The organism is Flavobacterium calami, assembly GCF_038290035.1.
In the GTDB taxonomy this organism is placed as follows: Bacteria; Bacteroidota; Bacteroidia; order Flavobacteriales; family Flavobacteriaceae; genus Flavobacterium; species Flavobacterium calami.
The window spans coordinates 1-218,516 of record NZ_JBBYHS010000009.1 but is presented as its reverse complement, the minus strand read 5'-3'; the positions used below and the strand labels follow the sequence as shown (position 1 = coordinate 218,516).

The following is a 218,516-nucleotide window of genomic DNA, read 5'->3' as shown; positions in this document are numbered from 1 at the left end:
ACATCAAGAAAATGTTTCCTAGAACAATACATGCAGTTACACTTGAAGGTTTTCTAATAAAGTTAACTCTGTTTGTGTTTGGACTCCAATTAAACAAATCAATTAACTAGCAACTTGAATTAAATACTATAACGGTTAATTACCAATCCATCTTAAACTATTTTGATAATAGAAGTACTAATGCTTCTGCAGAATCATTCAATGCTAAAGTGAAAGCGTTTAGAAGTCAATTTAGAGGAGTGCGTAAAGTAGATTTCTTCTTATTCAGATTATCTAATCTTTTTGCATAATCCCCAACTTTTGAACCTGATCCATTGTAACGCTTTGGAGAAGGATTTTAGAAATTTCTTCTTATTCAGATTATCTAATCTTTTTGCATAATCCCCAACTTTTGAACCTGATCCCTTTTGAACCTGATCCTTTAAAAAACAACTAAATTGCAGAAAACAAAAAACCCACTCGAATTGAGTGGGTTTACTGTGAACTTAGAAGGAGTAAATTCCAACCTTTTGCTTGAAGACCTAAAAATTTTAGCTGACTCTTTTGAGGGTATTTTGTAACTTAAATCTAATGAAGTGTTTTTAAAAATTTGACAGAACAAAATCTAACTTACCAACATTATTATTTCAATATATTTTTTAATATAAAATGATATTAAAAAAAGGAGAAAAAACTCAGCTTATTATCTCCTTTCTCTATTCAGATTTTATTAATGAATACAATTCTCAACTCATAGTTTCTTTAATATGCTTAATAAATAATTTTATTATTACCTCTTTATGTTGTTGACATAATTTCCAATTCCACATTTCATTCTGAAAAATCATATCAGACTTCAAGGAATCTATAGATTTTTTAGCTTTAAATTCTGCACGCTTTACACTATAAATTTTATTACTATATTCAGAATTCATTCCTGGAGATAATAAAGCTAAATTTCCAAAATCATCCTTTTTTTCACGAATTATTTCAGCTTCATCAGTATGATCATAAACAATATTTAATTCTTCTGGCTTAGGATTTTGAGGAGAAATATGCTCTACAGAATTCTTAGCGGTCATTCTATAATCTTTCCAGTTTTCAAACCCAAGTTGCATTCTATTTTCCCAAAGAATATATTCTGTTTTATAAAACCAATAACTCGGATAACCGGTACCAATTGACGAATTCAATACTTCTTCAACAAATTCAATATTGCCTTTAAGTTGAAGATCAGTTCTGCTCATCATCTCATAACTCATCGTTCTCAAATCACGCCTTTCATTACAAAACATTGCATTGTCGAGTTTCTTCAAATAATCATATAGATTTTCAGTGTCTTCTTCATCAAGCATTTTATTTAAAAATGGAGTCAGCCAATAGTGTGTGATTATTTGTTGTGAATGATATAACATACTTTGTAGTAAAGCGAATCCCTCATTACTAATTGGTGATCGTCTTTGAAAAGCTGTTTTACTTTGATACAATTTTTTAATAAAATGGACTTCTTCATTATTTTCGACATTTCCAACCCATTTAATTACATGCCTATCAAAATTCTTTCGAACATTCCAAAGTAAATCTATAAAATCTTTAACGTCTTCGGATTTAGCAAAATAATGATTATGCATTCTGAAAATTTCTATTAAATCTTTTCCTTTTACTTCAACACTTTTATCACTATCTAAAATATTTTTATTTCTAAATTGAAATAAACGCAAGGTATGTAACAACAACATAGGAAAATTAATAATACTCCTAACTTTCCCTGAATCATAATCTTCTAAAACGCTATCATTGTTTTTAATTTGCGCTAAATCGTCATCGTCAATTCCTTCCTTTAAAATACAAAGTAACTTTTTAGACCTTATTTCTGAATTTTTATTTTTTAATCTGTCATGAATTTTGTTAGGAAGTTGTACAATCGTTTCTTCTTCATCTGATTTTTCCGGAAACAAATCTTTCCAACTTAAATTAGCAACAATTTTTATATTCTTCTCTAAATATTCATCCATTACAGAGCAGGCATCCCACAATAAACTATATTGATACATTTCCTCTCTGTTATCTTTTACAACACTTAATAACCGGGCTTTCAAAATTTCATGTTGTTGTAATTGCACACCACGATTGTTCATTGCCTCAAAAACTTTATTCTCATCAGTTTCTTTTGGCATTTGAGTAGAAATCAAGAAAACTTTTGTGTAAATGAATGACGCGAAATCTTTTTTTTCTACTTCTCCTTCAAGTTCTTTAAGAAAATTTTCAATTACGTTTTCTGCATTCGAAATAGGTTTTAATTCTTCTATTTCATGTTTTGTTAAGCTTAATTCAGAATTAGAAGAATTAAAGTATTGATTCGCAAAATCACGGATTGCAAAACTCATTCTCGCCTTTTCTAATTTATCAATTGTAATATGACTAAAATTCAATAAATCATAGCCAAGTTTTTTGCTTATAAGCCAAAGTGTAGTGAATCTTTGCTGCCCATCTATCAAATCAAGTTTACCATTATTTTTAGTAATCATTATTCCTCCCAAATAATATTTCGGCTGATTCTCGCTAAAAGCTTTATATAAATCTTCCAGTAATGTTTTTATCTGATCATCACCCCAAACATAAAGTCGTTGATAAATTGGGATATTGTATAAATCTGAATTAGCAACAACTTTCTCTAAAGTTATTTCAATAGAAGTTATAGGCATGTTATTTTTTTCCAATATATTCATATATCCATTTCTTCTTAGCAATTAGCTCACTGTTTTCTTCCTTTTTATAAAATGAAAGATTTGCATTCTTGTAATTATTTCTTACGCCGTAAACAGGATCTGAGGTTAAATCTGCATTATAATGATTTTTATCTGTAATTGATCTTAAAAATTCAAACACATCTTCCGATCGATAAGACATTTCAATAACATCTAACAGGTTTTGAGCATTATCCCTTAAAATTTTAATTACGGTTTGTGTGACAATAGTTCGTTGATAAATACGATAACTTCCTAATAAATAATCCATCCATAATGCAAATTCCTGTAATTTTTGATCTTTAAATTTATCATAATACACAACACTGGCAAGTTTGAAAAACATTTTCAAATAGTAGCTGTTCTGCGTAATCAGTTTGTTATATACTTTTATAAAAGCTTCATTTTTTTTATCGACAAATAATTGGTTATAAACGGCAAAATATTTCTCTGTATATAGAAAAAAACCAACTCCCTTTTGAATAGGCTGACGTATTGAAAATGGGTATTGAGATGCAGTAGACTGAAGATTTAAAATGCTCGGACGAATACATACTCCAAGTTGGGAATCATACGTTAGCTGGCTTGCTAATGTATTGCAAACATTAGGATATAGACGTATTATATCATTATTCTGCTCTTTAATTGTTTTCTTCTGAAAATCTTTTAAAATGGCATCTTTATTTTCAAATGACAAACTTTTTCCTTTCCAACTCCTACTTCGCCAAAGAATAAAATCAAACAACTCCGTTAAAAACTGTCCTTTATTGTTACTATCCCACTGTTTAGCAAATCTGCGCTGCAAATCTTCATTTCCTTTAAGCTCTCGTAAATGATAGGATTTTAAAAAATCTACTGCACTTAAACTCACTCCTCGACTATTTTGGTTATCAAAAAAAGTAAACGCTTCATCTTCTGAATTCGTTTTTATGACAGTAAAAACCAATTTTGAAAAAATTTCTTTTAACTTACCCTTAACTTCTAAACTTACATTTTCCGATAAATACTTGAAATTATGTTTAATAACAGCAGCCGAAAGCATAGAACTATATTCTAAATTCCATTTATTCTGAGCAAGATAACTTTTACTTTCATTACAAGTATAATCCAAAATAAGCAGACTAGTAATACGTTGTTGTCCATCAATAATTTCAAATTCTTCTTCACTTTTTTGATACAATAAAAGACATCCTAAGTAATAATGTTGTGCATTTTCATTATAATCTCCATTATAAAAAAAGTGATCTTTAACATCTTTAAGTAGATGCTTTAATTTCTCTTCATTCCAGACATAAGGACGCTGATAATCGGGCAATTTTACAGATACATCAGTTTCAAAAAAATCACTTGTAGATAATGTGCCTACTGTAAGAAAAAGTTCCTCATCAATATTTTCTTGTTTTTGACTTTTTACATCTATTTTTACCATTAAATTTTGATATTTATATTTCTTCTAAATCAGTCTTTGCAATGTACTTTTTACATTTTGAACAAGAAATTACTATTTTATTTCATAAGTTAAATAATTCGATAGTATACCGGATGGAGTTTTACTTCTTTTGTCTAGTATCTCAGTATTTGCAAAAACTATAAAGTTTTCTTTAGCTCTTGAAACGGCTACATTTAACATATTCGGCTTATTGTCTCTATCAAAAAACATTGTACCTGAATCGCCTTTCCCATAAACCATTGAAAACAAAACTATTGATCTTTCGGCTCCTTGAAGTGCATGAACGGTTCCTATTTTTAATTTATCAACATTAAATCCTGCATTTTTTAATGCATATCTCAAACTGTTTTTTTGACCCACAAAAGGAGTAATAATACCAAGAGAATCTTCGACTTTTCCATATCTTTCCTCTATTCTCGTTTTATTCTGAACTAACCAATTAACTATTGCCTTTACTTCATTGTCATTGTAACGACTTGAGTTTTTTACTGACGAATTCCCTTCAACATGAACGCAATACATTGGAGGGAATAATAAATCGCTTTTTGCTGGTCCTTTAAGTGGTACTAGCTTTCCATCGTATGCTAATACATTGCAATAATTAATAATCTCATCAAAACAGCGTCGATGCTCAACCAAAGTAACTCCTTTTTCCTTTGCGCCATGCTCTCGAATATTACTTGCATTTTGAGCCATTTTCATTACACTTCCAGTTGAAGCAAGAAAACCTTTAGGATCAAACTCTTTCTCATAAATAAGATCATCATAATTTTTAATGATACCGCATTTTTTTAAATTTCCAACATCAATTTTATTAGTGATGTTCCAAACAGGTTCAATTTGTTTTACATCACCTACTATAACTGCTTTCTTAGCAAGTGAAAATGTTGCAGTCCCCACCTCCGGCGCAACCTGGCCAGCCTCATCAACAATCAATAAATCTATAAAACTATAAAGTGGACGTGTGTCAAAAATATTTTTACCATCTTCTCCTTTTTTGAAAAACCTAAAGAAACTAAAAAATTTAGGAGCCATATAAAATGTACTAACAAAACAAGGCGTTAACATTGCTTGTCGTTCCCATCTATTTATCATTGCATCAAATCCTTTTCTATCGAAATTTTCATCTTTCAAATCCGATTCCAATTTTAATAACCATCTTCCTTCCCAATAATGCAAAGCAAGCTGAAATGCTTCATGACGAAGTGTAACATCCAACTCATCATAAAAACAATTTGGTTTAACACTATTTTTAATTTTAAAATATTCAAACTCCCAGTATTCGTCTTCTGTCTTAGGTGGATTTCCATTAATGGAATTAGAAATTTTCCATTCTTTCCATTTTTTTATCGACTCAATAATTGTTTTTCCAGTTGTTATTTTATTATCTATCTTTTCAAGTATTGCACTTTTTGTGAATACAAATTCTTTAGCTTCACTTATTAATGAATCTCTCAATAAGATTCTAACTTCCGATGCTCTATTTGCTAAAGCTGATTTCAATCCAAAAAAGCAAAATAGCTTTCTAAAAAAAGGTTCATTATTAAAATATGAAATAATTTTTTCTTCTAATTTATTTAAAATCTCAATATCAGATTGAAACTTTATTTCGTTTAAGATATTATCAGAGTAATATTTATCACGAATACTAATATCATTTAGATATCCATTTGAAAATAGTTGTTCATTTTGCAAGTAAACTTTCCATTTATTAGATGCTTCATGCAATATTGCCTGTATATTTAAAATTTCCTTCTGGATTTTTTTTATAGTATCATTAATATTTAAAACCTTATCTTTAAAATATTTTGAACATTTTTCAACAAAATAAGGTTTAGCAATTTTTAAATATTCTTGGTTTTCAACTCTACTAAATAAGCCTTGGCCATTTTGCTTTTTATAGTTTATTCCTTTCAACTCTGCCTCTGTTTTTCCATTAGCTGGTAGATAAGTAGCATAGCCATCAATTTCGGGTAGCCATCTTCCTTCTAAATTTCCAGGTTTTGTATTTGATTGAGAAAAACTATCTATGATATTTGTTACCGCTTGATTATTGGTTGAACACGCAAGGATTATAGAGGGTTCATTTCCTATTATAGCACTTTCTACAAATTTATTAGCAACTATACTTTGCAACAAAGTTGTTTTTCCTGTTCCAGGAGGTCCATTAACTGCAAAAATTTTGTCATTTGTCTTTAAAAAGGTATTTAAACTTTTACGTTGCGATATTGAGATTGGGAAATCAAATCCCATTTGTCCAGTATGCAAAAAATTTGAATCAATGAATTCAGATACATTTAATGGATTATTTTCTTTAGAATTGTGAAGTGTTATAAATGTCTTTAATAATTCAGGAATGCTGTCCTCCTTTAATATCTTTTCATACAAATGAATTATACCGATTGCGGCGTTCATATCTTCGTCCGGCAATAGAACTATTCCATTCTTTAGAGTTTCATACCCCTCTGAAACATAATTCTCTATATTTTGATTTATAGCTAAAGCAAAAACATTTTTTACATAATCTATATATTCCTGATAATTCACATATTGTTCTCTTCCCACAGCAGTTGCATTATCAATATTTTCAACTGTGCCAAATATAAATTCAGTTCTTTCATCTGCTAAGGGTTCTAAATACTTTCTTTGGAAAACTGGAAAATATTCTTCCGGAACCCGTAAACTTCCTTTTCTATCTAGTTTCGCAAAATACCAAAATGGAAATTTAGGCTGTTTGTCTTTTAAGAAAACAAGATTTTCTGTTGTGGGTTTTATTTTTATCGGAGATATCAAGACTTCGATTTCATCTAAATTAACCCAATTCTCACTATCCTTACTTGAAACACCTTTCTTTTTATTTATACGTTCTTCTTCAAAATTTATCAGGTTGTTTACATTGCTCAAATCTTCTATTTGTTGCATGTCAACTTCAAAACTCTCAATTTCAAAATGTTGAAGTTTGTCAATATTGATATCTGCTTTTAAAGAATCCGATAAACTTTTTTTCCAATATGTTAACCACTTTTTATATTCCATAATTTCTTAAGCGTTTTCTACAATTCTATTAATACTTAGTAAGAATTCTTGAGTTTCTTTTATATCATAAAATTTTTGTTTCATCAATCTAATTTGAAATTTTATTGGCAGATAAACACCCCATTTAGATACCGTTAATGAGTCTGGATTTTTTTCTAATTCATTAGTGATAATTTCATCAATAAATTTAACGTTTGAAACTATAAGATTTAATTTAGACAAAAACTCTTCTTTTGAGATCGTGATGTAAAACATACTAGCTTTATCATCTAGCATATTTTTAATTTCTATTACATCAAAAAGCAGTTTTAGTGTCCTATTTATTTTAGTACCTGTAAAAGTATAGAACAAGATTTTTTTCTCAGAAGCCATCAGCAATCTTTCTGATTCAATATTTTGCAGATCAAAAACAGAAAATTCTCTTCTCATCTTCTCTAGTTCGTCGGATGAGCTTTGATCAAGTTCATTAAAAGTTTCTTCTTGAAAGATTATTTCAAGCATTTTTTTTCTGATTTCTGGATGTACAATACCTCCATCTCCTGAAAATTTAGGTTTTCTACCATCGTTAGCTGGTATTACTTCTATTTTTTTTGCTTTAAAATCTACAAATTTAATTTTCCATATTTTAGCTGCTAGTAAAATATTTTCATCTTCTTTAACTTGTGGAGTAAATGGTATTTCGCCTATTTTATTACCTGCACTAACAACTTTGAAATTGTCTTCAACAGTAAAGGCGCTATAAAAATCTTTATTATTAACAATTTTCTCACCTTCGACTCCTATAATAACCTCATCTCCTAATTTCTCCAAAAAGTCTATAGTAATCAAATGATTTAAAATTTCTTTAATATCTGAAATTTGAATATCATTGAATGCAAAATTGTGATTTAAATGCTTAATCAAATCCACAAGCTTAATACCTGAATATCCTTTTGTTATGGATAGCGCCTGATGTAATAAAATATCATAAACAAAATTCATTGGTTCCGAAGGTTCTATAAATTTCTCTTTATACAATTGCCAACACGCTAACGATTGCAATAAGCTCCATTTATCTGTGGCATATAAAAAAAGATTACTTTTTGCACCATTTTGTCTGCCACTTCTCCCAACACGCTGTATCAATGAAGCAATGCTATTAGTTGCATCTATTTGAACAACTTCATCAACCGAACCAATGTCAATTCCCAGCTCTAAGGTTGAAGTACAAGAAATACAGAAATTTTGCCTATTATTACTTTTTGCAAAGTATTCTACATATTCTCTTACTTCTTTATCAACCGACGAATGATGTGAAAAATAGTTCGTATGTCCTTTTACCTTTTCCGAAATCTTTCTAAGCTTAACTGCTACTTCTTCTGCACGCCCCCTACTATTAGGGAAAATCAGAACTTTATTATTTCTGGTTTCTAAGTATAAATTCTTCAAAAGTTCGAGAGGCAGTTCAGCACCTACATTTTCAAAATATCTAAACTCTGTATCTATTTCTTTGGATGTTTTATCTAATAATACTTTTGTCTGCAATACATCTCCAGTAAATTTCTTTGCTTCTTCATAATCTCCTATGGTTGCTGATAATCCTACTATATTAAATTTCTTTGAATTCAAATCCTGCAATCTTGACAAAATAGATTTTAATTGAACTCCTCTTCCTGATCCTATAAACGAATGTATTTCATCAATCACAACATATTTCAGATTGTAAAAAAGATGACTTATATGATGTGGTCTATTAACAAACATAGCTTCCAACGACTCCGGAGTGATCAGCATTATGCCGCTGGGTTCTTTTATTATTTTTTCTTTAAGCGTTCTATTAGCTTCTCCATGCCACTTTGTAACTGGAAGTTCAAGGTATTTACAAAGTTCTTCTATTCTATAAAATTGATCATTAATAAGTGCAATTAATGGTGATATATATAATACCTGAATACCAATTTCACTAAAATTAACTTTTGAAAGTATAGGAAGAAAAGCAGCTTCAGTTTTACCTGAAGCTGTTCTTGAAGCCAAAATATAGTTGTTATCAGTTGAGATGATTCTTTGAATTGCCGCATCCTGGATAGGTCTCAATTCTTCCCATCGCTTATCCCTTATATATTTTTTTATAGGATCTGAAAGTAAATTGTAAGATGACATTATAATTCTTCTATACTATCAATTAGAGATAACTCATCTGGTCGTTCATCAGAAATTTCGATTTCTCCAAATAATATATTTTTATCAACTTTAGGATTCTGCCTGATAATGTTTAAGATGTTTAAAAAATCCCGGATAACTTCTCTAGGTGTTAGAAACTCAGAAGCACCAGGTTTATTAAAAATTTCTTCCATGAACTGTTGGATATCATTATCTGAAATATCAATTTCTGTTTTATAATTATAATCAAAAATTAATTTAAGTTTTTTTAGTAAAACAAAAATTTCATTATGATTTAAAGGCATTAAACGAATTACTGGCTGAGCAAAATCTCTGACTTCTAAAGTTTCATATTTATTGGTTTCCAAACGAGATTTTAATGCCTGATAACTAAATAATCCTCTTCTTTCATTTTCTAAAAATTCTCTTGTCCCTGCAAAATTAAAAAATAGATTAGCTACTTTTCCTTGAAAACAATCATTATAAATAGACAGAATTTTTTCATAATTTTTCTCTCTCATTATAGAAGTTGAAATTTTATATAAATTTATTGCTTCATCTAAATTGATCATAAATCCGCTATAGCCCATATTAACAAACAGCTTACAGAAATTCTTAAGCATATCGTAATAATTAAGATCATTAATTATATCTCTTACGCCCAACTCTTGTTTCGCCTCTGTTTTAGTTCTATATTCTCCCTTAAGCCATTTCAAAGCATTTCTTCTGAGCTGTTCATCATCTTTTATATAACCTTCGTAATATTTCATTATTACTGTTCCAAAATCGAAACTTCCAACTTCAGTAATTTCACTGATAGTTTTCATTAAATTCTTTTGAATTACGCTAAAATATTGTTCCTCTCTAATCGATGTCAATAAAATATTATTTTCTTCAGCCGTTTTAGTAATTATCTGTTCAATCCATTTTTCTAATAATGTTGGTAATGCTCCTCCTTCTGGTTTTGTTTGAATTGCAACATTGTCCATTATTGCAGAATACAACATTACTCCCTTTCCATCATTAGAATATAATCTATTATCCGGTGTAAAATCAGCATTTGCAACTACAAATTTTTGCTTCAAAGCAACCGTATTAAGAAGATGAAGCATAAAAGATTTTCCTGAACCAAAATCTCCAATCCAAAATTTTGCCATACTATGCCCATTTTTCACATCTTCTAAAGCTGTTACAAAAGATGCGACTTCTTCAGATCTTCCTACTGTAATGTGTTGCACGCCTATTTTAGGTACCACTCCCCCTAATAATGAATTTATAATTGAAGTCGCTTCTTTGGGTTTTATATTATCTATCATTTTGCTAAAAGTTTTTGGTAGTAATCATTGTTTATAGTGTAATAATCTTCGTCTTCTTCAATTAAAATATCATCAAGAACATCAAAACATATTTCATTAATACTTTCTATTAATTGGTTTCTAAAAGCCCCATTAGATTTCGCAAAAATTTCAAACTCACTTTGAAGTATTGAAAAATTATTTTTTGAAAAATACTCCAATGTTAAAGTATGAATTGGTTTAAAAGCAAACTCTTCAGCATATATTGACAATGTATCTTCTGTTATGCTTTTATTGATAGTTATTTCGATTTGCTCATCTGATTTAACATCTAAATCTTCTGAATTTTCATCTTTTAAATATTCATTTAATAACTCTACAGTTCCTGAATGCTGTTGCTGAACTTCCTTAATTAGAGATTTATCTAATTGGATTTTTTTACGTTTAATAGCATATACCTCTGGTATTGATTTAAGGGCTTTTTCCAAATCCTTATCATTTATAAATTCACTCACTATTCTTTCAAAATTCTCAAGCTGAATATTTTCCTTAAAAAGACTTTTTTGAATAGTCTTAGTTAATTGCTTATTATCAAAAGTTACTGACTTTAAATCATAATCCAGATAATATATATAAAGTAATAAAGCAGTTTCCTGATCATACTTTGCAATGAATTTAGAAGCTTCAAAAAAGATATTTTCAACCGAAGGATTATCTTTGTTTAATTTTCCTAATTCAACAATTTGGTTCATAAACTCTTTTGAATTTTTATTAAAATTAGAAGTAATTTCTTCAAATCTAGTTTTCCAGCGAGTTGTATTCTGAATATTGAGTTTTATTTCCGTTTCTTCATCGGGCAAATTTATACTTGGAATTAATGATATATGAATCTGAGCAATTTTACTTATAAGTTTTGTTTCAAATTCTTCCTTTGCAACTGGAGATGAAGCATATGAATCAATTGTTACTTTTCTTTTATGTCCAAAATGTTCTCTTACTGTATTCTCACAAAATTTAAAGATACTTGTATAAAATTCATTTTCAGAAGTCTGCATAGCATACTTGTAATTATTACTGCCTTTTCTAAATCTAAAATGCTTCCTAACTACAACGTCTGCAATTTCTTCAAATTCTTTTTCAATTGAAGAACTGCTATCTATATATATCTGTTTCAAATTATTAATTGTTGCCAAATAGAGTTTGATAACTTCAACAGAACAATATTCTATGCTTATAAAGTTATTACTAGAATACCATATTTTGTCTAAAACATTTGTCTCCTCTTTATTAAGATTTAGTTTTTTCTTGTATTTATTCCTCCATTCAAAAGTTGAATAATTAACTTGGGTATATTGATAATCATAATGATCTTCTCTCAATCTGGCAATACCATCATTATCACCAACCTGTTCCATTTTTTTGATCAGAAAATTTATTCCATAAGATTTAGTTTTAGGATAATTATCACCTAAATTTTCTATCTGTGATTCTAATTTGGTAATATTTTTATGCTGTTCAAACTCGTTTAAAAAATCGAAAAGTAAAATAAATGCATAATTACTATTCCCTTCTAAATCTAGAAATTCACCATTCAGAAATTGAGTTTTATAATATTGATAAAACTTTTTTTGATTGGCTGTAGCATAATTAATTTCTGAATAAGAATAAACATAACTATGAGACCAGAAAGGCACTTTAGATTCTAATCCATAATCGGAGTCAATCTTGTAAGATTTTGATCCTACATCTATAATTGAATCATCATTTTTTAAACTAGATTTAGTCACAGAAATATTAATGGTGCTTGTTCTATCAATCGAAGAAATCTGTTTTGCTCGTTGATTCTTCGCTATATCATAATAATTTATTTTGTTTGACTCCGGTTTCTTTTTTCCTACCGAAACAAGAACAATTATTATAAAGATTATAATTATTATTGTCATCTGTAATTAAATTAGGTCATCTATAATATCTGAAAAATCAAATTCATGAATCATTATAATAGTATGGCCATCTTTTCTTAAACTTAATGCTTTTTCTACCTTTCGCCCATAACAAGAAAATGCCCAAGCTGGATTACCATTATCACCCACAATTAGATAATCCGTTTTCTTAGTAACACTATCAGTAGGTATTCCCCCCAGTGATTTAATCTGATTTTGCAAAGTTTCTCTATTACCTCTTTTTAAGACTCCAGTAATACAGAATGTTTTTCCTTGAAAATCTACATTTGGCTCGCGTGTACAAAGTCCGGATATAGCAATATCAGACGTTTCCTTCTCAATTTGCTTTTGTACTTCTGAATCTTGTAATTTAACAAACTGCTTAAAGTAGGCTTTAAGTACTATTCTTTCTTCTTCATCAATTTTATTGTCAGATAGTACAGACAGTATTAAGCTTCTAATCTCATCATAAGGATAGTATGTGTTTAGATGTTCATTTTCAGAGAGCCAAGTATTCAATTCAAATATCTCCTTGTCAGTGATCTCTCCGTCAGATAATATTCCATGACAAATACCCTGCAAAGTTTGAAGATCAGAAGTTACTGCATTGTAATAGTAATTGTCGCTTTCGTATTTTTGGCAAAGCCAAAATAAATCTTCAATTGTTTCTTTAGGAGGTATTTTATTTGAAATAGTTTCTTCAATTATAGTCATAAACTCATTAAAAGGATTTCTATTAATTAAAAGTTTATGTTCTGTTGCCCATTTTCTAAGTTCATTAATTTCTTTTTCGTTTACTTCTTCATCTGACTGAATACCAAGTAACAATCCTTTTAAAGAGCTAATTGCTTTATCAGCTTGAGATTTTGAGGTGTAAATTTTCAATAATTCTTGATCTATGTTACTCATATTATAGTATGTTTTTAGTTTGATTAACTTAATTCATGAAAAGACTTTTCCAAAGATTATTTCCAATTCACAAACCTCTTCATCATCAATTTTGATTGTTGGTAAATGCAGTCTGCAATCTTCATGACTTCTAAGGATTGCCGCAGCATTCAGTGCTTTCGTTGGTTTGTCATCGCCTGTCACTCCTTCGGGATAATAGCTTTCTATAGCTCCATGCGAAAGGATAAAAATATCAAGGGATCTCAATGCTGCTAATAGAGAATATTTTTCTGGAATTTCTATAGCATTATCTGTAAATATCTTTCGTCTGAGATTATTTTCCTCTTCTATGAATAGAAAATCAATTTCCAACGTTTCTTCTTCAGTTAAAACTTCACCAGCTTTTATTTTTAGCCCCAGTTCTTTTAGTTTATTATATCGGTCCTTCCATGAATATCTTCTTACTAACTCTTTTATTTTACTTGCAGGTAAATCTGCCTGTATTCCTTGTTCACTAGCTATTTTATCAAGTATAGCCAATAGCTCTTCTCTTTGTTTTTTAATATCTTCTGAAACGGTAAATTTCTCAAAACCATCGATTAAAGCATCAGAATCTACTATACAGAAACATTTTATCTGGAAAAAACTATAGAAGTCAGTAAATCTTTTAACATTCGATTTCCCATTTATTGAAATGATTGGAATATTATGGGCATCAAAATCCCATTCTGGATTAAGCAGTTTCGCTGTCTCTTTTAGATAGATTATATCTGAGTCGCCTTCAACTAATAGCACCTTGCTGGAGAAAAAGGCGGCAGTATTATTTTCATAGCATATGATCTGAAATGCATCTTTTGCCGCTATCTCTTTTAAAAAATTGATCGTTAAGAACTTTCCATAAGGTTTTCCTTCCGTTGGATATTCTTTTATAACCTTAACAAAAGTTCCAGTAGAATTTGGAGAGAAGAACATCGGTGAATGTGTAGTAACGAATACCTGATTATTAACTTCGGTTAATTTTTCTAACGCAGCAAATAATATCTTTTGCGCACTTGGGTGCAAGTACAGTTCAGGTTCTTCAAATAGAAAAAGATAAGGTTGCTCACTTATTTCAATTACGGCTTCCGCATCTTCTTGATTTTCTTCTGCATCAACTTTTTTCATAGCTGCAAACTCTTTTCGTTGTTCTTTATATTGTTCAACAAATGTTCTCAGCAATGCGAAAGTTACAGCACGTTTAATACCATCTCCCTTTGTTTCAATAATATCTCTTACTCCATCATCAATTAGTAATCTAGCATTCGTAAATACTTGTTTTAACTCTGGTTTGGGTATTTCTATCTCTATTTTTGATTTTGGAAAATTTTCAGAGAGGAATGAACCAATCTGTTTTTCTATATCCTGCAATTTTTCAATTCTATTGTCCGTAATCTGTTCTGCTTCTCTAACTACATTAACTACATTAAGTAATTTGTGCAAATCATCAAATGAATCGGTTATTCTTTCAAAATGTTCGGAACTTTCTAAAAATCTCATTAGAATACTTAAGAGTTTTCCGAAAGTTGCTGATTCTTTTGATTTTATATCGTCTTTCAGGTCTTTGACCGCAGCTATGTAAATTGGCTCGGGTAAAAGAATTTTAACGCTATTTTCAATGCCAGTTGGTAAAGGAGCAAGTTTCATCTCCTTTTGTTCGGCAGGTAATTCCGCTATCACCTCATCAAGTTTTGCAAAAACATCCTTTTGTGTCGTTAGACCTTCAAATTTCTCTGCGTGTTGAGGTAATATCTCAATGACGGCTTGTGAAATTTCCTTTCCTTTTTTACCTTTCATTATTGCCCCAACTACATCTTTACCATACTTTCCTTCTTTGGGAGCAAGGCGATTACAGAGAAGATCAGACTTTCCATCTGTATTATAAAGACGAGTTAATGTTAATTTATCTCCAATAATTATTTCTTTGATTCTATCTCTGTGATCGGGAGATAATCTATTTATGTCTCCGTCATTTATTTCTGAGAAAGTGAGTTCAATTTCAATAGGTTCCTCTTTATCGTGAAAGTCAGATTTACTTAAGCTGGTACCTGAAAAAAATAAGCTTGTTGCTAATAGTATAGTTGATTTTCCAGCGTTATTTTCCCCAATAATACACGTAAAAATTGAAGTATCCAATTCATCGGATTTTATACCCCTATAGTTCTTTATTTTTATATTTGAAATATGCATATCCTTTATTTTATATAAATAAGTTAATTCAAATATCTATCTTTTGTATTATTCCTTTTTATGGAAAACCATAATGTCTCAAATATATCAATTCACAAAAATCAACCACCAAGTATTTATACCTGTTTCTTTATAATTTTCGCTTACCTTTTAACTTAATGGAAAAGATTTACTTCTTTCGTAAATTTATGTAAGTAATCAAGGTATGAAGCCCCACTTTTAGAAGTATTTAAAAGAAATAAATTATAATAATTTTTGTTATGAAAAATGCTTATTTATATGTCAGAGTAAGTACTGACGAACAAAAAAGAAAAGGCTACTCTTTGCCTGAGCAGGAGGACAGATTATTGAAATATTGTAAATATTACGATATAGAAGTCAAAGGAATCTATCGTGAAGATTTCTCCGCGAAGAATTTCAATAGACCAGAATGGAACCGATTATTTTCAGAAATTAAAAAGAAATCATCAGGAGAAGGTAAAAACATATTATTTATCAAATGGGATCGATTCAGCCGCAATATAGAATATGCTTACGAAATGATTGGAAAGCTTCGGAAATATAAAACAACAGCAAAAGCTATTGACCAGCCAATTGATTTCTCCGTGCCGGAAAGTACAGTTATGCTGGCGGTATATTTAGCTGTTCCGGAAGCAGAAAATACTCGGAGAGCTCAAAACACTTCAAACGGCATTAGACGAGCGAAGTTGATGGGAAGATATCCTAACAAGGCACCATTAGGTTTTATCAATTTAACATCAATGGATGGTAAAAAAGGTATTGCTCCTAAAGAGCCTGAAGCTGAAATCATAAAATGGGCTTTTTATCAAGTTGCCAAGAATGATCATAGAATAACTGAAATCATAAAAACAGCTAATAATAAAGGATTAATTTGTTCAAGATCGCACTTTTTCAGGATTTTGCACAATCCAGTTTATTGCGGACTTATACCGGTCAAACTTGAATCTAGCGAAGAGCAAGTGGTAAAAGGATTACACGAACCATTGATATCTGAAACTTTGTTTAATCAGGTTCAGTCTGTTATTAATACTAAAAGAAAAACTACTGCTAAAAGAAATGATTTGCAATCAACATTTTTTCTCAGAGGTTTTTTAACATGTCCTGTCTGTAATCGAAAACTTAGCGGAAGTATATCAAAAGGAAGATCAAAAAATTATCCATATTATCATTGTCATAATGGCTGTAGAACAAGGATAAATGCTTTCTTTCTCAATGATTGTTATCAAAATAAACTCCAACAATTGATACTCTCAAATAGTGCGATTGAATTATTTAAAAAAATTTTAGAAGAGCAGAATATAAACACGCAAAAAGCAAGTTATTTATACACCCAAAAAGTATTAGCGAGGAAAATAAAAGAAGAGGGTATAACCCTTTCTCAAGGCAGAAAACTTTTTATAGCCGGAGTATTAAAAATTGATGATTATAGTGAATTAAAAAAAGAGTCTCAAGTCAGCACCAAAAATCTTAAAAAGGAAGCACATGATGTTGCTGTTAAATTAAAAGCTATTGATAGAAAAAATCAAATCGAAGAAAAAGCATTAGTTGAAATTTTTAAAAGATTTTCTGAATTTGAGACCTCAGATAAAAGACATTTGGTAAATCTTATTCCACCAACCAACATTAATTTTAAAACAGGTGACCTATCTTTAGATTTAAATCAGGCGCTTTTAAAAATTTTATCAAAAAAAAGTAACCAAAAAAAGTAGAAAAAATGAATTTCATTGAGAAGAATGTTTCAGTAGAAAAAGCCGTTATTATTCTTTCCAAGAACGGCATTCAAGTAGATGAGAAGGAGGCAAAAATTATTTTGGAATTACTATATTTAGTATCAAAAAATTACGACAAACCAAAAGAGAAAAAAACTCTATATCCTTAATGAGACTTCGAATCGTCATTCAGCTTCGATTAAATCTCTAATAAAACCACTTTTAGACTGTTTATTTCAAACAGACTAAGAATTCCTTGTGAAAAATTCGAACCGTAAAATATTACGCTGTAAAGACTTGAAAAACCTACATATTTGTATAAAAAAAATGAGACAACTATTGACTAGTTGTCTCATTAAGTGACCCAGAAGGAGCGAATACGAACCTTTTACTTGAAGATCTCAAACTTTTAGCCGACTCTTTTGAGTGTGTTTTGTGATACAGATAGTAAAATAAAAAAGGAGATTATCAAAATTAATTATCCTGTAAAGTAACGGTTCCAATATTAAAAATTCACAGTATTGAAAAATAGAATATTAAAGTAACTAAAAATTAAATTATGAATTATTTGCCTGATTTAAATGCATTCGCTAAAATTTTTATTGACAAAGGTTTTTGTGGCTCGTTTCAAACACAGTTAGCCTATCCAGGAAAGTTGAAAGAAAGCATTACCGAATATATGGAAGCCTGTAGCAATGGTAAAGAAAGATCTGATAGAGACGGAAGCTTTTTACTATCGACTTATCTGCAATGGTCAGGAGATGATAATCCGAGTATTTCATGCGATTTTTGGGTAAGACAAGAAAACGACAGTTTTGATATAAAAAAAATGGAAATTACTTGTAAAGACAGATACGGACAACTTTTGAAAATCGGAACTAAAAAACCTTTCAATAATTCAATTCCGACATTAAAGGAAGTAATTGCTCACGTTTCAGTATTTCCTCAACAAAAGCTTTCTTCTCTAAAAAGAGGATTTAGAATGTGACAACTATGCATACAAAGAACAAAATCCAGTCTCTTTATTTCTATTGACTTGAAGAAAGAGGGGGTATAAAAGGCATCTATATCAAAAAAAAAGCAGTAGAGATTGATTATAAGGGATTATTTATTGCATACTGGATGCACTTCTCTAATTTTATTGCGGCATCTGTTAATTTAGAGATGTCTGAAGCAGTTGAATTTGGGTTATTCAAAGCAGCTGAAATCTTTTTTTGAATGTCGTTCCTTTGCTTAATATAGATTACAGAAGGTAATGTTTTTCTCCAAGCTCCTGCTGTTTTTTCAGTTATCCCAATTATTTGAGAAGCTTCTTTTTGAGTCTTACCTTCATTAAGTAGTTTAGAGAATATTTTAATTTGTTCTGATGTACGTTTTACACTCATAGGTATTCATATTAAGACAAAATCCCTATAACTGCTGATTTTGAAATTAGTATATAAAATAGTTTTTCTGATTTTTAATAAAGATACTATATTTATTATTGTGTAATAATTTTTCTCTGCGAGACTAAGTAACTATATAATTATAAAAAACCACGCTTCTTTTACTAATCTTTCGCAAATCGAACAATTAAATTTGTTACCTCCTGTGCAGACCACCCACGTTTGTTTTCAGGAACACATAAACGAAATGGCCTCCCATCAGCTAAAGGTTTTCCTTCTTTTGATTAAGCCAGAATAGCAATACCTCTTCTAATATTAGATTAACCTAAAATTCTTAATATTTTCTGTCATTTCCCAATCAATGTCCAAAACATCTTTTACAAAACACCTTAAAGCATCATACTGGCTTGGTTTTACAGCATAAAAGTTAGCACCAAGTTCTAATGACTTTTCAATATCTTTAGGATCGTTACTGGTAGAAAGTATAATAATATTTAACTCTTTAACTCTTCCCTCCTGTCTTCTTATTTCTTCCAGACATTCAAAACCACCTTTTCCTGGCATATTTATATCGAGAAAAAGTATCTCAGGTATTGGATCATTTATCGTGTTAAGAATTTCCATTAGCTGAAGTCCGTCCCCTGCCTGCACCAGAATCACAGAAGGATCAATCTCACGAATGACATCAACAAAAAGTTCACGATCATCCTCATCATCGTCTGCATGAAAAATGTAGCGTTGGGAATTTTGTTTTGCTAAGCTCATAACATTTTTTTTTATATCTCAAAACATAATACAAGCATTTAGAAATCTGCAAATGTTCATATATAATATAAGCTCCTGTAAATCGATAAACGATAGAATTATATCCGTGGAAACGGTTAATAAGTCTTAAAGATAGCCTTAATAACCAGAAAAACACATAAAGTGAATATATAATATAAGTCTATAATAGACCCAAGAATCAAATTTATTTAATTTATTAAAGAGCTCATCAAAAATTATAATTTTATTTACAAAAATAGAAAAAAGACATCTTTAATATAAATTTCAACTAGAAAAATAAACTTAGCAGGATAAATATAGTACGAACTAAATAAATGTATAAAGCAAATATTTAGCGAGATGTTTCCTAAACTTTAAGTCCATGACGGTACATATAATCAGATTAAATTCAAACACAATTAATTGACTAACAAGTACATATATTTTAAAATAATCAACTATCCGTAAAAATAACTGCTTTATTATTTTTTAATTTCAAGTTTAGTTCCTCAACATAAATAAAATCTATCCGAAACTTAATGATGTAGGGCTTGGAAAGAGTAATAAATAACATATAAATATTACTCCTAAAAAAAGAAGAACCTGAAACAAGACATTAATTATCAACACATTAAAACAAAAACAAGTATAAATACCTATTTTTTTTGATGAAAAAAAAATTAATATTACATGGATAACCAATACATACTAAAAAAAATGACTAAAGATGAAATTACAAAAGAGGTAAAAGAGATTATAGCCCTCAACAGCAGGTATGCTTTTGATGAAATTAAAATAACTGACCGTGTAGATAAATTTATAACTACTTTCATGAAAGCAAAATTTGCAAGAAGAATTCAAGCAAGATTTGATATACCAGTAACAAGATTGACAAATGAACTACATGTAAGTATTAAGAAGGTAAGCCAGTTAGTAGATTTTATCGACAATATTATAAATCAATAAGATGAATAAGTTATACTTATTATTGGCGTTAATTTTAAGTTTAAATATTAATGCTCAGGAAAGATTATTTTTCATAGGTTATACTAAAAATTATTTTTCGAAGGATTCAACCAATGTAACATTTAATTTTGATCTTAACCGAATTCCTGGCTCATCTGAAAAAATTGCAGGAACATACCTTTACAACGGTACATTAAAAAATGATAAATTCGGATTATATCTCAAGCCAACTGCAGATATTAATATTGGATCTGGAACAACAACTGCCCCCAACAATATCAACGTTGGTCTTCCATTGGGATTCGCATATGACGGAATTCCTTACTCGGAAGTTATATTTGAAATCGGTCCAGAAATGGTAGCTGACAAAAACTTTGATAATTATTTATTTTATGGAAGTGCAGGTCTATTTTTACGATACGAATACAAAAATGATATACTCTTTAATTTATCAACCGGAGCTAATATTTCTCATGGAACACGCACGTATTCAGATGAAATTCAAAAAGCAAATGGATATAGTCGATTCACTATTCCTACTTATGTAAAATTTTGTTTTTGGAATGCTAGCAAAGATGATGAACATTACTACAAAGTGCACTTAACAAATACGTTTAAATTCAATAACGTGTTTGAAGATAACAATGTAATTACACCTGATCCGCATATGATTTTCAATACTACTAAATTAGACCTTTACATTATACCTCAGCTTGCAATCTCCGCCCAGTATCAATATGGATACGAAGAGCCATTATTTAAAAAAATAAAGTCTTTATCCTTGGGAATCTCATTTGCGAAATTTTAGTTCCGATATTCTCAATCATGCGAAAAAAATTAAGATACCTGACTTAATCTTCATTTTAAGTCAGGTAATTTATCTTTTCTATAAAAGATACTTTGAAATTTACGAATATGCTGATTTTTGTTCTTGTACTCAAACTTCATACAAATTCTTAATTTGATTATTTACCACAGCGTTTAATTTATTAATAAATTTGTATTGAATAGAATCCGTTTTATTTGTTTTAACACCCTTGCTTCATTACTTAAATTAACACCAAGCCAATTACGCTTGAATCAAAGATGTTGTTTCAAATACATCACCAAATCTGGTAAAAGTTTCCCTTGCTGTATCTACTACTTTTGCGATGTCTGATTCTGTTTGTGGGAGAATATTCAAAGCTGCGGTGAACGAAGCCCATTTCAGTCCGGATTCAGTTCCATAGCCGCTAAAGAAAGAAAATCCTCTTTCGATCCCTTTTTTCTGTAACATCTGAACAATATATGGCCCGCCCATAATGGAACCTTCAAGTACATATAAAGCTCCCATTGCCTGGATAGCATCTTTTACTTCAACCACTTTTGCAAAAGGCAATTTGTCGATTGTACCGCCTAACTCTTCTATATCTATCTTGATGTTTGAGGAGTTACGACGTTGGCTGTAATCTGGCAGCACAGTATGGATATAAGGGGCTATTGCTTTTTCAACCAAATTGAAATATGCATAAAAGCATTTTAGCAATTCGATGTAATCAGCCTCATTACTGATGTTTTTAATACGAAGGATTACTTTTTTCTCCGTTTCCTGATGACCCATTTTTGTGGCCTCTTTAATTTGTGTACTTAACATATTACTTTATTTTAATTGGATTAGTAATCAATAATAGATTTTATAATTATAAAATGCCATTTCTTTAGTATATTTTACAAAGCCAGAAAAATAAAAAGCGGTATTTTTAAAAAGAATAACGGTCTTTACTTTTTTTCTCTTTTTTATTCTGTTATAGTAAAAGATTTAAATTTCATTATTGCAGCTCCGTTTTCATCTACAAAAAAGAACCTGTTATATGCCCCAGCTGGCGTACCTGCCGGCACCTTAAAAGTTGCTGCATATGCAGTACGTGACACAATTTCCAATTGATAACGTGTACCATTAGTTCCTATTGAAATAAATATATTCTTACCTGTATCGAGTTTTGTTCCACGAATATTGAACGTGCCTCCTACTTTTGCGGTCAAGATAGCAGGATTAAAATCTGAAAATACGAGCTCAGTACTCTCTGTAACCTCATAATTAAACCAATTTGCCTCTTTAGATTGCCTTAAAACATATTCGCCATTTTTAATACGTACATCGTATTTTCCTACTGGCATATTGGTAGGCAGATAAAAATAAATACCATAGCTCTGAAAAGGGGCCACTCCAGTACCTTTACCAAAATAAACAATCTCACAATCGTATTCAGTAGTTTGGTCTGCCGCCGAAACCAGATATACTCTGGTTTGTTCCAAATTAAACCAAAAATTATCCGTAGCTATAGCTCCGCCACCGCCATTAACAGCTATCCATCCTCCTAATTTCCCTGAAGTTCCAAGTCCAAATGTTTTAGGCTGGGGCTGACGAAAATCGACTTGCAGGGTATATTGCCTGCTGGTACCCGCCTCAGATGTTACTGTATATTTTTGGCCGTTTTTAAATGGTATTTCAACAGCTGATTTAGGGCTTATTACCGCTTTATCTGCCAATACTATATTTGGAATAATAGTTTGCGGCATCTCATGATAACTCACCCATACTATTTTAATAGTATCATTGACTATGGCGGCCTGCATAGGCGCCTGGTCTGCATGTTCCTGTATGGTAAAACTTTTTATATAGGCATCACCAGACACATAGGTTATATCACCTGGAATGTCATTATACACTGTGTTATATTCGGTATCGCACGAAGTCATAACTGCTAAAGCAGCAACACAAACAGCTAAAAAGGACAAAAAGCTGTTTTTATATTGATTTTGTTTCATTTTATATTTTATAAAGGTTTATTGTTTTTAATGTTTCTTTTATATTTTGAAACTAATAATTATTTAAAGTGATGATAACTATTTGTGCCACACATCTTCTGCCTGGTATAACGTAATGTAAAAAAATAAAACACGATCTACTTACACATCTAACAGATAAGCAATTACTAAATTATACACCAATCACATTCTGTGACAGTAATTAAACTTTCTGAAAAATCTTTTTAATGTCTTTAAAAAGATCCTTTTACAGTTATAAATAACTGAAATAAATCAAAAAAAAAGCAGGGCAGTCTTTTTTTTATTATACTTGCAGCCTAAAACTATAAGCCTGTTTTTTTTAAAACTATCGGGCGGCGGTTTGCTAAACTTTTTTGCCCGAATGCCAGTTCGGGCATTTTATATTACAATACTTTGGTGTAAGTATAGCTCACAGTACCAAAAACAGAAGCACCATGCGTAGGTACTATACTTGTTATTTCTACCAGATAAGCTTCAGTTATACTTCCATCTGTTTTGGTTGGATTAGAATATGCTGTAGCAGCGCTAAGGCTCTCGTCTTTCCAAATCACTACTTTTTTAGTAATAGTGATAACACGGGTGCTGGAATCATAATTATAATAGCCTAAACCAAAGTTTAATCCATAAGCTGAACCATCAGCTCCTAGAGTATTTTCTGGTATAAAAGTGCCGCAGGAAGGATCAGTTCCAATGTTTGCTGCACTTGAATTTTTTACAGTAATAGCAGAAGCTATAGCACTCCAGCCGCTTGTACAGGTATACGAAGGGGCTACAACACCGGCATACCAGCCTGACGAAGTGGGACGGAATCCGCTTCCATAGATACCCTCAAACTGCACATTTGCTGTCCCTATGACTTTTGCAGTTGGGGTCCAGGCGCAATAGTTTCCTGTAAGTCCCCCTGTAACTCGGTTAACAACTGCATTACCAGATACTGGAGTACAATCGGCAGCTAATAAGCCGGCTGATTTGCCCGTCAATTTAGACGGACCGCTTACTGATGGCTCATAGGATAAGGTGCTGCCCTTTACCAAAACATCATCATTGCTTTCTGAGTTCTGATCGCACGAAACAAAGAACACAGCGGTCATTAAAGTCATTGATAGAATTAATTTTTTCATAATTTTAAAATTTATAATTAAATGATTATTTAAAATACCACCCGATAGTTTAATTTTTTATTGAAAGGTCACAGGAAAGGTCATTCTTTTAGTAATGCCGTAACTTTCAAGCTGCAACCAGTATTTTTTTTGTTTGTCTGCAATAAATGCATTATAATCAGCCAGATTAGGAATTACAGCTTGAAATCTTAAACTCATGCTGGCACTATTGAGTTCATCCATAGTATAGTTCCATACTTTGCTGCCATTTTCATCAGTGAGGTATAATTTAGTTACTGAGCCAGATACCAGTAAATTACCTCCCGTTACTGTTATAATGGAGCCTAACTTTTGCGTGCTGCTTTCGGTTGAGAGCTCATCCAATACCATATCAGGGTATTGTACCACCACATTTAGCTTATATTTAGCCGTAGTGCCATCTGCCGCTGTTACAGTATATTCAAATGGGGCTGCACTAAACACCGGTACAAGCTCAGTGGCTTTAGGTGAAATAGTAGTGCCCTGGGGCAGTTCAATGGCAACTTGCATAAACTCCAGCTGGTAATACGCTGGTAAATAAGTGGTAATGGTTTTGGCGTCATGATCTACGGCACTGTAAATAGCCTGTTTTTCACCCGGGTTCGTTATCTTATAGCTCAGAATTTTGTTTTTACTCTGGTCAGTAATTATTTCGTTAACATTTTCACCTTTTCGGTCTTCATAAATGTCTTCTTCCTTGGTACAGCTCCATAAACAGATCCCCCAAATGGTAAAAAACACGTAACGGATTAATTTAGTATTCATTTTATATATTTATTTAGACTTAATAAAAACAAATTTTGACGTTTATATCCTAAAAAAACAAATGTATTTGTCTTTTAAAAAATATTAAAACGGCTTATTTTAAAGGTTTTTTACTGGATTTATTTCTTGATTTCGAATTTCGTACTCCCCTTCGGTACAAGAACATATTCAAAACTAAAAAACATTTTAGGTGCAGCTCTTGTAAAATTTTCGCGTTTAAAAATATCTTTGTAAACAGAAATCATTTTTATTTTGGCATAATCACCTTTGGCAGTTTTCACAATTATGGTACGGGCAGGTATTGTTTTGCCTTTACTCAGAATAAGCGGATCTCCCAGAGCGTATGCAATATGCCTGTTCTCGTAGGCACCATCCCTTACAAGATCACCGTCAAAATCGTAGAAATACCAGCCTTTTCCTACTCCAAAACTGCCGCTTTCATCGGTTCCGTATATCTCCTTATCGGTTTTGAATAAATTGTCTGCCGGAATGGCTGTTACCTCATCAAAAGGCTGTTCTACAATATAGATGCCCCCTGCGGCGGCGGTTCCTGCACCAAAATTACCGCTATTTGCCCCATTGTTTCCTGACATAAAGCTGCTGTATAATCCGCTGAAAGCTAGATCCCATCCCGTAGTTTTTCTATACTTACTATCTATCTCTTTGTTATCAGCCAGGCTGTAATATAAAATGCTCTTGTCTTCATACTGATTGCCGTCTGCAAGGGTATACCCAAAGTTCTCTACCCTGATTACCTTGTTGTAATTAGTGGCTGCAGCTGGCGGAACATCGTCAATAATTGGCTCCGAAGTACCACTGTCACTGGAACAGGATGTTAAGAAGATGATACTGAAAAAAGACAATAACAATGCTTTTGACATTACATTCTTTTCAAAATTATTTTTCATTTTCATTTGGTTTTTAAATTTTTACTTCCATCGGTTTGTACAAAATATCTAAATGTAAGATAAGGCGCCGGCCAATTCAGATTGGTTACCGTCGGCGGATTGCCCTGGTAAGCGTTAATGAGTTCCAGTTTTGCATACTTTCCGTCAGGGAGCTGTATAACGTAGGTCCTGTTTTTAATAGCTATCATAATATGGCTGTCCAGACTGTAGAAAAACCATCCATTGGCGCTCTCATTTACTGCCCATCCAATTTTATTGATTTCGCTGGCAGCAAACTCCTGGTCTGATGGTGCAGCGTCAACCTCAGCATACGGCTTGTCTATTTTCACTACCGAACTGGTAGCAGTACCGCCATATCCGGGATTAAATTCATAACTTCCTTTATTCACGTAAACCTCACTGTTATAAGGCCCTGTAAAAGCAATGTCCCAATCCTTAGTTTTTAAATATTGGGCTGAATCTGCAGCATTGCGGATCCATATCTGCCTTCTATCGCTGAATCGAAAAAGAAAAGTATCAAATCCTTTTTTTGTTTTCCCTGGAGTTTGTCCGCTCATAGAGCCATTTGTATCACCGGCCAGATCACGGATTAGTGTGCTTTTACCGTCTTCAAGCCCTTCCCAGGCATCTCCTTCTTCGTTATTGCTGCAGGAGGTAATTACCAGCAAAACCAGTAGTACAAGCAGCTGTATGTTTATAATTTTCATAGTTTTTATAGTTTTCATTTTCTCATTTATTCCTTTATTTATGGTGATTACACAGGTTTAATATTTATTTCCTATTTTTATTCTTTATAAAATCGGTATTTAAGTCCCAATAGCACTACCCGCCCGGGTTGTCCGGGCATGAGCCTGTCTGTATAGTTCATGATATTATCCGCAGTAAGCTGAACACTTAGGCGCTGTTTGAGCAGTTTCTTTTCTATTGCTGCATTGACTAAAAAATGTCCGGCTACAAAAATGTCGTACTGGTCAAGAAAGCGATTATTGTTATTGTCTACAAAACCGTACTTGCCGCGGTAATTGACCCTAACATTAGCACTGATGTCCCAAGGAATGTAACTGTAGGATGCACGCAGGTTTGCCATGTGGCGCGAACGGTTTTCTATGCCGTAATAATCCGACAACTTAGACCTGCGAAACAGCCCTGTGGCATTGTCCCGAATGGAGGCATAAGCTCCCGTTCCATTGCTTATGCTGTCCATAACCCCTCTGTCTTTGGCTATAAGGTACTGGTATCCCGCACTAAGATCTAATCCGGAAAGAGGACTTACGGACATTGATGCTTCTAATCCGGTATTGAAAGATTTCGGTAAATTCTGGTAGGTATAAATATCTCGTACATTAGTTCCTGTCGCAACACGTATACTATTGATCTGGTTTGAAATTTTATGATAAAATGCATTGATATCAACTTTGATATTCTTCTTGGGTTCGTAAGTAAAACCACCATTGAATGAAAGCGATTTCTCTGCCTGCAGGTTTTGGTCCAGCTGGTTTACCAGATATTCTCTTACTTCGCTGATCTGCCCGTTATTTTTCATTTCTTCCAGAGTCTCTCGCAGGATTTCTGAACCTATAACCAGATAATTAGCTACGGGGTTCATAAATACCTGATAGCGCTGGCGATAATCAGGAGTCTTAAAACCACTTCCCAAGGAAATTTTTAGGGTAAGTTTTGGAATAATATGGTACTGTAACCCCAGGCTTGGATTGAGCTTACCGCCGTAGCTGCTATGGTGGTCATAGCGAAACCCGCCGACCGCTTCAAGCTTATCGTTCATTTTCCAGTCACCCTGCAGGTACGCAAAGCCGCTCCACATCCCACCCGGTGCATTAAAATTCCGGTTGTCCATTTGTTCTGTACTACCGCCTAATCCTCCGGTAAATTTCAAATTAGTGGTTCCCGCATAAGAAAATTGCTGTTCAAAGCGATGCAGCGTCTGAGCAAATTTTTCTGCACTGGCCTGTGAACCGCTTTCCTGCCATAATATACTCATATCAGATTCATAGCGGGTCAGATAATAACGGCTCATACTTCGAAGACCACTATCAAAATTAATGTCATAAGTAACTGAAACATTAAGGTCTGTAATATCCTGGCTGTCTGCTGCTGAATTTTGATTTCCTTTACTTCCAAATATCTGCTCCATAAAGGACTTACGAAGCGCATATCTGCCTGAAGTACCTAAAGTGCTGTTTTCTGTCAGGCGATATCGCACCCGGCCCTGCAGGGTATAATCATCATAAGGCGGTGCTGTAGTGCCGGCAGCCATGAAATTTGGATCCGTATTGAAACCATCCGTACGGTAATAGTTAGCCGATATATTAGCGGAGCCCCTTTGGTGATGGAATGGAGTTTCTCCCTCTAGTGTTGCATCCACAATATGGAGTGAACCATAACGTAAAGAGGCTAAAGCCTGGGGCTGAAATGCTCCGTGACGGGTAACAATATTTATAGCTCCACCTAATGCTTCGCTTCCAAAAAGACAGGAAGAAGCTCCTTTGATGATTTCGATTCTCTCGATATTGCTCACACTGATGCGGGAAAGATCAAAATTGCCGCCATTTCGTCCCACCATAGGCTGGCCGTCGATAAGGATCATAACATAATCGCTTCCAAAACCCTGCATCTGCACTCCTACCGCTCTTGCACCACCGCCAATATCATTGACTACAGCAATACCTGTTTGTTCTTTTAATACTTCGTCCAGCCTCCGGCTGCCCATCTTGGCAATAGTTTCTTTAGTTATAACGGTAACAGGCATGGCACTGCGTTGAATGTCCAGTAAATTATCTGCTTTCGTTTCCTTGCCATACACCGTTACCTGTTCCAAAGCATTTTCTTCTTCTTCTAAAGTAATTTTGATATTGTTTTTTTTATCTGCTTCAATCAGAACATTGTTTTGGTAATCTTTGTATCCGAGGTAAGAAACTATAAAAGTATACTCGCCTGCAATAATATTTTTAAACGTAAAGTATCCGTTTTTGTCTGTCTGCGCCTGATGCATATCGGGTTGTAAAATAAGGTTTGCACCAGTAACAGGCAAACCCTTTTTATCTGTTATTTTTCCTGCAAGGCTTCCTCTTATTACCATTTGTGCTTGAATTATAAAAGGAAATAGCAGCAATGAAAACAAAAAATAAAGAGGTTTTATAGTGCTGAATTTCAATTTTAAAGAGTGTTTATTATTTTTATTCATTCTAAACAAGAATTATTTTACAATATTAGGCATAAGAGTCGGTAGAAGGTTTGTTCCATCCGTTTTTTCTTTTGTTCTATCTGTTTTATTTTTTGTTCAATCCGTTTTTTATTTACCGTTTGGCTTGAAGTTCATACTCAAGCATAATGTTTTAATACAAATTCAAATAATTGATTATCAAAGACATAAATCCTATTAAGCAGGTAGCGATAGGGAAATTTTTATTTGTTCAATTCGTTTATTACTGAATATTCTTATTTGTATTTAGATTAATTAAATAGTTCTTTTGCATTGAAAAATGATCAATAACGCTAACTATTTATCTATTAAAACCTATAGAAATGAAGATGAGAATTTGGGAAATTCAGCTCCTTGGTAGCATATTATTTTTTTGTTCATTCCTTACTTATGCCCAGCCTAAGCGTATCATTACATTAGATGGTGCCATAACCGAGACAGTTGTTGATCTTGGTTTTGAAAAACAAATTATTGCCGTGGATGTTACCAGCGAATTTCCACAGTTCATAAAAAAACTTCCTAAGGTTAGTAAAAATCGTTCAGTTTCTGCTGAAGGCTTAATGGCATTTCGTCCTGATTTAATTATTGCTCCTTATGGTGATGTACCTTATGGGGTTATCCAGTCTTTAAAAGCGGCAGGTATCAGGTTTGTTGCAGTCAAGCAGGAATATACAGTAAAAGGAGCATTACAATTTATTCGCGAAGTGGGTATCGCACTTGGAGAGAAAGAGAAGGGAAATAAACTGGCTTTGGATACTGGGCAGCGTATTGATAAAGTACTGCAGACAGTGAAAAAAAATAAAAAAAAACCCAAAGTACTCTTTATATATGCCAGAGGAACCGGAACCATGACTGTAGCAGGAAAAGGCAGCAACATGGATGCCATCATTACACTGGCCGGAGGACGTAATGCCATACAGGAATTTAACCGATACAAAACCTATAGTACAGAAGCGCTCGTAAATGCTAATCCTGATGTCCTGTTTCTCTTCGATTTTGGAATGGAGAGTCTTGGCGGCAGCAGCGGATTATTTAAAATGCCGGGAGTAGCTTATACCAATGCCGGAAAAAATAAAAGAATAGCAGCTATGGATGGTCCATTGATGATCAATTTCTCAACCAGGCTGGATCAGGCAATATTGGCACTGCACCAGGAATTTATAAAAGTGAAATAAAGTAATGACAAATAAAAAAACAATATATACCTGCCTGACTCTGGGCCTTTTTGTTGTTGTGGTATTTTCTCTAGGTTTGGGGGCAATGAATATTCCAGTTTTAGATGTAATTAGTATACTGGCAAAAAGGATAGGAATTATAGACTACACACTTAATGATGATCTGGCAGAAAATGTACTGCTGCATGTACGGCTCCCTCGAATAGTATTGGGATTATTGGTAGGTGCTGCTTTAGGGATATCGGGAGCTGCCGTACAGGGTATTTTTCGAAATCCGTTAGCCGAACCGGGATTAATCGGAATTTCAGCAGGTGCTTCCCTATTTGCAGTTTTAATAATTGGGATGGAATCCTTTGTGCTTTTCTCTCTAAGTGAGCTTTTAGGATTCTATCTTCTTGCATTTGGGGCTTTTACCGGGGCTGGATTTGCTGCAATGTTAGTCTATCAGTTTTCCAGGACAGATGGAAAACCCAATGTAGCCACTATGCTGCTGGCAGGTATAGCGATAAATGCCCTGGCAGGTGCACTCACTGGATTGCTCACTTATACAGCAGATGAACAGCAACTGCGAACCATTACCTTCTGGATGCTTGGCAGTCTGGGCGGAGCAAATTGGGACATGATTATGGGCATTACACCCTTTATTCTCATTCCGGTATTTTTATTGCCATTATACGGTAAAGGATTGAATTTATTTGCAATCGGTGAACACCAGGCAGAACAAATTGGCATGAACCCCGGAAAAATCAAAAACAGGGTGGTGATCCTTTCGACTTTGGCAGTCGGTGCATGTGTATCAGTAACAGGAATTATTGGTTTTGTGGGATTATTAGTTCCTCATATTATTCGTTTAATAGGAGGAGCTGACCATAGACTGGTTTTGCCGGCATCGGCACTTTTAGGGGCCGTTGTGCTTACCGTGTCAGATATGCTGGCAAGAATATTGGTTGCCCCAGTTGAGCTGCCGATCGGCGTCATTACTGCGCTTTTGGGAGCTCCTGTATTCCTATATATATTATATAAGGACAAAAAGAAAATATTGCAATAATTACTATTAAGGAAAATCTATGTTAAGAGTAGAATCAATTAGTTATAAAATCAATAACAGACATTTACTGAAAGATATTACGTTCAGCATTCGCAAAGGAGAAATGGTGGCCATACTTGGAGCCAATGGAGCTGGAAAATCTACACTTATGAAAATACTTTGCAGGGAAAAACAACCCTCGGAAGGACGTGTAGTTTATGATGGTAAAAACTTAAACGAGTATTCTGCAAAAGAACTTGCCGGTAAGCGCGCTACATTGTACCAGCAGAATACGGTAAGCCTGGCCTTTACGGTTCAGGAAATTGTATTGATGGGACGTTACGCCAAAGAAACAGATAATGCCGCTTTAGCCAATCAGCTTGCGCTGAAAGAAACTATGGAAATTTGCGGAATAAGCCATCTGGCAGAACGGTCGATGCTGACGCTCTCTGGTGGAGAGCAGCAGCGCGTACACCTTGCAAGGGTGCTGTCTCAAGTCTGGGACAATAAAGATGCCTTATTATTATTGGATGAGCCTATCTCTAATATGGATATGTTATATCAGCACCAAACTCTGGCAATAGCCAATGCACTATCCAAAAAAGGTTTTATGGTGGTATGTGTACTGCACGAAATTAATCTGGCCGCACAATATGCCGACCGTGTTATTATGCTCAAAGGAGGCAGAAAATGGTGGGATGGTACTCCTGAAGAAGTATTGACGAGCCGAAATATATTTACTGCATTTGGTGTTCATACCCAGGTACAGACTGACCCTAGGACTCTAATTACGCAAATTGCCCCAGACTGCTTAAAGCTGGATGCGGCAGTATTCAACTCTAATCTGGCAGCGGCTTATAATACGCGCTCACTTAAAGAACGTTTTATTTCATATCGCGATGAGTATCCCGCCAAACCTTTATGGCAGATAGCAGAAACTTTGGGTGTTACCCAGGCAGAATTAATGTTTTTGGGACTAAGCGAAAATGTAATTTTATTGCGTCCTGAAATGAATGCGATACTAAAGCGGATAGAAGGATTAGGTCTGGTTAAAGCAGTCACTTATAACCAGCACTGCCAAACAGAACGAATAGGTGTCTACCGAAACTTTTCAAAAGAAGGATATACAACTCTTTTTCTGGGAGAAGACATTGACCTGCGGATTTTTGCAGCCAGATGGAAGATTGCTTTGGCCGTAGAAGATAAAGGAAAAGAAAGCTTACAGTTTTTTGATGCTAACGGAAAGGCCGTACATCAAATTTACCTGACAGGAGGCAGCTACAGGAAGGTTTATTTTGATCTGATAAAGGAGTTTAAGCAGAAACATCAGTCCGCTCCTACAATAGAAAAGACCATAAACAAACATATGGAGGAAAAACGGGATGCCGAAATTGATATCAGCGATTTTCATCAAGCCTGGAATAATATGTCCGATACACATGAATTCCATGGTTTGGTAAGCCGTTTTGGATTAACGCGTACCCAGGCATTACGGCTGGCCCCGCCAAGCAGGGCAGTACAGGTAAGCTTGGAATCTTTCCGTCGCACCGTTATACATTGTTCGCACATCAAAGTTCCCATAATGATGTTTACGGCCAATGAAGGCTGTGTCCAAATTAACACCGGACAATTAGCTGATGTTAACAGCAATGGTCCATGGCTGAATCTTTCAGAAAGATCCGGGGGGGAAACCAAACTTAATGAAGATGCCGTGCATAGTGTCTGGCATGTTGTTAAACCAACTGCAGATGGTGAGGTTAATTCTTTAGAATTGTATGGTGCAAATGGCGATATGATTGTTCAGTTCTTTGGCGAACGAAAACCCGGTATTGCGGAATTGGAAAGCTGGAAAAAGGTATTAACCAACAGTCTGGGGTAAAAACATCCCGACTAGAGTCTGACTTCGCTTGGAGGTAATCCATAATAGCGTTTAAAAGCATTGGTAAAACTGGCCTGGTGTTTAAAACCAACCATTGTGCCCACTTCATACATATTGTTTTTCTTTTCTTCTGTAATGAGCCTGCGGGCCTCTACCATACGAATACGGGTAATGAAATCATAAATGGTAGTGCCGAAATATTTCTTAAAACCGGTACGCATTTTAGATTCATTGATCAATGCCGATCTGGCAAGCTCTTTTTGCGTAGGCGGATTTACATAATTTCGTTCTAATAATTCCCGTACTGTTTCGAGTTTTTCTATATCCTCTTCATGCAAGACTTCCTTATCATTGTGGAGATACTGGCCAAATTGCTCTAACTGGAACATGATCAACTCCATAATCCTGGTATCGATAAACATTCTTTTCAGATGACCTTCCTGCTTGCAATCTTTGATGCTGTTGATCGAATGACGCATTTCCGGGGTGACATATAAATCTCCTTCAATAAACGAAGTGCTGATACCTTTTTCCATCTGCCGCATAAAATCTTCATGCAAGGGAGATGCTGTGTCAACTAAATTGAAATAATAATCTTTAGAGAGTACAATAAGAAAATAGATGTACTCTAATTCAGGCTTAATTTCATGAGACTCTTTTCCAGAAGGAATATAACGGATATTATGGTGGCTGTGCCCGTAGCTACTCCCCTTAACAGCATTGTTATTTTTTTCTTTGCTAAAAATGAATTGGCACGCAATCGCGTCCCCATCTACTTCGGATTCTATTTTCACCTTTTCACTAAAACTCATTTCAGAATGTAACAAGAACATACCATTAGTAGATATCTGATAATTTTTCATATCAACCGGCGAGTGCTTAATACTTATTTGTCGTTCAGACAGGCGATGACCCGCCACATATTTTTCCGGGATTTCTTCCAGAAAAAGCCATTCGTTATAATTTTCTATTTTCGCACGGATTAACATTTTCTCTTGTTTTTTATACTGAAACTATCATAAGTGTAAGCACTACAAATATATTCTTTTTATTTATAAACATTCTAAATAATGAAATTTTTATTTTTTAATACTTCGCCATTTCTGGTTTTTTATAAACGATTTTAATAACATAAAATCTTAATTCTTACATATAGAATCAATCCAATGCAAGCTTCCAATCCGTAAAAAATTTCAGCTCTCTGGCAGTATGTACCAAAACCTTGTCAAGTTTTTTTTGTAACACCCGGTGCAGGAACAAATCGAACAATACATCCCATAATACCCACTTGAGTTTAAATTGATAATGGGAATGCACATTTGTTATTACGTTTTCCAAATCAGAAAAAGCAAAATGACAATCAATAGATTCTAATCCGTTAAAACAGCGTGAGCTGAAACCCTCTATATGCACCGAGAAAGAAACTTCGGGGACAATAGCTGACAATTGGCATCTTGCCGTAGAGAAATCCTCAAAATATATTAGCCGCACGCTTCCCGGCTGTGCCGATGTTGTCTTAAAAAAACCTGACTTGATATCGGGAAAAACCCAAAAACCTTTGCAGATCTCAAGCAGGTTAAGCGAAAAAAAATACGGGAATACTTCCCGGCAGGGAAGCGGAACACGTACAAATGAATGCACTTCTTTCTTCATCGAAATAGTTTGCTTTTTTAGTTAATACTCAAACCCCTAAATTGCATGTTCTCTGCTGTGCGCTGCAAAAAGGCATCTATATTTTTACTGATCATCTCTTTCGCGAAAGCCTCAAAAATTAATGCCCATAATCCTGATCGAAACCTAAAATCATATTTGCAGCTGATTCTGCTCCCTGTATTTCCAGGGCCTTCTGAAAAATTAAACGAGTATTCAATGCTGTAGAGGCCTTTAAATCGGAGAGAACTGAAATGATAAACTACTGCCGAAAAAGATAATCCCGGAAAAAAAGTATTGATTTTCCTGACAGCCGAAGAACCATCTTTAAAATAAATCCAGTGCTGATGACCAGCCTTAAAGTACTCTTTTTTAGGTTCAGCATAATCAAAACCGCCTAAATAAGGAAAATCTCTGAAAATTTTCAGATGATCAAGCTCAAAATAAGCCTCAAACACCAATGGCAGAGGTGCCTGCAGGATGATGCCGCAATGAATGGTCTGAGTCTTCAAAATATCTTATTTTATAGCAGGTTCAGGATTTGCATACCTCGAAATTCTATAAAGGCGATTCGCATCACAGCTGCAAGTATAGTGCAATGTTATAAAATTTTACTATATTTAAAACAGGCGCTTTACCCAAGGTAACCTATTTTTCCTCATTGGAACAAACGCAAAATTTTTATATGAGCTCAAAGTTGTATAACTTGCCACTATTACTTCGTAAACTGGAAGTTAGAGAGGGGTATCACTTATTTAAACCCTGTTGTTGTATTTTTTTATGCGATAAAAACGACACTTTTTCCTAATTTATGATACAATGATTATTGTAATTAGTATTTTTATTTAACACCTATTGTAATGAAATACAGACAGGTAACTATAAATAAATCAAAATGAACCCACTTATAAAAAAATTTAAGCAGTACGGACCTTTAAGTACTGAAATCGAAAAGGAACTGGCCAGCAGAATCAAATGCCAGACCAGGCCAAAAGGGGATTTTTTTCTAAAGCAGGGCCAAATCGTCTCCAGTTTGTTTATTTTGGAAACAGGATTGGTGCGTTCCTTCTACATGGTGGAAGACCGTGAAATTGTTTCATGGTTTGGATTTGAAAATATTATTTTAGGATCAATATTGCCTCTTTTCTGCAAGCTCCCATCTGCTGAGAATATTCAATTCTTAGAAAAATCTACTATTTATTATATTGATAGTAATGATCTGAATGAATTTTACAGAAAATATGAACAAATGAATACTATTGGCAGAATTATGACCGAGGAATACTGCCAGATTCTCGAAGAGCGCGTAATGTCACTTCAGACACAGTCTGCAGAGGAACGCTATACGAGTTTATTGGCCTATCAGCCTGATGCCATACAAAGAATTTCCCTGGGACATATTGCTTCTTATCTAGGCATTAAACAGGAAACGCTGAGCCGAATAAGAAAAAAATAACAGATTTTGACTTTTGTCAAAAAAACAATTAAAAATACGGTTTTCCTTTGCACAATAATATTAAACATTGTAGAAATGAAACCAAAAATTATTTGCCATATGATGAGTTCGGTTGACGGACGATTATTTCCTGAAAGATACACTCTGCCTTTCGATGGAAAGGACTTGTTTGATGTTGTGGGCCGGTACTTTGAAGTCAGTTACAAACTCAATGGAGATGCTGTAATTATGGGAAGAAGTACTTTGCAGAAATACTTTATTTCGGGTATATTTGAAAATAAAAATTACACTGCAGCTATCAATCCTATAACTTTTATCGGCGATAGGAGTTCGGAAAAAAACATGATTGTTATCGATTCGTCAGGAAAAACATCATACAAGGACAAAAATGGCGTCGAAGATAATATCATAGCCGTATTAAGTGAAAAAGTTTCAGACCAATATCTTTCTCATTTGCAAAAACATGGTGTCTCTTATGTTTTTGCAGGAGAAAAAGGAGATGATATTGCAAAGGCAATGGAAGTTTTAGCAGCAGAATTTGGTCTTAAGAATATCATCCTTGAAGGCGGTGGGATTATCAATGGCATTTTTCTTAAGGCAGGTCTAATTGACGAACTTAGTCTTATGATTTATCCTGGCATAGATGGTCTTTCAGGTACTCCCAGTATATTTGAGTACATAGGAAATGAAGGGGAAAAACCTGCACATGGACAATCTCTCGAGCATATTTCGACTGAATTACTGCCAGATGGTATCGTTTGGATTCGTTATAACTTTGATAAAAAATTAGATAAATGATTTTGACTTTTGTCAAAAAAAAAACTCAAAATATCAACTTCCTTTGCATAATAAAATTAAAACAACTATGATATTAGTAACAGGAGCATCAGGACATTTAGGAACTGCGGTAATTGAAAACCTATTAAAAAAAGTTCCTTCCAAAGACATTTCGGTTTTGCTAAGAAATAAAAGCAAGGCAAAACCATTTGAAGACAAAGGAATCAGAGCATTTATAGGAGACTATGCAGATAAAGAAGCCCTTCTAAAAGCCCTTAAGGGTGTTAAGAAATTATTATTGATAAGCAGCGCCAGCCCGGATGCTTTACAGGAACATAAAAATGTAATTGATGCTGCTAAAGAATCGGGCATCGATCATATTTTTTATACCAGCGGCGCTTTGAATAAAAATGTAAAAGAATCGAAGTTAGGCCCATTAACTGATTCTTACGCTACAACAGAAAATTATATCTTTGAGAGCAGTTTAAACTATACGATCTTTCAAAACGGACTGTATGCTGAGACTCTGCCATTCTTTATTGGAGAGCAGGTTTTAGAAACCGGTATTTATTTTCCGGCTGGAAGTGCAAAAGCCTCTTTTGCTAAAAGGGCAGAAATGGGAGAAGCCATTGCAAATGTTTTATCAGAAGAGGGACATGAGAATAAAACTTATGTACTAAACGGGCTTAGTTCGCATTCCTTTTCAGAAATTGCTCAAATCCTTTCGGAACTCTCAGGGAATGAAATATCTTACCAAAGTCCGCAGCCGGATCAATACGAAAACCAATTAAAAGAGTATGGTGTGGGTGCTGAGGATATCTATTTTTCGTTATTGCTGGCAGCCATTATAGAAAACAATGAATATGATATTGCGGCTTCCGATTTAGAGGAATTACTTGGCCGGAAACCCACCGACCTAAGAACATATCTTAAAGAAACTTTTTTATCCTAAATAGTATGAAATATTTATTTCTAGCAGCAGCAATTGTATTTGAAGTTATTGGCTCAAGTTTTATGAAAGCAACAGATGGTTTTACCAAATGGCTGCCTTCTAGCATTGTAATAGCAGCATATGTTACCTGTTTTTATTTTTTGTCATTAGCCCTTAAATATATTCCGCTGGGTGTGGCATATGCAATCTGGGGAGGGCTTGGAATTGTACTGACCGCAGCCGTTTCTGTTTTTGTATTGAAGCAAAAACTAGACCTTCCTGCCGTCATTGGAATAATCCTAATTGTTGCAGGAGTTTTTGTAATGAATTTCTTTTCAAAGACAACACATTAAGAAACAGTTTTTGCTGCTTACAGTTTTATTAAAATTGCAAACACTTTTGCTTCCACTATTTTTTATCGGCCAATCCAGCATATTGCAGCAAACAAGATTTATAATGAGACCATCCGAAGTTATTTAATTATTAAGATCGTTTTAAACTTTGGTTTGATTTTTTCCTTTTCTAAATTACGAATGAATCCAAAAACATAAAAATGAACAAGAAAAACCTAACTCTAATCCTCCTATCACTGATTATATTTAGTTCCTGCAGTAATAAGGAAAAACAGGATCAAAATAAGACCGAAAAATACAGTAAGAAAACGGAAATCTCCTCATTAATCGGTAAAAAAGCCATACTGACATATACTGAGTTTAAAGCAGAAGTAAATTATATCTCGGACACCGAGATTCATTGGAAAACGACTGACTCAAAAGGGGTTTTGACAGACGGGTATGAGAAAATAAGTTATAAGAGGCTAAATGAAAATTTGTATTTTTTAAATTGGATAGAAAAGGACGGATATACTGTAAGTCAGATCATAGACACTAAAAATAAAACTGTAAATACATTTGCTAGTTTTAACGATGATAAAAGTTTAAGGGGAAAAAGAAACAGTGCATTCCTGCTGGGGAAATTTGAAATCATAGAATAGGGATTTCTTTTAAGATTAGTTCGCACAGAGTAAAATCCGGCACTTGTTTTTTTAATGAAAGCCAAGAAGTCGCTTCAAAAATGAGGCGCCTTCTTGGCTCTTTTGTTAGCTCGGAATTTAAAATGCTGAAGTTATTTTTAAATCAATTGCAAACTATATAAATCCTCCATTATTGAAAATAGAATAAAAAAAGAGCTGTTGGCAAAACAGCTCTTTTGGTTTTTCAAAAAAATTTATAAAATATACTAATTTATATTTATAGAAATAAAACTAAGAAAAACCTTTTTTACCCGATCCAGAGTAAAAAACAGCTACTCCAGACAAAACCACTGTTTTATATCGCTGCCAATGGCATCCTCCATTGCCAGACTGTCAAACTCATTGGTACAGGGATTGTACTGGTAGGCGTTCTGCCATTCATCATAATAAAAAGCAATTTTCTGAACGGCACTGCAGATAAACAGCAAATCCTCATTGGACATCGTCGGATGCAGTGAGATACGCACCCAACCAGGTTTTTGACTAAGGTCTTTTTCGAGTATGCCTTGTGTTATTGCTTTTGAATCTTCCACGTTTATATCCAAAAGGCTGTGTGCGTAGGTACTCGCACAGGACCATCCTCCCCTGACCTGAATTCCAAAGCGGTCATTTAAAAGCCTGACAATTAAATTATAATGAATGTCTTCAATGGTAAAGGAAACGCAGCCGATCCTCTCGGCTTTGATATCCCCTAAGATAGTCAGACCGTCAATTTTCTTAAGCTCGTAATAACAAAGGTTTATCAGTTCTTTTTCTCTTTGCTGCATCTTGTCGATACCCATCTGCTCTTTGAGCTCCAGGCACAAGGCAGTACGCATGACCTGAAGAAATCCAGGGGTTCCGCCGTCTTCCTTTACTTCTATGTCATCACTGTAATGATATCCTCCCCACGGATCGGTGTATTTTACATTTCCTCCTCCGGGATTATCAGGGAAATTGGATTTATACAATTTCTCATTAAAAACCAGAACTCCGCATGTTCCCGGCCCTCCCAAAAATTTATGGGGTGAGAAAAAAACAGCATCCAGCTGCATCAGCGGATCTGCCGGATGCATATCCATCTTGACATAAGGCGCAGAGGCCGCGAAATCAACCATGCAGATTCCTCCATGCTGATGCATGAGTTTAGCCAGTTCATGATAAGGCGTTATGATGCCCGTCACATTGGAACAGGCCGTAAAAGACCCGATTTTGAATCTTCTCTTTGCATACTTTTTTAAGGCAATTGACAATATCTCAGGGTTCACAAGATTATGCTCATCACCGGGCAGTACCACTACATCTGCAATGGTTTCATACCAGGGCACCTGATTGGAATGATGCTCCATATGGGTAATAAAAACGACCGGACGTTCCTCATCATAATCAAGTCTGACATTATATATATTATCTGCAGAACGAAGTCCCATGATACGCTGCAGTTTATTTAAAGCTGCTGTCATTCCTGTACCAGTAGTTACCAGACAGTCTGACGGGCCCGCATTAACATGCTTTTTAATAAGATCCCTGGCATACCGATACGCATAAGTGGTAGCCTTGCCTGTCTCACTGGAAAAAGAATGCGTATTGGCGATCATGGGACCGACTTTATTTTGCATAATATCCTCAATCGGCTCATAAAGTCTGCCGCTTGCAATCCAGTCCGCATACAATAAATCCTGTTTTCCGTACATGGATACAAAACTATGACTCCGGCCGATTACCTTTGTCCTAAACCTGTTGAAATATTCTTCCAACTGTATTGGGTTATTATTCTTCACTATTGTGTTCATTACTTTTATATCTTTTTTGACAGCTTATTTTCTTTTTAATCTCTGATACCGCTAAAGAGACGGCTTATATAATTTGCCATAGAGTTCTGCCGTCTGATATCAGAAAGCAAAAAAAGAGCTGCTGGCAATAACAGCTCTTTTAAAGGTCTTTCAGAAAATCTACAAAAACTTACTAATTCATATTTATAAAATAAAACTAGAAAAACCTTTTATTTCTTTATAATCTTGTTTAAATTATATGCTGTTATTGCTAATTGGTGTTCTTTTCTTTAGATTTCATAACAGCTTCAAAAGCCTTTGGGTTGCTGAAAAACTCTTTTGCAAAAGACTTAATATCCGAAGCGGTGATTTTTTCAAGGGTCTCTTTGAAAATACTGTCATTTAGGTATTCTTCATCCATCAGCTCGATGCTGTTTAGTTTCCCGATCCAGTAATTATTGGAAAGCACCTGTTCGGCCCTTGATTTGATCATAGTACTTTTGATTGCTGCAATATCAGCCGTCTTGGGTGTTTCCTTCGCCATTAAATCAATCTGATCATACACTACTTTGGTTAGCTTTTCCTGTTTGTCCGGATTCCCGTCAAAATTGATAATCAGCGAGTAGCTGTTCTCAGGAAGTCTTTCCGTAAAACCCTTCACCAGAACCCCATAACTTCCGCCTTCGCCTTCACGTATGATTTCCCTGTATTTTTTTGATAAAAGCTGGGACATAATATGCAGGACAAGCTCATTTTTATAAGAGTAAGGCGCTTCTTTAACAAATTTCACATAAACACTTGCCTTAGGTACTTCGAGCTCACGAAGCAGCATTCGTTTATTGAATCCATCTGCCGGAAGTACCTTTTCATTGCTGAAATTTTCTGTTTTTCCGGTAGATGATATGCTTCCTATATACTGCTGTACCATTTCCAATGTATTCTCAGGCAGGTTACCGGCAAAGAAAAAAGTAAAATCCGCGGCGTTATGAAAACGATCTCTGTAGATACGATCTGCCTTATCGAAATCAAGACTGCCTATAAGAGCCTCATTAAAAAGCGGCACCCTTTCATTATGGTTGCTGTTGAGCTGTGAGATGGTATCCTGAAAAATCTTCTCGCTGTTGTTCTGGGCATTTGCAAGCTCATTTTTATATTGGCCAATAAGCCTTGAATAGGCATCCTTGTCAAATTTCGGATGTTCAAAATAAAGGTAAAGCAGCTCCAAGAGCGTTTTCAAATCTTTTTGGGTGGTCGCTCCGTTGAATCCTTCTGTCTGCTTTCCTATAAAAGGCACAATACTGACGATCTTGCCATTTAGTTTATCCTGCAGCTGGGTAGTATTGAAGCCTGCCAGCCCGGAAGACTCAATAAGGTCGACACTAATCTGCGATGAAGGAATGTCTTCGGTTTTTATAAGCGAGCTTCCTCCCTTGCTCAATGCACTGAAAAGGATCTCGTCCTTTGCTAATTTTGTCGGATAGAGCACTACGGTCGCACCATTGGCAAGCACGTATCTTTTAGCGTCGGGAATTCCTTTTACGGCCGATTGTTTGGCAACTTCAGAAAATTTTAACGTATCGCTGATCAAATCCTGTTCTGCACTGTCTTCTTTGTATTTTTCCAATACTGCATTTTTTACCTCCTCCATTATAGTGCTGTAATCCGATTGGGAAGGATAGTAACCTTCTTTCTTAATGGGACCGGTAACCGTCAGCACATTGTTTGCCGGTGTCTGAAAATTTTTAGCTGCCGTATTTAGGTCATTCAGTGTCATTCCCGCAAGGATGATCTTCACACCTTCATATTCCTTCTGAAGACTCTCGAAGGGCGCAGCAGTCAGAAAATAACTCACTATCTTTTCCGCATGCGAATTGTTCTCAATTTTATTGCTGTTCTTAAGGGCATTCTCATAAGAGCTTTGTACATTTTCTTTGATTCGGTTCATCTCACTTTGGGTAAAACCGTAACGTGCTGCCCTTTCCATCTCGGTCATCAGCTCCCGGAAGGCCTGTTTCTCCTTGCCGGGTTTCGGTATAACAGTCAGATTAAAAGAATTCTTTAATCGGGCGATTTCCCCAAAAGCTGCACCGTAGGCAAAAGCGGAACTCTTCCCACTTTGGGCAAGTTCTCCATAACGTCTGTTAAGCAATGTAGCAGCCAGATAGTCAAAGAGGTCCGCTTTTAAGGACTCCTGGCTTTTTACCTTTTCAAAAGATTTCTTGTAAAGCAGGTTGATTTTTACTTCCTGTGCTTCTTTGTCAGTGGCCAGGACATAGCCCATTTCCTTGTTATCAGGAATATCTACATAATAACGCTCTGCCGCATTTTTAGGCATCGGAATGGTCGAGAAAAGTTTTTTTATTTTTTTCTCAATCTCTTTCGGGTCAATATCCCCCACTACAATCACGGCCTGCAAATCAGGTCTGTACCATTTCTTATAGTAATCCTTCAGCTCCTGGTATTTGAAGTTCTTCACTATATTCATATCCCCAATCACATCACGGTCAGCATACTTGGAACCTTTGTATAAAACCTTGTCGGTCTGTTTCATGAATCGCACATTGGCGCTGTTTCGTGTTCTCCATTCTTCTGTAATGACCCCTCTCTCAGCATCTATTTCACTGTCTTTCAGTGACAGGAAACCCGACCAGTCATGAAGCATCAAAAGCGTCGAATCAATCAGCCCAATATCCTTTACCGGAACATTGCTGATATTGTAGACCGTTTCATCCTTAGCTGTATAGGCATTGATATCCCTTCCAAAACTTACTCCGTTTTTCTCTAGTATATCAATTAGGGCTTTACCTTCAAAGTTTTTGGTCCCGTTAAAGGCCATATGTTCCAAAAAGTGAGCCAGCCCGTTCTGGTTGTCATCCTCCAGGATCGCCCCCACATTCTGTGCAAAATAAAAACTTGCCCTCTCCTTTGGCCACTCATTGTGAAGGATATAATACTTCATGCCGTTTTTTAATGTTCCTGAAACAACTTCCTGGTTAAGGGGAATGGTTGTTGAGAACTGCGCGCTACCTTTTAGTCCCAGCAGCAACAGGGGTAAGAGTAAAAATCTAATTTTGATTAATTTCATTTTGATATTTTTGTTTTTTGTTTAGATTTATTTAAATGCCGCTACGCCAGCCCTAAGCCAGCCTGCATAAAATTCCGGGTCCGGATTATAGGCCTGAGGCTCATTAAGAGGCTCGCCCTTATGATCGATTAGGACATAGTACGGCTGAGCATTGGTTTTATATGTAAGGATCTGGTATTCGCTCCATTTCTGTCCGACATACTTTAATTTTTTGCCGGTAATTCTAGAGGTAACCTGCTGGCTCTGCTCCAGAGGTCTTTTATCATCGACATACAGCGAGATGACTACCAGATCATTTTTCAATTGGGATAAAACCTGTGGATCAGGCCAGACACGCTCCTCCATTTTCCGGCAGTTCACACAGGCAAATCCTGTAAAATCAAGCATAACAGGTTTGTTGGCTTTTTTTGCATAGGCCATTCCCTGCTCCAGATCCCTGAAAACCGTAATGCCCTGAGGACCATTCTCCGCTCCCTGTGGCAATATCAATGCAGGGCCGGCCGATGACGTGCCCATCCCAAAACCTTCCGGCGATTCGCTGTACTGTTTTGGCGGGGGAAATCCGCTTATCCATTGCAGCGGTGCTCCCCAAAGGCCAGGGATCAGGTATATAATAAAAGCCAGTGTAAAGATGCCCAGGCTTAGCCTTCCCACCGAAAGGTGGGTCAGCGGTGAATCATGTGAAAGCTTGATCTTCCCAAATAGATACATCGCAAGGGCTGCAAAAATTGCAATCCAGATCGCCAGGAAGGTTTCCCTTTCCAGTAAATGCAGCTGCAGTACCAAATCGGCATTGGAAAGAAATTTAAATGCTAACGCAAGCTCCAGAAAACCAAGTACCACTTTGACAGAATTCAGCCAGCCCCCTGATTTGGGAAGTGAATTAAGCCAGCCAGGAAATGCTGCAAAGAGGCTGAAAGGCAGCGCTATGGCTAATGAGAAACCCAGCATTCCTATTATCGGCGCGGTTCCCCCGTGGCTTGCCGCCTGCACAAGCAAAGTACCCACTATGGGTCCGGTACAGGAAAATGAAACCACGGCCAATGCCAGGGACATAAAAAAGATGCCTATGTAGCCGCTCCTTTGGGATTTGTTATCCACACTGGTTAGCCATGAACTGGGCAGTACCATTTCAAAGCCCCCAAGGAATGAAATGGCAAAAATAACAAGCAGGGCAAAGAAAATCAGATTGAAAACAGCATTTGTGGCCAGGGCATTGAGCGCATCTGCGCCAAATAGAGCGGTAACAAGCGTTCCAAGAGCAACATAGATAATAATGATAAAACTACCATATAACAAGGCATTTCTGATTCCAGCTGCCTTGGTCTTGCTTTGTTTGGTAAAAAAACTCACCGTCATGGGAATCATCGGGAAAACACAGGGAGTCAGCAGTGCGGCCAATCCTCCGAGAAAACTCAGCAGAAAAACACTCCAAAGCTTTTTCGGTTCCTTTGACACAGCTGCTTTTAAAACATCTTTACGTTTTGGCTCTTCAGGCTTAGTAAGATGAAGACTACCTGAATCAGCCTTTACCGCGGCCTCTTTTGGCTTTGGTACTGTGTCTGCAGCTGACAAAATTTTCTTTTCGGAGGCAGACTGTACAGCAGTACTTGCACTTTTCGAAACAGTAAAATACACTTCTTTTTCGGTTGGCGGAAGACAACGCTTATCATTGCACACCATAAATTCTATAACCGCTTTTATTTTAAAAGCATTACGGGATTTTCTTTCTATGCGCTGGGTAAATACTGCAGTATCATCAAAATATTTGATCCGCATCCCAAAGACACGGTCATCGACCTGATGCCCTTCGGGTTCCTGTACAATACCTTTTGTTTTATAGTCTTTAGAGCTTACAAAAGCAAAGCTGGTCGCAACAGGGCCGTTCTCGGGAACCTCTTGCGAATACATATGCCATCCCTTTTCAATTACAGCGGTAATTACAAGCTCCATAGCATTATCATCGAGTTCCCTGACAGCTGTTTTGAATTGCACTGGATCATAAATTTGGGCAATAGAAGTGCTTATCGTAAAGAATGTTACGAATGCGGCAAATATTTTTTTCATGTTTTCAGGATATCTTGGGGGGGGGTGAAGTCCCCCCATCATATAAGTACTATTTGGCTAATTAATTGAAATACATCTGTCTTGAAAATAGCTTCATTTACTATAAGTGGTAAATTTCTTTTAATTTCAAATGAAGCGTCTCGGCACTGAGGTTCTTTGCGATAACTTTTCCAGCCGGATCAACAAGCAGGTTGCTTGGAAGGCCAATGATCTTGTAGGTCCTTGCAGCAGTTCCTGTCCATCCCTTAAGGTCTGAAACATTCACCCACGGTATTTTATTTTTTTCTATGGCCTGGGTCCACAATTCTTTTTTCTTGTCCAGAGAAACGGCCAGGATTTCAAAGCCCTTGGAGTGATACTTGTCATAAACGCTAATAAATGCAGGCATCTCACTTATGCACGGTGCACACCATGAGGCCCAGAAATCAATCAGGACGTACCCGCCCTTAAAATCGGAAAGCCTGATGTCTTTCCCTTGTGCATCTTTCTGAACGAAATCAGCTGCGGTATCATTTATCTGAAATCCAAATGCAGCCTCATCATTTTCCTGAGCCTGCGCAAAAACACAAGCCGACCATAAAAGGCTTATTAATATAGCAGTTAGTTTCATAGTTTTTAGATTTAAGATTTTTTATAATTGTCCAGTACACCCTTTAAATACTTCAGGGTTTCCGGGGCCTCGTTATCTTTTTCAGCAATTGACAGTGATTTCACTGCTGCAGCCAGCGCCTTCTGTTTCTCGCCAGCCTTAAAGTAGCATCTTCCCATTTGATCCTGAACGACCATATTTTCCCCTAATTTATAATCAACAATAAGTTTCTCAAACAATTCTGCCGCATACAGGTAAATTTTACCGGACTGAATACCATCAGTTTGGGCAATGCTAATTGCTGCATTTGTTAAATTTTGTTCAAGCTCCTCCTTTTTAGATTCCTTGATCACCTGTTTGATATATTCAACAGCAGTCCATTCGGAAATATGAAGTAGTGCTGAGAATTTTTCACCTGCCAGTTCCCTTCCCTGCACAGTATCCTTTTTCATTACCTGATCTGCCAGATACACCGCTTTCACATACTCCTTGTTGCGACCGGCCATCACGGCTTCCTCTACCGAAATCTCAGGCTTTTCCATAAGCGCCCAAACCAGTGTTTTGATTTCCGTCGACGCAACATCAGTATAACTGTCAAAGCGCCCGCGAATGATACCTTCCTGATCGATAACAATAATAGTAGGGTTGCCCGCGCCTATTGATTTTCCATAAGCATCATTATTGATGGTCATAGGGAATTTATATCCCTTTTCCTGCCAGTATTTTAATGGATTTCCCTTTTTTACAGATTCCATGTAATTGACTCCTATCATCAAAAATTTATCCCCGTTATATTCAGCAAGGGAATCGTTTAACTGCTTGGTCAGATCCCTGCATGGGGCACACCAAGTGGACCAGAAATCAAGTACCACTACTTTGCCCTTAAGATCGCCGCTGTTAATTTTCTTACCGTCGGTGGTTGTCATCGAGAAGGGCTTTATTGGCTTGCCGTTATTTGATTCACTATATGCGCCGCCGTAAAAGCCTCTTGTTTCCTTGGTAACGCTTGCGATTTCCTGTGCCGAACCTACCAAAGGCAGGGCTAGGGTTATTGCCAGAATTATTTTTTTAATTGTCTTCATGTTTAGTATATAATAGTTTAATAATCTTTATTTTGTGTCAAATTTGGATTTAGTCTTATTTCAGTGGTCGGTATCGGATATAATGCATCTTCAGCTTTCCAATTTTTTCCTGTAATACCGCCCAGAACTTCTGCTGCCCTTCCAGTTCTTTTCAGGTCAAGCCAGCGGTGTCCCCATTCAGCAAATAATTCTGTTCTTCTCTCTTTTTCGATAAGGCTTAAACATTCGCTTTGGCTCAGCCCCTGGGCATCAATTTCAATAAGTCCAGCCCTTCTGCGGATCACGTTGATGTTCTCGACCGCTCCGGTGATATTACTCTGCTGTGCCTGAGCCTCTGCTGCAATTAGGAACTGTTCAGCTGCCCTGAGCAGAACATTATATTGTGGCCTGCCGGAAGTTTCATATGGATTCGTAGTGTATTTAGCCGCAAAATAATTCCCGTCAGTCTCCCCTACCCATGCCGTTTTTCTTAAATCTCCATCTTCAAAATCACTTACAAGATTGGCCTCGAGCAGGTGATCAGGTCCAAAAAGGTGCATCAGGGTGGATTCGAAACTGCTGCTGTAAAATTTCTGAGGCACTATCTGAAAGATGGTTTCAGCACTCTCAGGATAAAACACTTCAGATGCATCAGGCAGAATTGCAGATGCACCAACTGTACCGGCTATGGTCATCTCTGCATAACGTTGCGCCTCACTCCAGTTTTTTTCGTACAGATAAACCCTGGAAAGCAGTCCCAAGGCAACTGTTTTTTTGGCACGTATATTATTAGTTACAGTCTCAGGCAGGAATTCTGCCGCCTGTTTAAGATCCTGGATGATAAGGGCCGTAATTTCAGCTTGCGCTGTTCTTTTGGCTTTGGAATTTAGGCTCCAGTCGGTTGTCGTAATAAGCGGCACATCTCCCCATAGTTGGGTAAGGTAGAGATAGCAATACGCCCTTACAAACTTTGCTTCAGACACGAACTGCTGTCTTTTCACCTCCGGAATATTGGTGTTGTTTTCCAGCCCTTCCAATACGGCATTGCTCTGTCCTATTACCGCATATATGGAGGTCCACAAATCTTTGATATTCCCATTATTCGCCACAAGGTCATTGGTATGAAGCTGGGTACTTGAGCTGTCATCAAAATTTTTATAAATCTCATCAGAGGACTGTCCCAAAATGACGGTGGTCTGCCCCTGTCCAAACCCTACAGAGCTTAGCTGCAGGTAAATTCCAAGCACGGCAGCATTGGCACTTGTTTCATCAGCAAACGCATCTTGTTTGACAATTTTATTGCGGGGCGGATCTATTTCAGTAAAACTCTCACAGGACTGCCAGACAGTGCACATTGCGATAAACGTCAAAACAATAAGTCCCTTGTATATATTTTTAGCCGGATGTATCATAGCTTTATTTTTTTTAATGAATAACTAAAATGAAAAATTAACTCCCATCGTATAAATGCTCTGTGCAGGGAAACCATTTACATAACGGCTTGGAGAGGCAGGATCTTCCCCTTTGTAGGATGTTATGGTAAAAAGGTTCTGTCCCCTTAAAAATATATTTACATCCAGAGCCGGACTTGCCCCGGCGTTCTTTTGGGGTATCTTATAAGAAAGCGAAAGATTCTGAAGTCTTATATATGAGGCATCCACAAGATTGCCGTCTGAACTTAAAAACAAAAAATTATCAAGTGTGTTAATGGTAGTAAAAGCCCTTACATTGGTAATATCTCCTGGTTTCTGCCATCTGTCCAGCACCGTTACAGGCTGGTTTACTAAAGCTGTTCCCGGGGTCTCATTATTTGAAATACCATAAAATCCCCTGTGTTTTTTAAATGAAAAAAGAAAACTCAGTTCCAGGTTTTTATATTCCAGCGTGTTCTGAAAACCACCATAGAATTCAGGTGTCAGGTCTACTGCATACATGTCCTGTGAACCCGGATTGCCATCTATTACCCCATCATTGTTAAGATCTTCAAATATATATTCTCCATTATCGGGATTAACGCCTTTTGATTTTAATAAAAACACAACGTTTGTCGGTTTCCCCACAACATAATTGTATTGGTAGGAAGGATAATCTTCAAGATTTGGAAATGCCGCTACTTTATTTTTATTGATACTGATGTTGAAATTACTTCTCCATTTAAAGTTTTCCCTGTTGATATTAAAACTGCTTAGGGAAAATTCCCATCCCGTATTCTCAACTGCTGCCGGCACATTGCCAGGCACGGTCGAAGCTGAAAAGCCGGTAAAACCAGCCAAAGGAATGTCCAACAGCTGATCGTCAGAACGCTCCTTGTACCACGATGCATTCAGATTCACTGCATTGTCGAAGAACGCCAGTTCAAGTCCGATGTCCGTTTTTTTGTTTACCTGCCAGCTGTAATTTTCGTTGTAGGGCTGTATAAGGTTCAGCACAGGAACACCTCCGTAGGTATTTACGGATTCCCATAATTCTATGTACTTGTAGTCTCCCGAAGCGGCGCTTCCCGTAGTTCCGTAACTTCCGCGCAGCTTACCATAGCTCAGAAATTTGCCCCCCTTTAAAAATTCTTCTTCGGTAAAGATCCATGCTGCACCTGCAGAACCAAAGCTACCCATTTGTCCTCCTGCCTTAAAACGTGATGAATAATCAGATCTGGCAGTAAGGTTTACAATGTATTTTCCGTCCCAGTTGTAATTAAGCCTGCCGTAATAACTGGCGAAACGGAACTGGGCATAATTAGAACCTACATCTCCAATTACCCCGCTGCGCAGATCCCGCATAAGGGCTTCGGTTACAAATCCCCTGGCCTGTATGGTATTACCCTCTGTTATGTTCTCCTGCAGGGTTATTCCTGCCATTACATCCAGATTTCCTCTCGATATTGCAGTGGTATAGGTGATTTTGGGCTCTACGATCCAGCCTCTGAATTTATTATTTCCAAACTGGGTAATATTCTGGTATAATTCAGGCTGTGATCCCTGCGAAGAAGCCGGCACCAGTGCTATCTGACCCTGATCGGTTGTGGAATAGCCAAAACTTGATGAAACTTCAAGGCTGTCAAAAATCTTATAGCTCAAATCATAACTGGCCATAAAGTTCCTGGTATCACTTTCATAGGGCTGGAAAAAACTCTGAAAATTATAAGGCATCAAATCCTGTCCGAATTCACCGGCTCCCCATTCTGACCAATTTAGTTTCCCCTTGTCATCTAGGATACGCGGAGCATTTGGCGCAATATCAAAAGCGTAAGTACTTGCCCCCGGAAGTTCTGTATTAGTGTAGGCATAATTGAGCATCAGCGAGGTATTAAATCTCTTATCCCTTGAAGCATGATTAAAGGTGAACAGTCCCGACAAACGATTGTCCTTAAAATCATTTCTGAAACCTTTGGCTATCGGCGGTGTTTCTGAGTGAAACCCTCCGCTGAACCTGAATTTATTGAACTGGTCGCCTCCTGCATAGGACAATTGGAAATCCGTAGTGCGCGATCCCGAGGCCAGTTCATCTTGCCAGTCCGTATACCTGTTATTGTCCCAACGGAACAAATCAGGCGCATTGCTAGCATCCGGAACAATACCATCATTGCTTAAGGCTTCATTCCTCATCTCAAGGTATTGCTGCGTGTTGAGCATCTTTGTCTTTTTTGGGCGCATCTGAAGGCCGGTAAAAGTGCTCACGGTCAAGGTGGCTTTTTCGTCTTTCCCCTTTTTGGTAGTAATCAAAACAACTCCATTAGCACCACGTGAACCATAAATAGCAGTCGCATCACCATCTTTTAAGATACTGATACTCTCAATATCCTGCGGATTTATAAAATAAAGCGGACTCTGTGCACCGTTTGATCCAAAAAAGGAATTTTGATTAACACCGGCGTTGTTTAAATCGCCGTTACTGGTAATGAGCGGTATTCCATCAATAATATACAGCGGCGTACTGGGACTTGACTGGCTGTACAGGTCCTTTTTCCCACGAATGGTAATCTGTACCTGACTGCTGGCATATCCCCCTGAGTTTACAACATCCACCCCGGGAATAGTTCCCTCCAATGCCTTTAAGACATTGGATACAGGCTGTCTTTCTATGTCTTTTTTGGACAGTGTTGATACAGATCCTGTATTGTATCTCTGTGTTGTTTTGCCATATCCTACCAGTACCACTTCATCCAGGTTGCTGACATCTTCTTTCATGTTAACATTATACCTGTCCAAGTCCCCTACTGTAATTTCCTGGGTAATAAAGCCCAGATAGGAAAAAATAATAATATCACCAGTAGAAGCTAATACTGTATAACTCCCGTCAAAATCAGTCACTTTAAATTCGCTGTCCCCTTTAACATGAACATTAACCCCGGGGATAACGTACCCCTTGTAGTCTGTCACGATACCGCTTATCGGCCTGGTTTTTTTCTGCACATCAAGGCTTCCGAGCTTTTTAGGCTTCTTCTTAATCAGGATAGTATGATCCTTGGAAACTTCAAAATTGAAATCGCTCTTTGGAATACTTAGGTTCAACAGCTGATTGAGATCTATCTTTCCTTTTTTAAGCTGTACTTTTGGGCTGTCGATGAACAAATCATCAGGATAGAGAAAAAGATATTTGGTCTGTTTTTTTATGATCTTAAAAACTTCATCCACACTAACTAATTTATCTTTATCAATGCTTATTTTTTCCTGAGAAAAAGCATTCCCGGAGCTGAATCCGAAAGCTGTCGTGCAGAATAATAATATAAATGTTTTCATAATGGTCATCAGCAGACGTTTTCGCGCATGCGAAACGACCACAATTAGTTTAATTTTCATAATTTTGTTCTGGTGTTAATTATACATTGGTTTTAGTTAATACTCAAGTGAAGGATCGGAGTTCAGCCACCGCAAATGTTTGACTCCGTTCCCTTCTTTATAATTGGTTAGATTATTTTAATTCTATCTTTTTGTTTTTTATCTTATACTCTTTGATTATCCCAAAACTTTTAATGGTTTCCAGCACATTTTCAATTTTCTGGTCTTTTCTTAAGGTTCCATTAAATCGGGTATTCTCAATCTGCGCATTACCATAGGAAACTTCCATATCATACCATCGGGAAAGGACTTTCATAATCTCTGAAAGCGGTTTGCTTTCAAAGGTGAAAATGCCTTCTTTCCAGGCTGTATCATTATATACGTCAACTTCCCTGATCTGGACTTTATTGAGCTTCAGATCCAATACCGCCTGATGGTCAGGGGTCAGGATATTGGCAGTATTTCCGGCTTTGAGCGATATTTTACCCTTAACAAGGGTAGTGTAAATTGCACTTTCATCACCATAGGCCTTGATATTAAACTCTGTACCGAGCACTTCAATTTCCTGTTTTTTATTTAAAACTTTAAATTTGTCCCCCTTGTGGAGCGAACTTGGCGAAACTTCAAAGTAAGCTTCTCCATATACCAATTCTACTTTTCGGGTTTCCCCTTCCGTAAATACTACAGGATACCTGAGCTGCGACTCGGAATTCATCCAGACCTTGGTCCCGTCTGCTAATTTGAGGAAGAACTCCCCTCCCCTTGGAACGGTTAAGTAATTGAAGACAGCTTTATTTGCTGATACACCCTCTGTGCCGTAGACCAGCTCAGTGCCGTTAGATACGATATTTTTCGACCTGTATGTTTTTCCTTTTTCAAGCACTATTGTGCGTCCGTCCTCTGTGGTAAGGGTTGCCTTGTCAGTGCCAACTTTAATGATATTGTTTACAATGGTCTGGCTGCCTTTATCAATAACGGATGTTTGTTGGCTGAAGAAAAATGCGGCTAAAGAAACCAGCAGTGCCACTGATGCCGCCAGGGCATATTTAGCTTTCTTTTTAAATAATTTCCTGACCGGTTTTTCCTGCTGCTGTATTTGCTGCCACACTTTTTTAAAGGAAGTATCCAACTGCACAGAATCAAGGGACCTGTTTAAAAGATAAGCATCACGAATGTAATTTTGAAAAACAGTCCTGTTGTCCGATTTTTTAAGCCATTTGCGAAGTAACTCTAACTCGGAAGGGCTAATTTCATTTGTCAGATATTTTAAAATCAAAGCTTTCAAATTACCAAATATTTTAGGTTATATTATAAAGACATTGTTATGGGTAAAAACCCTTAAAAAATTATTGTTTTTTTTTGATATACGTTAAATGTATATTATTTCTACATTGATTTTTTGTTTTAGCCAAAAATTTGCACATTTGCAGAACACAGATTTAACTATGACCGATTTAATTTTAATAGAAGCTATAAAGCAGGATGACAATGGTGCTTTTGAGGAACTATTTAATCGCCATTACAAACCCCTTGTAGCTTATATCAATACTTTTACCAATGACTTCCAATTGTCCGAAGATATCGTACAGCAGACCTTCATTACCATATGGACACAGCGTAAAAAGCTTCCTTTTATAAAATCTATTAAAAATTACCTGCATACTGTTTCTTATAATGCCTTTATTGACCATTACAATAAATCCAAACGCACTGATTCCTTTTTTGAAGACTTAAAAGAAAAAGCACTCCGTGATTCCATTGATGATGACAGCGAACTTATTGAGCGAAGAATAGCAAAACTGATAAATATTGTAAATTCACTTCCACCGCGCTGTAAAGAAATATTACAGCTCAATAAAATTGAGGGATTGAAGTACGCAGAAATTGCCAAAAAATTAGATATTTCAGTAAAAACAGTAGAATCACAAATGCGCATCGCTTTTCAGAAAATCAGGGAAGGATTTGAAGATGACCCTTCTTTCCTTATCCTTCTGATCAATATGTCATACCTTAAAGATAACGAAAACCAGCAATTTGAAAATTAAAGTATTGAAAATTCAAAAATAATGAATCGGACAAATTTAAAAAGAAAAGCAAATTTCCGGCTATTGTTTTAAATGGTTTTTTTATGATTCGCCTGAATTAATTCCACAATCTTCCCTCCACTGCTTCTCTTCAGCGGCGATAAGTTCAAGATTAGCTACGATGCTCACAAGGCTGCTTTCCAGAGAACTCCTGCCGTCACGCCACTCTTTTTTATAAGAATCCTTTCTGATCTGCACAATAAGAACCCCGGTGCTGATGTACTGGGAAGTTTCCTGAAAAATCTTTGGGGGAATCCTTTTTAAACCTTCTCTCAGGTCAATTTCAATCTCAATTTCCTTATGGATCAGAACTACGCCTGTCTTATCGGTATTCTTCTCAAAGCTGTGTCCCCTGTATTGAAGCAGCTTAATGAGCGCATCCATAAACAGGAGTGCCCTGGGGATATTTTTTATTTCTACATTGAGATAAAGAACCTCTTTAAGGTCATTTTGATTCCAGCTGCTTGATTCCTTATTCTGCCAGTAAGATTGTGTTTTACGTATCACGGCAGATGGTCTGCTGATTCTCTTGGGCACATGTACCGGAGCATGCGGATCATCTTCTATGGTTTTAATCAATTTAAGCAAGGGAGTAAGATTCGCTATTCTGCGCAGGCGGCTCTCATACGTTTTTCTTAAAATCCCGATCTGATTGCTTCCCTGATAATCTTCATTAAGTTTAGGTATACTGCTTTTATTGTTTTTAAGCCTTAAAAGCTGCCTGCTCCCGGGAAGGGGAATCTGCATTTTATGACAGGCATCTTTTATTGAAATACTCGAGATATCATAATGTTTTGCTATCTGGGCAATTGGAAATTTCCAAACTAAATTATAGAGATCAGCCCGGGTAAATTGTACTTTGTCCATAGTTAATATAACATTTATGCTCTTAAAAAAAGGTCCAAAAAAAAATCCATCACCTTTTCACATTGGGAAAAAGATGATGGATTAATTTAAACATGTTTACTCTACGCCCCCGCCTAAAGCACGATACAGGTTTGTAGCAGCATTTAATTTTTCTAATTTTATAGCTACTACATCCAGTTCATTCTGAAGGGCATTGTTTTGTGCCGTGATCACTTCAAGGTAATTTGCCATCCCGCTTTTGTAAAGCAGTCCTGCATCGGCTGTTGCCTTTTCCAGTGAAATTGATTTTTCAGCTGCCAGTTTGATACGCTCATCGGCATATTTTAATCTGGACATGGCATCATTTACCTCTCCAACAGCCGTTATATAGGACTGTTTAAAACTGATAACAGCTTTTTCCTGCTCCAGTACCGCAACCTGATAAGCTGTTCTTAGGGTACGCTTTTTAAAGATAGGCTGCACGAGATTAGCCGCTATTGTTTTGGTAACTGATCCCGGAAAATTAAACCATTTATCAAATTCAAAAGAATTAATTCCAACAGACGGGCTCAGACTAAGTGTCGGATACATCGTAGCTTTTGCCAGTCCCGTTTTCGCATTGGCAGACATAACAGCATATTCGGCAGCTTTGACATCGGGTCTGCGGCTCAAAAGCGAAGCTGGAATTCCAGCCGGAATATCCACCTGAGATTCCGATGCATTTAAGTTCCCAGCCCGCGCTACGGTATCCGGATATTCGCCGCATAAAATCTTCAGTGCATTTTCCTGAACCGCTATGTTTGCTTTGGCCAGAGGAACTAATAATTCTGCCGTTTTTTTCTGGGCTTCTGTCTGGTTTACCGCCAGCGAGCTTATCGATCCTGAGCTGTACTGCAATTTCATCATGCCAAGTGTACTCTCGGTAAGTTCGATATTGCGCTGTGCTATCTTCAGCTGCTCATCCAGGCCCAGAAGGTTATAATAGGCTTGCGCTACCTGAACTATCATCCTGGTTTTCAAGGCAGAAAGATTCTCTTTTTGGGCAAAGTAAATTGCCTTGGCATCTCTTTTCTGCATGGCCGCCTTTCCCCATATATCCACCTCCCATGCCAGACGAAGATTTGCACTGTAATCATCCAGATAATCTTTATTGGTAAACTGCGCGCTCAGTGAACCATTCAATGAATTTTTAGACTGGTAAGCGCGGCTGGCTCCAGCATCAAAATCAAGGGTTGGAAGCAGGGACAATTTTGCCTGCCTGTAGTTCAAATCCAGCTGCTCCATACTTTTCACTGCAATAAGAACCTCGTTGTTTTTAACAAGGGCTTTTTCTATCAGATCAGCAAGAAGAGGATCTTTATAATAATTCCTCCACGGCATTAAAATGGTATCTGCCGTCACGGTTATCTCTTCACGATATTTTCCGGGAGCATTAAATTCTGCTCTGGAATATTTTTTACCTACCGCGCAGGATGCCAGCAAAAGTCCTGCAAATAGAGTGACTGTTACATTATATATTATTTTCATTATTGTTCCTTTAATTTTGATTTAAAAATTTTTTACCCGTCATTTTTTCCTGCAGATACTGGAAGACGATAAAAAGTAACGGAATTACAAAAATTCCCAAAACAACTCCGCTGAACATTCCTACTGCCGCACTGATACTGATGGATCTGTTCCCCACTGCGGTACCTCCAGAGGCAAACATCAGCGGTATCATTCCCACTATAAAAGCCAGGGAAGTCATGATAATAGGCCTTAATCTTGATCTTGCGCCTTCTATGGCGGATTCTACAATAGAAAGCCCTGTGTATCGCCTTTGAAGGGCGAATTCTACAATAAGTATCGCATTCTTTGCCAGAAGCCCCACCAGCATAATGAGTCCGACCTGTACATAAATATTATTATCTAACCCAACTGCTTTAATGCCAGCAAAGGCTCCCAGCATACCTGTCGGTATAGAAAGAAGTACGGCCAGAGGAAGCAGATAACTTTCGTACTGTGCAGCAAGTAAAAAGAAAACAAAAAGAAGCGATAACCCAAATATGGCAATAGTCTGATTCCCTCCTGCTTTTTCCTCAAGGCTCAATCCTGTCCATTCATAGCTGTAATCAGAAGGCATTTTGTCGAGAACCTTTTCAAGATTTGTCATCACTTCTCCGTTGCTGAATCCCGGCAGGGCCACTGCTGTGATATTAACCGAATTATACAGATTGTAACGGTTCACCGATTCTGGTCCGTAAACTTTATGGAGTGTCACAAGAGATTTTACAGGCACCATTTCCCCTTTGGCATTTCTCACAAATATTTCATTGAAAGCATCCTGATCGGTTCTAAAAGCCCCATCAGCCTTTACATTCACTCTGTAAAACTTTCCAAATCTTGTAAAATCCGACGACTGATCACCGGCAAAATAGGTCTGGATATTATTTAATAATTCGCGCACATTAACTCCCATCTGTCCCGCTTTCTCTTCATCAACTTCAAGTTCAAACTGCGGATAATCTGCCCTGAAAGTTGTGTAGGCGTACTGTACTCCCGGCTGCTGCATAAGCTGTCCGATTACTTTATCAGTCATAGCTTTCAACGTCGCCGGATCACGTGCAGTCCTGTCCTGAAGCACCACTTCGGCACCGCTGGTGACTCCAAATCCTTCAACAGGAGGCATCCTTAACACCATTACCGAGCCTTCTTTTATAACAGCTAGCTTACCGCTGACCATATTGAGGATTTCATCGATATCCTTAACGGCTCCTCTCTGTTTTTTAGGCTTTAACTTTATAAAACCAAATCCATAGGCAGGACTGGCACTGTTGCTCAGGATATTGAAACCGGTTATGGTAGTATTATTATCAATAGCCTCTACCGATGCAAGTTCTTTTTCAATTTTTTTGACCACCTCTGTAGTCCTGTCCAGACCCGTACCTGGCGGCATCGATAAACTGTAAATCATAAAACCGTCGTCTTCCATTGGCACAAAACTTTTTGGAGTTGACATCATCATAAATACCGCTATGGCGCTTATCCCCATTACAATGCCTCCTGCAAGCCATTTTCTTGAAATAAGAAAACGAACTCCTTTAATATATTTACCGGTCAGGTTGTTAAAGCTGGAATTAAACCCGATGAAAAAACGCTCTTTGAATCCTGTTTTTTGATGAGTATCCCCATGCTTTTCGCTGTGACTGTTCTTTAACAAAAGTGCACATAATGCAGGTGTAAGGGTAAGAGCGTTTATCGCCGAGATGATAATTGCAATGGCCAGTGTATAAGCAAACTGTTTGTAGAAAATACCTGATGATCCTGTCATGAAACCAATCGGTATGAATACTGCCGACATCACCAGGGTGATCGAAACAACGGCTCCGGTGATCTCTGCCATAGCGCTGTGGGTGGCCTGCTTGGCTGAAAGACTGGAATCCTCTTCCATTTTACTATGGACGGCTTCAACCACTACAATGGCATCATCAACTACAATACCAATGGCCAGAACCAAGGCAAAAAGTGTCAGTATGTTAATGGTAAATCCAAAAACCAGCAGGAAGAAAAATGTTCCCACAATGGCTACCGGTACGGCAATAGCCGGAATGATGGTAGAACGGATATCCTGCAGGAATATAAAGACCACAATAAAAACCAGTATAAAAGCTTCCAGTAACGTAGATTTTACCTGTCCTGTAGCTTCATCGAGCTTATCCTTTGTACTCATCACACCGACGTACTTAATTCCCGGAGGAAAGGATTTGGATAATCTTTCCACCTCTGCATTTACCCCAATTTCAATTTCATTTGCGTTGGAGCCCGATGTCTGCAGAATTGCCATTGTAACGGCATTTTTCCCGCTTGATTTATTATCCCCGCTGTAGGATATGGAACCAAATTCAACTCTGGCCACATCTTTAAGTCTTAAAATATTGCTGCCATCGGTCTTAACCACAATATTTTCATACTCTTCGGGCTTGTTTTTCTTTCCCTTATAGCGTATCACATACTGCAGTGCTGCCTTTGATTCTTCCCCGAATTTCCCCGGAGCAGACTCCAGACTCTGGTCTGCAATAGCTCTTGTTACATCTGATGGCACCAGGCCTGCATTGGCCATTTTGCGAGGGTCAAGCCATATTCTCATCGAATAGTCCTTCTGTCCGAAGATCTGTACCTGTCCCACTCCGGGCACACGTTTTATCTGTGGAACCAGATTGATGTTGGCATAATTCTGTAAAAACAAATCATCATATTTTTTGTTATCTTCTGTGTAAAGATTGAAAATAACAATCATACTGTTTTGCTGCTTTGAGGTTGTAAGCCCCATTTTTACTACTTCCTGAGGAAGTTTTGGGGTAGCCTGCTGCACCCTGTTCTGCACATTTACAGCCGCCTGGTCAGGATCTACTCCCTGTTTGAAAATAACACTGATCGAAAATGTCCCATCATTGCTGGCAGTAGATTTAATGTACTGCATATTCTCTACACCGTTAATCTGTTCTTCAAGAGGTGTTACCACTGAACGTATAACGGTTTCACTGTTTCCTCCCGGATAAGATCCGCTCACCATAACGGTCGGAGGCGAAATATCCGGAAACCTGGTTACCGATAATCTGCTAAGACCTATGATACCCAATATCACCAATACAATGGAGATAACCGTAGCCAATACAGGCCTGTCTATTATTTTTTTTAACATGGAAAATGTTATTTATATTAACTAAAATTATTTTTTGCTTACAGCTGCCGAACCGACTATCGCCCTTACTTCCATACCGTCATTTAAGGCATCAATCCCATTTAGTGCGATCCTGTCCCCGCTTTTTACACCGCTTTTCACAAAATAGTCACTTCCGGCACTGCCAGCAATTTCAATTGGTTTCATGGCAACTTTATTTCCTTTGCCCAGCACAAAAACAAAAAACTTATCCTGTATATCCTTTACACTTGCCATTGGCACGGTAATGACCGATGAGAGGCTGCTGTTGAGTATAATCCTGGCTGAACCGCCTGAGCGCAGCTGTTTATTAGGATTGGCAAAGACTGCTTTTAGGGAAATGGTACCGGTAGACCTGTCGATATTACCGCTTGCCGTCTCGAGTTTCCCCTGATGTTCATAAAGGCTGCCATCAGCCAGAACCAGGCTGACATACTGATTTGATTTGGAATCTTTTAGAAAAGAAAGGTAATCTGCTTCGCTGAGTGAGAAATAAACAAATACGGTATTAATTTCCGAAAGAATCGTTAAAGGCACTGCGTCAGAGGGAGTAACCAAATTACCCACACGGTTTGGAATACGGCTGATGTAACCGCTTACCGGGGCTTTTATTAAAGAGAAACCTGCGTTAAGCTGTGAAGATCCTAATGCAGCTTTGGCCTGTGCTGCCTGGGCAGAGGCTGCTTCCAGAGATGCCTGAGCGGTCTTTAGCTGCATTTCAGAGAATACCCTGCCTTCAACAAGAGGTTTAATTTTTTCAACCTCCAATCTGGCGTTGGCAAGGTTTGCCAGGGCACTCTTATAAGCGGCACGGCTGCTGTTGACCTGTTCGGCGAAAACATCCGACTTAATTTTGAAAAGCGACTGTCCTTTTGCTACATAGTCCCCTTCCTTTACATATACAGCCTCAAGATAACCTGAAACCTGTGCTTTTATATCTACATTAACGGCACCTTCAATAACTCCGGGGTATTTTTTTTGTACATCGGCCGTTTTGGACTGCGCCTGAAAGAAATCTACTTCCGGTTTCGGAACCCCGTAGGCATCTGCTCCCTGGCCGCCTTTGCCGCACGAAGAAATGCTGATGATAATCAATAACATAACCACCTTAGTGATTGTCTTATTATTCTGGAAAAATTGTTTTGTCATTTTTATTTCATTTTAATGAATACACTGAATTTGATGACAAAATAACAACCAGAAAGCCCCTTTAGTTTAGAGAAGTTTACCCAAGCGTATTTTTTTGATGCTGAAACGAACAAAACCAGAACTGAGAAAAAAAGGCTTGCCGGGAATCACTAAAAGTGCAATAATGATATTCAGGGGCAGTATTTATAAATAGGCACAGACTTCTTTTTACCCCGCAGAACGGCTGTTTGGATCATGGAGAAGTTCTTCTTTTCAAGGGATGGCAGCTGCTCAAAAAAAGAATGCGTTACCAGCAGATCCGCCTTCTGATCACTGCAAAGATCCCTTACCCTGGCTGCCGTAGTGAGCACATCCCCGTGATAGGCAATTTCGGTTTTTACCCTGCCTATTTCAGCAACGGTAACCATCCCTTCGTTGAGGGAGGCCTTAAACTTTGGAACCAAACCGAACCTTGCCTGATAAAACTCTTTTTTTTCCAATAATCCAGCGGTAAAAGCTTTAAATATCGCTGTACATTTCTCCCTTTTGAAACCCTGCCCCACCTTCCATGTAAGCACCGCTTCATCACCCACATATTGATATACTTCAGCATCATATTGAGCCAGGAGTTCTGAAAGGTCCGAAAAACACTGCTGAAGCAAAAGACTGTAATTATAATGCCCGGCATCTTCAGCCACTGCCGCGGAACACTTCATATCAAGAAACATAAAAACCCTGTATTCCACTACAGGAACCCTATAATTTCCAATCAATAAACTTTTAAAATAGCTCTTGCCAAGCCTTCTTTTAAAAGCCTGAAGCAGTGTGATAAACACATGAACTGCCAGGCAATAAAAAGTAAAACTCACCCCCCACTTGGCATCAGGGTGCATTTCAAGTAAATCATCTATTGCGATGAGCTGCTCTTTATCCAGTTCGATAATTATTAAAAGACCGATAAAGCAGCTAATTAAAAAAAGAAAAGATCTCAGCAGGGTGGTAAGCAGGATGCCGCAGTTTCGAAAAAACCTCGGGTAGAGAAATTCCTGCAGCAGGAAAAGATTGGTCCCCATAAATAATCCGACAAAAAAAGCTCCGGTGATTTCCGCTACTAAAAAGTCCTTAACATTAAATCCTTCAGTGCGGAAAAAAGAAATATCCACTATGCTGTAGGTCATAATGATATAGAAAATAAAAGCGCTAATCCAGAGTCCTACAATCTGCAGGTACTCCTTAAATTTCAAAGATGTTTTCAAGGTATACTTTGTCATGATCATTTAGATGTAAAAACGGTATGCCGATAAGGCCTACTGCACAAATGTGCTTTTACAAAACTAAACCAAGACTAAAAATAAATGTGCAGAAGTATTACCCAAACGGCTATTCCATTGCCCCAATAGTAGGATATGCACTCTTAAATGATTTCTGAGAATCTTATCAGCGGTCCATCCACTGCTTAAAAACCGGGGCTTTTTCACGGCTGATGACCACCTCTCTTTCCGGATCGAGCTTAAGCTGTATTTTAAGCTTTGCATTAAAGTAATTGGAAATAGACCTGATGCTTTCCGCCCGGATAAAAAACTGTCTGCTGGCACGAAAAAAAACATCGGGATCCAGTTCCTGCTCCAGTTCTTCCATGGTCTGTGAAACGGGAATAATCTCTCCTGATTTAAGAAACAAATTGCTTATTTTAAATTCGGAATAAATAAAATCGACATCTGCAACATCCACGCTTTTATAGCCGTCCCTGTAGTTTACCAAAAAACGCATTCGGAACACCGCCCTATGCATAAACCCTTTAAGCAGTCCTGCTATATCGGTTGCACTGTTATCGTTTTTTGCCATTGCCTTAAATTTTTTCAAAGCATGCTCAAGCTCATTTTTTTCAATGGGCTTCATCAAATAATCAATACTGTTAACCTTAAAAGCCTTTATGGCGTATTCATCATAAGCCGTTGTAAATATAACCGGCGAGCTGATCTGCACCTGGTCGAAAATAGAGAAACTCAGTCCATCAGCCAGACGGATATCCATTGTGATTAAATCAGGCACATGGTTGTTTTTCAGCCACAGCACTGCTTCCTTAACGGTGTCAATTACCGCTAAAATTTCACAATCAGGTTCCAGTTCCTCGAGCAGTCTTTTAAGACGGGCAGCATTAATGACTTCGTCTTCTATAATTAGAATTTTCATATTGTTTATATTAAAGGCAGCCTTACACAATAAAAACCGTTCGATTCTGAAAAGACCGGCATCCGGTCGTGGAGTATTTTATACCTAAAGACAATATTTTTATTGCCTACGCCAGTTGAAATAAGGCTTTTCCCTGCTGTTGGCTGCAGATTATTCCTCACCACAATATCCCCAAGATCCGAATAAATAGAAATTGTAAGGGGACTTGATAATGTTGCCATATTGTGTTTTATAGCATTTTCTACCAGCAGCTGCAAGGTCAAAGGAGGCAAATGAAGATCCAGCATAGCCATATCTATTTGTAATTTCAATGCGACCTTATCACCCAGGCGTTTTTTTAAAAGATAAAAATAGGCATTCAAAAATTCCAATTCCTCTTTCACGCTGATGGTATCGTTATTTAAATTGGAAATCATGTAGCGGTAAACCCTTGTGATATTTTCCAGAAATGCTGCCGCTGCCTGCTGGTCTTCGTGAATGAGTTCGGTAAGGGTGCTGAAATTATTAAAGATAAAATGCGGATCAAGCTGTAACTTTAAGGATTCCAGTTCAGATCGCGCGGCTGCTTCCTGAAGTTCAGATGCCTTAATTTTCAGTTCTGACGCTTCTTCGGAGGTAAACCGCCATCGATTGAGCAGAAATATGCCCGTATGGATAAAGCTTATAAAAAGCGACAGGATGGCTGCGAATATATTGGACTGCCATATCTGCACCAGTTCGCTTTCTTTTAAAGGAGTCCATGAATAAATACACTGCCATAAATATGAAAAGCAGTAGTTTATAATAATATTTCCAATGATGATGCATATAAATTGTGCAAAGGCCCTAAAGATGGGTTTCTGATCCCAGCTGATCCAGTAATTTAAACTGCGCCCTACAAACAAGCTCAATTCAGTGAGTACGGCACAATAGACCAGAATGACAAATATATCTACTGTCCAGTCGATAACCAATACGGTATCCTGGTCGAAATCCTGGTATGGATTCAAAAAATAGTAAGAAGACAAATAAATTAAAAAGACGACCGGAATAACGATGATCCTATAATATTTATAGAAAAAATTCTTTCCATAGGCCTTATTTTGAAATCCTGTATTCATCAGCTGGCAGCGTATTTAGGTAGTGAATTAATAAAATTATGCATTTATATTTAAATAGAGCTTAAAATTCCCATTGCTATTCTATGGCAGGCCTTTTTTACTGCAGGGCTAAAACATTTTTATTTTCAAGAGCAGTCTTTACTTCATTCTGCATTTTTTTTTCGCGCATAACTCCCCATTTTAAACACAGTGCGCCCCATGAAAACCCCGCTCCAAAGGTAGTAATAAGCATATTGTCCCCGGCTTTAAAATCAGCTGCAAAATCCCAAAGGCACAAAGGAACGGTTGCAGATGTTGTATTACCGTATTTCTCAATATTGACTTTTATTTTTTCAGACGGAATCTTTAAATTTTCGCCCACCGCATTTATGATCCTCAGATTTGCCTGATGCGGCACCATCCAGTCAAGATCCTGCGCATTCCAACCGTTATGCTCCAGCGCCTCTTGGGAAACTCCGCTCATGGCTTCTACCGCTTTTTTGAACACCAGGGATCCATCCTGTTTTATATAATGCTTTCGATGCACGATGCTCTGCATACTGGCAGGAAATTTCGATCCCCCTGCCGGCACGAGCAGTGATGCCGTACCGCTTCCATCGGAACGCAGGATACTTCTCATCATTCCGTATCCTGACCCTGTCTTTTCCAGCAGCACAGCTCCGGCCCCATCCCCAAAAAGTATGCAGGTACTGCGGTCTTCATAGTCGACAATTGAGCTCATTTTGTCTGCACCGGCTACAATAATTTTCTGATACCTGCCGCTTTCGATCATTCCTGCCGCCATTTCCAGTGCGAATAAAAATCCGCTGCAGGCAGCATTTAGATCCATTCCAAAAGCATTTACCAGACCGCTCATGCGGCATACTTTGGCCGCCGTTGGAGCCAGGATATGATCCGGGGTCGCGGTTGCCAGAAGCAGACCGTCAATTTCTGCCGGGTCTACCTGATAATTCTCCATTAGGTTATCAATAGCTGCACAGGCCAAATCAGATGTTCCTTTTCCCAATGCTATCCTTCTTTGTTTTATTCCTGTTCTTTTTTGGATCCAGTCTTCGGTGGTCTGGACTGTTTCTGAAATTGTTTTATTATCCAGTACAGAAGCAGGCACGTAGCCTCCCACTGCAGTAATAGCTGCCTTCATTTTATGTTTTATTTATTTTATGATACATCCTGATCGTTTTTTTACAGATAGATGCTATTTATTTTCTTTTTGCGTTTCCTGAGCAGAAGCTCCTGCAGGCTGAGAAAAACACTTAGATAAGCCGGCACCGGCAATAGCAGAATAATACTGGAACTAGTGATAACTGCAGCTCTCAGAAGTGCTTTCAAGTCAGGCGTGCCGCTTAAGTACAGAGACATTACCATAAAAAGTACAGCTGCTGCCATTGATACAAAAACCACATAAACCGTTTTTGAGAGTGAACCGAGCAGCGTACCGGGCTGAACAGCATTATTTTTAGAACAGCGAAATGCCATATCGGTTTGAAGATAAGTCCCAATGAAGCTGACAATCAGACTGCCGTAAAAACAGATCTCTTTGAGGATTTCAGATTCAGAGAGGAATGCCTGGCAGAGCGCGTCGAGTAAAAAATAATTTAAAAGCGTCGAAAAAACAGCTGCAAATGCCAGTGCGTAACTTTCGTAACGCAGCACGACCACTAAAAAGTAAACTATCGGCAGTATAATGAGCGAGTTGCCCTGTGAATTTCCAAGGGATAAATTGTTTTCAAATTTAACCGCCCCCATGCATGCAATGCTCAAGGCAGTGAAAAGGGTAATTAACCAGCAGGCCGGCTTATAATCAACAACAGGGCTTATTACCCATGCCAGCAGCCCAACTGCTTTTTCAATGCTCCTGTTAAGCTGTAAAACAGCCTTTTCTGAAAATGAATGCTCCAGGTCATCCTGCATGCGCTCTTCATTTACAGAGCCCATCCAGCAATTGGCCAGAAGCGGCAGCAGCATTACCGCATTTATTACAGCCGAAGCGCTCCCTGAGATCAGTACTGTTGTAAAATGGGGAAAAAAAACGTGCTCATTCTGATAAAAGGCAGGAAGGCTCAGCAATGATACCCCGCCAAGGGACAGCATTATAGTATAAAAGTGCATCGTTAGTGTTTTTTCCACGGCAGGCAGTGCCCCTTCTGAAGGTTTTTTATACCTGTTGATGCCGCACAAGAGCATTGTATTTAGAAAAACAGAAAAAAAGAGGCTCACTAGAATAGCTGCAGCTGTAAATACTGAATATTCCAGCTGGAACAGATCAATAAAAAAAAGTACAGCAATAAGCGTATTTACTGTACAGAGGAAACTAATAAAGACCGAGACCATGTTCTTTAGAAAGAGATAACTTCCCAAAGCTGTAATGAGAAACAGGGATATTAGATAGTCCGTGTCTATTTCATACAATGCCGGTGAGGATTTTATCAGTGATATGCATCCCAAAACAAAAAAAAGGACAGGAAGAATACTGAGTAAAATTGAAGAGCTGAAAAAATTTTTCTTCATGATCTGCTGCGGATAAAGTTATAGGGGCTGAAAGCCTTTTTATATTTTGAGACTGGAAAAACAAGTCATTGATTGTAATTTGGAAAAGACAATAGCGGAATATCAAGTCCGGCCGCCATCACGGCAGTTTTGCTTTTATGCACCAGGGAATCCCAAAAGCCGTATTTTTGAGGAACCATTACCAGAAGTTCGGCACCATAATGCTTTATTTCCTTTTCTATCTCGCTTATTACAGCATTAGACCTTACGGTCTTATAGATATATTTCACCTTACTGAATTCTTCTTCAATTACCGAACTCAGCAATGCAGATTCCACGGCCTGCTCCTGCTTGATATCGTGCAGCTTTTCATCTACACTGAAAAACTCGATTTCAGCTCCAAGGGTGCTCACTACCTGGCGCAGCCAGCTGAACCTTTTTATGGAAGATAAGCTTATGGAGTCGCAGGCGTACAATATTTTTTTCGCCTTATGGAAATGGGCGTTTAAGGGAACTGCCAGCACGGGAATATTGAGTTTTTTTATGACTGCTGTAGTGGAATTCCCTATAAGCTCCTGCTCGAAAGAGCGTTCTGCCATTCCCATAACGACAAGTTCGGGCTTGTAATTATTAATTAAACCGGCGAGCTGTTCTTCCAAAAAGGAATAGCTGCAGAACGAGCTGACCTCAATATTGTAAAGGCCGGCAAGGCTCTTGCCAAAGGCATCAAGCCTTGATGCAGCTGTATCGATCTGCTTCTGCAGTGCCTCACCGCTTATTTGAGCATTGGAACTATGTACGGTGAGGGTAAAAGAATTAAAAATAATAAGTTTTGCTCCTGCACTTTTTGCAAGGCCGGCCGCATAGCTGACCGCGTTATTGGCTATAGGAGTAAAATTGGTAGCCGCTATGATAGTTAAGGGTAAATTCATAAAAGATTATTTAAGCAATTATGAAAGTAAAATTGATCAATTAATCAATTTACCGATTAAAAAAGTTACTGTAGAAGCATTTTTTACACCCCAACCGTAATTTTAGGCTTCCGAAATTAATCCTGCACTGAAAGCCTGTAAAAAACATGAGCTTTCCCCGAATGACTGCTCCTGGAAATACTACTGCTTGATTTACAAACTGTTTATCAGCTGGAGAATTTTTTGTTTCTGCAGGCTGCTGATAGGATAAATCCCTAAAATGTCCGAAAACCACATGCCGTCTGCTACGAGAAGCGCCATTAAGGAAAGCGCATCTGCATTATCAAAATCAAGGGCTAGATATTGCTGTACCCACTCTTTCCACCTATCGCGAAAATGACCATTATTAACGGTTCCCTTGAGGATCACGTTCATGGTATTTAAATAACAGCCCTCGGGCATATCGCCGCATACTATTTTCAAATAAGCATAGGCAGGCTGGAGCTGGGGATTATTTTCTTTTTCGTGCTCTATCAACACCGATAATTCTGCAAGACTCTGCTCAAAGAGTTCGTCAAGGAGTATTTCCTTGGATGGGAAGTGATGAATTATGCCTCCTTTGCTTAATCCTGTCTTTTGTGCTATTGCCTGAAAGGTGACATCGCTCCATGCCATCGATGCCCCTATCTCGGCGGCCGTTTCCAGAATTAGTTTTTTATTTGCCAAAGGCTCCTTTTTTCTCTTGTACGGGTTTTCCATTTCACAAAGATACCGAACATTTGGTTTGTTTTAAAAAAATATGTAATTTGTGTATATAAAAAAATGGATCATGAAAAATAATAAAACCGAGAATATACCACACAGCCCTTATCTCCCTATAGATAAAAATGTATCAGATTACAACACTGCCTTTGAGCATTTATCTCCCTACAGCTTTTCGGGATTCAAAAAGGAATCGCTTTCCTGGAAACATACCTGTTACCTGCATGCCGGACTTAATCCTGCATATCCCTATAAAATCAGCGGCAAGGATGCTGTCAGGCTTTTTTCTGACACCTGCGTGAATGACTTTAAAACATTTTCAAAGGGAACAACACGCCATGCTGTTATGTGCAATGAAAATGGCAATGTAATGGCCGACGGCATCCTGCTGAGCTTGGGAAATGATGAGTATATGAGCTATTTTTTAAGCCCCTATATCAACTATTTTGCTGACAGCGGCAAGTACAAGGTGAAGGGAGAAGACCTCAGCGGAAAAGTTTATTTATTTCAAATCGGCGGACCAAATTCACTTGCCGTACTGGAGGCTGCAACAAAAAGCAGCCTTCGTGACATCGCCTTCTTCCATCACCGGGAGAGCCGGATTTACAGCGATGAGCAGCCCGATAAAAAATATGACGTACGGATCCTTAGAATGGGTGTTGCCGGGACCTTGGCCTACGAGGTTCATGGCCCGATAGAGGATGCGCAGGAAGTTTATACTGCACTGTTGAAGGCCGGAGAATCTTTTGGCATGGAACGCTTAGCAATGCAGGTATATGGGATGAACCACACTGAAAACGGCTTTGTGCAGTCGTTTATCCATTTTTCCGCTGCCTATTATCAGGATAAAGCTTTTATGGAATACATTGGAGACAAATTCAACATGATACTGGATAATCTGGCGGGAAGCGCTGGGAGCTCTATTGAAAAGCGATACTTAAATCCTGTTGAGGCGGGCTGGAGCAACCGTATACACCTTGATCATGACTTTATAGGACGTAAGGCCATAGAAGCTGTTTTGAAAAACCCAAAACGCATGCCTGTCACACTGGTCTGGAACAGCGATGATATTCTGGAGGTGTATCAATCCCAATTCGAGCAGGGAGAAGAATACCAATATATGGACCTCGCCGCAAATGAGATATGGACTTCCAACAACACGGCGGTTCATTCTGACGATGTGGTCAAAAACGGAAAAACAATAGGGATCTCAAGCGGGAGGGTTTACAGCAATTACTATAGGGTCATGATTTCATTGTGCATTATAAACATTGAAGATTCCGAGCTGGGCAGTGAAGTGGAAATCATATGGGGAGAGCCGGGGGTACGTCAAAAAAACATACGGGCTGTCATTTCACGATTTCCCTACCTGGATTTACCGAGAAACAAAAATATCGATGTGAAACTGCTGTGATCATAAATCAAAAGCACCCTAAGGATTCTATGTATTCATAAGAAAATCAGCTTTTTTACGAATTTCATCCCAAAACCAAAAGATAAGCCTTGGAGAAGAAAGTAAAGATTCGGATCGTTTTCCAGACCTTGTACAGCATATTACACCGGACTATAATTAACAGGGCTGTACTGTATTTCAAGTATCAGCCCTGTTTGATTTTTTGCCTGTGCATGGTCCCCCACTCTGCCAGTGCGTGAATAACATTTTGAAGTGTATAGCTATACTCGGTAAGGACATAGCTCACTACAACGGGTACTGCATTATCGACATTCCTTATAACAAAGCCATTTTGTTCGAGGTCCCGAAGATCATTGGACAAGGTTTTGGCCGATATTCCCTCCAAAGAGCGCTGCAGGTCATTAAAGCGTGTATGCCCTGATGAAAGGGCAATGATGATGCGCAGTTTCCATTTCCCTCCTATTGCGTAAAGGGCATCTCCCACCGGAAGCAGATTTGCCCTGCATACTTCATGCAGGGAATGATCTGCTGCGGCCATATTGTTGTTCAGGTCGCTATTTTTCATTTTTACTGTGAATTTTAATTTACCTATAAATCACTAACCTAAGTAACACTACTTTACTTTACGATACTACTATCCTTTGATATACTGCTAACTTATCGAAAGTAAAGATATGTAAATTTGCATCTAATCAAGACTATAAATATGAAAACAAAAAAGATTATCACCTGGACAATTACGATACTTGCAGCGGCCTTAGTGGTGATGAGCGGCGTTATGAAACTGCTGCAGGGCGATGAGATTACCGCCAAAATGCAGAAAGTATCGGTTGACCAGTACATTATCGCGCTGGGGCTTATGGAAATTTTATTTTCCGCACTTTTTGTTTTTCCCAGAACCCTGAAAATCGGCTTTATCCTACTGTCGTGTTATTTTGCAGGCGCTCTTGCCGTTGAACTGTCTTACGGCAGCCCCAAGACAGCCCTTATACCGCTGGTGCTTATATGGGTTTCAGCATTTCTAAGAGACAAGGAAATTTTTACGGCCGGCAGTGACATTTCCCAAAAAAAATGGCCTATATGAAAACAGTAGAAATCGTATATGTTTCGATGACCTGCCTGGAGCAGGATATACAGAAGTTCTCGGGATTCCTTCTGGAGATAGCCCGTGATGTACGTCTTATAGAAGGATGCATAAAATTTGATTATCTCAACAGCCCTGAGAGTCCGAACCGGTTTGTTGCTTACCTTGAATTTGATTCCAAAGAGAGCCATCAGCGCTATAAGAGTTCCGAGGCGGTGGGCAAAATAAACCGCTGGCTGTTCCCTCTTCTGAGCCACCCGCCTGATTTCCGCCATTACAGTGCGGAGCTGGTTCAGAGCAGTTAAGCATGAGGGGCAAAAAGTTGAGGCCCTAAATTGGAAACGCTGACTTTCAGCTGTTTTTTTATTAAGACAGCCCCTTAGAATGCCGTTCTGATCAGAGAAATACCACTCTCCCCCATCGAGCGATAGAGATCTGTTACGGCATTCCTATTTCTTTTTAATTGCAACTTTTGATTTCGCTGCGGTCCTCTTTGCGGTTTTCTGTCCGGCTCTTTGCAATATGGTCATTAGAAGCAATTCCCATCCCGGCCATTGTATGCGCCAAAAATAGTCCCTTTTGTTGTATCCATTAATTGGGTTGGATGGCTCATTGCAAACTGGAAAGCTCTGTCTGCCCTATTTTGTTTAAATGCAAAAGGGAAATAAGGGAATATAAATATTTAAAGCAGGATTATCGGTCTTAAATGGGCGGATAATCCTGCTTTGAAATTTTAAAAAGCACCTTAATGATTACAGATCTTCAGAGAAAAAACTTATGCTATAACCAGGCATAACAGTACCCGAAGTAAAACTTGTCTGTCTGAAATTAATTCATTTAAATTAAAACTCCAATTCATATCCCATTTTTAGTGCCCATTCTTTTAATTTTGAATAGGGAAATTTATTTATGGATGAGTAAAATGCGATTTTCTTAAGGTTTCCTTTTTGGGTTTTCAAATCAGAAGAACATAACCAGGCCAAATCACTTTTGCTGAAACTCATCCCTTTTTCTACTCTCTTTAAATATTTATCCAGATCATTATTCAAGTCCAGATTTTCATCTTCGCTTAGAAAGAAGGCTTCAAAAATTTCGATGTATTCGTTTATGGTAATCTTTCTGTTATTTCTGCTAAATCTGTTTCCAAAATGCTCTCTAAGCCATTTTGATAAGGTTCTCTTATTACATTCAAATTCCTTTGCGATTGTCTCTTTAGTTACAAACACTAACCCTTTTGTGCGTTCTTTGCATTCATCGATGTTTTTTCCCTGCAGGTCAGTGTTAAATACAGTTTTAAAATTATACTCCGCAAGTGGTTTCTGCATCTCAAAGATTTTCTTTATCCCATCATGATCTGTAATTAAATTCATTAATTCATCTGCTGATTCCTGCAGACTGGAAGAAGTTTTAATTACCCCTGTGATAGTATCCAATTGTATTATTTCTGATACCTTAAGCCAAAAATCCAAATTAGTTTCATTTTTGAGCATTTCAAAAATTTCCTGATCGCTATATGACTGGTCTTTTAACTGGGTTAACCGGCATATTAATTCTTCTCTTCCCCCATAAAACAGAGCGAAAAAAGCATTAATTATTTCCTGCTGCTCTTCAAAGGAGAGCTTACTGCAAGCTGCGGCATGATTATCTAAAACTTTATTTAGCATAAAAAATTGCGGTTTGTAATCGGGTAAAAAAAGATGAACTAAGATAATACATTACAGCAGCTTTGATGATCAAAACCTCAGGTAAATATCATGAAATTTATTTCGTTTCAATCATAATTATACTCCCAGTCATCACCAAAGGTATCCTCGTCCCAATCACAAGGATCGTCTTTGCCTGCAGTGGGTTTTCCAGCGCTCTTTTGCCGAGACATCATATATTTACCATTATTAGGGTTTAGTTGATTTGACCTGTTATCTACTGCTTTTTGTTCAGCCGGATTTGTCCTTGCTTTTCCCATAACCATTTGATTTTTGTTTGACATTTATCTGCTCTTTATAAGTTAGTATGCCAAAAGTAAAACAAAGAAAAAACAGCGATCCAAATTATGCACGATAGGTAATTAGATCTGCTTTTGCTGCTCCTCGGTATGAACATGAGAGAGAGTGGATATACAAATCCCATCAGAAAATACGCTCAGATTTCAGCTTGACCACCAAGCACCTTATCCCCAGGAACATGAAATTAACATTCCAAGACTTAAAATGGGCAACTAGTGAATTGAATAAAGCATGTAATTGGCCAGCTTGAGGCAAAAATATCAAAATGCAGGCAATTACATTTTAAAAACAAGTAAAACTACCTGATTGTAAACCAGTTAATTATAATAAATTTAATCCCATATTTCAAAAAAATTAAAGATAAAAGCCGTTAAACGTTTTGTATCTGCCTTTTTAAAATTACAACAGCCAATAACTTAAAAAAACAGATATGGAAAAATACTCCTCTGAAAATGGAATGAGTGTGCTTGCACATAAAGGTGATGCTATGACACTGTTAGCTTTTGACCTTGAAGAAAGCAGAAAAGAGAACCTTGCCGGTTTTACAATAAAAATTACTGTTACGGGCCGCCCTTCTTATTTCATTTATAACCGGATGAAACTAAGGGACGCTATTGTACTTCCCGACCAGCCTGAAAAAGAGTCGCAGTACTTCAGCAGTCTGTATGCTCCTATCCAGAAATTCAGATGGATTCATGTACCCTCTACCATGCATTACTGGAATGACCCTTATTTTGGCGACTATACTTATGAAGTATATCCTCGTTATTTCCAGGACAGTAAGCTTCTAGCGCTTGATGAAACCCTCAAAGCGACTGTAACCATAGATGTAAGTCCTTTCACCGACGAGAAATGCGAGGTTAATTTCACAAGGTCTTTCATATCCTCACAGGCCTTCGCACACCATTTCGGGAATCAGATAAAACTACGTCCTAAAGTAAAAACATTAAATTTTGACATAAAGGAAACAGCTGGCTCAACGATCAAACTTGATCAGAACCACCGGGAATATGAGCGTGAATTCACTTATGAAGAAATCCACAAATATCTGGGATGGCAGGCAAGAAAAAAAATCAAAGACACGCTGGATCTGGTACTGGGAGACAAAAATTTATGCCTTGATGTTTTTGCCTATGACCTAAATGAACCCTATATTGTAAAGAGTCTGCTTACCTTAGCATCAGAGGGACGCACCAAAATCATTCTAGATGACTATCCCAACCACAGCGGACCGGAGGACTATGAGACCCTGTTTGAAAATGAATTCAACAGCATTGCCCAAAACAGCGGTGATTTGTTCCGCGGGCACTATAGGAGTCAGGCGCACTCAAAGTTATTAATTGTCAGAGAAAACACTCCCGATAGAAAAGCTGTCAAGGTTTTGACCGGATCAGCTAATTTCACTACAAACGGTTTGTATATAAATGCGAACCACCTGATCACTTTTAATGATCCTGCTGCAGCCCAGCTTTATGCAGATGTCTTTGATAATTCATTTGGAGCTGACAAAATGGATAATTTCGCAGACAGCGTTTATGCCGGGACTGATTATGATTTTTCAGCATCTGACCCTGTGGATATGACCATTCGTTTTTCACCGCACACCCGTGCGTACACCGATATTCTTTTTGATAAAATCTCCAACAGAATAGCTGATGCCGAAAGCGATGTGCTCTTTGCAGTGATGATAGACAACAGCAGAAGCAGCATACTGGATGCCCTTCACACCCATCTGGCATCGGATAAGATTTTCACCTTCGGCATCACCGATGAAAATGAAGACATTCAGCTCTACAAACCCAATAGTACTCAGGGCGTGAAAATCAGTGCCCTTGATATAGAAACACAACTTCCAAAACCTTTCAGTGAGATTGCCAGACAGCCTGGTCTTGGGCATGTCATACATCATAAATTCATTGTGGTGGATTTTAAGGGTAATAATCCTGTGGTTTACTGCGGCAGCAGCAACCTTGCTTTCAACCCTGAGCAGAAAAACGGAGATAACTTAATTGAAATACGAGACCGTGAGATTGTAACGGTTTTTGCCATTGAGGCTATAAGGTTAATAGATCATTTCCACTGGATAAACAAAAAGGCGCAACCCGCAGCAGGAAATGCCGACCGGGAACTTTTCCTGCATGATAACTCAACAAGCTACAAGTGGTACGAAAAATATTATAATTCAGCTGATCTGCGATGTAAAGAAAGGGAACTGCTGATAAAAAAAACAGCCATCTCAGCTGATTTATAATTGAATAAGACAATAATGACATTTATTATCAAAAAAAAAAACAAATGACCATTAAAACGAACAGATAATCTGCCTGGAATACTGTATTTGAGAGCTGCAGAAATCGGATACGAATTTACTGAAGAAGACAAAGAGTTGCTGCTTGAAACTTATCAAGAATTAGATGATATACTCAAAGAGGCAGCAGCTTATATAAATGTAAAATTTCAAGGCAGAGAAGATTATATTCATGGATGGAATAAAATTGATTTTGGTACCAAAATTGGTGATTTTCAAATTGCAACTACCGATCGTGAGCATATAAAGCGAGCGTGGAAAGATGGAGTATTTGATTTAAAGGAGTTATTAAAATCTTTACGAAATGAAGTTATATTATTGATATAACCTGAAAAAGAAAAAGAAAAAAAACACACCTGATTCCAAAAACACTTTCCTTCATAGAAATACTTTCATGGATAGCCTGCATCATTGGGACCATAATAGCTTTATGCGCATTGATCAAATAGTACTTCTTAAATATATACTATCCTTATGCCTATTTCTAATATTAATTATTATAAAGGAGCTAAAAAGCTCCTTCATCTGCAAAGGAATAATAGGTTTCAGGGGTAATGATCAGATGATCCAGCAGTGTGACATCCAGAATTTTCCCTGCTTCTTTCACTTTTCTGGTTATCTGTATGTCAGCTTCAGAGGGTCTAGTTTGTCCCGATGGATGGTTGTGGATCATAATCAGCGATACTGCATTTGCTTTAAGTGCAGCTGCAAATATCAGTCTGAGGTCAACTATGGTGCCTGAAATACCTCCAGAAGATACTTCGTAAATGCCAAGTACCTTATTGGACTGATTGATAAGAAGGATTTTAAACTGCTCGAAAAATTCAATTGTATCGGAATTCCAAGACTGGAGCACCAGCTGGTAAGCCGTTTTTGAAGAATTTATAAAAGGTCTTTCGGATGCTTTTACTTTTGTTTTGTAGACCAATTCAATTTCTGCTACCTGATTCCAGTTCTGAAGTGTTTTAATAGTTTCCATGATTTCTAAAGTTTTAAGATTAATTATGGAACCTGAGCCGGGAATGAGTAAGCGAGCCAAAAAAGCAACGCAATAAAGCAGGGTTTCGCCCCTGCATTTATGGGGGAATTTTTTTGGACGAACCGCATCTTGTTCCCGAACTTTGTTTTGGAATTAAGCCTGAACCTCTAGGACAATATCCCCGCCTTTGAGTGTCTGGGCGCGAAAATTTAACATTATGTTATAAAAAAGCCGAAAACTAATTTTCGGCTCTCTCTGCTTTTTTATTTTTTATGCGCTTTTTAATCTGATACAGATTCTTGTCCAATAGTTTGATAATCTGGGAGTGGTGCGGGGAAACTTTATTTTTAGTTCCCCTGCACTGCATTATTTCCAGTGATGGAAGCGCCACTTCAATAGTCTCTACCGGTTTGTTTTCGAATTTAGCCGAAAGGATAAGGGAGTTTTTCTTTTTATAGTATTCATTGGTAAACAAACAGTGGCGCAGTATGTCCCCTTGCTCTAGAAAATCCCTTACGCTTTCCATGACGCAGATGCTGAGATTTTCCTCTGCAAACTCAAGTCCGAAAAATTGTTTCTTCTGCTGTTCATAGCTGACCTGCGCCTGCTGTATTTCCAAACGAAGTTCCCTGATATGCTGACGTCTCTGAATTTTACGTTTTCTCTCCACCAGCCTTTCATGTTGCTGTTCCAAGTTGTCGGGACATACATTACCCGCATCACTCAAATCCTTTTTAAACCATCTGAGCAGAGCGATGTAATCTTCCCAAAGTCCGAAGTCTTTTACCTTATAACTGTTTTTAGCGCATGCTTTAACTGCCTGCCAATTTTCATTGATATGCTGTGAATGAGACAACAGATAATGCTTCAGAAAATCGGTCTGCGCTGTCTTAAGGAGTGTTTCAGCATGGGAATCTTTCAGAAGAGCCGTAAAAAGCATCTGCGGTGCTATGCCGTAAAAACTGCCTTTGAAACCATTTCTTCTTAAGACTGCAAGTGTCTTTGCACCTGAATAAACCTTATAGGGATTTATGCGGTATTTGGGAGAATTTTCAAAATTCTTTGGTCGGATTTCAAGAGAGGAATAATATTTCCATGCATCATAGGCATTTGAAAAAACATTGGTGCCAAGCGAAAGGGTCCGCACCTCCCCTTTTGGATTAATCCAGTGCTGCATGACTTCCTTATGAAAATAAGACGGCAGGAAATTCTTTTTCATTTGTTTGTGCGAACAGATGATGCGCACCACCTGAAATCCCGCACAGACATCCACAACAGCCCAATACTCTATTTCCCGGAAATTAACCTGATTGTACTTTTGCATTTTGAGTTTGCCCCCGCATGCCGAGCATCTGATATACTTTTGGCAGGATGCTTTCTGCCCATCAGGTTTCCAAATGTGACTGCATTCAAGGCAGTGGAATTTTCCCCTTGAGAGCACACCCCATTTCAGGAAAATGTTTTTTTCTGCCCAAGACTGCATCTTTCCTGTTACAGGCGCAAGGGAAGCACTGAGACCCGTTATCTGTTTTTCGATGATGGTTTTAGGTATCATAAGTCAAAAAGTGTTAAGGTTTTTGATTCAGGCTTAGAAGCAGGCATCTTGTTTTCTGCAGGAGGCATGCTTTTGGAAACTTCAGGTAAGGAAGTGAACAAATCGGCTTTGGCAGGCTGATTGACCACAGCCCTGCAGTTTACGGGCTGTGGGTGTTCAATAGCATCATCGGAGTAATATTTAACAGCCAAGTCAAATATTTCCTGATCGGCAAAGGCGCATAACCCCGTTTTTTTTACCTCAGCAAAAATGTAATTAAAACAGCCTTCCAAGTTCTTGGATGCTTTGCTGAAATTTTGTGCAAAAGCGGTATCGCTGAGCGCTTTCCCGCTGAGGAAATTTTCAATTACGGCTTTAAAATTGTCAGAGGTTTTCATAACTTATTTATTAGGCTTATACATTTACTTGGATTAAAAAGGCAGGTCGTCAGGTTCTTCATTTTTACTTTTTTCAGAAGCAACATTCTTTGCCTGAACAGGCTGAACATCGGATGTGAAAAGCAGTATTTTAATATTACTGGTGTGAAAAGTGAGGCTTCCTACCGCTTTACCCTCAGCGCTGAGATAGGCATTCACTCCGATTCGTCCGAAGAGTTCCACCATTGTCCCTTTTTTGAGCCATTGGGCAACACCTGCACTGAGCCAATAAGAGCAGTCGATATAGGTGACTATTTTTTTAACTTCCGTGCTTCCTTTGGCTTTGTAAGTGTCATTAACTGCAATGGAGAAATTAACGACCTGTCTGTCTTTTGCTGTGTTGGCGACAACGGCATCTCTGGTTAAGCGTCCTGTGATTTCCATAATTTTAAAGTTTTAGATTAATACTGCTTCTTCCCGCCTGCCTTGCAAAAAATTGTTTTCAAAAGAAAAAACGGAAAAAAAGAAAGCAAGAATCAAGTGGCCGGCTAGAGGATGCGGAGTGCTATAAGTCCCAAAGGGCGGCAGTGCCGTTATGCGCCCGGAGCATCCGGCGGACACTATCTTGGCTGCCTTTTTATCCGTTTCGAGTGAAAACAGCCAAACCTTAATCTATAAAATTCATTGATGGATGGCTTAAGAAGACAGCAGGAAGTCCTGTGGGAGAAGGTTTTCAGATAAATCAAAAAAATAATAGACTTAAATTTAAAAACAGCACAACTTTTTGATATAAAAATGATATAACTATTTTTATAACTTATATGAACACATTACAAAATCCCATGACCCAGAATCCTTTTAAAAAAGAAATCTTCGAAGTATTAAGAAAATCATATGCAGAATGCCAGATCTTTAATCTCTCCTTTGACGAAAATGTTACAAAAATGACAGAATATTATATTACTGTAAGCCTAAGCAAGGAGCTTTTGAACTGGAATGAGGAAAATAAGTACCCTTTTAAAATAGAATTAGAGAAGAATACCACCCGGCTATTTCACGATTGTTTTGAAAATTACAAACAGATCGGAGATAAATGGAATCCAGGAACTTTTGCCAGCCATTCCAATGAATTCAAGGAAAGCCACGATGCGATACGCAAAGGAAAAGTCGATATAGCGCTCAGCAGAACTCACAATTCAAGAAACATTTCAGAATATATATTTGAAGTGAAAGCTGTAAATCCAGACATTGGGGAATTAAAAAAAGATTTTCAGAGAATACAACAGTTCCTTAATGCAGAGGTTCCAGACTTTGAAAATTCATTTAAGGGTGGTTTTTTGGTTTTTCTTAAACATCATAATAAAAACAAAATACAAAACAGAGAGAGTCTGATTGAATCACAAACTACTTACATAAACAACCTAAAATCACAACTTGATGAAATAAAAGCAGCTGGTACTAAATTCAGTATCGATTGTAAGACAATTACCCTCTCTGATGGTGAAAGTCTTCAATTACAGAATGGTTATGAACATGGAGAAGAAGCTTATAAGACCTTTTTTGCTTACGGAGTTATCATTGCGATTCAAAAGTAAGGTATTGTAAAAAAGTATTATTTCATTTTATGTCTTGGCAAATTAATCTCGTGCTCTTGCGGGTAAGGCGCACGCTGGGTCATACTCACATCTTCACGCAGCTGCTCGTGGACTTTAAACTGCCTGTCGGTCGTATTGGAATATCTCGGATCAGCAATAAATGGCATTTTTGCCATTTTGGTTACGGTAATGGTTGGAAAATGGTAATCTACCTCAACAGTGCCTAAAAGCAAATAACAGCCTCCGCCCAGAAAGGGATATTCTCTGAGGCTTTCCGTGAAATGCGCTGTGTCAAAGAATTCCCCATCAGCATCGATCCAAGTACCGAAATACATCGCACCCATTTTTGTTGGAACATGTTTTCTGGACACCAAATAAGCCAGCATGCGCACTGTTTTTTTATGATGTTTCAAGAGATCCTTTGCCATTACATCCCCCCTGAATTTTGTCTGCAGCAAATCAAAAGGCGTGCAGGAAACCGGAAAACTCAAAAGTTCAATCTCATCAAAAGCATCTTCAAAAGGAGAACGGGCCAGTTCCGGCAGTACATATTCCCTGACGGGTTCCTGCAACAGAAGCAGGGCTCTGTTCTCTGGTCTGTAATTCACCATTATAAGCCTGGCAATGACCAGCAATTGATTTTTTGTTTTTCCGGTAAAGCGGAATGCGCCAATAAAAATCAAAGTTTGTATACCTTCAATACCGATAGGAATACGGTTTATAAAATCATCCAGTGATTTATAATCGCCGTTATTGCGGCGTTCCTCTTGTATCATGACGGCAATTTTTTCCTCCAATCCCTGAAGTTGCATAAACCCAAGATATATGTCGGTTCCATACAGCGTAGTTTCAAATTTGCTTTTGTTGACACATGGGTTGTGAATGGCTGCTCCGGACATCCTGGCTTCATGCACATAAACTTCGGTTCTGTAAAAACCACCCTGATTGTTAATGACTGCCACCATAAATTCTACAGGATAGTGGACTTTGAGATAAAGACTCTGGTAGCTTTCAACCGCATAGGATGCAGAGTGCGCCTTGCAGAACGAGTATCCTGCAAAGGATTCGATCTGCCGGTAAATTTCCTCGCTGAGCTTTAAAGGATGACCCTGAGCTTGGCAAGACACAAAGAAATTGTCCTTCACTTTCTGAAGCGCTGCCTTGGAACGTCCCTTTCCTGACATAGCGCGGCGCAGGATATCCCCGTCTGCCGCGGGCAGACCGCCATAATGCAGGGCAATTTTGATTACGTCCTCCTGATATACCATAATCCCGTAAGTCTCGCCTAACTGCTCCTTGAAAACCGGATGAAAGTATTCGAATTTATCGGGATAATTGTGGCGGAAAATGTACTCTTTCATCATCCCGCTTTGGGCAACACCGGGACGTATAATGGAAGATGCGGCAACGAGTGTTTTATAATTATTGCATTTCAGACGGCGCAAAAGTCCTCTCATAGCAGGACTTTCTATATAAAAACAGCCAATAGTCCTGCCCATTGCTAAAAACTCATTACAACTGGCTTCATTTTTTGAAATGGACGTATCGCGTATATTAACCTTGATGCCGCGATTCTTTTCAATAAGTTTGACACTGTCATCAATATGCCCGATACCGCGCTGGCTTAAGATATCGAATTTTTCAAGTCCGATCTCCTCTGCCGTATGCATATCAAAAAGTGCAATGGGAAAGCCTTTGGGAGGCATCTCCAGTACGGTATAATCGGTAATAGGCTTCTCGGAGATCAGGATTCCGCAGGAATGCATGCTTCGCTGGTTGGGATATTTCTCCAGAAGCATTCCAAATTCCTTTACCTCCCTGACCACTTGATTCGTGGCATGCAGTTCCATGGGATTTTTAGCAAGTGCATCGAGCTCTTCTTTTGGAAGTCCAAAGACTTTTCCCACTTCTCGAAATATGGATTTATACTTAAACTCGACGTTAGTGCCGCAGAAAGCAACATGCTGCTGCCCATACTTATTGAAAATATATTCCAGTATTGTATCGCGCTCTTTCCACGACCAGTCAATATCAAAATCCGGCGGACTTTTTCGGTTTATGTTCAGAAACCTTTCAAAATACAAATCCAGTTCCAGCGGGCATATATCTGTTATTCCCAAGCAGTATGCAATGATACTGTTGGCACCGCTGCCACGCCCGATATGGAGAAAGCCCTTAGAAATACTGTATTGGACAATATCCCATGTAATTAGGAAATACCCGCTGAATTCCAGCTGATCTATTACCTTAAGTTCCTTGAGCATACGCGCTTTTGCGTCTTCATTGTTTTTTCCGTAGCGCCACTCAAGACCCTGCTCTGCCAGGGCGGTCAGCTTGACCATATCCTGCTCACGACTACCTGTGAAATATTTTTTGTTTTTCGGGGTTTTAAAATCAAACTCAAAATTACACTGCCCAATGATTTTTTCAGTGTTGGCTATAATAACGGGATACTGGTCGTAACAGGCTGAAATTCTCTGCACATCTACCATCACTTCTGAACCCTTACAGCAGTCATCTGAAGTCAGTCTGGACAAAATAATATTCAGATCAATTGCGCGCAGGATTTTGTGCAGTTTATATTCCTTTTTGTTTCTGAAGGTTACCGGCTGGAGTATGACCATTTTCTCCTGCCTATCCTTCCAATCTGACAAAACCAGTTTAGAGAGCTGCTCTGGGCGGATTCCGATAAACTCATTTTCTTTCAAAACAGCAGGTACGTTCTCCAGGGGATAAATAATAAAGACATGCTGGAAATCCGGAGCAGCGTCAGGTAAAACAATGCCGTGAATGTTATGCCAGGTTAGAAAACCGTTCATTTCAGCCAGGCCTTCCGCATTTTTTGCCAGGCCTATAAAACGAAGCTGGTGCTCGTATCGGAATTCCATCCCGACAATAGGCTTAATGCCCACATCCTTACAGCCTTTTATAAATTCATAAATTCCTGTAACCGTGTTTATATCGGTGAGCGCCATAGAAGCAACCCCGCATTTTACTGCATGAGCAATCAATTCCTCCATAGGAATGGTGCCGTAACGCAGGGAATGGAAGGAATGGCAATTGAGATACATCTACCGGGATTTACGTTTTAAAATTTCATTTTTATTGTTGGGCTTAAAAGTCGCACCGGCGCACCGCATAACAGCATCAAAACCGTAACGGGTTTTCATCCGGTCCATGGCCTGATAGAGCGCGAGCATTTCCTCGGTATCCTGAAAAATATCGATCTGATAGGTCCCCCGTACCAGTCCGCTGAATGTTACCCCGATAAGACGGAGCCTCATTCGCCGCTGGTATAATTTTTCAAACAGATCCACAGCGGTCTGGGCCAGGATATGATCTGCCGAGGTGTACTGCACGCGGCATTGTTTTGTTTCTGTATCAAAATTGGCATAACGGATTTTGATCCTGACCGTTGAGGTCAGCCACTGCTCTGAGCGGAGCTGAAAGGCCAGTTTTTCCACCATTCCCAGAATTACCTTTTTCAGGTGGTCGATATCAATGGTATCCTGCTCGAAGGTCTCTTGGGCAGCTATTGATTTTCTCTCCGTATAGGGTTCCACCGGATTATTGTCAATCCCGTTGGCTTTCTTCCATAACTCGATTCCGTTTTTGCCGATCATTCGCTGCAGGGCTTCGGCGGGCATTTCGGAGAGGGTCTGAATGGTCCGGATTCCAATTCTTGAAAGCAACTGAAAGGTTTTCTCCCCTACCATTGGAATTTTCTGGATGGAAAGCGGATTGAGGAAAGGCTTCACCAGATGCTCCGGAATTTCAAGATTCTGTTTTTGTTTTCCTTCCCCGGTGCCAATTTTGGAAACGGTCTTATTAACGGAAAGTGCAAAGGTCAAAGGAAGGCCTGTTTCACGTATTATGGTCTGGGCAAGTTCATTGGTCCATTTGTAGCTGCCATGAAATTTATCCATTCCAGTGATGTCAAGATAAAACTCATCGATGCTGGCTTTCTCCACCACCGGGGCTTTTTCCTGAATAATTTCCGTGATGTCGTGGGAGAGGCGGGAATAGAGTTCCATATCGCCTTTCATGACTTTGGCATGAGGGCATAAACGAAGTGCCATGTGGATCGGCATTGCCGAGCGCACCCCAAAGCGGCGGGCTTCGTAGGAGCAAGATGCCACTACTCCCCTTTCCCCTCCTCCAATAATCAGCGGTATCCCGTTCAATTCCGAATTTGTCAGCCTTTCACAGGAGACAAAAAATGCATTCATATCTATGTGTACAATCGACCTTGCCATATCCTTCCCATTTTTATACGAGTCAAAATTAGCACAGATAAGAACAAAATAAAATTTTTAAATGTTACATTTTAGAACAAATTGTAAAATCTCTTAATTAACAGTCCATAGAATAAACCCTTAAAAAAGAAATTAAAGAAAAAACTTATTGATTTTTTTGATTGTATGGTCCCAAATTACAACTAAGAAATTGATTTTTTTTTTTTGCGATTTACCTTTATGTGTAATAATCATTTGCTTGTAAAAAATAATCTTATATTCGCCAACGGCTTCCAAGGATTATAACAAATGAAAAACCACCTAAAAAATCTGAACAGAAAAAAAACGCAAAGCCTTAAGAGGGCCCATGCTGCCAGGCAAGACTGGAGTTCCTTACGTGAACTTGCAAGAGACATTTTTTCACAGATCATAGATACTGCTTCTGAAATAAAATATTATGATTCTCTGTACATCATTGATGATCAGGATTCGATGTTGCTAAGAACTACAAATTTCTCAAACTTTATACAGTTTTACATTGGGAAAAGACCATCAGGAAGATTTCATCAAGAGTTTGACAAAGAGGGACAGCTGCTGAAAAGTGAACTAGAGGTAATAGATGGCGGGGCGTTAATAATTTCACAGTCATCAGATGGGAAGGTGAATTTTGTAATTTTTCCCGACACAATTAAAAACCAGCAAAATGAGAAACCTTTTATCCGGTCTGTTTTTAAAAATCCCAGTAAAGTAAAGTATCATCACATTAAAGAGGCTGGTGAAGATTTTTTAACCTTTATTGTACTGACCAGTCCCGACTATATACCAAATAAACTGGAGAAAATAGAGTTATATATGATAACTAAAAAATATAAAAAAGACATCTTTCCTTTCCTTAAAACACTATTTACCTGGGGATTACGTATCATTTCATTTGCAAAAGGATTCGTTGCTGCCTAAAGAGATAAGTTACATTTTCTTTTGAAAAAGCACTATTCTGAAAAGATGACGGATTGAGTATTGACTTTATGCTTTCAATTAATAAACGTTACTTAAACAATTAATTCCCTCCGCGTTTATACATAAAGGGAATTAATATCCATGTATTAAATTAATTTCGGATTCGAAGATTGATGAATGTCCTGTGTTTCTCCATTTCCTGCTCCACATTAATATCTGCAATACTAATTGGTGTCAAATCAACGGGATTACGGCTTTTTATATATTCCAGTAAGCTGTTTACCTGATGGTAAATACTATCAAGCCACTGCTGATTAACGATAGTAGAATAATACCTATTATCGAGAATTCCTGTTTCATTTCTAAAATCAATTTCACTTTCCAGCTGATAGCGAAGATATACCTCGTATTGTTCAAGGTTTGTTGTAATGATTTCATTGTATTTTAATTTCGAGTCAGGCTCAAGCAGATCAACAAGTTTTGCCAGCTTGTGTGTTTTTACTTTATTATATGCTTCTTTTATTTCTAGACGGGTTTCAAGAAAGATCAAAGATTTTAAAGCGCATTCCAAGGCAAAGCACAAATCAACGAGTAATTTGCTTCTATTGCCTAAATGAGAAGCATGCTCGTTTAAGATTTCATAACGCTTTAGAAATTCATGCGCATCAGTGTAGAAGAAATCAGAAATTTTATTTTGTATCGGCATTTGAAGTGTCATTTATTTATTAGAGGTACTGCTGCTTAGGACACCTCAGGGTGTCCACCATTCGAAGTTATCCTTAAGATCATACAGATTATCCATTTTTCTGGCAAAAACTCTTCGCAGGGGATTGTAGGCGGGATCAGGATTTCGTAATTCTCCTAAATATGTGCTAAAATACGCTTCCAATGCATATTGAAGCAAGGTCCTGTATATTACATTCCCCTTCTGTTTCTGTTTAATAAATTTTCGATCTGAGGGATTATCATTTGAAGTAGCATTAATATGCCAGTTTCCTTTTGTTTTGGCTTCATGCATTAATCCGCATCGCACCTGGGTATAAAAAGATGCTGCACTAAAAGGAGTATTTCTGGGATTTCCTGCTTTGTCTTTCGCATGAAAAATTCCTTCAAAAATTGCAGCCGTAGTAAGGAATCCTGTAAACAGCGAACTGCTGTTATTGTATTCATATACGGGACTGTTAGGAGTTAATCCATAGTTATAAACTGCTCCTTTTTTAAACGCGGCAAACATTTCAATTAACGCACACTGCAGAGTTACTATTGCAAAACCCTCCCCCTCTTTGGTATTGGGATGGATAAGATTGTTTATTGCATTTAAATATTTTGTTAGAATTCTATTTTGAAAAATCATTACAGCGGTATTCCACTGCCCTGAGTAATCATAAGAATTATTCAAACTGCTTCTTATGGCAACCCATTGATCAATTTCTTTGATTTGTCGTTTCATTAAAAGGGAATTAAAAGACCAATGTACATAAAAATAATTCTGTTTAAAAACTAAATAAAATGTCGTTTCAATATCAATACATCTCCTTGTACCCCCCAACAAATGAATAGGAAATAATGCTCTAAACTACTATAACCACTTACGTTCAGGTAAGCGGCTCTATCCGGACAACCGATATGGAAAGTCCAAATAACCGTACCCTTTTTCCGCTTTAGTTACCTTCCATAATAGTCGCTGCCATAATTTTTCTAATATTTTCAAAACTATATTTTTTGCCAATGGGTTCCTCGCTTGCCGCAATATTATATAATATTTTTTGCTTTAATCTTACATCCATTTTTCCTGAAAAACCTAATTTTTGGTGTAATTCATCAAGTATTTCAATATATTCGTTCATTCTTAAAGCTGCTGCGTGATTTACAAAATTTTGAATAATTTCATGCAGTTCACTTTCCTTAATTGACAATATCCTCTCTGGCGTAAAAGCTGTGTTATATTCCGCTTTTTTTATTAAAATTTCAGAACCGTAAAACGTACATTCCATCGCTTTTAAATACGTGGTTTTAAAATAGAAAAACAGAATAAACTCGTCAACCATAATTGAATACGGCCGAATATTAAAAGGTGAGCAGTGAAGATATGTATGAGGTACCTGCTTATAATTAGCCGCCCTTACTAATTTATATCCAATATCTTTCAAGTCTTCATCAGAAATGACTAATTTATAATCCGTCAGGTATTTTTTTAAAATTCTTCCAAGTTTTCTTTCTTCCTTTTCTTTAAGCTTAATTCCGCACTTTCCAAATATGGACAATCTCCAGAGAATTGAAATCCAAAACAAAAAACCGATACCTTCCTTTTCAATACTTTTATAACCGGTGTGATGGTCTGCTGTTTTAGTTAAACTTACAGCATACTGGCTTTCCAGATTTCCTAAATTTTTTTCGCATTCAGAACAGAAAAAATGGTCTACTACAAGAGAGATATCATTATTTTCAATTAACTGCTCGTCAACTTCTCCATAAATTTTCTCTAAGTCTTCAGGGAGTATATTTCTACCAAAATACCCCTTGGTTTCCAGTTTTCCTATAAGAAATCCTAACTCCTTGCCCCTTCCTTTTGCCCCAATCTGGTTATCAATACGTTTCATTAAAAAATGTGGGACTATATGGGAACCTGTTTTATCAGCTTCTTTATCTTGGCATAAAAGGCATTTTTTCATAATTAAAATCTGTGGGGATGGCTTTTTAAACAAGTACAAATTTAACTGCAATTTTCAACCTTTCGCTGGCAAAATTTAATTTTTATGCTTTTGTATTTAAGATTTCAATCATCGGACACTTTTTTATAAATCCAATTTCAAAAAGCATGAACAGCGAACCATCCCTATTCCAATAATTCATGCATTTTTTGCTGCAGTAATTTTTTGTCTGGAAGCTGTATCTTATATTCAGCAACCATAGTAGAAGACATACTCCTATTGAGTGCATACTCCACTACTTTGCTGTCTTTATCGGTGCACAATAATATCCCAATACTTGGATTTTCATGAAGTTTCTTAACGTCCCGATCCAATGCTTCGAGATAAAAATTCAGCTGTCCTAAATGTTCAGGCCTGAATTTATCTGCTTTTAGTTCGAAAGCAACTAAACACTGCAGTCCTCTGTGATAAAATAAAAGGTCAATGTAAAAATCACTGTTGCCAACCTGAAGTTTATATTCCTGATCGATAAAGATAAAATCTTTGCCCAATTCCAAAATAAAATTTTTCATCTGCTTCATTAATCCCTGTTGTAATTCATTCTCACTGTAGGGGTCAGGAAGATTTAAAAAATCAAAAATATAACTGTCTTTAAAAGTATTGCTCAGCTCAGTATGTATTTCCCGCACCAGTGGTGCGAGTTTTGAATTTCCAATCATTGTCCTTTCAAAAAGACTTGAAGAAATCTGGCGTTCGAGTTCTCTTTTGCTGTAGTTTTCACTTTTAGAAAGTACCAGGTAAAACTCGCGTTCCTCTACCGACTTACATCTTGCAAAAATAATCAGATTATTGGACCAGTTAATTTCCCGCACCAGTGGTGCGAGTTTTGGCGTATCTTTATAAACTTCATAAAACTGCCTCATACGCCAAAGATTGGCATCCGAAAATCCTTTTAAGTCAGGCTCGCTTTTTTGCAGAAAATCAGCCAGCTGCTTTACAACTGACTTGCCCCACTCTGCTGTTTGGATACGATTGTGAATATACTGTCCAATATTCCAGTAGAGATTAATCATCTCAGTATTAACAGCTGCAACAGCTTTTGATCTGGATTGTTTTATTAAGTGGACTATATCTGTAAATTGCTGCTGTATCATTTTTTCTATATTTCAAATTTTTACTCTTACTTCTTATTTTTCTTTATTACTAAATAAGCCCGTTTAGGATCATTGATTAGGCTTTCCGTTTCGGCATGAATTATATCCTTGATATCTTGTTTTATCTGTAGATAATTACGCTGTACCATTGCATTATCGACTTTTCGGATAACGGGAACATCCTGATAATTATCCTGCTCTTTTTTTAAGGCCTGGTGATCATTTACAATTTCGGAATGAAAAATTTTTAAACCTATTTTACAATCAGGATCATCCGCTACCATCCCTACAAATTCACCGGAGCTTAGTGCTGAAATTTTCGAGGGAGGAACCGCTGATTCCAACTGTTTGGAACGGCTGATTGAAGTATCTCCGCTATTGATTGAAAGGCTTTCCCTGTCCTGCATGATCTTTCCAAAACGCTCTGACAATTGTTTGGCAGTATCTCCTGTGACCTGCCCGCTGACGATATTTCCGGTAATGTTCATAATTACATCTGCCTGCTCTCTTCCATAGTCTTTGCGCAGCTGGCTAAAGTCCTGAATCCCCAGGCAGGTTGCTACTTTATTACTTCTTGCAGTAGCGATCAAACTGTCCATATTGTTGAGATAAATCGTGGGGAATTCATCGAAAATAAGACTGCTTTTCTGCTTGTTTTTTTGGTTAACCTGTTTCACCAATCGATTTACATATAGTGACAATACAGCTCCATATATTTGAATTTTCTGCGGATTATTGCCCATACAGACAATCTTTGGATCCTCTGGATTATTGATGTCCAGAGTGAAATCATTTCCTGATAAAACATAATATAATTGTGGGGATGAGAGTTTGGCCATTGCTATTTTTGCCGAAGCAACCTGACCTTCAAGCTGCTCCATTACGTCATTTAAATAGGCATTAACAAAAGGGTTGATGAGCACCTCAATTTCTTTTTCGGTCCTCAATAATGTGAAGAGACTGTCATATTCTTCCTGCATGAGTTCAATTACATGGGGAAGAGTACAAAACTCACCGTCCTTATATCTTCGTAAATACCATATGATTGCTGATAGAAAATTAATGGGTGATTCTACAAAAAAATCGCCCTGTCTTTTAATCCATTCCCTGTTTAGTCCTAAGAGAATTGTGCGTGCTGATTCTGAGGCATCCGTTATATCGCTCATGGCTGAAGGCTCCAAAGGATTACACCGATTAGTTCTGGTGAGGTCATCGAAATTAATCACAAAAAACCGGGGTAATTTTGGATATAGGTGTTTGTATGTAAGCCAGGTATTGTAGGCAATTCTGGTGAGGTCATCAAACTTGAAATCATAGATAAACATGGTGAATTTTTTACGGATGTGCTGGGTAATCACATGACGAATGACAAAGTATGATTTCCCCGAACCGGGACTTCCGCAAACAAGCAGTCCCCGAAAGGGATTAATGATGTTTATCCAGCTGTTTCTTATCTTATCCCTCAAATGGTACCGGGCTGGCAGGTTAATAGAATATTCATTTTCCCGAAATCTTTCCTCCTGAGGAAAAGTTTCATTTTCAGTATTGAAAATATCTTTGCCGTTGAGCCTGTTTTTTATAATTCGCGATAATAATGTCCCCCCGGAAAGCATGAGAAGAAAACCGCTGGAAGTAATGGCCATATAGGCAACGGCTGCCAGCAATAATTCTATTTTCAGGTATAATGAAAGATAACTTATAAAGTAAATGAGGATACCCGTAATAATGTAAGCGAAGGCTGTTTTATAATTGAGTTTTTCATCTTTCCGCCCTTTGGCACCCATTAAGGAAATAATCAAAAATGCCAGTGCAAAAAGTTTAGACTTATGAAAATTACTGAACAATCCCGTCTGATAAATGTTGCCCAGGATTTTATCACTAAACCCGCTGACTAAATTCCACTGCCTGAAAGCTGCGTAGAGGTAATAATAAAAATGCATTATTAAAATGATGATACTGATTAATCTTGTCATATCCAGGATTTTTCTCAGTGCCTGTTCGTTTTCTCCGGTCTGCATCGCCATAATTTAAAGTTTATTAATTATTAGACTGTCCTTTTCTTTTTTTCTTTTTCTTTCTGAGCTCGTATGGAATGTAATTAGCGGTCTGCTCAGACTGTGTGAGCATATCCCATAACTGTCCCATTATAGTATCGGCGCCTGCATATCTGCTGTTTTGGAAATCATTTCCAAACAATGCTGCAATGATCTGCGAAGTGGGTGATTCAAATGTATTCTGCTGTAATTTTTCAGTATTTAAATCCAAAGTTTTTTGCCCTGTCTGAGCAACAAGCCCGCAGCGCTCCTGTATCGCTTTTGCACTGTACATCTTACCGAGTGTACTGCCGTTAAAAACACATTTTGTGATGTGGTCCACATAGGTAGTACCATAAATCAATCCTTCTTCATTTTTTCTAAAAACAGTATTGATTCCATCTTTTTCAAGTGTTTTTACCAGATCTGCAAGTGATATTTCCGTTCTTAAAAATGCCATATCAATAGCGTTTTTTATCCTTCTTATATCTGACATCTGGCTGGTTTTATTTGCTGCAAATTTTTCTTCCAGAAACCTCAACGTTGGCTTATTGTAAAACAGACTGGCTTTTATGGGGACTCCAATAGGTTTACCATCCTGATCGAGTATGCGATACATTAATCCATTTGAATTAAACATTTTTGAATTTTCATCACCTCTGTCTGCCAGCACATTATACTGCCTGAGAACGGCATTAAGCTGCGGAAGGCTGGAATATTTATAAGAGAAAAGCACTTGATCCAATACATTTGTAATAGCACGTTTGGAATCGCTCTTGCCATATTGCACCTTCCCCATTAGTATAGGCTTAAGTTCGAAATCAGAACTGTTTTTATTTCCCTGCGCTTTGAGGATTCCGAAAATTTCTTCTATTTCTTTTCTTGCCGTTTCAGATTGGTTTCTGCCGATATTCTGCATGTTAATCCGTCTGCCGTCACTCTTTACATTTATGGAGATTACATGCAGGTGCGGATGTCCTGAATCGTGATGTTCATACACCAGATAAGGCTGATCTCCAAAACCTATTTTCTCCATATAGGTATCGGCAATGCGCATTAATTTTTCGTGGGAATAATTTTCCGAAGGATCAAAATTGAGCGAAATATGCACCGTATTGCGCTTTGCATTTTCATTTAATTCCAGCTGTTTTAAAAACCGGTTTATTTTTACGGCATGGCTCATTTTATCCACATCAATGGGATAATTCCCTGCTCCAATACATGCTGCAACAGCCTCTTTTACTTTGTTTTCATTATAGTAAAAAACCTTGTGAATGGAGTGACCTGTCTTTATGACCGCAACCATTTTTCGGATATTTTTTGGATGCCAGTTTTAATTTCCTCTATCTTTTCAAAGAGGATTTTTTTGTCCATTTCAGCGCTTATTATCCATACCTTAAATTCCGGAATCCGTTCAAGGGTATGGAGTTTTTTTACTGCCTGATTAAAGTTATTCCCAATGGCATTCAACTCCTTGTAGAGCTGGGTCAATTCGCGGGTCATATCATCCAGGGACTGATTCCTGTAGATGGTATTTATAGGCTTATCAAACAAGTGCCTTCGGATATAGTCACTAAGCTTACGGCAGGTGCTGGATTGCCATTTTTTCTCAATTTTGCTGTACTCTGAGGGCGTAAAGCGCAGCCCGACAATACGAGTCCTGTTTGAATTTTCCCTTTTCATGATTTCTTTCTTTTTCATTATAATCAAACTCTTTTTTCCTTTCAGTTCCACTGCTAACGAGTCCCGAGTGAAAAGCAGCAAGAAGGCTGTTGTTTAACAACAGGACATCTTGCCGATTGCAGGAACGTTGCAATCCTGCTGATACTTTAAATGTTTGCAAGACATTTAAAGTATTTTAAAATATCAAAACTTAAATTTCTGTTTTACAGGCTCTTTTATAGTATCAACTAAGGTGTTAACAGCATTTCAATTATTTATACAATCCTATCCTCAGAGCCACTAAAAATTTCAATCTTTTATATCCCTGATTTGCCACAGTCAGGAAAAGTGCACACTGCCCTGTAGCTTAAACCCTTTATAACCGGAGCCTCTATAAAGCCAATTTATTCCCTAAATTTTAGATTAAAACCGTGCTCTTTCCAATTAATAAAACCTATTTTAAAACAACAAAATCCTGACTTATTTTAGGAAGGTTTTTACTTTTTCTTTTAGTAGGTAAAGACTATCATTAAGTCCTTAATTACAATTACCCTTTTAAGTAGTACTCAATTTATTCCTGACTCACTTTTGAAAAATTACTTTGCATCAAATTATGACTAAGAAAATTTCACGACATCTAAATTATTTTGTCCTATTAATAATTCCTTTTAGATCTAATTTTTACACATTTTTTTTATAGTTATATCCTTCTAAAAAGCTAAATTAATTTTAAGATACACGCCCCATATATACAGTACAAAATTAGTTAAGCCGCATCGATTCTACCTATCATGGACATATTATGTCCATGATACTTTACTAAGGGCTTTATACCTTTGTATTAATAATTTATTAATTAAAAATGTGAAGATTATGACAACAAATGAAGTGGCCAAAGTTTTTGATACTGTACTTAGTATCCCTAGCATGAATGATGTAGTGAAGATTGATTTGAAAATTTCACGTAAAAATGTGCTGTTATTAAACCATGTTATCGAGCGTGGATTAGCGATAAAAGCCGATGATAAACCATCGATTCTTTTAACCGGTATTCCTGAAGAAAACCTACAGGAATTAAAACTCTTTGGAGATGAGTGTTTACAAAAAGCCGGACTTATAGAACTTAGTGAAAGACTAATTGCACTTAGTGATACCATTAAGTAACTCCTATTAAGAACCAATCGTATTAATTGATGCCAATAGAAAATCAGTTTCTATTGGCATCTTTTTTACTGCAATCGGAACTTTTTTAGTTTTTTAACTATGATTGAATGTTATTGAAAAATCTTGGCACGTTTTCGATAACAACCAAAATTACAGTCTATTGTAATTTTGTCCCAGATATAATTTCAAACAAATTGAATTCAGAATATAATCTATTATTTTTTCCTGCAAAAGAAAATTATTAATCTATAAAGCTAAATAAGATAAAAGAATTTATATCTGATTTGGTATTTCAAACTTAAGTTGTTTAAACTAAACTTGATGAAAAAATGAAATCAAATATCAATATTAAAAGTGTCACTGCAGAGTCGATCTGTCTACTATATATTCTGTTGTTTGTTTATGCGGCTGTGAGTAAATTATTGGATTTCGAAAACTTTCAAGTACAGCTTGGACAGTCTCCCCTATTGAGTGCTTATGCGTTATGGGTTTCCTGGATGGTCCCTATAATTGAAATAATTATAGTACTACTATTGATTATCCCAAAGTTCAGAAGTTTAGGCTTTTTAGCTGCATTTAATCTGATGGCTATGTTTACGGTTTATATTTTCATTGTGCTGCATTATGGTTCTTTTGTCCCTTGTTCGTGTGGAGGAATACTGGAGAAAATGAGCTGGAATGTTCACATTGTGTTTAATATTGTTTTTGTGTTACTGGCAGCATTAGCTATTGTATTGAGAAATGATTTTTCGGGAGTGGGAAAACAGAATCAAAATCATAAAAGACCGATAAAAAAACTAGCTGCTTCTTTAGTCATCAGCACAGTAATAATAATCCTTTTGTTTTTATCGTCAGAAGAGATAATGCATCATGACAATCCATTTATCAGACGTTATCCGCAACATCCGGCAATATTGTATCAGCAAATAGATTTAAAATTTAACTCTTACTACTTTGCCGGATATACAAACGGAAAAATATATCTTGGTAATTATACCAATCCACTGCAGCTTTTATCAATGGACAGCTCACTCCAAAACCAGCAGAATATAAAGATTTCATTTGATCCTAAAAAAATACCTTTTCAGATGGCAACCATTATCGTTAAAGGACCTACTGTTTATCTTAAAGATGGAACCGTACCTGCTGTTTATAAAGGAAGCATAAAAGACTGGAAAATTAACAAGCAACTAAAAGGCATTCCCTATTTTACACAAGCTGTGGCTATAGACAGTTTAACTCTTGCATTTCGGTCTAATGATGGAAAAAACTATGGAAATATTTTAGGCATTTTTGTCTCAGACACAACTCCAAAAGTAAAGTATAAAAATTCTTTATTGCAGAAACAGATTGACGGTGTTTTTGATACCGATGGAATATTATTGTACAGCGAGCAGGCAAACAAAATTGTGTACCTCTATTTTTACCGTAACGAGTTTATCATTGCTGACAAAACAGGAAAGTTAGACTATCGGGGACAAACGATTGATACTACAACCAAAGCAAAAATCAAAGTATCTTATCTTAATAATCACTCAGAGAGAAAAATGTCCGCTCCCCCATTTATTGTCAATGCAAATGCTGCCGTTTATGAGAACCTGCTTTTTGTCCATTCCAAAATAAAAGGAAAATTTGAAAATGATAAAATTTGGGATCAGGCCTCGATAATTGATGTTTATAACCTGAATAATAATTCCTATTTGCTGAGTTTTCCTCTTTACAATATTGCAGATAAAAAACTGGATTCTTTTATTGTAACATCAAAATATTTATATGCTATCATTGGGAATGAACTGGTTGCTTACGAACTAAAAACTATCCTAAAAAAAGAAATAAAAAGCGCTGGTTTGAAAGATAACTAACGTAAAAATATACTGATCAGTATCAGGAAAAAGATCGAATACCTGTAGAAAAAAGTAGATCAATTTTTAATTTAATATTTTGTATTATGAAAAAGTTATTTTTAAAAAATGTCATGCCAATTGCCGTTATTGCATTGGGAATTTCAGGAGCCTTTGTAACCACTTCAATGCAAAGTGCATCAAAAGCTAATCCGCCTCAAATTGGATACCCCTTAAATGCACAAGGAGGATGTAATGAGAATATTCCACAAAGTTGTGATAATACTCCAAAGGCTTTTCTTTGTCGAGTAGGCGGTGGTACGGCAGGACCACAAGCCTTTGGTAAAGACGCACAGGGTAATTGTGTACAAACACTTTGGCGTCCTTGAAAACAAATCAAAAAAATCTTTAAAAATGGCAATGCCGCTCCAAATGGAGGGGCATTGTTTTTAGTCTTAAAATAGTTCACTATTGCATCCCGTTATTTATCCACTCAGTAGTTTTATCATCTTTGAGATAATATGCAAACCATTGTAAAACACGCGTGGTAAGATCTTTTTGATTGATCGGATTTGTTAGCGAATGGCCTTCTTTGGGATATAGCAGCATGATGCTTTTTTTACCCAGCCTGCGGAGCGCTAAGTAATACTCAATACTCTGATGCCAATCCACCTGAGTATCTTCTTTACCACTCCACATCAAAAGGGGTATTTGCAATTTATCGATAGACTCCAATGGAGAATTTCGATCAAAATCTTCGCGATTAGCAAGGGGCGTTTTTCCATCCAGTCTCCATTCTTCTGTGGCAAATCTCCACATCTCAGGTTTCATTGTATTCCAACCTACAGAATAGAACATACTATTAAGATCTGTAATTGCACCACTGGCAATAGCTGTTGCAAATAAGGGGGTATGATTGGCTATAAAAACTGTTTCATATCCCCCGAATGAATGTCCCATAAGAGCAATCTTTTGAGAATCAACCAATCCCAGTTCCAATACTTTTTCCGTCCCTGCAACTACACAATCCGTTGAAGAAGGACCTACATTCCCATTTTCATGGACAATGTCAGGCAGAAAAAGAAAGTATCCTTGTGAGGTAAATAAAGCTGGATTATAACCTGGTTCATTATAGAGTGTTGGATTGGAATATTTGTGAAGGTCGTTGGATTGCGTCTCATAAATATTGACGATCATTGGATATTTTTTTTGCGGATTAAAATTGGCAGGATAATACAAGACCCCTTTTAGATTTTGCTTTTTTGAATTCTGGAAATGAATTAATTCAGATCTTCCCCAGTAGTAATTATAATGCTGTTGATTGCTTTGAAAAATAGGTTTTATTGCAGAAGAAGACTCTTTGGATATGATTCTTGGAGGCATATTAAATTTTTGCTCCATACAAAAAAAACGTTGCTTTTTTGAACTGTAATTAATCTGGTCCATATAAGAATCATCATAAAAAATTGGTTTTTCACCAGTGCTTTTATTCCAACTGTAGTAACCTTCTTTTCCATCTGCTCCTTCTGCCTGTAATATCATCTGTTTTGTTAGATCGTAATTATCCAGAATTTGACCATCATAGATAAATCTGCCAAGGCTTATATTTGATTTTTTAGCTATACGATATTTGATTCCTAATTCCCGCCCTTGGGTCAACCTCTTGGCGGAACTGCCATCAGCTTTGATCGCCCAAATATCAAAATCATCATAAAGTAATATTTCTGAATCACCATCACTCCAACCAGGATTTCCAAACGCAGAATCCGATTTTAAGGCATGGACTTTTCCGGCAAAGGAAACACCAATTTTGCTTGTAAGATCTGTATGTGTTTTAAGCTCTAAATCATAAACCCACCAATTTTTCTTCTTAAAATAAGCAATATACCTGCCTCCGGGAGACGGAACAAGATCCAGATAAAAACCTGATTGTCCGGAAAGGAAAATGCTCTTTTCATATGTATTGAGATTCATCGCATAAAAATCCCTGTTCCCTTCAAAATCAAATTGTGGCTCGTAGGCTTTTGGATTGGATAAAACAGCATATTGCTTATTGCCGGAGAGCATAATAGCCGGCAGTTCATTGGTGGTAATTGGCGTACTTTTCTTCAACATTGGCTGCCATAAAAATACCTTGGCTCTCTGTTCAAAATTTCCAAAAACCTGTTCCTGAGGATAAATCCATTTGTCATTTGTATTCCATATTTCTACTTTGGAATCCGTTTGACTTATCTCAGGTTTTAGAGTAGTTTTAAGATAGAAAAAGACTTTTTGCAGATCATCTGCTATTACAATATTGTTCATAGAATGATCTACAATAGATGATCCAACAGGCAGGCCGGGTTCTTTATCCGGGTTCAGTTCAAATAACTTGTCATTTTCAAGGTTATAGAACAGCAGCGATTCAATAGATCGACTATCAGATTTAGCATAAAAAGCAACTGCTTTTCCCTCTTTCTGCCACGTAAAATTATTATAGTTCTGCTGTCCACCTGTAAGGAGTAACTTTGATATTGCCGGATTTTTAAGATCCGTAAGTAATACTGAATTCTTACCATTGTCAAATAGGTTATAGATCAACTGCCGTCCATCAGGACTTAGAGAAAATTTGGTTACATCAGCAATTTCTCTTTGTGTTTTTCCTAGTGGAGATTTAAGAATTAGTGTGCTTTTATTTTGTGACGAAATCTTAAAAAGAAGCAACAGATTATTTGAAAAGGAGTAAGAATACTCACTAACCTGAGGTATAATGTCTTTTTTCCCGGTTTGCAGATTCAAAGTATGGAGATCTTCTTTTATCTGGCAGATGAAAAGATTATCTTTTGTAAAGACAGACTGATCTGCTAAGGGAAAATGATAGGTTATAGTGCCTGTAGTATTACGAACAAATAAAGTGTCCTGTCCACTGGCATAATTCATTTTAAAGCTGACCCATTTTTCATTCGGTGCTATTTTATCTAAATAGAGTTCCCCCCATAAATGATAATCAGCCTCTGTCAATTGTTTTTTTTGCACCACCTGCCCCCATAAGGGACAGGCTACTAATGGCAAAATAAAAAATAAAACTAGGGGCAATACTTTTAAAAATATTTTTTTCTGTTTATTGTATATATTGAATAACATAATTACCGTATTAATATCCCGGATTTTGGGGCCGCAGATTAGGGTTTGTACTCAATTCGTTCTGCGGAATAGGAAATAAGCTGTCTGTTGCATTCCATCCTGTTTTTATAAGCGATAAAACAGTGTTGAGTTTTTCAAAGCGTTTTAAGTCAAAGAATCGATGTCCCTGCTCGGTAAAAAGTTCCCACCTTCTTTCCTGTAAAACGGCGTCTAATATTTCCGTTTGTGTCAAGGCGGTGGTATTATCAAGTCCGGCACGCTGTCTGATTTTATTGAGATCTTCTTTTGCTCCAATAAGGTCGCCTTGTCTGGCACGAGCCTCTGCCCTGATAAGATATTGTTCGGCCAAACGAAAAAGAATTGAATATTCTTTTGATACTGCGGTATTGTTCTGTTCTTTGTATTTATTGGAATGATACCAGACAGTTGTGCCATCTGTAACAGATTTCATCCAATTGGCTTTACGCAGATCTGTACTTGAAAATGAATTTACCAAGTCTGTATTGAGCGCTACTAAAGATGGAGGCCCGACAGTAAAAACAAATACGCTTCCCTCCTGTGCATTTTGTCCTGATACAGCAGATTGTAACTGCCAGACTGTTTCTTTTGAATTAATCAAAAAGACGTTATCGAGGTCATTCCCCAAAGAAAACAAATCTGTTTGATTTAAGACTGCTGAAGCTTCGTTAGCTCCTTCGGCATAAGATTTATTATATAAATAAACCCTTGCCAGCAAAGCCCTGCATGTATATTTATTGGGACGAATCCTTTCAGGGCTGCTGTAATTTTCAGGCAGCATTAAGGCAGACTCTTGCAAATCGGCGATTATATTCTGATAAACACTTTCAATAGACATTCTTGTAACAACACTGTTTTTTCTATAATCTGTTTCTTTGATATAAGGAATATCCCCGAATAAATTCACAAGATAAAAATGAGATAAAGCACGGATAAAAAGTGCTTCTCCCAAAAGCTGCCTTTTATTATCAGCCGATAATGTTTTACTGTTTTCTGTTCCTTCCATTATAGCATTGGCAGCATAGATTTGATTGTAGGTTGAATTCCAATATTCTGAAACATTTGCCGTAGAGGGTAATAATGTATTGTTGTAGAAAGGCAAACTTGGATTAGAGGGATTTCCATAAGCTGTAATTTCATCTGTATAATTTGCAAGCTGATTGGATATTCCGGTATTCGTCCCTGTAAGTATACCCCTGTCCCTAATTTTAGCATAAATATCCACAAGAGCTGCATTGGCCGTTTCATAATCTTCAAAGACAGCAGTATTGGTCAATTGTGATTTTGGAAGATCAACCTCTACAAATGAATCACAAGAGTTCAGCACTATCAAAATGCTCAACCATATAAAATATTTTGTTGTTAAATGTATCATTTTCATCGGATTAAAAAGTTAGTTGTATTCCTGCAGTAATTACTTTAAGAGGCGGCAGATAACCATAGCTCATTAATTCAGGATCCCCATCTTTGTATTTGGTAAAAGTCAGGAGGTTCTGACCCTGCAGCATAATTTTACAATTTGTCTCCTTAAGATTCAGAGGTAATTCGAACGAAAGCGCTATATTCTTTAAGCGGATAAAAGAAGCGTCAGTAACGGTAGCATTGCTTTCCGAATAATAGTAATCTCCCATTAAAGCGTCGTAATTATTGCCAGCGGTGTAAATTTGATAAGATGCATTATCACCGGCCTGCTGCCAGCTGTCCGTAATTCTTTCCTGCTGGTTAGACATCATCCCTGCTGGTCCCATGGGGAAAGACCTATTCTTTTGTTTGACGAATTGAAAAAGAAAATCAAGATTCCAGCGTTTATAGCTTAGCTGATTTTGAATTCCTCCGAAAAACTTTGGATTGAGATCAGTGGCTACCTGTTTGTCATCAGGAAAAGAAATTATTCCATCCCCATTAAGGTCTTCAAATTCATAAACGCCGGACTGCGGATTAATCCCTTTGTATTGATAAAGCAAAGCAATGTTAAGGGGCTGACTGATTCGGTATTGCTGATTGTAAGGAGAACTTTCCAAACCTGGAAAATCAAGCAGTTTATTGCGGGCGAAAGTAAGGTTAAAATTTGTTAACCACTGAAAATTACCTTTATTAAAATTAACAGTACGAAGAGTCAGTTCCAGTCCCCTATTCTCTACAACTGCATCAAGATTCGCCTGTAGTGTAGTGAAACCTGTAGTTCCTGATAATGGTATTCCCACAAGCTGATTAGAAGAACGATTTTGGTACCATGATGCGGTTGTAAAAATTCGATCTTTTAAAAAACCAAGCTCGATGGCAAATTCCAGTTTTTTATTGATTTCCCAGCCAAAATCAGGATTGAACAATCTGGAAGGCTGCAGGCCAATGACACCATTGTAACTTACTCCTGATGTCGTGTAGGTATTTAAAAACTGGTAATCTCCAATCTGATCGTTTCCTGTTGTTCCATAACTGGAGCGTATTTTTCCAAAACTCAGCCAGGAGCTGTATTTTAGAAAATCTTCCTTGGAGAACAACCATGCAGCCCCAACTGCTCCAAAAGCTGCAAACTGATTGCCAGGGCCAAATCGGCTTGAGCCATCACGTCTTGCCGTCAGATTTAAAAGATATCGTTCACGCCAGTTGTAGTTTACCCTTGCAAAAAAAGCCTGATACTTATACTGCGTCTCATCATTGAGCATTACAGTTAGATATTTCGCAGCTGCTAAATTATAAATGAGACTGTTGGAACTGAAGCCGCTTGCAGATTGATAGAGTATATTGCCGGTTTGATTTTGAAATGTAGCTCCAATTAATATGCCCAGTTTCCCTTCTGCAAGTTCTTTTTCCCAATTAATCTGAGGTTCCATAATCCATGAGGATCTATTAGTATTGTTACTGTAAATTGCTGAGCGAATACTGCTGACGTTATAAGCCGGATTGTAAATTGTCGACGGAGCAGTTCTGGTTTCAACAGTGCTTAGATCGGTATATCCAAAACTGCTTTTAAGTATCAGTCCTGAAGCGATCTCATAGGATAGCACCGTATTGGCAATAAGATCTTTGGTATTGGCTTCAAATTTGGCATTAAGGTTTCGAAGCGGATTTTCCCAAGTCCCGTTTTCCCAATTCAGGCTGCCATCTGCGTTGTATAATGCAGGTGCGTTTGGAGGCAGGAAACGGGCATCGAAGGAAATTTCAAAAGCAGGCTGGTCATTGCTTTGTACATTATATCCTGCCGAAAAATTCACACGGAACTTATTGTCCTCTGACTTATGATTTAAATTAAACTGCGCTCCACCTTTTTTATACCCAAAATCTCCGGGGAAAACAGTTGATTCATTATGATAGGTACCGCTTAACAAAAATTGGGTGTTTTCAGATCCGCCAGAGACTGATGCCTGAAGATCATTAATCTGAGAGGTACCTCCCAAGAGTTCTTTCTGCCAATCTGTATAGCGGTTTTGATCCCATGTGCCATTGATATCATAGTCCCACGGATTGTACTGTGTAATCCCATCATTTACGAAAGCCTGTTTTCGCATGGCCAAATATTGCTGGGTATTCATGAGTTTAAGGAATTTTGTAACGGTACCTGCCCCAGTAGAGCTACTCACACTAAATTTTGTTTTCCCCGCTTTGCCTTTTTTAGTAGTGATCAACACCACTCCATTGGCACCTCTGGATCCGTAAATGGAAGTTGCATCGGCATCTTTTAATACTTCGATACTTTCTATTGCATCAGGATTGATACTATTAAGCGGGCTGGTAGCTGCCGGAAATATAGTAGAAGTCTGGCTTGAACCAATGGGATCCGAGGCGTACGGCACCCCATCAATAATGTAAAGCGGATTATTGGCGTCTCCGCGAAGACTATTCTGCCCTCGTATTTTAATATCAAAACCTCCACCGGACACTCCTGTATTTTGTATAATATTTACTCCCGCCATCCTGCCCTGCATGGCCGCAAGCACATTAGTTACAGGCTGGGTTTCGATATCCTTGCTTGTAATTCTGGCAATATTTCCGGTACGCTCACTTTCCTTTACGGAATAATACCCTGCATTTACCCGTACTTCTTGTAAGGTAGTTGTATCATATAATAATTGGACATCCACAACCCTTCTGCCCTTTACAGGGACCAAAGCAGTTTTAAATCCTATAAAAGATACCACTAATGTATCCTGGGGCAAGGCAGAAAGAACAAACTGCCCGCTGTAATCTGAAATAGCGGTAGCATTAATCCTGCCTTTTACGGCAATGGTTACACCCGGCAAAGGATTACTGCCATCGGTGACAGTTCCCTGAATTTGATGCTGTTGAAAAAAAATGATATTATGCCGGACTGTGTTTTTGGCAAAAAGAGATGAAAAAGATAAACAAAGCCAGATAAAAAATAGGCAATAAAGATCTTTCCCATCCTTATAAAATGAAAAATTATTCATAATATTGGATTGGTTAGTTAAACGATGATTTGATTAGCTATGGTCCTCTGCACTAGTTTAGTCGCTGCAGCAGAGGGCCATTTTTTATGCATTAAGTAAACGGCTTAATGGTCATAAGGAGGATAAATTATTTATTTCACAGACATAAGCATTTAGAAGATTAGACTTCATGATGCGAGACTTAAAACAATAAGAAAAGAATATCGCTAACAATAATCAGAGAGTTTTGAGCATAAAAAAGCGTGGAACTCATCTTAAACGTCTCAGGTACTTGGCATGACCACCACGAATAAGCGAGCCCACGCCAATAGACGTGAGCAGCATACTTATCATCTCGTGGTTTAAACTGCCAAGTTTTGAGCCGAGATTCAAAGCGAATGCTTCAATTTTCTTAAATGAAGGATCGCAAAAATACAATTCATTACTGAATATGAAACAAATATAAAAATATTTTTGAAATACTGGCATATATCCCAATAATATTTTTATCAATAAAATGGAAATTGCTTGAAAACATAATGAAATGGAATTAAATGCAGATTTACAAAAATACATAGGAAAAAGAATTGCTGAAATAAGATTAAAAAATAAACAAACACAACAGGATATTGAATTTTTGACAGGTATAGATTCTGCTGAGGTTAGCAAATACGAAAGTGGTAAACGAAATTTAACATTAAAAACTTTAATGAGGTTTGCAAGTGCTTTACAAGTGCACCCCAAGGAATTATTTGATTTCGAATTTGATATAACAAAATACAGAATTGAGGAGTAAATGACAAAAATAGAAAGATGCTTATTGCATCTTTTTTTTATTCAATGTTTTAATTACTGTTAAATATATTTGCTTAGCAACTTGTCTTACGATTGATTTATGGAATGGTACGAAATAATATTAGTCATAGTAATAATCCCGGTAGGACTGATTATTAATATAAAACTGTCGGAGCAGCGAAAAAATTATAAATACAATGCTAGTTGGAAATCTAAAGAAAAGAAAAAGAAATAATAGATTCTTTATTATTGAGGTATTTAAAACAGGTATTTCTACGGTGGCATTTCCACTAATAAAAGAATTATTTTGCAACTTCATAATGTGACTAGATTATGGAAAACCGTAAACAAAAACAAAAGCGGTTTTGTATGTTTGATTTTGAAATTTGGACAATGACATGCAGTTAATCAATATAGAACTTATTTACGCAATTTCATTGCTTAAATAAATCAGTTGATAGAGATTAACTCTAAAAAACGAAAAAATATGAATATATATTTTGATGAAGCCGGTAATTCTGGACAAAATTTATTAGACAGAGAACAACCGATATATATTGTTGTTTCTCATAATTTCACAATTGAAGAAACTGAAAAACTATTAGCACCTCTAAAAACAGTTTCCGAAGAATTTCATTTCAATAAAATTAAAAAGTATCCTAAATATCAAAAACCAATTGAAAATATCCTAAACAATCCTTTGATTAATTATGATAGAATTAAAATAGCATACTATAATAAAAAATTTGCTCTTTGTGCTCATTTGGTCGATCAATTAGTTGAAACAAGTTTATACCATAGTAATCTGCCATATTATGAAAATGGATTAAATATTATGTTTGCTCAATCTCTTTATTTACAAACTGAGTTTTTTGATTTAAAATCTAAATATTTAGAATTATTAGAACTATTTCAAAAAATGATTAGAACCAAAGACACTAATTCAATTGATAACTTTTATTTAAAAGCAGAAGAAATTTTTGGAGCTATAGTTGAAGATGGTGAAAAAAACTTTTTCTTTCCAATCTTAAAAAGTAAAGATTATATTGAAGAAATTTTAAAGTCAATTAATAAATTTTCAATTGATTTAGCTTTACCTTCAATTATTTTGCTTAGCGATATATGGCATAAGAAAGAGAATGTTGTAATAAATATAATTCACGATGAATCAAAACAAGTCGAATTCTGGAAAAAATTTATTTCTTTTCTTTCAAATGACATAACTCAAGAAAAAATAGACGTAGGTTTTGACAATAGAAAAATAATATATCCATTACAAATTAACACAATAGAGACAGTTGACTCTAAAAACAATATTCAAATTCAGCTAGCTGATTTAATTGGAAGTTCATTTGCATATTATGCTAAAAACATTCTGCTAAAATATAATGAAAATGATACTATGGCAAATATTATTGCTAATACTAAATTAGCAATAATGAATGTTCATCCTTTGCAGCCTGATTTAAGCTCAGTATATAAAGAGTATAAAAGCAATAAAGATGATGTTAATCCTTTAGATTTTTTATCATCGAAAACATTAGACAATGAAGAAAAGTTTAACGAATCTTATCCAAAATGATTTCTTTCAACAGACACTACAAGCAATTTGGGGCATTGGGCTAAATTTAAAGTTTTGCTTTATCAGATAAATTTTTATTTATCCCAAGATTTGCTTTCCCTAAACCAAAAATGTCGCTTCTTTATCATCTGAGCTCGCCAATCACCAGATCGTCACCGTCAATGATAAGTAATGAAAATCAACAATTAATAACCAGCAGACAGAATGTGCAAGACTTATAATAAGATTGGCTCACTGAAGTCTTTAAAATTACATTTAGAGCAAAACAATATATATGACTTTAAATCATTAAAAGAGGTTATTGCTTATCAAAAATCATATACGGTTTTGCGACAAAAATTAATTTCTCATCACGGGAATCTGATTGAAGAAGAAAAAAACATGCTGAACATAGATTTACCAAATTTAGGATCAGCAATCGAAACACAAAGACAGATATCGGTTGAAACATTGACCAACGAAATTGATAAGCTGAAACAACAACTGACTATTTTAACAAGCAATTCTTCAACAAACTTTTTTCAGAAACTAGCCACTGGCTTAAAATATTGGAAGTATAAAAGAAAAATTAAACGCAAAGAAGATAATTTTGAAATTGAAGTAGAAATTTCAATAAGTAAACTTGTTGAAGATTACAAATTCAAAAGCAATCGCCATCAATTTATAACTTCATATTTTAATGAAGCAGTAATGCAAAGTGCTCAATACTCTTTATCTGAACTTGAAAGAAAAAAAACAGCAATAGATGAAATCAACAACTTCATTTATGGCGCATTAGGAGAACAAAAAGTAGTTAAGGAATTAGAAGAAAATCTATCTGACGAATATTTTTTAATTAATGATTTTGCAGTTTCATTTTCACCAGTGATTTATAATAAGAAAGAAAATGATTACATAAAATCAGTTCAAATTGACCATATACTTGTAGGTCCATCTGGAATATTTCTTATTGAGACAAAGAATTGGAGCGAAAAATCATTGGAAAATTGGAGTTTACGTTCACCTGTAGAACAAATTAAAAGGACGAGCTTTGCATTATTTTATCTACTAAATAATGAGATGAGTAATTATCATTTAACTTTAGACAGACATCATTGGGGTGAGAAAAAAATACCACTTAAAAATCTTATTGTTTTGACTAACACAAAACCAAAAGAGGAGTTTCAGTATGTGAAGATTTTGACTATCCATGAGCTTCTTGGTTATGTAAATTATTTTAAACCAATATTTTCATATAGTGAGACAAAAAGAATTGCTGACATGATTTTACGGATTAACGAATGAAATTAAAAATAGAAATCTTAATGTCTGTAACAAGCGCTTTGAGTTAAACATGCTGAAGTGCAAACTTGAGGCTAGCGCCACTATTGAACTTATTAATAAATTGAAGCAATATGCTATAGATTTTCGCCTTAAAGTAAACCCACAAAAGGTTTAATTATAAAAATTTAAAAACAGGTATTTATACCCTAGCCATTTCATTATTAAAAGAATTATTTTGCCTTCAAAAAACCACAAGTACGGAAAACCGTAAAGTAAAAATAAAATGGTTTTGTAAGTTTGATATTTAAATTTTGTAAAACAAGGAATGTCAGTATATAGATTATTAATATAAAAATCAATATAAACTGATTTTCACTTTATGGAAATGTTAGTACATCATACTACGTTTAGCTTTCTGTACAACTGATATGCATAAAAAGATAAAAAATAAAACTACTTTATCTATTAAAATTAATTATGTTTATACAATATAAAAAACTTTCTCAATGAGGACAATTTTTCTACCAAATTTAAAAAAAATTAGAATTCAAAACTTTACCCTTTATCCAAATGGTTTAGATTTTCAATACAATTTCATTAATGGTGTCAATATTGTTATTGGAGGAAATGGTATGGGCAAAACTACGTTTGTAAACTTGATAAAATATTCAATCATTGGCCATTATAAAAAAGATTTTGATTTTACAAGAACCTATAAAGACCGAAAAATTGAAAAAAGAGTATTAAATCCAATTGATTATTATAAAAACAGGCTTGATCGTTCAATAATTACTAAAGATAAAGCTACTATAACTATTGATTTTATAATTAATGAAAATCTATTTACAGTTGAAAGATGTATTGAAAATATAGCTCTTAATTCTTACTCAATAAACAATAAAAAAATTGAGGGCAAAATTATTTCGCAAAGTAAATATGAAGACTTGAAAGATGAATTGAAAACCGATTATTTGCAAAAAAAATATGAGGATGATATTTCTAAGGCGTCCGGATTGTCTTTTGATGATTTAATTTTCTTTGTTAATGAAATTCTTTACTTCGGAGAAGATCATAAAACGATTCTTTGGAATGATGGTAAAAGTGGAAGTGATGTTCAAAATGAGCTTTTTAATAAGTATTTTAACAGTCCTGAACTAGATAAAGCAAGGCAGGAGGCGGAAAGACAATCGAGATATTTTGATAGTAGTTCTAGACATAGGTCTGAAGACATTAGAGCGATTAAAAAAGTTCTTGATAAGGTCATTTTAGAAAAAGAAAATAAAGTAGATGGACAGACTCTTAATTCGAAAATTCTTGAATTAAATACTTCAATTCAAGATCTAGATAAACAGATTGAAAAAAAACAATCAAGTAGGAAGAACGTTGATAATAAAATCCTACTATTAAACAATAAAATTAATGAATTAAGTTTACAGGAATCAAATCTTGACAAAAATAAGAAAGTTGCTGAAAATAAATTGTTTGAGAATAAATGGTTACAGTTGCATAAAAATTATGAATTATATTTTCAAAGTATTAAAACAAATCATATTTGTCCTTTATGTACAAGAGAAGTAGATGAGAAATTTACTGAAGAAAAAATTCGTCATTCTAATAATTGCATGTTATGTGATCAGGAAATTAATGAAGTTAAAAATGATGATCTAGATGCCGAATTTAAAGAAATTAATAGGCAGTTAATCGAAGAACATACTAAAATTCAAAATTTTCAAAAAGAGATAAATGAGAATGAAAAAAATCTAAAAGAGCTTGATAAAGATTTTAAAATTCTTTCAGCAAAAAAAAGAGAGCTGCAATCTGAATTAAGAAATCTCGAATTTAGTAATACTAAGGTGCCTAAAGAAGAGGTTGATCAACTACAAGCATTTTATGATGAAATTGCAAGTCTTGATAAATTAAAAAATGATTTTCAAGAAAAAAGTAGATTAGAGAGAATTAAGGTAATAGAATATTCAGCTTTAATAGAAGAACAAATTGCAAAAGAGACTAACCGGTTCTCTATATTATTCTCCGAGTTTGCTGGTGAGTTTTTAGGTGTAAACTGTTCTCTAACATATGATGATCTCGGGATAGGAAAAAGATTTTACCCGGTAATTAATGGAAAGATAAGACAATATGAAGAGGAATTATCGGAGTCACAGAGATTTTTTGTTGATCATTCTTTTAGAATGAGTATTATGTCTTTTTTTTATACAAAACCAACTTTTTACATTGTAGAAACGCCTGATAGCAGTCTAGACATTTCATATGAAAAAAATGCTGCTAAAGTATTTATGAGATTTTTGGAAAAGGACAATGCTTTAATCTTAACAACCAATCTTAATAATAGTGAGTTTTTAAATCATTTAATTGAATTATCTAAAAATAAAATTTCTGTAATAAGCCTTTTAGAGATTGGAAAAAAATCTATAATTCAAAGCGCAAGTAATACTATGCTGGAGATTTACAATGAAATTAAAAATAAAATTAAATAATGCAAGAGAACACAAAAGAGCTTCTTAGGGCTAATAATGATATTGTTGGTTTAATGATATCAATTAAAAATATCGGCTGGACTTCGATTAGGGAGCAATCAATTCAAAGAACTTTATATTTAACAAAAGTACTTTATTCCTTTGTTAGTAATGGTGAAAATAATTTGTTTGAAGAATATCATTTTTCTGTAAGTATTGCAGGGCCTTATTCAGAACTAATAAAACGTTCTATTCTCGATTTACGTGTTAGAGAAATTTTAATTGAGGACTCAGAAGGCAATATACAAATTGGTAACAAAGATTTTCAATTAAGTGGAGATGGAAACAAATTTAAATGGTTAAAAACAATTGTTTATATTTTGGGACTCTATGGTGAAAGTAAAATATTTAGTTTTACAATTAATGATCCATTGTACAAAGAAGCAATCGAAACTAATTCGCAGAAAGAATTAGACACTTCACCAGAAAATAAAACTGTAAAAGTTTTAAATTCGTTTAAAACTGCATTTGAAGAAACATTAGAAAGTGTTTCTAATATTAGTAAAGAAGAATACCTGGAGCTTTATTTTGAATACATTTTCAGTAAAATTATTTTAAGAGATTAACAGTATGGGAGAATTTGACTTTAATAAAGATTCTTTCAAACAATTTTTGAAACAAAAAGAATCGCAGATACATTTAAGAACCGACAACGGAATTCAAGATACTGATAATTTTAAGAATTTACACAGAAGTTTAGTTTCATATCATTCTGAAAGACCTATAGGGGATTTTACAGCTATTATCATTACAAAAAATGAAATTGAAAATCTTATTTCTGATTTTAGTGTCAAGCTATTTGAAAAATTAGATTCTCAAATAGGAGTTTGCAATAATCACTTATTATTTGATAGAAATTTAGAAATTCTAAGTTATCATAGAAAAGAACTTAAGGATAATAACGATGCAAGAAAATTTTACCTTGAACTTTCAAGAGAAACTTGTGTCTTTCTAATTAGTCCTAAAGGTGTCCATTATTTTATTGACGGCAATGATATTGGTGAATCAATTTTCTTTACATCTGATGCTTTAAAAAGTTATAATGAACTAAAAGATATTACAAATATATTAGATATTTTGAATGATTACAGAATACATTTAAAGCACCAGGATATCTACTCCAAATTCTTTGTTTCCAATAGCTCAAAAAGATCATTATGTAAACATCTTAATAGTAGTGCTACTGATACGACATACAAGGATTTCTTAGTTCAGCATGTACAATTACTTGAAAATAAACCAGAGCATAGATTTAGAGAAGATTTGAGAATGTACTTGACCCGAAATTTAAAAGCAAATGTATTGGGAAAGGAGTATATATTGGAAAATTTTAAAAGACTAGATATATTTATTAACGATGATTTTGGTGAATTATATCTTATAGAAGTGAAATGGGTAGGTGTTAGTATTCATCCAAAAGGGCAACAAATAGGTACATCATATAATGCTAACAATATAAATCCAGACGCTATAACACAATCTGTAGATTATATTAGACAATTTAATGAGGAAGGCAAAAACATTAAGTTAGGTTATTTAGCTGTATTTGATGCTAGAAAAGATGATTTACCTGATACGGTTTTCACTTTTGATAAAACTCAATTAAAAATTGGTTCGGAAAAATATTTTCCAAGATTTGTGAAAATTCCTGATTTCAGAGTTGTAAATTTTCATCCATTGTAAATTTATTTAATTAGGGGATTTTATTAGTCTTCATTATTTATTTTGTCACTTTTATTTTTTTTAAATCAATTTTATGCAAGAATATATAGTTTTACCTAGCATTACTTCTTTGACTGTTGAAAATTACAGTCTTTATAGTAAGTCTTGGAATTATACAGTGAAAAGTGGATTAAATTTATTTATTGGTGTAAATGGTCTAGGTAAGACAACCTCCACCAGTTTAATTATTTATGGATTAGTTGGTCAAACTACAAAATATAATACCGACAAAGAAGAGTTTAAATTCATTTTCGATAATAAAGGAAACGAACAAAAATTTAAAATTAATAATCAATATTTTAAAAACAGAGAATTTGAAGGAGAGAAAAATGATTTAGCATGTATTGTACTTGAATTTTACCTGAATAATGATTTGGTGAAAATTAAACGGAATTTATTTGTTGATGAGATAATTTCTTTTGAAGTAAATGGTGTACTTCAAGAAAGAAATTATGAAGAATACATTCTTGAAAAAAGTAAATTAACAAAGATTTCGGACTTAGCATTTATATTAGAAAAATTTCTTGTAAAAGAAGAAGAAAGTAATTATTTGCTTTGGGATGTTCAAGAACAGTCAAGAATTTTGCAACTTTTATTGTCTCCAATTGGATTTAAAGATAAATATCAAAAAAAGTTGAATGATTTGTCAAAAATCACAACAATTGAGAAACAGGCAAGTTATTCAAAAACTAAATCATTAAAAGAACAGATAAAAAATTTTAAAGAAAAAAAGAGACTGGACGAAAATAAAAAATACAATATACAGGATCTCAAAATACAAGATAAAAAGCTCGATGATGAAATTAAGGAGTTATCATTAAAAAAAGAAAATATATTTTCTAGTTGGGCTGAAAACAAGAAGGAAATTTCAAAGATAGATTCTCAGCGTCAAGGACTTAGTTTTGAGATAGAGGAAGATTCTAATAAGTTAAGTAATCTGGAATCAATTTTTTACAATAAAGTTTATACTGACGAAAAAGTTAATACTGCAATACATAAATTAAACAATCATGATATGTGTATTTACTGTGATGAAAAAGTCAAGCAAGATGTTAAAGTTAAAATTAATGAAAAGCTAAAACTAAGCTGTTGTCCAGTATGTGACTCAAAATTAGGTAAAACAAATTTCGAAGAAAAGTTAGTAAATAAATCAACCGATGAAATTCTAAAAGATATTTCTGAAATAGAAACAATTCTAAGAGAAAAGAGAAAAATTTTTCACTTATTAAGTACTCAAAAAAATAGTATGAGTGATTTAAACTTAAACGAATTAACAATTGATATTGATAAACAAATTGATAATAAAAAACAAGTCAAGTTTAAATTAGCTCTTGATATTAATAATATTGAAATAAAAAAGGAAGTTTCTTACTGGGATGCATTAATTCATGAGTTAGAAGAAGAAGTCAGAGTTATTGAGAAACAAACTGAAGAAGATAAGAAAAAGGCAATTGGTGATAGCGATTTGAAATCTGTATCAGGTGATATAAAATCATTAAATGAAGAGCTTACTATTAAAGTAAAAGAAAACTTAGAAGCTCTAAATTTAATATTTAAAGAGCTTTCTACACAATATTTTAAGCCAGATGGTAAATTAGTGACTAAATCAGAATTGATTACTAAAACAAATAATTTTGGAGAGATTAAGCAAGAAGTTTATGCTCCTTTTTTTGATAATAAAGATAGAATTGAGATAAAAGCTTTAAGTACATCAGAAAGGCTTTTTTTAGAGTATATATTTAGATTATCTTTATTAAAATTATATGAAAAAAATTCAAAAAACAAGACGTTTATGATAATGGAAACGTCTGAGGGCAGTTTTGATTTTGAACATACTAGAAAACTGGCAGAATTGTTTACAAGCTTTAATAATGAAGATAATTCACTGATATTAATTTTGAACTTAAGCAAGGAAGATTTTATCAAAAAGTTGGCCTCCAATATAAAAAAAGATGATAGAATATTAAAATTTTATGAGTTTGCGAGATTTGAAAATGTAAGCAAAAAAAGTGAAATAGAAACTAAATTAAGCCAATGGTTACGTTAATTAAAGATAGGAATATTCATAAAGCAAATGAAATCTTGTATATTTTAAATGCTCTTGACGAGGTTGGTAAATCAACAGTTTCCAAAGTAGGAATACAAAAGATATATTATTTGTCTTCATTATTATCTCCCATCAAAAACATAGTTATGAGTATAATTCGTTTTTACAGTCAGCTTAGAGGGCCCTATAATTATGAAATACAGAATACAATAGATCAATTAGTTGCGTACGGATTGATTGATGTTTGTGCTTTTCAGACTTTGAATTATAATGCAGCACTTTCTGAGTATAGAATTAATCTTGAAGGTAAAAAAGTTGTGAATTCTTTAATAAAATATTATAAAGAAGAGGAAAAAAACTGGTGGATAAACTTTATAACTAAATGTACATTTCTTTATTCTAGAGAAAATCTTTATGATAAAAACATGGATTACCAGGGATTTGATACAATTGTTAATCTTGTATATAAAGACTCAACATATGAGGTTATAAAAAAAAATTCAAAAAAAAATTATCCTATTGATATTGACAATAAAAATTTGCCAACAAATGAATTAATTAATTATGTGAAAAATTATGTCGAAGTAAATAAAAAAAATTTAAATTTTGGAAGTGAAAGACAAACGGCTGAAATCATTATACTAACATATTTTGAATTTTTATATACTAAATTTATTGAAGCCAAGAACAATGAATGAAAAGGAGAGAATTACAGATTTACTTTATAGCAATCTATATCTTAATTTAGCAAAAAACGCAGAAGGAAGTGTCATTGATGATACTTTTCAGATGATTGATGTTGCTTTAATGTATCGAAAATTATTTGATTTACTAAGTAGTGAATACTATCAAGGTAAAGTTGAGAGTCTCAATCAATTTGTTCTTGTTATGACTAAAAGCAATGAAGAAAGTATTGATATTTTGAGTGAGAAAAATTTTGATGGAAATTTTGTTGGAAATGGAAAACATGCTACCGATAACTTAATTGAATTAGGTATAAAAGGAAAATTATCACTAAATAATAGTATTGATTGTGATTATATTAGTAATCTTGCACAAGTATCAATATTATCCACAAAATATAGTAAATTAAGATTTACTTATATAGAAGGTGATGCAATTTTTGTTTTAGTAGATGGTCGAATTATCCATCAAATTTCATCTATTCTAAGTTTAGATGAAACTAGGGATTTTTCTTTAAAAATTCCTGCATCTGATGTTAAAACAATAATATCAAGATATGTACAATATTTTGAGAATGAAACTTTTCAGGATAAATTTTGGAAATCTAAAAAAGCAGGTCATCTACGGGATAGTCCTGAAATTCTATTTAGTGATGATTTGTACTTATTTATGAGAGATCGTATTAAAGCAGGTAGGGTTGATCACGAATCTTATATTAAGAACACATCTGACCGTACAGATGTGAGGGTAATAACAAGTCCTAATGAAAATGTTTTTATATATGAGGTTAAATGGATTGGTAAAACCTCTGGTTCATCTAATTATAATAAGAATGGCGCACACGATAGAGCAAATGAAGGAATTGTGCAGTTAACGAAATATTTAACTGAAAAGAAATGCAAGCAGGGAATATTAATCATTTATGATGGAAGACTCGAGGTCGAAGAAATAAAATGGATGAATGAATCTAGTTGGGATGTTAGAATAAACAAACCTACAACGATATTAGAATTAAGAAAAGAGAGCGCATCGAAGGAAGCAGAAAAAATTATAAAGCAGAATAAGGCTGAAATAAAAAAAGCATGAATTTAATAGAGTCGAAAAATAAAATAAATTTTATTGATTATAGAGAAGAATACTCAAATTTGGTATCTTTTAATAACAATAAAAATCTTTCAGTACATAGATGGTATCCTTTTGTGGAAGGCTATTCTGCAGAATTTGTAAAAAGAATAATTGGTGAACAAAAATATATTCCGGATAATTGTTTAGAACCTTTTGGAGGTATAGGAACTACTGCTTTAGCTTGTCAGGATTTAAACATAAAATGCCATTCCGTTGAAATAAACCCTTTTTTTTATGACGTTACAAAAGCAAAACTTTCAAATTTTGACAGTAAAAAATTTGAGGACGACATTTTAAGTTTTGCTTCATTTTTAAAGAAATGCAAATCAATTCCTAAAATACCGATTCTAGAATCAAAAACTTTTTTTGAGAATGATAACAGAAGTAAGTGGATTTTCGATCTATCTGTAACTTATGGTATTTCTGATATATTAGAGCAAATAAAAAAAATAAAATTAGATGGGAATGAAAATCATATTCTTTTTAAAATTGCACTAGCAAATCTTCTGGTTCCATCCAGTAATGTTTTTAGAAATGGGAAATGCATGTCCTTTAGGAAAGATTGGAAAAATAAAAATATTACAAGAGAAGAATTTCATGAAAATTTCATAAACTTTTGTAGAAATGTATTATTAGTCGATATTCGCTCGAGAGAGAATATGATTAACACTGTCTACAACTCGTCAACATGCTATAATGGTGATTCAAGAAAATTGGTTAGTAACATCAATGAAAAATTTGATTTAATCATTACATCTCCTCCATATTTAAATTCAAGAGATTATACAGATGTATATCGACTTGAGCTATGGATATTAGGCTACATTGATAAATTTGTTGATGAACGAAAATTAAGAAAATCGACGTTGACCTCTCACGTTCAAGTTCCAATACCCGAAACGGATTATCCTGACATTGAAGAAATTAATTCTTTTTTATTGCATTTAAACAATTTAGATGGAGGTTTATGGAATAAGAATATACCTAACATGTTTAAAGGATATTTTAATGATATGGATATTCTAATAAAAGAGTTTTACAACAAACTAAATGTCGGAGGAAAAGCATATATAAATGTTTCAAATTCTTCTTATGGAAATAAAATATGTGAGGTTGATTTAATATTGGCAAAAATTGGTGAAATGAATAATTTAGAAGTTGAGGAAATTAGAATTGCTCGTAACATAGGTTCTAGTAGTCAGCAAAATGTTAAATTTCCAGTAAGAGAAAGTGTCATTGTATTAAGAAAATAGTTATAACTTTTTTTTTAAATTAATTTGGAGTTTTTTGATTAGGAAGATTTTATTAATCTTATAATTTATGATTTTTACATTTTAACTAATTAAATATATTACACAATCAATACTAAAAATTTGATAAATTATTTAACTAATTATTTATTTCATAGAGATTATCTACCAATTAAGAAGCTTTATAACACCGCAATTGATATCATTAAGGTTGTGTTTTTTTGGGTAACTTTACTTTAAAATCCGATATATGAAGCTACCTAATTCCAAAAATCTGCCAATAAATAAATTATCATCAGTATTTTCTAGTACTTCTGCTACCTATAAATTTTACTGGTTCTTAGCTATTCTTGAATTAGTAGAGGAAGGTAATAATAATATTTCCAAGAGAGAAATATTTTCCAGAATGATCAGTAATTCTTGGTACACGGTTAATTATTTTCATGTCTCTTTCGGTAAACAAGATTTAATTCAAGATTCAGTCAAAGCAATTTTAAAAATAGAAGGTCTCAAAATAAATGAAAATAGAAATACGATAAATTCTGTTTTACAAAAAACTACTAAAATAGAAACTATCAAGATATTAAACCATTTCGACAAAAATGTCCCACATTGGTTTATTTCGTCCTGGTTTTCAGGTAATCGCAATCAAATTTATTCCCTTTCTCAAAATTTTGATCATGGTTGCCTTTATCGATTAGAAAAAGATTTCATAGAAATAAATCCAATCTGGATCTCTTATCTACAATCCAATTCCAAAATACTCAAAGACTTTTGTTTTTGGAATTTATCTTTGTTTCTTCAGAAAAGAAATCTAAATGTTCCTGATATTCCAAATAAAATAAGTAAACCAAGTACTAGAAATTCTTTAGCAAAACAAACCAATGAGTATTGGAAATTAGTATTCAATGAATTGGGGGCAATAGATTGTATTTTCACAAACAGTAGATTAGTGTTTGATGAAAAAAAATATGCTTTGGACCATTTCGTTCCTCATGCATTTGTTTCTCATGATTTAATTTGGAATTTAATCCCAATTAACAAAACGTTTAATTGCTCAAAAGGAGATAAACTTCCATCAGTAGAAAAGTACTTTAATGATTTCTATAGTCTTCAAAAAACAGCTTATGAGATTGTAAAAAGCCATAATTGTAAGAATAAATATTTGGAAGAATTTATTACCATTTTTCCAGATTTAAATTATAATAATGGATTTGATTATTTGCGATACAAAGAAACTATTCAACCTTTAATTACAATTGCAAGTAATAACGGTTTTTCATATATGAAAGATTAATCAAAAAAAATTAAAGATTAGTAACTCGTGAAAAAATCTTATTTGAGTATCTACAATAATAAATACATAAAAAGAAATTGCCTGACTTCTAATATTTCATTAATACATAATAAAAACTAAAAAAGCCTTCCAGAAAACTGAAAGGCTGAATAAGTAAAAGTAAGATTGAATTATTTTTTAGATTCTTCAATAGAAACTTTTCTAAACTCTTTTAAAAGTTTTTCAATTTCTAAAGTTGACTTACGAGCTCTCGCTCCTGCAGCTTTAACACCTTTATCAATTAATGATTCAGATTCTGTTTTAAATGTTTCGATCTCGGCGTTTATTTTTGCTACTAAATCTTTCATGATATATTTTATTAAATTAAGGAAGCAAAAATAAAATTTTGCTTCCTACTTACAACGATTTTGCTGTTAAAATTATAAACTCTTTTACTTAATAAAAAGTGTATTACTTATTGAAACTATTTCATTATACCTAATAATTATATTTAACCTGATTGAGACATCTTATTGATTTCTTCAATAAAGTAAGAAGTCGGACATCCGGCTTTGGAAAAAAAAGCATTTACAAAACTTTGAGTACTGCTAAAACCTGCTTCGTCTGCAAGTGCACTATTTGTATATTTTCTTACTTTATAATCTTCTTTTAATAATGTGATAATATAATCGATCCTAAGGTCGGCAATGTATTTTGTGAATTTTTTTCCTCTGTAATGATAAATTATCTTTGATAAATACTTTGGGTTGGAATTAAAAACAACCGCAAGTTTTAAAGAAGTCAATCCTTTTTCAAGAAATTTTTTATCCTTTTCAAATCTTTCCAGTTGTTTTAGTATGACTCCAACTGTATCTTTATTAATGTCCCCTATTCCATTATTTGCGCTCTTTATGTCAAGTTCAGATAGAGTTTCTTTTTTCTTCATTACTTCCTGAAACTTTAGCCTATAAATATTCTTATTTCTGATATGCATGTAAACAATAAACAGGACAAATAAAAAGAATAAAACTTTTACCCCAGTAAAAATGTAGGTGTCGTATTTCCTTTTATTAAATAAGGCTTCAATTTCCTGTTTATCTCTTAGCAGTACTTTCGTATCATAAACTTTACGAATCCTACTGGAAAGATACCTAAACCTATTATCGAGAATACTATCAGCTTTGAGCAGTTTTTTAATGTAATAAAGCTCTTTATGAATGTCTTTTTTAGTTTTATAATATTCGATTATCCGTTCGTAGTTCTGCCGAAGATCAGGACGGATGTATCCTTTTTCATCAAAAATCTGATCAACCTTCAAAAAGTATGCTAATGCCTTTTCAGGTTTATGAAGTCCCCAATGACTATTTCCTATATAAAAATATGAAACAGACTCATTGGCGAAATCTTTGTTTTTATTGATAATTGGAATTGCATAAGTAATCTTCTGGATAGCATTGGTATAATTATTTTTAAAATACTGATTGATCCCTTCCGAATGAATAAAGTAATCCCTCATTTCATTATTTTCTAATCTCATCCCTTCCCGAATACCTTTTTCGTTTATTTCAGAGCATAATCCGTAATTGCCAATTTTGTTGTAGCACAATCCAAGTGAATGCAGAGAATTTAGGTATGCTCGTGCGTTTTTGTATTTAAAATAATCAGTGCACTCTAAAAAAAGAGAAATTGCCTCATCATAAAATCCCAGATAGTACTTTATATGTGCAATGTTATACTTTACCTTATGTATTAAATACTTGTCATTGGTTTTGGAAATATAATTGTCTGCTATTAAATAATTATCCAAAGCATATTTATGTTTTTTCTGTCCATAATAAACAATTCCCTTGGAAAGATAAGCAGAGCCTATCAAGGCATTATCATTTGATTCTTTAGCAGCATAAATCATGCTGTCAGCATATATGACTTTTAATTTTTCAGTTGAATAGTGCAAATAATTTTTATATCCATTTACAATTTCTTCAAAATTTTTATCATTTTTTGCCTTCTGTAAAAAGTATTGGAGATAATGTGCCTGATTCAATTTATTCTCAGATGTGGCCTCAATACGTTCAAACAGATAATCATAATCCTTTCTTTGAAGTGTATCTGGAACGTTCGATTCTATGTGCTGTGAATAAGTTTGATATCCAAACAAAGCAATTGCGAATAATAAATACCTCTTAATCATAGGGGAAATTAAAAAATGAGACATTATTTTGACTTAGAAATGCTTTTTTATCTGCCAAAACACCATTATGTAGGGATAACGCTTATGTTTTGCCTAAAATAACACCAAATATAAGCTAATAAGCTGATAATTAAGGATTTTTAAACCAAAAAACATTTGTGAATTTCCCGCAAATAGATATAATAAAAACGGGAAATCCATACACAATGTTTTGCAAAACCGAATTGCTTCGTTTAGATTTGTCCTGAATTCAAAAGCAAAAACATTTGGCATCCTGCCAAATTAAAGTTCTGCTAATCCGGGTGAAATGAACTGACTAATAAAATAGTCTTTCCATTTAACAAATTTTAATCATGAAAAATCTTTTATCATTGTTAGTGATTATAGCATCACTACAAGTTTCTTGTACCGATGAGAATATTAAAAACACAGAAATTTTGGACAGCGCAAATAATGAAAAGAAATTTGCAAAATCATCAGCAGTTTTTCAAGAAATCAGCCCGGAAAATCCAGCTAATATTTATGACATAGCCGGTAAAATACATAATGACATCCTTGACGTTTATTTAACAGGCAATTATCCTTGTAATACAATTGCGCAAATAAGCCATAAAGTCGATTCGATCTCAGTCTGGAACAGTGATTTTGTGAATTTAGAAACCAGTATTCCTATTAACTTTCAGGAAATCCAAAAAATTATTAATGATCCTCAATTAGAAATTGAACAGGCAATTATAAATTCTCAAATGACAAATTCAGGCCAAATTTGTCTTTCCAACTTTATGTCTTCGATATTATTATGGGAAAGCAATGAATATAGTCTAATTCATCAATGCATAATTTCATTCGAAACTACTGTCATAAACAATAACCAGTTTAGCCAGGAGGATAAAAGAATTATCCTGACCACTTCATCTATAGCAAGACACTCCCTATATTATCAAAAGGAACGTAAGGATAAAGATTGGGAAACTTCTATTGGCAATCGGGCTGGAGCTGTTCAAGGGGCTATAGATAATTCTTCTACGGCAGTTAACAAATCTATCGTAACTGGACTTGCGATTCAAAATCTCCAAACCGAATAACCAAGAATTGAATAATGTTGACTGAAAAACAACTACGATGCTCTTACTTCGTGTTTTTGATTCTTTTCAATCTAGTCAGCCTTTATTTTATCATGGATTTATCATTCTATGATGAAATGACAGGCTATCCAACCGATGGTGGGATAAAAACTGATTCCCCCGGAAAATCGGCCTATCTGTTTTATTAAAGGCATTTCAAATTTATTTTTTGTACGCTTTTCATTGATGGCCAGATTGTGTGACAAGTAATACTCTCTCTCCTATTCTATTAAGAGAAAGTAATTTCTTCTTCTTAAATATCATAATTTACAAAAGCATCTATTTTGACATCCAAAAAATCAAAATATAAAACTTCAGGCTTACAAGTCTGCATTTTTGAAACATTTAGCTCTAGAATTTCTTTCAAAGAATTTCTGTTAGTAGATAGATTCAGCGTTCTAATTATAAATTCTGGGGCTTTATGCATAGAAATTAACAACAGAAAAATTCATTTATTTAAAAGTGAGCTTATTGTTATTCCAAAAAGATCAACTTGTGAGATTATGTTAATGAGTAATCAATTACAGATATGCCTGCTGTCATTTACGTCAGAGTTTGCATCTGAAAATAGTATTAAATGGCCGCATATTGGTTATTTTGAATATTTTATCACACAAAATGTTTCTAAAATTTTTCTCAAAAATAAACATATTATATCACTGATAGATTTACTTAAATTGATTAATAATAAAGTAAGAAGTTCAAACACTCCTATATTTAAAAAGGAAACGCTTCTTTTAAGTTTTAATCTCTTTTTATACGAGCTGGCCAACGCCTACCACACCTCATCCTGGTATAGCAATGTGAAACATTCCAGTACCGAAAAATTAGTGATCCATTTTTTTAAAATATTAGAATTCAATTGTAGAAAAGAACACAGTGTAAAATTCTATGCACATGCCTTAAATGTTTCAACAGGACATCTTACTAAAACAATCAAAAAAGTAACAGAGATAACGGCAAAACAATGTATCGAAAACGCTATTATTCTAGAGGCAAAAATCCTGCTTCAGAATAATGATTTAACCATTTTACATATTTCAGAAGAACTAAAATTTGCTAATACCTCATTTTTCAGTACTTTTTTTAAAAGCCATACTTCGCTATCTCCATCTGAATATCGTTCAAGATTAAGCTCCCATTAAATAAAGTTTGGCCCAGTTAAAATGTCCGCAATTAATTTGGAATCTCCCGATAAAACATTGGGAGCACTATTTACTTAAAAATGAAAGACATGACTCAACCCTATCTTTTAGAGTGGCTGGATTCAGTAGTGACATTAAATTTAAATCCAAAAAAAAGTGATGTCAGTAAACTTACGCCTCTTCAGTCCAAAGCAATTATTAATAAAGCTATGCAGGAAACACAAATAATTCAAGCTCAATTTACCATTCAGGTTTTTTCGCTAAAAAAAGAAAAATGTATAAAAGTGCTGGTAAGAAATTATCATTCCGCATTAATTAGTCTTTGGGACCAGCTCTTTGAGATAAATGATACGGAGTTATTAGATCGACAAGATCTCAAAGAGGTTGCAGCTACTTTACTTGGATTAATGGATGAACTATTAAGCTTTGTGGAGTCCCGATTTTCTCAATTTTTAACCTTAGATACCAGAATACCGGTTTCTTATCTCACTATTTCAAATAAGAAAACCAAACAAAGACTTGATAAACTGAGAAGCAGCTTGTTTTTTGATAAAGACGAAAAGATGCTTGTGGATATTGTCTTCAATATATTGTACTGTTTTGTCAATTCTAAAAAGAAAAGCAAAATTACCTTTAGAGAAATGCTTTATCATAAACAGTTAATAAAAGAACTTGAACTATTGAAACGTAATAAAAGTGAAGACTTAACTCATACAGGCTTGACTGAAGTGCTAATCTACATGAATTTTAACACTAAGATTTTCATCAATTTTTACACGCAAAACATATCTCGCAAAATTAATAAGTTTGAACAAATACCTGATAAAATCGGATGGCTGTTATTTTATTTTAAAGAATTCAATCAAATCTCAAGCCATGAAAATGTTGCTCTACATCCCAATAATCAAAAATTAAAAAAAGTATTGAGTGATTGGTTCAAGCAAGAAATCAATTTTCTAGAAAAGAAACAACATCTTACTGCTCTTCCATTTCCTCCACTAGATAAAAACCAAAATCAAGTTAATACTGAAAAGAAAGATGAAAAGATTTTATGTCAATTGTCAACTGATCAGACAGCCTTGATACTGCGAGCCAGCGATGAATTAAAAATCCTAAGTTCCAAATCCATGAATCAGGTTTTTAAAACTATAGTTCCGTTCTTGTCTACTCCCTATAAAAATGATCTCTCTTATAATTCTATGCGAAGCAAAGCATATGTTGCTGAAGAAAGGGATAAAGAAATAGCAATTGACACACTGGAACGCTTGATTAAGCAGATTAAAAAATATTAACTTAAATAATTAAACCTTAAAAACATGAAAAAGCTACTCTTCATTTTGACCACATTAATTTTAATAATGACATGCTGCCAACGTAAAGAGCTGGATAAAAAATTGGCTTCCGCTCTTATAATTGAAAAAAAACAATATCCAATTATTGTAGTCCATGATATTTTCCGCGGTGATCCAGCACATGCTTACACCATTTTTAAATCAGGACTTGTAGAAAAAGGATTTGCAAAAGTGCTTCAAAGCAAGAAATTTGGTGACACTACTGCCTTCGTTAGTTTTACTGCTGCCGCACAACCATACTTACTACCTACATCTAAAGAGGATAAAATAAGTAAAATTCAACGCGTAAAAGTCGCAGATGAAGAATTTGGCGTGATTAAAGAAATCCGAATGATGAGTTCTGGCGATAAGGCGATTGTTCAATACATCACAATTCGAAGAAAAAATGTTTTTGCTGCTGTAATTAAAAATGGTTTGAAAGATACACTCAATCATGAAGTCTATTTCATACGAGCGGATGATGGCTGGCAGCTTATGGATAAAAAATCGGAAATTGAATTTTTATCCTATTAGAATATTCAAAAGCTGTGCGATATGCAAACGGTCGGTAGAAAATTAGAAGTTAAATTTCAAATTCCACTTTTTTTTCATTAACAATTACTTCAAACTTAATCTTTGCATTTAAAGCTTCGAATATTCGTTTTACTGTAAATAAATTAGCATTTTTTAAACTGTTTTCAATTCGTGATATTTGTGATTTTTGAACTCCAATTTTTACGCCTAATTCCTCTTGCGTTAAATTTTGCTCCTTTCGAATTTCCTTAATAATATGACTTATAATTTTCATATTTAAGTTGAATTCGTAAGCATCTCGAATTTCAGAACCTTTTTGTCCAATTGCAGTATTTTTTAATTGGTCAAGTGATAAAACTTCCATAGTTATGAAGAAAAATTAATTTCGGGAAAACCCTTAAAAATATTAAACAACGTTCTCCGGCTTCTTTGAACGCATAAAAAACAATAGAAAACTTCTGTTTATCTAATGGCATTTTTAAAAATCTGTAACTTTTAATTATAAAGAAATAAAAAAGAATAAAATTGGAGAATGAAATTAGCTTTATTTCATTCTCCAATTTTTTACATTAGGGCAAAATACGAACTGTGTATTTTTTTAGCTTTTGTGATTTCGCTTAAAGCAGTTTTATTACTTTTTTTAATAAAACCATTCGAACAAAAAATTATAGTGTTGTCTTTATCCCTTTTATCCCAAAAACACAATATCCTGTAATGTATTCCTTGAATTCTAGTTCTAAATTCCCAAATCTCATTATTTAATTTCTTTAATAAGTTTGGGTTCATATTGTTTGTTGCCAATTCAATATTTTCTATAATTTTTAATCTATGCTTTAAATCTACTCTCTGCAAAAACTCACCAACTTGTTTGGCAAATTTTACTTCTATCATAATTTCAAATAACATATTTATAAAGTGCAAATATAATATAAAGTTTTAATAAAGGGAAACTTTTTTTTAGAAAAAAATTGGCAATAAAAACACAATGCACAACATACTTCGTTAACCAATTTAAAATTTAATGGAATTTTCGAACTAAAAAACTATCTTAAAATAATTTAATTATCAGATTAGCCTCCCCGTTGTGGAGGCTATTTTATTTTTTTTGCATTTTTTTTATTTTTTTTCTACTTGATTTTGCTGGAGGTTCAGCGGGGTACAACTGGGGTACAACAAAAAGTTGTACTTGTGGCAGTTTTATCTCTATCGTTACTTTGCCCTGTAATGAGAAAGATCCGGAATTGGAATTAGACATCTTCCGGGATTGTGAGAAACTAATGTAGAACGATAAAATGAAGAGAGTATGTTTACAAACATTTCATGGGGTAATTACATAATTGTAGTTATTCTGCTATTGACAATCTGGTATTTATTTGTTGGATTGCGATTTTATTTTGATGCCCTCAAAGAAGTCATATCAGGAAAGCGGAAACTTAAATTCCGCGGATTTGAAAATGCAAACTACCAAGATACTGAACCCGAATTAAAGGATCAGGATTCCCCTGAACTTACTTCAAACCAAACTTCTTTTGGAGAATTTGACACGACTTTTCAAGACGTTGATGCTCTGGTGGCACGATTAAAAACTTTTATCGCAGATGCAGCAAAGAAAAAATTAGTCAAAAAAGAATTTATCTATTACCTGCAGCTTCTCCTAAGAGAATTTCCCTCAGTGAAAAATTCCCCTTTTAATTCTTCTGTAAGCGAACTCATAGTCTCACAATGTGAGAAACTCGAATCAGTCAATTTAACCCAGAAAGAAGCAGAAGCCCTTTGGGAATAAACTCTAAAACAACTTAACGGAGGAATTGCCCCTGTCCATCCCGGCGCAGTATGGCAGATGTAACAGGAAAGTGGAATTGCGACAGCGGCTACACCTCCGTTTTTTTTCAGAATTATTAAACTTTAAAATAATATGCGATGAAAAAATGGAACTATAATTTTAAAAAGTTTATTGAGCAAAAAACAAATAGTATTTGTACGCTTCTGGCACAATTACTTTTTGTAATCAGTTATGAAACCTACGCCCAGGATGGCCTGGCGGGAATCAATGAAGCAAACCAACAGGTAAGAAGTTATTTTGATGCAGGCACAGAACTCATGTATGCCGTAGGTGCGCTACTTGGGCTCATAGGTGCTGTGAAAGTATACCAAAAATGGAATGCTGGTGATCCTGATACTGGAAAAGTGGCTGCCGCCTGGTTTGGAAGCTGCGTTTTTTTGGTAGTAGTAGCTACCGTAATCAAATCCTTCTTTGGGATTTAAAACAAATCGCTATGGAAGATCTACTCAAAGAAAAGTTATGGTTTTATATTATCCATAACAATCCGGATTTGATGTTTACACTCCAGGAAAATTATAGTGTATTGGATTATCTCAATGAGAAAATAAGCAGTGTAAAATCCATATTGGATGATATGTTATCTGATGGTACACCTAAATACATCATCGAAGAAATATGTCTCAATTTACTTACTGAAGATCTGAAACCTTCCCGGTTTTTATATATCCGCTCACTGCTTTCAGATGAGTTTGAGAAAACCTATGCCACTTTTCAGGAAGCAGGTATCCTGACCTATGAGGTAATCAACCTTATCGAAAGCTGCAAGCCGGTTTTTGAAACCATTGGTTTTACTAAAGAAAATGAAGAAGACCCCAATTTGAGAAATGCCCTTATTGGTCAGATTGCTGACTATTTGAATTGAGCTATTTATAGCATGTAGTATGAAAAGGAGTAATTATGGCTTACAATCTATCCCAAAAACTAAGTGCCAATATCGAGGCGATTACTATTGCAATGCAATGGCAGCAAGGTGATGCTTTATCGGAAGAAGCAGTTGCGGCGCTTAAAGCCTATGCCGGCTTTGGTGGAATCAAAGCCATCTTATATCCCCAGGGTACTACCGAAGACTGGATAAAATCCGGTGCGACTAAAGAAGACCTGAAACTGCATACGGAGATGACACGACTACATGCAATACTGCAAGAACATTATTCTGAAAAAGATTATAATTCAGTTGTTTCTTCACTACGTAATAGTGTCCTTACAGCATTTTATACGCCGGAAATTGTACCCAAAACTTTGTACACTGCTTTGGAAGAACAAGGTATTAATCCTAAAAGATTATACGAACCATCAGCGGGATCAGGCATTTTTATCACTGAAGCAGACAACGCATTTTCAAGTTTGGAACAAATTACTGCTGTGGAGAAAGACCAATTAAGCGGACTGGTACTTTCAGCATTAAACAGTACACTTTCAACCCAAAATACCACACATGTAATAGGACTCGAAGAAGCTCCAACAAATGATAACGGCAGTTATGATCTTGTGGTCAGTAATATTCCCTTTGGTAATTTTTCAGTTTACGATAAAGACTATCCTGATAAAGCTATTTCCGGAAAAATTCATAATTACTTTTTTGCAAAAGGACTGGACAAACTCGCTGATGGCGGTCTTATGGCCTACATCACAACGGACGGCTTTTTAAACAGCCCTTCGAATCAGAGTGTCCGCGCGTATCTTTTTCAAAATGCAGATTTTGTAAATATGGCAGTTATGCCTGATAACCTGATGAAGGAAACCGGAAATACAGATGCTCCTAATCATCTGCTTATTGTTCAGAAAAACGAACATAAACAAACGCTGTCTGACAATGAAAGTGAGCTGCTGCAAACCGTTGAACTGGAAAATGAATTTGGAAAATATAGTATTAATAAATATCTGCACAAAAGACCCGAGCTCATCATTGGTAATGAAATACAAGCCGGTAAAAACCAATACGGACAGGCGCACCAAAGTGTGAGACAAAACGGTGATATCAATTCTATTGGAAACTACCTTGGTGAAAATATTACCAAAGGATTAAAAGAAAACTTTAACTCCGAACGCTTTGAGAAGGCTCAAAAAACTGAGATAGTTCAGCCCGCTGAAGCAATCGGACAAAAATTCACTTATTTACCTATGCCGGAGAGTAAAGCAAGCGGTATTTCTGTCCAGCTTGGGTTGTTTGATACTGTGCCTGCAGAGAATATCAACCGTGCTATGGATTACATCAATCCCCTTGATGAAACTGTAGTGGATAAAAAAACAGCACGAATACTCAGTACCATACGCACAAATGATAATACCTCGCATGAAAATGTGGTACTTATCACTGCTAAACAAATTAAGACGAATCGATACCTGTATAAATTATATTCCAATGTCAAAGAAATCGATGGCTTTTCAGCCAATTGGATGAATGGCGGATTACTGCCACATGAATTATTGGCTTTATCCAATACCCTTCAATACTATGATCACAAATATATTTATGAAGGAGATAAAACCCTTGAACCTGCTTTTAACCTTGAAAAGCGACTCTATGAAGAAGTCGCTTCATTGAAATCTTTTTATACAGAAGGTACTCTGGTTAGAGTTGGAGAATACGTTGGAATTATCAGTGATATAAATGAGCAGCACAAACAGGCTTTTTTCCAACCATTAGCATCACAAGGCAATCTGAAATTCTATGATTCCTATATTGCTATTCGGGATTATTATCTGGAATTGTTTGAGAAAGAGCAATCAGATAAAGCTGCCAGTGAACAGGTTCGTAAAAATCTCGATGAGCAGTATACCAAATTTGTGTCCCACTATGGTATTTTGAACGGTACTGAGAATCGCAGGTTAATCATGCAGGATTCCGCTTTTGGTTTCACCATTCTTTCTTCATTGGAACGCAAAGAAGGCGAACGTTATGTGAAGTCGGATATTTTAATAGAGTCTGTAGTAAAACAGCAAGAACGCTATTATACAGATGATTCGGTTGAAGCGCTGGCTCGAAGTCTGAATGAAAAAGGAACTGTTGACTTAAGCTTTATAACTGCTGCGACAGGACTTGAACAAAACGAGGTTATAGAGCATCTGAACCAGCATATCTATTTGAATCCTACAGGTCAGAATTGGGAAACTTCAGACCTTTATTTAAGTGGCAATGTTGTAGAAAAGTTACATCAGGCTAAACAGGCTGTACAACAATATCCTGAAAACACACAATATTACAAAGGATTGCAGGCACTTGAAAAAGTACAGCCGGAGCGTATCCCTTTTGAATTACTCGATTTCAATCTTGGCGAGCGATGGATTCCCAACCGATACTATGAAAGTTTTGCCGGAAAATTATTTGATCAGCCAACTGAAATTAATTATTTCCCATCATTGGATACTTTTAAAGTAAGTACAGGTCACAATACCAAAATAGACAGAGAATTTTCGGTGACTCCCAAAAGTGGAAGAACCACTTATGGCTACACGATATTGGAGCATGCGCTCGAAAATACGGCTCCCTTTTTTACCTATGAAGTTGAGGGAGCCGGCGGAAAACCCATCCGACTGCCCGACAATGAAGCCATACAGATTGCCCATCAAAAAATTGAAAACATCCGTAACGGCTTTATTGAGTGGCTGCAGGAATTGCCAATAAGCGATAAAAATGAACTGGAGAGCCTCTATAATAATACGTTCAATTGTTACGTATTGCGAGAATATAATGGAAGTCATCTGAGCTTTCCGGGATTGGATAAAAAAGCCTTGGAGATTGAAGACTTGTACAGTTCTCAGAAAAATGCAGCATGGCGTATTATTCAAAACCGTGGCGCTTTAATCGATCATGAGGTTGGGCTTGGAAAAACACTAACCATGATTGTTGCTGCCAATGAAATGAAACGATTAGGGATTATTCATAAACCTGCAATATTGGCATTGAATGCCAATGTAAATCAAATTGCAGCAACCTATCGAAAGGCTTATCCCAATGCAAGAATATTGTCACCTGGTGAAAATGATTTTACTCCGGCAAAAAGAATGAGACTCTTCCATGAGATTAAAAATAATAATTGGGACTGTATCATTTTAACCCACGATCAGTTTGGTAAAATTCCGCAGTCACCCGAAATACAAAAAGAGATCTTACAAAATGAGCTGGATAATATAGAACGGGACCTTGATACGGCCAAAGATCTAGGAGGCGATATCTCCAAGAAAATATTAAAAGGTCTTGAAATACGAAAAAATAATCTGGATGGCAGACTAAAAACACTGCTCAAAGATATAGAAGATAAAAAGGACAGCGGTATCAACTTTAAAGAAATGGGGATTGATCATTTGTTTGTAGATGAATCTCACAAATTCAAAAATCTGACTTTCACTACCCGTCATGACCGTGTTGCCGGAATTGGAAATATGCAGGGAAGCCAAAAGGCGCTTAATATGTTATTTGCGGTGCGCACGCTTCAGGAAAAATTCGATTCGGATCTGTGTGTGACCTTTCTTTCCGGTACTCCAATATCCAATAGTCTTACCGAAATGTATCTGCTTTTCAAATACCTGCGTCCTAAAGAAATGGAACGCCAGCATATTGAAAACTTTGACGGATGGGCAGCTGTTTTCGCCAGAAAAACAACTGATTTTGAATTTTCCGTTACCAACGAGATTATTGCCAAAGAGCGTTTTCGCCATTTTATTAAAGTTCCGGAATTGGCACTATTCTATAATGAGATTACCGATTACAAAACAGCAAAACATATTGATCTGGATAAACCGGAAATTGAGGAACAGCTTGTCAATATCAGCCCGACAACTGAGCAAAGCGAGTTTATTACCCAGCTCATGCAGTTTGCCAAAACAGGTAATGCGACACTTATCGGCAGGGCGCCTCTTACCTCTCAGGAAGATAAAGGCAGGATGCTAATCGCTACTAATTACGCTAAAAAAATGGCTGCCGATATGAGGCTGGTAAATGAAAGATATGGTGATCATCCGAATAATAAAGTCAATACATGCGCTAGAAATGTGGCTGAAATTCATCATGCTTCCATGGAGCATAAAGGCACTCAGATCGTTTTTTCAGATATCGGGACACCCAAGCCGGATGACTTTAATATGTATGATGCCCTTAAAGAAAAATTGGTAAGGGATTTTAATATCCCGGCTCATGAGATTACCTATATACACGATTGGGCAGATAAAAAGAAACCGGAGTTGTTTTCTAAAATGAATACAGGTGAGATACGTATTCTTTTGGGCAGTACAGAAAAAGCAGGTACCGGGCTTAATGTACAAAAGCGTGTTGTGGCAATGCATCATATGGATATTCCCTGGAGACCATCAGATCTGGGACAACGCAACGGTCGAGGCAGCAGACAAGGTAATGAAGTTGCCAAACAGCATTATGGTAATAAAGTGAAAAATTTCATCTATGCAACAGAGCAATCCCTGGATAATTACAAATTCAACCTTTTGAAGAACAAACAGACTTTTATCAGTCAGATGAAAAACTGTGAACTTAATGTGAGGACTATTGATGAGGGGGCAATGGATGAGCAAAGTGGGATGAACTTTTCTGAATATATCGCAGTATTATCAGGTGACACTTCATTACTGGAAAAATCAAAACTGGAGAAAAAAGTAGCAGTAATGGAAAGCCTTAAAAAAGCACATTACAAAGAAATTTCCAGAATTAAATATCAGGTTGAATACCTAATGGAAGAAAAGGGAATCATCACTAAAACACTAGAGAAATTAACTGCTGATGACAGCTTTTACAAAACCAATCTGAGGTATGAGTCTGATGGTTCTAAAGCCAATCCAATACAGCTGTTTAACTGCAAAACAGCAGATCCCGAAAGTATCGGCAAAGAAATTATCCTACTCTACAAAAACTGGAAACCTCCCGAAGGAGAAAAAGAATCCAAAGAGATTGGAAAGTTATATGATTTTAAACTCTATATAAAAAGAGAACGTGAAGCCTTTCAAAATGATGGTTTATACCAGTACCGTTACTCTAACAGCTTTTACGCACAACGTTTGGAAGATGGTATAAAATATACTTCCAATGGAGGAACTCCAAATGTGGACAATCCTAAATTGGCAGCCCGCCATTTTCTAAATGCAATTGATAAGGTAGAACATCTCAAGGAAAAATACCAAAAGTCTCTAAAAGATATTGAAAACCAACTTCCTGAATTACAACAATTAAGTACAAAAGTATTCAGCCAGGAACATGAACTGCAAAAAATGAAAAGCGATCTCAGCAGTCTTGAAAGGGAAATAGCCCTGAAAATTCAGGAGAACCAATTAAAGGAAGCCAATCCGCAAGAGGATAAGCTCAGTAATGAAACTAAATTAACCGATACAGTGCCGGTAATTCAACTGCCAATAAAGAACGGTGAAGAGGCAAAGGGTTGCACAACTACAGAAAGTAATACTGATAAATGGCAGGAGCGCTCTTTTTCGGAAATGAGACGCAGTAACAGAATGAAATTTTAAAACAAACACCATGTCAAACAGTGTATATCAAATCAACAAAGGCATTAACCAGAGCATAGAGTTTAAAGGTTTAAAAGCGCAGTATATCTGGTACCTGGGCGGTGGGGTAATAGTACTTATGATACTGTTTGCCATTATGTACATAGCCGGCTTACCCTCTTTAATCTGCATAGGAATTATTGGTGTCTCAGGGACATTTTGGGTATTGAAAATATATAAAATGAGCCACAAATACGGTGAATATGGAATGATGAAAGCATTAGCGAAACGACAGATTCCTAAAGCAGTAAAATCCCAAAGCAGAAAAATTTTTACGATGATGAAATAAAATTTGCTCAGCATTACCTGAGCGGTAAAAAAAAGGATGATGGAAAAGATGATAGATGATATTTTACCAATTATGGATGTAGAGCACGATTGCATCCTTTCCAAACAAGGAGACGTAACGGTCGTATTCAAGGCACAACTTCCCGAGATATTTACCTTGTCAGATCAGGAATACGAAGCATTTCATCAGGTGTGGCTTAAAGCTATAAAGCTGCTTCCGAAATTTAGTGTATTCCATAAACAGGACTGGTTTATCGATAGTAAGTTTGAACCTGATTTTACAAGTGAAGACTCCAGTTTTCTTACCCGAAGCAGTGAACGCTTTTTTAATGAGCGTCCCTTTCTGGATCATTCCTGTTACATTTTTTTAACTAAAAAACCGGCAGGAAGAAAAACGTCCAGTTCCTTATTTTCCAATTTACTTAGAAGTTCAATAGTTCCGGAAGAAACATTAAAAACACAAGCACGTCAGGAGTTTATTGATAGTACCGGGCAATTCAGACGCATATTAGAAGACAGTGGTTTTGTAAAATTAACTCGTCTTGGAAATGATCAGCTTCGAAGCCACAGTAGAAAAATTGGGATTATAGAGCGGTATTGTTTTCTTGCTGAAAAAGAAAACTCATTTGTTTTTAAAGATATTGCTTTTGATGATGGTCTTCAAATTGGTGACAAACACTGTCAGATTTATACGTTGGGGGATGCAGCTGATCTTCCTGCCTTATGCGGTTCAAGGATTAATTATGACCGGTATTCCACAGATAAGACCAAATTCAGTATCGGATTTGCTTCCACTCTGGGGCAATTACTTTCATGCAATCACATATACAATCAATATATTTTCATAGAGGATTTCCAGAAAACTTTACAAAAACTCGAAAGTAAAAGATTGCGATTACAATCTTTATCAGCCTACAGTAGGGAGAACCTAATTGCCCGTGATGCCACTAATGATTTTCTTAACGAGGCTATCAGCCAGCAGCGACTGCCTGTAAAAGCACATTTTAATGTATTGATCTGGACCGACAATAAAGAAGAACTCAAAGACCTCAAAAACAAAGTTTCTTCCGCACTTGCTCAGATGGATGCAGTTGCTAAACAAGAGACAGTAGGCGCATCACAAATATTTTGGGCAGGAATTCCCGGGAATTCCGCAGATTTCCCAATGAATGACACTTTCGATACGTTCACAGAACAAGCTACCTGTTTTTTGAATTTGGAAACAGGTTATCGTTCTTCCCTTAGCCCAACTGGAATTCGATTAGGAGATCGCTTAACGGGAAAACCGGTTCATGTAGATATTAGTGACGAGCCAGTTAAGATGGGAATTTGTACCAATCGAAACAAATTTATACTGGGACCTTCGGGAAGCGGTAAATCTTTTTTCACCAACCATATGGTTAGAAGTTACTATGAGCAAGGGACTCATATTGTACTTGTTGATGTTGGACACAGCTACAAGGGACTGTGTGATATGGTCAAGGGCTACTACTTTACCTATGATGAAAAGAGCCCGATCCGTTTTAATCCCTTTTATATCAGCGAAGGTGATTCGCTGGATACCGAGAAAAAAGAAAGTATTAAAACATTGTTATTAGCACTCTGGAAAAAAGACAATGAAACATTCAACCGAAGTGAATATGTGGCACTGTCCAATGCGCTACAATTGTATTATGAAAAGTTAGACAACAATTCCGATTTATTTCCCTGTTTTGACAGTTTTTATGAATTTCTGAAAAATGAGTTTGTACCCATATTGGAAGGCGATAAGGTGAAGGAAAAGGATTTTGATGTAAATAATTTTCTCTATGTACTGCGTCCGTATTACAAGGGAGGTGAATTTGATTACCTGCTCAACGCTACCGAGAATCTCGATCTATTAAAAGAACGCTTTATTGTTTTTGAACTCGACAATATCAAAGACCATCCAATACTTTTTCCAGTGGTGACAATCATCATCATGGAAGTGTTTATCAGTAAGATGCGTAAGCTCAAAGGTATTAGAAAAATGATCCTCATTGAAGAGGCCTGGAAGGCAATTGCCAAGGAAGGGATGGCAGATTACATACGGTATTTATTCAAGACTGTGCGTAAATTCTTTGGGGAAGCCATTGTAGTGACTCAGGAAGTCGAAGATATAATTTCTTCCCCGGTAGTCAAGCAGGCTATTATAAACAATAGTGACTGCAAGATATTATTAGACCAAAGTAAATATCAAAATAAATTCGAACAAATTCAGGAGCTTCTTGGATTAACCGACAAAGAAAAAGCATTGGTATTATCTGTAAACAAAGCCAATGATCCCGATAAAAAGTACAAGGAAGTATTTATTTCCCTGGGAGGAATGCAATCTAAAGTGTACCGTACAGAAGTGTCGCTTGAGGAATATTTGGCCTACACCACCGAAGAAACTGAAAAAGTAAAAGTGCAGGCGTATGCGAAGAAATTTGATGGAGACATTAAAAAAGGTATTGCGGCGCTTGCAATAGATATGAGAAATGGAAATTAAACTACAATACTTATGAAAACAAAAAAGAAAATCATGATTTGCCTGTTGTGCTTTTTACTGATCAGCACACCTGCAAGACCAGCAACAGTTGCAGCAATACCGATTTTGGAAATCGTAAAAGCGGTTGCTAAAAAGGTAATTAAGGCTATTGACCTTAGGATCCAAAAACTGCAAAACAAAACGATCTGGCTGCAGAATGCACAGAAAAAAATAGAGAATATCCTCTCCAAACTAAAGCTGGATGAGATTTCAGATTGGACTGAGAAACAAAAAGAACTCTATAAGAATTATTACGAGGAACTGGCAAAAGTTAAATCCATCATTACCTATTACCAGCGTATCAAGGATATCAGTGCAAAGCAGGTTCGTTTGGTAGATGAATACGAAAGAGCCTGGAACCTGTTTCAAAAGGATGCTCATTTTAATTCCAACGAACTCGATTATATGCAAAGTGTATATTCCGGAATACTCGATGAAAGCCTAAAAAACATCGATCAGATTTTTCTGGTTTTGGATTCTTTTACCACTCAGATGAGTGATGCCAAAAGGCTGGAGATTATCAACAGTGCTGCGGATCAGATTGATGCCAATTATCATGACCTGACACTCTTCAACAGACAAAATATACTACTCAGTCTTCAAAGAGCTAAGACAGAGAATGATGTCAAATCCGTTAAACAATTTTACGGAATTCCGTAATAAATCAAAAAACATGAAAAAAATATTTTTACTAGTGCTTTTTACTATACTGATCACAGGAAATCTTCAGGCACAGGCAAAACAGCAAAGAGTGCTTTTACAGCAAATAGCAGCCCTGCAAGTCTATATCGGATATGCCCAAAAAGGCTATTCCGTCGTCAAAAAGGGGCTGAATACCATAGGAGATTTCAAACGTGGAGAATTTAATCTTCATACCGATTACCTGAATTCTCTAAAGGCAGTCAACCCCAAAATAAAAAAGTATGCCAGAGTAACGAAAATTATAGGGCTCCAGATAAAAATCATAAAAAGCTACAAAAGCTTATATCAGCAAATCCGGCAAGATGATTTGTTTCATGGAGATGAAGTCGATTATATCAAAAGAGTTTTTGAAAGGTTAATTGAAAATTGTGATACCAATCTGGATGAGCTTCTAACAATCGTTACGGACGGAAATTTAGAAATGAAAGATGATGAACGAATGAAACGCATTGATATGATTTACCAGAATATGCTGGATAACTACGCTTTTTCTGAGAGCTTCAGTAATGAAACTAAAATCCTGGCTGTATCAAAAGCAACCGAATTGAAAGAAGCAAAAAACAGCCGTGTCCTGAACGGCATTAATACTGATTTGCCATGAAAAAATTACTGATTATAGGAATTGTGTTTACCGGATTGCTATTTCCATCCCCGATAACAGCCCAAAAACAGGAAATCCAGCAATTGATTTTGAACATAGAAAAGCTGGCCCAGTTCAAACAGATTTTAAAGGATATGAAAAAGGGCTATGAAATACTAAGTGGAGGGTATAATACGGTAAAGGATTTGTCTGAAGGAAATTTCAGCCTGCATGAAACATTTCTTGATGCGCTGATGCAAGTCAGTCCCACGGTTCGGAATTATAGTCGCATCGGTGATATTGTTAATTATCAGGTGTTGCTGGTAAAAGAGTACAAGTCTTCTTTTAGCCGATTTAGGGAAAGTAAAAATTTTAATCCTGATGAAATAGCCTATCTCGAAAGGGTGTACAATAATCTTTTTAAGCAAAGTCTTAGAAATCTTGATGAGCTAACCTCAGTCATTAACGCTAATAAAATGCGAATGTCAGATGATGAAAGGCTAGCCGCTATTGACAAAATATATGCAGATATGCAGGACAAACTTTTGTTCCTGAGAAACTTCAACAATAATACGACTGTACTGGCTTTACAGCGTACAAAAGAGCGCAATGATACGCGTGCAATGCGTAGTATTTATAAGTTAAATAACTAAATATCAAGTGTTATGATAAAGATAAATAAGCAAATAATACTTGTTCTTCTTGCAATGATATTGCCATTTATTACGCAGGCACAAGGAATTGCAGATGACATGAACGGACTGCATAGTGTACTGGAACAATTGTATGATGAAATGATGCCTTTATGCAATAACCTAATTGGCGTCGGACAGGGACTTGCCGGTTTTGCCGCTATGTGGTATATCGCCTCAAGAGTCTGGAGACATATTGCCAGTGCTGAACCCATCGACTTCTATCCGCTCTTTCGTCCTTTTGTTATCGGATTTTGCATCATGATTTTTCCGTCGGTTTTAGACATGATTAATGGTATTATGAAACCAACTGTTACAGCAACTGCGGCAATGGTGGAAGGATCGAATAAAGCAATTGAAAGGCTGCTTAAAGAAAAAGAAGAAGCACTCAAAGAAACAGATCCTTGGAAAATGTATGTGGGTTCGACAGGTAGCGGCGATCAGGATAAATGGTACCGATACACACATGATGATGCAGATCCTAGTGGGCAGGGAATGCTGGATGGTATTGGAAATGACATCAAATTTGCCATGAGCAAAGCCTCTTATAATTTCCGAAATTCAGTAAAAGAATGGATGAGCGAGGTACTGCGTGTATTATTTGAAGCTGCTTCGCTATGCATCGATACGCTGCGGACTTTTCAATTGGTGGTACTTTCTATTTTAGGTCCAATCGTTTTTGGCATTTCGGTCTTCGATGGTTTTCAACACACCCTTACAGTCTGGCTGGCACGTTACATCAATATCTATCTGTGGCTTCCCGTGGCTAACATATTTGGAAGCATCATCGGAAAAATTCAAGAGAATATGCTAAAGATTGATATTACGCAAGCGGGAGAATATGGAGATACTTTCTTTAGCAGGACTGATGTTGCCTATTTGGTGTTTATGATTATTGGAATTATAGGTTATTTCACCGTTCCCTCTGTTGCCAATTACATAGTTCATGCCGGAGGTGGTGGGGCATTAGGTCAAAAAGCCACCAGTATCTTCAGTAATTCTACAACTTCAGCTGTGAGTACTGCATCTCAAGGAGTTGGCATGGTAGCAGATGCAATGGGAAATGCCACTGGTCGTATGTACCAAAGTATGTCTGATTCTGGCAGTAGTAATGATTATTTCAGGGACAAAGACAGTTACATGGCGGATAAATTAAAAGGTAAATCTTAACCCTAAATTCAAAGTTTATGTTTAGCAAAATGAAAAATATTGACACTGCCTTTCGGCATGTTCGCGGTTTTACCATGCTGGTCATTATAGGGTGTATCCTTATTAGCTGCTTTTCACTTTATAAGAGTTTCTCGCTAGTGTCTCAAATGCAAAATAAGGTTTATATACTGGCTAACGGAAAGGCGCTGGAAGCTTATGCTTCGGACCGAAAAGACAATATACCTGTAGAAGCAAGGGATCATGTAAAGACATTTCATAAGCTGTTTTTTACACTTGACCCGGATGATAAAGTCATTAAAAGCAATGTAACAAAGGCTCTTTATCTGGCGGATGACAGTGCAAAACGGGTCTATGATGATTTAAAGGAAAACGGTTACTACTCCGGTATCATATCAGGGAACGTCAGCCAAACGATACAGATTGACAGTGTGACTATTGATCTTAACAACTATCCGTATGGATTCCGATGTTATGCTACTCAAAATATCATTCGTACCACCAGTATTGCGCATCGGAACCTTATCACTGAAGGTAACCTTCGTAACGTATCGAGAAGTGATAACAATCCACATGGCTTTTTAATCGAGCGATGGAATACTATTGAGAATCGGGACATAAGTACTGAAAATAGAAAATAATAAACTACTGATTATGAAATTCACTTTTAAAAGAAAGAACAAAAAAAGCGATGTTACTGCAACTGTTAAAAATAATCTATGGCAAAAGTTTGATCAGGCTAATCTGCGATTGCAGTATAAATGCGCCAATTGGCTGAAAAATAAAACGGCTCATTTTTCACGTCTTAACTGGATTGTGATTCTGTTCGCCTTTATAGTGTTTACAGGCGGATGCAGTATTTATCTGATTGTGAAAAGTTTTTCAGGTAAGCCAACTGAAAATATTACCGTAATCCCAATAACCAAGCCAGTGAATTCAATACCATTAAAAGAAAAGCCTCTTGAACTCAGTACAATTATTAGTAAAACAGAATTTGAAAAAATTAAAAGTTTTAGGAAATATATGGATAGTTTGACGCGCAGTCCCACAGGAAAAAAAACGTATGACAGTATTGTTTCAGACCGTCCCAGACTTCTGGACAGTTTAACAATATTCGAAAATTATTATTACTCACATCTTAAAAATTAATATCATGGAACAAAACACAAAATCATTAAAGGCCTTAAAACATCGTAAGATGCTCTTGGTACTGCCAATATTGGCGTTGCCATTTCTAACTGCCATATTTTGGGCATTGGGAGGTGGAAAAATGGATGCTGCCAACTCAGCAGCATCACAGCAAAAAGGTTTTAATCTAAAACTTCCCAATGCGAACCTGAAAGAAGGACTTCAGCTCGATAAAATGAATTATTACGATCTGGCTGCACTTGATTCAGCAAAGCTTGATGAACTTATCAAAAAAGATCCCAACTATTTGAACCAATCCTTTCAGATTGATTCAACTGAAGACAGTAGTGCTGTTACTCAACAAAAAGAGCGACATGGTTTAAATAAATCCGTTTATCGCGATCCAAATGAAGAAAAAGTGCATCAAAAATTGGAAGCATTGCAAAAAGCAATCAATACACCAGTAGCAGTTCCAGAGCAAAATAGAGATTATACTAAAATTGTAAAATCAAATGAAACCTCGCTGCATTCCAATGATGTGGACAGGCTCGAACAAATGATGCAGTCTATGAATGAAGAGCAGGAAAGTCAGGATCCGGAACTGCAGCAACTCGGTGGAATGCTGGAGAGTATTTTGGATATCCAACATCCCAACAGGGTACAGGAAAAATTGAAAAAAGCCTCCGAGGCTCAGCGTGGACAAGTCTTTACTATTTCAACCAAGGAGTATGAAGATCCTGTTTCTTCTTTACAAAACAAAGCATTGAACAGTTCTCAGTATAAACAGAATGGTTTTTACTCTTTAGACGAACTAGAAAATGATGATTCAATGCAGAATGCTGTAGAAGCCATTATTCATGAAACACAAACAATTGTAAATGGCTCGACAGTTAAGTTTCGACTCATGAATGACATCTTCATAAACGGTATTAAAATTCCAAAAGACAATTTTTTGTTTGGAACAGCTTCCTTAAAAGGAGAACGATTAACTATCAACATTAGTAGTATCAGATACAACAACTCCCTATTTCCGGTGGACTTGTCGGTTTATGATATGGATGGACTTGTCGGTATATATATTCCGGGAGCTATCAATCGTGATGTTGCCAAAGCCTCGGCTGATCGCTCCATGCAAACTTTGGGAGTTACATCATTGGACGATTCCTGGGGAGCTCAGGCTGCAGGAGCGGGAATTGAAGCGGCTAAAAGCCTGCTAAGCAAAAAAGTAAAACTGGTTAAAGTAGTTGTGAAAGCAGGTTATAAGGTACTGCTGCATGATGAAAAACAGAAACAAAAAGATTTCAATTAAAAACTAAAAAAGATACAGATGAAAAATTTTAAACTATTGGTGATGGGGCATCTATTATTTATGACCATCGGTGTATTGGCACAGCAAACAGGTAAAAACCGTTTATATAAAACAGAATCGGACTCGTTAATGATAGCCTATTCAAAAACGACCAATATTGTATTTCCTTTTGCCATAAAAAGTGTCGACAAGGGAAGTCCCGATATATTGGTGCAAAAAGCAAAAGGTCTTGAAAACATCCTTCAGGTTAAGGCGGCCCAAAAAGGATTTTTTCAGACCAATCTTACGGTAGTGACAGCTGATGGTAAACTCTATTCATTTGTGCTGGACTATAATGAAGAGTTTCCACAGCTGAATCTTACATTGAATAAAACTAAGCCCGATGGACAGGAAATTTACTTTTCAGATGAAATCATTAATGATGAGGATATTGAGGAATATTCAAAGTTAGCGCTATACGACAAAAAAAAGCTGCGAGGTCAAAAGGAAAGTAAATACGATATTGATTTTAGGCTCAACGGAATTTTTATTCGTGATGAGGTTATGTATTACAGGATAAAGGTCACCAACCATTCTAAAATCAATTATGAGATCGATCAGCTTCGCTTTTTTATTCGCGACACTAAAAAAATAAAACGTACTGCTTCACAGGAAATCGAAATTACACCAGTTTATATCCTGAATGATGTTGATAAAATTGAAGCTGAAGCAGAAAACATCTTTGTATTTGCGCTGCCAAAATTTACAATTCCGGAAAAAAAATATTTAGCCATACAACTCATGGAGAAAAACGGTGGCAGACATTTAGAAGAACATGTCAAGAATACAAAACTGGTACAGGTGACTGTACTTCCCAAACTATAAATTATTTAATAATTAAAAAAATTGAAATCATGAACGAGAAAAATTTTGAATACTTACGCGAACAGTTAAAGTACACTGGTTTTGGAGATGCATTAGAGTCTGAATTAAAAGAAAAAATGCAAAAAGAAGAACCTAATTTCACTTTGACGCATAATGCGCAATATGGTACTGATACTGCTGCAGCTACATTAAATTTCAATAAGTCAAAAGAAAGCGATATGTATTTCTTTAATTCTTATAAAGTGGAACTGCAAAAGGAAAATTCCAAAGAAGCTTTGGAGCAAACCTTTTATATCAATAAAGGCAGCAACATAACCATGAAAGAAGCTTACAATCTTATGGAAGGCAGATCAGTAAACAAAGATCTTACCAACAAGGACGGAGAACTTTACAACGCTTGGCTTCAAATCGATTTTAAACAATCCGAATCTAATGGAAACTTTAAACTAAACCATTACCATCAGAATTACGGTTATGATTTAGAAGCAGCACTCTCCAAACATCCAATTAAAGAACTGGAAACCCCAAAATATAAAGAAGACTTGATCAATTCTTTGAAAAAGGGAAACCTGCAATCCGCTACTTTCCAAAAAGAAGGAAATGAGATTAAGCAATATATTGAAGCCAGCCCACAATTCAAGACAATTAATGTATATGACAGCAATTTGCAACGCATTGATAATCGTAAGTCTAAAGAAGAAAAGCAATCCGAAACTCAGCAAGCTTCTGAAAAACAAGGCAGTAAAAAGCAAAATCAAACTGCCGATGATGATGGACCAGAAGTGCCAAAGGAAGCTAAGAAGAAAAACAAAAGTCAATCCATGTAATCAATGATTATGAACGAACAACTTCCTGTGAACAGAGTAGAGATGGAATTGAACCAATGGCGCTCAAGGGAAGAGCGTTTTAGTAAACTGTTTAATTTCAGTCTTTCCAACAATAGGTCACTGATTAAAGAAAAGCTTCATCATTACGAGCGGATTGGAACAAAGTATAAGGGCAGCAAAAATATTGAGGAACGTTTCGCTTTGAAGATGCTCAATCAGGAAAAGAACAAGATTCTAAAACAACTTTATCCTAATTTATTGGTAAGACTCATTCGTAAACTGATCATTGCACCACTCGTAGACCAAATTGCTGTTCGGAAAGATGCAAAAGAAGAAGAAAAAAATAACCAATCGCTGCACCATCAGGTGCAGCGTATTGGTTTTAGAGATTTGTCAAATCAAATTGAGCATCAAATCAAACAAGGTCATGAGCAGTTCACTATTCCGGTTTCCTATTACGTCAACGAGAAAGAACGACTGAATCATGAGTTGTCTTTTTCTAAAGACCAGAGCGGACGGTATCAATTTGAAGGATATAAAACCACTTTGCAAAATGAATCAAAGCCTGATGAAGAGAGAAGCCAATATTTTAAGGTACAACAAGGAAATCCTATTGATACAACACAGACATATAATTTATTAGCGGGACGTTCCATTCAGAAGGAAAAATCCTGGATCCAACTGGATCTTAACGATAAAGACGCAAGTGGCAATCACCGCATCAAAGAATTTCATTCCGGTTATGGTTATGATCTTGAAAAAGCCTTACAGCAACTCCCTTTAAAGGAATTATCAAATAAAACCAAAGCTGATATGCTCAAAGAGGCTTTAAAACAAGGGAACTTACAGTCTGTAACCTTAATTAAAAACGGAAATGAACATCGCTTTTACATTGAAGCAAATCCCCAATTTAAATCGGTTAATATTTATGATCAGCACTCGAGAAAAATAACGATAGCAACGGCATTGGGCAATAAAACGATGGAAACAGTAAAGCAGAAACAAAAAGACAATGAGAGTCAACAACACAACCATTCCAAACGAAGTGGTATGCATATAAGCTGATAACACAGGAAATAATGAAGACACTGCAACCCTTATCTGATTTTTTCAAAGCTATTGAAAAAGATTACCGTATAAGTGTCACTCATATTGGAATATATGCTGCATTACTCCAATTCAGGGCTGATAAGGGATTTATTAATCCTATTGAAGCATACAGACATGAAATTATGAAGATTGCCAAAATAACAGGACCGGTTACATACCATAAATGCATGCGTGAACTAAACGAATATGGATACATAAATTATCTACCAAAACGCAATAGAAATCAAAGAAGTATAATCTATTTTCCTATATAATAATTTAATTATTTATTGTTAAAATTAGTAAAGCCCGCATTCGGGCTTTTGCTGTCAATATAAGGAGGTGAAAAATGAGAAATGATAATATTGATAGAATTACAGCTCAAGAAGCAATGGAATTATTGCGAAAAGATGGAATAAACGTCGACATTGAGCAGGCTAAAATAATTGCCGCCTTTCTTTACGAAATGGCTGAATTAGTGGTAAATACATATTTATATCAGCAAAAAAATGTAAATTTACCTACACTTAAAAAGTCACTTAATCAAGTTTAGAAATCAATTTTAAAATCATGAAAGTTGCAGATTTATATATCAGAGTAAGTACGGAAGAGCAGGCAGATAAAGGATATTCACAACGCGATCAGGAAGAACGTCTACGTAAGTATTGTGACTTAAACTCACTTAAAGTTCGTAAAGTTGTACTTGAAGATCACTCAGCTAAAACATTTAACCGTCCAGCGTGGAAAAAACTTTTAGCAGAACTTCGATCACGCAGGGGGCATTCTGATCTTATTCTATTTACAAAGTGGGACAGATTTAGCAGAAATGCAGGTGATTCTTATCAAATGATCAGCACCCTACGCACTTTAGGAGTTGAACCACAAGCCGTGGAGCAGCCATTAGATCTTTCAATTCCTGAAAATAAAATGATGCTTGCATTTTATCTTGCCGCTCCGGAAGTAGAAAATGACCGTCGTGCGTTAAACGTATTTAACGGTATGCGTAGAGCGAAAAAAGAAGGTCGTGTAATGGGCCGCCCGCCTCTAGGATATGTAAATAGAATTACTGAGACTGGAAAAAAACATATTGCTATTAAAGAAGATCAAGCAGCAATCATGCGCTGGGTATTTGAAGAAATTGCTAAAGGACAAATACACACAGAACAAATATGGAAAGTAGCAAAGAAAAAAGGTCTTAATTCCACACGAAGCTGCTTCTGGGTTGCACTCAGAAATCCTATTTACTTTGGTAAAGTATTCATTGCAAAATATAAAGATGAAGAATGTCATTTAGTCCAGGGACAGCATGAACCACTTATAACTGAAGCAATGTTTTATGATGTACAGGATGTACTCGATGGCCGAAAAAAAATAAAAAGAACTACAATGACAGTAGATCCTGCAATACCTTTGCGTGGATATTTATTATGTCCAAAATGTGGAAAAGTACTCACAGGAAGCGCATCAAAAGGACGTTACAAGTATTATTACTATTATCACTGCACTAAGGGATGTACTTTTAGAGAAAAAGCAACTGTAGTTAATGACAAAATAGTAGAGGAAATTACAAAATATGTCAGACCATTACCATTTCTGGAACTTTACAAGCAGACGATTACTTCTGTATACAACAGTAAAACACAATATAATCGAAGTGATACTGATGTTTTGAAAAAGAAACTGGAAGAAACAAATCAAAGACTGACACGTGCGAGAAACTTATTAATAGCCGGTGATTTAGATGCAGACGACTATAAAAGAATCAAAATAGAAACAGCAGATAATATAAATCGATTAGAAGTACAGCTCACAAGCCAAAACAGCAGCATTCCAAACGTTGATCCTCTTTTAAACAAGGCACTTAGCAACATTTCACAGCTTGATAAACTTTATAAAGAAGCATCTACAGAAGGAAAAAGGAAGATAATAGGTTCGATATTTCCTGAAAAACTTACTTTTGAAAATAACGAAGTTCGAACCACTAAAATTAACGAAGCGCTCCGACTTATGTTATTGTTCTACAAGGAGTTATATAGTAAAAAAAAAGGACAAAATCAGCAAAATACTGATTTGTCCTTTTATGTGATCGCAGAAGGATTCGAACCTTCGACCGCCTGCTTAGAAGGCAGGTGCTCTATCCAGCTGAGCTATGCGACCATTATTTCAAAGTGTCGGGGTGGCAGGATTCGAACCTGCGGCCTCCTGCTCCCAAAGCAGGCGCGATAACCGGGCTACGCTACACCCCGAGGCAAAATTAAGCGGAGAGACAGGGACTCGAACCCTGGCGACGGTTACCCGTCGACAGATTAGCAATCTGCTCCATTACCGCTCTGGCACCTCTCCTGGCTCAAGGAATTGCTTCCCGTTTTGCGGTTGCAAATCTAAGACAAGATTCCATTTCTCACAACTATTTTTGTGCTTTTTTTTATCTTTTTTTTATTTTTTAATTAAAACACTTCACAATCAAACGAATAGAATTAACAAAAAATTCATCTTAAATTTAAAATACCTTCTAATTAATCCAAAATTTGAATTTGTTCAAATAAACAGTAAATTTGCTTTAATACAAATAATACAGAAAATGAACAAAAGAGTTGTTATCGTTTCTGCCGTTAGAACACCTATCGGAAGTTTCATGGGAGGTTTATCTACCGTACCCGCACCAAAATTAGGCGCTGCCGCTATAAAAGGAGCTCTTCAGAAAATCAGTCTTGACCCAAACTTAGTCGATGAAGTTTTCATGGGAAATGTAATTCAGGCAGGCGTTGGACAAGCACCGGCACGTCAGGCTGCATTATTTGCAGGACTATCTACAGAAGTTGCCGCCACGACCGTAAACAAAGTTTGTGCCTCAGGAATGAAGTCTGTTATGCTCGCTGCACAGGCCATCGCTTGTGGAGATGCCGAAATTGTAGTAGCGGGCGGAATGGAAAATATGAGTTTGATTCCGCACTACGTACAAATGCGTACCGGAAACAAATTTGGCCCTGCTACCCTGCTGGACGGAATGCAGAAAGATGGCTTAACAGATGCTTACGATAACAACGCAATGGGAGTTTGTGCTGATGCTTGTGCAACAGAATACAACATTAGCCGTGAAGAACAAGATGCTTTCGCAATTCAGTCATACGAAAGAAGTGCAAAAGCCTGGGACTCGGGAAAATTTGACAATGAAGTGGTTCCCGTTGAAGTCCCTCAAAGACGTGGTGAACCTATTATTTTTTCGAAAGACGAAGAATATACTAATGTAAAGTTAGATAAAATTCCTTCTCTAAGTCCAGTTTTTACAAAAGACGGAACTGTAACTGCTGCAAATGCGTCCACAATCAACGACGGAGCTGCTGCTTTAGTTTTGATGTCTGAAGAAAAAGCAAATACTTTAGGAATTAAACCACTTGCTTATATAAAAGGCTATGCCGATGCCGCACAAGAACCAAAATGGTTTACTACAAGTCCGGCAAAAGCACTTCCGAAAGCTTTGAAAAAAGCCGGAATTTCAATCTCAGATGTAGACTATTTCGAATTCAACGAAGCATTTTCTGTGGTTGGTTTAGCCAATTCAAAAATATTAAACTTAGATAACGATAAAGTAAACATAAACGGCGGAGCGGTTTCTTTAGGACACCCTCTTGGAGCTTCAGGAGCACGTATTATCGTTACTTTATTAAATGTTTTGGAACAAAACAATGCAAAAACCGGAGCAGCAGCAATTTGCAACGGCGGTGGAGGAGCATCTGCAATTGTTATCGAAAGAGCATAAATAAATATTCTAATCAGGAGCTATAACTTTTATAACTCCTGATTTTCAACTTATAATTTCCCTTACATGTTCGGAATTTGCAATTTAGCCATAGTACCTGTTCGAGCTGAAGCCAGCGACAGAAGCGAAATCGTCACACAGCTTTTGTTTGGCGAGCATATCGAAATCTTAGAACGCCAAAATCAGTGGGCACGAATCAGGATTCAGTTTGACAACTATGAAGGCTGGGTAGATTCTAAACAATATCAGGAAATTACTAAAGAGCAGTTTAATCAGTTAAGCAAAGAAGCCATTATCTTAAATGCTGACTTAATTGATTACATTACAGCCCCAAACAACTTACTGCTTCCAATTCCGCTTGGAGCTTCTTTGTCCTTTCTGAACAATAGTGAAATCAATATTTCAAATTTTGATTTTGAAGGAACCAAAACCAGTGGCATAAAACCTAAAAGTGCTTTAATAAAAACTGCTTTTATGTATTTGAATGCTCCTTATTTATGGGGCGGAAAAACACCTTTTGGCATTGACTGTTCCGGTTTTACTCAAATGGTTTACAAATTAAACGGATATAAAATTCATCGTGACGCTTCGCAACAGGCCAATGATGGTGAACCTTTAAGTTTTATTGAAGAAAGTGAGCCCGGCGATTTAGCCTTTTTTGATAATGACGAAGGAAGAATTATTCATGTCGGAATCATAATGGAAAACAATTACATCATCCACGCTAGCGGAAAAGTCCGTATTGACCGTTTAGATCACTTAGGAATTTACAATCCGGAATTAAACAAACATACACACAATCTTAGAGTAATTAAGAAGATTATTTAACTGCATACTTTCATTTTATTGGTAAATATTTTTTTCTCTCGCAGATTTAGCAGATATAAACAGATTTTAAAAAACAAATCCGTACAATCTGCTAAAGGAAAATTAACACCCAAAGAAGAAAAATCATTTTCAATCGACTAATCTGTGGCTAAAAAATTAGTATAAATCTGTGCAATCCGTGTTTAAGCACTCAATCGAATCGTCTTTCTAAACTCAGAAGGACTATACCCTTTTTGCTTTCTAAAGAATTTATTAAAATGGCTTTCATCCGTGAAACCAAATTCATAAGCGATTTCATTAATACGCTTATCGCTGAACTGCAAACGATGTTCAATTAATTTGGTTTTGTAATTACTGATGTATTGCTGCATCGTTTCGCTGGCATGTTTCTTAAAATAACGTCCTAAATACGTATTCGAAATCCCAAAATAATCACTAATCGATTCTGCTTTTATTTTCTCCGGATAGTAAATATTGTTCTGAATATATTGCAGAATATCCATCGCTTTTGCCTCCGTGTTTATCGTCACTTGTTCTGGCAAATGTTTCGCAATATTTCTTGCCACAATAATAATCAGCGTATTGACCAATTGCTGAATCAATTCCTGATTGTAAATATCCTTATCCTTCTTTTCCCGGCAAATCGCTTCAATCATCACTTTCACCAGACATTTATCAGGATCATTTTTCAAAATACAGCCCGGCTGATGATTCGCATTTTGCAAAATATATTCCAGTCGCTGAATATTTTCATTCTGCAGACTTGAATTCTTCAAATAAATATCATTGAATCTCAAAAAGAAAAATTTGGTTTCGGTTTCAATCGTAAAATTGTGACAATCCTCTGGCGTCAGTAAAAATAAATGCCCCGGATCATAAGTGAATATATTTTTATTGATACATTGCGAACCTGTGCCTTCCAAAATATAAACCAGTTCAAAAAAATTATGACGGTCTCCCACATCCGGATATTCACTCAGCGTTTCAAAAGAAACCGTAAAAGGCTCATATAAATTTTGCTTTTTCATAACTTTATTCATTTGAAATGGCAAATATACCTAAAAAAGACAAAAATATACCAAACATCAATCCTAAAAACAGTATAATTTTGCTTTATAAATTTAAAACAAAAAAATCACAATCATGGAATATAGAAAATTAGGCAACTCAGAACTTCAATTATCAACGATTACTTACGGTGCTTTTGCTATTGGCGGAACCATGTGGGCAGGAACAGATAAAAAAGATGCAATCGACTCGATCCACGCTTCAATCGACCACGGTGTTACAACGATTGACACCGCTCCTTTCTACGGATTTGGTTTAAGCGAAAAAATGATTGGCGAAGCTATCAAAAGTCACGATCGTTCAAAAGTTCAGTTATTGACTAAATTCGGTTTGGTTTGGGACGGAAGCAACAACGGAAAAGGTGATTACTTTTTCGACGCTGATGACAACGGTAAAAAAGTGCCGATTTACAAATATTCATCCAAAGAAAATGTAATCAAAGAAATCGAAGAAAGCCTAAAACGCCTGCAAACCGATTATATTGATTTACTTCAAATTCACTGGCCAGACGTTACAACGCCAATTTCTGAAACCATGGAAGCTGTTGAAACGCTCATTCAACAAGGAAAAATCAGAGCATTCGGAGTAAGCAATTACAATGTTGCACAAATTCAGGAAGCACAAAAAACAGTTCAGGTAGTTTCTGATCAGGTTGCTTACAGTATGCTAAACCGTAAAATTGAAGAAGAACTAATCCCTTTCACAGCTTCAGAAAACATCGGAATCATCGCTTACAGTCCAATGGAAAGAGGTTTATTAACCGGAAAATATTTCTTAGACAGTAAATTAAAAGAAAACGATCACCGCAACGGCTACTTCGGAAAATTTGATCAGCAAAAAGTAAAAACCTTAATCGAAGAATTGAGTTCTTTAGCACATTCAAAACACGTCTCAATTTCACAATTAGTTCTTCGCTGGACAACTTTACAAAAAGGAATTGCAATAGTTTTAGCCGGAGCCAGAAACGCAGAACAAGCGATCTCAAATGCCAAAACAATGGATTTCGATTTATCAGCTTCAGAATTGGAATTTATCAATCAGGCGATTTCTAAAATAAAATAACTCTCTCTTTAAACACATAGAAACATATAGTTTTGCTTTATCTATAAAGGCGTTTCACTCACATAAACACACATAGTCTGCGTAATCTTGTCATTCCGACTGAAAGGAGGAATCACACTAGAAATTCCACAATGCATATCCCAATCTTTGTAGATTCCCGAGTGTGATTTCTCGTTCCTCGAAATGACAAACATTAAGAACTATGTGTTAGAAACAAGTTTCTTTCAATTCACTTTCCCAAAAAGAAAAACCTATGTTTCTATGTGTTAAAACAAATTCACAACAATTAAAATAATTTGGGTGTGTCCCAAGGGCCGGGCTATCCGTTCCAATCTTTTATGCCGAACCCCGGCACAAAAGGATTTCCACTACTATCCCTCACACATCCGTTTTCATAAGAACAATTAAAATGAAAAAGATATTTATAATTAATGGTGGGCAAAAATTTGCTCATTCAGGTGGTCAATTCAATCAAACCGTTCAGGACTGGACAATTGAGTTTCTTTCAAAAAACAGTACATACGAAATAAAAACAACCCATATCGAAAACGAAATTGACCTTCAGGAAGAAGTAGAAAAATTCGTTTGGGCAGATTTAGTTATTTATCATACACCGGTTTGGTGGTTTCAAATTCCGAACCTTTTCAAAAAATACATTGATGATGTTTTTACTCAGGGACACAACAACGGAATTTACAAAAGCGACGGTAGAAGCCGTGTAAATCCTGATATCAATTACGGAACCGGCGGGCTTTTACACGGCCGTAAATATATGCTTACCACCAGCTGGAATGCACCTGCAACGGCTTTTACACTTCCGGGGGAATTCTTCGACGAAACTTCTGTTGACGATGGCGTTATGTTTGGTTTTCACAAAATGAACAAATTTACAGGAATGGAACGCATAAACGGGTTCCATTTTCATGATGTCGAAAAAGGCGCAACACCTGAAAATATTGTTATCTTTAAAGAAAATTATACCAATCATTTAAAAGAAATTTTTAAAACTTTATAATCATGATTTCAATTACTGCCATTTTCAAAGGTAAACCGGAACATAACGACCAAATTAAAAACATGCTGCAGCATCTCATTACCGAAACCAGAAAAGAAGAAGCTTGTGTTCGCTTCGATTTACACACAGCCGAAAATGTATTTATCATTTGGGAAGAATGGAAAGACCAGCCGGGACTTGACATACACAATTCACAACCCTATTTGGCCGATTTTATTTCTCAAATCAGGGATCTCGTTTCAGATCCGATTCAGGTTTATAAAACGACCCAGGTTTTGTAAAAGAATAAATAATACCCGAAAAATCTACTTGATAACATGAGTAATTATCATCTTGCCGAAATCAATATTGCCAAAATGAAAGGAGTCGACATCAACGACCCAATAATGAAAGAATTTGTAGATAATTTATACGCTGTAAACACTTTAGCAGAAGAAAGCAAAGGTTTTATCTGGAGATTAAAAGACGATACCGACAGTTACAATGCCACAAGTCTGAATCCCTACAACGATGAACAGATTATCATCAACGTATCTGTTTGGGAAAGCTTTGAAACTCTGGAGCATTATATGTACAAAACTTTTCACAGCGAATTTTTAAGACGTCGTAAAGAATGGTTCTTAAAATTCGGAAAAGCCCACACTGCAATGTGGTGGATTCCAAAAGGACATATTCCAACTATGGAAGAAGCTGTTGAAAAATTAGATTATTTACAACAAAACGGAGCTTCAAATTTAGTTTTTGACTTCAAAAATAAGTATCCGGCACCAAATAAAAGTAAAACAAAAGCGAAATAAAAAATCTTTATTTCGCTTTAGTTTTTTTATAATTAATTCATCAACTGAATTAAGATCTCTTAGTAGCAGCATCAAATATTCGACAATAGTTTCCGCCACCAATTTTAGCAATTTCTTCTTCTTTAAAACCGGTATTTAACAAAGCTTCCACAACAGTATAATAAAACCCTTGTTTCTGACTCTCCCACGCTTGATTTGTACCACCTCCGCCTGGCTTTTTATTCCCTTCCGGCCTCGGACCTCTTTGATCTTTATGTTCACCTTCTCTTTTTGGCGGACCATCAGGACTACCCTGAGGTTTTTTATTACCTTCTCCACCCCAGCCTTTATCTGTTGGAGAACGATATGCAGGAGTTAATTTCGTATCAGTTCCTATACAAACGTGATCGATACCCACTACATCAACCATCGCTTTTATATTATCAGCAAATTCTGCCGGCGAATCAGCAAGATGCGTCCAGACTCCAATTACACCGCCATTATTAGCCACAATTTTTGCCTGTTCTTTGTTTATAAGCCTCGGCATCATCATTTTAGACATAAACTCATTTGTACCAAGTTTAGTATTAAGTCCTGTATGAGAAACTAAAACAGGTTTCTTTGCCACTTTTAAAGCTCCATTTACCGTATTATTATCACAATGTGATAAATCAACTAAAATCCCCAGTCTTTCACATTCTTTAATAACTTCAGCTCCAAAAGACGTTAGTCCGCCCCATTGTGGTGTTTTTGTAAAAATATCCCCTAACGGAACCGAAGCATCATTGTCATGAAGTAAGCCCAAATGCCTTAAACCTCTGTCATAAGCAACCTGTAAACGTTCAATTTTACCTTCAAGAAAATGACCACCTTCTACAGACTGAATAACTATTGGCTGTTTGAGTTTATGTGCCAATTTTAAATCATCATAATTGAAAGCACGTTTTATCGAATTAGACTTTAAAATTTCATCCATTGCCGTAAGTCCGTTTAAAAATCTTTCGTAGGCATCTCCGGGATTAACCAATTTTTGATAATCAACCGCAAAAGTCATACAAATAGCCGACAAACCAGATTTTTTTAATTCACCCGCCAAATCTACTTTTGGCCCCGGAAGTTCCGATTTTATTAACGGAACATCAATATGATTATGGGTATCAATACCAAATGTTTTGGCAACGATAGCCGCTATTCGAGGATCTGGATCAACTGCTGCCCAGGACAAAAGCGGACTTAACATTAAAACCGCTCCTGCTCCGCCTATAGTAGTCAGGAAATTTCTGCGATTCCATTGCTCATTATTGCTCATCTATATATTTTGAATTATTGTGAAACGAAAATAAAACTTGATACCACAAAGCAACACTTTTTTTACATTCAGTAAACAAATAATATACAGATAGCAAATGCAAGCCGATAGATACTCTAAATCAGACGATAAGTGTTCTAAATTAGTTCAGTCAAAAAACCAAACTAAGGAATTCAGACTTAAAAGCAATTTTATTTTATTCCTCCAAAAGCCCCAAAACACATATTTTTATGTAAAATTTCGACTTTTGAAAAACCCACTTTTTTCATCAAATCCAATTGATAATTCATAGATCTCGGCGAGTCTTCTTTCTCAATATAATCCAAAACTTTCTGACGGTACTCTGCCCCTCCTATTCCTTCCAAATAGTCACCATAACGCTGCCATGTATAATCATTCAACAAATCAGTGTCTTGTGTGATTAAATCAGAAATCATCAAACAACCGCCTGGTTTCAATAATGTAAACAATTTAGCAAAAGTCGTTTCCCAATCCTGATCGTCTCTCAAATGATGCAAAACTGCGCCTGCCAAAATAATATCAAAACTGTTTTCCTCTAAATCAACTTCCCTAATATCACCTTGTTTAATTTCGACTTTTCCGTTTGTTGCTTTCGAAACCCTCTCAAAAGCACGGTCCAACATGGGCAAACTCAAATCGACCAAAGTACAGTTTAAGTCCGGTACTTTAGTCAACATCATTAAAGTGTAATTTCCGGCTCCACAACCTACATCTAAAACAGTTGCTGCATTCGGAACAATGCGTTTTGAAGCTTCGGTTATTAATTCTAAGGAAATAGTAGCGTCGATAGTTGCAACCTGTCCGGTTTCTAAATTCGCAAATCGTTCGACATCATTATCAAATCGTTCTTTAATTTCTGCAATAGTTGATTTTTTCATGGTCTTTGTTTTTTGCAATCTCTCACAGATTGGGCAGATTGAGCGAATCTTTTTGCTATTATATGATCGGGAAATTATTATGATTAAATGATTTTATCTAAATTAATAATTTACTAAATCTGTTTAAATCTGCGAGAGGTTTATTTTTATATTTCAAAACTACCTCTTTCATAAATACTTTAAAAATACTATTTTTATCAATTAATAATACCTTAAAAGTATCATGGAATTACGTCACTTAAAATATTTTCTGGCTGTGGCCGAAGAACTGAATTTCACCAAAGCCTCAGAAAAACTCTTTATTTCACAGCCTCCATTGAGTCGGCAAATTGCTGAACTGGAAGAAGAACTTCAGGCAAAGCTTTTCATTCGAAACAACAAAAAAGTAGAACTTACGGAAGCCGGAAAATATTTTAAAGAAGAAGTAACGGCACTTTTTCAACATCTGGAACGCATTTCGGTGAAAACAAAAAAGATCGCAGAGAACGTTTCGGGCGAATTCAGGATCGCTTATATCAGTTCGATTTATTCTTCTGTTATTTCTGATTTAATAAAACATCTGAAAGCGCAATTTCCATACGTCAATTTCAAGCTTTTTGAAGTTTCCACCACCAAACAAATCGATGCTTTGGAACAGGGGAAAATCGAAATGGGAATTATCAGATCACCAATTCATTCGCCCAAAATTAAATCATATTTATGGTTTAAAGATGGATTTTCATTAGTTTACAATAAAAATACCGTTCAGATAAAATCAGAAAACGATATTTTAAATCTGAAAGATGAAACATTTGTGTTTTTCAACAAAGATTACGCACCGCATTATCACCAAGTCTTATTAGAACTTTGCGCATTTTATGGCTTCAAGCCGAAGATCATTCACGAAGCGAACAACATCAACTCAATAGTACAATTAGTCAAAAACGGATTGGGGATTTCGATTGTGCCTTCGAATATTGCAAAAAATAATCAAGACATAGAAATTGGTTTCATTGAATTGAAAAAAGTTAATCTATATACCAATGTTTCCTTAATCACTTCAAAAGACGATCATTCTGAAATCACGCAATCTGCTGTTGAGTTTTTATTGTCACAAAGCCGTTAGGATGGTAAGTTTTTATCATTTTGTGTTATTTCGACGAAGGAGACCCGAGCGAAGCGAACTGGCGAAGCAAATCACACTAGAAATTCCGCAAAGTAAATCACCAATCTTTGTCGAGTTTCTAGTGTGATTTCTCCCTCTGGTCGAAATGACATCTGCATGGAAATATCTCTATAATCTGCTCAAATCATTTTAAATCTGCGTGAAACAAAAAAGTTAAAGAAATTCGTGGCTATAACAAAAATTCGTTACAATTTAGTACAGTAATCCATACCATAAAAAGAGAACTTTTAAATACCTTAGCAAATTATAATTCTACTCCATAAAATCAATAAAAAATGGCTGAACAATCTTCAATTCAGTGTCCAAACTGCGGAACTCCTATCGATGTAAATGATGTTTTAAAACACCAGCTGGAAGATAGCATCCGTAAAGAATTTCAACAAAAAGCGAATATTCAAAACCGTGAATTAGAACTTAAAAACGAACAATTCGAAAAAGCCAAAGCCGAATTTGAAGCGAAAAAAAAGCAGGAAAACGAACTTTTTGCCGAACGTCTCGAGCGTGAAAAGAAAAATGCGGAAAAAGAAATTGGTGAAAAGCTGAAAATCAAGCTCGAAGAAGAAAACAAAGACCGTTTGTTATTGATGGAAAAGGAACTTTCTGAAAAGTCTGAAAAAATCAGGGAATTGAACAAAATGGAAGGTGAAATCGCCAAATTACAGCGTGAAAAACTGGAAATGAAGGAAGCGATTCAGGCCGAAGCCGAAAAACAGCTAAATGCACAATTAGCTTTAGAACGCGAAAAAATCAGAAAACAGGAAGACGATAAAAACGAGTTAAAATTTAAAGAACTTCAGAAACAGCTCGAAGAACAAAAAAAGCTTACCGAGGAAATGAAACGCAAGCAGGAACAAGGTTCCATGCAATTGCAGGGCGAAGTAATGGAACTGGCGATTGAAGAATGGCTTGCAAACAACTTTCCACTTGACAGCATTGAAGAGGTTAAAAAAGGAGCAAATGGTGCTGATTGTCTTCAGATTGTAAACACAAGAGAACATCAAAACTGCGGTTCGATTTATTACGAAAGCAAAAGAACTAAAGCGTTTCAGCCATCCTGGATTGAGAAATTCAAAAACGATATCAGAACCAAAAGAGCCAATATAGGTGTTTTAGTCACCGAAGTAATGCCGGCCGGAATGGAGCGAATGGGAATGCGAGATGGCATCTGGATTTGTACGTATGACGAGTTTAAAGGCTTGAGCGCTGTTCTGCGTCAGTCAATCATTCAGGTGAGCCAGGCTGTTCAGGCACAGGAAAACAAAGGCGATAAAATGTCGATGTTGTACGATTTCTTAACCAGCAACGAATTCCGTTTACAAATAGAAGGAATTGTAGAAGGCTTCACTCAAATGCAAAGTGATCTGGATGCTGAAAAAAGAGCCATGCAGCGAATCTGGAAACAACGCGAAAAGCAAATCGAAAAAGTAGTTCATAACACCTTAGGAATGTACGGATCTATTCGTGGAATCGCCGGAAATGCTGTACAAACGGTGAGAGCGTTAGAACTTGATTTTATTGAAGAAGAACCCGAAAATAACGAGCCTAAAGAATTGGAATAGTTTTTTGTTAAAGATTAAAAATTAATTCAGCTTTGCATTATACCTTTTTTGGCGACCCAGCCAGAAAAGGTATAATGTTTTATTAGACTGGTGTGCTCTTTTTTTTTAAACTCTCTGAAGTCTTATTTGTACCGCAATTCACCTGATTTTTCATGTAGAATTGTTAAGAAATTTTGGCTTTTATTTTCAGTAAAAAAATCAACCAATTCTTTTTCAATAAGTTATTGTTATTTTTTAACTAAAAACTTAACATTGGGAAACTTGTTTTATAATTATCTTTACTTAACTGTAAATTAACAATTTAGTTACATTTATAAAGATAATCCTCACTTAAATGCATTTATATTATGGAAAACAAGACCGAAGAAACAAATCCTGAGAAGATTGATTCTCCTAAAACAGAAGCTGTACAACCTGTTACAGAACCTGCAAAAGCTGAAAATACACCTGTCAAAAAAACACCTGTACGCAAAGCTACTCCTGCTAAAACTACAACAGCTAAACCTGCAGCAACAACTACTCCGGTTAAGCCAGCCGTAAAAACTACTACTGCAAAACCAACTATCAGGAGAGCTCCTGCAAAAAAAGTATTAGCTCCAGACACAAAAACAGAGGATAAAACTATAGGTGCTGAAACACCAGTTACTGAATTGAAAGAAGAGAATACTAACCAGGCGGTAAAAGTTGAAAAAACTGAAAAAGACAAAGCTGCTAAAAAAGCCAAAAAAGTGAAAGATAAAGAAAAGGAAAAAGCGAAAAAGAAATTAGCTAAGAAAAAAGAGAAAGCTAAAAAGGATAAAAAGAAGGAGAAAGCTAAAAAAGCAAAACTAAAAGCGAAGGCTAAGAAAAAAGAAAAAGCCAAAAAAGCGAAGGACAAAACTAAAGCTAAAAAAATAGCCAAAAAGAAAGCTAAGTCTCAAAAAAAGGCAAAAGCTAAAAAGAAAAAATAATTTCAGAAGGAAGGTTTGACTTGAATAAAGTTGAACCTTTTTTTTATTTTCACACTTTGTCATTTCGACCTTTTGGGAGAAATCACACTAGTATATCGACAAAGATTGGATACTCACTTCATGGAGTTTCTTGTGTGATTTCTCCTTTCAGTCGAAATGACAAAATTGTACAAAAAAATTATCCCCCAATCGCAATCATACTTCGATTATCAAAGTGCAGTTTCGGATCATCCATTTCAGAAATTGTAACCATACCTGATCTGACTTTTTTCTTGCTTTTAACAGAAGCCGAAATCAATTCCGTAATCGATTCACCATTTCTGAAAGCTGTCAGTAAATCAGTCTCAGAATTCGAGAATAGACAATTTTTAATTTTTCCGTTTGCCGTCAGGCGGATTCGATTGCAGCTATCACAAAACGGATTTGTAATTGAGCTTATGATTCCGAAATCGCCCTGAAAACCTTTGATTCTATAGGTTCTGGCCGTGAAGTTTTTCTCATCCTCCAGTTTTTGAATTTTATTCAAATTAAAACATTCTTCAACTTGTGATAAAATTTCTTTCTGTGATACCATTTTGCTTCTGTCCCACTCGTTTCCGGCAAAAGGCATAAATTCAATAAAGCGCACCGAAATGGGTAATGATTCCGTTAAATTGATAAAATCCACAATTTCGTTATCATTAAAACCTTTCATCAAAACCACATTCACTTTTACCTGAAAATCGTGATTCAGCAATAAATGCAGATTATCGATCACTTTCTCAAACTGATTTCGAAGTGTTATCGAATGAAACTTTAATGCAACCAGTGTATCTAAACTCAGGTTGATTTTTTTTATCCCGGCCTGTTTTAAAACTTCAATATGACGGTCAATTAAAATTCCGTTGGTCGTGATTGAAAGTGAAATTTCTAATGTCGATAATTTCAAAACTATCTCAGGAAAATCCTTTCTCAATAAAGGTTCTCCTCCCGTCAGTCTGATTTTATCCACACCATTTTCTACGAAAGTCTGGGCAATTGCAAAAATCTCTTCAGCTGTCATTAAACTGGCTTTGGGAGACAGCGCAATTCCGTCAGCAGGCATGCAATACGTACAACGCAAATTGCATTTCTCCAGCAACGAAATACGCAAATAGTTGTGTTTTCGCCCAAAATCATCCGTCAAAATGGTTTTAGAGGGTGTCATGATTTTTTCCTTTTAAAATATGAAAAACGTGCATCACATGTGGAAAAACAGCGTCCATCGATTCTCTTGCTCCGTTTGTTGATCCCGGCAAGGCCAAAACCAGGCTTTTTCCTAATGTTCCTGCAACGGTTCTCGATAACATCGCATAGGGCATTCGCTGCTGCCCGTAATCGCGAATGGCTTCTTCGATACCCGGAATTCGGCTTTCTAATATTGCCGAAAGTGCTTCAGGCGTGACATCTCTTGGTGACAATCCGGTTCCGCCTGTAAAAATAACCAGCTGATTGTCTTTGGCGAAAGCCTTTGTCTTTTCCTGAATAATTTCTAATTCATCCGGAATAATCTCATAATGAGTCGTTTCAACACCGTAAGATTCTAACTTTTCTACAATGATTTTCCCGGATCGGTCTTCTTTATCACCGGTAAAAATGGAGTCGGAACAAACAAAAACCGCTGCTTTTATTGAGTACGGAAATTTATTTTTGAAAGACGATTTTCCGCCTTCTTTATTAATTAATTTGATGGTTGAAATTTCGATTTCCTTATCGATTGGTTTCAACATATCGTACATCGTCAATGCTACAATTGAAGCTCCGTGCATCGCCTCTACCTCTACTCCGGTTTTATAAACGGTTTTTACTTTAAAGATAATCTGAATCTCTAAACCTTCAATGTTATATTCTACCGAAGTAAATTCAATTGGCAGCGGATGGCAATCCGGAATCGATAAATGTGTATTTTTTACCGCAAATAATCCGGCCGTTTTTGCCATTTCGAACACATTTCCTTTTGGCACCAGATTATTGACAACTGCATCAATTGTCTCCTGTTTGCTGACTTTGACAATTGCTGTAGCGGTTGCGACTCTTAATGTGCTTATTTTATGCGTAATATCTACCATTTTAGGTGTTTTGTTTCCATGTGAATGTATCGTTTTCAAACATTTCCTTGCCAAAAATCGGGACATCTGTTTTAATCCAGTTTACGATGGCTTCTGTGGCTTCGTAAACCTGTTTGCGTCTTGTTGCTGAAACAAAGACAAACAGACAGATTTCTCCTGCTTTTACCACTCCTAAACTGTGGTAAATGTGCATACAGGTCAAATCGAATTTGGCAAATGCTTTTTCACGAATTGTATGCAAGGCTTCGTTTGCCATATCGGTATAAGCCGAATAATCAATGGCCACAACCGTATTATCATGAATCACATCGGCGCGAACCTGACCCAGAAAAATATTGTGTGCCCCAATTGTATGTTTGGATTGATGTTTGGCAATCGACTCCGCAATAAATTCGGGAGAAATTGGTCCTTCTACAAATACATTTTTACTCATTTTCTTTATTTTTTATTGCCACTGATTTCACAGATAAAAAGGATTTTTTTTTCTATTGCTTTTGTCTGGCTGAGCGGAGTCGAAGCCTGAGTCCAATTGGGTCGCCCTTCGACTCCGCTCAGGGTGACAATCTAACTTATAATCCACTAACCCATATAATCTGCAGCTATATTTTCTCTTCTTTTAATAATTGTTGAATCACCAAAGCACCGCCTTCAATACTTTTCACATCTTTAAACTCTTTCTTCTGAAGCAATTCAACAGCCATTTTGCTTCGAATTCCGGATTGGCAGAAAACATAAATCGTTTGATTCGGATTCAGTTTTTCAATTTCATTTTCCAAATTCATTAACGGAATCTGAATGCTGTTTTTAAATGTTATTTTTGGAAGTTCATCTGCATTACGAACATCTAAAAACAAGACCTCTTCATTATCAATTTGATTCAAAACTGCTTCAGCTGAAATCTCTTCGACACGGTTTTCTTTTTGAGAATATTTTTCTTCAAAAGTATTTCTATCCATTACAAAAGAATCATTTTTTTCAAAATCATATTTCTGCTGTTCGTTATTCAGAACATTATAAACCAATATTTTTCCACTTAAAATTTCTCCTGTTTCCAGAATCATTTTTATGACTTCATTGGCCTGCATCATTCCAATAATTCCAACTGAAATTCCGATAACTCCCGCATCCGTACAATTCACAGACGAACTGTTTTCATCAGAATATAAACATCTGTAAGTTGGGCCATTTTGATAATTAAAAACCGAAACCTGCCCCTGAAACCTGAAAATTGATCCGTAAACCATTGGTTTATTCGTAATCAGACAGGCATCATTTATCAGGTATTTTATTTGAAGATTATCAGTTGCATCCACAACAATATCATATTTTTCGAATAAACTAATGGCATTTTTACCGGAAAGTTTTTCAGCAATGGCGTTTACTTTAACCTCGGGATTTAATGTTGCCATCATGGATTTGGCTTCTTCAACCTTGTATTTTCCGACAGATGAATTTTTATAAATTACCTGACGCTGTAAATTTGAAAGTTCCACAACATCATCATCCACAATTCCGATTTCACCAACTCCGGCAGCTGCCAGATAAGGCAATATCGCAGCACCCAGGCCTCCTGCACCAATAATTAAAACTTTGGATTTTAATAATTTGTACTGGCCTGTTTCTCCAATTTCAGAAAGGATTACTTGTCGGTTATAACGGGAAGATGCATTCATAAATTGTAAATTATCCTCCGGCAAAAGGAGGCAATAAAGCAACAATATCACTTGTTTTCAAAGCGTAATCTGTTGTTTTTGAAACTATTTTCTGATTGACGGCAACACTGAATGATAGCGTTTCGAATTTGTATTTTTCTTCTAAATCCTGCAATAAATCCTGCAGGGAAATATTCGAAGAAACCACATTTTCGAATGAGCATTGCGTTTTTTCGGCGATAGCTCCAAAATACTTAACTTCAATCATTATTATAGATTTAAATTCTGAAATATAAATTCGTCTTCAAAATGTTCCTGAAAATAAGAGGTCAGTTTTGAAGTATTTTTCACCACTTCACCAATTACAATAATCGCTGGTGATGAAATATTTTTTTCGGCAACTAATTTAGTAATTGAACTAATGTTACCCACTACTTTTTGTTCTGAATTTTTAGTTCCGTTTTGGATAATGGCAATCGGTAAATCGTCAGTTCTGTTTTCCTTATAAATCGAAATGATTTCATCTAACTTGTGCATTCCCATCAAAATAACCACTGTTGCAGCTGATTTTGAAGCCAAATGTACATCTTTGGACAATTCATGACTTGAAGTGGTACCTGTAATTACCCAGAAACTCTCTGCTACTTTTCGTTGCGTCAAACTGATTCCTACTGAAGCAGGAACGCCTAAAGCTGATGAAATTCCCGGAACCACAGCGGTTTCCAGACCAAATTTTTCTGAATATTCGATTTCTTCGCTTCCGCGCCCGAAAATAAACGGATCTCCACCTTTCAAACGAACCACATGTCCGTAACGATTAGCCATCGAAACAATCAACTCGTTAATTTGATCCTGTGTGTAAGCATGACAACCCAAACGTTTCCCCACAAAAACAATCTCTGCCTTAGTCGCATATTGCAGTAATTCTTCATTAACCAAAGCATCATACAAAACTACATCGGCATTTTCTAACGCTTTAATTGCTTTCAGCGTAATCAATTCAACATCTCCCGGGCCTGCGCCTACTACTGTTAACTTTGGTGTTCTTGAGTTTTGCATAATCTATTAACTTAAATTGATATTCAGGTCGTTTAATTCGTCAACCGAATTAATGTTCGTTAAAGGAAAGTTTTCGCTTTCTTCTATTTTTATAATCTGATGAGGCACTTTCGATAGAAAATCCATCATTTTCAGTTCATTTTTATCAATCGCTTCTTTTACAACCGGCACTATTTTTTTAGAATAAATTCCGATTAAAGGATGAATCCTGCTTTCTGTCGCAAAAACAGTAATTTGAGCTTCCTGATTGTGTTTTGAAACTAATTCCGTTAGCAATTCCGAAGAAATTAACGGAATATCACAACTTAGAATCAGGTTAAATTCGGTTTCAGAATTTTCCAATGCTGTATAAATTCCCCCCAAAGGGCCTTTATCTTTCACTATATCAGCAGACTTCTTGTATGGTAAATAATCGTATTCCTTAGTATTCGTTATGAACTCAATGTTTTCTGTAACAGGCAAGACAGCGTGAATTATGTGTTCAATAAATGGTTTTCCCTGAAACAGAACCAATCCTTTCTCAGACTTCATTCGGGAACTTTTCCCTCCACAAAGAATAAATGCTGTTAGTTTTTCCATGATTAATTAATTTGTTTAAGGTTTAAAGTTTCAAATTATAAATCCCAAGTTTTTAAATTCCAAATTCCAATCTAGGCTTGTATTAATCTTTAAATCTTTAAATCAATTTTGCTAAGGAAATATGAGCTTTATACTTGCCATCAAAATCACAGTTCCTAATACTATTTTTAATGTTTTGTTCGAAAAATAACCGCTTCCGTAAAATCCGCCTAACATTCCGCCTATCACTGCAATCGGAACCAAATAAAAACTTTCTGTCGGAATTATTTTTCCTCCCAAAAGAAATCCTAACATTCCGGCAAATGAATTGACAAATATGAACAGACTTGAAATAGCCGCCGATTCTTTTACCGAAGCCCATCCCAGAAACAATAAAATCGGACTTAAAATAATACCGCCGCCAATTCCTAGCATCCCTGAAAGCAATCCAATTACGAATCCGATTGCCAATGCAAAAGGTAATTTGATCTGAACAGCTTCTTTTTCCTTAAAATTAAATATTCCGAACAGTCTCAGAGCTGCAAACACCAGTACAATTCCTAAAATAACTTTATAAATTGTATTATCCAGTGTAATAAATCCGCCAATAAAAGCAGCAGGAATAGATCCTATCGCAAACGGATAAAAAAGCTTTGGTTTGAAATAATTCATTCTGTAATAAAACAAAAACGAAATACTCGAAACAAACAAATTCAACAACAACGCCGAAGGTTTCATTATCGCTACCGGAAAAGCAAAAAAAGTCATTAAGGCCAAATACCCTGATGCCCCGCCATGTCCTACACTTGAGTACAAAAACGCAATCACAATCAATGCGAAGCTGAATAAAATTATATTTTCGGAAGTAAGTAACTGCATATTTTTTGTTTCAGGTTTTCTTTGTTTTAGGTTTCTGTGTGTTTTTATTTACATACTGCTTTTCAGTGTTTTACATCAAAATCTATTTTCTATACTCTTTTTTCTATTTTCTAAAAACATTAATCAATCGGCAATAATGTTACCAATTGTTCTTTTTTAAGGTTTTCAACATCATTTGGTACAATGAGCAAACAATTTGCTGTTGCAAAAGTATTGAGCATTGCCGAACTCTGGCCGTCTAAAACCGTTACATGGGTTTCATCATATAACGCTTTTAAGAACAATGTTTTTCCGGAAGTATTTTTAATATCCGTATTTAATTTTCGGATTACTTTCGGTAAATGAATATCTGAAAATCCCATTCGGTTTCGGATTGCCGGATACACATACACATAAAAATTAGTCAGTGACGAAGCCGGATTTCCGGGTAAAGCAAAAACCAATGTTTCATTTTTAGAACCAAAAAACATTGGTTTTCCCGGTTTCTGATTGATTTTGTAAAAAAGCTCTTCTACTCCGTTTTTCAGTAATGCTTCTTTTACAAAATCATAATCCCCAACCGAAATTCCGCCCGAGACTAAAACCACATCATATTTTGTGAGAATGCCTTTTAAGGCTTTCTTCGTTGCTTTAAGATTGTCTTTTACCTTAAAAACCTTGGTTTTATTTACACCAATCGTTTGAAGCGCAGCCTCAAGCATCACTGAGTTACTTTCGTAAATTTTACCTTTTGGCAATTTTTTACCCGGTTTTACCAATTCGTTTCCGGTTACCAAAATGGCTACTTTTGGCTTTTTGCAAACTGTAATTTCTGTAATTCCCAAACAGGCCAGAAAACCAATTGCAGCGGGCGTGATTAGCGTATTCGGTTCAAAAACCACTTCTCCTTTATTGATCTGCTCCCCTTTTGCGCGAACATTTGCAAACTGCTCAGGCATTTGGGCTATTAAGATCGAATTTTCATTCGCCATCACATGCTCCTGCATCACCACTGTATCAGCATCATCAGGAACAAATGCGCCGGTAAAAATCCTTACTGCTTCATTTCCTTTCAGTTTTATATTAGAATAATCTCCCGCTTGTGAACTGCTTACCACATCGTATTGATGTTTTATACTGTGAATGAAAGCATAACCGTCCATTGCTGACTGACGAAACGGCGGCATTGCAATTGGCGAATAAACCGTTTCTGCCAAAACATATCCCAGTGCTTTTCTGACCGCAATTTTTTGTAATGGCATTTTTGAACTGTTTTCAGCTACTATTGCTAAAGCTTCATTTACTTGTATCATTTTCACAAATATAAAACTAAGTATAAATACTTAATACAAATATAAGTATTTTTTACTAGTATGGTTACAATTTTTTAATTTATTTTTCTCTTTATAAAATTACTCTAATTATTTTAAACTCACGGTTTAAATCACATCCTCTTTTTCTCTATAAAATTTGATTTTAAAACTAAAAGCGATGTTTGGTATCATTTTTAAGTTCGTATTTCACCATGATGCAGTGTTAAAAAAGTACAAACTAATGTATAAAGTATTATGTTTCGCCAGATTCCCTAAAAATATTTTTAACATCTATTTTAAAACAAAACAAAATCAAAACACTGTAAATCAATACATTAAAAACAAAAAACCTCATCTTCTTTTAATTTAAAAAATTATTTTGAAAAAAAATTCAACAAATTTTTGGTTATTATTATATTAAAATTAACTTTGTCTATAGGATTAGTAGAGTTTGAATTTGTATTTAAAACCATAAAAACTATATTTTGAAAACAACGGAAAATATATCGTATTTTATTTCTTCTAAAAAAAATACTTATAACGCGTCTTGCTGTTGTATGTGCTCCTGTTGCTAACTCTGAAAGCAAAAAAATGTTTATGTTCAATTATCCACACCATATTGAAATAAACAATCCTAATAAAAACATAAACCTTATTCATTGCAAAATCTTCTTGTTACGATTCATTTGTATCAAAAAGAGTACTATTTCTATAAACAAAAAAATGTCCAATTAACAACTAAAATTACCAAAATGAAAAAGATGCACAACAGTTGCTGTAAATAAAAAAAGCCATTTCTGCGGCAACAGAAATGGCAAGGCTAAAGAATATTTATCGCTAAATAAAGGAAACACGAGAGAGTTGAAAAAAATCAACTTTCAGGACTCCTTGTTAATTACTTAAACCAATACAAAGAAATGAAAAAAAATATAAATCTCATTTTATGGGGAGCAATTTTATTGATTTCCCTGCAAATTCAGGCACAAAACACACAATTTATAATAAATTCGACTCTAAACGGAACTGTTGTTGACAAAATTACACAACAGCCGTTACCGGGAGTTAACGTTCAGATTAAAGGAACAACTCACGGCGTAACCACTGATATTGACGGTAAATTCTTTTTTGAAACGGGACAAAAATTCCCATATACCTTAATTGTTAGTATCATAGGCTACAAAAGATTACAAGTTGTAGCAGATGGAAGTCCTATCACAATTGAACTCGAAGAAGATGTACAGCAACTTAAGGAATTAGTAGTTGTAGGATACGGAACCCAAAGCAAGAAAAATATAACAGGATCTGTTTCTTCGATACCAAAAGCCAATTTAAATCAGGTAACCTCATCAGCTGATAACTTATTAAGAGGTGCCGTTGCCGGAGTAGTGGTGACTCAGAGTTCAGGCCAGCCGGGAGCTTCTTCGAGTATCCGAATTCGTGGCGGAAACTCCATTACCGGAGGTAACGAACCTTTATATGTTATCGATGGAATTCTGGTTTATAATGACAACAATAACGGTTCTGCAGGTGTAGCGCTTTCAGGAGCCGGTGTAAATGTGTTGTCAACTTTAAACCCGTCTGATATTGAATCTATTGAGGTTCTTAAAGATGCCTCTGCTACTGCAATTTATGGATCCCGAGGTGCAAACGGTGTTATCTTGGTTACTACTAAAAAAGGTAAAAAGGGACAGGATAATGTTACATATCAGGGCTATTTTGGATTTCAGAATATTACAAAAAAAATAGATTTGTTAAACGCCAGCGAATGGGCTACTTTACGAAATGATATTCAGATTGGTCTTGGTCAGACGCCTTCTTTTACACCTCAGCAAATTGAAGATTTTAAAACAACCGGCAATTATGACTGGCAGGATGCGGCTTTTAGAAAAGGAGCACCGATTCAAAATCATCAACTGAGTTTTTCGGGTGGGAATGAGACTTCAAGATATTCGGTTTCAACCAACTATTTCAAACAGGACGGAATCGTCATTGGGTCTGATTTCAGAAGACTTTCATTGCGTATTAACTACGAAAAAGACGTAACCGATTTGTTCCGGTTTGGTGTAACTGCAACCCTAACCAATTCTGATTTTAATGGTATGAGTGCGAATAGTTCCAGCGCAGCACTAACAGCTCCAAATACACTTGCCGGGGTACTTTTGACAGCGCCTGTTGTACCTATAAAAAATGCTGATGGGTCATTTAACGTAACTAATAATCCTTATGTAGCGTCAATCAACGGTTATGTTTCAAATCCAATTAACGATTTAGAAAATATTACCAATGAAACCAAAATCAACAGAACACTTAGCTCTTTGTGGGGAGAATACAAACTGGCAAAAAACCTGGCACTCAAATCAACTGTAAATGCTGATATCATTAGTACCAAACAAAATTACTACGCACCATCAAACACTACAAACGGTATTGAAACCAAAGGATATGCCTCTGTTGGAAATAAATTAGTAAGCTCTGTTTTAAATGAAAACACTTTAAACTACAACACATCTTTCGGAGAAGATAAACACCAGCTTTCAGCTTTGGCAGGATATACTATTCAATATTCTAAAGGAGAAGTAGCAACTTCAGGAGCCACAAATTTTGTAAATGATCTGAACGGATACAATGCGTTGCAGGACGGAACACCAATAAAACCAACAAGCGATGCTTTTGAAAGCGTTTTACAATCATGGTTAGGGAGAGTTAATTATTCGTACCTAAACCGCTATAATTTCTCTGTTTCTGCACGTGCTGACGGATCGTCAAGATTTGGTTCTGATTCCAAATGGGGATTCTTCCCTTCTGCAGGTTTTTCATGGAATGTTACCGAAGAAAATTTTGCTAAAAACATCAGGAATGTGGACAATATCAAATTAAGGCTGAGTGCCGGAACAACCGGAAACCAGGAAATTGGGGATTATCTTGCGTTAGCTTCTTTAGGTTCTGTAAATTATTCTTTTGGAGGAACTATTTATACCGGTTTTGCCCCTACCCGATTATCAAACCCGGATTTGAAATGGGAAAAAACAACACAATACAACACAGGTCTTGACTTTGATTTCTTTAATAAAAAAATCAGCCTGGTTTTAGACGCTTACTACAAAAAAACAACAGACTTATTAGTAAATGTACCGATTCCGCTAAATTCTGGTTATACTTCTGTTTTACAAAACATTGGTGCAGTTGAAAACAAAGGATTCGAGGTTGGCATTATTACAGAAAACATCAAAACAGACAGTTTTTTATGGAATACCAATTTCAATTACTCGATCAACAAAAATAAAGTGGTTGAAATCGGTAATGGCGTACAGCAGTTTTTTCCGGTTGCACCAAGCAGCGTTTTAAGTTTACAACAGCCGGTTATCGTAAAAGTAGGACAGCCTTTGGGAACATTCTGGGGTTACAGAACAGATGGTGTTTTCCAGAATCAGGATGAAATTAATACGCAACCTACCTTAAACAGTATTGCCAATACAAAGCCAGGAGACAGAAGATACAAAGACATCAGCGGCCCAAATGGTGTCCCTGACGGAAAAATTACAGCGGCTTACGATAAAGTAAACTTAGGAAGCGCACAGCCAAAATTTGTTGCCAGTTTAAACAATACATTAGTTTATAGAGATTTCGATTTAAACTTCTTTTTCCAAGGTGCTTTTGGAGGTAAAATCTACAACGCAATCAACCAGCAATTAGAGATTCCGACTTTAGGGAACAATGCTGCAGGAGCTTTAAGAGATCACTGGACTACAACAAAACCAAGTGAGGAAATTCCGAGAGCAGCTAACTCTCCAGCAACTGTGGTATCTGACCGTTATATCGAAGATGGTTCTTATATCCGTTTGAAAACCGTTACACTGGGATATACTTTGCCAAAAAATATTGCTTCCAAAATCAAGACCAAAGCCATCAAATTTTATGTATCTGCACAAAATCTAGTGACCTGGACCAAGTACAGCGGTTTTGACCCTGAGATCAGTTCATACGGACAGAGCAATTTGTTGCCTGGAATAGATTACGGAGCTTATCCAACTTCAAGAACATTTATAAGTGGTGTTAACGTCACTTTTTAATTAAAAAATAGTATTTAAGATGAAAAAAATATTCCTACTCCTTATAAGTGCAAGCCTGCTGGCATCGTGCACAGATTTAGATGTTGCCCCAACATCGTTTGTTACCAAAGAAAATTTTTATAATACGGATGATGATGCTATTGCGAGTGTTACCGCTGTTTATGCTTCTTTAAGTTATGACGGAACAGAGCAAAGTCTTTTTGGAAGAAACCTTTACTTCCTAACCGACATGGGAACTGATTATGCAGCAGCAGGAGCATCAGCGATTAACCAAAACGTACGTGCCATTAGCGCTTTGTCTTATGATGCTAATACAGACAGAATTCAGGTGGCGTGGCGCCAGATTTACAGCGGGATCAACAGAGCCAATGTTGCCATAGACAATATTCCGAAAGTACAGGGAACAGAAGCTTTAAAAACCAGATTAATAAACGAAGCGAAGTTTATCAGAGCACTACTTTATTTTCATGCTGTTCGTTTATGGGGAGGTGTTCCATTAGTTTTACATGAACCTACATCATTGGCTATCGAAGATTTAAAAGAGAGCAGAGCAACTGTAGATGAAGTGTATACTCAGATTATTAAAGATTTGACAGATGCCGAAGCTTTGCCATCAACCTATACAGCAAATAACGCAGGCCGGGCGACATCGGGCGCTGCAAAAGCTATTTTGGCGAAAGTATATCTAACCAGAAAAGACTGGCCGAATGCTATTTTGAAAGCCAAAGAAGTGATTAACGGAGGTTATGGATATGGTCTTTTTTCGAACTTTTCGGATATTTTTAATAAAACTACTAAAAACGGAAAAGAGCATATTTTCTCTGTTCAGTTCGAGCCAAATCAGGCCGGAAACGGAAGCAGCGGGAGTACTTTTATGAGAACTTCTTTTGCAGGCTTTGCTCCAGTTGAACCGGCAGATATCATCTCAGATGTAAGTTTGTTTTATGACATTTACACACCTGGTGACACACGTCGGGATGCTACTTATGCCAAACAATTACTGAATCCGTCGACTGGTACATTATACACTTTTCCGAAACCTATTTTCAGAAAATATCTGGACGTAACCATTTTATCGAATGGAGCAAATGTGTCTATCAACTTCCCGATCATTCGTTATGCAGATATCCTTGTAACATTAGCGGAAGCGATAAATGAACAGGAAAACACCCCGACAGCAGAAGCTTACGAAGCCATCAATAAAGTGAGAAGAAGGGCTTTTGGAAAACCAATTGACACTCCGGATGCAACAGTTGACTTAGCCGGATTGACAAAAGAACAATTTAAAGAAGCGATTTTTACAGAACGCACCAAAGAGTTTGTTCAGGAAGGACAGCGCTGGTTTGACTTGGTTCGCTGGGGAAGATTGGTTTCTGAAGTAAAAAAGGTACCCGGAAAATCATCTGTTTCAGAAAGAAATAATTTATACCCGATTCCACAAAGTGAAAGAGACCAGAATCCGGATGGTCTTCCACAAAATGAAGGATATTAATAACCAACCATAAAAAAATTATAATCATGAAAAATTTTAAAAACAACATCACAGTCAAAAGCCCGCAAAAAGGGCTTTTGATTACTGCATTGCTTCTTGCTCAACTGGGTTTTGCCCAAAATCAGCCAAATGCAGATTTTAAGGGAACTGTCGGTAAAACATTAGCCGAATCAAAAGAATACTGGCCAGATCCGGTAAAAGCTCCGGCCGGTGCTCCTAACGTGGTATGGATTCTACTGGATGATGTTGGATTTGGCGCTACGACTGCTTTTGGCGGACTAATCGAAACGCCTACTTTTGATGCTTTGGCAAATAACGGATTACGTTATACCAATTTTCACACCACAGCCATCTGCGCCCCTACCCGTGCGGCTTTATTGACCGGAAGAAACTCCGGAAGAGTTCATGTGAGCGGTTTCTCTCATACTATTTTATCGGCAGGTTTTCCTGGCTGGGACGGAAGAATTCCATCTGATAAAGGAACAATTGCAGAGATTTTAAGAGAGAATGGCTACAATACTTTTGCAGTGGGTAAATATGGTGTTACTCCGGATGAAGACGCTACTGATGCAGGACCATTTGACAGATGGCCAACCGGAAAAGGTTTCGATCATTTCTACGGATTCTTAGGATCACAAACGGATCAGTACAACCCTGATTTGGTAGAAGACCAGACTCACATCAAAGGTGACGGACGCCATTTGAACGAATTGATTACAGATAAAGCCATCAGTTATATTCAAAAACAGCAAAAAGCTGCGCCGGGAAAACCGTTCTTTTTATATTATGCTCCGGGAGCTGCTCATGCACCGCATCAGGTTGCTAAAGAATGGAGTGATAAATACAAAGGAAAGTTTGATGAAGGCTGGGATGTTTATCGTGAAAAAGTACTGGCCAACCAAAAGAAACTGGGTGTAATTCCTGCCAACGCTGTATTGCCGGAACGTAATCCACTGATTGGAGAATGGAAAAAACTGACTCCGGACCAAAAGAAGGTTTATGCCCGATTTATGGAAGTTTACGCAGGATTCCTTTCGTATACAGATGCTGAAATAGGAAGAGTCGTTAATTATCTGAAAGAAACAAACCAGTTAGATAACACTGTAATTTTTGTGGCTATTGGAGATAATGGCGCCAGTAAAGAAGGTACCACACAAGGTACCATCAACCAAAGTATTTTTGCTCAGGGATCTTCTGACGAAAAAAATCTTCAGGATAATTTAGCCAATATTGGAGAAATAGGAACACCTCAGGGACTTAACACTAATTACCCTTTAGGATGGGCTCAGGCTACCAATGCTCCTTTTAAAAACTGGAAACAGGACGCACAATCTGAAGGAGGAACCCGTAATCCTTTGATTGTTTTTTACCCAAAAGGAATTAAAGATAAAGGCGGAATCAGAAATCAGTACAGTCATGTAAACGATATTCTTCCTACAACCCTTGATATTGCAGGGATAAAAGCTCCGGAATATATCAAAGGAATCAAACAGGACATCATTCAGGGATCTTCTTTGTACAGCTCTTTAAATAATGCCAAAGCAGAATCTCTTCACAAAGTACAATACTACTACATTTTTGGAAACAGAGCGATTTACAAAGATGGCTGGAAAGCTGCTGCAGCTCATCCGGATCCGTTTACTTTGTTGAAAGCCGCTGGCAAAAACGGAACACCACAAGCAAGCAATTTTGATAATGATGTTTGGGAACTGTATAACTTAAACGAAGATTTTAACGAACGTAATAATCTGGCTAAAAAGTATCCTGAAAAATTAGAGGAACTTAAAAAACTGTTTGATGAGCAAGCCAAAGAAAACAATGTGTATCCGTTAATTGACTGGCAGGATGTATTAGGACGAAAAATACACAATACCGGTGCTGATAAAGGTAAAAATCTTCAGGAGCTAATTAAAGAGGCTACCAAAGGCGGTAGTGATAATTAAAAACAAAAACAAAAATCGGGACTATTGATTTTAATAGTCCTGATTTTTAAAACCCTATTACGCTTATACATTTGGAGTTATTGAAAAGCAAAATATTGTATTTATAAATTCTACTAAATACATATAACTAAAGAACATAAAACCCTTTGAATGTAGTCAGTTTGAATATTTTTAGAAAAAGGGTAACCGAAAAGATCATCAAGAGAGCGCATAACGAATTTTAAAAATTAACAGCTATGATACGAATCAGCTTTAAATATATTCTAAAAAAAATTATTGCAGGAACCATCCTTTTTGGATTACCATTAACTCTTTTGGCTGGTGTTCTGGCATTATTATATCTAATTTTTAAATAATAAATCATGGCTGAAGTAAAACAGGAAGTTATAGAAATATCGAATCCGGGTGATAAAATTAACGAAGAAACCGATTTTAGTATAAATCAATTTGAAGTAACAGATGCACTGATAGTAACCGGAAAAGAACAACCCAAAAAATATACAGTTTATCCGGTTCTGGACTAAAATGTTTAATTAAAAATCAAAACTCATGAAACTAATAGATTATCAAATTATAGGAAAAAAGATTGTCGTGGGAACAATTCTTTTTTTAGTACCGCTGGCAATTTTGGCTGGAGGTTTAGCAATAATCAATCAATTTTTAAAATAAGAAATCATGGCAACAGTTCAAAATTCAAACAAAAATCTGACAAGAGATTTAAGTATCAGTCTTTTTATTTACACGCTGCCTGTGCTGGCAATTTATCTGTATTTTAAATTAAGTAATGGTGTGGTAAGCGAATCGCATATTGCCTTACCTGGTTTTTTAGAATTTATAAAACCTGCTTTCGAAAACATCCGTACCTGGGGATTAACCGTTTTTATGATTGTATTGGGAATCATCGAATTTACAGCAGGCTTATACGATGACGAATGGACAGGCGAAGAACGTAAAATTGATATTGTAAGTTTTCTTGCCCCAAAATTAATTTTACCTGCGGTTATTGCTTTTTTTAGCCTGAAGGTTTTACCAGTTGTAATTCCAAATCTTGAAAACTCACTTTCATGGGTTCCGTTTTGGGGAGGCTTTTTCTTAATTGCCGTAGCCGATGATTTAACGCAATATTGGTACCACCGTTTGCATCATCAGGTTCCGTTTTTATGGCGTTTTCACAGAACGCATCACTCGGCTCCGTACATGGGAATGGCAATGCTTTCGAGACAAAACTTTATTTACACCGTTTTCTTTTCTCAGATTTATTTAACGGCAACTTTGACTTATTTAGGTTTGGGACTTCCTGCTCTGTTTGTTTTAGTGATTAAAAGCCTCATCACTTTAGGAGCACATTCCAGTATTGCATGGGACAAACCGCTTTATAAATACAAAGTTTTACATCCGATTGCGTGGGTATTAGAACGTTTGATTTCGACTCCGGCTACGCATCACGCACATCACGCAGATACAAGCGGTGATGGTGTTGGACATTTTAAAGGCAACTTCGGAAACATGTTTTTTATCTGGGATGTCATCTTCGGAACAGGTTTGATTACGCGCCAGTTTCCAAAATCATACGGAATCAAATCATACAAACAGGAAGAATGGTATGCACAGTTTCTTTGGCCGATATTCAAATCTAAAAAAGAAGGAAGTGCACTGGCAGAAGGCGTTCTTTCTGTACCGTTAAAATCAAATTCAAATACTGTTACAGAAAACCAGCCTGCATTCGAAACAGTTCAATCTTAAAATACGATGAAAAATATACTATTTAAAAACAGTATCTCAGCCTTAACTCTGCTTTTTACAGTACTTGTTTTTGCGCAAAATAAAAGTTCAAATACAGTCTCACTGGATGTTTTTTACAGCAAAATCCAAAATGAGAAGAATCCGCAGATCATTGATGCCAGAGGAGCTGAAGAATTTGCTCTGAACCATATTAACGGAGCAGTAAATTTTAATCTGGAATCGAAAGATTATGCCAAACATATTGCGGCTTTAGACAAGTCAAGACCTGTTTTTACCTATTCTATCGGAGCCGGAAGAAGTGTCTGGCTGGCAGATGATTTATTAAAAAAAGGTTTTAAGGAAGCCTATAGTTTAGAGGGCGGAATTGCCAACTGGATTGGCAACGGAAAACCTTTTTATGTAAACTCCAAAAGCAAACTGACTTTGGATGAATACAATAAAATCATTGCTGATAATAATACTGTTTTAGTAGATATTGGTTCTAAATATTGTGCTCCGTGTAAAAAAGTAAAACCTGTTCTGGAAGCCATTAAAGCTGAATACGGAGAGAAAGTAAAAATTGTCGAAATCGAACTCGAAGAAAGCCCACAGGTAATTGCCGATCTTAAAACTGTAAAAGTATTCCCTACCCTGATTTTATATCAAAATGGTCAGATTGTTTTCAAAAAAGAGGGATTCTCTGATTTGAAAAAAGATGTTGATGTCATTCTGGCTCAGAATAATTAATGCTAAAGAAAAAAAAATCAGAACACCTGTCGGCCTGAGCGGAGTCGAAGGCTTTCTGGTTGTAAAGGGCTTCGACTAAAGTTCATCCTGAGCCAAGTCGAAAACTTTTAATTCTAAATGGTTTCGACTCCGCTCAGCCTGACACCTGTTTTTAATTTCACAACAGTAAAGTTTGTTTGTTTTGTTTTTTTGCTAATCCTGCAAGGTTTCTAAAACCTTGTAGGTTTATCATTTTAAAACCATCAAATCTTATCAATAATAGAAAAAAAATCTTCATTTTATTCTCAAAATCTATATGGCAATATCCCAAAAAATTAAAAAGATTGGTTTACCAGTTTTAATTGTCCTCATTATCGCTTCTGTATTTTTGTTTTGGCCCATCAATATGGATGGAAAACTGATTAAGCCTGACGAAAAATTAGCTGAAGGAAAAAGTGCATTTCTGTCTCAAAAAGACACTTCCAAAACTTCAGAAAAAAAACCAAACATTATCATTCTCCTTGCTGATGATTTGGGCAAATATGACATTTCACTGTACGGAGGAAAATCAACCCCGACACCTCAAATAGATTCTTTGGCTGCATCGGGAGTGACATTTACAGACGGTTATGTTTCCTCATCCATTTGTTCGCCTTCAAGAGCAGGATTGCTTACAGGACGCTATCAGGAGCGATTTGGTCACGAATTTCAACCGGGCGACCGATATCCAAAAAACAATCTGGAATATTATGCTTTCAAATATCTGATCAATACAGACAGCTGGAGATTAAATCCAAAAATAGAATACCCAAACGATGCTTCAATCGCTACTCAGGGTTTGCCTCAGTCTGAAATTACCTTTGCCGATCTGGCAAAAAGAAAAGGATACAGCACCGCTATTATCGGAAAATGGCATTTGGGACACAACAAAGGATTCTTTCCATTAGACAGAGGTTTCGATTATCACTATGGATTTTATCAGGCATTTTCACTTTTTGCTCCCGAAGATGACAATCCGGATATCATCAATCACCATCACAAGGATTTTACTGATAAGGTGATTTGGGGCAATGGCCGTGTTGGAATTGGACAAATCCGTCGCGATACAACCATCATAAAAGACAAGGCGTATCTAACCGAAACATTTGCTGACGAAGCCGAAGCTTTCATTGATAAAAATAAAACAAAACCATTTTTACTGTATGTTCCGTTTAATGCGCCGCACACGCCTTTTCAGGTTCGAAAGAAATATTACGACCGTTTCCCGAATGTAAAAGATGAAAACAAACGGGTGTATTTTGCCATGATTAGTGCCTTAGATGATGCTATTGGAAGAATCATTGCCAAAGTCAGAAAAGAAGGTCTTGAAGAAAATACCTTAATCATTTTTGCCAGCGACAACGGCGGTGCAGATTATACTTTTGCCACCACCAACGCACCGCTCAAAGGCGGCAAATTCTCCCATTTTGAAGGCGGAATCAATGTACCATTTGCACTTTCGTGGAAAGGAAAAATCAAACCGCATACCGTTTACAAAACACCGGTAAGCTCTCTGGATATTTTCAGCACCATTGCGACTGCGATTCACTCTGATCTGCCAAAAGACCGCATTTATGACGGAGTTGACTTAATCAGTACAGTTAACAATAATAAAGAAGCACACCAAAATCTATACTGGCGTTCCGGAGATGCAAAAGCCATCAGAAGCGGTGACTGGAAACTGATTATCAGTGGCAAAACACATGAAAAATGGCTTTACGACTTATCAAAAGACAAATCTGAAAAGAATGATTTAGCTAAAAAAAATCCGGCAAAAGTAAAAGAACTTCAGACTGCATTACAAAACTGGGAAAAAGGACTCGTGAAACCTTTATGGCCTAATTTAATGCATTATGAATTCGATTTTGGTACTCAAAAATATTTTGTCGATTTGTAAAATGACCTCCACAAATAATATAAAAATGTCACAAAAAACAAAACAACTTAGCCTTCACGAAGACTGGACAGTCGTACTGTTAGGATTCTTAATCATCGGAATTTCACTGTTTGTATTTCTTCCTGAAGTTCCGGTATTCAAATGGTCCAACGGATCTGATTTACTTGCAGATGTATTTTCCTTTGGAAATCTGCAAATTCTGCTGGTTCAGTTTATTTATCTAATTATTATCGGAACTATTGCTGTTTTTTTAATTGGCAAATCGGTAAAAAACTTTTTATTGGGTTTTCCAATCGTATATCTATTGACTGTTTTTGCTCTGATAATAGCCGGAAATACATTTATAAAAGGACTTAACTTAGAAGCCGTAATTTTTAGTCTGGCAATTGGTCTGGCAATTGGCAATTTTTTCAAACTGCCGGAATGGTTTCGTTCTGCACTTTCAACGGAAATTTTTGTGAAAATTGGTTTGGTTTTATTGGGAACCGGTGTAATTTTTTCAGACATCCTTAAAGCGGGTTCTTTAGGGTTAATTCAGGCTTTGGTAGTGGTTTTATCGGTTTGGTATTTTGCTTTCTGGCTGTGTAAAAAATTAAAAGTCGATGAGGAACTGACTATGATGATTTCAAGTGCGGTTTCTATTTGCGGGGTTTCTGCGGCTATTGCAACCTCCGGAGCGATTAAAGGCGATTCAAAAAAACTGTCGTATGTTATTTCGATGGTATTGGTAACCGCTATCCCGATGATGATTTTTATGCCGGTTATTGCGCAATATTTCAATTTTCCTGAAGAAGTTACGGGAGCCTGGCTGGGCGGCAGTATTGATACTTCCGGCGCTGTTGTCGCATCGGGTTCATTGGTTGGAGAAACCGCTTTGAAAATTAGTACCATTGTCAAGTTTTCACAAAATGTATTATTAGGATTAGCTGCTTTTGCAATCTCGGTTTACTGGACCTACACGCATAATAAATCTGCCGAAGTAGTTGCCTCAAAACCAACATTGGGAGTTATCTGGGAACGTTTTCCAAAATTTGTAATTGGCTTTATTGCGGCTTCAGTCGTATTCTCTTTCCTACTTACTTCAGAAACAAGAGATACTGTAAAAGACAGTCTGAAAAATATTCAAGGCATTTGGTTTGCCCTTGCTTTTACAAGTATCGGTTTAGAAACCAACTTTAAGGATTTATTCAGCAACAACACTAAAAAACCATTGTATGCATTTTTGATTGCGCAGTCTTTTAATGTGGTTATTACCTTGATTATTGCTTTTTTATTGTTTGGAGAATAATTTCAATCAATTAAAACTTCTTTTCAATGACTAAATTAGAAGTTTAAAAACTAAAAAAAGAGTGTCTAATACTTAAAACCAGTATTAGATACTCTTTTTTATTCAAACAAAAATCTAAAAATCAATTACTTAACTACAATTTCATCGATTTTATTCATCTCTACTCTATCTATTCAAAAAAAAATTAAAAAAACTTTTGGATATCATTATATTAAATTTAACTTTGTCTATGGGATTAGTAGAGTATAAATATTGTCAAAAATAAAGTATTTTGAAAACAACAGGTAGCACAACCCATTACATTCTTATTGAAAATTACATTTATAAGACTTCTTCTTGTATGTGTGGCTGTTGCTAAATCTTCGCGATTACGTCTGCCAATTACTTTTTTTTATAAATGATTTCAGGCGAATCATTACCTCATCAAAAAATTTAATGTAAATACCACGCATTTTGCTTCAATTATGGGCAAAAGCATATTTAAATATATTCAAAAACAAATTTTAAACTCAATAATATGAAGAAAATGTATAGCAGCTGCTAAAAAAAATATTTCTGCGGCAACGGAAATATATCAGGATTAAAGAAAATTTATCGCTAAATCAAAGGACTAACAGAGAGTTTAAAAACAAACTTTCAGGGCTCCTTTTATAATTACCAAAACTACGTAATGAAAAAAAATATAAATATCCTTTTATGGATTAGCATTTTATTGATTTCAGCCGGAATTAATGCCCAAAATACACAAGCTACTATTAACTCTACATTAAACGGAACTGTCATTGATCAGGTTACCAATCAGCCAATTCCGGGGGTTAACATTCAGATCAAAGGTACCACACATACTGCCGTAACCGATTTAGACGGAAAATTCTATTTTCAGACCGGTCAAAAATTTCCCTACATATTAATCGTAAGTTATATCGGTTATGTTACCGCAGAACACACCGCAAATACCGATTTTGTTCAGATTTCCTTAAAAGAAGACCGCAAGGAACTGGATGAACTTGTTATCATTGGATACGGAAGCACCACTAAAAAAGATTATACAGGTGCTGCCGAAACCGTTTCTTCTACAGCATTAAAAGCCACACAAAGAACACTCGAAAGTTCGCTTCAGGGCTCTGTTGCTGGGGTTAATGTTACACAGACTTCAGGTCAGCCAGGGGCAGGATTAAGCATTCGTATTCGTGGAGGGAGTTCGATTCAGGGAGGAAATGAGCCATTGTATGTAATTGATGGATTCCCACTTTATAATTCAGATGTGACTTCAGGGGTTTTAAGCGGTACGCCAACCAATCCGTTATCTTCTATAAACCCTTCGGATATTGAATCGATTACAGTTTTAAAAGATGCCTCATCAACAGCTATTTACGGTTCAAGAGGTGCAAATGGTGTTGTTATTATTACTACGAAAAAAGGTTCTGCCAATGCCATGACGGTAAATTACGATTTTACAATTGGCCAGCAGGAAGTTCGTAATAAAGTTGATGTTTTGGATGCAAAAGGTTTCGCCCGACTTAGAAATGCAGCACTTTACGACACAAATCCTGCTTTGGGACAAAACCAATATTTAAGTGAAGCGCAAATTGCAGCATTAGGAAAAGGTGTTGACTGGCAGGAAGAAGCATTTCAAAAAGGACTGGTTCAAAATCATCAGTTAAGTATTTCAGGCGGAAACAATCAGACCAGATATGCTGTTTCCGGCAATTATTACAATCAGGAAGGAGTTATCAAAAATACAGGATTTGAAAGGCTGAGCGGAAGAGTAAACCTGACCTCAAAAATAAGCAGTAAGTTTAAAATTGGTTTAAATCTTACTATTGCCGAAACCAAAGCAAAAGTCGCTCCTACAGGTTTAATCACATCTTTATTGAGTATGCCTCCTACTGCTACTATTTATGAACCGGATGGAAGTTATACATTGAGAAATCCGTTTGAAAACATCTTTGCAAACCCTATTGCAACTTTAAATGAGCGCAAAAATGAATCAATCACTGACCGAATTCTGGGAACTATTTATGGAGAATATGACATTTTGAAAAACCTTGTTTTCAAAGTTTCTTTTGGAACCGATTTAATTTTCAACAAAGAGAAAAGTTATCTTCCATCCTCTATTTATGAAGGACTGATTACAAATGGAGAAGGAAAAATTGGAACGGCAGATTCCAGAACCTGGTTAAACGAAAACACCCTTACCTACTCTAAAGTTTTTGGAGAAAAACACAATCTGAATGTTTTGGCCGGTTATACTCAGCAACATTCTACAAAAGAATTTGTTACAGCCGGTTCACAGCAATATGTAAATGATGTAACGTATTATTACAGCCTTCAAAGCGGTAATGTGGCTTTAATGCCCTCATCGGGAGAAAGCACCTGGGCTTTGAATTCGTATTTATCAAGGATTAACTACAACTATGCTTCAAAATATTTCCTGACCGCAAGTTTAAGAGCAGATGGTTCTTCAAGATTCGGGCAAAACAATAAATGGGGTTACTTCCCTTCTTTTGCTGCAGCATGGCAAATTAGTAATGAAGACTTTTTTGCGCCTGTAAAAGATGTTATTAACAGCTTAAAAATCAGAAGCAGTTACGGAGCAACCGGAAATCAGGAAATTGGAGAATACCAGTCACTTTCTACATTAAGCAGCGTGAAATATCTTTTTGGAGACCAGATTTATACCGGTTTTACCCCAACAAGAATATCAAATGACGATTTAGGATGGGAACTGACCAATCAATTTGATGCAGGTGTTGACGTTGGTTTTTTTGATGATAAATTAAACCTGACTGTTGATGTTTACCGCAAAACAACCAAAGATTTATTGCTGGCAGTTCAGATTCCATATACTACCGGATTTACGTCTTCTTTGCAAAACTTTGGTACCGTACAAAATCAGGGAATTGAATTAGGAATCAATACAGCGCTTGGAAACACAGCATTTTCATGGACTTCAAATTTTAATATTTCATTCAATAACAATAAAATCATTGCGCTTGGGAATGATGCTGAATTCTATACTTTCGGAAATTATATCCTTAGAAAAGGAGAATCTTTAGGAACTTTTTACGGTGCAGTAACAGATGGGATATTGCAGACAGCGGATGTTGCCACAAAAGGAGTTTTTACAGGAAATGCAACTCCTAAAGCAGGTGATCGTTTGTATAAAGATATTAATGGAGACGATGCCTTTACAACCGCTGCCGACAGAACAAGCATTGGCGATGCACAGCCTGATTTTATATTTGGTTTCACTAATACTTTTACTTACAGAGGTTTTGAATTATCTGCGCTTATCAATGGATCGGTTGGAAATAAAATCCTGAACGGAAACGCTCAGGCACTTGAATTATACAACGGCCAGCAAAATGCTTCGACAAGTGCTTTAGATGCCTGGACACCGACTAATCCAAGTACAACTACGCCACGTGCCAAACTGGATCCTGCACCGGTTTTCTCAAATCGATTTGTTGAAGACGGCTCTTTTGTGAGAATCAAAAACATCACATTCAGCTATAATTTACCGAAAAAGGTTTCAGAAAAACTGCTTCTGACTTCTGTTAAATTCAGAGTTGTCGGAGAAAACCTTTTCACTTTCACAAAATACACAGGATTTGATCCTGAAGTAACGAACGGAACCACAATTTCTCCGGGAACAGATACAGGAATTTACCCTGCATCCAAAACCATTTCGGGTGGTTTAATTGTAACATTTTAAAACGATACATCATGAAAAATATCACACTATATAGTCTACTACTTATTTTCAGCCTTAGTGCTTGTAATCCTTTGGATGAAAATCCAAAAGCCTTTATCGCTACAAGTAATTTTTACAATACTACTGAAGATGCTGATGCTGCCGTACTATCAATTTATAATGCCATCAACAGCAGTACACATACGCTTTACAACCGTCTGATTCAAATTTCGACCGAAATGGCAACAGATGATTATGAAGCGGGTCCAAGAGCCAGAAATGCACATGTTAGAGCTTTATCAAACCTGACGCATGATGCTTCAAATGACCGTATGTTAGAAATTTGGCGTCAGAGTTATGACGGAATAAACAGGGCAAATGTGGCAATCGACAACATTGCTAAAAATCCGAATCTGAATTCACAAAAAGATAAAGATCTGATTAATGAAGCAAAATTTCTAAGAGCTGTATTGTATTTCAATATTGTGAGATGGTTTGGGGATGTTCCGTTGGTTTTGCACGAAACCAAAAGTCTAACACCGGAAGCTATTAACGTTTCCAATACCCCTGAAGCTGATGTTTACGCTCAGATCGAAGCCGATTTGCTTGATGCTGAAGCCTTGCCGGAAGTTCAGTCAGTAAAAGGAAGGGTAACTTCGGGAGCTGCAAAAAGTTTATTATCTAAAGTATATCTGACACAGAAAAAATGGCAAAAAGCAGCTGACAAGAGCCAGGAAGTTATCGACAGCAAGGTTTATGATCTGTTCGAAAATTTTGCTGATGTATTTAATGTAGCCACTAAAAATGGCAAAGAACATATTTTTTCAGCACAGTTTAAAGGGCTTACCAACTGGAACGGAAACATGTTGGCTTCTACTGCCGCTCCTACTTCGGTTCCGGGGATTGCGGGAGATCAGGCTGATGCGCTGCATACTGCCGGAGGTTTGTTTCAGGCTTTCGCCGAAAATGATAAACGTAAATACATCACGTTTGCAGTAGAATTTGTGAGTCCGACAGATGGAAAAACGTATAAAGTAGCACCTCATTTCAATAAATATTTTGATCCCACAACTCCGGCATCACCGGGACAGTCTTCGAAAAACACACCCATTATCCGATTTGCAGAAATATTGCTAATCAATTCAGAAGCCTTAAATGAACTTAACGGACCAACTACAGAAGCCTTTGCCGGAATTGACCGCGTTAGGGAAAGAGCCGGAATTGATTTGCTGTCGGTAACTTCTCCTTCAATCAGCAAAGACGATTTTAGAGAAGCTGTTTTTGAAGAAAGAAGAAAAGAACTGGTTTACGAATACCAGCGCTGGTTTGATCTTTCAAGAAGAGGTCCGGATTATTTTGTTGCCAGACTAAAAGCAGCCGGAAAAACTAATGCACAGCCTAAACATGTTCATTTCCCGATTCCTCAAAGAGAACTGGATTTGAATAAAAATCTGAAACAAGTTCCTGAGTGGAGAGATAAAGTGAATTGATCGTAAAAAGACTACACAAACAAAACAATTAATATAAAATTACAATAAGATGAATCAAAAAAGAATTACAACTTTGCTTTCAGCCCTGCTGATCGGGGCATTAGGATCTTATCAACTGAGTGCGCAAACCAATTCGTCAAAACCAAACGTAATCCTGATTATGGTAGATGACATGGGGTATTCTGATTTAGGAAATTATGGTTCCGAAATTAATACGCCAAACCTCGACCGATTAGCGAAAGAAGGTACACGTTTGCGCGAGTTTTACAACAACTCCATCTGTGCGCCAACAAGGGCTTCACTTTTAACGGGACAGTATCAGCACAAAGCCGGTGTTGGATATTTTGATGTGAATTTAGGATTGCCGGCTTATCAGGGGTATCTTAACAAAGAATCTTTGACTTTAGGAGAAGTTTTCCGTTCCGGCGGTTACAGCACTTTAATGTCCGGAAAATGGCACGTAGGTTCTGAGGATAAAGCACAATGGCCAAATCAAAGAGGTTTTGATAAATTTTACGGAATCTTAAAAGGTGCTGCCAATTATTTTAATACAGACGGATTACCTTTTGGGAAATCCCCTTATCCGGTAGCGTTAATTCGTAATAATGAAGAGTTGCACCCAAAAGCTGACTCTTATTATTTTACAGATGAAATCGGGAACAATGCCGTTCAATTTCTGGATGAACAAAACAAAGAAAACAAACCTTTCTTTTTGTATTTAGCTTTTACAGCACCACACTGGCCATTGCAGGCAAAACCTGTTGACATTGCCAAATACCGTGGAAAATTTGATGAAGGCTGGGATGTTTTAAGAGAAAAAAGAATCAAAAAACTGAAAGAAAACGGTATTTTACTGGCAGACCAGACCATTGCTCCAAGAGATCCTGAAGTACCGGAATGGAATAAACTGACGTATGACGAAAAACAATTCTGGAAAGTCAAAATGGAGGTTTACGCCGCAATGGTAGACAACATGGATCAGAATGTTGGAAAAGTTTTAGAGAAATTAAAAGCACTGAAAAAAGACAAAAACACGTTAATTGTTTTCATCTCTGATAATGGTGCACAAGGCGGTTTCAACACCTACAATCCGTTGAGAAGAGGTTTGGTAAAAAATGACGGGCCAATTGGAACTTCAGGTTCTTTCGATTATCAGGAACAAAACTGGGCTTATTTATCCAACACACCATTACAGGATTATAAAAATAACATGCACGAAGGTGGTTTCAGTTCTCCTTTCATTGCCTGGTATCCATCCAAAATCAAAGCAGGAAGAATTGATAAAGGAACCGGACATTTAATTGACCTTGCTCCTACTTTCTATGATTTGGCGGGAATCCAGTATCCAAAAGAATTAAATGGTGTAACCTCAAATCCGTTACCTGGAAAAAGTTTATTGCCTGTGTTAATTGATGGTGCTTCAGAAGTGAACAGAGGTGCTCCGATATTCTGGGAAAGAGCCGGAAACAGAGCCGTGAGAGATGGCAAATGGAAATTGGTTTCTATCTACCCATCCTACCAATGGGAACTTTACAACCTTGAAAATGACAGAGGCGAAACCAACAATGTCGCACAGCAAAACACGGGAATTGTAAATGAGCTTTCGGCAAAATATTTTGACTGGGCGGACAAAACCGGTGTTGTGGAATACAGTAAATTCAAACAAAAAAATGAACTGATTCCGGGAGCAGCTGCTAAAAAATAATTGCTTTTTTTGATATTTTAAGTAATTATAAACAGAAGGCGATTGTTGATTCAATCGCCTTTTTGTGTTTGTAAATATTTAGTTTCCGCTTTTCTTCAAATCTTAAAAAATGGAGACATATTTTATATGCTGTAAAATTTGCCGAACCTCATCAATATCATTGACAAAATACCTTGCTGCAGTTTTTGTATTTCCAACTTTTACGGTGTAGGCACTATCCTGTAATTCCTCAAACATATATTCATCCGTCCAGTCATCTCCAATGGCTAAAATAAAATCGTAATTACCCTCGGTTACCAATCTTCCTGCTGCACGTCCTTTGTTCACATTGCTGCTCTTTACTTCGAGCACTTTATTTCCTTCAAGTACTGAAAGCGAATTATTTGCCAAAAGGCTGGTGAGGACATGTTTAAGTTCCATTGTCCTTAAATTGGCAAGATCAGCATCGGCCCTTCTGTAGTGCCAGGCAAGAGAATAGTTTTTTTCTTCAATAAAAGTGCCGGGTGTACTATCTGTAAAACTTTCTATAATGGGTCGGATATTTTCTTTCCATTCGGATTTAAGATGCTCCAGACTTACCCATTCTTTTTCTTTTTTTCTAAGCCATACACCATGATCTGTTATTAAAGTATAATTCTTATGTCCAAACCAACTTTCCAGGGTCTTACGATCACGCCCGCTGATTATGGCGATTTCGGTATTTTCATCTGTTGCAATGCTGTCCAAAAGAGCGTATAATTCATCATCCGGACTTGCATCTCCTGGTATATTCTTAAATCCTACCAATGTTCCGTCATAATCAAGTAAAAGCAGCCTTTTTCCGGAATTCTTATAATCCATTGAAATATCGTGAATAATTTCAGGATTAATTTTTTTGGTAATCGTGATGGGTTTTGAAGTTTTAGTGATTTCAAGGGCATTCAGAAATGACTCTGCCCATTTTTCTACATTATAGCGTGAAATTCTTTTCTGTAAGGTTTCTAATCTCGATTTTTGTTCCGCTTCTGGCATTTCAAGGGCATATTTCAGGGTATCTGCAATCTGATCAAAATTATTAGGGTTTACAAGAAGCGCTTCATACATTTCTTTAGCCGCACCAGCCATTTCGCTTAAAACAAGTACGCCTTTACCTTGTGTTTTTGTTGCTACATATTCCTTGGCGACAAGATTCATCCCGTCTCTTGTTGGCGTTACGAGAGCTACATCAGAGGCAACATATAAATCAATCAGGTCATCAAAAGGCATTGACCTGTAAAAATACCATATAGGAGTCCAGTTGACCGTTGCCAGCTGGCCGTTTATCCTACCTACTAATTCATCTGTTTCGCGTTTTAAACGCTGGTATTTCGGGACATTTTCCCTTGAGGGAACAGAAAGCATCACCAGTCTCACTTTTCCTTTGTATTGAGGGTATTTGTTCAGAAAATATTCAAATGACTTTATTCTGTTCGGAATCCCTTTAGTGTAGTCCATTCGGTCGATTGATAGAATAAGCTTACTTTCAGAAAAGGACATATTATGCAGTTCTATATTGTGCATGAGTTCAGACTTAGTGTCATCCGGTCGTGATTCATGTTCAAGAGCCGAATTATAATACTTGTCATAATCAATTCCCATAGGAAAAGAATCTACTTTTACAATTCTGTCCTTGTAAAATATTTCATTAAATCGAATTTCAAGTCCGGCAATCCTGGACGCAGAACTGATAAAATACCTTACATAATCATAGGTATGAAAGCCAATAAGATCAGCACCAAGCATACCATATAATAATTCATCACGCCACGGACAAGTCCTGAAAAGCTCGAATGACGGAAATGGAATATGAAGAAAAAAACCAATTGTAAGGTTTGGTACTTTATGTCTTAGTAATTCAGGAAGCAATAATAGCTGATAATCATGAATCCATACTGTATCCCCTTCATTTATATTTTCAAGGATAACATCAGCAAACTTCTGATTCACCTTTTTATAAGATTCCCAATGGGTAAGTTCAAATTCTGTATATGCCTGAAAATAATGAAAAAGAGGCCATAATGCGGTATTACTAAATCCATAATAATAATTCTCAATATCGTATCCTGTCAGGGGAACACTGATGCACTTTTCTTTGGCCAGTGCAATTTCAACTTCATTTTTTTTTCTTTCTGATTCAATTTGTTCATCTGTAAGTCCAGACCAGCCTATCCAGATTCCGTTTCCTTCAGAGTGAATTGATTTCATTCCGGTCGCAAGTCCCCCAACACTTGATTTTACTACTAACTTTTGGTCATCAAATTTAAGGTCAACAGGAAGGCGATTGGAAACTATAATTGTTTTATTCATCAAAAAATGGTTTGGATTAATAACATCGTTTTAGTAAATTTAAATAATTAATACCCTTTTACCTAACTAAAAGATGACTTTATGAAGAATTTAAACTATGGTATAATTGGTAATTGTCGCAGTGCGGCATTGGTTTCGGACACAGGAGCTATCGAATGGTGTTGCCTTCCGGAATTTGATTCTGCATCGGTATTTGCAAAAATATTAGATCAGGAAATTGGAGGAAGTTTTGAAATACAGGTGACTGATGATTACACGATTACCCAAAAATATATACCAAACACAAGTATATTAGTAACTACTTTTTCTAACGGCACAGACACTTTTGAAATTAACGATTTCATGCCGCGGTACCGAAAAGAAAAAGGAGGATATATGGCACCTCCGGAAATTATCCGGTATTTTAAAAAACTATCCGGAAATCCTTCGTTCAGGATAATTTATGATCCGCGTCTGGATTACTCATCAGGTGTAACAAGCAGTTATGTTAAAGAAAATCATATTGTCAGCCTTACCGGTACAATAAAATTCGATTCACTTTTCCTTTACAGCAATTTAGATTTGGAAAGTATTGCTAATGGAAACGAAATCAAGCTTAAGGGAGACGGTTATTTGCTAATGGCTTATAATGAGAAAATTTTTATTCCAACGCTCACAAAAATAAACCTGGAGTTTGAACGAACCAAAACATATTGGCTTAGCTGGAGTGATAAAACAACAGAATATAAAAAGTACAATGAGCAGATTGCGCGCAGTGCCATTACGCTTAAATTACTTAGTTACGAAAAAACCGGCGCAGTTTTGGCTGCAGCCACGACTTCTCTGCCGGAAACTATTGGCGAAGTCCGAAACTGGGATTACAGATTCTGCTGGATTCGGGATGCTTCTATGGTAGTGAAAGTGATTTCTGAACTTGGTCATAAAAAACTTGCTAAAGATTACCTGCAGTTCATCATTGATTTAGTTCCTAATAAAGATGAGAAACTGCAAATCATGTATGGTATCAATAAAGAAAAAAAACTGACAGAAGAAACTCTCGATCACCTCAGCGGATACATGGGCAGCAAACCTGTAAGAATTGGTAATGCAGCCTATTCTCAGCGCCAGAACGACATATATGGCATTCTTATGGATGTAATTCATCAACAGCTTATTACGTTTAGTAATGATACCGAAAACGGCGAAGAACTATGGAACATCACCAAAGGAATAGTTTGGGTGGTTGACAAACACTGGCAGGAACCTGATAAAGGAATCTGGGAGTTCAGGACAGAAGAAAGGCATTTTACTTTTTCTAAAATACTATGTTGGACAGCCATAGACAGAGCCATTAAAGTTGCCAGAATATTGGGCAAAAAACACAAAGCAGAAAAGTGGGAACCACTGGCTGCTGCTATAAAAAATGACATTATGGAAAATGCCTGGAATGAATCCGTTCAGGCTTTTACACAGTCTTATGGTTCTAACGACCTTGACACTTCAGTACTCTTAATGGAAAGTTACGGGTTTATTGAAGCGATGGATCCAAAATATGTAGCAACAGTTAAAGCAATTGAGCGTGACCTGAGCAATGACGGACTTTTATACCGTTATAAAAACAAGGACGATTTTGGTCTTCCCTCCTCTTCTTTTACAATTTGTACTTTTTGGTTCATTAACAGCCTGTACAAAATAGGAGAAGAAAGAAAAGCGGAAAAACTTTTTGAACAGTTACTTTCTTACAGTAACCATTTAGGATTATTTAGTGAAGATATCGATTTTGAAACCAAACGCCTTTTAGGGAATTTCCCTCAGGCATATTCTCATTTAGCTCTTATTGAAACAGCTATAAATCTTTCCAGAATTACTAATGAAGAGGTTGTACTTGATGCAATTCGTTAGCAAAAAGTAGATCCTTACAATAAAATTTAATGAAACCGTATCATTTGAACTGATACTGGAACACTTCTAAAAAGTAACTATTTTTTTAAAAAAAAGTTCAATTATTCATAACCAAAAAAAGCGATTGCCCGAAAAACAATCGCTTTTTGATTTATATAACTAAGTAAGAAAGTAAATTAAGATGCCATAGCTATTTCTAATGGTGCGGTTATTTTAGCTAAAGTAAGCGGATCTGAATATCCTAAGAAAAAAACATTCAATATTTCCTGAAATACAGGATCAGCATTTTGAGCCTGAGAAAAAAGAGTCATTGAAGAACGAAGCTTTCTTGCATCTAATTCTCCAAGAATAGCCTCAATTGATTTTGCTTTATATTCCAATAAAACATTACAAATTTCAATCAGGTGTTTCGCCAGAATAGGGTGATTCAAAAAATCTTCTGCTTCTTTAAGATCAGCCAGCGCATAATATTTAGCTATCGTGCTTTTGCCCAAACCTTTTAGCTGCGGAAAAATAAACCACATCCAGTGCGTTTCTTTCTTCCCTTTTTTTAATTCGGAGTAGGCAGTAAGATAAAGTTTGTTCTGTGCATCTAAAAAGCGTGTTAAATCATTATTTGCGTAAGCCATTTTGAAATAATTTATAAGGTTAAACAAAATTTTTAGGTCTTGTTTTTAAAGTCTTCCAAAACTACTCTGCTTCTCTGTTTAAAAATTTATATAATTGTTACAGTTACATTATATAATTTCAATTTTGACAAAACAAAAAGCTGCGAAAAACAAGTAATCGCAGCTTTTTTTAACATTATGATAGAAAGTAAATTTTAATTTTTGAAATGATTCAATGATTTCTCAATAATAGCAAGGCACTCCTTAATTTGATCTTCGGTAATCACCAAAGGCGGAGCCAGACGAATTTTGTTTCCGTGAGTTGGTTTTGCTAATAAACCGTTATCCTTGAATTTCAGGCAGATTTCCCACGCCAAATCTGATTCTTCATCAGTATTAATTACAATGGCATTTAGCAAACCTTTTCCGCGAACCAGTGTAATCAAATTGTTACGCTCGGCGATTTCGTTTAGTCCTTCTCTTAAAATGATTCCCAGACGTTCTGCATTTTCAGCCAGTTTTTCATCTTGCACCACTTCAAGAGCTGCAATCGCAACAGCAGCCGCAACCGGATTACCTCCAAAAGTAGAACCATGTTGTCCCGGTTTGATTACATTCATAATTTCGTTATTCGCTAAAACTGCAGACACCGGATAAACACCACCTGAAATTGCCTTCCCTAAAATCAAAATATCAGGCTGTACATTTTCGTGGTGAACCGCTAAAAGTTTTCCGGTACGTGCTATTCCGGTCTGAACTTCATCTGCAATAAACAATACATTATGTTTTTCGCAAAGTGCTTTTGCTTTCGCTAAATAACCTTCAGACGGAACATAAACTCCGGCTTCTCCCTGAATTGGCTCTACGAGGAAACCGGCAATATTTTTTGATGATTCCAGTGCTTTTTCCAAAGCTTCCAGATTGTCGTATTCAATTTTTATAAAACCTTCTGTAAAAGGACCGAAACTCTTACGGGCACTTTCATCATTCGAAAACGAAATGATGGTTGTGGTTCTTCCGTGAAAATTATTCTCGCAAACAATAATCTGCGCCAGATTTTCATGGATTCCTTTTACTTCATAAGCCCATTTTCTACACAATTTCAAAGCCGTCTCTACCGCTTCGGCACCTGTATTCATTGGTAATACTTTATCAAAACCAAAATAACTGGTTACGTATTCTTCGTAATTTCCTAATTTATCATTGTAAAAAGCACGGGAAGTCAACGTCAGCTTTTGCGCCTGATCTACCATTGCACCCACAATCTTAGGATGACAATGCCCCTGGTTTACAGCAGAATAAGCCGAAAGGAAATCGTAATATTTCTTTCCGTCCACATCCCAGACATAGACGCCTTCTCCCTTTTCTAAAACTACAGGAAGCGGGTGGTAATTATGAGCTCCGTATTTATTTTCTTTCTCTATTAAAGATTCTGATTTAGACGAAAGAATTTGTTTGGTCTGTTCCATGATTTTCAGTTTTTTATCTTTTTCAAAATTAATTATATTATTTTATTTTACAATAAAAATCAATACTTTTGACTTTAATTAATTATTTAAAAGTCAATTTTTAAAAATAAAATCAAATTAAAAGTCAATTTTAATTTTAAACAATAAAAAAATGGATTCATTAGACGAATTTGACATCAAAATTATCAAGGAACTGGAAAAAGATGGCAGAATGGCTTTTTCTACAATCGCAGCAAATTTGAAAATCTCAAATACGATGGTGCATCAGCGCATTAATCGCTTAACAGAACAAGGAATTTTATCCGGAATTAAACCTTTAGTAAATGAAAAGAAAATTGGTTATGACTGGGCTTCTTTTACCGGAATTACACTCAATAAAGATTCGGATTCAGAAAGAATTATTGAAGCTTTAAAAGCCATTCCGGAAATTACAGAGTGTTATTATGTGACGGGTTCCTTTACACTTTACATAAAAATTATAGCCAAAAACCACGAGCACATGCGAAACGTTCTTTATGAAAAAATAGACCGGATTTCAGGCATTGCCAAAACCGATTCTATTGTAGAATTGGGATGTGCTTTTAAAAGAAATATTACGCTTTAAAACTTTACAAATAATCTGTAAACTTATAATTTTCAATATTTTAAATTCTTTACCAAAACCTCAAAAGAAAAAGCTTTTGAGGTTTTTTTGTACGATTATATTTCAGATATTTGTTTAAAATTGTAAAAAATCATGAAAAAATCAACCTTATTTATTTTAGTTATTACCTTATTTTTAAGCACTATGAACGCCCAATTAAAAACCATAAAATACAACGACGGAGATCAGGTTTTAAATGGATTATCCATAAAAGCTGCCAACAAAAGCAGTCAAAATCCAGGTATTTTGCTTTTGCCTGCATGGCTCGGAATTGACAATGCTTCAAAAGAAATAGCCCAAAACTTATCAAAACTGGGCTACACTGTTTTTATAGCTGATATTTATGGAGAAGGCAATTATCCTAAAAACACTTCTGAAGCCGGAAAACAGGCAGGATACTACAAAAAAAATTATGAAGCATATCAAAAACGTATTCAGCTGGCCTTAGATCAATTAATCAAATCCGGTGCAAATGCGGATAATATTGTGGCTATTGGATATTGTTTTGGCGGAACCGGAGTTTTAGAAGCTGCCCGTGGACATTTGAATGTAAAAGGCGTTGTTTCTTTTCATGGAGGCTTAGGCAAAGATGCTGCAAGACCTTCTGAAACTATCACGACTAAAGTTTTAGCCTGTCATGGTGCTGATGATCCCTTTGTTTCAAAGGAAGAGATAACTGCTTTTCAACAGGAAATGCGTGATACGAAAGCCGACTGGCAAATGATTTATTATGCAAATTCAGTACATTCATTCACAAACCCGGAAGCCGGAAACGACAACTCAAAAGGGGCTGCCTACAATGCCGTAGCTGCAAAACGGTCTTTTGAACATTTAAAGCTTTTTCTGAACGAGGTACTTAAAAAGTAACCAAATTAATCAACCAAAACTAAACCCAAACCAATGTCCCATAATAAAATCAGAGAAGATAAAACCTGCCTCAACTGCCGCCATGTAGTAGAGCAGAAATTTTGTCCAAATTGCGGACAAGAGAATTCAGACAGCAGAAAAACATTTCATCACTTGTTTGTACACTTTTTTGAAGATCTGACACATTATGAAAATGCTTTTTGGAAAACGATACGGAATCTGCTTTTTAAACCTGCAACCTTGACTAAAGAATATCTTTCCGGAAAAAGACTTTCCTATTTGGCTCCGGTTCGTTTATACATTTTCATCAGTTTCATTACGTTCTTATTAATTGCTATGCTTCCAGTTAAAGTCAACGAAAATAATAAAAGTGAAAAGGAAATAAATAAGGAAATCGCAAAAGCTACACAAGAATTGAATATTAAAAAAGAAGACAATAAATACTTCCATTTTTCAAACATGAAGAAAATTGATTCTATTCAGAAACACGGAAAAGAAGAAGATAAACTTAATGCTACCAGCTACTGGTTCGCTGAAAAAGCAATACATATTAGTGAGAAATATACCAAAAAAGAAATTTTTGTAAAATTCACAGAATCTTTCTTTCACAACCTTCCTAAAATTTTATTTATTATCATGCCTTTTTTTGCTTTTTTCTTATGGCTTTTTCACAATAAAAAAAAATGGTATTATTTTGATCACGGTATTTTTACACTTCACTATTTTTCATTTTTATTATTAATTTTTCTTGTAATGTTTATCATTGACCGTGTTGTCGGCCTTTTTGGTAAAGATAGTCCCCTGAATATTATTTCCACAATTACCAGCATTGTTGGAACAATCTGGATGTGTTATTATTTTTATCCGGCTCATCATCGTTTTTATGGCGAATCAAGAATAGTTTCTTTTGTTAAAAGTGTATTGTTATTCATTATAAACTCTCTTTTTATTCTATTTTTACTAACTGTTTATGTTCTCTATACATTCATCAATATACATTAAAAACGAATAATGAAAAAAATTGCATTTCTATTATTAATTGTTTCTGCATTTTCATGTAAAAACACTCAACATGTTGGCTCTAAGGACAATTTAGATCCTTCTAAATACATTGAAAAAATTTCCGAAAAAAACTTAAAAACAATGCTTTATACGGTAGCTTCAGATGAAATGGAAGGCCGTGAAACCGGTTCGAAAGGACAAAAAAAAGCAGGGCTTTACATGATAGAGCAATACAAAAAAAATGGAATCCCTTTTCCAAAAGGCGCTACAGATTACTATCAGCATATTCCGGCATCTTACTTAAACGCAAGACACAATGAAAACTTACAGGACTCAGAGAATATCTGGGCCTACATTGAAGGCTCAGAAAAACCAGATGAAATTTTGGTAATCTCTGCTCATTACGATCATGTGGGTATCCAAAATGGTGAAATTTACAACGGTGCTGATGACGATGGCTCCGGAACAGTAGCTTTATTAGAAATGGCGAAAGCTTTCGCAAAGGCTAAAAAAGAAGGGCATGGACCAAAACGTTCTATTTTATTCCTTCATGTAACTGGCGAAGAGCACGGTTTGCACGGTTCCCGTTATTATTCTGAGCATCCATTATTCCCGATTGCCAACACAATTGCAGACATTAATATTGATATGATTGGCCGTCGTGATGTTGAACACGCCAAAACAAACAATTATGTGTATGTAATTGGAGCAGACAGATTATCTACAGATTTACACAATGCTGTTGTGTCACAAAACGACAAATACATCAAAATGGATTTGGATTTTAAATTCAACGATCCAAAAGATCCAAATCATTTTTATGAGCGTTCTGACCATTATAACTTTGCCAAACATGGTATTCCGGCGGTTTTCTTCTTTAATGGAGTTCACGAAGATTACCACGGTAAGGACGATATAGCAGAAAAAATCGAATATGATGCTTTAACTAAAAGAACAAAATTAGCTTTCGTTGTTGCCTGGGATTTAGCAAACAGAGAAAACAGACCGGTAGTGGATAAGAAATAAGTCTCTGAGGTTCTGAGGCACTAAGCTGCTAAGTTTCTAAGTTTCTAAGTTTAAAAAAAGGGATGAGTTTTTAAAAACCCATCCCTTTTTTCATATAATAATCTCAAAGTAAAACTCTTATAAACTTAGCCACTCAACAACTTAGAAACTTTTTAGTCATTCATCGAAATCAAAAACTCTTCGTTATTTCGGGTTTTCTTGAAACGGTCGTTTACAAAATCCATAGATTCTACCGGATTCATATCAGAAAGGTATTTACGCATAATCCACATTCTTTGTAATGTTTTCTCGTCTAATAATAAATCGTCGCGACGTGTACTTGATGATGTAAGATCGATGGCAGGGAAAATACGTTTGTTGGCAATTTTTCGATCCAGTTGAAGCTCCATATTACCAGTCCCTTTAAATTCTTCAAAGATAACCTCATCCATTTTAGAACCTGTTTCTGTCAATGCTGTCGCAATGATACTCAACGAACCGCCGTTTTCTACATTTCTTGCAGCTCCAAAGAAACGTTTTGGCTTTTGAAGCGCATTGGCATCAACACCACCACTCAAAACCTTACCTGAAGCAGGCTGAACGGTATTGTAAGCTCTTGCCAAACGTGTAATCGAATCCAAAAGAATGACAACATCATGACCACATTCTACCAGACGTTTTGCTTTTTCAAGTACGATATTAGCAATTTTTACGTGTTCCTGTGGCTCTCTGTCAAAAGTTGAAGCGATAACTTCTCCACGAACACTGCGCTGCATATCTGTAACCTCCTCCGGACGCTCATCAATCAAAAGAACGATTAGATAAACTTCAGGATGATTCGCAGCAATTGCATTGGCAATATCTTTTAGCAACATTGTTTTACCTGTTTTCGGTTGTGCGACTATCATACCACGCTGCCCTTTTCCGATTGGAGAAAATAAATCAATAATTCGGGTTGAAATAGAACTGCCTTTTTCGGCTAATTTGAATTTTTCAGAAGGAAAAACCGGGGTTAAGTGTTCAAACGAAACTCTGTCGCGAACCACCTGCGGATCATGACCATTAATTTTAAGGACACGAACCAATGGAAAAAACTTCTCTCCTTCTTTTGGAGGACGAACCACACCTTTTACAGTATCTCCTGTTTTTAATCCAAACAATCTGATTTGCGATGTTGACAAATAAATATCGTCAGGAGAGGCTAAATAATTATAATCTGATGAACGTAAGAATCCATATCCGTCAGGCATCATTTCCAGAACACCTTCACTTTCTATAATTCCGTCAAATTCAAAGTCTGAATCCCTGAAATTATTATTCTTTTTATTTTTATGATTTGGATTTTGGTTTCCGCCATTACCATTTCCATTCCCGTTTTGATTTGAGTTTGGATTTTGATTCTGGTTCGGATTTTGTTTTTTATTCTGATTAGGATTAATCTTTTTAATCGGAGCAGTTCCTTCAGCTTTTTCAGCTTCGGGAGTTGAAGCCTGAACAGTTATTTCTGTTTCTCCCGCTTCTTCAGTACTTTCTTCTTTAACTGTTTCTTTCTCTTTCTGCAAAGCAACCTTTTTCTCGTACGCTGATTTATTAAACTTAACGATTTTTGGTTCCTTTTTCTCTACCGCAATGTTTTCAGCAGCTTCATCAGCTTTTGGTTTTGGCTGAATTTTGGCATTTGGTTTTAAAACAGCTTTAGTTTGTATTTCCTCTTGCGGTTCTTCCACTTTATCAAACTCTAAAACAGGGGTGTCTTTACTCACTGCTGCTGTTTTTTTAGGAGAGGCAATCCTTGCTCTTTTTGGCTTATCCTCAACTACTTCTGCATTTGCAACAGCAGGTACAGACGGCTCAGTGGTCGATTCCTGATGCGCTAAAATCTGACTGATCAAAGTATCTTTTTTGACACCATTAATTTTTATCGTTTTAGCTAATTTAGCTATTTCTTGAAGCTCAGAAAGCTTCATTTCTTTTAATGCAGAAATATCAAACATGAATTGTTCTATGAATTTAATTATTTTTAAGGAAATACTGTAAAAAAGACAGAGTAGATAATTATTTAGAATTGACCGCAGTATGAAGTGCTTACGGTATTATGATGCAATAATACGAATAAAATTTTATCATACAATAGTATTTATAAAAAAGAAAATATATTTTTGTAGAACAATTTCAAAAGATGATACAACGAATTCAGACAGTATATTTGCTCCTCACCTTTTTAATCACAGGTGTGTTGTTATTTTTTATCCCGCTTTGGACGTTAAATAATGGCAAAGCATTTTATTTCATGGAGAGTCAGCTTTACACAGTTTTATTGGCACTAAGTACCATGCTTACTATAATTAGTATTATTTCATACAAGAAAAGACAAAATCAGTTTGTAATGGGCAGACTGAACATCATATTAAATTTAATTTTATTAGGATTATTTGTTTACCGTTCACTAAATTTATCTGGAGAAACTGTTAACGCAGTTTCTGAGAAAGGTATTGGGATGTTTCTTCCTATTGTTGCTATCGTGTTATTAGTTTTAGCTAATAAGGCCATCAAAAAGGACGAAGATCTTGTAAAATCTGTGGATCGTTTGAGATAAACCTATAAACTTAGTTTATTGCGCGAAGAGAACCCGAATTTTACAATTCGGGTTTTTTTGTACACCTTTTTAACTAATTCCTTGCAAAACATACAAAAAAACATGACAAACCAACTATTAATAAATAGTTTTTACATAATTTTACATCGCTATTTTCCACTCAATATATGACACAAAAAATAAAAATACATTTAGCAGACGATCATTTGGTTCTCATTGACGGCTTAACAAACTTATTAACTACTGTACCGGATTTTGAAATTGTAGGTTCCTCTTCAAATGGTTTAACCATCCTTGACGAAGTAACAGCCAACAATGCAGAAATATTGATACTTGACCTAAGTATGCCTGAAAAAGACGGTATAGAAGTATTAAAAGAGTTTCAGCAAAAAGGATTCCCTTGCAAGGTTATTATTTTATCCAGTTATGATGATTTAAAAATCATTAAAGAAGTTATGAATCTGGGAGCCAGTGGCTATCTTACGAAAAAATGCGCAGGCGAAAATATTATTGAAGCTGTTGATGCAGTTCATCAGGGGCAGGAATATTTTTGTAATTCAGTCAGAGAGAAAATCTTCAATACTTTTACAGAAAACAATCCTAAACTGAATAAAAACAATTTTCCGGAAAACTCTATCCTTACCAGCCGTGAATTAGAAATTGTGACTTTAATTTCGCTCGAATACAGCGGAAAAGAAATTAGTGAACAATTATTCATCAGTACCAATACGGTAGAAACACATCGTAAAAACATCATGAAAAAATTACAGACCAAAAACACTATTGGACTGGTAAAATATGCTATTAAAAACAATCTGATAAAATCATAAAATCATTCCTTTGATCAGACAAATAGCGCTACATATAACTTTTTATTAATTCTTTCAAAAAATTAAATACGCTGATTATTGAAAAAAAATACCCCAAAAGAATTATGAATTCCATTTTAAAGTTTTTACAATATAATTTTACACTCTAAGCTTTTAAACATGTCAATTCATCGTTATTTTATGTTTTTTTGGGTATTTGTATTTTCTACAGTTACTTCTGTCGGACAAAAAAAGAGTTATACTGAAAAAGAACTTTTAAAACTTTATAACGAAGCAACAATAAACCTGCATAAAGAGAATTACGAAAAATCTTTACTCCAGTCCAGAAAACTTTTAAATCATGCGCTTGTTTCTCAAAATAACAATTTAATAGGCAAAGCCTACAATACAATAGCCGCCAATTTTGATGGTATTTCTGAACCCGAAAAAGCTTTGTTTTATTATAAAAAAAGTCTCATATACGCAGAAAAAGCCAAAAATTTAGAATTACAGAACTGGCTCTACAACAACATCGGAAACATCTATTGTTTTGATAAAAAAGAATACGAAAAAGGGGTTTCTTATTACAAAAAATCTCTTTATTTTAGTGGGGCAATCAAAGATTCTGCGCAAATTTTCCTTACTAACCTTAATATTGCGTGGGCTTACTTTGATGTTGGGAATTTTCCTGAAGGTAAACCTTATCTAAATTACATCAACGCACACAAGGAAAAGCACGGCTCTGAAACAACAATTGCGGTCACTTATTTACTCAACGGCATGTACCATGGCTTTAAGAAAAATAATCCAAAAGCAGATTATAATTTTAAACAGGGTATAAAAAATGCCAAAAAATACGATGAGAACACAGACTTATCTTTTATTTATCAGGAGTATGCCCGTTTTTTATTCAAAAATGGAGATTACAAAAAGGCTTATGAAAATCTGAACGCTTATGATGAAACAAATGGCAAGATTGCCCTTGAAGACAAGGCTCGTAAAACTGAAATTGCAGGAATAAATCTTAAAATTGATGAATTCAAACGAGAAATAGATAAAATGGGACTTGAACACAAAAACAAGGAACAACTATTTCATAAAGAAAAAAAACGAAATCAAAAAGTATTCATAATCACCCTTTCTTTATTCTTGTTTATCACAATTCTTTTTTACTTTTTTTATCAAAATACTAAGCTTAAACAAAAAAACAGAATTAAAAATATAGAAAACAAAATACATCAAAACATAATCAATGCCAGTATAGATGGCCAGGAAAGCGAACGAAAAAAAGTTGCTTTATTTTTGCATGACACCATTAGTGCGTCACTATCATCTGCAGGTATGCATCTCAACGTATTCTTGGCACAAAATAATCCTGTTTCTGATGAAATCATAAAAACAAAATTTATTCTGGATGAAACCCATGATAAAGTAAGAGACCTTTCTCACGACCTTCTCCCTACTCTATTGGTACGATTTGGTTTATTGTATGCTCTGGATGATTTATGTGAAAAATACTCTAACTCAACCCTACATTTTGATTTCAGAAATAGCATACCGATTAAAAAAAGATATACTGAACAGTTTGAAACGAGGATTTATCATATTGTTTCTGAACTTTTGAACAATATCATCAAACATAGCCAGGCCAGCAGTGCTATTGTTTCACTAAAGGAAAATCAAAACGAAATGACAATTGAGATTACTGATAACGGAAAAGGATTTGATACCAATGAATTTAATTTTGTTGAAGGATTTGGTCTTAATCAGATCCGAGCGAGAATAAATAATCTGAATGGAGTTTTTAATGTATTGTCGAAAATTAACCAGGGTACTTCAATTGTTATCAATGTGCCTTTAAATGCATAATTTTTTGTTTATTTAAGGAGCTTTAGTCCACTATAACACAGTATCTACAAAAAAAAAGAGTCTGTCTCAAAAATTTGAGACAGACTCTTCTTTATATATAAAGATTTAGGCATCTGTTTTCCCTCCTTTATCTATATCTCCGCCATCCTTCAATTCTTCATCCGGATCTTCTTCTTCATCCGGATTTGAAACAAGTATAAACTTTTCTTTGTCTGCTAAATAACAAGTTTCTACATTTTCTAAAAAATTTTCCAACATAATTTTTGATTTTAAATTAATTGATAATCTCAATCATTTATAGACATTTGAGAAATCTGTCTTTAAAAAATAAATATCAGGCAATTATAAATATGATGATTTTAAAAAACGCATGAATTTAATTATTAAATTTGAATTAAAATTAAAAATTAACACATATAAATCCCCTTAATTTACAAAATGCGTAAAATTCGAATTATCACATCAATTATTGTGTTAACACTCAGTTTTTATTCTTATTCTCAAACTATTATTCCTCAAAAAAATGAAGTCGAAAAAATATTAACTGAAGCTACTAATTATTGGAAAAAAGATAATTACGAAAAATCTTTAAAAAAATCCAGACTCGCTTTAAAACTTGCTATTAAGACTAATGATAATTATTTAATAGCCCGCTGTTATAATCTAATAGGAGTAAATTTTGATGATTTATTTATGCTGGACAAGGCATTTGATTTCTATCGTAAAGCAGAACAATACATTAATAATACTGACAACAATATTTTCAAAGGCAAAATCAACAACAATTTAGCAAACATTTATTTTTTTGAAAAAAAACAATATCAACAAGGGATTTTTCATTATAAAAAGGCCCTCAAACATAGCATCGATACATCTGACCCTGTAGTAATCTATCTCCGTAAACTCAATATTACATGGGCTTATTTTGAAATTAAAAATTTTAAAGACGGTACACCATATTTTAAACACCTTAATCAATTTAAAAAATATGGCGATGAATCAACACAAGTCGCATTAAACATGTTAAACGGTGTTTATTATGACCACATAAATGATACCTTAAAAGCAAACTTCTACTTTTTAAAAGCTATTCAATTGGGCAATGAAAATCAAGAAAAATTTGACTTATCCATAACACATAAAAAATATGCTGCTTTTTTATTTAAAAACAAAAATTATAAAAAAGCTTATGAAAATATATTAGAGTTTAATCGGCTTACTGATGAAATTCTGACTTTGGCAAAACAAAAAAAAACAAAACTAATTGGTATCAATCTTGAACTGGATGAGTTTAAAAGAGAAGTTGACAAAATCGAAACAGCGTACAAAAAGAAACAAAAAATATTACAGGAAGAGCAATCCCGCCACATGAAGATTTTTGGAATCATTATTATGTTATTTATCATCATAACCATTCTTTTTTACTTTTTTTTCCAAAATGCTAAACTGAAGCAAAAAAACAAGATTAAAAACATTCAGAATAAAATACACCAAAACATCATCAATGCCAGTATAGATGGCCAGGAAAGCGAACGAAAAAAAGTTGCTTTATTTTTGCACGATACCATTAGCGCTTCATTGTCATCGGCAGGAATGCACCTCAATGTGTTTTTAGCACAAAACAATCCTGTTTCTGATGAAATCATAAAAACAAAATTTATTCTGGATGAAACTCATGATAACGTAAGACATCTTTCACACGATTTACTTCCTACCCTGTTGGTTCGTTTCGGATTGTTGTATGCTTTGGATGATTTATGTGAAAAATACTCTAACTCTACTTTACATTTTGAATTTCAAAATACTATTCCGATTAAAAAGAGATATACAGAACAGTTTGAGACCAGGATTTATTATATCGTTTCTGAACTTCTAAACAACATCATCAAACATAGTAAAGCGAGTAAAGCTATTATTTCATTAACAGAAAATGATAACGAAATGATTATTGAAATTACAGATAACGGAAAAGGATTTGATACCAAAAAGTTTAATTTTGTTGAAGGTTTTGGTCTTAATCAAATCAGCGCAAGAATAAACAATCTGAATGGGCATTTTAAAGTAACTTCAAAGATCAATCACGGAACTTCTATTATAATCAATGTTCCTACAAAGGATTAATTAAGCTCTTTTTCCTATTTCTATAATTTCGAGATCTTTGATTTTGTCGCCATCAATTACAAAACGAAGCATAGTACGCATTTGATGAAAACCACTTTTTCCGGCAGCTCCCGGATTCATGTGCAATAAATTATTTTTTTTATCAAACATAACTTTCAGAATGTGCGAATGCCCGCAAATGAATAATTTAGGAGGATTTGATGTCATCTCTTCCCTGATATTCGGATTGTATTTTCCGGGATAACCACCAATATGTGTTATCCAAACCGAAACATTTTCACACATAAACCTGTTATGAAGCGGAAACTCCAATCTTGCCTCAGCATTATCAATATTTCCATACACACAACGCAACGGTTTTAGCTTTTTTAAAGTATCTGTAACGTTTAAATCACCAATATCTCCCGCATGCCATACTTCATCTGCCACAGAGACATATTTTAAAATAGTATCATCAATATGACTGTGGGTATCGGAAAGGAGGAGTATTTTTTTCATTCTGAAAAACTAAGATTCTGAGGCGCTAAGATACTCAGATTTTCTAAAACTTAATTTATTCAACAAAAAATCCGATTGCTTTCACAATCGGATTTTTGATTTTTATTAGACGCACAACGGTGCGTCTCTAAGTTGTATATTAAAACAATTTATTGCTTTTTAGGATTTTGGGATTTAACGTCTTTTAAATCTTTGGTATTCATCATTTCCATTAGTTTTAAACCTAGCAAACCGCTGATCGAACCATCAGAACCTCCATTTCCTGAAATCAGGACATCCGGAATTACTTTGATATTTCCTTTACCAATTTCTTCGGTTACTTTATAACGGGTAAAGTTATCACCACCCATTGCACTTACCTGAAGCTGATATGCCTCGGCAGTCGATTTACCAATTGCCATAATTTTTTCAGCTTCAGCTAAACCCGTTTTTGAGATTCTTTCAGCCTCTGCACTAGCATTTAATTTGGTAGCTTCGGCCTGTGCTCCTGCTCTTGCTTTTGTTGCTTCAGCTTCAGCATTTGCGCGCATTTTTGTAGCTTCTGCTTCTGCGTTTACATTCAGTTTTAAACTTGTTGCATCTCCTTCAGCTTTCTTAACTGTAGCATCTGCAGTACGCTGTGCGATTTCAACACTTTGCGAAGCGCGAACAATTTCTTTCTGCATATCAGCAATTGCCGTTTCTTTTTCCATACCCTGACGCTGTTCTTGTGCTAGTTTTTGAGTTTGATATGTTTTTTGCTCTTCTTCTGCCAGTTTTCTGTCCGTTAACGTTTTCATTAGCGAATCTGGCGGTACTATATCTCCAATTAGGGTATCTACTGCATTTACGTTATATTCATCAAGAACTAATTTGATATGATTCTTAGCAGATTCCTGACGCTCTTTTCTGGTTGTCAGAAACGAAATCACATCACTGTCCTGCGCCGAGTTTCTAAAGTAGTTTCCAATTGTTGGCTCTAAAACCTGAGAGACCAGGTTATTCATGCTTCCGAAACGTGCAATTACTTTTGGCGCTTCATTTGCAGGAACGTGAATAATTTGTGCCACATCAAGATTGAACGGGAAACCGTCTTTTGAACGAACCGTAATTGTCGAAAGATTTTTATCTAAATCATGTGATTCGCTTCGTGCATTAGCCCAGTTTAAAACTAAGTTCGTAGTAGGAACCGGTTCAAGTTTCGTGGTGTATTTATTTAAGGCATATTTTCCAGGGCCAAAAGGTTCCATCCAAACACCTCGCTGTCCTTTCGAAACGATATTTCCGTGTTTAAAGGTATCACCCGTAACATCCTGCCCGTCTTCTCCAATGTAAGAAATCACAACTCCAACATAACCAATTGGTACATCTGTCATTGGGTTTTGTTCAATTAAAATTCCCCAGGTATTGATGTAATAAGAACCCGCCAGCATGACCTGAGGCTGTAAACCACGATTTCCGCCATGCTCCAGAAACTTGTCAAAATCCTGAAAATTATTATGACCTTCGACAAATTTACCCGCGATCTGACCCTGAGGAATTGGTTCACCATCCAGAGCTGTTACAATACCAATCATGTTTTCGTAAATCTTGATTTGATCTGTAATTACAATCTCAAACAAAAACGTATTAATACGATACGATCCCGTTGTGATAAATGCTGTCTGACGCCCTTTCTGACCGCCATTGTCTAAGAAGGCAGTTGCGTCCTGAAAGTTGTCACTTTCTACTCTTCGGGCTAAGATTCTTCCGGTTGGAATTTCTTTTCCGTCTTTACTTAAAACTAATCCGATTTTCCCTTCAGGAATTAATGTAAATCCGGTCATATCGATTGAATATTGCCAGATCCACATTCCCCAGTATAAACCCGGAGCCAATGTCTTTGCCTGGTAACCCGCTTCGCCTTTCGTGGCAATTATACGGCCGTCAGGCAATGATTTGTCTGCACCAAACAGAACGAATTTTTTGGTTACTAAACCAATTTTATCCTCAGGAACGATAACCATTCCGAAGAAAACACGCAAAATAAATTTGTAAAAAACGATGGCAAATAAAATTAAAATTATCCACCAGTAAGAAGTAATTTCATTCATAGTTTTTGATATTTAATACTACAAACATAGGAGAAATCGTAAATGTTAAAATGAAAAACTTTTAAAATTAACATTTGAGTTTTTCTTATTAAAAATGTTAAAAAATGGTTTTAATTCTATCGTTGGAATTGTCAATTTCTGACACGATTTTTAACTGAACAAACTATGATTTGCATTTTGGTTTTTTTAGGATTTTAACAAAGGTTCTGAAATTCTAAAACACTATAACTTATACTTTTTGTTTTTGGATTTTATTGGGATATTATAATCGATTTTAATTTTTTGTGCAAAATGTTTACCTAAATTATAATAGATACAATTTGACAATCAAATGTAAAACACAGCAGTCTGCCTCTACTACAAAGCTCATAACCTTAGTATCTCATAACCTTAACAACTTTTAAAAAAAACCTTTGTACCTTTGCACCTCAAAACCTCAGTACCTCCAATGAGATATTTTATTCAATTTGCCTATAACGGAACACATTATCATGGCTGGCAGTTTCAGCCCAATGCATCTTCTGTTCAGGAAACTTTAAATAAGGCACTTTCCGTTTTATTAAATTCGGACATAAATGTTATGGGTGCCGGAAGAACTGATACAGGTGTTCATGCTTCTGAAATGTACGGGCATTTTGATTTAGAAAAATCAATAGATATTTCGATTTTGGTACACAAACTCAATTCGTATTTACCGAAGGATATAGCAGTTTATAATCTAATTCCGGTTCATGCTGAGGCCCATTGTCGATTTGATGCTACCAAAAGAACGTATGAATATCATATTAATACAGTTAAAAATCCGTTTTTAGAAGGATTGAGCTGGTATGTAAATCAGAAACTGGATGTGGGTTTAATGAACGAAGCAGCACAGATTTTACTGAAACATACCGATTTTCAGTGTTTTTCTAAAGTTAACACAGATGTCAACACATTTGATTGCACGGTTTTTGAGGCATACTGGAAGCAGGAAAAAAACAGACTGGTTTTTACGATTTCGGCCAATCGTTTTTTACGAAATATGGTCCGGGCAATTGTGGGAACTTTAATTAATATAGGTTTACATAAAATTACACTGACTGATTTTGAGAATATCATTGCGAGCAAAAGCAGAGAGAAAGCTGGTTTTTCGGTTCCGGCACATGGTTTGTATTTAACCGATATTTATTACGATTACATCATAAAATAGCCCTGATTGCAACGGAAATCCTTTTATGTTTTTTCTTTAAAAATATAAAAGATTGAAGTGTAAAGCAGGAAACAGCTCCTAAAATAAATGAAAGCAAAAGCATTTGACACCGGATTATTCAAACGTATTCTAAAATATACTAAACCTTACAAATGGCGTTATTACGGCGTTATTGTTTTTGCAATATCCTTATCGATTTTTGCTGCTCTTCGTCCCTATTTACTGAAACAAACTGTTGACGGTTACATTAAAACGCATGATAAATACGGGTTGTTAATGTATATAATCCTGATGGGAGTAGTTTTATTGATGGAGGTGTTCTCTCAGTTTTATTTTGTGTATTGGGCGAACTGGCTTGGACAGGATATTGTAAAAGATATTCGGAACAAACTTTTCAAACATATTTTAAGTTTCCGAATGAAGTATTTTGATTTGGTTCCGGTGGGACAGCTGGTAACCCGGTCTGTTTCGGATATTGAATCGATTGCACGTATTTTCAGTCAGGGATTATTTATGATTATCAGTGATTTGATGAAAATGCTTGTTGTACTGATTTTTATGTTTTATATGAACTGGAAACTGACCTGGATTGTCGTGTTAGCCATGCCAATTCTGGTATATGTTACCCGAATTTTTCAGCGCAAAATGCAGGTTGCTTTTGAAGAAGTACGTACACAGATTGCCAACATGAATTCGTTTGTTCAGGAACGTGTAACAGGAATGAAAATCGTACAGCTATTTAACCGTGAAAAAATCGAAGCTGAAAATTTCAGGGTTATAAATGACAAACACAGAGTGGCCTGGATTAAAACTATTTTGTACAACTCGATTTTCTTCCCTATTGCTGATATAATTTCATCTATCACTTTAGGAGTTGTTGTCGTTTTTGGGGGATTTAAAATTTTAAACGGAGATCATTTCACCACATTTGGTGACTTATTCTCCTATACAATGTTTATCGGAATGCTTTTTAATCCATTAAGGCAAATCGCTGATAAATTCAATGAAATGCAGTTAGGAATGATTGCCGCTAACCGTGTTTTTGATATTATAGACACAGAAGATCACATACAGGATACGGGGACAATTGACGCTCCTGTTTTTGAAGGCAGCATTGAATTCAAAGACGTTCGTTTTAGTTATATTCCGGAAGAAGAAGTCATAAAAGGAATCAATTTATCTGTAACTTCAGGACAAACCATTGCTATTGTAGGCTCAACAGGTGCAGGAAAATCGACTATAATTAACTTGCTGAACCGATTTTACGAAATCAGCAGTGGCAGTATTTTTATTGACGGCCATAATATCGAAAATTATACACTTGCGTCGTTAAGAAAACAAATTGCTGTGGTTTTACAGGATGTGTTTTTGTTTGCCGATACTATTTTTAACAATATCACTTTACATAATCCAGAGATTACCCGTGAACAAGTTTTGGATGCTGCAAAAAAAATCGGTGTACATGATTTTATTATGAGTCTGCCCGATAATTATGATTTTGATGTAAAGGAACGCGGTGTAATGCTTTCTTCCGGACAACGCCAACTGATTGCTTTTTTACGTTCGTATGTGAGTAACCCGAGTATTTTAATTTTGGACGAAGCAACTTCATCTATTGACACGTATTCTGAAGAACTGATTCAGCGTGCTACTGAAACGATTACAAAAGGAAGAACTTCAATCATCATTGCGCACCGCCTAGCCACTATTGTTAATGCTGATAAAATTATAGTGATGGACAAAGGTTTGATTGTAGAGCAGGGTACACATCAGGAATTACTCAATAAAAATGACGGATATTACAAAAACCTGTATGATTCTCAATTTTCGGTGGCTAATTAACCTGCAAAAAGAGACATCTCTTTTCAGAAATGTTAAAACACTGTTATAAGAATCATAAAAAACACACTCATAATCAAATAGATAGCTTCGTTTTTTCTTTGAAATTGTATCTTTGGGATGCTAGAATTTCAAATGTAAAAGAATATGCCACAGATTAGATTTTATCCAAATGAAGAATTTAAAGAAATAGAAATCAATGAGTCTTTACAATTCAAATATGCGATTTCAAACAAAGGAAGATTAGTTAGTTATACAGACGATATACAAAATGGCCGTCTTTTAAAAGGAGGTTTAAGCGATGGCTACCCAACCTTCAGATTCAAAATCAGACAAGGTGATAAAATTGTCAACAAATACCTTTTTCTATACAAATTAGTTGCCCAATATTTTATTCCGAAACAATCCGAAGAACAAACGTATGTACTTCATCTGGATTATGTTCGAAACAATGACGATGTGAACAACCTTCGTTGGGCCACCAGAGCCGAAATGATAGCGCACAGCCGTAAAAGCCCACACGTTATTCAGGCCAAAAAGAATCTGATAGAACACAATATAAAATCAGACGGCAGAAAACTGACTACCACCAAAGTCATGCTGATCAAAAAAATATTAGCCCGCCCGGAACAAAAAACCCGACTTAAAATGATTGCCAAACAATTTGGTGTAAGTGAAATGCAGATCAGACGTATTGCCAGCGGTGAAAACTGGGGGCATGTAAAGGTTTAATTGTGAATTGTGAATTGTGAATTGTGAATTGATAATTGATAATTCAATTGATTTTTGAATTTGTTTTTTGAATTTGAAAACAGCTGTCACTCTGAGCGGAGTCGAAGAGCTACCCAACTACAGAGGCTTCGACTCCGCTCAGCCTGACAATTATATGCGAAATTTTAATTTACAGTTCATAATTCACAATTTACAATTAACAATTCACTCATTTTCTGTGAAAAGACCAAAACCTCTATTGGTAAAAACAAATTTGCAAGTGTTTTTTTAAAATAAATTCTTAAATTCGCAAGCACAAAATAATCGTGAATAATTGGAAAAGAGTTTCGGAAAAATAAGCCTCAATTTCAATAGTAAAACTAAAAAACCAAAAAAATGACACGAGCGTTAGCGACTGCATTTTTACAAATAACAAATAAAAAAAGCAAAAAATGAAATACGACGTTATTGTTTTAGGAAGTGGTCCGGGCGGATATGTTACAGCTATCAGAGCATCACAATTAGGCTTTAAAGTAGCCGTAGTTGAAAAAGAAAACTTAGGTGGTGTATGTTTAAACTGGGGATGTATCCCAACAAAAGCATTACTAAAATCGGCTCAGGTTTTTGATTATTTAAAACATGCATCTGATTACGGATTGACAGTTTCTGAATTCGATAAAGATTTCCCTGCAGTTATTCAGCGTAGCCGTGGAGTTGCAGAAGGAATGAGCAAAGGAGTTACTTTCCTGATGAAAAAAAACAAAATCGACGTTATTGAAGGTTTCGGAAAACTTAAACTAGGAAAAAAACTGGACGTTACAGACAAAGACAATAAAGTTACAGAATACAGCGCAGACCATATTATCATTGCTACAGGAGCCCGTTCACGTGAGTTACCAAACCTTCCTCAGGATGGTGTAAAAGTAATTGGTTACCGTCAGGCAATGACTTTGCCAACACAACCAAAATCTATGATTATCGTAGGTTCCGGAGCAATTGGAGTTGAGTTCGCTCATTTTTATAACTCAATGGGAACAGACGTTACGATTGTAGAATTTATGCCAAACGTTGTACCGGTAGAAGACGAAGACATCTCAAAACAATTTGAAAAATCTTTGAAAAAAGCGGGTATCAAAGTAATGACTAATTCTTCTGTTGAAAAATTAGATACTTCAGGAGCTGGTGTAAAAGCGACTGTAAAAACGGCAAAAGGAGAAGAAATTCTTGAAGCAGACATCGTACTATCTGCGGTTGGAATCAAAACAAACATCGAAAATATCGGTTTAGAAGAAGTGGGTATTGCTGTAGACCGTGATAAAATCTTAGTAAACGCTTTCAATGCAACCAACATTCCAGGTTACTACGCCATTGGAGACGTTACTCCGGGTCAGGCTTTGGCTCACGTAGCATCTGCAGAAGGAATTAACTGTGTGGAGAAAATCAAAGGTTTACACGTAGACCCAATCGATTACGGAAACGTTCCGGGTTGTACGTATGCAACTCCAGAGATTGCTTCTGTTGGTTTGACTGAAAAACAGGCTAAAGAAAAAGGATACGAATTAAAAATTGGTAAATTCCCGTTCTCAGCTTCAGGAAAAGCAAAAGCTGCCGGAAATGCTGACGGATTCGTAAAAGTAATCTTCGATGCGAAATACGGAGAATGGTTAGGATGCCACATGATTGGTGCAGGTGTTACAGATATGATTGCTGAGGCAGTTGTAGCCCGTAAACTGGAAACTACAGGTCACGAAATCTTAAAATCGATCCACCCTCACCCAACGATGAGCGAGGCGGTTATGGAAGCGGTTGCAGATGCTTACGGCGAAGTAATTCACTTATAATAATACACCGTTTTACGGTTACATATAATTTTCAATTTAAAGAAATCCGGTTTGTGAAAACAAGTCGGATTTTTTTTATGGCATGCCCCGCAGAAAAAGCGGGTCGGGCTATTCGCTAAATTCCCGATTAACAAAAACTACGGCTAAAAAAGCCTTGTTTTTCTAAACCGGGAGATACCGCTGCTATCCCTCATGCGGCATCATTTTATAACAGCATTCCATTTTTGAAATAAAAAGAGTAATTTAGTGAATCAATACAAACTAATACAGCTAACAGAAACAATATATTCAATTAATTACAACTCAAAAAGCAATTACTATGAATATAGCTATTCAGGAATATAACAATTTACAAAACAGTACAGATAAAGAAATCTGTAATCAACTGGCCGAAATCATTCTTAAAAACCTGCCTGATGCAGAAAATAAAATATGGCATGCCCATCCGGTCTGGTTTCTCGACGGAAATCCAATTGTGGGGTACAGCAAACTTAAAGACAGCGTTCGTTTGCTATTTTGGAGCGGTCAGACGTTTGATGAAGAACTTCTTTCAAATGAAGGTTCTTTTAAGGCTGCTGAATTTCGTTACACATCTGCCGGTCAAATTATTACCGAAGATATAAATCGCTGGCTTCAAAAAGCAAGAGAAATTCAGTGGGACTATAAAAACATTGTGAAGCGAAAAGGCATTTTAGAACGATTAAAGTAATATTCTTTTTTCTACTGACATACTGTTGTCACACCACCATTTTATCTTTACAGAAAATAACATAATATTTAAAGAAATGGAAAGATCAAAAGTACTAAGAGGGTTATCAACTATAAGTTTTTATGCTTCAGATATTGAGAAAGCAACAGAATGGTATAGTGATTTTTTAGAAATTCAGCCTTATTTTAAAGTTCCGGGATATGTCGAATTCAGACTTGGAGATTATCAACATGAATTGGGGATTATTGACAGTTGCTATGCTCCAAAAAATTCAACACAAAACATCGGAGGTGCAATTGCCTATTGGCATGTCGATGATCTCGAAGCAACTTTTACTACTCTAATTTCCAAAGGGGCAATTGTACATGAACCTATTATTGACCGAAGTAATGGCAATATGGCGTTTGTTACAGCATCTGTGGTCGATCCTTTTGGAAACATTCTGGGCATTATGACCAACAAACATTACCTTGAAATCTTACAGCAAACAAAGAGTTGATTAAAATGGAAACTAAAGACGGAAAAACAGCAATTTATGCCGCAACCAGACAAGACTGGCGCAACTGGCTGACAGAAAACAATCAGAAAGAAAAATCAGTCTGGCTGATTTTATACCATAAAAAAAGTAAAACCCAAAGCGTCAATTTGGTTGAAGCTACTGAAGAGGCGCTTTGTTTTGGCTGGATTGACAGCTTGTGCAAAAAACGTGATGCCGAAAGTTATTACCTTACCTTTTCACACCGTAACTCCAAAACCAGCAAATGGAGCAAAACCAACATTGAAAGAGCCGAACGCATGATCGAGGAGAATTTAATGACTGAGCACGGGCAAAAACTAATTGATATTGCCAAAGAGCAGGGAAAATGGATTGTAATGACTAAAGACGAATAATATTTTCAACCAACTAATCACCCTAAAATGAATATTCTAATTGTTTACTGCCATCCCAGTAAAAAATCATATACTTTTCAGGTTTTTGAACGCCTGAAATCTTTGTTGAAAAAACAAAACCTAAATTTTGAAGTTTCGGATTTGTACGAAATGAATTTTCAGGGCGACCTGTCTGAAACCGAATATGAAAGAGAAGGTTTTGCAAAAACAGAGCTTCCTGTCTGCAAAGATGTTTTGGCAGAACACGCCAAGATAGAAAGGGCTGACTGCATTATTTTTTTGTATCCGGTTTGGTGGAGCGATTGTCCGGCAAAGCTAAAGGGGTGGTTTGACAGGGTATATTCTGTAGGTTATGCGTATGGGCAAAACGATTCTTTTCCTAAAATGAAAACATTGAAATTAGGGCTTGTAATCTGTACCGCCGGTCATTCAAATGACTTTTTAACCGAAATTGGTATCGCACAAAGCATGCAAAATATTATGCTGGACGATCGTCTGGGAAAACGTTTTGAACAAAAAGAAATGCTCATTCTTGGCGGAACTTTAGAATTAGAAAAAGTCATAGCCCCACACATGCAGCAAATTGAGGAAATTGTAACCAAAATTAAAAACCATTCTACATAATATAATCGACTACTACGCAACCTTTTAGCAAAAAATATATCTCTTAAGTAAACTATCTTTAAATTTTAACCCATGAAAAAGTTTACTTTACTATTGATTTTCGCAGCTCTAATTTCCTGCAGTAATGATGATAAAGATGTATCGTCTAAAAATAATTTAAATGGCCGATGGAACTGGCTTCTTACCTCCGGAGGTTTTGGTGGCGGATCATTAACTCCTGAAAAGCTAAATCAAACAATGATTATTGAATTTTCAGGTACTTCTTTAAAAACTTATATAAATGGTAATCTCTCTAAAACCCAAAAAATTTCTATTCAAACCAAACCATCAGTATTTGGCGGCAAGCGAAAAGTAATTGTGATTGATAAAGGGAATTCAGATACTGCTGAGGCTTTCATTGATCAGTCTTTTGAAATTATTGGCAAAAAACTCTATTTAAGACAAGAATGTGTTGATTGCTCTACATCTGAATATGAACGTATAAAATGATACTTTTTCTCATTTTTAAATTCTTATAAAAACGAAACCTCTATCCTAGCCCTGATCGAAGCGGTATCCTCTGGCTGCGGGGTTCGCAGGCAGAGATATAGCGCAGAGCAGGACAAAGGAGGCTGATGAAAATAAATGCTTCTGCTTCTTAACTTCATCATACAAATTGTCCGATTTGATGCTGAAATTGTCCTTTTACACCCCTAACCTATTGAATTTTAAGCTTTAATTTTGTATCACAACATTAAAACACACCAAATGAGCGTATCAGATTTTAGTACCGTATTACAGGTCGACCAGTCTCCCGAACAGGTTTTTAAAGCCGTAACAAATGTGCGCGGCTGGTGGTCGGAAGAAATTGAAGGCGATTCGGCAAAACTGAATGATGAATTTAATTATCATTATGAAGATATTCACCGATGCAGAATTAAGTTGACAGAAGTAATTCTAAATCAAAAAATCGTCTGGCTGGTAGAAGAAAACTATTTTAAGTTTACAGAAGACGAAACCGAGTGGACAGGCACAAAACCAACTTTTGAAATTACGGAAAAGGACGGAAAAACAGAGCTTAGGTTTACACATGTTGGGCTGGTTACGGAATACGAATGTTTTGATATTTGCAGGGATTCGTGGACCAATTACATTCAGAACAGCTTAAAAAAACTCATTGCAACCGGCAAGGGCGAACCGAATGCGAGCGGAAAACCCCAGACGGAAAACGAAAGAAAACTGAGCACCAGCGAATAATGCCGTCCTAAAAACAACAATAAAATATACTACGTTACAAAACTGCGCTCACAATTGTCGAAATATTCAGGTTATCAGCTTAACTTTGCAGTCAATAAAACTAAAAAACGTTAAAATACAGCACCATGGATATTTTAGAATTAATGAAAAAAAGATACTCTGCGAAAAAGTACAACGCTGACAAGGCTATCCCGCAGGAAAAAATTGAGGCTTTGAAAGAGGTTTTGTACCTAAGTCCTTCTTCTATAAATATTCAGCCATGGAAATTTACATTTGTGCAAAATCCAGAAGTTAAGGCGCAATTGGCTCAAGTTTCGATGCACAATACCGAAAAAGTAAATCAGGCGCAGCTGCTAGTCGTTTTTAGTGTTGCTGATGATCTGGATGCTTTTCAGCAAATTGTAGAAACCGAATTACCAGAAGCCCGCAGAAACTGGTACAATCAGATTAGAGCAAGTAAATCTGAAACCGATATGAAAACATGGCTTTCACAACAGGTATATATTGCGCTTGGAGTTGGTTTGACAGCCAGCATTGCTTTGGGTCTGGATTCTACAGCGATGGAAGGGATTGAATCTGATAAATACAAGGAAATCCTTAATATGTCGGCATTCAAACCCTTATTTGCCATGTCAGTGGGTTATGGTGCGGAAGATGATTTTAACCGAATCGAAGTAATGCCAAAATCGAGAAGATTCCTGGATAGTGTGATTGAGAGTATCTAAGGTACTAAGATTAGTAATTAGTAATTAGTAATTACTAATCCGCAAAATGCCATCCTGAGCGAAGTCAAAGACCTTTCGGTTTAAAAGCCTTCGACTCCGCTCAGGTTGACACCTGAATAACAAGATTTCTTTATATTTGATTAAAAACACTCTAACCAACAAAATCACTCTCGTTAATGACCACCGACATCATAGAACTAAACAATTTTATTGTGCTCATTAAACAATCGAATTCAGAGAAACCTTTGTTCAGCAATGTGAAATAGACGGAGATTATGCTTGCCTATTAGAAACGAAACTTTTCTACCAGCCATTAAAAATTATTTTTCTTTAATACCCATCCGATTTGAACTGTCAAGTCGGATTTTGTTAGGGCATGCCCCGCAGAAAAAGCGGGTCGGGCTATTCGCTAAATTCCCGATTAACAAAAACTACGGCAAAAAAGCCTTGTTTTTCTAAATCGGGAGATACCGCTGCTATCCCTCATGCGGCATCGGGTTTCATAATAAACTTTAGTTTTCAATACAAAAAGTTTTACAATTAAAATGACAGCCATCAAAATTCAAATTAAAATAAAGCAGAATATTCTTATATTTACCCTTTATTTTAATTTTTAAAAAATGAACTGGTCATCCAAATTAATCCACCATAAAAAGGAACTTCGAATAGCAGTGTATTTTGAAAAAAACACAAAACTGATTGATCGCATCAAACAATTTGAAGGCGCAAAATGGAGCCAAACCTTAAAAGCCTGGCATTTACCGGATAATGAACAGAACCGAACACATTTTAAAATACCTGCAGCCTATTTATCATTCCCCTCAGAAGAAGGAATTTCAGCAATTCAAAAGTTCAGTAATTGGCTTACTTCCAGGCGTTATAGCTCCAATACTGTAAAAACATATACCGAGGCTTTAAAGTCCTTTTTAGTTTTTCACCGGGAAGTTCCTATATCCGAAATCACAAATGAGCATATCATACTATACAATAATGATTATATATTAAAAAATAACCTTTCGGCTTCCTACCAAAACCAAATCATCAACGCACTAAAATTATTCTTTAAAATTATTGAATCCAGAAAAATAATCCCCGAAGAAATTTTTCGTCCTAAAAATGCAAAAACTTTACCTAACATTTTGAGTAAAGAAGATGTGTTGCGAATTATAGATTCTACTACCAACCTAAAACACAAAACATTACTGGCATTAATCTATTCTGCCGGGCTTAGAATCAGTGAAGCCATCAATATGAAACTCACCGATATTGATAGTCAGCGTATGTTAATACACATTAAGAATGCCAAAGGAAAAAAAGACCGTTATACATTATTATCTAATAAAATTCTGCTTTTGTTACGGGAATATTACAGCATATACAAACCTCAGTTGTATTTATTTGAAGGTCAGCATAAAGAACAATATAGCAGCCGAAGTGCACAAGCCGTTTTACAAATAGCAGCCCGAAAAGCCGGAATTACAAAACGGATTAGTTTGCATACTTTACGACATAGCTTTGCCACCCATTTGTTAGAATCAGGAACAGATTTACGCTATATTCAGGATTTATTAGGACATAACAGTCCAAAAACAACTATGATTTACACACATGTATCAAGCAATTCATTACAAAAAATCATCAATCCCTTCGATATGTAAGAAATAATTTTATTTTTGTATAGCAATAAAACGCAACAACACAAACTAAAACATGCGCATAACATGCCAATATAGAATAAAACAGGCTAAATTTATTCGCATATAAAAGAGTTATGTGATATTTTAACACAAAAATAATGGATAAAAAAGCCAAAAACATATTGCTCAAAACTTACTGGAGTGCGCAAGGTTGGAAAATGAATCATAAAATAGAACCGGAAGATTTTGAATACGCAAAATCTAAAGGATTAATGTTTGACTCGATAAGTATTTCTAAAGAAGATGTCATCTCTAGACTTAACCAAATACTAATTGATATACCTCTTAAAAAAGTAACCGATGCTTTTTTGTGCAGTCTAACTAATAATAGAGTTGATTGGCGGTCAGGTTTGGGTAGTTTCGCAAATGCAAAAAGACTTTTGGAAAATAAAAATATTGACGAAATCCTTTATGGTCACGGAAAAGATATAAACTTAAATGTACTAAATTTTGAAAGGATTAAATTTGGTGGTGTAAGGCATGTAATTGGGTTGTATAATTTATTAGACCTTGAACTATTACAAAAAGAAATAGTCCCTACTCCAACAAAAGAAGACATTGAAATTTTTAAACAAATATTGCATAAACTGGAAAATGCAGATGCAAATGAAACACCGAGTGTCTTTAGAGATAATTTAAAAGACGTTTTCAATAAATCCAAAAACGAAAGAGCTTCTTTAATGGAAATACTTGGTTGTGCAGAAATCATAAAACCATTGCGGTTTGATCGAAAAATTCCTGCAAAATATGACTGGGGTTTTGTATTGCATTGGCGTGGTGAAGACAAATACGACAAAACAAATTTAAAAATGTATTTTAGAGATTATAATCTAGAATAAAAAACATCACATAACAGCCACTACAACGGATTTGGGCAATTGGCTTAATTGAAAAATGGTTTTGTATTTGGATGATTTGGCAAATCCGAAAATAGGGCTTAATTTAATCCCAAACCCGCTGTAGTGCCAGAACGTTACCACACATTTTAGAAATGACTGAATCACAAATAAAATATTTAAAAGAAGCTGAAAAACGAAATATATTTGTCGATTGTAAACAAAACGATTCAGAGACAGATGATTTAATTGTTTTTTTAAAACAGTATAGAATAATTTCAAAAAAACTAAATAATAACTCGTTCGAGATTACAGACGGGCTTTTGTTTGCTAAATTAATGGAACTAAAATCTATTCCTGATTTTAAAAAATGGTATTTAGATAAGGATAAAAGCATAACTAATAATTTTAATAATTATGGAGTTAATAATGGTGTTCAATCTTTAGATTCAAACTTCAGTAATAGTCCTATTAAAAATAAAGTTATTACTGAACCTAATATTAAACCAGATAAAAAATCGTCTGTCCAGAAGTTATTATCTAATCCTTGGGTTTTATTAATTTCGGGTATAGCAATAGAGGAAATTACTTTAGGAAAAATATATAAACTCATTTGTGAATTGTTTTAAAATTACCTCCGACTTAAAAACGGCGCGGAAGTTTAACCGAATAAAAAAAACGTGTGGTAACAGCTGTCTGTGGCTATTGTGGCGTTTAGTGGAATTACCGTTTCGCAATCACGTTTCTGCAAAGCAGAAAATACTCGGGTTACGAACTTCCACAACAGCCACAGGCAGCGAAACGTTATACCTGATTGCTCCTTGGACGGACTCAAATGCTGAAAATTGATATTCTGAAAAATGGAAGTTAATAATTGCTCATAAACCGAACTGAATGCATAACCGAACTTTGCGCATAGCCGA

183 protein-coding genes, 3 tRNA genes and 2 pseudogenes are annotated in these 218,516 nt (G+C 35.9%); 103 read left to right on the top strand and 85 right to left on the bottom strand.

What is annotated here, in order from left to right; genetic code table 11:
• Both AAEO57_RS20865 and AAEO57_RS10280 read left to right on the top strand, forming a co-directional pair.
• Nucleotides 1-110 (top strand): annotated as a pseudogene (locus tag AAEO57_RS20865) (IS982 family transposase); the annotation flags it as partial.
• An 18-nt stretch (nt 111-128) separates the two neighbouring features.
• Nucleotides 129-290, top strand: coding sequence for a transposase (locus AAEO57_RS10280; RefSeq protein ID WP_341692226.1), 162 nt, complete (start codon nt 129-131; stop codon nt 288-290).
• Between the two features lie 435 nt (nt 291-725).
• On the opposite strand, the gene AAEO57_RS10275 is transcribed toward AAEO57_RS10280, so the two are convergent.
• The 8 genes from AAEO57_RS10275 to AAEO57_RS10240 form a co-directional block, all read right to left on the bottom strand.
• Nucleotides 726-2,708 (bottom strand): DUF262 domain-containing protein, encoded by a 1,983-nt coding sequence (locus AAEO57_RS10275; protein WP_341692222.1) that lies wholly within the window; start codon nt 2,706-2,708, stop codon nt 726-728.
• Nucleotides 2,686-4,155: a DUF262 domain-containing protein gene (locus AAEO57_RS10270; protein WP_341692220.1), complete on the bottom strand. Its 1,470-nt coding sequence runs from the start codon at nt 4,153-4,155 to the stop codon at nt 2,686-2,688. Before AAEO57_RS10270 ends, AAEO57_RS10275 begins: the two co-directional genes overlap by 23 nt.
• 72 nt (nt 4,156-4,227) lie before the next feature.
• On the bottom strand, nt 4,228-7,212 hold the full coding sequence (locus AAEO57_RS10265; protein ID WP_341692218.1) for a DEAD/DEAH box helicase: 2,985 nt from the start codon (nt 7,210-7,212) through the stop codon (nt 4,228-4,230).
• A gap of 6 nt (nt 7,213-7,218) precedes the next feature.
• On the bottom strand, nt 7,219-9,351 hold the full coding sequence (locus tag AAEO57_RS10260; protein WP_341692215.1) for a DEAD/DEAH box helicase: 2,133 nt from the start codon (nt 9,349-9,351) through the stop codon (nt 7,219-7,221).
• Entirely contained in the window at nt 9,351-10,667 is a 1,317-nt protein-coding gene (locus tag AAEO57_RS10255) for an ATP-binding protein (RefSeq protein ID WP_341692213.1), read from the bottom strand. Before AAEO57_RS10255 ends, AAEO57_RS10260 begins: the two co-directional genes overlap by 1 nt.
• Entirely contained in the window at nt 10,664-12,589 is a 1,926-nt protein-coding gene (locus AAEO57_RS10250; RefSeq protein ID WP_341692212.1) for a tellurite resistance TerB C-terminal domain-containing protein, read from the bottom strand. The genes AAEO57_RS10255 and AAEO57_RS10250 overlap by 4 nt, the downstream gene beginning before the upstream one ends.
• 6 nt (nt 12,590-12,595) lie before the next feature.
• Nucleotides 12,596-13,498: a BRCT domain-containing protein gene (locus tag AAEO57_RS10245; RefSeq protein WP_341692211.1), complete on the bottom strand. Its 903-nt coding sequence runs from the start codon at nt 13,496-13,498 to the stop codon at nt 12,596-12,598.
• A 33-nt stretch (nt 13,499-13,531) separates the two neighbouring features.
• Nucleotides 13,532-15,703 carry an ATP-dependent nuclease gene (locus AAEO57_RS10240; RefSeq protein WP_341692209.1) on the bottom strand — a complete coding sequence of 724 codons (2,172 nt, stop codon included), beginning with the start codon at nt 15,701-15,703 and terminating at the stop codon, nt 13,532-13,534.
• Nucleotides 15,704-15,963: 260 nt separating this feature from the next.
• Between AAEO57_RS10240 and AAEO57_RS10235 the strand changes: the two genes are divergently transcribed.
• The 3 genes from AAEO57_RS10235 to AAEO57_RS10225 all read left to right on the top strand — a co-directional run bounded on the left by AAEO57_RS10235 (nt 15,964) and on the right by AAEO57_RS10225 (nt 18,421).
• The gene (locus AAEO57_RS10235) at nt 15,964-17,433 is read left to right on the top strand and encodes a recombinase family protein (protein ID WP_341692207.1); all 1,470 of its coding nucleotides are present in this window, start codon (nt 15,964-15,966) and stop codon (nt 17,431-17,433) included.
• Between the two features lie 5 nt (nt 17,434-17,438).
• A complete protein-coding gene (locus AAEO57_RS10230) occupies nt 17,439-17,603 on the top strand; it encodes a PTS sugar transporter subunit IIBC (RefSeq protein ID WP_341692205.1) in 165 nt (54 codons plus the stop codon).
• A 389-nt stretch (nt 17,604-17,992) separates the two neighbouring features.
• Nucleotides 17,993-18,421, top strand: a complete 429-nt coding sequence (locus AAEO57_RS10225; RefSeq protein WP_341692203.1) for a hypothetical protein — start codon at nt 17,993-17,995, stop codon at nt 18,419-18,421.
• Between the two features lie 106 nt (nt 18,422-18,527).
• On the opposite strand, the gene AAEO57_RS10220 is transcribed toward AAEO57_RS10225, so the two are convergent.
• Together AAEO57_RS10220 and AAEO57_RS10215 are read right to left on the bottom strand one after the other, a co-directional pair.
• Nucleotides 18,528-18,818, bottom strand: a complete 291-nt coding sequence (locus tag AAEO57_RS10220; RefSeq protein ID WP_341692202.1) for a hypothetical protein — start codon at nt 18,816-18,818, stop codon at nt 18,528-18,530.
• A gap of 315 nt (nt 18,819-19,133) precedes the next feature.
• A complete protein-coding gene (locus AAEO57_RS10215) occupies nt 19,134-19,583 on the bottom strand; it encodes a response regulator (protein ID WP_341692201.1) in 450 nt (149 codons plus the stop codon).
• A 690-nt stretch (nt 19,584-20,273) separates the two neighbouring features.
• Between AAEO57_RS10215 and AAEO57_RS10210 the strand changes: the two genes are divergently transcribed.
• Together AAEO57_RS10210 and AAEO57_RS10205 are read left to right on the top strand one after the other, a co-directional pair.
• Complete coding sequence (locus tag AAEO57_RS10210) at nt 20,274-20,549, top strand: hypothetical protein (protein ID WP_341692199.1); 276 nt, start codon at nt 20,274-20,276, stop codon at nt 20,547-20,549.
• A 1-nt stretch (nt 20,550) separates the two neighbouring features.
• On the top strand, nt 20,551-21,357 hold the full coding sequence (locus tag AAEO57_RS10205; protein WP_341692197.1) for a hypothetical protein: 807 nt from the start codon (nt 20,551-20,553) through the stop codon (nt 21,355-21,357).
• Between the two features lie 261 nt (nt 21,358-21,618).
• Here AAEO57_RS10205 and AAEO57_RS10200 read toward each other — a convergent pair whose 3' ends face one another.
• The 7 genes from AAEO57_RS10200 to AAEO57_RS10170 all read right to left on the bottom strand — a co-directional run bounded on the left by AAEO57_RS10200 (nt 21,619) and on the right by AAEO57_RS10170 (nt 29,287).
• Nucleotides 21,619-22,182 (bottom strand): biliverdin-producing heme oxygenase, encoded by a 564-nt coding sequence (locus AAEO57_RS10200; protein WP_341692195.1) that lies wholly within the window; start codon nt 22,180-22,182, stop codon nt 21,619-21,621.
• A 143-nt stretch (nt 22,183-22,325) separates the two neighbouring features.
• Nucleotides 22,326-23,357, bottom strand: a complete 1,032-nt coding sequence (locus AAEO57_RS10195) for a hypothetical protein (protein WP_341692193.1) — start codon at nt 23,355-23,357, stop codon at nt 22,326-22,328.
• A 404-nt stretch (nt 23,358-23,761) separates the two neighbouring features.
• A complete protein-coding gene (locus AAEO57_RS10190; protein ID WP_341692191.1) occupies nt 23,762-24,499 on the bottom strand; it encodes a hypothetical protein in 738 nt (245 codons plus the stop codon).
• A gap of 57 nt (nt 24,500-24,556) precedes the next feature.
• The gene (locus AAEO57_RS10185) at nt 24,557-25,282 is read right to left on the bottom strand and encodes a DUF5018 domain-containing protein (protein ID WP_341692189.1); all 726 of its coding nucleotides are present in this window, start codon (nt 25,280-25,282) and stop codon (nt 24,557-24,559) included.
• A gap of 119 nt (nt 25,283-25,401) precedes the next feature.
• Nucleotides 25,402-26,190, bottom strand: coding sequence for an HmuY family protein (locus AAEO57_RS10180; RefSeq protein WP_341692188.1), 789 nt, complete (start codon nt 26,188-26,190; stop codon nt 25,402-25,404).
• 2 nt (nt 26,191-26,192) lie between these two features.
• Nucleotides 26,193-26,897: an HmuY family protein gene (locus tag AAEO57_RS10175; RefSeq protein WP_341692187.1), complete on the bottom strand. Its 705-nt coding sequence runs from the start codon at nt 26,895-26,897 to the stop codon at nt 26,193-26,195.
• Between the two features lie 77 nt (nt 26,898-26,974).
• A complete protein-coding gene (locus tag AAEO57_RS10170; RefSeq protein WP_341692186.1) occupies nt 26,975-29,287 on the bottom strand; it encodes a TonB-dependent receptor in 2,313 nt (770 codons plus the stop codon).
• Nucleotides 29,288-29,733: 446 nt separating this feature from the next.
• On the opposite strand from AAEO57_RS10170, the gene AAEO57_RS10165 reads away from it, so the two are divergent.
• Genes AAEO57_RS10165 through AAEO57_RS10155 form a run of 3 tightly spaced genes read left to right on the top strand, consistent with a single transcriptional unit; the run spans nt 29,734 to nt 33,491 of the window.
• Nucleotides 29,734-30,585, top strand: a complete 852-nt coding sequence (locus tag AAEO57_RS10165) for a heme/hemin ABC transporter substrate-binding protein (RefSeq protein WP_341692185.1) — start codon at nt 29,734-29,736, stop codon at nt 30,583-30,585.
• A 4-nt stretch (nt 30,586-30,589) separates the two neighbouring features.
• Nucleotides 30,590-31,633 carry a FecCD family ABC transporter permease gene (locus AAEO57_RS10160; protein ID WP_341692184.1) on the top strand — a complete coding sequence of 348 codons (1,044 nt, stop codon included), beginning with the start codon at nt 30,590-30,592 and terminating at the stop codon, nt 31,631-31,633.
• Between the two features lie 19 nt (nt 31,634-31,652).
• Nucleotides 31,653-33,491 carry a heme ABC transporter ATP-binding protein gene (locus AAEO57_RS10155; RefSeq protein ID WP_341692183.1) on the top strand — a complete coding sequence of 613 codons (1,839 nt, stop codon included), beginning with the start codon at nt 31,653-31,655 and terminating at the stop codon, nt 33,489-33,491.
• An 11-nt stretch (nt 33,492-33,502) separates the two neighbouring features.
• Here AAEO57_RS10155 and AAEO57_RS10150 read toward each other — a convergent pair whose 3' ends face one another.
• From AAEO57_RS10150 to AAEO57_RS10140, 3 genes are all read right to left on the bottom strand, one after another.
• On the bottom strand, nt 33,503-34,480 hold the full coding sequence (locus AAEO57_RS10150; RefSeq protein ID WP_341692182.1) for a helix-turn-helix transcriptional regulator: 978 nt from the start codon (nt 34,478-34,480) through the stop codon (nt 33,503-33,505).
• A 169-nt stretch (nt 34,481-34,649) separates the two neighbouring features.
• Complete coding sequence (locus tag AAEO57_RS10145; RefSeq protein WP_341692181.1) at nt 34,650-35,144, bottom strand: hypothetical protein; 495 nt, start codon at nt 35,142-35,144, stop codon at nt 34,650-34,652.
• 17 nt (nt 35,145-35,161) lie between these two features.
• Entirely contained in the window at nt 35,162-35,653 is a 492-nt protein-coding gene (locus AAEO57_RS10140; protein ID WP_341692179.1) for an SRPBCC family protein, read from the bottom strand.
• 383 nt (nt 35,654-36,036) lie between these two features.
• On the opposite strand from AAEO57_RS10140, the gene AAEO57_RS10135 reads away from it, so the two are divergent.
• The 5 genes from AAEO57_RS10135 to AAEO57_RS10115 all read left to right on the top strand — a co-directional run bounded on the left by AAEO57_RS10135 (nt 36,037) and on the right by AAEO57_RS10115 (nt 39,299).
• A complete protein-coding gene (locus AAEO57_RS10135; RefSeq protein WP_341692177.1) occupies nt 36,037-36,597 on the top strand; it encodes a Crp/Fnr family transcriptional regulator in 561 nt (186 codons plus the stop codon).
• 75 nt (nt 36,598-36,672) lie between these two features.
• The gene (locus tag AAEO57_RS10130; protein ID WP_341692174.1) at nt 36,673-37,395 is read left to right on the top strand and encodes a dihydrofolate reductase family protein; all 723 of its coding nucleotides are present in this window, start codon (nt 36,673-36,675) and stop codon (nt 37,393-37,395) included.
• Nucleotides 37,396-37,462: 67 nt separating this feature from the next.
• The gene (locus AAEO57_RS10125; RefSeq protein WP_341692172.1) at nt 37,463-38,326 is read left to right on the top strand and encodes an SDR family oxidoreductase; all 864 of its coding nucleotides are present in this window, start codon (nt 37,463-37,465) and stop codon (nt 38,324-38,326) included.
• A gap of 5 nt (nt 38,327-38,331) precedes the next feature.
• A complete protein-coding gene (locus tag AAEO57_RS10120; protein WP_341692170.1) occupies nt 38,332-38,658 on the top strand; it encodes a DMT family transporter in 327 nt (108 codons plus the stop codon).
• A 200-nt stretch (nt 38,659-38,858) separates the two neighbouring features.
• Complete coding sequence (locus AAEO57_RS10115) at nt 38,859-39,299, top strand: MoaF-related domain-containing protein (protein ID WP_341692168.1); 441 nt, start codon at nt 38,859-38,861, stop codon at nt 39,297-39,299.
• 311 nt (nt 39,300-39,610) lie between these two features.
• Here the strand turns inward: AAEO57_RS10115 and AAEO57_RS10110 are convergent, their stop codons facing one another.
• The 8 genes from AAEO57_RS10110 to AAEO57_RS10075 all read right to left on the bottom strand — a co-directional run bounded on the left by AAEO57_RS10110 (nt 39,611) and on the right by AAEO57_RS10075 (nt 53,951).
• Complete coding sequence (locus AAEO57_RS10110; RefSeq protein WP_341692225.1) at nt 39,611-41,011, bottom strand: aminotransferase class V-fold PLP-dependent enzyme; 1,401 nt, start codon at nt 41,009-41,011, stop codon at nt 39,611-39,613.
• A gap of 349 nt (nt 41,012-41,360) precedes the next feature.
• Nucleotides 41,361-44,174, bottom strand: coding sequence for a M16 family metallopeptidase (locus tag AAEO57_RS10105; protein WP_341692165.1), 2,814 nt, complete (start codon nt 44,172-44,174; stop codon nt 41,361-41,363).
• A gap of 27 nt (nt 44,175-44,201) precedes the next feature.
• Nucleotides 44,202-46,241, bottom strand: coding sequence for a protein-disulfide reductase DsbD family protein (locus tag AAEO57_RS10100; RefSeq protein WP_341692164.1), 2,040 nt, complete (start codon nt 46,239-46,241; stop codon nt 44,202-44,204).
• 100 nt (nt 46,242-46,341) lie between these two features.
• Nucleotides 46,342-46,851: a peroxiredoxin family protein gene (locus tag AAEO57_RS10095; protein ID WP_341692162.1), complete on the bottom strand. Its 510-nt coding sequence runs from the start codon at nt 46,849-46,851 to the stop codon at nt 46,342-46,344.
• Nucleotides 46,852-46,862: 11 nt separating this feature from the next.
• Complete coding sequence (locus tag AAEO57_RS10090; protein ID WP_341692160.1) at nt 46,863-47,912, bottom strand: TlpA family protein disulfide reductase; 1,050 nt, start codon at nt 47,910-47,912, stop codon at nt 46,863-46,865.
• Between the two features lie 17 nt (nt 47,913-47,929).
• Nucleotides 47,930-49,303, bottom strand: a complete 1,374-nt coding sequence (locus AAEO57_RS10085) for a RagB/SusD family nutrient uptake outer membrane protein (RefSeq protein ID WP_341692158.1) — start codon at nt 49,301-49,303, stop codon at nt 47,930-47,932.
• 24 nt (nt 49,304-49,327) lie between these two features.
• Complete coding sequence (locus AAEO57_RS10080) at nt 49,328-52,687, bottom strand: SusC/RagA family TonB-linked outer membrane protein (RefSeq protein WP_341692156.1); 3,360 nt, start codon at nt 52,685-52,687, stop codon at nt 49,328-49,330.
• A 112-nt stretch (nt 52,688-52,799) separates the two neighbouring features.
• On the bottom strand, nt 52,800-53,951 hold the full coding sequence (locus tag AAEO57_RS10075; RefSeq protein WP_341692153.1) for a FecR family protein: 1,152 nt from the start codon (nt 53,949-53,951) through the stop codon (nt 52,800-52,802).
• 139 nt (nt 53,952-54,090) lie between these two features.
• Between AAEO57_RS10075 and AAEO57_RS10070 the strand changes: the two genes are divergently transcribed.
• The gene (locus tag AAEO57_RS10070; RefSeq protein ID WP_341692151.1) at nt 54,091-54,711 is read left to right on the top strand and encodes an RNA polymerase sigma factor; all 621 of its coding nucleotides are present in this window, start codon (nt 54,091-54,093) and stop codon (nt 54,709-54,711) included.
• Between the two features lie 81 nt (nt 54,712-54,792).
• Here the strand turns inward: AAEO57_RS10070 and AAEO57_RS10065 are convergent, their stop codons facing one another.
• From AAEO57_RS10065 to AAEO57_RS10015, 11 genes are all read right to left on the bottom strand, one after another.
• A complete protein-coding gene (locus AAEO57_RS10065) occupies nt 54,793-55,617 on the bottom strand; it encodes a hypothetical protein (protein ID WP_341692149.1) in 825 nt (274 codons plus the stop codon).
• Nucleotides 55,618-55,713: 96 nt separating this feature from the next.
• Nucleotides 55,714-57,123: an efflux transporter outer membrane subunit gene (locus AAEO57_RS10060; protein WP_341692147.1), complete on the bottom strand. Its 1,410-nt coding sequence runs from the start codon at nt 57,121-57,123 to the stop codon at nt 55,714-55,716.
• Nucleotides 57,124-57,133: 10 nt separating this feature from the next.
• Complete coding sequence (locus tag AAEO57_RS10055) at nt 57,134-60,277, bottom strand: efflux RND transporter permease subunit (RefSeq protein ID WP_341692145.1); 3,144 nt, start codon at nt 60,275-60,277, stop codon at nt 57,134-57,136.
• Between the two features lie 27 nt (nt 60,278-60,304).
• A complete protein-coding gene (locus AAEO57_RS10050) occupies nt 60,305-61,396 on the bottom strand; it encodes an efflux RND transporter periplasmic adaptor subunit (RefSeq protein WP_341692224.1) in 1,092 nt (363 codons plus the stop codon).
• Between the two features lie 218 nt (nt 61,397-61,614).
• Entirely contained in the window at nt 61,615-62,694 is a 1,080-nt protein-coding gene (locus AAEO57_RS10045; protein WP_341692143.1) for an adenylate/guanylate cyclase domain-containing protein, read from the bottom strand.
• Between the two features lie 166 nt (nt 62,695-62,860).
• Nucleotides 62,861-63,616: a LytR/AlgR family response regulator transcription factor gene (locus tag AAEO57_RS10040; protein WP_341692141.1), complete on the bottom strand. Its 756-nt coding sequence runs from the start codon at nt 63,614-63,616 to the stop codon at nt 62,861-62,863.
• A 5-nt stretch (nt 63,617-63,621) separates the two neighbouring features.
• Nucleotides 63,622-64,716 carry a sensor histidine kinase gene (locus AAEO57_RS10035; RefSeq protein ID WP_341692139.1) on the bottom strand — a complete coding sequence of 365 codons (1,095 nt, stop codon included), beginning with the start codon at nt 64,714-64,716 and terminating at the stop codon, nt 63,622-63,624.
• Nucleotides 64,717-64,813: 97 nt separating this feature from the next.
• Nucleotides 64,814-65,857, bottom strand: coding sequence for a beta-ketoacyl-ACP synthase III (locus AAEO57_RS10030; protein WP_341692137.1), 1,044 nt, complete (start codon nt 65,855-65,857; stop codon nt 64,814-64,816).
• 41 nt (nt 65,858-65,898) lie between these two features.
• Nucleotides 65,899-67,224: a hypothetical protein gene (locus AAEO57_RS10025; RefSeq protein ID WP_341692135.1), complete on the bottom strand. Its 1,326-nt coding sequence runs from the start codon at nt 67,222-67,224 to the stop codon at nt 65,899-65,901.
• A 65-nt stretch (nt 67,225-67,289) separates the two neighbouring features.
• Nucleotides 67,290-68,135 carry a universal stress protein gene (locus AAEO57_RS10020; protein ID WP_341692133.1) on the bottom strand — a complete coding sequence of 282 codons (846 nt, stop codon included), beginning with the start codon at nt 68,133-68,135 and terminating at the stop codon, nt 67,290-67,292.
• Between the two features lie 192 nt (nt 68,136-68,327).
• Nucleotides 68,328-68,873: a TetR/AcrR family transcriptional regulator gene (locus AAEO57_RS10015; protein ID WP_341692131.1), complete on the bottom strand. Its 546-nt coding sequence runs from the start codon at nt 68,871-68,873 to the stop codon at nt 68,328-68,330.
• A 70-nt stretch (nt 68,874-68,943) separates the two neighbouring features.
• Between AAEO57_RS10015 and AAEO57_RS10010 the strand changes: the two genes are divergently transcribed.
• A complete protein-coding gene (locus AAEO57_RS10010) occupies nt 68,944-70,290 on the top strand; it encodes an aminomethyl transferase family protein (protein ID WP_341692129.1) in 1,347 nt (448 codons plus the stop codon).
• A gap of 184 nt (nt 70,291-70,474) precedes the next feature.
• Here the strand turns inward: AAEO57_RS10010 and AAEO57_RS10005 are convergent, their stop codons facing one another.
• Complete coding sequence (locus AAEO57_RS10005) at nt 70,475-70,855, bottom strand: winged helix-turn-helix transcriptional regulator (RefSeq protein ID WP_341692127.1); 381 nt, start codon at nt 70,853-70,855, stop codon at nt 70,475-70,477.
• A gap of 141 nt (nt 70,856-70,996) precedes the next feature.
• Between AAEO57_RS10005 and AAEO57_RS10000 the strand changes: the two genes are divergently transcribed.
• Complete coding sequence (locus AAEO57_RS10000; protein ID WP_341692125.1) at nt 70,997-71,374, top strand: DoxX family protein; 378 nt, start codon at nt 70,997-70,999, stop codon at nt 71,372-71,374.
• Nucleotides 71,371-71,679 carry a putative quinol monooxygenase gene (locus AAEO57_RS09995; RefSeq protein ID WP_341692123.1) on the top strand — a complete coding sequence of 103 codons (309 nt, stop codon included), beginning with the start codon at nt 71,371-71,373 and terminating at the stop codon, nt 71,677-71,679. Before AAEO57_RS10000 ends, AAEO57_RS09995 begins: the two co-directional genes overlap by 4 nt.
• Before the next feature lie 537 nt (nt 71,680-72,216).
• Here the strand turns inward: AAEO57_RS09995 and AAEO57_RS09990 are convergent.
• Both AAEO57_RS09990 and AAEO57_RS09985 read right to left on the bottom strand, forming a co-directional pair.
• On the bottom strand, nt 72,217-73,038 hold the full coding sequence (locus tag AAEO57_RS09990; protein WP_341692121.1) for a hypothetical protein: 822 nt from the start codon (nt 73,036-73,038) through the stop codon (nt 72,217-72,219).
• A 107-nt stretch (nt 73,039-73,145) separates the two neighbouring features.
• Entirely contained in the window at nt 73,146-73,337 is a 192-nt protein-coding gene (locus AAEO57_RS09985) for a hypothetical protein (RefSeq protein WP_341692119.1), read from the bottom strand.
• Nucleotides 73,338-73,807: 470 nt separating this feature from the next.
• On the opposite strand from AAEO57_RS09985, the gene AAEO57_RS09980 reads away from it, so the two are divergent.
• On the top strand, nt 73,808-75,628 hold the full coding sequence (locus AAEO57_RS09980) for a phospholipase D-like domain-containing protein (protein WP_341692117.1): 1,821 nt from the start codon (nt 73,808-73,810) through the stop codon (nt 75,626-75,628).
• A gap of 87 nt (nt 75,629-75,715) precedes the next feature.
• On the top strand, nt 75,716-76,012 hold the full coding sequence (locus AAEO57_RS09975; RefSeq protein WP_341692115.1) for a hypothetical protein: 297 nt from the start codon (nt 75,716-75,718) through the stop codon (nt 76,010-76,012).
• 181 nt (nt 76,013-76,193) lie between these two features.
• Here the strand turns inward: AAEO57_RS09975 and AAEO57_RS09970 are convergent, their stop codons facing one another.
• From AAEO57_RS09970 to AAEO57_RS09955, 4 genes are all read right to left on the bottom strand, one after another.
• Nucleotides 76,194-76,664: a JAB domain-containing protein gene (locus tag AAEO57_RS09970; protein WP_341692113.1), complete on the bottom strand. Its 471-nt coding sequence runs from the start codon at nt 76,662-76,664 to the stop codon at nt 76,194-76,196.
• 238 nt (nt 76,665-76,902) lie between these two features.
• A complete protein-coding gene (locus tag AAEO57_RS09965; protein ID WP_341692111.1) occupies nt 76,903-78,219 on the bottom strand; it encodes a PcfJ domain-containing protein in 1,317 nt (438 codons plus the stop codon).
• The gene (locus AAEO57_RS09960) at nt 78,216-78,596 is read right to left on the bottom strand and encodes a PcfK-like family protein (RefSeq protein ID WP_341692109.1); all 381 of its coding nucleotides are present in this window, start codon (nt 78,594-78,596) and stop codon (nt 78,216-78,218) included. The genes AAEO57_RS09965 and AAEO57_RS09960 overlap by 4 nt, the downstream gene beginning before the upstream one ends.
• A 33-nt stretch (nt 78,597-78,629) precedes the next feature.
• Nucleotides 78,630-79,019, bottom strand: a complete 390-nt coding sequence (locus AAEO57_RS09955) for a single-stranded DNA-binding protein (protein WP_341692108.1) — start codon at nt 79,017-79,019, stop codon at nt 78,630-78,632.
• Between the two features lie 377 nt (nt 79,020-79,396).
• On the opposite strand from AAEO57_RS09955, the gene AAEO57_RS09950 reads away from it, so the two are divergent.
• A complete protein-coding gene (locus AAEO57_RS09950; protein ID WP_341692106.1) occupies nt 79,397-80,170 on the top strand; it encodes a hypothetical protein in 774 nt (257 codons plus the stop codon).
• A gap of 17 nt (nt 80,171-80,187) precedes the next feature.
• Here the strand turns inward: AAEO57_RS09950 and AAEO57_RS09945 are convergent, their stop codons facing one another.
• On the bottom strand, nt 80,188-83,241 hold the full coding sequence (locus AAEO57_RS09945) for a DNA polymerase III subunit alpha (protein WP_341692105.1): 3,054 nt from the start codon (nt 83,239-83,241) through the stop codon (nt 80,188-80,190).
• Entirely contained in the window at nt 83,242-84,426 is a 1,185-nt protein-coding gene (dinB, locus tag AAEO57_RS09940) for a DNA polymerase IV (protein ID WP_341692104.1), read from the bottom strand.
• Between the two features lie 288 nt (nt 84,427-84,714).
• Here dinB and AAEO57_RS09935 point away from each other — a divergent pair, with 288 nt between their 5' ends.
• Nucleotides 84,715-85,362, top strand: coding sequence for a hypothetical protein (locus tag AAEO57_RS09935; protein WP_341692103.1), 648 nt, complete (start codon nt 84,715-84,717; stop codon nt 85,360-85,362).
• Nucleotides 85,363-85,513: 151 nt separating this feature from the next.
• On the opposite strand, the gene AAEO57_RS09930 is transcribed toward AAEO57_RS09935, so the two are convergent.
• From AAEO57_RS09930 to AAEO57_RS09900, 7 genes are all read right to left on the bottom strand, one after another.
• On the bottom strand, nt 85,514-86,080 hold the full coding sequence (locus AAEO57_RS09930) for a hypothetical protein (protein ID WP_341692102.1): 567 nt from the start codon (nt 86,078-86,080) through the stop codon (nt 85,514-85,516).
• 33 nt (nt 86,081-86,113) lie between these two features.
• Nucleotides 86,114-86,812 carry a hypothetical protein gene (locus AAEO57_RS09925; protein WP_341692101.1) on the bottom strand — a complete coding sequence of 233 codons (699 nt, stop codon included), beginning with the start codon at nt 86,810-86,812 and terminating at the stop codon, nt 86,114-86,116.
• Nucleotides 86,813-87,023: 211 nt separating this feature from the next.
• Nucleotides 87,024-88,034: a hypothetical protein gene (locus AAEO57_RS09920; RefSeq protein WP_341692100.1), complete on the bottom strand. Its 1,011-nt coding sequence runs from the start codon at nt 88,032-88,034 to the stop codon at nt 87,024-87,026.
• A gap of 164 nt (nt 88,035-88,198) precedes the next feature.
• Nucleotides 88,199-89,167 (bottom strand): PDDEXK nuclease domain-containing protein, encoded by a 969-nt coding sequence (locus tag AAEO57_RS09915; protein WP_341692099.1) that lies wholly within the window; start codon nt 89,165-89,167, stop codon nt 88,199-88,201.
• 26 nt (nt 89,168-89,193) lie between these two features.
• A complete protein-coding gene (mobC, locus tag AAEO57_RS09910) occupies nt 89,194-91,185 on the bottom strand; it encodes a conjugal transfer protein MobC (protein WP_341692223.1) in 1,992 nt (663 codons plus the stop codon).
• A 19-nt stretch (nt 91,186-91,204) separates the two neighbouring features.
• Nucleotides 91,205-92,506, bottom strand: coding sequence for a relaxase/mobilization nuclease domain-containing protein (locus AAEO57_RS09905; protein WP_341692098.1), 1,302 nt, complete (start codon nt 92,504-92,506; stop codon nt 91,205-91,207).
• The gene (locus AAEO57_RS09900; protein WP_341692097.1) at nt 92,491-92,901 is read right to left on the bottom strand and encodes a plasmid mobilization protein; all 411 of its coding nucleotides are present in this window, start codon (nt 92,899-92,901) and stop codon (nt 92,491-92,493) included. The genes AAEO57_RS09905 and AAEO57_RS09900 overlap by 16 nt, the downstream gene beginning before the upstream one ends.
• An 834-nt stretch (nt 92,902-93,735) precedes the next feature.
• On the opposite strand from AAEO57_RS09900, the gene AAEO57_RS09895 reads away from it, so the two are divergent.
• The 3 genes from AAEO57_RS09895 (at nt 93,736) to AAEO57_RS09885 (ending at nt 96,256) form a co-directional block, all read left to right on the top strand.
• Nucleotides 93,736-94,026 carry a hypothetical protein gene (locus AAEO57_RS09895; protein WP_341692096.1) on the top strand — a complete coding sequence of 97 codons (291 nt, stop codon included), beginning with the start codon at nt 93,736-93,738 and terminating at the stop codon, nt 94,024-94,026.
• A gap of 329 nt (nt 94,027-94,355) precedes the next feature.
• On the top strand, nt 94,356-95,888 hold the full coding sequence (locus AAEO57_RS09890) for a MauE/DoxX family redox-associated membrane protein (RefSeq protein WP_341692095.1): 1,533 nt from the start codon (nt 94,356-94,358) through the stop codon (nt 95,886-95,888).
• A 113-nt stretch (nt 95,889-96,001) separates the two neighbouring features.
• On the top strand, nt 96,002-96,256 hold the full coding sequence (locus tag AAEO57_RS09885) for a hypothetical protein (protein ID WP_341692093.1): 255 nt from the start codon (nt 96,002-96,004) through the stop codon (nt 96,254-96,256).
• Between the two features lie 79 nt (nt 96,257-96,335).
• Here the strand turns inward: AAEO57_RS09885 and AAEO57_RS09880 are convergent, their stop codons facing one another.
• From AAEO57_RS09880 to AAEO57_RS09870, 3 genes are read right to left on the bottom strand one after another with little or no spacing between them, the layout of a single operon-like run.
• A complete protein-coding gene (locus tag AAEO57_RS09880; RefSeq protein ID WP_341692091.1) occupies nt 96,336-98,990 on the bottom strand; it encodes a S9 family peptidase in 2,655 nt (884 codons plus the stop codon).
• 10 nt (nt 98,991-99,000) lie between these two features.
• Nucleotides 99,001-100,383, bottom strand: coding sequence for a RagB/SusD family nutrient uptake outer membrane protein (locus tag AAEO57_RS09875; protein WP_341692090.1), 1,383 nt, complete (start codon nt 100,381-100,383; stop codon nt 99,001-99,003).
• Between the two features lie 10 nt (nt 100,384-100,393).
• A complete protein-coding gene (locus AAEO57_RS09870; RefSeq protein ID WP_341692089.1) occupies nt 100,394-103,417 on the bottom strand; it encodes a SusC/RagA family TonB-linked outer membrane protein in 3,024 nt (1,007 codons plus the stop codon).
• Nucleotides 103,418-103,940: 523 nt separating this feature from the next.
• On the opposite strand from AAEO57_RS09870, the gene AAEO57_RS09865 reads away from it, so the two are divergent.
• The 11 genes from AAEO57_RS09865 to AAEO57_RS09815 all read left to right on the top strand — a co-directional run bounded on the left by AAEO57_RS09865 (nt 103,941) and on the right by AAEO57_RS09815 (nt 117,695).
• Nucleotides 103,941-104,192, top strand: a complete 252-nt coding sequence (locus tag AAEO57_RS09865) for a helix-turn-helix domain-containing protein (protein WP_341692088.1) — start codon at nt 103,941-103,943, stop codon at nt 104,190-104,192.
• Between the two features lie 486 nt (nt 104,193-104,678).
• Entirely contained in the window at nt 104,679-105,773 is a 1,095-nt protein-coding gene (locus tag AAEO57_RS09860; protein WP_341692087.1) for a DUF3800 domain-containing protein, read from the top strand.
• 204 nt (nt 105,774-105,977) lie between these two features.
• Entirely contained in the window at nt 105,978-107,057 is a 1,080-nt protein-coding gene (locus AAEO57_RS09855) for a nuclease-related domain-containing protein (RefSeq protein WP_341692086.1), read from the top strand.
• A 485-nt stretch (nt 107,058-107,542) separates the two neighbouring features.
• The gene (locus AAEO57_RS09850) at nt 107,543-109,531 is read left to right on the top strand and encodes an AAA family ATPase (RefSeq protein ID WP_341692085.1); all 1,989 of its coding nucleotides are present in this window, start codon (nt 107,543-107,545) and stop codon (nt 109,529-109,531) included.
• Nucleotides 109,531-110,136, top strand: a complete 606-nt coding sequence (locus tag AAEO57_RS09845) for a hypothetical protein (RefSeq protein WP_341692084.1) — start codon at nt 109,531-109,533, stop codon at nt 110,134-110,136. Before AAEO57_RS09850 ends, AAEO57_RS09845 begins: the two co-directional genes overlap by 1 nt.
• A 4-nt stretch (nt 110,137-110,140) precedes the next feature.
• Nucleotides 110,141-111,253: a hypothetical protein gene (locus AAEO57_RS09840; RefSeq protein WP_341692083.1), complete on the top strand. Its 1,113-nt coding sequence runs from the start codon at nt 110,141-110,143 to the stop codon at nt 111,251-111,253.
• 73 nt (nt 111,254-111,326) lie between these two features.
• Nucleotides 111,327-113,339: a hypothetical protein gene (locus AAEO57_RS09835; protein ID WP_341692082.1), complete on the top strand. Its 2,013-nt coding sequence runs from the start codon at nt 111,327-111,329 to the stop codon at nt 113,337-113,339.
• Nucleotides 113,327-114,037, top strand: a complete 711-nt coding sequence (locus AAEO57_RS09830; protein WP_341692081.1) for a hypothetical protein — start codon at nt 113,327-113,329, stop codon at nt 114,035-114,037. The genes AAEO57_RS09835 and AAEO57_RS09830 overlap by 13 nt, the downstream gene beginning before the upstream one ends.
• Nucleotides 114,030-115,109, top strand: a complete 1,080-nt coding sequence (locus tag AAEO57_RS09825; RefSeq protein WP_341692080.1) for a hypothetical protein — start codon at nt 114,030-114,032, stop codon at nt 115,107-115,109. The genes AAEO57_RS09830 and AAEO57_RS09825 overlap by 8 nt, the downstream gene beginning before the upstream one ends.
• On the top strand, nt 115,106-116,401 hold the full coding sequence (locus AAEO57_RS09820) for a DNA modification methylase (RefSeq protein WP_341692079.1): 1,296 nt from the start codon (nt 115,106-115,108) through the stop codon (nt 116,399-116,401). Before AAEO57_RS09825 ends, AAEO57_RS09820 begins: the two co-directional genes overlap by 4 nt.
• 247 nt (nt 116,402-116,648) lie before the next feature.
• Nucleotides 116,649-117,695: an HNH endonuclease domain-containing protein gene (locus tag AAEO57_RS09815; RefSeq protein WP_341692078.1), complete on the top strand. Its 1,047-nt coding sequence runs from the start codon at nt 116,649-116,651 to the stop codon at nt 117,693-117,695.
• 170 nt (nt 117,696-117,865) lie between these two features.
• Here the strand turns inward: AAEO57_RS09815 and AAEO57_RS09810 are convergent, their stop codons facing one another.
• Entirely contained in the window at nt 117,866-118,042 is a 177-nt protein-coding gene (locus AAEO57_RS09810) for a histone H1 (RefSeq protein WP_041516026.1), read from the bottom strand.
• Nucleotides 118,043-118,185: 143 nt separating this feature from the next.
• Entirely contained in the window at nt 118,186-119,865 is a 1,680-nt protein-coding gene (locus AAEO57_RS09805) for an AraC family transcriptional regulator (RefSeq protein WP_341692072.1), read from the bottom strand.
• 353 nt (nt 119,866-120,218) lie between these two features.
• Here AAEO57_RS09805 and AAEO57_RS09800 point away from each other — a divergent pair, with 353 nt between their 5' ends.
• The 4 genes from AAEO57_RS09800 to AAEO57_RS09785 all read left to right on the top strand — a co-directional run bounded on the left by AAEO57_RS09800 (nt 120,219) and on the right by AAEO57_RS09785 (nt 123,999).
• Entirely contained in the window at nt 120,219-120,950 is a 732-nt protein-coding gene (locus AAEO57_RS09800) for a hypothetical protein (protein WP_341692070.1), read from the top strand.
• A 716-nt stretch (nt 120,951-121,666) separates the two neighbouring features.
• Nucleotides 121,667-122,134 (top strand): helix-turn-helix domain-containing protein, encoded by a 468-nt coding sequence (locus AAEO57_RS09795; protein ID WP_341692068.1) that lies wholly within the window; start codon nt 121,667-121,669, stop codon nt 122,132-122,134.
• 80 nt (nt 122,135-122,214) lie between these two features.
• Nucleotides 122,215-123,426, top strand: coding sequence for a hypothetical protein (locus tag AAEO57_RS09790; RefSeq protein WP_341692066.1), 1,212 nt, complete (start codon nt 122,215-122,217; stop codon nt 123,424-123,426).
• A 24-nt stretch (nt 123,427-123,450) separates the two neighbouring features.
• Entirely contained in the window at nt 123,451-123,999 is a 549-nt protein-coding gene (locus AAEO57_RS09785) for a hypothetical protein (RefSeq protein WP_341692064.1), read from the top strand.
• 49 nt (nt 124,000-124,048) lie between these two features.
• Here the strand turns inward: AAEO57_RS09785 and AAEO57_RS09780 are convergent, their stop codons facing one another.
• Nucleotides 124,049-124,363 carry a helix-turn-helix domain-containing protein gene (locus tag AAEO57_RS09780; protein WP_073409920.1) on the bottom strand — a complete coding sequence of 105 codons (315 nt, stop codon included), beginning with the start codon at nt 124,361-124,363 and terminating at the stop codon, nt 124,049-124,051.
• Between the two features lie 200 nt (nt 124,364-124,563).
• Nucleotides 124,564-124,890: a type II toxin-antitoxin system RelE/ParE family toxin gene (locus AAEO57_RS09775; RefSeq protein ID WP_341692056.1), complete on the bottom strand. Its 327-nt coding sequence runs from the start codon at nt 124,888-124,890 to the stop codon at nt 124,564-124,566.
• A gap of 412 nt (nt 124,891-125,302) precedes the next feature.
• On the opposite strand from AAEO57_RS09775, the gene AAEO57_RS09770 reads away from it, so the two are divergent.
• The 19 genes and pseudogenes from AAEO57_RS09770 to AAEO57_RS20860 form a co-directional block, all read left to right on the top strand.
• A complete protein-coding gene (locus AAEO57_RS09770; RefSeq protein WP_341692054.1) occupies nt 125,303-125,782 on the top strand; it encodes a hypothetical protein in 480 nt (159 codons plus the stop codon).
• Nucleotides 125,783-125,919: 137 nt separating this feature from the next.
• A complete protein-coding gene (locus AAEO57_RS09765) occupies nt 125,920-126,264 on the top strand; it encodes a DUF4134 domain-containing protein (protein WP_341692052.1) in 345 nt (114 codons plus the stop codon).
• Between the two features lie 11 nt (nt 126,265-126,275).
• On the top strand, nt 126,276-126,704 hold the full coding sequence (locus tag AAEO57_RS09760; protein ID WP_341692050.1) for a DUF1896 family protein: 429 nt from the start codon (nt 126,276-126,278) through the stop codon (nt 126,702-126,704).
• 35 nt (nt 126,705-126,739) lie between these two features.
• Nucleotides 126,740-132,310: an Eco57I restriction-modification methylase domain-containing protein gene (locus AAEO57_RS09755; protein ID WP_341692048.1), complete on the top strand. Its 5,571-nt coding sequence runs from the start codon at nt 126,740-126,742 to the stop codon at nt 132,308-132,310.
• A gap of 10 nt (nt 132,311-132,320) precedes the next feature.
• Entirely contained in the window at nt 132,321-132,638 is a 318-nt protein-coding gene (locus tag AAEO57_RS09750) for a DUF4133 domain-containing protein (protein WP_341692045.1), read from the top strand.
• 39 nt (nt 132,639-132,677) lie between these two features.
• The gene (locus tag AAEO57_RS09745) at nt 132,678-135,146 is read left to right on the top strand and encodes a TraG family conjugative transposon ATPase (protein WP_341692043.1); all 2,469 of its coding nucleotides are present in this window, start codon (nt 132,678-132,680) and stop codon (nt 135,144-135,146) included.
• A gap of 12 nt (nt 135,147-135,158) precedes the next feature.
• On the top strand, nt 135,159-135,845 hold the full coding sequence (locus AAEO57_RS09740) for a conjugal transfer protein TraI (RefSeq protein WP_341692041.1): 687 nt from the start codon (nt 135,159-135,161) through the stop codon (nt 135,843-135,845).
• Nucleotides 135,846-135,858: 13 nt separating this feature from the next.
• Complete coding sequence (locus AAEO57_RS09735) at nt 135,859-136,488, top strand: hypothetical protein (protein WP_341692038.1); 630 nt, start codon at nt 135,859-135,861, stop codon at nt 136,486-136,488.
• Nucleotides 136,485-137,120, top strand: coding sequence for a TerB family tellurite resistance protein (locus AAEO57_RS09730; RefSeq protein WP_341692036.1), 636 nt, complete (start codon nt 136,485-136,487; stop codon nt 137,118-137,120). Before AAEO57_RS09735 ends, AAEO57_RS09730 begins: the two co-directional genes overlap by 4 nt.
• Nucleotides 137,121-137,132: 12 nt before the next feature.
• Nucleotides 137,133-138,329 (top strand): conjugative transposon protein TraJ, encoded by a 1,197-nt coding sequence (traJ, locus tag AAEO57_RS09725; RefSeq protein ID WP_341692034.1) that lies wholly within the window; start codon nt 137,133-137,135, stop codon nt 138,327-138,329.
• A gap of 17 nt (nt 138,330-138,346) precedes the next feature.
• On the top strand, nt 138,347-138,967 hold the full coding sequence (traK, locus tag AAEO57_RS09720; protein WP_341692032.1) for a conjugative transposon protein TraK: 621 nt from the start codon (nt 138,347-138,349) through the stop codon (nt 138,965-138,967).
• Between the two features lie 13 nt (nt 138,968-138,980).
• Nucleotides 138,981-139,475 carry a hypothetical protein gene (locus tag AAEO57_RS09715; protein ID WP_341692030.1) on the top strand — a complete coding sequence of 165 codons (495 nt, stop codon included), beginning with the start codon at nt 138,981-138,983 and terminating at the stop codon, nt 139,473-139,475.
• 4 nt (nt 139,476-139,479) lie between these two features.
• Complete coding sequence (gene traM, locus AAEO57_RS09710; RefSeq protein WP_341692027.1) at nt 139,480-140,763, top strand: conjugative transposon protein TraM; 1,284 nt, start codon at nt 139,480-139,482, stop codon at nt 140,761-140,763.
• A gap of 18 nt (nt 140,764-140,781) precedes the next feature.
• On the top strand, nt 140,782-141,627 hold the full coding sequence (gene traN / locus AAEO57_RS09705; RefSeq protein WP_341692025.1) for a conjugative transposon protein TraN: 846 nt from the start codon (nt 140,782-140,784) through the stop codon (nt 141,625-141,627).
• 29 nt (nt 141,628-141,656) lie between these two features.
• The gene (locus AAEO57_RS09700; RefSeq protein WP_341692023.1) at nt 141,657-142,454 is read left to right on the top strand and encodes a hypothetical protein; all 798 of its coding nucleotides are present in this window, start codon (nt 141,657-141,659) and stop codon (nt 142,452-142,454) included.
• 9 nt (nt 142,455-142,463) lie between these two features.
• Complete coding sequence (locus tag AAEO57_RS09695) at nt 142,464-143,519, top strand: hypothetical protein (RefSeq protein WP_341692021.1); 1,056 nt, start codon at nt 142,464-142,466, stop codon at nt 143,517-143,519.
• Nucleotides 143,520-143,533: 14 nt separating this feature from the next.
• On the top strand, nt 143,534-143,818 hold the full coding sequence (locus AAEO57_RS09690; protein ID WP_341692019.1) for a hypothetical protein: 285 nt from the start codon (nt 143,534-143,536) through the stop codon (nt 143,816-143,818).
• Nucleotides 143,819-143,892: 74 nt separating this feature from the next.
• On the top strand, nt 143,893-144,096 hold the full coding sequence (locus AAEO57_RS09685; RefSeq protein WP_341692016.1) for a hypothetical protein: 204 nt from the start codon (nt 143,893-143,895) through the stop codon (nt 144,094-144,096).
• Between the two features lie 17 nt (nt 144,097-144,113).
• Nucleotides 144,114-144,896, top strand: a pseudogene (locus tag AAEO57_RS20860) (recombinase family protein); the annotation flags it as partial.
• A gap of 730 nt (nt 144,897-145,626) precedes the next feature.
• Here AAEO57_RS20860 and AAEO57_RS09680 read toward each other — a convergent pair.
• The 3 genes from AAEO57_RS09680 to AAEO57_RS09670 all read right to left on the bottom strand — a co-directional run bounded on the left by AAEO57_RS09680 (nt 145,627) and on the right by AAEO57_RS09670 (nt 145,886).
• A tRNA-Arg gene (locus AAEO57_RS09680) sits at nt 145,627-145,700 on the bottom strand.
• Nucleotides 145,701-145,714: 14 nt separating this feature from the next.
• A tRNA-Pro gene (locus AAEO57_RS09675) sits at nt 145,715-145,789 on the bottom strand.
• Nucleotides 145,790-145,802: 13 nt separating this feature from the next.
• Nucleotides 145,803-145,886 (bottom strand) — tRNA-Ser (locus tag AAEO57_RS09670).
• Nucleotides 145,887-146,124: 238 nt separating this feature from the next.
• Between AAEO57_RS09670 and AAEO57_RS09665 the strand changes: the two genes are divergently transcribed.
• Nucleotides 146,125-147,303, top strand: coding sequence for an acetyl-CoA C-acyltransferase (locus AAEO57_RS09665; protein WP_341692014.1), 1,179 nt, complete (start codon nt 146,125-146,127; stop codon nt 147,301-147,303).
• Between the two features lie 66 nt (nt 147,304-147,369).
• Nucleotides 147,370-148,131 (top strand): C40 family peptidase, encoded by a 762-nt coding sequence (locus AAEO57_RS09660; RefSeq protein WP_341692012.1) that lies wholly within the window; start codon nt 147,370-147,372, stop codon nt 148,129-148,131.
• Nucleotides 148,132-148,313: 182 nt separating this feature from the next.
• Here AAEO57_RS09660 and AAEO57_RS09655 read toward each other — a convergent pair whose 3' ends face one another.
• Nucleotides 148,314-149,159, bottom strand: a complete 846-nt coding sequence (locus tag AAEO57_RS09655; protein ID WP_341692009.1) for an AraC family transcriptional regulator — start codon at nt 149,157-149,159, stop codon at nt 148,314-148,316.
• Between the two features lie 115 nt (nt 149,160-149,274).
• On the opposite strand from AAEO57_RS09655, the gene AAEO57_RS09650 reads away from it, so the two are divergent.
• From AAEO57_RS09650 to AAEO57_RS09635, 4 genes are all read left to right on the top strand, one after another.
• The gene (locus tag AAEO57_RS09650; RefSeq protein WP_341692007.1) at nt 149,275-150,261 is read left to right on the top strand and encodes an aldo/keto reductase; all 987 of its coding nucleotides are present in this window, start codon (nt 149,275-149,277) and stop codon (nt 150,259-150,261) included.
• A 409-nt stretch (nt 150,262-150,670) separates the two neighbouring features.
• Nucleotides 150,671-151,276 (top strand): NAD(P)H-dependent oxidoreductase, encoded by a 606-nt coding sequence (locus AAEO57_RS09645; RefSeq protein WP_341692005.1) that lies wholly within the window; start codon nt 150,671-150,673, stop codon nt 151,274-151,276.
• A gap of 2 nt (nt 151,277-151,278) precedes the next feature.
• Entirely contained in the window at nt 151,279-151,557 is a 279-nt protein-coding gene (locus tag AAEO57_RS09640) for a putative quinol monooxygenase (RefSeq protein WP_341692003.1), read from the top strand.
• A 36-nt stretch (nt 151,558-151,593) separates the two neighbouring features.
• Entirely contained in the window at nt 151,594-152,073 is a 480-nt protein-coding gene (locus tag AAEO57_RS09635; RefSeq protein WP_341692001.1) for a DUF3291 domain-containing protein, read from the top strand.
• Between the two features lie 49 nt (nt 152,074-152,122).
• Here AAEO57_RS09635 and AAEO57_RS09630 read toward each other — a convergent pair whose 3' ends face one another.
• Together AAEO57_RS09630 and AAEO57_RS09625 are read right to left on the bottom strand one after the other, a co-directional pair.
• Nucleotides 152,123-153,361, bottom strand: coding sequence for a dipeptidase (locus tag AAEO57_RS09630; protein ID WP_341691999.1), 1,239 nt, complete (start codon nt 153,359-153,361; stop codon nt 152,123-152,125).
• A gap of 191 nt (nt 153,362-153,552) precedes the next feature.
• Nucleotides 153,553-154,260 (bottom strand): class I SAM-dependent methyltransferase, encoded by a 708-nt coding sequence (locus AAEO57_RS09625; protein WP_341691997.1) that lies wholly within the window; start codon nt 154,258-154,260, stop codon nt 153,553-153,555.
• A 223-nt stretch (nt 154,261-154,483) separates the two neighbouring features.
• Between AAEO57_RS09625 and AAEO57_RS09620 the strand changes: the two genes are divergently transcribed.
• The 3 genes from AAEO57_RS09620 (at nt 154,484) to AAEO57_RS09610 (ending at nt 157,934) form a co-directional block, all read left to right on the top strand.
• Nucleotides 154,484-155,365, top strand: a complete 882-nt coding sequence (locus AAEO57_RS09620) for a LysR family transcriptional regulator (RefSeq protein WP_341691995.1) — start codon at nt 154,484-154,486, stop codon at nt 155,363-155,365.
• Between the two features lie 335 nt (nt 155,366-155,700).
• Nucleotides 155,701-156,984 carry a DUF2130 domain-containing protein gene (locus AAEO57_RS09615; RefSeq protein ID WP_341691994.1) on the top strand — a complete coding sequence of 428 codons (1,284 nt, stop codon included), beginning with the start codon at nt 155,701-155,703 and terminating at the stop codon, nt 156,982-156,984.
• A 347-nt stretch (nt 156,985-157,331) separates the two neighbouring features.
• On the top strand, nt 157,332-157,934 hold the full coding sequence (locus AAEO57_RS09610; protein ID WP_341691993.1) for a hypothetical protein: 603 nt from the start codon (nt 157,332-157,334) through the stop codon (nt 157,932-157,934).
• Nucleotides 157,935-158,112: 178 nt separating this feature from the next.
• Here AAEO57_RS09610 and moaA read toward each other — a convergent pair whose 3' ends face one another.
• From moaA to AAEO57_RS09565, 9 genes are all read right to left on the bottom strand, one after another.
• Nucleotides 158,113-159,120, bottom strand: a complete 1,008-nt coding sequence (gene moaA, locus AAEO57_RS09605; protein WP_341691992.1) for a GTP 3',8-cyclase MoaA — start codon at nt 159,118-159,120, stop codon at nt 158,113-158,115.
• A complete protein-coding gene (gene moaCB / locus AAEO57_RS09600) occupies nt 159,107-160,021 on the bottom strand; it encodes a bifunctional molybdenum cofactor biosynthesis protein MoaC/MoaB (protein ID WP_341691991.1) in 915 nt (304 codons plus the stop codon). Before moaCB ends, moaA begins: the two co-directional genes overlap by 14 nt.
• Nucleotide 160,022: 1 nt before the next feature.
• Nucleotides 160,023-160,454 carry a molybdenum cofactor biosynthesis protein MoaE gene (locus tag AAEO57_RS09595; RefSeq protein ID WP_007807486.1) on the bottom strand — a complete coding sequence of 144 codons (432 nt, stop codon included), beginning with the start codon at nt 160,452-160,454 and terminating at the stop codon, nt 160,023-160,025.
• 166 nt (nt 160,455-160,620) lie between these two features.
• Nucleotides 160,621-161,694, bottom strand: a complete 1,074-nt coding sequence (locus AAEO57_RS09590; RefSeq protein ID WP_341691990.1) for a molybdopterin-synthase adenylyltransferase MoeB — start codon at nt 161,692-161,694, stop codon at nt 160,621-160,623.
• 10 nt (nt 161,695-161,704) lie between these two features.
• Complete coding sequence (locus tag AAEO57_RS09585; protein ID WP_341691989.1) at nt 161,705-161,941, bottom strand: MoaD/ThiS family protein; 237 nt, start codon at nt 161,939-161,941, stop codon at nt 161,705-161,707.
• 2 nt (nt 161,942-161,943) lie between these two features.
• Nucleotides 161,944-162,732 carry a uroporphyrinogen-III C-methyltransferase gene (cobA, locus tag AAEO57_RS09580; RefSeq protein WP_341691987.1) on the bottom strand — a complete coding sequence of 263 codons (789 nt, stop codon included), beginning with the start codon at nt 162,730-162,732 and terminating at the stop codon, nt 161,944-161,946.
• A 6-nt stretch (nt 162,733-162,738) separates the two neighbouring features.
• On the bottom strand, nt 162,739-163,311 hold the full coding sequence (locus tag AAEO57_RS09575) for a molybdenum cofactor guanylyltransferase (protein WP_341691985.1): 573 nt from the start codon (nt 163,309-163,311) through the stop codon (nt 162,739-162,741).
• 111 nt (nt 163,312-163,422) lie between these two features.
• Nucleotides 163,423-164,169 (bottom strand): sulfite exporter TauE/SafE family protein, encoded by a 747-nt coding sequence (locus AAEO57_RS09570; protein ID WP_341691984.1) that lies wholly within the window; start codon nt 164,167-164,169, stop codon nt 163,423-163,425.
• Nucleotides 164,170-164,288: 119 nt separating this feature from the next.
• Nucleotides 164,289-165,461 (bottom strand): molybdopterin molybdotransferase MoeA, encoded by a 1,173-nt coding sequence (locus AAEO57_RS09565; protein ID WP_341691983.1) that lies wholly within the window; start codon nt 165,459-165,461, stop codon nt 164,289-164,291.
• A 917-nt stretch (nt 165,462-166,378) separates the two neighbouring features.
• Between AAEO57_RS09565 and AAEO57_RS09560 the strand changes: the two genes are divergently transcribed.
• The 11 genes from AAEO57_RS09560 (at nt 166,379) to AAEO57_RS09510 (ending at nt 185,530) form a co-directional block, all read left to right on the top strand.
• On the top strand, nt 166,379-169,531 hold the full coding sequence (locus AAEO57_RS09560) for a SusC/RagA family TonB-linked outer membrane protein (RefSeq protein WP_341691981.1): 3,153 nt from the start codon (nt 166,379-166,381) through the stop codon (nt 169,529-169,531).
• Nucleotides 169,532-169,550: 19 nt separating this feature from the next.
• Nucleotides 169,551-171,023 carry a RagB/SusD family nutrient uptake outer membrane protein gene (locus AAEO57_RS09555; RefSeq protein WP_341691980.1) on the top strand — a complete coding sequence of 491 codons (1,473 nt, stop codon included), beginning with the start codon at nt 169,551-169,553 and terminating at the stop codon, nt 171,021-171,023.
• 26 nt (nt 171,024-171,049) lie between these two features.
• Complete coding sequence (locus tag AAEO57_RS09550; protein WP_341691977.1) at nt 171,050-172,966, top strand: arylsulfatase; 1,917 nt, start codon at nt 171,050-171,052, stop codon at nt 172,964-172,966.
• A gap of 362 nt (nt 172,967-173,328) precedes the next feature.
• Complete coding sequence (locus AAEO57_RS09545) at nt 173,329-173,490, top strand: hypothetical protein (protein WP_341691976.1); 162 nt, start codon at nt 173,329-173,331, stop codon at nt 173,488-173,490.
• A gap of 151 nt (nt 173,491-173,641) precedes the next feature.
• Nucleotides 173,642-174,709, top strand: coding sequence for a sterol desaturase family protein (locus AAEO57_RS09540; protein ID WP_341691973.1), 1,068 nt, complete (start codon nt 173,642-173,644; stop codon nt 174,707-174,709).
• A gap of 6 nt (nt 174,710-174,715) precedes the next feature.
• Entirely contained in the window at nt 174,716-175,435 is a 720-nt protein-coding gene (locus AAEO57_RS09535; protein ID WP_341691971.1) for a thioredoxin domain-containing protein, read from the top strand.
• Between the two features lie 295 nt (nt 175,436-175,730).
• Complete coding sequence (locus AAEO57_RS09530) at nt 175,731-177,350, top strand: sulfatase-like hydrolase/transferase (protein WP_341691968.1); 1,620 nt, start codon at nt 175,731-175,733, stop codon at nt 177,348-177,350.
• A gap of 25 nt (nt 177,351-177,375) precedes the next feature.
• Complete coding sequence (locus AAEO57_RS09525) at nt 177,376-178,638, top strand: YeiH family protein (protein ID WP_341691966.1); 1,263 nt, start codon at nt 177,376-177,378, stop codon at nt 178,636-178,638.
• 670 nt (nt 178,639-179,308) lie between these two features.
• Nucleotides 179,309-182,356, top strand: a complete 3,048-nt coding sequence (locus AAEO57_RS09520; protein ID WP_341691964.1) for a SusC/RagA family TonB-linked outer membrane protein — start codon at nt 179,309-179,311, stop codon at nt 182,354-182,356.
• 11 nt (nt 182,357-182,367) lie between these two features.
• Nucleotides 182,368-183,825: a RagB/SusD family nutrient uptake outer membrane protein gene (locus tag AAEO57_RS09515; protein WP_341691961.1), complete on the top strand. Its 1,458-nt coding sequence runs from the start codon at nt 182,368-182,370 to the stop codon at nt 183,823-183,825.
• Nucleotides 183,826-183,874: 49 nt separating this feature from the next.
• Nucleotides 183,875-185,530: an arylsulfatase gene (locus tag AAEO57_RS09510; protein ID WP_341691959.1), complete on the top strand. Its 1,656-nt coding sequence runs from the start codon at nt 183,875-183,877 to the stop codon at nt 185,528-185,530.
• A 102-nt stretch (nt 185,531-185,632) separates the two neighbouring features.
• On the opposite strand, the gene AAEO57_RS09505 is transcribed toward AAEO57_RS09510, so the two are convergent.
• Nucleotides 185,633-187,855, bottom strand: a complete 2,223-nt coding sequence (locus tag AAEO57_RS09505; RefSeq protein ID WP_341691957.1) for a bifunctional alpha,alpha-trehalose-phosphate synthase (UDP-forming)/trehalose-phosphatase — start codon at nt 187,853-187,855, stop codon at nt 185,633-185,635.
• A gap of 81 nt (nt 187,856-187,936) precedes the next feature.
• On the opposite strand from AAEO57_RS09505, the gene AAEO57_RS09500 reads away from it, so the two are divergent.
• Nucleotides 187,937-189,736 (top strand): glycoside hydrolase family 15 protein, encoded by a 1,800-nt coding sequence (locus tag AAEO57_RS09500; RefSeq protein ID WP_341691955.1) that lies wholly within the window; start codon nt 187,937-187,939, stop codon nt 189,734-189,736.
• A 176-nt stretch (nt 189,737-189,912) separates the two neighbouring features.
• On the opposite strand, the gene AAEO57_RS09495 is transcribed toward AAEO57_RS09500, so the two are convergent.
• Both AAEO57_RS09495 and rocD read right to left on the bottom strand, forming a co-directional pair.
• Nucleotides 189,913-190,365: a DUF1810 domain-containing protein gene (locus AAEO57_RS09495; protein WP_341691953.1), complete on the bottom strand. Its 453-nt coding sequence runs from the start codon at nt 190,363-190,365 to the stop codon at nt 189,913-189,915.
• A gap of 194 nt (nt 190,366-190,559) precedes the next feature.
• A complete protein-coding gene (rocD, locus tag AAEO57_RS09490) occupies nt 190,560-191,813 on the bottom strand; it encodes an ornithine--oxo-acid transaminase (protein ID WP_341691950.1) in 1,254 nt (417 codons plus the stop codon).
• A 151-nt stretch (nt 191,814-191,964) separates the two neighbouring features.
• Here rocD and AAEO57_RS09485 point away from each other — a divergent pair, with 151 nt between their 5' ends.
• From AAEO57_RS09485 to AAEO57_RS09470, 4 genes are all read left to right on the top strand, one after another.
• Nucleotides 191,965-192,417: an Lrp/AsnC family transcriptional regulator gene (locus AAEO57_RS09485; protein ID WP_341691948.1), complete on the top strand. Its 453-nt coding sequence runs from the start codon at nt 191,965-191,967 to the stop codon at nt 192,415-192,417.
• A gap of 132 nt (nt 192,418-192,549) precedes the next feature.
• Nucleotides 192,550-193,323, top strand: a complete 774-nt coding sequence (locus tag AAEO57_RS09480) for a dienelactone hydrolase family protein (protein ID WP_341691946.1) — start codon at nt 192,550-192,552, stop codon at nt 193,321-193,323.
• Between the two features lie 33 nt (nt 193,324-193,356).
• Nucleotides 193,357-194,325 (top strand): DUF3667 domain-containing protein, encoded by a 969-nt coding sequence (locus tag AAEO57_RS09475; RefSeq protein WP_341691945.1) that lies wholly within the window; start codon nt 193,357-193,359, stop codon nt 194,323-194,325.
• Nucleotides 194,326-194,334: 9 nt separating this feature from the next.
• A complete protein-coding gene (locus AAEO57_RS09470) occupies nt 194,335-195,351 on the top strand; it encodes a M28 family peptidase (RefSeq protein WP_341691944.1) in 1,017 nt (338 codons plus the stop codon).
• 152 nt (nt 195,352-195,503) lie between these two features.
• Here the strand turns inward: AAEO57_RS09470 and rho are convergent, their stop codons facing one another.
• A complete protein-coding gene (gene rho, locus AAEO57_RS09465; RefSeq protein ID WP_341691943.1) occupies nt 195,504-197,324 on the bottom strand; it encodes a transcription termination factor Rho in 1,821 nt (606 codons plus the stop codon).
• Nucleotides 197,325-197,509: 185 nt separating this feature from the next.
• On the opposite strand from rho, the gene AAEO57_RS09460 reads away from it, so the two are divergent.
• From AAEO57_RS09460 to AAEO57_RS09450, 3 genes are all read left to right on the top strand, one after another.
• Nucleotides 197,510-197,926 carry a DUF4293 domain-containing protein gene (locus AAEO57_RS09460; protein ID WP_341691942.1) on the top strand — a complete coding sequence of 139 codons (417 nt, stop codon included), beginning with the start codon at nt 197,510-197,512 and terminating at the stop codon, nt 197,924-197,926.
• Nucleotides 197,927-198,093: 167 nt separating this feature from the next.
• The gene (locus AAEO57_RS09455; RefSeq protein ID WP_341691941.1) at nt 198,094-198,756 is read left to right on the top strand and encodes a response regulator; all 663 of its coding nucleotides are present in this window, start codon (nt 198,094-198,096) and stop codon (nt 198,754-198,756) included.
• A gap of 159 nt (nt 198,757-198,915) precedes the next feature.
• Nucleotides 198,916-200,604: a tetratricopeptide repeat-containing sensor histidine kinase gene (locus tag AAEO57_RS09450; protein ID WP_341691940.1), complete on the top strand. Its 1,689-nt coding sequence runs from the start codon at nt 198,916-198,918 to the stop codon at nt 200,602-200,604.
• Nucleotides 200,605-200,709: 105 nt separating this feature from the next.
• Here AAEO57_RS09450 and AAEO57_RS09445 read toward each other — a convergent pair whose 3' ends face one another.
• Nucleotides 200,710-200,862 (bottom strand): hypothetical protein, encoded by a 153-nt coding sequence (locus AAEO57_RS09445; RefSeq protein ID WP_341691939.1) that lies wholly within the window; start codon nt 200,860-200,862, stop codon nt 200,710-200,712.
• A gap of 180 nt (nt 200,863-201,042) precedes the next feature.
• Between AAEO57_RS09445 and AAEO57_RS09440 the strand changes: the two genes are divergently transcribed.
• Complete coding sequence (locus tag AAEO57_RS09440; RefSeq protein ID WP_341691938.1) at nt 201,043-202,725, top strand: tetratricopeptide repeat-containing sensor histidine kinase; 1,683 nt, start codon at nt 201,043-201,045, stop codon at nt 202,723-202,725.
• Here AAEO57_RS09440 and AAEO57_RS09435 read toward each other — a convergent pair whose 3' ends face one another.
• Both AAEO57_RS09435 and AAEO57_RS09430 read right to left on the bottom strand, forming a co-directional pair.
• A complete protein-coding gene (locus tag AAEO57_RS09435; protein WP_341691937.1) occupies nt 202,726-203,223 on the bottom strand; it encodes a metallophosphoesterase family protein in 498 nt (165 codons plus the stop codon). It lies immediately after the preceding gene.
• 149 nt (nt 203,224-203,372) lie between these two features.
• Nucleotides 203,373-205,295 carry an SPFH domain-containing protein gene (locus AAEO57_RS09430; RefSeq protein ID WP_341691936.1) on the bottom strand — a complete coding sequence of 641 codons (1,923 nt, stop codon included), beginning with the start codon at nt 205,293-205,295 and terminating at the stop codon, nt 203,373-203,375.
• Nucleotides 205,296-205,743: 448 nt separating this feature from the next.
• Between AAEO57_RS09430 and truA the strand changes: the two genes are divergently transcribed.
• From truA to AAEO57_RS09360, 14 genes are all read left to right on the top strand, one after another.
• Nucleotides 205,744-206,484: a tRNA pseudouridine(38-40) synthase TruA gene (gene truA, locus AAEO57_RS09425; protein ID WP_341691935.1), complete on the top strand. Its 741-nt coding sequence runs from the start codon at nt 205,744-205,746 to the stop codon at nt 206,482-206,484.
• An 87-nt stretch (nt 206,485-206,571) separates the two neighbouring features.
• Nucleotides 206,572-208,326 (top strand): ABC transporter ATP-binding protein, encoded by a 1,755-nt coding sequence (locus AAEO57_RS09420; RefSeq protein WP_341691934.1) that lies wholly within the window; start codon nt 206,572-206,574, stop codon nt 208,324-208,326.
• Nucleotides 208,327-208,470: 144 nt separating this feature from the next.
• On the top strand, nt 208,471-209,055 hold the full coding sequence (locus tag AAEO57_RS09415) for an NUMOD4 domain-containing protein (protein ID WP_341691933.1): 585 nt from the start codon (nt 208,471-208,473) through the stop codon (nt 209,053-209,055).
• 431 nt (nt 209,056-209,486) lie between these two features.
• Nucleotides 209,487-210,875, top strand: coding sequence for a dihydrolipoyl dehydrogenase (gene lpdA / locus AAEO57_RS09410; protein WP_341691932.1), 1,389 nt, complete (start codon nt 209,487-209,489; stop codon nt 210,873-210,875).
• Between the two features lie 319 nt (nt 210,876-211,194).
• A complete protein-coding gene (locus AAEO57_RS09405; protein WP_341691931.1) occupies nt 211,195-211,584 on the top strand; it encodes a DUF1801 domain-containing protein in 390 nt (129 codons plus the stop codon).
• A gap of 76 nt (nt 211,585-211,660) precedes the next feature.
• Nucleotides 211,661-212,083, top strand: a complete 423-nt coding sequence (locus AAEO57_RS09400) for a VOC family protein (RefSeq protein ID WP_341691930.1) — start codon at nt 211,661-211,663, stop codon at nt 212,081-212,083.
• Between the two features lie 5 nt (nt 212,084-212,088).
• Entirely contained in the window at nt 212,089-212,475 is a 387-nt protein-coding gene (locus AAEO57_RS09395; protein WP_341691929.1) for a YdeI/OmpD-associated family protein, read from the top strand.
• 27 nt (nt 212,476-212,502) lie between these two features.
• The gene (locus AAEO57_RS09390) at nt 212,503-213,099 is read left to right on the top strand and encodes an NAD(P)H-dependent oxidoreductase (RefSeq protein ID WP_341691928.1); all 597 of its coding nucleotides are present in this window, start codon (nt 212,503-212,505) and stop codon (nt 213,097-213,099) included.
• A 72-nt stretch (nt 213,100-213,171) separates the two neighbouring features.
• The gene (locus tag AAEO57_RS09385; RefSeq protein ID WP_341691927.1) at nt 213,172-213,588 is read left to right on the top strand and encodes a hypothetical protein; all 417 of its coding nucleotides are present in this window, start codon (nt 213,172-213,174) and stop codon (nt 213,586-213,588) included.
• 258 nt (nt 213,589-213,846) lie between these two features.
• A complete protein-coding gene (locus AAEO57_RS09380) occupies nt 213,847-214,335 on the top strand; it encodes an SRPBCC family protein (protein WP_341691926.1) in 489 nt (162 codons plus the stop codon).
• 125 nt (nt 214,336-214,460) lie between these two features.
• A complete protein-coding gene (locus AAEO57_RS09375; protein WP_341691925.1) occupies nt 214,461-215,060 on the top strand; it encodes a nitroreductase family protein in 600 nt (199 codons plus the stop codon).
• Between the two features lie 620 nt (nt 215,061-215,680).
• Nucleotides 215,681-216,718 carry a tyrosine-type recombinase/integrase gene (locus tag AAEO57_RS09370; RefSeq protein ID WP_341691924.1) on the top strand — a complete coding sequence of 346 codons (1,038 nt, stop codon included), beginning with the start codon at nt 215,681-215,683 and terminating at the stop codon, nt 216,716-216,718.
• A 137-nt stretch (nt 216,719-216,855) separates the two neighbouring features.
• Nucleotides 216,856-217,596, top strand: coding sequence for a hypothetical protein (locus tag AAEO57_RS09365; RefSeq protein WP_341691923.1), 741 nt, complete (start codon nt 216,856-216,858; stop codon nt 217,594-217,596).
• Between the two features lie 152 nt (nt 217,597-217,748).
• Nucleotides 217,749-218,222 (top strand): hypothetical protein, encoded by a 474-nt coding sequence (locus AAEO57_RS09360; RefSeq protein WP_341691922.1) that lies wholly within the window; start codon nt 217,749-217,751, stop codon nt 218,220-218,222.
• A 32-nt stretch (nt 218,223-218,254) separates the two neighbouring features.
• Here the strand turns inward: AAEO57_RS09360 and AAEO57_RS09355 are convergent.
• Nucleotides 218,255-218,516 (bottom strand): hypothetical protein (locus AAEO57_RS09355; RefSeq protein WP_341691920.1); only part of this gene is annotated, 262 nt, incomplete at its 5' end.

Coding starts and splice junctions, on each gene's coding strand:
- AAEO57_RS10275 (WP_341692222.1), bottom strand. CDS start 2,708: ATGAATATATTGGAAAAAAATAACATGCCTATAACTTCTATTGAAATA.
- AAEO57_RS10270 (WP_341692220.1), bottom strand. CDS start 4,155: ATGGTAAAAATAGATGTAAAAAGTCAAAAACAAGAAAATATTGATGAG.
- AAEO57_RS10265 (WP_341692218.1), bottom strand. CDS start 7,212: ATGGAATATAAAAAGTGGTTAACATATTGGAAAAAAAGTTTATCGGAT.
- AAEO57_RS10260 (WP_341692215.1), bottom strand. CDS start 9,351: ATGTCATCTTACAATTTACTTTCAGATCCTATAAAAAAATATATAAGG.
- AAEO57_RS10255 (WP_341692213.1), bottom strand. CDS start 10,667: ATGATAGATAATATAAAACCCAAAGAAGCGACTTCAATTATAAATTCA.
- AAEO57_RS10250 (WP_341692212.1), bottom strand. CDS start 12,589: ATGACAATAATAATTATAATCTTTATAATAATTGTTCTTGTTTCGGTA.
- AAEO57_RS10245 (WP_341692211.1), bottom strand. CDS start 13,498: ATGAGTAACATAGATCAAGAATTATTGAAAATTTACACCTCAAAATCT.
- AAEO57_RS10240 (WP_341692209.1), bottom strand. CDS start 15,703: ATGCATATTTCAAATATAAAAATAAAGAACTATAGGGGTATAAAATCC.
- AAEO57_RS10235 (WP_341692207.1), top strand. CDS start 15,964: ATGAAAAATGCTTATTTATATGTCAGAGTAAGTACTGACGAACAAAAA.
- AAEO57_RS10230 (WP_341692205.1), top strand. CDS start 17,439: ATGAATTTCATTGAGAAGAATGTTTCAGTAGAAAAAGCCGTTATTATT.
- AAEO57_RS10225 (WP_341692203.1), top strand. CDS start 17,993: ATGAATTATTTGCCTGATTTAAATGCATTCGCTAAAATTTTTATTGAC.
- AAEO57_RS10220 (WP_341692202.1), bottom strand. CDS start 18,818: ATGAGTGTAAAACGTACATCAGAACAAATTAAAATATTCTCTAAACTA.
- AAEO57_RS10215 (WP_341692201.1), bottom strand. CDS start 19,583: ATGAGCTTAGCAAAACAAAATTCCCAACGCTACATTTTTCATGCAGAC.
- AAEO57_RS10210 (WP_341692199.1), top strand. CDS start 20,274: ATGGATAACCAATACATACTAAAAAAAATGACTAAAGATGAAATTACA.
- AAEO57_RS10205 (WP_341692197.1), top strand. CDS start 20,551: ATGAATAAGTTATACTTATTATTGGCGTTAATTTTAAGTTTAAATATT.
- AAEO57_RS10200 (WP_341692195.1), bottom strand. CDS start 22,182: ATGTTAAGTACACAAATTAAAGAGGCCACAAAAATGGGTCATCAGGAA.
- AAEO57_RS10195 (WP_341692193.1), bottom strand. CDS start 23,357: ATGAAACAAAATCAATATAAAAACAGCTTTTTGTCCTTTTTAGCTGTT.
- AAEO57_RS10190 (WP_341692191.1), bottom strand. CDS start 24,499: ATGAAAAAATTAATTCTATCAATGACTTTAATGACCGCTGTGTTCTTT.
- AAEO57_RS10185 (WP_341692189.1), bottom strand. CDS start 25,282: ATGAATACTAAATTAATCCGTTACGTGTTTTTTACCATTTGGGGGATC.
- AAEO57_RS10180 (WP_341692188.1), bottom strand. CDS start 26,190: ATGAAAAATAATTTTGAAAAGAATGTAATGTCAAAAGCATTGTTATTG.
- AAEO57_RS10175 (WP_341692187.1), bottom strand. CDS start 26,897: ATGAAAATTATAAACATACAGCTGCTTGTACTACTGGTTTTGCTGGTA.
- AAEO57_RS10170 (WP_341692186.1), bottom strand. CDS start 29,287: ATGGTAATAAGAGGAAGCCTTGCAGGAAAAATAACAGATAAAAAGGGT.
- AAEO57_RS10165 (WP_341692185.1), top strand. CDS start 29,734: ATGAAGATGAGAATTTGGGAAATTCAGCTCCTTGGTAGCATATTATTT.
- AAEO57_RS10160 (WP_341692184.1), top strand. CDS start 30,590: ATGACAAATAAAAAAACAATATATACCTGCCTGACTCTGGGCCTTTTT.
- AAEO57_RS10155 (WP_341692183.1), top strand. CDS start 31,653: ATGTTAAGAGTAGAATCAATTAGTTATAAAATCAATAACAGACATTTA.
- AAEO57_RS10150 (WP_341692182.1), bottom strand. CDS start 34,480: ATGTTAATCCGTGCGAAAATAGAAAATTATAACGAATGGCTTTTTCTG.
- AAEO57_RS10145 (WP_341692181.1), bottom strand. CDS start 35,144: ATGAAGAAAGAAGTGCATTCATTTGTACGTGTTCCGCTTCCCTGCCGG.
- AAEO57_RS10135 (WP_341692177.1), top strand. CDS start 36,037: ATGAACCCACTTATAAAAAAATTTAAGCAGTACGGACCTTTAAGTACT.
- AAEO57_RS10130 (WP_341692174.1), top strand. CDS start 36,673: ATGAAACCAAAAATTATTTGCCATATGATGAGTTCGGTTGACGGACGA.
- AAEO57_RS10125 (WP_341692172.1), top strand. CDS start 37,463: ATGATATTAGTAACAGGAGCATCAGGACATTTAGGAACTGCGGTAATT.
- AAEO57_RS10120 (WP_341692170.1), top strand. CDS start 38,332: ATGAAATATTTATTTCTAGCAGCAGCAATTGTATTTGAAGTTATTGGC.
- AAEO57_RS10115 (WP_341692168.1), top strand. CDS start 38,859: ATGAACAAGAAAAACCTAACTCTAATCCTCCTATCACTGATTATATTT.
- AAEO57_RS10110 (WP_341692225.1), bottom strand. CDS start 41,011: ATGTACGGAAAACAGGATTTATTGTATGCGGACTGGATTGCAAGCGGC.
- AAEO57_RS10105 (WP_341692165.1), bottom strand. CDS start 44,174: ATGAAATTAATCAAAATTAGATTTTTACTCTTACCCCTGTTGCTGCTG.
- AAEO57_RS10100 (WP_341692164.1), bottom strand. CDS start 46,241: ATGAAAAAAATATTTGCCGCATTCGTAACATTCTTTACGATAAGCACT.
- AAEO57_RS10095 (WP_341692162.1), bottom strand. CDS start 46,851: ATGAAACTAACTGCTATATTAATAAGCCTTTTATGGTCGGCTTGTGTT.
- AAEO57_RS10090 (WP_341692160.1), bottom strand. CDS start 47,912: ATGAAGACAATTAAAAAAATAATTCTGGCAATAACCCTAGCCCTGCCT.
- AAEO57_RS10085 (WP_341692158.1), bottom strand. CDS start 49,303: ATGATACATCCGGCTAAAAATATATACAAGGGACTTATTGTTTTGACG.
- AAEO57_RS10080 (WP_341692156.1), bottom strand. CDS start 52,687: ATGAAAATTAAACTAATTGTGGTCGTTTCGCATGCGCGAAAACGTCTG.
- AAEO57_RS10065 (WP_341692149.1), bottom strand. CDS start 55,617: ATGGACAAAGTACAATTTACCCGGGCTGATCTCTATAATTTAGTTTGG.
- AAEO57_RS10060 (WP_341692147.1), bottom strand. CDS start 57,123: ATGAAAATAATATATAATGTAACAGTCACTCTATTTGCAGGACTTTTG.
- AAEO57_RS10055 (WP_341692145.1), bottom strand. CDS start 60,277: ATGTTAAAAAAAATAATAGACAGGCCTGTATTGGCTACGGTTATCTCC.
- AAEO57_RS10050 (WP_341692224.1), bottom strand. CDS start 61,396: ATGTTATTGATTATCATCAGCATTTCTTCGTGCGGCAAAGGCGGCCAG.
- AAEO57_RS10045 (WP_341692143.1), bottom strand. CDS start 62,694: ATGACAAAGTATACCTTGAAAACATCTTTGAAATTTAAGGAGTACCTG.
- AAEO57_RS10040 (WP_341692141.1), bottom strand. CDS start 63,616: ATGAAAATTCTAATTATAGAAGACGAAGTCATTAATGCTGCCCGTCTT.
- AAEO57_RS10035 (WP_341692139.1), bottom strand. CDS start 64,716: ATGAATACAGGATTTCAAAATAAGGCCTATGGAAAGAATTTTTTCTAT.
- AAEO57_RS10030 (WP_341692137.1), bottom strand. CDS start 65,857: ATGAAGGCAGCTATTACTGCAGTGGGAGGCTACGTGCCTGCTTCTGTA.
- AAEO57_RS10025 (WP_341692135.1), bottom strand. CDS start 67,224: ATGAAGAAAAATTTTTTCAGCTCTTCAATTTTACTCAGTATTCTTCCT.
- AAEO57_RS10020 (WP_341692133.1), bottom strand. CDS start 68,135: ATGAATTTACCCTTAACTATCATAGCGGCTACCAATTTTACTCCTATA.
- AAEO57_RS10015 (WP_341692131.1), bottom strand. CDS start 68,873: ATGGAAAACCCGTACAAGAGAAAAAAGGAGCCTTTGGCAAATAAAAAA.
- AAEO57_RS10010 (WP_341692129.1), top strand. CDS start 68,944: ATGAAAAATAATAAAACCGAGAATATACCACACAGCCCTTATCTCCCT.
- AAEO57_RS10005 (WP_341692127.1), bottom strand. CDS start 70,855: ATGAAAAATAGCGACCTGAACAACAATATGGCCGCAGCAGATCATTCC.
- AAEO57_RS10000 (WP_341692125.1), top strand. CDS start 70,997: ATGAAAACAAAAAAGATTATCACCTGGACAATTACGATACTTGCAGCG.
- AAEO57_RS09995 (WP_341692123.1), top strand. CDS start 71,371: ATGAAAACAGTAGAAATCGTATATGTTTCGATGACCTGCCTGGAGCAG.
- AAEO57_RS09990 (WP_341692121.1), bottom strand. CDS start 73,038: ATGCTAAATAAAGTTTTAGATAATCATGCCGCAGCTTGCAGTAAGCTC.
- AAEO57_RS09985 (WP_341692119.1), bottom strand. CDS start 73,337: ATGGGAAAAGCAAGGACAAATCCGGCTGAACAAAAAGCAGTAGATAAC.
- AAEO57_RS09980 (WP_341692117.1), top strand. CDS start 73,808: ATGGAAAAATACTCCTCTGAAAATGGAATGAGTGTGCTTGCACATAAA.
- AAEO57_RS09970 (WP_341692113.1), bottom strand. CDS start 76,664: ATGGAAACTATTAAAACACTTCAGAACTGGAATCAGGTAGCAGAAATT.
- AAEO57_RS09965 (WP_341692111.1), bottom strand. CDS start 78,219: ATGATACCTAAAACCATCATCGAAAAACAGATAACGGGTCTCAGTGCT.
- AAEO57_RS09960 (WP_341692109.1), bottom strand. CDS start 78,596: ATGAAAACCTCTGACAATTTTAAAGCCGTAATTGAAAATTTCCTCAGC.
- AAEO57_RS09955 (WP_341692108.1), bottom strand. CDS start 79,019: ATGGAAATCACAGGACGCTTAACCAGAGATGCCGTTGTCGCCAACACA.
- AAEO57_RS09950 (WP_341692106.1), top strand. CDS start 79,397: ATGAACACATTACAAAATCCCATGACCCAGAATCCTTTTAAAAAAGAA.
- AAEO57_RS09945 (WP_341692105.1), bottom strand. CDS start 83,241: ATGTATCTCAATTGCCATTCCTTCCATTCCCTGCGTTACGGCACCATT.
- dinB (WP_341692104.1), bottom strand. CDS start 84,426: ATGGCAAGGTCGATTGTACACATAGATATGAATGCATTTTTTGTCTCC.
- AAEO57_RS09935 (WP_341692103.1), top strand. CDS start 84,715: ATGAAAAACCACCTAAAAAATCTGAACAGAAAAAAAACGCAAAGCCTT.
- AAEO57_RS09930 (WP_341692102.1), bottom strand. CDS start 86,080: ATGACACTTCAAATGCCGATACAAAATAAAATTTCTGATTTCTTCTAC.
- AAEO57_RS09925 (WP_341692101.1), bottom strand. CDS start 86,812: ATGAAACGACAAATCAAAGAAATTGATCAATGGGTTGCCATAAGAAGC.
- AAEO57_RS09920 (WP_341692100.1), bottom strand. CDS start 88,034: ATGAAAAAATGCCTTTTATGCCAAGATAAAGAAGCTGATAAAACAGGT.
- AAEO57_RS09915 (WP_341692099.1), bottom strand. CDS start 89,167: ATGATACAGCAGCAATTTACAGATATAGTCCACTTAATAAAACAATCC.
- mobC (WP_341692223.1), bottom strand. CDS start 91,185: ATGCAGACCGGAGAAAACGAACAGGCACTGAGAAAAATCCTGGATATG.
- AAEO57_RS09905 (WP_341692098.1), bottom strand. CDS start 92,506: ATGGTTGCGGTCATAAAGACAGGTCACTCCATTCACAAGGTTTTTTAC.
- AAEO57_RS09900 (WP_341692097.1), bottom strand. CDS start 92,901: ATGAAAAAGAAAGAAATCATGAAAAGGGAAAATTCAAACAGGACTCGT.
- AAEO57_RS09895 (WP_341692096.1), top strand. CDS start 93,736: ATGACAACAAATGAAGTGGCCAAAGTTTTTGATACTGTACTTAGTATC.
- AAEO57_RS09890 (WP_341692095.1), top strand. CDS start 94,356: ATGAAATCAAATATCAATATTAAAAGTGTCACTGCAGAGTCGATCTGT.
- AAEO57_RS09885 (WP_341692093.1), top strand. CDS start 96,002: ATGCCAATTGCCGTTATTGCATTGGGAATTTCAGGAGCCTTTGTAACC.
- AAEO57_RS09880 (WP_341692091.1), bottom strand. CDS start 98,990: ATGTTATTCAATATATACAATAAACAGAAAAAAATATTTTTAAAAGTA.
- AAEO57_RS09875 (WP_341692090.1), bottom strand. CDS start 100,383: ATGATACATTTAACAACAAAATATTTTATATGGTTGAGCATTTTGATA.
- AAEO57_RS09870 (WP_341692089.1), bottom strand. CDS start 103,417: ATGAATAATTTTTCATTTTATAAGGATGGGAAAGATCTTTATTGCCTA.
- AAEO57_RS09865 (WP_341692088.1), top strand. CDS start 103,941: ATGGAATTAAATGCAGATTTACAAAAATACATAGGAAAAAGAATTGCT.
- AAEO57_RS09860 (WP_341692087.1), top strand. CDS start 104,679: ATGAATATATATTTTGATGAAGCCGGTAATTCTGGACAAAATTTATTA.
- AAEO57_RS09855 (WP_341692086.1), top strand. CDS start 105,978: ATGTGCAAGACTTATAATAAGATTGGCTCACTGAAGTCTTTAAAATTA.
- AAEO57_RS09850 (WP_341692085.1), top strand. CDS start 107,543: ATGAGGACAATTTTTCTACCAAATTTAAAAAAAATTAGAATTCAAAAC.
- AAEO57_RS09845 (WP_341692084.1), top strand. CDS start 109,531: ATGCAAGAGAACACAAAAGAGCTTCTTAGGGCTAATAATGATATTGTT.
- AAEO57_RS09840 (WP_341692083.1), top strand. CDS start 110,141: ATGGGAGAATTTGACTTTAATAAAGATTCTTTCAAACAATTTTTGAAA.
- AAEO57_RS09835 (WP_341692082.1), top strand. CDS start 111,327: ATGCAAGAATATATAGTTTTACCTAGCATTACTTCTTTGACTGTTGAA.
- AAEO57_RS09830 (WP_341692081.1), top strand. CDS start 113,327: ATGGTTACGTTAATTAAAGATAGGAATATTCATAAAGCAAATGAAATC.
- AAEO57_RS09825 (WP_341692080.1), top strand. CDS start 114,030: ATGAATGAAAAGGAGAGAATTACAGATTTACTTTATAGCAATCTATAT.
- AAEO57_RS09820 (WP_341692079.1), top strand. CDS start 115,106: ATGAATTTAATAGAGTCGAAAAATAAAATAAATTTTATTGATTATAGA.
- AAEO57_RS09815 (WP_341692078.1), top strand. CDS start 116,649: ATGAAGCTACCTAATTCCAAAAATCTGCCAATAAATAAATTATCATCA.
- AAEO57_RS09810 (WP_041516026.1), bottom strand. CDS start 118,042: ATGAAAGATTTAGTAGCAAAAATAAACGCCGAGATCGAAACATTTAAA.
- AAEO57_RS09805 (WP_341692072.1), bottom strand. CDS start 119,865: ATGATTAAGAGGTATTTATTATTCGCAATTGCTTTGTTTGGATATCAA.
- AAEO57_RS09800 (WP_341692070.1), top strand. CDS start 120,219: ATGAAAAATCTTTTATCATTGTTAGTGATTATAGCATCACTACAAGTT.
- AAEO57_RS09790 (WP_341692066.1), top strand. CDS start 122,215: ATGAAAGACATGACTCAACCCTATCTTTTAGAGTGGCTGGATTCAGTA.
- AAEO57_RS09785 (WP_341692064.1), top strand. CDS start 123,451: ATGAAAAAGCTACTCTTCATTTTGACCACATTAATTTTAATAATGACA.
- AAEO57_RS09780 (WP_073409920.1), bottom strand. CDS start 124,363: ATGGAAGTTTTATCACTTGACCAATTAAAAAATACTGCAATTGGACAA.
- AAEO57_RS09775 (WP_341692056.1), bottom strand. CDS start 124,890: ATGATAGAAGTAAAATTTGCCAAACAAGTTGGTGAGTTTTTGCAGAGA.
- AAEO57_RS09770 (WP_341692054.1), top strand. CDS start 125,303: ATGTTTACAAACATTTCATGGGGTAATTACATAATTGTAGTTATTCTG.
- AAEO57_RS09765 (WP_341692052.1), top strand. CDS start 125,920: ATGAAAAAATGGAACTATAATTTTAAAAAGTTTATTGAGCAAAAAACA.
- AAEO57_RS09760 (WP_341692050.1), top strand. CDS start 126,276: ATGGAAGATCTACTCAAAGAAAAGTTATGGTTTTATATTATCCATAAC.
- AAEO57_RS09755 (WP_341692048.1), top strand. CDS start 126,740: ATGGCTTACAATCTATCCCAAAAACTAAGTGCCAATATCGAGGCGATT.
- AAEO57_RS09750 (WP_341692045.1), top strand. CDS start 132,321: ATGTCAAACAGTGTATATCAAATCAACAAAGGCATTAACCAGAGCATA.
- AAEO57_RS09745 (WP_341692043.1), top strand. CDS start 132,678: ATGGAAAAGATGATAGATGATATTTTACCAATTATGGATGTAGAGCAC.
- AAEO57_RS09740 (WP_341692041.1), top strand. CDS start 135,159: ATGAAAACAAAAAAGAAAATCATGATTTGCCTGTTGTGCTTTTTACTG.
- AAEO57_RS09735 (WP_341692038.1), top strand. CDS start 135,859: ATGAAAAAAATATTTTTACTAGTGCTTTTTACTATACTGATCACAGGA.
- AAEO57_RS09730 (WP_341692036.1), top strand. CDS start 136,485: ATGAAAAAATTACTGATTATAGGAATTGTGTTTACCGGATTGCTATTT.
- traJ (WP_341692034.1), top strand. CDS start 137,133: ATGATAAAGATAAATAAGCAAATAATACTTGTTCTTCTTGCAATGATA.
- traK (WP_341692032.1), top strand. CDS start 138,347: ATGTTTAGCAAAATGAAAAATATTGACACTGCCTTTCGGCATGTTCGC.
- AAEO57_RS09715 (WP_341692030.1), top strand. CDS start 138,981: ATGAAATTCACTTTTAAAAGAAAGAACAAAAAAAGCGATGTTACTGCA.
- traM (WP_341692027.1), top strand. CDS start 139,480: ATGGAACAAAACACAAAATCATTAAAGGCCTTAAAACATCGTAAGATG.
- traN (WP_341692025.1), top strand. CDS start 140,782: ATGAAAAATTTTAAACTATTGGTGATGGGGCATCTATTATTTATGACC.
- AAEO57_RS09700 (WP_341692023.1), top strand. CDS start 141,657: ATGAACGAGAAAAATTTTGAATACTTACGCGAACAGTTAAAGTACACT.
- AAEO57_RS09695 (WP_341692021.1), top strand. CDS start 142,464: ATGAACGAACAACTTCCTGTGAACAGAGTAGAGATGGAATTGAACCAA.
- AAEO57_RS09690 (WP_341692019.1), top strand. CDS start 143,534: ATGAAGACACTGCAACCCTTATCTGATTTTTTCAAAGCTATTGAAAAA.
- AAEO57_RS09685 (WP_341692016.1), top strand. CDS start 143,893: ATGAGAAATGATAATATTGATAGAATTACAGCTCAAGAAGCAATGGAA.
- AAEO57_RS09665 (WP_341692014.1), top strand. CDS start 146,125: ATGAACAAAAGAGTTGTTATCGTTTCTGCCGTTAGAACACCTATCGGA.
- AAEO57_RS09660 (WP_341692012.1), top strand. CDS start 147,370: ATGTTCGGAATTTGCAATTTAGCCATAGTACCTGTTCGAGCTGAAGCC.
- AAEO57_RS09655 (WP_341692009.1), bottom strand. CDS start 149,159: ATGAAAAAGCAAAATTTATATGAGCCTTTTACGGTTTCTTTTGAAACG.
- AAEO57_RS09650 (WP_341692007.1), top strand. CDS start 149,275: ATGGAATATAGAAAATTAGGCAACTCAGAACTTCAATTATCAACGATT.
- AAEO57_RS09645 (WP_341692005.1), top strand. CDS start 150,671: ATGAAAAAGATATTTATAATTAATGGTGGGCAAAAATTTGCTCATTCA.
- AAEO57_RS09640 (WP_341692003.1), top strand. CDS start 151,279: ATGATTTCAATTACTGCCATTTTCAAAGGTAAACCGGAACATAACGAC.
- AAEO57_RS09635 (WP_341692001.1), top strand. CDS start 151,594: ATGAGTAATTATCATCTTGCCGAAATCAATATTGCCAAAATGAAAGGA.
- AAEO57_RS09630 (WP_341691999.1), bottom strand. CDS start 153,361: ATGAGCAATAATGAGCAATGGAATCGCAGAAATTTCCTGACTACTATA.
- AAEO57_RS09625 (WP_341691997.1), bottom strand. CDS start 154,260: ATGAAAAAATCAACTATTGCAGAAATTAAAGAACGATTTGATAATGAT.
- AAEO57_RS09620 (WP_341691995.1), top strand. CDS start 154,484: ATGGAATTACGTCACTTAAAATATTTTCTGGCTGTGGCCGAAGAACTG.
- AAEO57_RS09615 (WP_341691994.1), top strand. CDS start 155,701: ATGGCTGAACAATCTTCAATTCAGTGTCCAAACTGCGGAACTCCTATC.
- AAEO57_RS09610 (WP_341691993.1), top strand. CDS start 157,332: ATGGAAAACAAGACCGAAGAAACAAATCCTGAGAAGATTGATTCTCCT.
- moaA (WP_341691992.1), bottom strand. CDS start 159,120: ATGACACCCTCTAAAACCATTTTGACGGATGATTTTGGGCGAAAACAC.
- moaCB (WP_341691991.1), bottom strand. CDS start 160,021: ATGGTAGATATTACGCATAAAATAAGCACATTAAGAGTCGCAACCGCT.
- AAEO57_RS09595 (WP_007807486.1), bottom strand. CDS start 160,454: ATGAGTAAAAATGTATTTGTAGAAGGACCAATTTCTCCCGAATTTATT.
- AAEO57_RS09590 (WP_341691990.1), bottom strand. CDS start 161,694: ATGAATGCATCTTCCCGTTATAACCGACAAGTAATCCTTTCTGAAATT.
- AAEO57_RS09585 (WP_341691989.1), bottom strand. CDS start 161,941: ATGATTGAAGTTAAGTATTTTGGAGCTATCGCCGAAAAAACGCAATGC.
- cobA (WP_341691987.1), bottom strand. CDS start 162,732: ATGCAAAACTCAAGAACACCAAAGTTAACAGTAGTAGGCGCAGGCCCG.
- AAEO57_RS09575 (WP_341691985.1), bottom strand. CDS start 163,311: ATGGAAAAACTAACAGCATTTATTCTTTGTGGAGGGAAAAGTTCCCGA.
- AAEO57_RS09570 (WP_341691984.1), bottom strand. CDS start 164,169: ATGCAGTTACTTACTTCCGAAAATATAATTTTATTCAGCTTCGCATTG.
- AAEO57_RS09565 (WP_341691983.1), bottom strand. CDS start 165,461: ATGATACAAGTAAATGAAGCTTTAGCAATAGTAGCTGAAAACAGTTCA.
- AAEO57_RS09560 (WP_341691981.1), top strand. CDS start 166,379: ATGAAAAAAAATATAAATCTCATTTTATGGGGAGCAATTTTATTGATT.
- AAEO57_RS09555 (WP_341691980.1), top strand. CDS start 169,551: ATGAAAAAAATATTCCTACTCCTTATAAGTGCAAGCCTGCTGGCATCG.
- AAEO57_RS09550 (WP_341691977.1), top strand. CDS start 171,050: ATGAAAAATTTTAAAAACAACATCACAGTCAAAAGCCCGCAAAAAGGG.
- AAEO57_RS09545 (WP_341691976.1), top strand. CDS start 173,329: ATGGCTGAAGTAAAACAGGAAGTTATAGAAATATCGAATCCGGGTGAT.
- AAEO57_RS09540 (WP_341691973.1), top strand. CDS start 173,642: ATGGCAACAGTTCAAAATTCAAACAAAAATCTGACAAGAGATTTAAGT.
- AAEO57_RS09535 (WP_341691971.1), top strand. CDS start 174,716: ATGAAAAATATACTATTTAAAAACAGTATCTCAGCCTTAACTCTGCTT.
- AAEO57_RS09530 (WP_341691968.1), top strand. CDS start 175,731: ATGGCAATATCCCAAAAAATTAAAAAGATTGGTTTACCAGTTTTAATT.
- AAEO57_RS09525 (WP_341691966.1), top strand. CDS start 177,376: ATGTCACAAAAAACAAAACAACTTAGCCTTCACGAAGACTGGACAGTC.
- AAEO57_RS09520 (WP_341691964.1), top strand. CDS start 179,309: ATGAAAAAAAATATAAATATCCTTTTATGGATTAGCATTTTATTGATT.
- AAEO57_RS09515 (WP_341691961.1), top strand. CDS start 182,368: ATGAAAAATATCACACTATATAGTCTACTACTTATTTTCAGCCTTAGT.
- AAEO57_RS09510 (WP_341691959.1), top strand. CDS start 183,875: ATGAATCAAAAAAGAATTACAACTTTGCTTTCAGCCCTGCTGATCGGG.
- AAEO57_RS09505 (WP_341691957.1), bottom strand. CDS start 187,855: ATGAATAAAACAATTATAGTTTCCAATCGCCTTCCTGTTGACCTTAAA.
- AAEO57_RS09500 (WP_341691955.1), top strand. CDS start 187,937: ATGAAGAATTTAAACTATGGTATAATTGGTAATTGTCGCAGTGCGGCA.
- AAEO57_RS09495 (WP_341691953.1), bottom strand. CDS start 190,365: ATGGCTTACGCAAATAATGATTTAACACGCTTTTTAGATGCACAGAAC.
- rocD (WP_341691950.1), bottom strand. CDS start 191,813: ATGGAACAGACCAAACAAATTCTTTCGTCTAAATCAGAATCTTTAATA.
- AAEO57_RS09485 (WP_341691948.1), top strand. CDS start 191,965: ATGGATTCATTAGACGAATTTGACATCAAAATTATCAAGGAACTGGAA.
- AAEO57_RS09480 (WP_341691946.1), top strand. CDS start 192,550: ATGAAAAAATCAACCTTATTTATTTTAGTTATTACCTTATTTTTAAGC.
- AAEO57_RS09475 (WP_341691945.1), top strand. CDS start 193,357: ATGTCCCATAATAAAATCAGAGAAGATAAAACCTGCCTCAACTGCCGC.
- AAEO57_RS09470 (WP_341691944.1), top strand. CDS start 194,335: ATGAAAAAAATTGCATTTCTATTATTAATTGTTTCTGCATTTTCATGT.
- rho (WP_341691943.1), bottom strand. CDS start 197,324: ATGTTTGATATTTCTGCATTAAAAGAAATGAAGCTTTCTGAGCTTCAA.
- AAEO57_RS09460 (WP_341691942.1), top strand. CDS start 197,510: ATGATACAACGAATTCAGACAGTATATTTGCTCCTCACCTTTTTAATC.
- AAEO57_RS09455 (WP_341691941.1), top strand. CDS start 198,094: ATGACACAAAAAATAAAAATACATTTAGCAGACGATCATTTGGTTCTC.
- AAEO57_RS09450 (WP_341691940.1), top strand. CDS start 198,916: ATGTCAATTCATCGTTATTTTATGTTTTTTTGGGTATTTGTATTTTCT.
- AAEO57_RS09445 (WP_341691939.1), bottom strand. CDS start 200,862: ATGTTGGAAAATTTTTTAGAAAATGTAGAAACTTGTTATTTAGCAGAC.
- AAEO57_RS09440 (WP_341691938.1), top strand. CDS start 201,043: ATGCGTAAAATTCGAATTATCACATCAATTATTGTGTTAACACTCAGT.
- AAEO57_RS09435 (WP_341691937.1), bottom strand. CDS start 203,223: ATGAAAAAAATACTCCTCCTTTCCGATACCCACAGTCATATTGATGAT.
- AAEO57_RS09430 (WP_341691936.1), bottom strand. CDS start 205,295: ATGAATGAAATTACTTCTTACTGGTGGATAATTTTAATTTTATTTGCC.
- truA (WP_341691935.1), top strand. CDS start 205,744: ATGAGATATTTTATTCAATTTGCCTATAACGGAACACATTATCATGGC.
- AAEO57_RS09420 (WP_341691934.1), top strand. CDS start 206,572: ATGAAAGCAAAAGCATTTGACACCGGATTATTCAAACGTATTCTAAAA.
- AAEO57_RS09415 (WP_341691933.1), top strand. CDS start 208,471: ATGCCACAGATTAGATTTTATCCAAATGAAGAATTTAAAGAAATAGAA.
- lpdA (WP_341691932.1), top strand. CDS start 209,487: ATGAAATACGACGTTATTGTTTTAGGAAGTGGTCCGGGCGGATATGTT.
- AAEO57_RS09405 (WP_341691931.1), top strand. CDS start 211,195: ATGAATATAGCTATTCAGGAATATAACAATTTACAAAACAGTACAGAT.
- AAEO57_RS09400 (WP_341691930.1), top strand. CDS start 211,661: ATGGAAAGATCAAAAGTACTAAGAGGGTTATCAACTATAAGTTTTTAT.
- AAEO57_RS09395 (WP_341691929.1), top strand. CDS start 212,089: ATGGAAACTAAAGACGGAAAAACAGCAATTTATGCCGCAACCAGACAA.
- AAEO57_RS09390 (WP_341691928.1), top strand. CDS start 212,503: ATGAATATTCTAATTGTTTACTGCCATCCCAGTAAAAAATCATATACT.
- AAEO57_RS09385 (WP_341691927.1), top strand. CDS start 213,172: ATGAAAAAGTTTACTTTACTATTGATTTTCGCAGCTCTAATTTCCTGC.
- AAEO57_RS09380 (WP_341691926.1), top strand. CDS start 213,847: ATGAGCGTATCAGATTTTAGTACCGTATTACAGGTCGACCAGTCTCCC.
- AAEO57_RS09375 (WP_341691925.1), top strand. CDS start 214,461: ATGGATATTTTAGAATTAATGAAAAAAAGATACTCTGCGAAAAAGTAC.
- AAEO57_RS09370 (WP_341691924.1), top strand. CDS start 215,681: ATGAACTGGTCATCCAAATTAATCCACCATAAAAAGGAACTTCGAATA.
- AAEO57_RS09365 (WP_341691923.1), top strand. CDS start 216,856: ATGGATAAAAAAGCCAAAAACATATTGCTCAAAACTTACTGGAGTGCG.
- AAEO57_RS09360 (WP_341691922.1), top strand. CDS start 217,749: ATGACTGAATCACAAATAAAATATTTAAAAGAAGCTGAAAAACGAAAT.